The organism is Streptomyces qaidamensis, from assembly GCF_001611795.1.
GTDB lineage: Bacteria > Actinomycetota > Actinomycetes > Streptomycetales > Streptomycetaceae > Streptomyces > Streptomyces qaidamensis.
This window is the reverse complement of record NZ_CP015098.1, coordinates 4,784,069-5,012,403: the sequence shown is the minus strand read 5'-3', so window position 1 is coordinate 5,012,403 and position 228,335 is coordinate 4,784,069. Positions and strand designations below refer to the sequence as shown.

The 228,335-nt window shown below is 70.3% G+C and carries 202 protein-coding genes, 2 tRNA genes and 10 pseudogenes (2 of these 214 running past the window's edge); 66 read left to right on the top strand and 148 right to left on the bottom strand.

Going from position 1 to position 228,335, the window contains the following annotated elements; translation table 11 throughout:
- On the top strand, positions 1–289 hold the 3' portion of the coding sequence (locus A4E84_RS22280) for a Pr6Pr family membrane protein (protein ID WP_062928281.1). Its footprint begins 482 nt before the window's first position; 289 of the gene's 771 nt are visible here — the last part of the coding sequence; its start codon lies off the left edge, out of view; its stop codon occupies positions 287–289.
- A gap of 47 nt (positions 290–336) precedes the next feature.
- Positions 337–410 (top strand) — tRNA-Pro (locus A4E84_RS22275).
- 719 nt (positions 411–1,129) lie between these two features.
- On the opposite strand, the gene A4E84_RS22265 is transcribed toward A4E84_RS22275, so the two are convergent.
- The 14 genes from A4E84_RS22265 to A4E84_RS22205 all read right to left on the bottom strand — a co-directional run bounded on the left by A4E84_RS22265 (position 1,130) and on the right by A4E84_RS22205 (position 12,226).
- Positions 1,130–2,344 carry a site-specific integrase gene (locus A4E84_RS22265; RefSeq protein WP_237304980.1) on the bottom strand — a complete coding sequence of 405 codons (1,215 nt, stop codon included), beginning with the start codon at positions 2,342–2,344 and terminating at the stop codon, positions 1,130–1,132.
- Between the two features lie 74 nt (positions 2,345–2,418).
- Positions 2,419–2,628, bottom strand: coding sequence for a helix-turn-helix domain-containing protein (locus A4E84_RS22260; protein ID WP_030235725.1), 210 nt, complete (start codon positions 2,626–2,628; stop codon positions 2,419–2,421).
- 216 nt (positions 2,629–2,844) lie between these two features.
- A complete protein-coding gene (locus A4E84_RS22255) occupies positions 2,845–4,005 on the bottom strand; it encodes a DUF3631 domain-containing protein (protein ID WP_062928279.1) in 1,161 nt (386 codons plus the stop codon).
- Entirely contained in the window at positions 4,002–4,406 is a 405-nt protein-coding gene (locus A4E84_RS41060) for a hypothetical protein (protein ID WP_237304979.1), read from the bottom strand. The genes A4E84_RS22255 and A4E84_RS41060 overlap by 4 nt, the downstream gene beginning before the upstream one ends.
- On the bottom strand, positions 4,403–5,293 hold the full coding sequence (locus A4E84_RS22250) for a bifunctional DNA primase/polymerase (RefSeq protein WP_062928278.1): 891 nt from the start codon (positions 5,291–5,293) through the stop codon (positions 4,403–4,405). Before A4E84_RS22250 ends, A4E84_RS41060 begins: the two co-directional genes overlap by 4 nt.
- Before the next feature lie 160 nt (positions 5,294–5,453).
- Positions 5,454–6,737, bottom strand: a complete 1,284-nt coding sequence (locus A4E84_RS22245) for a DNA cytosine methyltransferase (protein WP_062928277.1) — start codon at positions 6,735–6,737, stop codon at positions 5,454–5,456.
- An 86-nt stretch (positions 6,738–6,823) separates the two neighbouring features.
- Positions 6,824–7,285, bottom strand: a complete 462-nt coding sequence (locus tag A4E84_RS22240) for a hypothetical protein (protein ID WP_062928276.1) — start codon at positions 7,283–7,285, stop codon at positions 6,824–6,826.
- A 14-nt stretch (positions 7,286–7,299) separates the two neighbouring features.
- Positions 7,300–7,491: a hypothetical protein gene (locus A4E84_RS22235; protein WP_062928275.1), complete on the bottom strand. Its 192-nt coding sequence runs from the start codon at positions 7,489–7,491 to the stop codon at positions 7,300–7,302.
- A 14-nt stretch (positions 7,492–7,505) separates the two neighbouring features.
- On the bottom strand, positions 7,506–7,763 hold the full coding sequence (locus tag A4E84_RS22230) for a hypothetical protein (protein WP_062928274.1): 258 nt from the start codon (positions 7,761–7,763) through the stop codon (positions 7,506–7,508).
- Between the two features lie 141 nt (positions 7,764–7,904).
- Positions 7,905–10,118 (bottom strand): cell division protein FtsK, encoded by a 2,214-nt coding sequence (locus A4E84_RS22225; protein WP_174569449.1) that lies wholly within the window; start codon positions 10,116–10,118, stop codon positions 7,905–7,907.
- 90 nt (positions 10,119–10,208) lie between these two features.
- Positions 10,209–10,589: an RRQRL motif-containing zinc-binding protein gene (locus A4E84_RS22220; protein ID WP_062928273.1), complete on the bottom strand. Its 381-nt coding sequence runs from the start codon at positions 10,587–10,589 to the stop codon at positions 10,209–10,211.
- Complete coding sequence (locus A4E84_RS22215; protein WP_062928272.1) at positions 10,589–11,590, bottom strand: DUF2637 domain-containing protein; 1,002 nt, start codon at positions 11,588–11,590, stop codon at positions 10,589–10,591. Before A4E84_RS22215 ends, A4E84_RS22220 begins: the two co-directional genes overlap by 1 nt.
- The gene (locus A4E84_RS22210; RefSeq protein WP_062928271.1) at positions 11,587–11,877 is read right to left on the bottom strand and encodes a hypothetical protein; all 291 of its coding nucleotides are present in this window, start codon (positions 11,875–11,877) and stop codon (positions 11,587–11,589) included. The genes A4E84_RS22215 and A4E84_RS22210 overlap by 4 nt, the downstream gene beginning before the upstream one ends.
- A gap of 166 nt (positions 11,878–12,043) precedes the next feature.
- On the bottom strand, positions 12,044–12,226 hold the full coding sequence (locus tag A4E84_RS22205) for a hypothetical protein (RefSeq protein WP_062928270.1): 183 nt from the start codon (positions 12,224–12,226) through the stop codon (positions 12,044–12,046).
- Between the two features lie 542 nt (positions 12,227–12,768).
- On the opposite strand from A4E84_RS22205, the gene A4E84_RS22200 reads away from it, so the two are divergent.
- From A4E84_RS22200 to A4E84_RS42990, 5 genes are all read left to right on the top strand, one after another.
- Positions 12,769–13,104, top strand: a complete 336-nt coding sequence (locus tag A4E84_RS22200) for a GntR family transcriptional regulator (protein ID WP_237304978.1) — start codon at positions 12,769–12,771, stop codon at positions 13,102–13,104.
- A 158-nt stretch (positions 13,105–13,262) separates the two neighbouring features.
- Positions 13,263–14,510, top strand: coding sequence for a hypothetical protein (locus A4E84_RS22195; RefSeq protein ID WP_079129071.1), 1,248 nt, complete (start codon positions 13,263–13,265; stop codon positions 14,508–14,510).
- 280 nt (positions 14,511–14,790) lie between these two features.
- Positions 14,791–15,717: a DUF4231 domain-containing protein gene (locus A4E84_RS41055; protein ID WP_079129070.1), complete on the top strand. Its 927-nt coding sequence runs from the start codon at positions 14,791–14,793 to the stop codon at positions 15,715–15,717.
- Positions 15,714–16,334 carry a TIR domain-containing protein gene (locus A4E84_RS41050; protein WP_237304977.1) on the top strand — a complete coding sequence of 207 codons (621 nt, stop codon included), beginning with the start codon at positions 15,714–15,716 and terminating at the stop codon, positions 16,332–16,334. The genes A4E84_RS41055 and A4E84_RS41050 overlap by 4 nt, the downstream gene beginning before the upstream one ends.
- 48 nt (positions 16,335–16,382) lie before the next feature.
- Positions 16,383–17,243, top strand: a complete 861-nt coding sequence (locus A4E84_RS42990; protein ID WP_159029610.1) for a hypothetical protein — start codon at positions 16,383–16,385, stop codon at positions 17,241–17,243.
- A 134-nt stretch (positions 17,244–17,377) separates the two neighbouring features.
- Here A4E84_RS42990 and A4E84_RS41045 read toward each other — a convergent pair whose 3' ends face one another.
- The 3 genes and pseudogenes from A4E84_RS41045 to A4E84_RS22185 form a co-directional block, all read right to left on the bottom strand.
- Positions 17,378–18,220 (bottom strand): TIR domain-containing protein, encoded by an 843-nt coding sequence (locus tag A4E84_RS41045; protein ID WP_079129069.1) that lies wholly within the window; start codon positions 18,218–18,220, stop codon positions 17,378–17,380.
- Positions 18,221–18,705: 485 nt separating this feature from the next.
- Positions 18,706–19,541: pseudogene (locus A4E84_RS22190) on the bottom strand (tyrosine-type recombinase/integrase); the annotation flags it as partial.
- 34 nt (positions 19,542–19,575) lie between these two features.
- Positions 19,576–20,739 (bottom strand): annotated as a pseudogene (locus A4E84_RS22185) (IS3 family transposase).
- A gap of 119 nt (positions 20,740–20,858) precedes the next feature.
- On the opposite strand from A4E84_RS22185, the gene A4E84_RS41040 reads away from it, so the two are divergent.
- A complete protein-coding gene (locus tag A4E84_RS41040) occupies positions 20,859–21,479 on the top strand; it encodes a DUF4145 domain-containing protein (RefSeq protein ID WP_159029608.1) in 621 nt (206 codons plus the stop codon).
- A 71-nt stretch (positions 21,480–21,550) separates the two neighbouring features.
- Here the strand turns inward: A4E84_RS41040 and A4E84_RS42985 are convergent, their stop codons facing one another.
- The 7 genes and pseudogenes from A4E84_RS42985 to A4E84_RS22135 all read right to left on the bottom strand — a co-directional run bounded on the left by A4E84_RS42985 (position 21,551) and on the right by A4E84_RS22135 (position 30,149).
- A complete protein-coding gene (locus A4E84_RS42985; protein ID WP_159029607.1) occupies positions 21,551–23,683 on the bottom strand; it encodes a hypothetical protein in 2,133 nt (710 codons plus the stop codon).
- Positions 23,684–24,094: 411 nt separating this feature from the next.
- The gene (locus A4E84_RS22165; protein WP_062928265.1) at positions 24,095–24,409 is read right to left on the bottom strand and encodes a hypothetical protein; all 315 of its coding nucleotides are present in this window, start codon (positions 24,407–24,409) and stop codon (positions 24,095–24,097) included.
- Between the two features lie 234 nt (positions 24,410–24,643).
- A complete protein-coding gene (locus A4E84_RS22160; RefSeq protein WP_062928264.1) occupies positions 24,644–25,657 on the bottom strand; it encodes an HNH endonuclease family protein in 1,014 nt (337 codons plus the stop codon).
- Complete coding sequence (locus A4E84_RS22155) at positions 25,654–26,310, bottom strand: class I SAM-dependent methyltransferase (RefSeq protein ID WP_079129067.1); 657 nt, start codon at positions 26,308–26,310, stop codon at positions 25,654–25,656. Before A4E84_RS22155 ends, A4E84_RS22160 begins: the two co-directional genes overlap by 4 nt.
- 256 nt (positions 26,311–26,566) lie before the next feature.
- Positions 26,567–27,793: a DNA sulfur modification protein DndB gene (locus tag A4E84_RS22150; protein ID WP_062928263.1), complete on the bottom strand. Its 1,227-nt coding sequence runs from the start codon at positions 27,791–27,793 to the stop codon at positions 26,567–26,569.
- Positions 27,794–28,602: 809 nt separating this feature from the next.
- Positions 28,603–29,392, bottom strand: a pseudogene (locus A4E84_RS41035) (IS5 family transposase).
- A gap of 403 nt (positions 29,393–29,795) precedes the next feature.
- Positions 29,796–30,149, bottom strand: coding sequence for a hypothetical protein (locus A4E84_RS22135; protein ID WP_063827573.1), 354 nt, complete (start codon positions 30,147–30,149; stop codon positions 29,796–29,798).
- Between the two features lie 284 nt (positions 30,150–30,433).
- Here A4E84_RS22135 and A4E84_RS22130 point away from each other — a divergent pair, with 284 nt between their 5' ends.
- The gene (locus A4E84_RS22130) at positions 30,434–31,078 is read left to right on the top strand and encodes a hypothetical protein (protein WP_159029606.1); all 645 of its coding nucleotides are present in this window, start codon (positions 30,434–30,436) and stop codon (positions 31,076–31,078) included.
- A gap of 221 nt (positions 31,079–31,299) precedes the next feature.
- On the opposite strand, the gene gntA is transcribed toward A4E84_RS22130, so the two are convergent.
- The 16 genes from gntA to A4E84_RS22050 form a co-directional block, all read right to left on the bottom strand.
- A complete protein-coding gene (gene gntA / locus A4E84_RS41030; protein ID WP_062928260.1) occupies positions 31,300–32,547 on the bottom strand; it encodes a guanitoxin biosynthesis heme-dependent pre-guanitoxin N-hydroxylase GntA in 1,248 nt (415 codons plus the stop codon).
- Positions 32,537–33,343 carry an enoyl-ACP reductase FabI gene (gene fabI / locus A4E84_RS22120; RefSeq protein WP_062928259.1) on the bottom strand — a complete coding sequence of 269 codons (807 nt, stop codon included), beginning with the start codon at positions 33,341–33,343 and terminating at the stop codon, positions 32,537–32,539. Before fabI ends, gntA begins: the two co-directional genes overlap by 11 nt.
- Before the next feature lie 70 nt (positions 33,344–33,413).
- Positions 33,414–34,769 (bottom strand): condensation domain-containing protein, encoded by a 1,356-nt coding sequence (locus A4E84_RS22115; RefSeq protein WP_062928258.1) that lies wholly within the window; start codon positions 34,767–34,769, stop codon positions 33,414–33,416.
- Positions 34,759–36,048, bottom strand: a complete 1,290-nt coding sequence (gene fabF, locus A4E84_RS22110; protein WP_062928257.1) for a beta-ketoacyl-ACP synthase II — start codon at positions 36,046–36,048, stop codon at positions 34,759–34,761. Before fabF ends, A4E84_RS22115 begins: the two co-directional genes overlap by 11 nt.
- Entirely contained in the window at positions 36,041–37,762 is a 1,722-nt protein-coding gene (locus tag A4E84_RS22105; RefSeq protein WP_062928256.1) for a thiamine pyrophosphate-binding protein, read from the bottom strand. The genes fabF and A4E84_RS22105 overlap by 8 nt, the downstream gene beginning before the upstream one ends.
- Complete coding sequence (locus A4E84_RS22100; protein ID WP_079129063.1) at positions 37,759–40,419, bottom strand: aldehyde dehydrogenase family protein; 2,661 nt, start codon at positions 40,417–40,419, stop codon at positions 37,759–37,761. The genes A4E84_RS22105 and A4E84_RS22100 overlap by 4 nt, the downstream gene beginning before the upstream one ends.
- Before the next feature lie 207 nt (positions 40,420–40,626).
- Positions 40,627–41,859: an ATP-grasp domain-containing protein gene (locus A4E84_RS22095; RefSeq protein WP_062928254.1), complete on the bottom strand. Its 1,233-nt coding sequence runs from the start codon at positions 41,857–41,859 to the stop codon at positions 40,627–40,629.
- On the bottom strand, positions 41,856–42,998 hold the full coding sequence (locus tag A4E84_RS22090) for an MFS transporter (RefSeq protein ID WP_159029605.1): 1,143 nt from the start codon (positions 42,996–42,998) through the stop codon (positions 41,856–41,858). Before A4E84_RS22090 ends, A4E84_RS22095 begins: the two co-directional genes overlap by 4 nt.
- A 116-nt stretch (positions 42,999–43,114) precedes the next feature.
- A complete protein-coding gene (locus A4E84_RS22085) occupies positions 43,115–44,077 on the bottom strand; it encodes an AurF N-oxygenase family protein (protein ID WP_237304976.1) in 963 nt (320 codons plus the stop codon).
- Between the two features lie 61 nt (positions 44,078–44,138).
- The gene (locus A4E84_RS22080) at positions 44,139–45,398 is read right to left on the bottom strand and encodes an ATP-grasp domain-containing protein (protein WP_062931552.1); all 1,260 of its coding nucleotides are present in this window, start codon (positions 45,396–45,398) and stop codon (positions 44,139–44,141) included.
- 53 nt (positions 45,399–45,451) lie between these two features.
- Complete coding sequence (locus A4E84_RS22075) at positions 45,452–50,428, bottom strand: non-ribosomal peptide synthetase (RefSeq protein WP_062928251.1); 4,977 nt, start codon at positions 50,426–50,428, stop codon at positions 45,452–45,454.
- Positions 50,429–50,442: 14 nt separating this feature from the next.
- On the bottom strand, positions 50,443–51,228 hold the full coding sequence (locus tag A4E84_RS22070) for a thioesterase II family protein (protein WP_062928250.1): 786 nt from the start codon (positions 51,226–51,228) through the stop codon (positions 50,443–50,445).
- Positions 51,225–51,446 (bottom strand): MbtH family protein, encoded by a 222-nt coding sequence (locus A4E84_RS22065; RefSeq protein ID WP_062928249.1) that lies wholly within the window; start codon positions 51,444–51,446, stop codon positions 51,225–51,227. The genes A4E84_RS22070 and A4E84_RS22065 overlap by 4 nt, the downstream gene beginning before the upstream one ends.
- A gap of 2 nt (positions 51,447–51,448) precedes the next feature.
- Positions 51,449–52,444 (bottom strand): 2,3-diaminopropionate biosynthesis protein SbnB, encoded by a 996-nt coding sequence (gene sbnB, locus A4E84_RS22060; protein ID WP_062931551.1) that lies wholly within the window; start codon positions 52,442–52,444, stop codon positions 51,449–51,451.
- An 11-nt stretch (positions 52,445–52,455) separates the two neighbouring features.
- Positions 52,456–53,505 (bottom strand): 2,3-diaminopropionate biosynthesis protein SbnA, encoded by a 1,050-nt coding sequence (gene sbnA, locus A4E84_RS22055; protein ID WP_062928248.1) that lies wholly within the window; start codon positions 53,503–53,505, stop codon positions 52,456–52,458.
- 138 nt (positions 53,506–53,643) lie between these two features.
- On the bottom strand, positions 53,644–54,642 hold the full coding sequence (locus A4E84_RS22050; protein WP_062928247.1) for a helix-turn-helix transcriptional regulator: 999 nt from the start codon (positions 54,640–54,642) through the stop codon (positions 53,644–53,646).
- Positions 54,643–54,839: 197 nt separating this feature from the next.
- On the opposite strand from A4E84_RS22050, the gene A4E84_RS22045 reads away from it, so the two are divergent.
- The 5 genes from A4E84_RS22045 (at position 54,840) to A4E84_RS22025 (ending at position 59,440) form a co-directional block, all read left to right on the top strand.
- Entirely contained in the window at positions 54,840–55,082 is a 243-nt protein-coding gene (locus A4E84_RS22045; protein ID WP_159029604.1) for a hypothetical protein, read from the top strand.
- Positions 55,083–55,241: 159 nt separating this feature from the next.
- Complete coding sequence (locus A4E84_RS42360) at positions 55,242–55,430, top strand: hypothetical protein (protein ID WP_062928245.1); 189 nt, start codon at positions 55,242–55,244, stop codon at positions 55,428–55,430.
- A gap of 50 nt (positions 55,431–55,480) precedes the next feature.
- Entirely contained in the window at positions 55,481–56,542 is a 1,062-nt protein-coding gene (locus A4E84_RS22035) for a ParB/RepB/Spo0J family partition protein (RefSeq protein WP_062928244.1), read from the top strand.
- A 47-nt stretch (positions 56,543–56,589) separates the two neighbouring features.
- The gene (locus A4E84_RS22030) at positions 56,590–58,452 is read left to right on the top strand and encodes an AfsR/SARP family transcriptional regulator (protein ID WP_062928243.1); all 1,863 of its coding nucleotides are present in this window, start codon (positions 56,590–56,592) and stop codon (positions 58,450–58,452) included.
- 49 nt (positions 58,453–58,501) lie between these two features.
- Positions 58,502–59,440: a hydroxyacid dehydrogenase gene (locus A4E84_RS22025; RefSeq protein ID WP_062928242.1), complete on the top strand. Its 939-nt coding sequence runs from the start codon at positions 58,502–58,504 to the stop codon at positions 59,438–59,440.
- Between the two features lie 203 nt (positions 59,441–59,643).
- Here A4E84_RS22025 and A4E84_RS22020 read toward each other — a convergent pair whose 3' ends face one another.
- The 3 genes from A4E84_RS22020 to A4E84_RS22010 all read right to left on the bottom strand — a co-directional run bounded on the left by A4E84_RS22020 (position 59,644) and on the right by A4E84_RS22010 (position 61,884).
- Positions 59,644–60,054, bottom strand: a complete 411-nt coding sequence (locus tag A4E84_RS22020) for a Pycsar system effector family protein (RefSeq protein WP_062928241.1) — start codon at positions 60,052–60,054, stop codon at positions 59,644–59,646.
- 64 nt (positions 60,055–60,118) lie between these two features.
- Positions 60,119–60,829: a TIGR03943 family putative permease subunit gene (locus tag A4E84_RS22015; protein ID WP_062928240.1), complete on the bottom strand. Its 711-nt coding sequence runs from the start codon at positions 60,827–60,829 to the stop codon at positions 60,119–60,121.
- Positions 60,826–61,884 carry a permease gene (locus A4E84_RS22010; RefSeq protein WP_418082218.1) on the bottom strand — a complete coding sequence of 353 codons (1,059 nt, stop codon included), beginning with the start codon at positions 61,882–61,884 and terminating at the stop codon, positions 60,826–60,828. The genes A4E84_RS22015 and A4E84_RS22010 overlap by 4 nt, the downstream gene beginning before the upstream one ends.
- A gap of 182 nt (positions 61,885–62,066) precedes the next feature.
- Between A4E84_RS22010 and A4E84_RS22005 the strand changes: the two genes are divergently transcribed.
- Positions 62,067–63,962: an NAD-binding protein gene (locus A4E84_RS22005; protein WP_062928239.1), complete on the top strand. Its 1,896-nt coding sequence runs from the start codon at positions 62,067–62,069 to the stop codon at positions 63,960–63,962.
- A 106-nt stretch (positions 63,963–64,068) separates the two neighbouring features.
- On the opposite strand, the gene A4E84_RS22000 is transcribed toward A4E84_RS22005, so the two are convergent.
- Positions 64,069–65,937 carry a S9 family peptidase gene (locus A4E84_RS22000; RefSeq protein WP_062928238.1) on the bottom strand — a complete coding sequence of 623 codons (1,869 nt, stop codon included), beginning with the start codon at positions 65,935–65,937 and terminating at the stop codon, positions 64,069–64,071.
- 246 nt (positions 65,938–66,183) lie between these two features.
- On the opposite strand from A4E84_RS22000, the gene A4E84_RS21995 reads away from it, so the two are divergent.
- A complete protein-coding gene (locus tag A4E84_RS21995; RefSeq protein ID WP_062928237.1) occupies positions 66,184–66,978 on the top strand; it encodes an SURF1 family protein in 795 nt (264 codons plus the stop codon).
- Positions 66,979–67,032: 54 nt separating this feature from the next.
- Here A4E84_RS21995 and A4E84_RS21990 read toward each other — a convergent pair whose 3' ends face one another.
- From A4E84_RS21990 to A4E84_RS21975, 4 genes are all read right to left on the bottom strand, one after another.
- The gene (locus A4E84_RS21990) at positions 67,033–68,073 is read right to left on the bottom strand and encodes a hypothetical protein (RefSeq protein WP_062931549.1); all 1,041 of its coding nucleotides are present in this window, start codon (positions 68,071–68,073) and stop codon (positions 67,033–67,035) included.
- A 128-nt stretch (positions 68,074–68,201) separates the two neighbouring features.
- Positions 68,202–68,777: a SigE family RNA polymerase sigma factor gene (locus A4E84_RS21985; RefSeq protein ID WP_062931548.1), complete on the bottom strand. Its 576-nt coding sequence runs from the start codon at positions 68,775–68,777 to the stop codon at positions 68,202–68,204.
- Positions 68,778–69,294: 517 nt separating this feature from the next.
- On the bottom strand, positions 69,295–70,380 hold the full coding sequence (locus A4E84_RS21980; RefSeq protein WP_062928236.1) for an aspartate-semialdehyde dehydrogenase: 1,086 nt from the start codon (positions 70,378–70,380) through the stop codon (positions 69,295–69,297).
- Positions 70,380–71,654, bottom strand: coding sequence for an aspartate kinase (locus A4E84_RS21975; RefSeq protein ID WP_062928235.1), 1,275 nt, complete (start codon positions 71,652–71,654; stop codon positions 70,380–70,382). The genes A4E84_RS21980 and A4E84_RS21975 overlap by 1 nt, the downstream gene beginning before the upstream one ends.
- Before the next feature lie 234 nt (positions 71,655–71,888).
- Here A4E84_RS21975 and A4E84_RS21970 point away from each other — a divergent pair, with 234 nt between their 5' ends.
- Together A4E84_RS21970 and A4E84_RS21965 are read left to right on the top strand one after the other, a co-directional pair.
- The gene (locus tag A4E84_RS21970; RefSeq protein ID WP_062928234.1) at positions 71,889–72,593 is read left to right on the top strand and encodes a response regulator transcription factor; all 705 of its coding nucleotides are present in this window, start codon (positions 71,889–71,891) and stop codon (positions 72,591–72,593) included.
- The gene (locus A4E84_RS21965) at positions 72,590–73,948 is read left to right on the top strand and encodes a HAMP domain-containing sensor histidine kinase (RefSeq protein ID WP_062928233.1); all 1,359 of its coding nucleotides are present in this window, start codon (positions 72,590–72,592) and stop codon (positions 73,946–73,948) included. Before A4E84_RS21970 ends, A4E84_RS21965 begins: the two co-directional genes overlap by 4 nt.
- 6 nt (positions 73,949–73,954) lie before the next feature.
- On the opposite strand, the gene A4E84_RS21960 is transcribed toward A4E84_RS21965, so the two are convergent.
- Positions 73,955–74,476: an SgcJ/EcaC family oxidoreductase gene (locus A4E84_RS21960; protein ID WP_062928232.1), complete on the bottom strand. Its 522-nt coding sequence runs from the start codon at positions 74,474–74,476 to the stop codon at positions 73,955–73,957.
- A 171-nt stretch (positions 74,477–74,647) separates the two neighbouring features.
- Between A4E84_RS21960 and A4E84_RS21955 the strand changes: the two genes are divergently transcribed.
- Positions 74,648–75,484: a PhzF family phenazine biosynthesis protein gene (locus A4E84_RS21955; protein ID WP_062928231.1), complete on the top strand. Its 837-nt coding sequence runs from the start codon at positions 74,648–74,650 to the stop codon at positions 75,482–75,484.
- 4 nt (positions 75,485–75,488) lie between these two features.
- Here A4E84_RS21955 and A4E84_RS21950 read toward each other — a convergent pair whose 3' ends face one another.
- From A4E84_RS21950 to A4E84_RS21940, 3 genes are all read right to left on the bottom strand, one after another.
- Entirely contained in the window at positions 75,489–76,148 is a 660-nt protein-coding gene (locus A4E84_RS21950; protein WP_062928230.1) for a DUF5063 domain-containing protein, read from the bottom strand.
- The gene (gene recR / locus A4E84_RS21945; RefSeq protein ID WP_062928229.1) at positions 76,141–76,740 is read right to left on the bottom strand and encodes a recombination mediator RecR; all 600 of its coding nucleotides are present in this window, start codon (positions 76,738–76,740) and stop codon (positions 76,141–76,143) included. Before recR ends, A4E84_RS21950 begins: the two co-directional genes overlap by 8 nt.
- A gap of 94 nt (positions 76,741–76,834) precedes the next feature.
- Complete coding sequence (locus A4E84_RS21940; RefSeq protein WP_079129057.1) at positions 76,835–77,194, bottom strand: YbaB/EbfC family nucleoid-associated protein; 360 nt, start codon at positions 77,192–77,194, stop codon at positions 76,835–76,837.
- Positions 77,195–77,469: 275 nt separating this feature from the next.
- Here A4E84_RS21940 and A4E84_RS21935 point away from each other — a divergent pair, with 275 nt between their 5' ends.
- Positions 77,470–78,228 (top strand): SLATT domain-containing protein, encoded by a 759-nt coding sequence (locus tag A4E84_RS21935; RefSeq protein ID WP_062928227.1) that lies wholly within the window; start codon positions 77,470–77,472, stop codon positions 78,226–78,228.
- A gap of 33 nt (positions 78,229–78,261) precedes the next feature.
- On the opposite strand, the gene A4E84_RS21930 is transcribed toward A4E84_RS21935, so the two are convergent.
- From A4E84_RS21930 to A4E84_RS21915, 4 genes are all read right to left on the bottom strand, one after another.
- The gene (locus A4E84_RS21930) at positions 78,262–79,803 is read right to left on the bottom strand and encodes a substrate-binding domain-containing protein (RefSeq protein WP_062928226.1); all 1,542 of its coding nucleotides are present in this window, start codon (positions 79,801–79,803) and stop codon (positions 78,262–78,264) included.
- Between the two features lie 131 nt (positions 79,804–79,934).
- Positions 79,935–81,890 carry a serine/threonine-protein kinase gene (locus A4E84_RS21925; RefSeq protein ID WP_062928225.1) on the bottom strand — a complete coding sequence of 652 codons (1,956 nt, stop codon included), beginning with the start codon at positions 81,888–81,890 and terminating at the stop codon, positions 79,935–79,937.
- 79 nt (positions 81,891–81,969) lie between these two features.
- Entirely contained in the window at positions 81,970–82,428 is a 459-nt protein-coding gene (locus A4E84_RS21920; RefSeq protein ID WP_062928224.1) for a MarR family winged helix-turn-helix transcriptional regulator, read from the bottom strand.
- Positions 82,425–83,048: a DJ-1/PfpI family protein gene (locus A4E84_RS21915; protein WP_062928223.1), complete on the bottom strand. Its 624-nt coding sequence runs from the start codon at positions 83,046–83,048 to the stop codon at positions 82,425–82,427. The genes A4E84_RS21920 and A4E84_RS21915 overlap by 4 nt, the downstream gene beginning before the upstream one ends.
- Positions 83,049–83,211: 163 nt before the next feature.
- On the opposite strand from A4E84_RS21915, the gene A4E84_RS21910 reads away from it, so the two are divergent.
- The 3 genes from A4E84_RS21910 to A4E84_RS21900 all read left to right on the top strand — a co-directional run bounded on the left by A4E84_RS21910 (position 83,212) and on the right by A4E84_RS21900 (position 86,160).
- Positions 83,212–84,567, top strand: a complete 1,356-nt coding sequence (locus tag A4E84_RS21910; protein ID WP_062928222.1) for an aspartate aminotransferase family protein — start codon at positions 83,212–83,214, stop codon at positions 84,565–84,567.
- A 122-nt stretch (positions 84,568–84,689) separates the two neighbouring features.
- Complete coding sequence (locus tag A4E84_RS21905) at positions 84,690–85,391, top strand: GntR family transcriptional regulator (RefSeq protein WP_062928221.1); 702 nt, start codon at positions 84,690–84,692, stop codon at positions 85,389–85,391.
- 118 nt (positions 85,392–85,509) lie between these two features.
- Entirely contained in the window at positions 85,510–86,160 is a 651-nt protein-coding gene (locus A4E84_RS21900) for a hypothetical protein (RefSeq protein ID WP_033310151.1), read from the top strand.
- Between the two features lie 9 nt (positions 86,161–86,169).
- On the opposite strand, the gene A4E84_RS21895 is transcribed toward A4E84_RS21900, so the two are convergent.
- Both A4E84_RS21895 and A4E84_RS21890 read right to left on the bottom strand, forming a co-directional pair.
- A complete protein-coding gene (locus A4E84_RS21895; protein ID WP_062928220.1) occupies positions 86,170–86,463 on the bottom strand; it encodes a hypothetical protein in 294 nt (97 codons plus the stop codon).
- A gap of 135 nt (positions 86,464–86,598) precedes the next feature.
- Positions 86,599–87,882: an adenylosuccinate synthase gene (locus tag A4E84_RS21890; protein ID WP_062928219.1), complete on the bottom strand. Its 1,284-nt coding sequence runs from the start codon at positions 87,880–87,882 to the stop codon at positions 86,599–86,601.
- A 186-nt stretch (positions 87,883–88,068) separates the two neighbouring features.
- On the opposite strand from A4E84_RS21890, the gene A4E84_RS21885 reads away from it, so the two are divergent.
- A complete protein-coding gene (locus A4E84_RS21885) occupies positions 88,069–88,935 on the top strand; it encodes a diacylglycerol kinase family protein (protein ID WP_062928218.1) in 867 nt (288 codons plus the stop codon).
- A 25-nt stretch (positions 88,936–88,960) separates the two neighbouring features.
- Here the strand turns inward: A4E84_RS21885 and A4E84_RS21880 are convergent, their stop codons facing one another.
- Complete coding sequence (locus tag A4E84_RS21880; protein WP_062928217.1) at positions 88,961–89,458, bottom strand: GbsR/MarR family transcriptional regulator; 498 nt, start codon at positions 89,456–89,458, stop codon at positions 88,961–88,963.
- Between the two features lie 74 nt (positions 89,459–89,532).
- Here A4E84_RS21880 and A4E84_RS21875 point away from each other — a divergent pair, with 74 nt between their 5' ends.
- Entirely contained in the window at positions 89,533–90,429 is an 897-nt protein-coding gene (locus A4E84_RS21875) for an ABC transporter ATP-binding protein (protein ID WP_062928216.1), read from the top strand.
- Positions 90,426–92,024, top strand: a complete 1,599-nt coding sequence (locus A4E84_RS21870) for an ABC transporter permease (protein WP_062928215.1) — start codon at positions 90,426–90,428, stop codon at positions 92,022–92,024. Before A4E84_RS21875 ends, A4E84_RS21870 begins: the two co-directional genes overlap by 4 nt.
- Before the next feature lie 221 nt (positions 92,025–92,245).
- Here A4E84_RS21870 and A4E84_RS21865 read toward each other — a convergent pair whose 3' ends face one another.
- From A4E84_RS21865 to A4E84_RS41010, 19 genes are all read right to left on the bottom strand, one after another.
- Positions 92,246–93,466, bottom strand: a complete 1,221-nt coding sequence (locus A4E84_RS21865; RefSeq protein ID WP_062928214.1) for a cytochrome P450 — start codon at positions 93,464–93,466, stop codon at positions 92,246–92,248.
- A gap of 53 nt (positions 93,467–93,519) precedes the next feature.
- Positions 93,520–94,185, bottom strand: coding sequence for a response regulator (locus A4E84_RS21860; RefSeq protein ID WP_062928213.1), 666 nt, complete (start codon positions 94,183–94,185; stop codon positions 93,520–93,522).
- A complete protein-coding gene (locus A4E84_RS21855) occupies positions 94,182–95,522 on the bottom strand; it encodes a sensor histidine kinase (RefSeq protein ID WP_418082217.1) in 1,341 nt (446 codons plus the stop codon). The genes A4E84_RS21860 and A4E84_RS21855 overlap by 4 nt, the downstream gene beginning before the upstream one ends.
- 99 nt (positions 95,523–95,621) lie before the next feature.
- Positions 95,622–96,305, bottom strand: coding sequence for a response regulator (locus tag A4E84_RS21850; RefSeq protein ID WP_062928212.1), 684 nt, complete (start codon positions 96,303–96,305; stop codon positions 95,622–95,624).
- Positions 96,302–97,687, bottom strand: a complete 1,386-nt coding sequence (locus A4E84_RS21845; RefSeq protein WP_062928211.1) for a sensor histidine kinase — start codon at positions 97,685–97,687, stop codon at positions 96,302–96,304. Before A4E84_RS21845 ends, A4E84_RS21850 begins: the two co-directional genes overlap by 4 nt.
- On the bottom strand, positions 97,680–98,891 hold the full coding sequence (locus A4E84_RS21840) for an acyltransferase family protein (RefSeq protein ID WP_062928210.1): 1,212 nt from the start codon (positions 98,889–98,891) through the stop codon (positions 97,680–97,682). The genes A4E84_RS21845 and A4E84_RS21840 overlap by 8 nt, the downstream gene beginning before the upstream one ends.
- Positions 98,884–99,882: an alpha/beta hydrolase gene (locus A4E84_RS21835; protein ID WP_062928209.1), complete on the bottom strand. Its 999-nt coding sequence runs from the start codon at positions 99,880–99,882 to the stop codon at positions 98,884–98,886. The genes A4E84_RS21840 and A4E84_RS21835 overlap by 8 nt, the downstream gene beginning before the upstream one ends.
- Positions 99,883–100,102: 220 nt before the next feature.
- Positions 100,103–100,966, bottom strand: coding sequence for an alpha/beta hydrolase (locus A4E84_RS21830; protein WP_062928208.1), 864 nt, complete (start codon positions 100,964–100,966; stop codon positions 100,103–100,105).
- Between the two features lie 186 nt (positions 100,967–101,152).
- Positions 101,153–102,376 carry a kynureninase gene (gene kynU / locus A4E84_RS21825; RefSeq protein ID WP_062928207.1) on the bottom strand — a complete coding sequence of 408 codons (1,224 nt, stop codon included), beginning with the start codon at positions 102,374–102,376 and terminating at the stop codon, positions 101,153–101,155.
- On the bottom strand, positions 102,369–103,199 hold the full coding sequence (locus A4E84_RS21820) for a tryptophan 2,3-dioxygenase family protein (RefSeq protein ID WP_062928206.1): 831 nt from the start codon (positions 103,197–103,199) through the stop codon (positions 102,369–102,371). Before A4E84_RS21820 ends, kynU begins: the two co-directional genes overlap by 8 nt.
- Positions 103,200–103,349: 150 nt before the next feature.
- Positions 103,350–103,763 (bottom strand): DUF3151 domain-containing protein, encoded by a 414-nt coding sequence (locus tag A4E84_RS21815; protein WP_031142408.1) that lies wholly within the window; start codon positions 103,761–103,763, stop codon positions 103,350–103,352.
- Positions 103,764–103,847: 84 nt separating this feature from the next.
- A complete protein-coding gene (locus tag A4E84_RS21810) occupies positions 103,848–105,350 on the bottom strand; it encodes an MFS transporter (RefSeq protein WP_062928205.1) in 1,503 nt (500 codons plus the stop codon).
- Between the two features lie 74 nt (positions 105,351–105,424).
- Positions 105,425–106,447 (bottom strand): class II fructose-bisphosphate aldolase, encoded by a 1,023-nt coding sequence (fbaA, locus tag A4E84_RS21805; RefSeq protein WP_062928204.1) that lies wholly within the window; start codon positions 106,445–106,447, stop codon positions 105,425–105,427.
- A gap of 148 nt (positions 106,448–106,595) precedes the next feature.
- On the bottom strand, positions 106,596–107,144 hold the full coding sequence (gene pyrE, locus A4E84_RS21800) for an orotate phosphoribosyltransferase (RefSeq protein ID WP_030245666.1): 549 nt from the start codon (positions 107,142–107,144) through the stop codon (positions 106,596–106,598).
- A 10-nt stretch (positions 107,145–107,154) separates the two neighbouring features.
- Positions 107,155–107,943 (bottom strand): aldose epimerase family protein, encoded by a 789-nt coding sequence (locus A4E84_RS21795; protein WP_062928203.1) that lies wholly within the window; start codon positions 107,941–107,943, stop codon positions 107,155–107,157.
- 51 nt (positions 107,944–107,994) lie between these two features.
- The gene (locus A4E84_RS21790) at positions 107,995–108,969 is read right to left on the bottom strand and encodes an SRPBCC domain-containing protein (protein ID WP_079129387.1); all 975 of its coding nucleotides are present in this window, start codon (positions 108,967–108,969) and stop codon (positions 107,995–107,997) included.
- A 111-nt stretch (positions 108,970–109,080) separates the two neighbouring features.
- Positions 109,081–110,736, bottom strand: a complete 1,656-nt coding sequence (locus A4E84_RS21785) for a polyamine aminopropyltransferase (protein WP_062928201.1) — start codon at positions 110,734–110,736, stop codon at positions 109,081–109,083.
- Positions 110,737–110,938: 202 nt separating this feature from the next.
- Positions 110,939–111,466 (bottom strand): DUF2617 family protein, encoded by a 528-nt coding sequence (locus A4E84_RS21780; protein ID WP_062928200.1) that lies wholly within the window; start codon positions 111,464–111,466, stop codon positions 110,939–110,941.
- Between the two features lie 571 nt (positions 111,467–112,037).
- Positions 112,038–112,319: a hypothetical protein gene (locus tag A4E84_RS41010; RefSeq protein WP_079129056.1), complete on the bottom strand. Its 282-nt coding sequence runs from the start codon at positions 112,317–112,319 to the stop codon at positions 112,038–112,040.
- A gap of 127 nt (positions 112,320–112,446) precedes the next feature.
- On the opposite strand from A4E84_RS41010, the gene A4E84_RS21775 reads away from it, so the two are divergent.
- On the top strand, positions 112,447–113,643 hold the full coding sequence (locus A4E84_RS21775; RefSeq protein ID WP_062928199.1) for a pyridoxal phosphate-dependent aminotransferase: 1,197 nt from the start codon (positions 112,447–112,449) through the stop codon (positions 113,641–113,643).
- 43 nt (positions 113,644–113,686) lie between these two features.
- Positions 113,687–113,879 (top strand): annotated as a pseudogene (locus tag A4E84_RS44670) (aminotransferase); the annotation flags it as partial.
- Between the two features lie 519 nt (positions 113,880–114,398).
- Here the strand turns inward: A4E84_RS44670 and A4E84_RS21765 are convergent.
- From A4E84_RS21765 to clpB, 4 genes are all read right to left on the bottom strand, one after another.
- Positions 114,399–114,926 (bottom strand): YbjN domain-containing protein, encoded by a 528-nt coding sequence (locus A4E84_RS21765; RefSeq protein ID WP_031142427.1) that lies wholly within the window; start codon positions 114,924–114,926, stop codon positions 114,399–114,401.
- Between the two features lie 149 nt (positions 114,927–115,075).
- A complete protein-coding gene (locus A4E84_RS21760; RefSeq protein WP_062928197.1) occupies positions 115,076–115,762 on the bottom strand; it encodes a peptidase inhibitor family I36 protein in 687 nt (228 codons plus the stop codon).
- 47 nt (positions 115,763–115,809) lie between these two features.
- The gene (locus A4E84_RS42980) at positions 115,810–116,337 is read right to left on the bottom strand and encodes a hypothetical protein (RefSeq protein WP_062928196.1); all 528 of its coding nucleotides are present in this window, start codon (positions 116,335–116,337) and stop codon (positions 115,810–115,812) included.
- Between the two features lie 796 nt (positions 116,338–117,133).
- On the bottom strand, positions 117,134–119,731 hold the full coding sequence (gene clpB / locus A4E84_RS21750) for an ATP-dependent chaperone ClpB (protein WP_062928195.1): 2,598 nt from the start codon (positions 119,729–119,731) through the stop codon (positions 117,134–117,136).
- Positions 119,732–119,833: 102 nt separating this feature from the next.
- On the opposite strand from clpB, the gene A4E84_RS21745 reads away from it, so the two are divergent.
- Complete coding sequence (locus A4E84_RS21745) at positions 119,834–120,250, top strand: pyridoxamine 5'-phosphate oxidase family protein (protein WP_062928194.1); 417 nt, start codon at positions 119,834–119,836, stop codon at positions 120,248–120,250.
- A gap of 167 nt (positions 120,251–120,417) precedes the next feature.
- Here A4E84_RS21745 and A4E84_RS21740 read toward each other — a convergent pair whose 3' ends face one another.
- Entirely contained in the window at positions 120,418–120,753 is a 336-nt protein-coding gene (locus tag A4E84_RS21740) for a Rieske (2Fe-2S) protein (protein ID WP_031142435.1), read from the bottom strand.
- 370 nt (positions 120,754–121,123) lie between these two features.
- Here A4E84_RS21740 and A4E84_RS21735 point away from each other — a divergent pair, with 370 nt between their 5' ends.
- Both A4E84_RS21735 and A4E84_RS21730 read left to right on the top strand, forming a co-directional pair.
- Positions 121,124–122,083: a helix-turn-helix domain-containing protein gene (locus A4E84_RS21735; protein WP_062928193.1), complete on the top strand. Its 960-nt coding sequence runs from the start codon at positions 121,124–121,126 to the stop codon at positions 122,081–122,083.
- Positions 122,084–122,208: 125 nt separating this feature from the next.
- A pseudogene (locus A4E84_RS21730) lies at positions 122,209–122,535 on the top strand (helix-turn-helix domain-containing protein); the annotation flags it as partial.
- Here A4E84_RS21730 and A4E84_RS21725 read toward each other — a convergent pair.
- From A4E84_RS21725 to A4E84_RS21695, 7 genes are all read right to left on the bottom strand, one after another.
- Complete coding sequence (locus tag A4E84_RS21725; protein WP_062928192.1) at positions 122,498–123,541, bottom strand: helix-turn-helix transcriptional regulator; 1,044 nt, start codon at positions 123,539–123,541, stop codon at positions 122,498–122,500. The pseudogene A4E84_RS21730 and the gene A4E84_RS21725 overlap by 38 nt on opposite strands.
- A 199-nt stretch (positions 123,542–123,740) precedes the next feature.
- Complete coding sequence (locus A4E84_RS21720; protein WP_418082216.1) at positions 123,741–124,850, bottom strand: sugar ABC transporter substrate-binding protein; 1,110 nt, start codon at positions 124,848–124,850, stop codon at positions 123,741–123,743.
- A 279-nt stretch (positions 124,851–125,129) separates the two neighbouring features.
- A complete protein-coding gene (locus tag A4E84_RS21715; RefSeq protein WP_062928190.1) occupies positions 125,130–125,582 on the bottom strand; it encodes a heat shock protein transcriptional repressor HspR in 453 nt (150 codons plus the stop codon).
- Between the two features lie 5 nt (positions 125,583–125,587).
- Positions 125,588–126,775 (bottom strand): molecular chaperone DnaJ, encoded by a 1,188-nt coding sequence (gene dnaJ, locus A4E84_RS21710; protein ID WP_062928189.1) that lies wholly within the window; start codon positions 126,773–126,775, stop codon positions 125,588–125,590.
- Positions 126,776–126,808: 33 nt separating this feature from the next.
- On the bottom strand, positions 126,809–127,465 hold the full coding sequence (gene grpE, locus A4E84_RS21705; protein ID WP_033310106.1) for a nucleotide exchange factor GrpE: 657 nt from the start codon (positions 127,463–127,465) through the stop codon (positions 126,809–126,811).
- On the bottom strand, positions 127,462–129,318 hold the full coding sequence (gene dnaK / locus A4E84_RS21700; RefSeq protein ID WP_062928188.1) for a molecular chaperone DnaK: 1,857 nt from the start codon (positions 129,316–129,318) through the stop codon (positions 127,462–127,464). Before dnaK ends, grpE begins: the two co-directional genes overlap by 4 nt.
- A 94-nt stretch (positions 129,319–129,412) precedes the next feature.
- Positions 129,413–130,432: an MraY family glycosyltransferase gene (locus A4E84_RS21695; protein ID WP_062928187.1), complete on the bottom strand. Its 1,020-nt coding sequence runs from the start codon at positions 130,430–130,432 to the stop codon at positions 129,413–129,415.
- A 263-nt stretch (positions 130,433–130,695) separates the two neighbouring features.
- Between A4E84_RS21695 and A4E84_RS21690 the strand changes: the two genes are divergently transcribed.
- The 8 genes and pseudogenes from A4E84_RS21690 to A4E84_RS21655 all read left to right on the top strand — a co-directional run bounded on the left by A4E84_RS21690 (position 130,696) and on the right by A4E84_RS21655 (position 141,195).
- Positions 130,696–133,011 carry a (Fe-S)-binding protein gene (locus A4E84_RS21690; RefSeq protein WP_062928186.1) on the top strand — a complete coding sequence of 772 codons (2,316 nt, stop codon included), beginning with the start codon at positions 130,696–130,698 and terminating at the stop codon, positions 133,009–133,011.
- A 219-nt stretch (positions 133,012–133,230) separates the two neighbouring features.
- A complete protein-coding gene (locus A4E84_RS40995) occupies positions 133,231–133,695 on the top strand; it encodes a dihydrofolate reductase family protein (protein ID WP_237304973.1) in 465 nt (154 codons plus the stop codon).
- 236 nt (positions 133,696–133,931) lie between these two features.
- Positions 133,932–134,249: pseudogene (locus tag A4E84_RS21680) on the top strand (hypothetical protein); the annotation flags it as partial.
- 65 nt (positions 134,250–134,314) lie between these two features.
- Complete coding sequence (locus tag A4E84_RS21675) at positions 134,315–135,721, top strand: FG-GAP repeat protein (protein WP_062928184.1); 1,407 nt, start codon at positions 134,315–134,317, stop codon at positions 135,719–135,721.
- Positions 135,722–135,756: 35 nt separating this feature from the next.
- A complete protein-coding gene (locus A4E84_RS21670) occupies positions 135,757–137,181 on the top strand; it encodes an FG-GAP-like repeat-containing protein (protein ID WP_062928183.1) in 1,425 nt (474 codons plus the stop codon).
- A 32-nt stretch (positions 137,182–137,213) separates the two neighbouring features.
- On the top strand, positions 137,214–138,662 hold the full coding sequence (locus A4E84_RS21665; protein ID WP_062928182.1) for an FG-GAP-like repeat-containing protein: 1,449 nt from the start codon (positions 137,214–137,216) through the stop codon (positions 138,660–138,662).
- Positions 138,663–138,679: 17 nt separating this feature from the next.
- Entirely contained in the window at positions 138,680–140,032 is a 1,353-nt protein-coding gene (locus A4E84_RS21660; RefSeq protein WP_062928181.1) for an FG-GAP-like repeat-containing protein, read from the top strand.
- A 149-nt stretch (positions 140,033–140,181) separates the two neighbouring features.
- Positions 140,182–141,195 carry a Yip1 family protein gene (locus tag A4E84_RS21655; protein ID WP_062928180.1) on the top strand — a complete coding sequence of 338 codons (1,014 nt, stop codon included), beginning with the start codon at positions 140,182–140,184 and terminating at the stop codon, positions 141,193–141,195.
- A 67-nt stretch (positions 141,196–141,262) separates the two neighbouring features.
- On the opposite strand, the gene A4E84_RS21650 is transcribed toward A4E84_RS21655, so the two are convergent.
- The gene (locus A4E84_RS21650; RefSeq protein ID WP_062931546.1) at positions 141,263–141,760 is read right to left on the bottom strand and encodes a phosphoribosyltransferase; all 498 of its coding nucleotides are present in this window, start codon (positions 141,758–141,760) and stop codon (positions 141,263–141,265) included.
- 26 nt (positions 141,761–141,786) lie between these two features.
- Positions 141,787–142,362, bottom strand: coding sequence for a dCTP deaminase (gene dcd / locus A4E84_RS21645; RefSeq protein WP_062928179.1), 576 nt, complete (start codon positions 142,360–142,362; stop codon positions 141,787–141,789).
- Between the two features lie 532 nt (positions 142,363–142,894).
- Between dcd and A4E84_RS21640 the strand changes: the two genes are divergently transcribed.
- Positions 142,895–142,968 (top strand) — tRNA-Gly (locus A4E84_RS21640).
- A 918-nt stretch (positions 142,969–143,886) separates the two neighbouring features.
- On the opposite strand, the gene A4E84_RS21635 is transcribed toward A4E84_RS21640, so the two are convergent.
- Positions 143,887–145,887 carry an RICIN domain-containing protein gene (locus A4E84_RS21635; RefSeq protein WP_062928178.1) on the bottom strand — a complete coding sequence of 667 codons (2,001 nt, stop codon included), beginning with the start codon at positions 145,885–145,887 and terminating at the stop codon, positions 143,887–143,889.
- Positions 145,888–146,202: 315 nt separating this feature from the next.
- Between A4E84_RS21635 and A4E84_RS45800 the strand changes: the two are divergent.
- Positions 146,203–146,372, top strand: a pseudogene (locus A4E84_RS45800) (DUF1152 domain-containing protein); the annotation flags it as partial.
- 96 nt (positions 146,373–146,468) lie between these two features.
- Here A4E84_RS45800 and A4E84_RS44655 read toward each other — a convergent pair.
- A complete protein-coding gene (locus tag A4E84_RS44655) occupies positions 146,469–147,098 on the bottom strand; it encodes a transcriptional regulator (protein ID WP_237304972.1) in 630 nt (209 codons plus the stop codon).
- A 73-nt stretch (positions 147,099–147,171) separates the two neighbouring features.
- Between A4E84_RS44655 and A4E84_RS21625 the strand changes: the two genes are divergently transcribed.
- The 5 genes from A4E84_RS21625 to A4E84_RS21605 are packed head-to-tail and all read left to right on the top strand — an operon-like array spanning position 147,172 to position 151,312.
- Positions 147,172–147,702 (top strand): RNA polymerase sigma factor, encoded by a 531-nt coding sequence (locus tag A4E84_RS21625; protein WP_107308360.1) that lies wholly within the window; start codon positions 147,172–147,174, stop codon positions 147,700–147,702.
- Positions 147,699–148,517 (top strand): hypothetical protein, encoded by an 819-nt coding sequence (locus A4E84_RS21620; RefSeq protein WP_062928175.1) that lies wholly within the window; start codon positions 147,699–147,701, stop codon positions 148,515–148,517. Before A4E84_RS21625 ends, A4E84_RS21620 begins: the two co-directional genes overlap by 4 nt.
- A 22-nt stretch (positions 148,518–148,539) precedes the next feature.
- Positions 148,540–149,346, top strand: coding sequence for an ABC transporter ATP-binding protein (locus A4E84_RS21615; protein WP_079129052.1), 807 nt, complete (start codon positions 148,540–148,542; stop codon positions 149,344–149,346).
- On the top strand, positions 149,343–150,740 hold the full coding sequence (locus A4E84_RS21610) for a hypothetical protein (RefSeq protein ID WP_062928173.1): 1,398 nt from the start codon (positions 149,343–149,345) through the stop codon (positions 150,738–150,740). Before A4E84_RS21615 ends, A4E84_RS21610 begins: the two co-directional genes overlap by 4 nt.
- Positions 150,737–151,312 (top strand): hypothetical protein, encoded by a 576-nt coding sequence (locus A4E84_RS21605; RefSeq protein WP_062928172.1) that lies wholly within the window; start codon positions 150,737–150,739, stop codon positions 151,310–151,312. Before A4E84_RS21610 ends, A4E84_RS21605 begins: the two co-directional genes overlap by 4 nt.
- A 222-nt stretch (positions 151,313–151,534) precedes the next feature.
- Here the strand turns inward: A4E84_RS21605 and A4E84_RS45250 are convergent, their stop codons facing one another.
- Genes A4E84_RS45250 through A4E84_RS21595 form a run of 3 tightly spaced genes read right to left on the bottom strand, consistent with a single transcriptional unit; the run spans position 151,535 to position 153,390 of the window.
- Positions 151,535–151,660: a hypothetical protein gene (locus A4E84_RS45250; protein ID WP_257784344.1), complete on the bottom strand. Its 126-nt coding sequence runs from the start codon at positions 151,658–151,660 to the stop codon at positions 151,535–151,537.
- Positions 151,661–151,705: 45 nt separating this feature from the next.
- Entirely contained in the window at positions 151,706–152,596 is an 891-nt protein-coding gene (locus tag A4E84_RS21600; RefSeq protein ID WP_062928171.1) for a helix-turn-helix domain-containing protein, read from the bottom strand.
- The gene (locus A4E84_RS21595) at positions 152,593–153,390 is read right to left on the bottom strand and encodes a peptidoglycan-binding protein (protein ID WP_062928170.1); all 798 of its coding nucleotides are present in this window, start codon (positions 153,388–153,390) and stop codon (positions 152,593–152,595) included. Before A4E84_RS21595 ends, A4E84_RS21600 begins: the two co-directional genes overlap by 4 nt.
- Before the next feature lie 325 nt (positions 153,391–153,715).
- On the opposite strand from A4E84_RS21595, the gene A4E84_RS21590 reads away from it, so the two are divergent.
- Together A4E84_RS21590 and A4E84_RS42975 are read left to right on the top strand one after the other, a co-directional pair.
- Positions 153,716–154,183, top strand: coding sequence for a peptidoglycan-binding domain-containing protein (locus A4E84_RS21590; RefSeq protein ID WP_062928169.1), 468 nt, complete (start codon positions 153,716–153,718; stop codon positions 154,181–154,183).
- 231 nt (positions 154,184–154,414) lie between these two features.
- On the top strand, positions 154,415–154,687 hold the full coding sequence (locus tag A4E84_RS42975) for a hypothetical protein (RefSeq protein WP_159029603.1): 273 nt from the start codon (positions 154,415–154,417) through the stop codon (positions 154,685–154,687).
- A 460-nt stretch (positions 154,688–155,147) separates the two neighbouring features.
- Here A4E84_RS42975 and A4E84_RS21585 read toward each other — a convergent pair whose 3' ends face one another.
- The 4 genes from A4E84_RS21585 to A4E84_RS21570 all read right to left on the bottom strand — a co-directional run bounded on the left by A4E84_RS21585 (position 155,148) and on the right by A4E84_RS21570 (position 160,454).
- The gene (locus tag A4E84_RS21585; protein WP_062928168.1) at positions 155,148–156,509 is read right to left on the bottom strand and encodes a lipase family protein; all 1,362 of its coding nucleotides are present in this window, start codon (positions 156,507–156,509) and stop codon (positions 155,148–155,150) included.
- A 353-nt stretch (positions 156,510–156,862) separates the two neighbouring features.
- The gene (locus tag A4E84_RS21580) at positions 156,863–158,320 is read right to left on the bottom strand and encodes a serine hydrolase domain-containing protein (RefSeq protein WP_062928167.1); all 1,458 of its coding nucleotides are present in this window, start codon (positions 158,318–158,320) and stop codon (positions 156,863–156,865) included.
- A gap of 152 nt (positions 158,321–158,472) precedes the next feature.
- Positions 158,473–159,978 (bottom strand): SulP family inorganic anion transporter, encoded by a 1,506-nt coding sequence (locus A4E84_RS21575; RefSeq protein ID WP_062928166.1) that lies wholly within the window; start codon positions 159,976–159,978, stop codon positions 158,473–158,475.
- Between the two features lie 14 nt (positions 159,979–159,992).
- A complete protein-coding gene (locus A4E84_RS21570) occupies positions 159,993–160,454 on the bottom strand; it encodes a carbonic anhydrase (RefSeq protein ID WP_062928165.1) in 462 nt (153 codons plus the stop codon).
- An 846-nt stretch (positions 160,455–161,300) separates the two neighbouring features.
- Here A4E84_RS21570 and A4E84_RS45795 point away from each other — a divergent pair.
- Positions 161,301–161,516, top strand: coding sequence for a hypothetical protein (locus tag A4E84_RS45795; protein WP_062928164.1), 216 nt, complete (start codon positions 161,301–161,303; stop codon positions 161,514–161,516).
- Between the two features lie 370 nt (positions 161,517–161,886).
- Here the strand turns inward: A4E84_RS45795 and A4E84_RS21560 are convergent.
- From A4E84_RS21560 to A4E84_RS21540, 6 genes and pseudogenes are all read right to left on the bottom strand, one after another.
- A pseudogene (locus A4E84_RS21560) lies at positions 161,887–162,897 on the bottom strand (TerC family protein); the annotation flags it as partial.
- A gap of 334 nt (positions 162,898–163,231) precedes the next feature.
- Complete coding sequence (locus A4E84_RS40980; protein ID WP_237304971.1) at positions 163,232–163,636, bottom strand: DJ-1/PfpI family protein; 405 nt, start codon at positions 163,634–163,636, stop codon at positions 163,232–163,234.
- Between the two features lie 24 nt (positions 163,637–163,660).
- Positions 163,661–163,822, bottom strand: coding sequence for a hypothetical protein (locus A4E84_RS44650; RefSeq protein ID WP_237304970.1), 162 nt, complete (start codon positions 163,820–163,822; stop codon positions 163,661–163,663).
- A gap of 132 nt (positions 163,823–163,954) precedes the next feature.
- Positions 163,955–164,734, bottom strand: a pseudogene (locus A4E84_RS21550) (ThuA domain-containing protein); the annotation flags it as partial.
- Positions 164,735–165,076: 342 nt separating this feature from the next.
- On the bottom strand, positions 165,077–165,949 hold the full coding sequence (locus A4E84_RS21545) for an SgcJ/EcaC family oxidoreductase (protein WP_062928162.1): 873 nt from the start codon (positions 165,947–165,949) through the stop codon (positions 165,077–165,079).
- 5 nt (positions 165,950–165,954) lie between these two features.
- On the bottom strand, positions 165,955–166,545 hold the full coding sequence (locus A4E84_RS21540) for a hypothetical protein (protein WP_062928161.1): 591 nt from the start codon (positions 166,543–166,545) through the stop codon (positions 165,955–165,957).
- A gap of 788 nt (positions 166,546–167,333) precedes the next feature.
- On the opposite strand from A4E84_RS21540, the gene A4E84_RS21535 reads away from it, so the two are divergent.
- Positions 167,334–170,309, top strand: a complete 2,976-nt coding sequence (locus A4E84_RS21535; RefSeq protein ID WP_062928160.1) for a GH59 galactosidase — start codon at positions 167,334–167,336, stop codon at positions 170,307–170,309.
- Positions 170,310–170,595: 286 nt separating this feature from the next.
- On the opposite strand, the gene A4E84_RS21530 is transcribed toward A4E84_RS21535, so the two are convergent.
- The gene (locus A4E84_RS21530) at positions 170,596–172,632 is read right to left on the bottom strand and encodes a flotillin family protein (protein WP_062928159.1); all 2,037 of its coding nucleotides are present in this window, start codon (positions 172,630–172,632) and stop codon (positions 170,596–170,598) included.
- A 72-nt stretch (positions 172,633–172,704) separates the two neighbouring features.
- A complete protein-coding gene (locus tag A4E84_RS21525; RefSeq protein WP_062928158.1) occupies positions 172,705–173,121 on the bottom strand; it encodes a hypothetical protein in 417 nt (138 codons plus the stop codon).
- A gap of 248 nt (positions 173,122–173,369) precedes the next feature.
- Here A4E84_RS21525 and A4E84_RS21520 point away from each other — a divergent pair, with 248 nt between their 5' ends.
- The gene (locus A4E84_RS21520; protein ID WP_062928157.1) at positions 173,370–174,428 is read left to right on the top strand and encodes a PucR family transcriptional regulator; all 1,059 of its coding nucleotides are present in this window, start codon (positions 173,370–173,372) and stop codon (positions 174,426–174,428) included.
- 19 nt (positions 174,429–174,447) lie between these two features.
- Here A4E84_RS21520 and A4E84_RS21515 read toward each other — a convergent pair whose 3' ends face one another.
- Positions 174,448–175,008, bottom strand: coding sequence for a DM13 domain-containing protein (locus A4E84_RS21515; RefSeq protein ID WP_062928156.1), 561 nt, complete (start codon positions 175,006–175,008; stop codon positions 174,448–174,450).
- Positions 175,009–175,464: 456 nt separating this feature from the next.
- Between A4E84_RS21515 and A4E84_RS21510 the strand changes: the two genes are divergently transcribed.
- Positions 175,465–177,003 carry an alanine/glycine:cation symporter family protein gene (locus tag A4E84_RS21510; RefSeq protein ID WP_062928155.1) on the top strand — a complete coding sequence of 513 codons (1,539 nt, stop codon included), beginning with the start codon at positions 175,465–175,467 and terminating at the stop codon, positions 177,001–177,003.
- A 79-nt stretch (positions 177,004–177,082) separates the two neighbouring features.
- Here A4E84_RS21510 and A4E84_RS21505 read toward each other — a convergent pair whose 3' ends face one another.
- Positions 177,083–178,351, bottom strand: a complete 1,269-nt coding sequence (locus tag A4E84_RS21505; RefSeq protein WP_062928154.1) for a cation:proton antiporter — start codon at positions 178,349–178,351, stop codon at positions 177,083–177,085.
- Positions 178,352–178,600: 249 nt separating this feature from the next.
- Here A4E84_RS21505 and nhaA point away from each other — a divergent pair, with 249 nt between their 5' ends.
- The 3 genes from nhaA to A4E84_RS21490 all read left to right on the top strand — a co-directional run bounded on the left by nhaA (position 178,601) and on the right by A4E84_RS21490 (position 181,158).
- A complete protein-coding gene (nhaA, locus tag A4E84_RS21500; protein WP_062928153.1) occupies positions 178,601–179,896 on the top strand; it encodes a Na+/H+ antiporter NhaA in 1,296 nt (431 codons plus the stop codon).
- A gap of 630 nt (positions 179,897–180,526) precedes the next feature.
- Positions 180,527–180,898, top strand: coding sequence for a low affinity iron permease family protein (locus A4E84_RS21495; protein ID WP_062931545.1), 372 nt, complete (start codon positions 180,527–180,529; stop codon positions 180,896–180,898).
- Positions 180,899–180,996: 98 nt separating this feature from the next.
- Positions 180,997–181,158 (top strand): hypothetical protein, encoded by a 162-nt coding sequence (locus tag A4E84_RS21490; RefSeq protein ID WP_174569448.1) that lies wholly within the window; start codon positions 180,997–180,999, stop codon positions 181,156–181,158.
- A 37-nt stretch (positions 181,159–181,195) separates the two neighbouring features.
- On the opposite strand, the gene A4E84_RS21485 is transcribed toward A4E84_RS21490, so the two are convergent.
- The 3 genes from A4E84_RS21485 to A4E84_RS21475 form a co-directional block, all read right to left on the bottom strand.
- On the bottom strand, positions 181,196–182,386 hold the full coding sequence (locus tag A4E84_RS21485) for an HTTM domain-containing protein (RefSeq protein ID WP_062928151.1): 1,191 nt from the start codon (positions 182,384–182,386) through the stop codon (positions 181,196–181,198).
- Positions 182,376–183,092 (bottom strand): DUF5819 family protein, encoded by a 717-nt coding sequence (locus tag A4E84_RS21480; protein ID WP_220451708.1) that lies wholly within the window; start codon positions 183,090–183,092, stop codon positions 182,376–182,378. Before A4E84_RS21480 ends, A4E84_RS21485 begins: the two co-directional genes overlap by 11 nt.
- A gap of 111 nt (positions 183,093–183,203) precedes the next feature.
- On the bottom strand, positions 183,204–184,511 hold the full coding sequence (locus A4E84_RS21475; protein WP_062928149.1) for an ice-binding family protein: 1,308 nt from the start codon (positions 184,509–184,511) through the stop codon (positions 183,204–183,206).
- 714 nt (positions 184,512–185,225) lie between these two features.
- Between A4E84_RS21475 and A4E84_RS21470 the strand changes: the two genes are divergently transcribed.
- On the top strand, positions 185,226–186,269 hold the full coding sequence (locus A4E84_RS21470) for a fatty acid desaturase family protein (RefSeq protein ID WP_062928148.1): 1,044 nt from the start codon (positions 185,226–185,228) through the stop codon (positions 186,267–186,269).
- Positions 186,270–186,361: 92 nt separating this feature from the next.
- On the opposite strand, the gene A4E84_RS21465 is transcribed toward A4E84_RS21470, so the two are convergent.
- Both A4E84_RS21465 and A4E84_RS21460 read right to left on the bottom strand, forming a co-directional pair.
- On the bottom strand, positions 186,362–186,589 hold the full coding sequence (locus A4E84_RS21465; RefSeq protein WP_062928147.1) for a hypothetical protein: 228 nt from the start codon (positions 186,587–186,589) through the stop codon (positions 186,362–186,364).
- 77 nt (positions 186,590–186,666) lie between these two features.
- The gene (locus A4E84_RS21460; protein WP_062928146.1) at positions 186,667–186,849 is read right to left on the bottom strand and encodes a hypothetical protein; all 183 of its coding nucleotides are present in this window, start codon (positions 186,847–186,849) and stop codon (positions 186,667–186,669) included.
- Between the two features lie 204 nt (positions 186,850–187,053).
- Between A4E84_RS21460 and A4E84_RS21455 the strand changes: the two genes are divergently transcribed.
- A complete protein-coding gene (locus A4E84_RS21455; RefSeq protein WP_062928145.1) occupies positions 187,054–188,295 on the top strand; it encodes a PP2C family protein-serine/threonine phosphatase in 1,242 nt (413 codons plus the stop codon).
- On the opposite strand, the gene A4E84_RS21450 is transcribed toward A4E84_RS21455, so the two are convergent.
- The 5 genes from A4E84_RS21450 to A4E84_RS21435 all read right to left on the bottom strand — a co-directional run bounded on the left by A4E84_RS21450 (position 188,274) and on the right by A4E84_RS21435 (position 191,934).
- Entirely contained in the window at positions 188,274–188,651 is a 378-nt protein-coding gene (locus tag A4E84_RS21450; protein ID WP_062928144.1) for an STAS domain-containing protein, read from the bottom strand. The two genes, A4E84_RS21455 and A4E84_RS21450, sit on opposite strands and share 22 nt — an antisense overlap.
- Before the next feature lie 317 nt (positions 188,652–188,968).
- Positions 188,969–189,280 (bottom strand): hypothetical protein, encoded by a 312-nt coding sequence (locus A4E84_RS40975; protein ID WP_174569447.1) that lies wholly within the window; start codon positions 189,278–189,280, stop codon positions 188,969–188,971.
- Between the two features lie 5 nt (positions 189,281–189,285).
- Positions 189,286–189,882, bottom strand: coding sequence for a DUF5994 family protein (locus A4E84_RS21445; protein ID WP_062928143.1), 597 nt, complete (start codon positions 189,880–189,882; stop codon positions 189,286–189,288).
- A 475-nt stretch (positions 189,883–190,357) separates the two neighbouring features.
- The gene (locus tag A4E84_RS21440; protein ID WP_062928142.1) at positions 190,358–191,467 is read right to left on the bottom strand and encodes an SPFH domain-containing protein; all 1,110 of its coding nucleotides are present in this window, start codon (positions 191,465–191,467) and stop codon (positions 190,358–190,360) included.
- A 29-nt stretch (positions 191,468–191,496) separates the two neighbouring features.
- On the bottom strand, positions 191,497–191,934 hold the full coding sequence (locus A4E84_RS21435) for an NfeD family protein (RefSeq protein ID WP_062928141.1): 438 nt from the start codon (positions 191,932–191,934) through the stop codon (positions 191,497–191,499).
- A 230-nt stretch (positions 191,935–192,164) separates the two neighbouring features.
- Between A4E84_RS21435 and A4E84_RS21430 the strand changes: the two genes are divergently transcribed.
- The gene (locus tag A4E84_RS21430; RefSeq protein WP_062928140.1) at positions 192,165–193,880 is read left to right on the top strand and encodes a SpoIIE family protein phosphatase; all 1,716 of its coding nucleotides are present in this window, start codon (positions 192,165–192,167) and stop codon (positions 193,878–193,880) included.
- Between the two features lie 34 nt (positions 193,881–193,914).
- On the opposite strand, the gene A4E84_RS21425 is transcribed toward A4E84_RS21430, so the two are convergent.
- The 3 genes from A4E84_RS21425 to A4E84_RS21415 form a co-directional block, all read right to left on the bottom strand.
- Complete coding sequence (locus tag A4E84_RS21425; protein ID WP_062928139.1) at positions 193,915–194,589, bottom strand: hypothetical protein; 675 nt, start codon at positions 194,587–194,589, stop codon at positions 193,915–193,917.
- 506 nt (positions 194,590–195,095) lie between these two features.
- Entirely contained in the window at positions 195,096–196,487 is a 1,392-nt protein-coding gene (locus A4E84_RS21420) for a phosphatase PAP2 family protein (protein ID WP_079129049.1), read from the bottom strand.
- 160 nt (positions 196,488–196,647) lie between these two features.
- Positions 196,648–197,502 (bottom strand): LysR family transcriptional regulator, encoded by an 855-nt coding sequence (locus A4E84_RS21415; RefSeq protein WP_062928138.1) that lies wholly within the window; start codon positions 197,500–197,502, stop codon positions 196,648–196,650.
- Between the two features lie 113 nt (positions 197,503–197,615).
- Between A4E84_RS21415 and A4E84_RS21410 the strand changes: the two genes are divergently transcribed.
- The 8 genes from A4E84_RS21410 to A4E84_RS21375 all read left to right on the top strand — a co-directional run bounded on the left by A4E84_RS21410 (position 197,616) and on the right by A4E84_RS21375 (position 205,357).
- A complete protein-coding gene (locus A4E84_RS21410; RefSeq protein ID WP_062928137.1) occupies positions 197,616–198,341 on the top strand; it encodes an SDR family oxidoreductase in 726 nt (241 codons plus the stop codon).
- Positions 198,342–199,033: 692 nt separating this feature from the next.
- On the top strand, positions 199,034–199,237 hold the full coding sequence (locus tag A4E84_RS21405) for a cold-shock protein (RefSeq protein WP_020119326.1): 204 nt from the start codon (positions 199,034–199,036) through the stop codon (positions 199,235–199,237).
- A gap of 179 nt (positions 199,238–199,416) precedes the next feature.
- Positions 199,417–200,919 carry a DEAD/DEAH box helicase gene (locus tag A4E84_RS21400; protein ID WP_062928136.1) on the top strand — a complete coding sequence of 501 codons (1,503 nt, stop codon included), beginning with the start codon at positions 199,417–199,419 and terminating at the stop codon, positions 200,917–200,919.
- Between the two features lie 41 nt (positions 200,920–200,960).
- The gene (locus tag A4E84_RS21395; RefSeq protein ID WP_062928135.1) at positions 200,961–201,194 is read left to right on the top strand and encodes a CBS domain-containing protein; all 234 of its coding nucleotides are present in this window, start codon (positions 200,961–200,963) and stop codon (positions 201,192–201,194) included.
- Positions 201,195–201,681: 487 nt separating this feature from the next.
- Positions 201,682–202,032, top strand: coding sequence for a MerR family transcriptional regulator (locus A4E84_RS21390; RefSeq protein ID WP_062928134.1), 351 nt, complete (start codon positions 201,682–201,684; stop codon positions 202,030–202,032).
- A 235-nt stretch (positions 202,033–202,267) separates the two neighbouring features.
- Entirely contained in the window at positions 202,268–204,331 is a 2,064-nt protein-coding gene (locus A4E84_RS21385) for a discoidin domain-containing protein (RefSeq protein ID WP_062928133.1), read from the top strand.
- Positions 204,332–204,350: 19 nt separating this feature from the next.
- Positions 204,351–204,947: a TetR/AcrR family transcriptional regulator gene (locus A4E84_RS21380; protein WP_062928132.1), complete on the top strand. Its 597-nt coding sequence runs from the start codon at positions 204,351–204,353 to the stop codon at positions 204,945–204,947.
- Between the two features lie 122 nt (positions 204,948–205,069).
- Positions 205,070–205,357 carry a DUF4190 domain-containing protein gene (locus tag A4E84_RS21375; protein WP_062928131.1) on the top strand — a complete coding sequence of 96 codons (288 nt, stop codon included), beginning with the start codon at positions 205,070–205,072 and terminating at the stop codon, positions 205,355–205,357.
- Here the strand turns inward: A4E84_RS21375 and A4E84_RS21370 are convergent.
- The 24 genes and pseudogenes from A4E84_RS21370 to A4E84_RS21260 all read right to left on the bottom strand — a co-directional run.
- Complete coding sequence (locus A4E84_RS21370) at positions 205,335–205,907, bottom strand: CGNR zinc finger domain-containing protein (RefSeq protein WP_062928130.1); 573 nt, start codon at positions 205,905–205,907, stop codon at positions 205,335–205,337. The genes A4E84_RS21375 and A4E84_RS21370 overlap by 23 nt on opposite strands.
- Before the next feature lie 220 nt (positions 205,908–206,127).
- On the bottom strand, positions 206,128–206,571 hold the full coding sequence (locus tag A4E84_RS21365) for a hypothetical protein (protein ID WP_062928129.1): 444 nt from the start codon (positions 206,569–206,571) through the stop codon (positions 206,128–206,130).
- 170 nt (positions 206,572–206,741) lie between these two features.
- Positions 206,742–207,953 carry a cation:proton antiporter gene (locus A4E84_RS21360; RefSeq protein ID WP_062928128.1) on the bottom strand — a complete coding sequence of 404 codons (1,212 nt, stop codon included), beginning with the start codon at positions 207,951–207,953 and terminating at the stop codon, positions 206,742–206,744.
- Positions 207,954–208,471: 518 nt separating this feature from the next.
- A pseudogene (locus tag A4E84_RS44645) lies at positions 208,472–208,576 on the bottom strand (AraC family transcriptional regulator); the annotation flags it as partial.
- A 148-nt stretch (positions 208,577–208,724) separates the two neighbouring features.
- Positions 208,725–208,913, bottom strand: coding sequence for a hypothetical protein (locus A4E84_RS21355; protein WP_062928127.1), 189 nt, complete (start codon positions 208,911–208,913; stop codon positions 208,725–208,727).
- A gap of 110 nt (positions 208,914–209,023) precedes the next feature.
- Positions 209,024–210,226, bottom strand: a complete 1,203-nt coding sequence (locus A4E84_RS21350) for an acyl-CoA dehydrogenase family protein (RefSeq protein WP_062928126.1) — start codon at positions 210,224–210,226, stop codon at positions 209,024–209,026.
- Position 210,227: 1 nt separating this feature from the next.
- On the bottom strand, positions 210,228–211,187 hold the full coding sequence (locus tag A4E84_RS21345) for a 3-hydroxyacyl-CoA dehydrogenase NAD-binding domain-containing protein (protein ID WP_062928125.1): 960 nt from the start codon (positions 211,185–211,187) through the stop codon (positions 210,228–210,230).
- Positions 211,184–211,930, bottom strand: coding sequence for an acetoacetate decarboxylase (locus tag A4E84_RS21340; RefSeq protein ID WP_062928124.1), 747 nt, complete (start codon positions 211,928–211,930; stop codon positions 211,184–211,186). The genes A4E84_RS21345 and A4E84_RS21340 overlap by 4 nt, the downstream gene beginning before the upstream one ends.
- 7 nt (positions 211,931–211,937) lie before the next feature.
- A complete protein-coding gene (locus tag A4E84_RS21335) occupies positions 211,938–212,714 on the bottom strand; it encodes a crotonase/enoyl-CoA hydratase family protein (protein ID WP_062928123.1) in 777 nt (258 codons plus the stop codon).
- 19 nt (positions 212,715–212,733) lie between these two features.
- A complete protein-coding gene (locus A4E84_RS21330) occupies positions 212,734–213,903 on the bottom strand; it encodes a CaiB/BaiF CoA transferase family protein (protein ID WP_062928122.1) in 1,170 nt (389 codons plus the stop codon).
- A 152-nt stretch (positions 213,904–214,055) separates the two neighbouring features.
- Positions 214,056–214,967: a LysR family transcriptional regulator gene (locus tag A4E84_RS21325; RefSeq protein WP_062928121.1), complete on the bottom strand. Its 912-nt coding sequence runs from the start codon at positions 214,965–214,967 to the stop codon at positions 214,056–214,058.
- A gap of 45 nt (positions 214,968–215,012) precedes the next feature.
- Entirely contained in the window at positions 215,013–216,056 is a 1,044-nt protein-coding gene (locus A4E84_RS21320) for an MBL fold metallo-hydrolase (RefSeq protein ID WP_079129048.1), read from the bottom strand.
- Positions 216,057–216,076: 20 nt separating this feature from the next.
- On the bottom strand, positions 216,077–216,934 hold the full coding sequence (locus tag A4E84_RS21315; protein WP_062928120.1) for a DUF6282 family protein: 858 nt from the start codon (positions 216,932–216,934) through the stop codon (positions 216,077–216,079).
- The gene (locus A4E84_RS43935; protein ID WP_063827510.1) at positions 216,927–218,738 is read right to left on the bottom strand and encodes an isocitrate/isopropylmalate family dehydrogenase; all 1,812 of its coding nucleotides are present in this window, start codon (positions 218,736–218,738) and stop codon (positions 216,927–216,929) included. The genes A4E84_RS21315 and A4E84_RS43935 overlap by 8 nt, the downstream gene beginning before the upstream one ends.
- Positions 218,735–219,931: an alpha/beta fold hydrolase gene (locus A4E84_RS21305; RefSeq protein ID WP_062928119.1), complete on the bottom strand. Its 1,197-nt coding sequence runs from the start codon at positions 219,929–219,931 to the stop codon at positions 218,735–218,737. The genes A4E84_RS43935 and A4E84_RS21305 overlap by 4 nt, the downstream gene beginning before the upstream one ends.
- Positions 219,932–219,948: 17 nt before the next feature.
- A complete protein-coding gene (locus A4E84_RS21300) occupies positions 219,949–220,881 on the bottom strand; it encodes a beta/alpha barrel domain-containing protein (RefSeq protein ID WP_079129047.1) in 933 nt (310 codons plus the stop codon).
- 31 nt (positions 220,882–220,912) lie between these two features.
- The gene (locus tag A4E84_RS21295; RefSeq protein ID WP_062928117.1) at positions 220,913–222,349 is read right to left on the bottom strand and encodes an FAD-binding protein; all 1,437 of its coding nucleotides are present in this window, start codon (positions 222,347–222,349) and stop codon (positions 220,913–220,915) included.
- A gap of 49 nt (positions 222,350–222,398) precedes the next feature.
- Entirely contained in the window at positions 222,399–222,989 is a 591-nt protein-coding gene (locus tag A4E84_RS40965; protein WP_062928116.1) for a YciI family protein, read from the bottom strand.
- Between the two features lie 108 nt (positions 222,990–223,097).
- Positions 223,098–224,078: an NAD(P)H-dependent flavin oxidoreductase gene (locus tag A4E84_RS21285; protein ID WP_062928115.1), complete on the bottom strand. Its 981-nt coding sequence runs from the start codon at positions 224,076–224,078 to the stop codon at positions 223,098–223,100.
- Positions 224,079–224,393: 315 nt separating this feature from the next.
- Positions 224,394–225,290, bottom strand: coding sequence for a LysR family transcriptional regulator (locus tag A4E84_RS21280; RefSeq protein WP_063827569.1), 897 nt, complete (start codon positions 225,288–225,290; stop codon positions 224,394–224,396).
- Between the two features lie 276 nt (positions 225,291–225,566).
- Complete coding sequence (locus tag A4E84_RS21275; protein WP_062928113.1) at positions 225,567–226,178, bottom strand: TetR/AcrR family transcriptional regulator; 612 nt, start codon at positions 226,176–226,178, stop codon at positions 225,567–225,569.
- 83 nt (positions 226,179–226,261) lie between these two features.
- Positions 226,262–227,065 carry an HAD family hydrolase gene (locus tag A4E84_RS21270; protein WP_062928112.1) on the bottom strand — a complete coding sequence of 268 codons (804 nt, stop codon included), beginning with the start codon at positions 227,063–227,065 and terminating at the stop codon, positions 226,262–226,264.
- Entirely contained in the window at positions 227,062–228,192 is a 1,131-nt protein-coding gene (locus tag A4E84_RS21265; protein WP_062928111.1) for an acyl-CoA dehydrogenase family protein, read from the bottom strand. Before A4E84_RS21265 ends, A4E84_RS21270 begins: the two co-directional genes overlap by 4 nt.
- Positions 228,186–228,335: the end of a ScbA/BarX family gamma-butyrolactone biosynthesis protein gene (locus A4E84_RS21260; protein WP_159029602.1), read on the bottom strand. 801 nt of this gene lie beyond the right edge of the window; only the last 150 of its 951 coding nucleotides appear in the window; the start codon falls outside the window, past its right edge; the stop codon is at positions 228,186–228,188. Before A4E84_RS21260 ends, A4E84_RS21265 begins: the two co-directional genes overlap by 7 nt.

Here is a 228,335-nt window from a genome sequence, read left to right as displayed (position 1 = left end):
GCTCACGTCCCCCGGCCGCATGCACCTCCGCCAGGCCAGCACGTGGCTCCTCTATCCCATGGTCTACCTGGCCTTCTGCCTCACCCGAGGCGAGCTGCTCCTCCCGGGCACGCCCGACCGCTACCTCTACCCGTTCCTGGACGTCGGCCAGGACGGCTTCAAGCGCGTCCTCGGCAACGCCCTCCTCCTGGGCCTCTCCTTCTACGCCCTGGCCGTGCTCCTCGTGGCCCTCGACCACGCCCGCCCGAACCCGCTCCGCCACCGCGGTAAAACCGGATTTCGTCTCTAGCCACCGGTGGGCTAAAGTAAACGTCGTCGCCGCGACAGCAGCGACATCGGGGTGTAGCGCAGCTTGGCAGCGCGCTTCGTTCGGGACGAAGAGGTCGTGGGTTCAAATCCCGCCACCCCGACGCTGGTCAGAGGCCCATTCGCGTGATCGCGAATGGGCCTCTGTCATGCCCGGGGGGCCAAACAGGGGGCCGACGGGAGTGGATCAGCCCTCAATCTCAGCTCACCAAGATGATCTAGACCATCAGCAGCGGCATCACCAACCCTCCGACGGCCCCACCGAAGAGGAACGAGGCAAGCAGCCCCTGCTTCGTGCTGAGCGACAAGTGCCCCTTCGCGTAGTTCATCGCCATGAGGTTGATGAAGCAGACAAGGAAGAGGAAACAGAGAAAGTTTCCGAGGCTCCCGAAGGCCGGATCAGCTCCCGTACGGTACGCCCGAGCGATGACGCCGTATGCCCACGTGGCCACGAATCCCAAGATCGACAACAGATAACACAGTACGAACATGGCAAACGCCCCTTAGCCCGAAGTGACTGGCGACCACCACTCCCGGCAAGGCATGGCCACCACTTAGCTTCACCAGAATGACTGAATAGCCTCTTTTAGAACAGTCCCTCAGGGTTCGTAGACATAGATAGCCAATACGCGTACTCTGACTCTTTGGCCGGGATGTTTCGCTCCTAGCCCGATGTGTCCGACGTTCCTCGCACTCCCGGCAAGAGGCCGAGAACGGCGGATGGCACCTATATGGCCCGCTCTGCGTGGGTCAACATGAGAGGGGGCGGGCCGCCTACTCCGGCGGCCCGCCCTGCCCCTTCCTCGTACGTAGGCCGAATCCGTCAGCTATTCGCTGCCGGTCCAGCGGAACTTGTCGCCTCGTCGCCGTGGACGCTCCCACGGACGCACGCGAAAATGTCGTCCATCGCTTCGGCACCCTGCGTGATCACGGGCCGGAGCTGCTTCCGGTAGACCGCCTCTGTGGTCGCCTGACTGCTGTGACCGACCAAGAGCGCGATCCGCTCCAGCGGTATGCCGTGGTCGGAGAGCAGGGACACGAAGCTGTGCCGAAGCTCCCGCGGGGTCCACTCAGGCTTCAGTCCGGCCTTCTTCACGATGGCCTTGAAGTCTCGTCGGACGTTGGCCGCGTCGAGCGGCTCGCCGCTCCGGGTGGTGAAAACGCGGCCGGTCGGGCTCCATTCCATTCCTCTCGACACCCGCTCCTGCTTCTGCCATCGCATGTGCTCTTCGAGGACGTCGACCACCTGCTTCGGCAGGGCGATGGTCCGGCGGCTCTTCCTGGTCTTGGTCTCACCGTGCTTGCGCACCGAACGCCACACCGCGACGTGGGGCGGGATGCCGTCCATCGTCTCCAGGAAGACGTGGTCCCAGGTGAGGGGGCGCGCCTCTTCCGTGCGCACACCGCTGAGGAGTGAGAGCACGAGGTAGGCGTACAGCCGTGACGAACGCGCGGCGGTGAGCACGGCTTTCGCCTGCTCCAGGTTTAGTGCCTTGCTCGGCCGGCCGGGGCGCCCCTCCGGCGCGGTGACGAGTAGGGCGACGTTCCGCGCAGCCTTGTCCCTGCGCTGAGCGTGCGCGATGGAGCGGCGCAGGATGGCGAGCAGGTCGCGCAGGCTCCGCGTCGCGAGGAACTCAGCCCTGTCGTCCAACCAATCGTCGACATCGTCCGCGCTGAGTTCCTTCAGCTTGGCCTTGCCGATGAACGGAATCAGGTGCTTATTCGCCATCGAGCGGTTCTTGCCGATGGTGCCCTTCTCGTCGCGCCCTTTCAGCCCGCGCTCCAACCAGTCGTTCACCGCGTCGGCCACGGTGTAGTTGGCCGGCGCCTTGACGCCGGTCTGCAACTCCTTCTTCAGGTCCCGGATTTTCTGGCGAACTTCGGTCTTCGTCTTGCCGTACACCTTGGGTCGACGGCGTTTGCCGCTCGGGGCGTACCCCAGGGAGACGGCTCCCACGTAGCTCTTCTTGACGGGGTCCCAATAGATCGTGTCCGCACCGTGGCCAGCCCTTTGGGCGCGCTTCGGGGTCTCGGTCATGCTGTGCTGTGCCTCCATGGGACAGGGCCGCGCCCTGAAGGACGCGGCCCTGTGAAACTGGGGTGATGGGATGTTCAGGCGGTGGCCTCTGCCTCGCGCTTGAGGAGTTCGACGTATCGCTCGATGTACTCCGGCGGCACGAGACGGCGACGGCCGATGCGGACGGTCTGAAGTCGTCCGAGGCGTATCTCCTCGTAGACCATCGAACGTCCGATCCTGAGAGCCTTGGCCGCCTCTTCGGGGCGGTAGAGGAGTTGTTCGGCAGGTTCAGCAACGGTGGCCATGCGGCGGTGCCTCCTCGGCAGGGTTCTGGGGGCGGTGCCCCCCTTCCTGTCAGGTCCGCTACCTCCGCTACCTCCGCTACCGCCCTGGTCAGGGGCATGATCGAGGTAGCGGATAGGGGCAGCGGTAGCGGATGGAGCCGCTACCGGCCCCGGGTTCGTGGCCGCGGGGCGGGTAGCGGGTGGGGCATGCGGTAGCGGATGCGGAGCGGCTTGCCGCTACCCGAGAACCGCCTCTGAGCTGCCCGGTAGCGGAGGTAGCGGAAGTAGCGCACTTTCTGCGGGGGGTGGGCAGTAGCGCTGCCATGCGTCGTGCAGGTCGGACGCGTAGTAGCCCTTCATGACGCTCCCGCCCGCCTTGATGTTGCGGGCCGCGATGGGGGTGTTGTCCGCGGTCATGTACTCCCGCAGCATCCGCGACAGCCCGCGGGCATCGAGCGGCTTTCCGCTCATGTCCGCCCAAGGCGCCTCTTCGAGGCCGTGGAGCCGGTCGAGGATGGCGACGGTGGGCAGGCGGTCGATGCCGTTGAAGACGTAGTCGCGCAGGTCCGTGAGCAGGCGGATACCGATGCTGCCCTTGTCGCTGGTCTTGGCCGCGTTGACCAACTCGATGCAGGCGGCGCGGGCCCGCTCCGGCCACGCTCCGCCCGCCGCGTCCGCGATAGCGAGCAGGGGTTCCCACACGTCCGCGGGCCGGTCGCTGATGCCCTCCGGGAGCTCCGGGAACACCCCGTCGACCAGGTGGCGCACGGACTGCGCCCATGCGGCGAGCCGGTCGCGCAGCGCGTGGCCCTCCTTCTCGTGGATGCGCTGGCGGAAGGGCTCCACGCGCTCGTTGGGGGCGCGGCGGCGCATGCGGACGATGATCGAGCGGGTCAGGATCGTGTCCGGCAGCGAGCCGAGTCCAGCGACCGCGACTCCGCAGAACGACGGGAACTCCTGCACCTGCTGGTTGGAGCCGTCGCCCACGCAGCGCCACATGACGCCGGAGCGTCGGTGGCCTGCGTTGAGGAACCCGCGGAGCTGTTCGTTCTCTCCGGCCTTGGGGCCGAATACGGTGTCGATCTCGTCGAAGAGGATCGTCGGGCGTCCCTCCATCCCGGACACCGCGCGGAAGAGCGCGGAGGCGGATGCATTGACCGCGACCATCGGTTGCGGCACGAGGGTTTCCACGATTTCCAGCGCGCGGGACTTGCCCGAGCCCGGCTCGGGTGAGAGGAACGCGAGCCGGGGGGTGGAGTCGAAGCAGTCGAGCAGGTGCGCGTGCGCGTCCCACAGCGTCACGGCGACGTACGCGGCATCGAGCGGGAAGATGTTGAAGCGGCGGTGGAAGGCTTCCACCTCGTCGAGCAGCGCGGCGCCGTCGATGGGGTCGGTCATGCGGCGGCCCTTCCTTCCTCAGTACTCCGGGGCGAACAGGTGTCGCGGTGGATGGCGTACTTGGCGAGCAGCGCGGCCACGGCTCGGGCGCCGGCGGCGGTTTCGGTCTGACCGCACCGACAGGCGTAGGCGGCGGTGGGGGTGGCGCCGTAGCGCTTGGACCAGCGGGCCCCGTCGTGGTGGTCGCGGTAGATCGGCGGGGCATAGACGCGTAGGCCTGGCTGCTCCGGCATGGGGTTGGCCGAGTCGCCGGCCTGCGGCTCAGGGCTTGTTTGGGCGCCCTTGCGGGCGGTGCCTGTCGGCTCGCCCACGGCCGGACCAGGCGCGGCTTGTGCGGCGGCGCGCGGGCCAATCGGGGTGACGGGAAGGCTCTTCAGGGAGGGGCGGGCAGGGGTGCTCATGCCGCCCTCCGCTGACCGTTGCGGGTAATCGACCAGTTCAGACCGCTGCGAATGGTCGCCTCACACGACCGCGGCGAGAGACCGGCCTGCTCCCCCGCCCACTGAAGAGCCTCCTCAACCTGCTCCCTGGGGAGGTCGCCCCACGCGATGAACCGTCCCAGGGCTCGCGCCGCCCACAGCAAGGTGGCGTTGCGCTCGCCCTCCGGGGCCTGCCGCACGGACGCGGTTTCCGCGTCCAAGGCCGCTGCGGCGTAGCGAGAGGCCCGTACGGCCGAGGGTGCAGCCATCAGTGCCCGCGAAGCCTGACGGGCCGTCAGGCCGTCGCGCAGCCAATCCGGCAGGGGTGCAGGCGGCGCGTCGTTGAGAACCGCGTAGGCGCCGGTGGGGGTAAGGCTGCCGGGGGCGACCACGTAGCCGCCCCATGCGCGGGTGTCGATGCGCTTGCCGAGCCGTCCGGCCGTGCTGCCGAGCCGGACGCCGGGCGGGGCGGTGAAGTACAGATGGACCCCGCCGCTCGCGGTCCGCACCGTGCGGGTGGTGGGCACTGCCTGTCCGGCGCGCTCGCAGAGCGCCGTGAAGGTCGTCACGCCGTTAGGCGTGTCTGTACTGCTCTTCCGCTTGGGCATGTCGAGGTCGACGACAACCAAGCCGGACGGGCCGGTCGCGATGCCGACGTTGAACGGCAAGTCGCCCCACGCGCGGCGGATGCGGTCGGGGTCGATGGTGGCGCGCTCTTCCCACTTGCGGTGACCGCCCGCGCAGTCCCCGATACCGGGGCAGACGTCCTCACCGTGCAGGGCCGGACGCTTGTCGCCGGGACGCAGAGGGAGGACGGCCCATCCCCGCTCCGCCGCATCGAGGGCGGCGAACAGAAGGTGACGGTTCATGCCGTCACCCCCGACGTGCTCGATGGGGTGGCATGGACCGGACGGCCCTCGCCGAATGACGTTCGTTGGGTCATGCTGGATGTCTCCTGCTCTCTTGGAGGGACGGGAGAACCGGGGCGGGCGCAGGCTTGTGGTGAGACGGCGTCCGCCCCGGGCGTCTTTAAGCGATGTCCAGGGTGAGTTGGGAAGGTTCGGGGGCTGCGGCTTCGGGCGCGCCGGCAGCGAGCAGCGTGCGGTAGGCGAGTGCGGCCTGATGGATGACGACGCCGTTGCCGAGAATCTTGAGCTGGTCGGAGCGGGACAAGCCCAGGTCTGTGCCGGTGACCCCGCCGGGATCGGCGCCCATCATCCATTCCACGAACGCCGGGGACAGGCGGCGGTTTCCCTTGGTGCCCGGCTCGGTCGGCTCGGGTGCAGGACGGCCCAGCACCTGTTCCCATCGGTGGATGGCGGGCCCGTAGTCGGTGCCGTTGGTGGCCACCCACCGCTGATCGTCGGCCAGGTCGCGAGCCAGGTACTCGATGGACGGACGCGAGCTCGCACGCTGCGAGGCGGAACGGTTGCGGCCGTAGCGGGAAGCGGTCGGGGTGGGCAGCAGGTTGACCACCACCTCGTTCAGCGGACGCGAGTTGGTACCCAGCAGGTTCGATGCGCCGGACTTCCAGTCACGTGCGGCGGGGGTGGGCAGCAACGTCACAGCGGTGCGCAGGTTCATCCCGCCCTTGCGCTTAGGGGACGTGCCAGGGCCGCCGGTTCCGTCGGCAGCCGCAGGCGTGGGCAGTAACCTCACGCGTCCGTCGGGGGCAGCAAGAAGACCACTTCGTCCTCCAGTGTGGGACCGTGCCCGCCCGCCTTGCGCTTGTCCGGGTGTTGCGGTCCCCCGTTGCGCCCGAGCTGGGATGTGGGGGTCTTCAGCAGCGGGATACGCGACGGCGAACCAGCGGTCGCGTCGGTGGCAGGCTCCGACTTCGGGATCTCCAGCGCGTAGGCACATCCACCGTGCGTGGTACCCGATCGAGGCCAGGTCGGCGGCGACGACGTCGAGTCCCCGGCTGCGGATGGCGGCGACGTTTTCCAGGAACACGAGTCGGGGTCGAAGGTGGCGAACGGCGTGGGCGATGGTTTTCCAGAGGCCTGAGCGGTCACCGGCGATCCCTCCCCGAGGTCCGGCGTTGGAGATGTCCTGGCAGGGGAAGCCGGCGGTGAGCGCTGCCGGGCGCGGCACCGCGGCGGAAAGCTTCGGCCAGTCGACTGCCGTGATGTCACCCAGGTTGCGCGCCTGGGGCAGGCGGGCTGCCAGCAGCCGGGACGCGGCCGGGTCCTTCTCACCGACCAGGACCGTGGGCAGGCCCGTGACGGCTTCCACGGCCTGGTCCAGCGCACCGGAGCCAGTGCACAGGCTGATGTTGCCGCCCTCTGACGGCACGACGGGGTGATGGGTCATGCTTGGTGTCTCCTGCTCTCTTGGAGGGACGGGAGAACCGGGGCGGGCGCAGGCTTGTGGTGAGACGGCGCCCGCTCCGGGCGTAGCTAGTGGTGGAAGTGGTTGCGCTTGAAGACGGCCTTGCGGATGTTGACCGTGGTCCCGCTGCCGTGGCCGCTCGCGCTGAAGACCTGCACGGCCACCCAGCCGCCGAAGATGACAGCGGCGAGGGTGATGAGCTGGGTGATGAGCGCTGTCAGCGCGGTGATGAACACGGTGAGCAGGAACAGTCCGCCGCAGACGGCGCCGAAGCCGATGCCGCCCGGAGCGATGTTCACCGCGGTACGGGAGACGGGCGGCTTGGCCGTGACCGGTTCGGGTTTGGTGGGTTCGAGGGTGTAGCCGGTGACGACGCGGCCGTCCGGCAGGACGATGCTCGTCACGGCCGGGACGGTGCCCGGTTGCACCGGTACGACCGGCGCGGACGGCACCGGGGCGAGCGGGGTGGGCCGGTGGACTTCCACGGGCGCCTCATGGCGGCCGGGTACGAGGTTGGCGGGTTCGTTCATGAGGGAGCCTCCTGTCAGCCGAGGTCGTTGAGGGCGTCGGCGCATGCCTGCACGAGGTTGTGGATGGGCTCGTAGGCACCGGTTCCGGCGGCGAAGAAGCCGAAGAGGAACAGGACGATGGCCGCGCCGCCTCCAGCGGACTTGGTCTTGACGGCGAGGGCGGATGCGGCGCCGAAGAGCAGCACGGCGGAGACGTTGAGGATCATCGGGAGCCTTCCGGTCAGGGGGTGTCGGTGCCCGCGCGGTAGATGCGGGCCCAGCGGTTGTAGAGCCACCGGCCGATGCGGATGCGTTTGCCGGTGGCGTTGCAGCGGCGGCAGTCCTTGCCGCGCTTCATGCGGCCCTTGCGGTCGGTCTTCATGGCGAAGCCCCAGCCGTTGCACTTGCGGCAGTTGCCAAACGGCGAGGCAGCACACACGGAGACGTAACACAGCGTTACGCCGAGGATCAGGGTGGTAGCGAGCAGGACAGGGGTCATGACGGGCCCTTCCAGGCGGGTTTCAGGGGTTTCCGCAGGTGGGCCGCTATCCGCTAGCGGCCTGCTCAGGGTGGGCTTGGGGCGCTAGCGGGGCCGCTAACGTTAGCGGGGTGTGCCGCTAGCGCTAGCGGCCCCGCAGCCTCAGCCTGCGTCCCGCTTTCCGTCACGCTCCGCAATCGCGGCGGTGATGTGGGAGCGGTCGATGCCGCGCCGGTTGACGACCTTGCCCTTCACGCGGCGGCCCACCTGGATGGTGGAGATGCCGTGCGGCTTGAGGGCCGCGGCCAGTCCTTCGGGGTCCCAGCCGTCGTAGGCCTCCTCGCGCAGCTCTGCGAGCCGAGCGACGACGGTTTCGGACCACACCTTGGGCTCATCGGCCGGCACGACGGCGAGGATGTCGCGCAGCAGGTCATACGCGCTGGTGACCGGCTCGGGTGCCTCGCCGAGGGCGTGACCGGACAGGGTGCCCGCTTCCTCGCGCAGGCGGCGGGCGCGGGCGCCGATGGCGTCGGCGCCCTGGCCGTCGACGTAGACGGAGCGCACGATCCGGGCATCGGAGCCTTCACCGACGAAGTAGTGAATGCCCTTGTCACCCCAGGCGAACATGGTTGCCCGCACGCCCCGCTTGTAGGCGGACGTGCCGAGCACCATGTCGTTCTCCAGCTGGCCCATGACCTTCAAACACCAGCGGGCCGACGCGTTCGCGCTGATCCCGGTGGGCAGTGCCTTGGCGTCCGGGCGCTGCGTGGCGAGCAGCAGCACGATGCCGGTGGCCGGACCGCGTTTGACCAGGTCGGTTGCGATCTCCTCGAACTCCTTGGCGTGCTCGGGGTGCTCGAAGAGAACCTGGCACTCATCCACGCCGATCACGATCGGGTGCAGCCCCAGGGAGCGCTTGTCGGCGAGAGCGCTGGTCACCTTCGACTCCGGGCAGACATCCCGCGGAAGCGAGCGGATCACCTTGGTGCGGCGGCGCAGTTCCTCGCGCAGCGCCCGGAAGTCGTTCAGGCAGTAGGTGATGGAGTCGTCATCGTCGCCCGCGGTGTGCCGGTGGGAGACGGCGTCGCCGACCGGGTCCAGGTCGCCCGTGCCCTTCATGTCGTAGGTGTGCAGCTCCGCCCGCGGGTCGAGGGCGGCGATGAGCAGCAGCAGGCGGAGCAGGAAGGTCTTGCCCATGCGCGGGATGGCGCCGATGACACCGGCGATGTACATGAGCGTTGCTTCGACCCAGCGTCCGCGCTGGTCGGTGCCGTAGGCGACCGGCTTGAACAGGTCCACCGAACCCGACTTGAGCAGCGGCCACTTGGGCTGTTTGGCGCGGGACATGTCCTGATCCCCGACCCACAGCACGAGGTGACCGGTGTGCTCATCGGGCACCGCTTCGGGCCACACGCAGCCCAGCGGGCGGCGCAGGCCGGAGGCGAGCCGGTCGCGACGCTCGATGACGTCGGTCACCGTAACGCCGTACGGCAGGTTGCCCTCCGCACGCCAGCCGGGGCCGTCGCGGGTGATCGGGGCGGTGAACTCGAACCCGTCACGGCCCTTGGCCTGCGCCTGGTTGATGGCGGGGATGCCGAGCGCCCCGAGCGCACGCAGCACGATGTCACTGGTGAGCTTGACCGCCTTGGGCAGTTCCACAGCCCTGTGGATGACCGGGGCATCCGCCTGCTGGCCGGCGTAGCCGAGCGCCATCAATACCGCGCTCACCGACACCGCCTGAAGCCAGCCGGGAGCGAGCACGTACATCGCGAGCGCGGCGCCGAGCCCGACGAACATCGCGAGCACAGTCACCAGCGTCCGGAGCCGGACGCGTCCGTCGCGCTGCCGCGACAGCTTCAGGTACTCGGCTGCGTCCTCACGGCGCACCGCGGCGAGCCGGACCGGCTCGCCCTCACGGTCGGCCACCCACCGCACCGTGCCCCCCACGAACCGGGCGGCACCGGTCGGTGCCTGAAGCGTGAGCCGTGCGGCGTAGACCGGGGCACGCAGCGCGTGATACCCGGCGGCGTGCACGTAGTGGCGGGCCACCCACGCCGTGGCGGTCCGCAGCTCCGCCACCGAACGCAGCCACACCGGGACGACCGCACGGCGCTGCGCCCCGCGCAGCCGACCGAGGTAGCCCGGACCGACGGCGGTCGGAGTCGGCTGGTCGACCATCACGCGGGCGGTCGGGTCGCCCGACCTGTCGGCGTGGGAGTCGGGCGACCGGTCGGAGTCGGGTCGGGTGGTCGGGTCGGCCGACTCGGCACGGGCCGACCGTGCCTTGTCGAGGTCGACTACCTCGCCGCCGGAGTCGGCTGCCATCTCGGCTTCGAGTCGGTTGAACAGTTCGTTGTCGTCGTCGGGGTGCTTCACTGAGATTCCCTTCCTAGGGGAGGAAGGCAGGGCCGGTCCGTCGCTGTAGGAGGTGGGCGGACCGGCCCTGCCGGATGGTTGGTGCGCAGTTCAAGCGGCGCGCTGTTCCTCGGGGTAGGCGCAGGGCACGCACATGCCGAGCGAGCCGGGGATGACGTATCCGGCCTCCGTCCGGCACACCGGGCAGGTACGGCGGGCGCGCATCGCCTTGGCGAGCGCGGCTCGCTTGCCCGGCGTCATCGGGCGGACCGGCTTGGCGCGGTCGACGCGGTAGAGGTAGGCGACCAGTGGGCCGCGCCGGTAGCGCGGGCGCAGCACCTGAGCCGCGACCGGCTGACCGCCCGGACGTAAGCCACGGGCGCGCAGTTGGCGACGAGTGGCGAGCCCGTCGGGGGCGTAGCGCCACGGGTAGGTGGGGATGCCGTACTGGCTGCCGGAATGGTCGTAGCACTTGCCGAACGCCGGGGGCATCAGGCGGCCTCAGCCTCAGACTCCTCGCCCTCCGGGGCATCCACAGCACGCAGCGCGCGGCCGTCCACGCGCTCGCCCTTGAGGGTGTCGCGCAGCTTGCGGGCGTTGGCCTGCGAGACATGCAGCGTGGTGCGCAGACGGTCCGCGGTCAGCTCCGCCTCGGTCCACTCCGCGGTGACCGTGCGCGCCTCGGCCAGCGCCTCCTCGAAGGTGCGCTGAGCCTTGCCCTTGCCCTTGGCGGAGGGCCGACGGCGCGGGCGCGGCTTGGACTCGGCCGGTTGTGCCGGCGGATTCTCCACCGGAGGCGGGGTGGCCGTCTCCTGCTCGGTGGCGGGGGCCAAGTCGCCCATGCGCAGCATCACGCGCTCGCGCCGCGGGGTCTTCGAGCGCCACTTGCGGCCGTAGCGCTCGCGCAGGTCCGCTCGGGCCAACTGCCGCTCCTTCTCCCGCGCCAGCGCCTCCGAGTAGGAGGTGATCTCCCACAACGTCATACGGCGCCACAGCGCGAAGGTGGAGGGAAAGGCGAGCAGCCAACGAGAGAACCGGATCTTCTCCATACGCCGGCCGGTGGCCGCGCCGATCCGCACGGCGTAGATGTGCGCGCCGATCTCGGAAAACACCACCCACAGCAGCGGCATGGTGCCGTGGGCGACCTTCGCCCACGCACCCTGTCCCGCGGCGACGTTCAGCCCACAGGTGACCAGGGTGAGTACCCAGGGCACGAACCGCACCCACGCGAGCGCCATATCCATCCGGATCAACAGCAGGTTGGCGACGGTGAACACCGGAATGGCCACGTCGATACCGACCGGCAGCATCCACGGCTCGCCGAAACCCCAGCGAGCCGCAGCCGCGGACACGGCGTCGAACGAGGAGATCAGACCGAGCGCGCCGACTCCGGCCGCGGCGAGCGCGCCGACTCCGGCGAGCCCCATTTCCGGGCGGGTCAGCGGCGGAACCTCGGACGGCGGCGCCTCTAGGGTCGGGGTCGTGGTGGTCATGCCGCCACCCCCTTGCGTGCCGGGCGGCGGCCCCGGGCGGGGCGGGTGAGCGGGACGACGTCGAACAGGTCCGGGTTCTCCTCGATGACCTGCGCGGCAATGCGGATCAGGTCGTCGGGAAGGTGCGGGTTGTCGGCGAGGATGTCGCGCGCCGCATCCTCGCGGGCCGCGCGCTCTTCGTCCGTCTCGCCCTCCACCCCGAGCCACAGCTCAACCGGGGTACCGAGCGCCAGTTCCGCGAAGTCCTCAGCAGAGACCGCCTGTTGGTGGCCGATGTATGCACGCATGAAAGCTCCTGAAGTGGGAGGGACTGGGAGCCGGAGCAGTCGCAGGCGTGTTGGTGAGACGGCGACTGCTCCGGAGGGACCCGAGCCGCTACGCGGCAGGGGGGGAAGCGCCCCGGGCCGGATTCGATCCGGCGCCCTTCACGGCGGGATGCCGGGGCTGGGGTTGTCAGCGGCGGAATGCCCAGGAGATGAGGCTGCTCACGCTGTCGGTGACGTCGGTGACGCGGCCCGACTCCAGTTCGTCGGCGCGGGCTTCCATCCGCTCCGCGGCTTCGTCCTTGCCACGGTTGCGCAGTACCTTTGCCGCGTCGCGGTTCTTGGCGGCCTGGTTCTTCATGCGGTCAGACATGGATGTTCCCCCTCGTTCGATCGATGTGGACACCGGGGCTCCGGCTCCCCTCAACCCCGCCCGTACGGGACGGCTCCGCAGAGCTCCCGGACGGGCAGGGCGAGCAACCGGCGCGGCGCTATCCGCCGCGATTCGGTGAAGGTGACCGGTCGCCCCGCTGCACCCCGAGGTGCTCACGGGCCAGGGATGGAACGGCGCCGCCGTGCCGGTCGATCACGGCCGCGCCCATCGCTTTCGTCGACTCACTGCCACTCCTTCAGGTCGCTGATCAGGGGATTCGCACTGCAAGGGGGACCTTGTCCCCACTCTCCGGCCGTTGCTCGCGGTCACCGGGCCACCTCGCCAGTACGGGCCGAAACCCTGTTCTGCCTGGCCTTTAGCGGGATTGCAGCGTCCCCGCCCTATGCATTCGTGCAGGTCAAGCGGCCCTTTCCCGAGGGTTCGGGCGGGCGGCTCGCTGACTAGCTTGCACTAGTCTGCTGTGGTGCACAACCCTCATGGGGTGATGCGCTCTAGTTCGCTGTGGTGGGTACGCTCAGGGCATGACTGCCACAGGAGGGCCGAAGCCGAAAGCGGTGCAGGTCGCGGACGCGCTTCGCGAGGACATCAAGAGAATGAAGCCGGGGGACAAGCTCCCCTCGCAGCGCGAGTTGATCGACCGGTTCGGGTTCGCGAGCCAAACCATCCAGAACGGCTTGGCCGCACTGCGGGCCGAAGGGTTGATCGTTTCGGCCGGGAACCTCGGCAACTTCGTCAGCGACGGGGCTTCCCCCAGCAGCGACGTGCGCGACGACATCAAGGAAATCCGCTCCCAGCTTCAGGCGTTGACTGAACGGGTCGCAGCGCTCGAAGAACGCTCCGCCCCGAGTGGCGCGTGATCTGCAACCAGCATGCGAGGAACGGGAGTTGTGGCGTAAGTGACAGCCAGGGGACGACGAAGCGGAGGTGGGGACATGTCCAGTGACACCCCTGTGTCCCCTTCCCTGTCCCCCTGGCTCGCGGGTGAGACTCGGAGTAGGCACTCGGAGGAGGGCACATGACCGACGACAGGCCCGCATGGGCGCGGCGCATCGCTGCCGAACGGGCGGCCCGTGACTGGTCGCAGCGTGACGCCGTGAGGGCACTGCGGGCGCACGCTCCCACGGAGCTGCCCGCGGAAGAGAGCATGATTCGCCAGTGGAAGCGCTGGGAGTCGGGGCAGACGCCGAACGACTTCTACCAACCGATCATCGCGGCTCTCTTCGGCACCGTGACGCACGCACTCTTCCCGGCGCCGGCACGGCGGGATGGAGACAAGGAGATCCTGGCGGCATCCGGGATGGAGACGCTGGAGATCGTGAGCCGTCTCAACCGGTCCGACGTCGACAACGCCACTCTTGATGCCCTGCGGATCACGGCAGACCGGCTCGCCTCGGAGTACCCGTTCATGCCGAGCGAGCAGCTTCTTATCGAGGGGCGGCAGTGGCTGCGCCGTGTCGTCGAACTCCACACGAAGAGCCTCACGCTCGCGCAGCACCGTGAAGTGCTCGCACTGTCTGGTTGGCTCGCCCTACTCGTCGGCTGTGTCGAGTACGACACTGGCGCCCGCCACGCGGCAGAGTCGACGCGGCAAGCCGCGCTCTCGCTCGCGACTGAGGCTGACCATGCAGAGGTCGCCGGGTGGGCGCACGAGATGCGGGCCTGGTTCGCTCTCACGACCGGCGACTACCGGGGCGTGATTGCAGCGGCTCAGGCCGGAGCCGAGAGGGCTCCGCACCATGGCGTGGCCGTACAACTCGCCGGCCAGGAGGCCAAAGCTTGGGCGCGGATCGGGGACCGCCGGCAAGTCGAGGTGGCCCTGGATAAGGGACGGCGGTTGCTCGAAGGGATGCCGTACCCCGAGAATCTGGACAACCACTTCGTGGTGGACCCCGCCAAGTTCGATTTCTACGCGATGGACTGCTACCGCCTGGTCGGTGAAGACAAGCTTGCGCGCACGCTCGCCGAAGAGGTGCTGCGGGCGGGAACCGACTTCGACGGCACCGAGCGGTCACCGATGCGCAACGCGGAAGCCCGAGTCACGCTGGGCGTAACGGCGGCGCGTGACGGCGACTTGGAGCAGGCGTTGACAATGGGGGCGCGTGCCCTTGAGGGCGACCGCCAATCAGTGCCGTCGCTGATCATGACCAGCCGGGAACTTGCTGCCGAGGTGCGGTGCCGCTACGCCGCAGAGCCTGCAGCGCAGGACTACCTCAACCGGCTCCACGCGTTGGCACAGGAGAAGCCTGGCTTCCTGCCCCGGTGAATCGGCCCGGATGAGCGTCCGCTCGCAGTGGATACCTCGGACTACTGCTGTCCACAACACAGGATAAGACGCTAATAACCGCCCTGGTCTGTCAGTTCGGACCTGGTACTACAACCGAACGGAAGAACCCGGAAGGTGTTCCGCGGGCCGTACGCCAGACGAAGGCCGTCCGACGCCCTCGCAGTAGAGCTCTCGTTCAGATCTGCCAAAGCTCCTGACATGCGCGGACACTTGACCCTATAGTGTGCCAACTGCATACGTACCCGCGTTCGGAGTTTAAGTGGCACCTCTTGAGCAAGGTCTTGCCGAAGTAGATTTCCCGAATATTTACCGTTCTGCGGATGCCGCTTCCCTGGAGGGCCAGAAAAGTTACCTGCGATATACGAGATTGCGTCTCTATTTTGTGATATTTGCAGCCACGGCAAGCGCAGTAACGGCAGGCATTTCAAGCGCTGAAGCCCAAAAAATCCTGATTGCCCTTTCGCTGTTTTTCTTCCTCGCGGCATCCGCCGCCGAGATTATTCTACTCAGCATCCGACCCGAAGAATCGTGGTATCACGGGCGCGCTGTGGCCGAATCCGTAAAAACCCTAGCTTGGAAATATTCAGTCTGCGCGGAGCCATTTTCCCGCTCTGCGGGGGCTACGGAGTCCGACCGCCTTTTCCTTCAGCAGCTAACTGATATCGTCGCCGAATCGCCAATCTTCATGGACTACAGTTCCACCGGATCACAGCAGATCACCTCGGCCATGAAGGAACTGCGTGAATCGGATTTTTCAACACGCAAGATGTCGTATTGCAATGGGAGAATCGAAGACCAAAAGAGGTGGTACTCACGTAGCGCTAGGAAGAACGAGCGTAGCGCGCTAAGATGGCGAATTACCCTAGTCGCTTTGGAGCTTCTGGGAGCCACTGGCGCGCTACTTATTCTCCTAAACGTAACTGATCTTGACGTGGGTAGCGCTTTGGCTGCAAGTGTGGCGGCCGGCGGGGCATGGATTGGGGTAAAGCAATACGACAGTCTCGCGAGTGCTTACTCTTTGACGGCCACAGAGTTGGCACTCGTCCATGCAGAGGCAGATCAAGTAACCGATGACGCATCTTGGTCCAGGTATGTCATTTCTGCAGAGCAAGCGATTAGCCGGGAACACACAATGTGGCTAGCCCGGCGCGCACGCACGAGAATCCCAAGAAGGAGAACTCCGTGAATTCACCAGCCAATCGCTATGCAAACGAACAGGCGAAACAAGAGCTTCGCCGAATCTCAGCTCGCTATGCAGGCTCCAGGGACACAGCAGTTCGGCATAAGTGTTTCATTAGCTATCACGGCGCTAACGCCACAGAGGTTCTATCATTCGTCAAGCGATACGAGCATGTACTAATTCCCCGGGTGATCGGCGTCACTGACGACGATCCCAGAATTGCCAGTGATGACATCGACTACGTCATGGACACCATCCGAGAGAAGTATCTTTCGGACTCCACTGTCACCATCCTGATGGTTGGCAACTGCACCTGGGCACGTAAGTTTATCGACTGGGAGATCTACAGTTCGCTGCGACGGGACAAGGTGAATCGCCTGAACGGACTTATGGGAATCGAACTTCCTAGTGCGGCGCAAGCGGGCATAACACTTCAGAGCAGGTTCAGTGATAACCTACCCAAGAAGTCGGGGGAGGATGGATACGCGCGTTATTGGAAATACCCGCGAACTGATCAAGCCTTGCGCGACTGCATTCATGACGCCTTCGAAGCACGGCGAAAGAGAGATCACCTCATTCGAAACACGCGGCAACGTCGCCAGAGAGACTCACCATGCCCGTGAGTAAGGCGCCAGTAACGCTCAGACGACACCGCGACGGAAAGGGAAGCGATGAGCAAGAATGCCTTTGTTGCAATGAAATTCGAAAGTGATGCCTGGCGGGACAAGAAGTACCAGGCAATATCTGACACGTTAAGCGAGGCGGGCTTCAAGGCATTGCGTGCCGATGAAATCCGAACCTCTGGCGTATCCACAGATGAGGTTACGAGACATCTCCGAAGCGCGGACCTCGTGGTTGTAGACCTGTCGGGTCAATCATTGAACGTTTCCTACGAACTAGGGTTTTGCCATGGAAGTGGCAGGGATCCAGAAGATCTAATCCTCCTATGCCGGGAGGGCGTTGACATCCCATTCAACTATGCACACTATAGACACAATCCATATAGAGACTTGCGCCATCTACGCACAACTCTGAGGTATCGCCTAGGTATCTCGACACCGCTTACAGACGACCAATTGGGCTACGCCCTTGCTTTTGTCGACCTCTCTGGAGCCTACGGTGGTACCGCAGCCGAGGCAATACTGGACGCCTTGCGTACGGTCAAATTCACAGGCCGCTGCGAGTATTATGCCGGCGACGTAATGCAAGACCGTTATGTCATCGGTCTAGCCGTGAAGGGGCACTCCCGAAGGGAAAGTTTTGACCACAAATGGTGGATCAGGATCAAGAAGCTAGTTGCCAATAGTCTGAGCGACCCAGGCAACCTAAGCAATAGCAGAAGTACATGTGTTCTCGACGAGCTCGGATCTGAATACGCTGAAGTGAGAGCATTCCGCCAGCACTTGCTGCCTAGGGGTGTTGCTGAGTTTACCGAAGGCTATCCGACCCAGCTTCTGCGGCCGCATGAAGAAGACAGTTGGTTCTCGGGGGCAGTCCTGGAACGACTCCAGCCCCACAAGCTGGCAGATTAGGAATACCAGAAACCGGAAATTGCTGAGCCTAGGCAGGAGCTGCGTTTCGGCCGCCGCGTCTGCCCGAGGAACTGACTTCATAAGCGGCGTCGCACGGCACGCACGCTGTGAGCCGCCTCCGCCACGACATGGAATCATTCACGTAGGACATCCTCTGGGGTCAATCCTTTCATCTGCAGGTGATCGACAAGCGCCTCGATCACCTGACTCTTACGCATACGTTCAATGCCGCCAATTCCGAGGCGTGATCCAATTTCATGCAACTGACTTAGGGTCATCCCTGTGAAGGGGGTCCTAGGCGGCTTTTCGACCCTGACAACTCGATCCTCGGCAGGAATTTTAATATATCTCCCGCCTTGAGCTTGCCTCTCTTGCAGAACGACGCGCATATCGTCGTCCAGGCGAGCAATCCGCCTTTCCTGATGGCGAATCAAGACCAGAAGCTCTTCGAGCATGTCTTCACTCGAACGAATAGGGTGGCTTGTCCTACCCCTCTTCGCCCGGATTCCCTCCAATTGAGTGTCAAGGTCGGGCCAGTTTCGCTCGAACGCTCTACCCAGACGATCGCTCGAGATAGCGGAGTCTCCCAGTGCTGCGTTGATGTCTCTCATCAGCTGGTGCATGTCTTCCTTAGATGCACTTTCCGTGGCTTGGAACTGAGCCAGAGGACCAGTCAGTTGTGCGGCCTTGATGTCGAGCAGGAGAGGTACTACTAGAGACTCATCCATCTGCTTAGAGAGCGCCCCAGCCTCGAAGTTCACCCATGGAGAGGTTTGATTTCCTGCAGTTACACAGACAATGCCGAACTGAGATTCAGCAAGCTCGCCAGCAACATCTCTTAGCCCCCTACTCCCCTTACTAATATCTTGAGAAGAAATCCAGGGCTGAATAGCCTGAAGTACATCAGGAAGCCACGCCTTCAGAGCTTCCGCCATCTTCTTAGAGCGCTCACCGGACCAACTAAGGAAAACTTTCATCCCACTTACCCTTTACCGATTGTCGCAATGGATCAAGCATCGATACTACGGCGAGGCAACCACACTCGCGACGCGAATTTGGAATTTCGCACGTACTGCCCCAACGGCCCGGCTAGGGTAGCCGCTGGCATATGAGCTTGGCTCTGCATACGCTTGGCGCTCAGGTCCCCGGGCCCTACCCCTCCCCTGCACAGCAGGAGTGCCGCTTAGAGCGACGACCTCGGGGGGCCAAACGGGGGGCCAAACACTACAGCCTCATCGAGACGGTCCCGGACTGTCATGGACAGCGCGCTCCTCGAAACACCCAGCCCAGTGGCCTTCAGGAAGGTTCAGCGCTGGCCTGATCGCGTTCGGGACGAAGAGGTCGTGGGTTCAAATCCCGCCACCCCGACAGTGAAACAGCAGATGAGCACCTCCGAAATTTCGGAGGTGCTCATCTGTTTTCGCATGCGTGTCTATCTGCGTGACTACCGGTTCCCGCGTGTCTACGGCCGCTGCGGATCAGCGCCGAAGATCCCGTCCATGACCACGGCGCCGGTCTGGATCACGGGTCGGATCTGCTTCCGATAGACCTCCTCGGTCACGGCCGTCCCTGAGTGCCCGACGAGCCGCGAGATCACTTCCAGCGGGACGCCACGGTCGGACAGCAGCGACACGAAGCTGTGCCGGAGCTCCCGAGGCGTCCACTCGTCGGCATCGATCCCGTCGATGCCCTTGAGCGCCTGGCGGAAGGCCCGGCGAACGTTGGCAGCGTCGAGCGGCTTGCCCACGGCCGAGGAGAAGACGAGCCCGTGTTCCTCCCACTTGTCGCCAGCGGCGAGCCGATCCCAACCCTGATCTTCGAACTGCTGCCAGAGGGCTTCGACGCAGCGCGCCGGCGGAGCGAGCGTGCGCCGGGACTTCCGGGTCTTGGTGTCCCCGCCCCTCCGGACCGAGCGCCACACCGCGATGTGCGGAGGCTGAGGCAGGTCCGCGTCCGGCTGGCCCTTGAGGAAGACGTGGTCCCAGGTGAGCGCCCGCAGCTCCTCGGTCCGGGCACCGGTCAGCAGGGCGAGGACGATGTACGCGTACATGGCGGTCCCCTCGGCACCCTTGAGGACGGCCTCGGCCTGAGTGAAGGTGAGCGCCTTGGAGGGGCGCCCGGCTTGCCCTTGGGGCACCGAGCACAGCTCGATGACGTTCCGCTTCACCTTGTCCCGGGCCATGGCCCGCTTGACCGCGCGGTTGAGTGGATCGCCTGAGGAGTGCGCGTGCTGAGCGTCTTCGCCTTGGCAGCCAGCCAGCGGTCTACGTCCTCCGCGCTGAGGTCTCGGAGTTTGCGTGGGGTCTGATGCAGGTTCGGGTGACAGGTGCGGTCACGCGGCCCGGAGAGCCGATGTGGTCATGACGGTCTCGAATTCGACGGGGGTCAACCGGCCGAGCGAGGCTTGTCGGCGGCGCCGGTGATAGGTCCGCTCGATCCAGGACACGATCGCGATCCGCAGTTCCTCGCGGGTGGCCCAGCTCCGGCGGTCGAGGACGTTCTTCTGTAACAGGCTGAAGAAGGAATCCTTGGCCGCGTTGTCGCCGGCAGCTCCAACCCTCCCTATCGATCCCGCCATCCGGTGGCGGTCGAGCGCCCGGACGAACTTCCGGGAGCGGAACTGCGAACCGCGATCGCTGTGCAGAATGCAACCGTCGACGTCTCCGCGCCGGGCCACGGCGTTGTCCAGGGCGGTCACGGCCAGGCGGGACTTCATCCGCTCGTCGATGGAGTAGCCCACGATCCTGTTGCTGAAGGCGTCCTTGATCGCGCAGAGATAGAGCTTGCCTTCGCCGGTGGCGTGCTCGGTGATGTCGGCGAGCCACAGCCGGTTCGCACAGGTCGCGGTGAAGTCCCGGCGGACGAGGTCGTCGTGCACCGGCGGGCCGGCCTTCTTGCCCTTGCCGCGCTTCTTGCCGAACACGCTCCACCAGCGGTTGTCCCGGCAGATCCGCCATGCAGTCCGGTCCGCCATCACGGCCCCGGCGCTACGCGCTTCGTCGGCCAGGAAGCGGTAGCCGAACTCCGGATCGTCACGGTGCGCGTCGAACAGCGCGTTCGCGCGATACGCCTCCTCCAGCATGGCGTCGGTCACCGGCTGGTCCAGCCAGCGGTAGTAGGGCTGTCTGGCGAGCTTCAGCACCCGGCACGTCACCGTGACGGGCACCCCGTCCCTGGTCAGCTCCTTCACGAGCGGGTAGACCCTTTTCCCGGCAGATGGGCCTGCGACAGATAGGCCGCGGCCCGCCGCAGGACCTCGTTCTCCTGCTCCAGCAGCTTGATCCGCCGACGCGCTTGCCGAAGCTCTGCGCTCTCCTGGCTGGTCGTTCCGGGCTTGGTCCCGTCGTCGATGTCCGCGCGACGCATCCACTTCCACAACGTCATCGGATGGACTCCGAAATCGGTGGCCACCTGCTCGACCGTCACACCCGGCCCGCGGTTCCTCGCGACACGCACGACGTCCCTGACGGAACTCCTCCGGATAAGGCTTGGGCACAGCGACATCCTTCCCACCCACCCCACAGGGCAAGCCAGTTCAGATGTCACCCGATCGTGCGGCAGACCCCTTTCGGAAAAAGGCTCTCCACCTTTCGCTACCTGGCTAGGCTCTTCTTCATGCCTTGGGACGAACGATACTCATTCCGAGACTGCCCGTGGTGCGGTCTCACGAATACCCGGCTGACGACCGTCAACGCCGACCAGGAAGTGATCGACAAATGGGGTGAGCGCAAGTTCTGGGCGACGCTCGGATGCCCAGCATGCGGAAACGCTGTTCTAGTGCGCCATGGCGCCCCCGACAGCGACGACACCAAAGTGTACGAGGTAGTGCCGACCTCCTCTCACGCCAAGACAGACATCGGCCACCTGCCAGAAGACGTGGCGCGCTACTACAACGATGCTCTACTAGTGCTTCGGGTTGGCGTGCCAGACGCCGCTGCCGTCCAACTCAGGCGCACACTGGAAGCCGCAGCAGCTCACTACGAGATCAGGGAAAAGATCCTCATGAAGAGTATCGAAAAACTGATCTCTGACGGCCATGTCACGCAATCGTTTGGGCCCCTCCTGCATCACATCAGGTCCATTGGCAATGTAGGCGCCCATGCGAGCGATGAACGAGTAGATCAAGAAACGGCAGAGCGGGCGCTTCGCTTTACAACCCAACTTCTCCGAAACCTCTTCGAAGTTCCCGGTGAACTTGACGAGCTAGCTAAGAACGGCACTCCAGTCGTGAAGTAACAGGAATCCGCATTAAAACGTGGAAATTACGGGCCCTGTTGTGAGACAGCAGGGCCCGACTCACATAGTAACTATCGCCCCTTTCCTGACGCGAACTCAACGAGCCTCTGGCTGACAGCTACTACAGCCTCAGACATTTCAAGCTCCCGGAGCTGGGGGCGCGAAATTCCCAACTTGGCGAACTCTGCGAGATCGAGCAGATACATGCTGTTTCGCAGCTCCACGCAGCCAATGCTTTGCAAGAAGTCTAGCGCAGTACGGGCCCGCCGATTTTCGCCAATAATTAGGTTGTCGACAAACGGCTGAAAGAGGGCGGCTTCCCCTTTCTTTGCATCTTTGAATCGCAATACGATGCGCCGCAATTCTAGATACAGAGCTGACGCTTCGCGAGCATCTGACCGCAGCTTGGAAGGGTTCAGCTTTTTCTGATATTGCGTCCATGGGTAAGACAAGTCATTACAGAGCAGGTGAAGTTGCGCGGACTCGACCCGGATCTTCACGTTTTCGCTGATGAGGTTGGCAACATTCAGCAGGACCGACATTTCAGACTCATCCCCAGTGCCAAACACCTGGATGTCTTTAGCCACGACGAGCAGGTCGTGGCAGGCGATGTAGACACTCGGCCCGAACTTGAAGGAGCTTCCCTCGCCTCCGAGCATCACCTCCGGCACCTCGTAGATCTCCGCGTTGCTCAACTCGCGCGGAAACGTCAACGTCAGGTTGCCCTCGTATGACGCGAAGGTGAGCGGTCCCATGGCAAGAATCGTCTCGTGCTGCCGCTTTGACGATACGGCGTAAGACGCAACCAGTCTGTTTCCATGCCTTCCTGCGGTGAAATGCAGGGTATCACCTGCAACACACATCGACTTGAAGGATTCGTAGAGAGCTCCAAATAGCTCAGAGTGGCAAGTGCTGACAGACACCCCCTTAACCTGCGTTAGAGCATGCGTGAAGTAAGCAAACATCGGAGAATGCTTCCATTCGGAGGAGAGCAGCCGACTCCGAATTGATGCCCCAGCATCGCCTGCGGTCGTGACGCTAGCTAGAGAGCGTGCCGTCACGTAATCACGAAAGATTACATTGAACCACCGAGAACCGCGTAGGAAGGGGTGGTTTACCAGCTGCGCTGTGACAGCCATTTCGTAGGGCTCCCGCAGACGCTCAGGCAGGAGCGCCGGCAACTCTACCGATGTTGGGATGTTTTCTACATAGTCAAGGAGGCGTGTGCACTGCTCCTCAGGGGCGTACAGGGCAGCCGACAGCCGGCGGTCCCCGAAGGATTCAAACTCCGCAGTTTCAACGAACTGAGTTACAAACTTCTCCTGTTCTCGAACGAGAAGATGGTCGATGACCTGTGCGACTAGATGCCAATGCGCTGTTCCCTCTACCGCTTCCGATGACGAAAAGTCTCGATGTAGCGTTGTGAAGTTGTCCACCGCCAGGAACTCTGCAGCGACATCCAAGACCGGAGCATACCCAAGGAAATCGCGGACCGACGGATCCTCCCAGATATCCGAACTTCCGCTAGAGATGACAGAAGCCAGGAGTGAGAACAGAGTATCGCGAGCCTTTTCATAGGGAGCGACGTAACGACGGTGCATGGCTTCTTTGCCCGAAGCTGCGTACACCTCGACCATTCGGGAATCCAAGTATGTTTCAGCTTGGGCGCACCCGAAGGGGAGAATCTCAAAGTGGGAGTATTGAAGATTCCGCTCCTTAAACAGTCCAGTCAAAGAGCGCGCGCTTTCAGCTCGAGACAACATGATCATTGCGGGATTACCCGACATGTCGGATGCAGTTTCGGCGACGTCCCGAAGAAACGCCTGGAAGTTCGCTTGGCCTGATCGAATTTCTGCCTCGTCGAGCGCGTCAATAATCAGTGTCGCGCGCCCACCCTTCATTTCCTCGACGAAGTTCCCAGCTTTTCGTGGACTCATCGATTTCCATAATGCCCCTTCGAGGGCGTTGCTACCTACGTGAAGGGTCGAGAGGTCCACGATGGGCGCCCTAAGCGTGTGACTCAGGTAGTGTGCTGCTGTTGTTTTTCCTACGGCAGCTGGAGCCGTGATCAGGATGAGTGAGGGAGTCACCGGATCGCTGACATGCTCTATCCGCATCTCCGGAATGACGTAGTTTTCCTTCGCTTTGCGCTCCTCTCGTACACCCTTTGATTCTGAAATCAAGCCGACCCAGGAGTCTTGCATCCCGCAAAGCTTAGCCAGATCACTAAGAAGCACGCCTTCTCCCCACCCGCAGATCACGTGAACTCATATGCATAACATGACAAGCCGCCCCCTGTCCTCGGATCCGTTCCTTTGCCTGGCTGGGGAGACCGCGCAGGTGGTGTGTGGGGCCGTGGCGTCCCGTCGACAACGTGGCTGAGGCCGGTGGGGCTGCAGCGAGACACACGCGCGCCTGGTCGGTCGACGCACCCGCCGTCGTGGCTGGCTGTCCCCGGGCTGAGGTTCGTGCCACAACCGTGCCAGATGCAGGGGTCAGCCACGGTGAACACCGGTGCCTCATGGGCGAGTACCCGCCCGCTTCCTGGCCCGGTGAAGCCGCAGCTCAGGAGGGAGACAACCCAGCCTCTCTCCTAAGGTGGTTGTCCAGCGCGATCACCGCGTCCACACCCACTGAAACTCCTCGGCCGGGATGGCCTCCAGCAGATCCTCTTCAGGGTCGATCGCTTGGTCTGTCAGGCCGCCGTGCTCGTCCTCCAGGTGCTCCCAGCTGTACCGGTGAAGCTGGTCGGCCGAGGTCAGCTCGGCTTGCTTGACGACAATCAACTCACCGCGGTCGGGTACGGCCTCGATGTACCACAGGCCCCCCTCCTCGTCGGCGTGACGGAAGTGGTGCCGCAGGGTGGCGTTCTCATCGAGTGCTCGGAAGTACGCCAGGGTCTCTGCTCTGATGCGCTCCAGGTCAACCACGCGACCATCGTGCCAGCGAGCGAGCGCGGGGTGCTCCGTTCTGACATCCACGAGTGACATCAACGACGCCGGACGCCAGCAGTCCTAGGTGGTCCGACACGGCCAGTGCGGCCGGGTGATTCCCCGACAGCATTGAGCGGCGATCGAACTCCTAAAGCGGTGCTCATCCGCCACGATCACTTCAGCCCTGCACGCCGTCCGGAATTGGCCCAGGACTCCTGGGGTCGGTCGGGCTCAGACTGCTGCCTTAACCGCTCCCAGGAACGCGGTCCACGAGGGCGCCTTTTGTCCGGGCAGGGCGCGTTTCAGGCTGAGTTGCAGGGTGCGGCGCAGGGGATGGGGGGATTGCGTGATTGCATCATTTCGGGCCGCGAGGCGGGCGAGCTCGGCCGGGGTGGGCAGTCGGTCGCTCTTGGCTCCGTTGCAGGTTGCATGTGCGGGGGCAAGGTTCCACAGGGCGTCCAGATCTGGACCGTGCCAGGAGCCGACGCTATCGAAGCGACGCATCAGGGAGAACGGGAAGACGTGGTCGACGGCTATGGCTTCCCCCGGGGCCAGAACATCGCCGCAGATCAGGCAGCGGCCGTGTTGAAATCCGACCGTGGCGTCAACGATGCCGGTCACCGAGCGGCGTCGGCGTTTGTCGGTGATCTTAAGGGTGTCCCAGTCGACCGTGACGCCCTCCTCGATGAGGCTGCGCCCGACGCCGACAGCGAAGGAGCTCTCCACGATGCTCCAGCGTGCACCCAACTCCGCGGCTAGGCCTGGTGCTTGCTCTGATTGCGCCAGTCGCAGCAGGTCAGGAGTCAGGCGCACGAAACGTTGCCGTCCCGTCCCTGCCAGCTCGTAAAAGGTGTGGGGCACCGCAGTTTCACCGCGGAGATTGTGGAATTTCTGCATCACCATCATCGGCATGGAACGCACTGCGGCTGCCAGCAGCCGCTCGGTGGGCCAGCCGGTCTCCAGCGTCGCGGCTCTCTCCTGCTCAGCGACGGTGAGGAAGTCTTCCTCGCCCAGCCCCACCGTCTGCGGCGCCTGCGGGTCTTGGTCCAAATGCTGCACCAGGCCCAGGCTGTAGGCAGCGGCGAGCTCGGCAAGGGATATCTCCTCTCGCCCGGTTCGCCCGAACTCCAGCAGTGCCTGCCCGAGAGCAAACTTGTAGGTGCGCGAGTTGGCCCCCATCAGCACTGCCAACCGCCACGACGCGCGCGCCGAGGAATCCTGGGCGTAGAACTCGCGCCCGCTCACTCGCCCCCCTTGCGCAGGACAACCGTCTGCCACCACACCTCGCCACGGCCGAGGCGGTCCGCGCCCTCCTCTACCAGTCGCACCAACTGCAGCGCATGCCGCTCCCCGTCCCGCACGACCTCCTCCGCGGGCACATCGAACATCACCCGGTCTATCGGCGGGACTCCGCGCCGAAGCGAGACGACCAGCAGCCCCGCCGAAGTCAGGAGCGTGGCCAGCCGCTCCATCGCCTGCCCACGCTCGGCCGGCGCTAGGTGCATCCACACAGCCGACAGCAGCACCAGCTCAAAAGGCCCTTGCAGGTGGGACAGTGAAGGCAGCGAGTCCTCGACCCAACGGACGTCCTCGCACGGGTTGAGGCTCTGCGCGACCTCCCGAAGCTCACGGACCGGCTCCGCCGCCAACACCTGGTAACCGCGCCGCGCGAGTGCCACCGCGTCCCGCCCAGTGCCAGCACCTACGTCGAGCACCTTCGCCGACGTCGGCGGAAGCAGATCCAACACCCCGCCATGCACTTCCTCGAAGGTGACGCTCCCGTACCTCTGCCCCAGCAATTCGGCGCGCTGCGCGTAGTAAGGCTGGACGCCCTCAGTGGGCTGGCCCACCGCCGACGACTCGTCGAGGTGAGGGAAGTTCTCGCCTATACCAACCATGGCCTCAAGCTACGGGACCGCACTGACAACGGCCGACACATGAAGACGAGGAGTGGGTGTGGAGTCATGCGGCACCCCGGGCAGACGTGCCAGAACCATGCCAGGCCGTGCGGGAAGCCACGGGGAACACCGAGGAACACCGCGTGATCAAGGTGTCAGTACAAGAGGGTCCAAGAGGAAACGCGGCCACGAGCTGCAGGCCCAAAACAAGATCGGCTCCTGCCCAAACTCGCTGGTCAGGAGCCGATACCTACAACTAGAACCGTCCGCGGATCTGCTTACCCGTCTCGCTCTCCGGGTAGTTCAGCGCGTCGTAGACCTTGTGTCCGGAGTCACGGGCACCGCCCGCCCAGGAGACGGCCCCCCGGTCGGTCACCTTGGCCGCGATGCCGCTCCAATACTTCGCCTCACGCTCCCACTGGATACCTTCCAGCATTCGCTCCAGGGTGATGCCCTCGGGCATGGGGTCGGCGCTCCAAGACATGGTGCGGTTCATGGTCGCGCCGAGGCCGGCCACGACGGCGGGGGCGGTGACGGCAGTCTTGGCGTGGAAGAGCGCGGCGTTCTCCTGGAGAAACGCGCCCACCGTCTCCATGACCTCACGCTGAACGATCACCTTGTCCGGTCGGTCGCCGCTCTCGTTGGCGGGGATGTCCTCATGCTCGATGCCGGTCGACGCGGCGTGGATACCGGCCTTGCCGAGCATGGCCGTGGCGATGAGGGTCCGCAGGACCGACATCGTCATCCACTCCGGGGCCTTGTCCGACACCTGGCGCTTGCCGGTGAGGATCAGGCTGGACAGCGGAACCGTGGTCTCCCCGGCCGGCACCTTCAGCGACTCCATCAGCTTGCGCGTCACGGTGGTGCCGAAGTCGCGGCCGTCCATGGACATGGCCAGGGACTTGTCGACCGGAACGCCCTTCAGGTTACGGTCGTGGAAGATCTGGCGGGCCGCCATCACGCTGATGCCGTGGAAGATCTCGAACGACAGCGGGATCGCGCCGAAGTCGCAGTCCTCCAGGCCATACGCGCCCGGGTGCTTCTTGATCCGGTGCCAGGCGGTGACCTGGGTCTCGCTGTCGAGAGCGTAGAGGCCGTCCTTGATCGGCAGGGCCGACGAGCCGTCCTCAGAGATGATCAGCGGGCGCGGCGACCACAGGGTGATCTGCGGCAGCGACCAAGCGTCGTCGTAGTCCCCTCGCAGGCCGGCCGCAATGTAGTCGGCGTACTCGCCGACGTTCTTGGCCTTCTTGCTGCCCGCAGTACCCAAGAGCCGCTGGATCTCGGCGCGCGTGCGGGCATACTCGCTGATCGGCTGACCGGCCTTCTGTGCGCGCTTGGTGGCGTCCTCGACCTCCTGGGGATCGTTGACGATCGCCAGGAGGTTTTCACAGTCAATGACACCGTTCGCCATGACCCCCTTGCGGATCTCTCGAAGGTCGACGGGCAGGCCGGTGGTCACCGGCTTCAAAGACGTCGGCATGCTCAAACTCCCCACCCCACGGGCGTCACTTTGACGCACCGTCACGTGCGATGACGCTAGCGGACATACCGTCAGGACGTCAACTGAGGTGACCGAGAACCCCCCATCACTGTACCGCAGTTAGGGATTTCGGACTGCGGTGGAGCCATCTAGCCTGCAGATGCGACCGCGGCGGGCAATTCTTGGTCACTTGAGCCATCCGCGGACAGGGCGGCGGCCCCAGCCGGAGCGTATTCTGATCAGCTCAGGTGATGACGGTCACGCTCGCGTATCTGACTCCACCGCAACCGCTCCGGACGACGTCTGACCACCCGGGACTGTTCCGGTCGATTCGCCTAATTCAGACCAAGGGGAGATGGAGCGTACGAAGATGCGGATCAGCACCGTCCCTCCGCGAGTTGCCCGGCTGACGACCGCCGGAACGGACGCAGGGGACAGCACAGGATCGATTGCAGGGGCGCAGGTCAGAGGGCGCGAGCTTGAGCAGGTTGCCAAGGACTATGGGTTTGCCACGGCGCTCCCGCAGTGGCAGGGGCCCGGGGACCTTCACGCACAGTGATGTACGCGGTCAGCGTGGACTATCCGTGGACGAGCCTCGGGCCATCGTGGGTTTATAAGGGTCTGACCGGTGCTTTTCTCCAGGACTCAAGGGCCCTCCGGAGACGTGTGCGATGACGACAGTGATAGCACTCGGGACAGCAATGAAGGCGTACGGCAGCGGTTCTGCAACTAGAGCAACGGATAGCTGCCGATCCGACCGGTGACCAAGAGTGTGACCGCGACAGCGGGCCCGCATCTGCTAAGTGGTCCTAACAAAGGCGTTGGACGTGGCGGTGGATGATCAGGCAGGTGGCGAGGCCGAGGAAGGCTTCGTGGATGTCGTCGCGTCGTTCCCAGCGGATGCGCAGGCGGCGGAAGCCGTGCAGCCAGGCGATGTCCGCTCGACCACCCAACGGAAGACGCCCAGGCCGGAGCCGTGTTCCTGGCCTCGTTCGGCGATCACTGGGGTGATGCCTCGCGCTTGGACAAGGCGTCGGTACTTGTCGTGGTCGTAGCCCCGGTCAGCGAGCAGGGCATCAGGGCGCCGGCGCGGGCGGCCGACGACACCGGCGACTGCCGGGACCTTGTCGAGCAAGGGCAGCAGCTGGGTGACGTCGTTGCGGTTGCCGCCGGTCAGCGACACCGCGAGCGGGATGCCCTGGCCGTCGGTGAGGACGTGATGCTTGCTGCCCGGACGTGCGCGGTCGACCGGGCTGGGACCGCTTTTGGGCCTCTGCGGGCCGCCCGGACATGAGAGGAGTCGATCACCGCCCGCGACCAGTCGAGCTTCTTCGCCGCCCGCAGCTTCTTCAGCAGCACCAGGTGCAGTTCGTCCCAGACGCCGGCCTCGTTCAAGGCGGCCAGGCGCCGCCAGCACGTCATCCCCGAGCCAAAGCCCAGCTCCTGCGGCAGGTACTCCCACTGGATGCCGGTGTGCAGCACGAACGGGATCCCGCACAAGGCCTGCCGGTCCGGGACCCGCGGCCTGCCCTCGACCAGCTTCGGACCCGGCTTGGGCAGCAACGGCTCGATCAGCGAGCACAGTTCGTCCGAGACAATCCACGGACGCGACTCCCTCTTCCCCACGACCAGACCAACGAGCAACCAAACCGACAGTCACATGATCAACGGCTTCTGTTAGGACCTCTTAGCCCAGGGCGCCAAGAAACCACCGCTCATGCCACCGATAAGAGCCGCCACCAACGTCGCTAGCCAGCTCGCCATCTCAACTCCCCGTTCGAAGGTCTCGGGAGCGTATCGAGGACCACCGACACCGTCTGCTGAGGCTGTGCCCCAGCCGTGCCCGATCGAACGGGAAACCACGGGGAAGACCGGGAAGCCAGAGAGGCCCGGCAAGCAGACGGCCCCCGACCAAAACCCGAGGTCAGGGGGCGTTCTCACTGCTCATCGGGCAGAGGCGGTGGGATTTGAAACCACGGTGACATCGCTGCCGCGACGGCTTTCAAGATCGCGTACTGGGAGCCGGACGCTCGTACCCAAGGATGTCGTGAAGCCAACGGTCGAGGTACTCGGCCTCTGCCACTCGGTCGCCCTCGACGATCAGCCACTCACGGGCGGCAGTGACCATATACGTCTCGGCTTGATCCGTTTCCTCAGGCCTAAGCTCGACCCGATCAGTCAGCTCGCCCCATATGAGTGCGAGCGAACACAGGGCTTCATCGCCGTTGCCCACCGGTGCCCCGCCACTGGCAAGACCCAAGATCTCCAGAGCCTGTTCGTACGGCGAAGTGTCGCTGTCCAGCATGGCCGTCGCACGCGCCCTGACCGCTGCGCGAAAGGACTCCGAGGCATCCATGGTCCAGAGAGTAGGCGACGTGATGTGGAGCACCGGCCATGTCGGCAACCTGTACAGCAGCGCAGTACCGCAACCACAGCAACCGTCTCTGTCGCGTAGCAGTCCTCCGAGGCCGTGCAGCGACCGGTCTGCCCCCTCACTGACTGATCCACATAGAGCTACGGATGAGAACGTGCGGCCATCTGAGCCTGAGTGGCGAGATCACGCCCTCTACGGGGGACGGAGTGCGGCTGTACCGTGCGCTTCGCACACATAGGAGCACCTCAGGGCACTGGAGCCAGACTGTGATAGCCATTCAACTTGCCGCTGAGGCCATTAACACAGCCTTCATCGCCGCCATTGCTGGCGTGGCTGGCGCCCTGGTGGGAGGAGTGGCCGCCGTTACCGCCGCCCGTTTCGCCAGTCGAGGATCCGTAGGTGCTGCCGCGAAATCAGGAGCCGATGCCTACGGCATGTCCGTTCGGCAGACACGGATGGACTCGTATCAGGAGTTCGCCAAGGCTGCTCGCATAGCGGTAAGTCAGATACAAGACGCCGCCAACTCAGTCGGGGCGTACAGCCAAAGCATCGGGGAAGACGAGCGCCGCGGTGCCATCCCATCCCTACAGGACCCTCTGGCTCAACTCGATCCGATGGGCGATGCCGCGATCCGCGTACGACTCGCCGGCCCAAAGGTCGTCGCCGAAGAGGCGTATGCAGTCCTTGAGAAGTGTGGGAACGCGCTGGGTGACCTGGAGAGCTACGTCGGGCTGGTCCAAAGCAGCCCCTTCATGTCAGTAGACAGCGACAATCTCGTGATCATGACGGAAGGCCCCCTGATCCGGTACCGCGAGGTAGCAGCCTCCATCGGAGCTGCTTCGACTGCGATCGCAGAGTTCCTAGACGTAGCGCGTGACCATCTGGACGACTGGAACGGAAGCCCCGCCTAGCGGCGTACCGAGAGTCAGGCTTGGACGAACATGAACCTGTCCCCGGTGAGTGTCTAACTGCGTGACAACGACGACACACGGCCGCGAACAAGCGTGGACGTCTGCGGACCATCAGCGCAGGTGCAGGATGCACCAGCTCAAGGACAGTGAGTATTCCGAGTTGCTTCGGGACGAAGAGGTCGTGGGTTCAAATCCCGCCACCCCGACAGTGAAGTACCAAGTCAGGGACCTGATCCAGGGAATGGGTCGGGTCCCTGAGTGGTTTCGGGCGCGGTGGGTCGGGCGGTGAAGGGGCAGCCCCACTCCGGCTCGGTCATCCGGCCGCTGTAGTGGCGTGCCTCTGATCGGTACGTGGCCAGGCTCGGGTTCATGGATCCGTTGAGGTCGTGGTCCCTTTGCCGGATCTTCTTGCGCATCTTGAAGAAGGTGCGTCCCATCGCGTTGAACTGCAGGTGGGAGTTGAATACCAGCGCCGGCATGGTGAAGCGCCGGCTCGGACGGGACGTGCCGGGGTGGAGACCCACCACGAAGAAGGGGTGGCCGCCGACGGAGAAGGCGAATCGGGGTGAAGAGGGGTCCGAGGCGTACTGGGTGGACCAGGGGTGGTGTCTGCTGTCCCGGTCGTGCATGTCCTGCAGGTGGCGCCACATCGCGTCCTCGAAGGCCCGCTCCGACGTGTCGGGAAGGCTGTCGAACGTCGCCACGAACGACGCGTAGCTCCGTTCACCGGGTTCGAGTGACTCAAGGAAGTCGTGGAGTCCCTCCAGGGTCCTGCCGGCGGCGTCCGCACGTCCCAGTTCTCCGCAGTGCCGGTGCGAGATCGTGTTCCGCTTCAGGGCCGCCCTGGCGCCCAGGCACACGAAGGAGTCCTGGCCGATGAGGTCGGCCAGCGCCCCGTACGCGCGCTCCTCGGTGTCGGCGGCCGCCGGCTCGGCCACCGGGTGGGTGGACAGCATCTGGGCGGTGGACACCGTGACAGCTGTCCCGTCCTGCGTCTCGATCGCCACCTCCACCGATATCAGCCCCCCTCCCATCGCCCGTCGCGCCCTGACCAGCCGGGCCCGGGCCATGAGCACGTCGCCTCTCCTGATCGGACGGATGTGGCGGTACTCCTGGGAGAGGTGTACGGCCGACGTGTAGTCGTAGCCGAGCGGGTGTCGCGCTACGACCGCCGCCTCGGCCCGGGCTGCCAGCCGGACGGCGAACGTGGGTGGTGCGATGACGTCCGGGTATCCCAGTTCACGGGCCGCCTCCGCGCAGCGGTACGCCGGATGGGGGTCGCCGATGGCGTCGGCGAACTCCGCGATCAGGTCGCCGGTCATCTCGACGGGCCCCACCAGGGCCGGTGCCTGTGCATCGGCATCAGCGTCGGAGTCGGAGTCGGAGTCGGAGTCGGTCTCAGCCGAGGCCGAGGCCGAGGCCTCGGTCGCGGCCTCGGCCTCGGCCTCGGGCGCCAGCTCAGTGTCCACGGATCCCACCGTCCCCGATCGCGTGGACTCCTCCGTCGACGTGCAGGATCTCCCCGGTGGTCGAGGGCAGCCAGTCCGACAGGAGCACCGCGCACGCCCTCGCCACCGGCTCGAAGTCCGTGGCCTGCCACCCCAGTGGGGCTCTGAGGTCCCACTCCTTCTCCGCCTGGGCCGGGTCCGTGTCCTCTTCGTAGGTGGCACGGCCGGCCGGTGTCTGCAGCGGTCCGGCCGCCACAAGGTTGACCCGGACGCCCCGCTCCCCGAGATACGCCGCGAGGTAGCGTGCGCACGCCTCCAGGCCCGCCTTGGCCACGCCCATCCAGTCGTACCCCGCCCACACCTGGCGGGAATCGAAGTCGAGTCCGACCACGGAGGATCCCCTGCGCAGGAGCGGGAGCAGCGCGGTGGTCAGCGACTGCAGGGAGAGCGTGGACACCTCGAACGCGGTCGTGGCGTCCTGCCGTGTCGTGCTGAGGAAGCTGCCTCCCAGCGCGCCGGGGGGTGCGTACGCAACCGCGTGCAGCACCCCGTCGAGGTGATCGGCGTGTTCGCGGATCCTGCTCTCCAGCGTGGCCAGGTGCTCGTCGTCGGTGACGTCGAGTTCGATGACCGGGGCGGGTTCCGGCAGCCGTCTGGCCATCCGCTCGACCAGGGAGAGCCGGCCGTATCCCGTGAGGATGACGCGGGCTCCCTCTTCCTGGGCTGTGCGGGCTACGTGGAAGGCGATCGAGCGGTCCGTGAGAACGCCCGTGACCAGGATGGTCCTTCCCTCCAGCAAGCCGGTCCGTGCAGTCACGGTTTCCACCTTTCGCAATGTTCGGTCCGTGCGGTGCCGGCCTCGGTCGCCCGGGCCGGGGCCGGCACGCTCAGCGCAGGCGCGCGTGCAGGACGGTGACCGGTAGGCCGGGCTCGTCCGCGGCGGCCGCGGCCACCGCCAGTACGGCGTCGAGCAGCGGCTCGGGCTCCGGCAGGACGCGGGTGTCGTACGTGAGGGTCGCTTCGACGACGCCGGGACGGTCCATGTAGTAGTTGATCCACACCGCTGCCGTGGACGGCCCGGCGGCACGCTCCCCCGCCCACAGCGGGGCGAGGAAGTCGCGGGTCGCGGTCGTGGCCTTCGCGCCCGGCGCGAGGACGACCGGGCGCGCGGGCGGCAGCACGTTGACCCCCACGTTGCGGGGTGCCAGCGGGGCGACCTCGCGGATGGACCTGCCGTACGTGGGCGGCAGTTGCCGGTTGGTGTGGCAGTGCGCAGTGATCCACTCACCGACACCGAGGGGCTCGGGGCTCGGTGGAAGCAGTACGCAGGGCTCGACCAGCGGGCCGATGACCAGCACGTCCTCCGGCCTGGCGTGGCCGTGGCGCAGGCTGAGCAGCGGCTGCGGCCCGTCCGCCCACAGGCCCGCGGCGAGGGCGGTGACTGCGAACAGCACCTCGGCGCGGCTCAGCCCGGTGCGCGTCGCCACGGCGGCGAGGTCCGCGGCCAGCCGGTCCGGAAGTGCGCCGTCGAAGGTGCCGTCGGCCAGGAACGATTCAGGCCCTCCCGGCGCACCGCCCGGCAGACGCAGGGCGGGCCCCGGCAGCGGGTGGGGCTCCAGCAGGTCCCGCCACCGGGCGAGGCTCTCCTCGCGGACCCGGTGTGCGGGCAGGTCGTGCAGGAAGGCTTCGAAACCGCGCCCGCGCACGGTGTGGTCACCCGACCGGCAGGCGCCGGCGACGGCCCGGACCAGCAGGCCGAGCGCCCAGCCGTCGATGACGGAGTGGTCGAAGGAGAACGCGAGCAGCTGTTCCCCCTCGTCTGCGGGATCCGTGGCCCGCAGCAGGCACACGCGCCCCACCGGATCGTTGCGCAGGTCCGGCTTGTCGAAGAACACCGGCGCCAGGAAGGTGGCGGCCTCCTGGCTGAGCCGGCCGCCGGACACGACGGCGGGGAGGTCGACGACCTCCAGCTTCACGGGGACGGGCTCCTGCCGTTCCAGGCAGGGGCCTTCCTCCGTGGCCCGCAGCCGCAGATGCAGGACGTCCGTGGCCAGCGTCACCCGCTCGACGGCCTCGGCGAGCCGCCCGGCATCGAGCGGGCCGCTCACGCGGAGCAGGTTCCATGCCATGTCCGCCGGATTCCTGCGCAGGTACCCGTCGGCATCCGTCTCACCGTTGGCCAGGCCGCGCACCGGCATCCCGTAGGCGGGCAGTGTGGCCCTGGCGGCGTCGTCAGTGCTCACGGCCGGCCTCCCAGGCGCGCAGGACGAGTACGGCGTTGTGGCCGCCGAAACCGAAGGAGTTGCTCATCGCCACGTCGACCCGGTGCTCCTGCGCCTCGTGCGGGACGAAGTTCAGGTCGTCGGCGATCGGACGGTGGCAGTTGATCGTCGGCGGTACCAGGGAGTTGCGGACGGCCAGGCCGGCGACGATGGCCTCGACGGCGCCGGCGGCACCGATCATGTGGCCGGTCATCGACTTGGTCGAACTGATCGGTATGCGCGTGGCATGGTCGCCGAAGACGGCCCGGATCGACTCGATCTCCGAGCTGTCGTTCGCCTGCGTCGAGGTGCCGTGGGCGTTGATGTAGTCCACGTCGGCGGGCTCCAGGGCGGCGTCGGCGAGCGCCGCCCGCATGGCGGACCGGGCACCGCGGCCTTCGGGGTGCGGCGCCGTCCAGTGGTGCGCGTCCGAGGTGGACCCGTATCCGGCGACCTCGGCCAGGATGGTCGCGCCGCGGGCGAGCGCGTGTTCCTCCGATTCCAGGACCAGTACACCGGCTCCCGCGCTCATGACGAAGCCGTCCCGGTCGCCGTCGAACGGGCGTGAGGCCTCGGCCGGTGCGTCGGTGCGGGTCGACAGGGCGTGGGCGTTGCAGCTCGTGGCCAGTTCGAGCCGGGTGAAGATGTGCTCGGCGCCGCCCGCCAGGGCGACGTCCACCACGCCGTGCCTGATCCAGCGGGCGGCCTCGCCGATGGCGTCCGCGCCCGACGCGCAGGCCGTGCTCAGGGCCCGGGTCGGCCCCGTCGCTCCGTACGCGAAGCTGATCTCACACGCGGCGCTGTCCATGGCGCCGGTGATCTGGGCGAAGGGGCTGACCTTCCGGATGCCTTGCTTCTCAAGGGTGTTGAGGTGCCTGGCCACGGACGACACCGGCCCGTACCCGCTGCCGATCAGTACGCCCGTCCGCTGTCCGGTGGCCTCGTCCAGGTCCAGTTCCGCCTGCCGCATCGCCTCGGCGGCCGCCGCGAAGGCGTACTGCGCGTAGACGTCGGTGCGCCGGATCCGTGGCCGGTCGAGGTGGCGGGCCGGATCGAATCCCCTGACCTCGCCCCCGAAGTCGGTGGGCAGGCCCGTCGTGTCGACACCGGTCAGCGGCGCGATGCCGCTCTTCCCGGCCGTCAGGGCGGACCAGGTGTCGTCCACGGACAGACCGACGGGTGTGACGGCCCCCCAGCCGGTGACGACGACCCTGCGGCGCTCCCCCGTGCGGGTGCCCGGCGCGTTCTTCCCCTCACTCATCGCCTGATCCCGCGATCTGGGGGAAGTCGCCGCCGGCCACGTCCGCGCCGAACATGGCGTCGCTCAGCCGCACCGGCACGTTCAGGACGACCACCTCTCCGGCGGCGCACTTCTGCCATGCCTGCGCGATGTCGGCGGCGAGGGACTCCTTGTCCCACACGGTCACCTGGTGCAGTCCGGGGATCTGCGGCGCCTGCGCCCCTACGGATTCGGGGTCGACGAACGCGTGGTCGCCCACCGGGTTCTCCCGCTGGTCGAGCTGCACCTGCAGCCAGCCGTAGCCGCCGTTGCGCAGCACCACGTAGAGCAGGCCGCCGCCGCTGTTCTTCACCGCGGTGGACAGGTCGGCTCCCGCCATGGTGAACGCGCCGTCCCCGACGAACGCCACCACCGCTCGCTCCGGGGCGGCGAGTTTGACCCCGAGTGCGGCGGCCGCGCCGAAGCCCAGGCTCGTCTGCTCGGACGGGACGACGGAACCGGCCCCCGAGGTACAGGCGTACAGCGGGTACTTGTACGACCACATGTCCTGCAGGCCGTTCTCCTGCACCAGGATCCGGTCGGCGGGGAGTTCGGTGTCCAGGGCACGGAGCACTTCGGCGATGTGCAGGTCGGCGGAGCGCGCGAGTCCGTCGAGCAACTCCTGGTGTGCGGTGTGCAGTTCGGTGTGCACGGAGCGGACGGTCGCCGTCCACTGCGGGTCGGCGGGCTCGGCGGGCAGCTGCGCCAGCCAGGACCGTACGGTCGCCCCGGCGGGAGCGAGGGCCTTGGGCCCCTGGAACGCGGTCGCGAAGTCGGCCGCCGCCATGTTCACCTGGACCACGGGGACGTCGCGCCCGATGGTGTCGGGCCACTGGAACGTGGCCGTCTCCTCGAGCCGGCTGCCCAGGGCGACGACGCAGTCGGTCTCCTGCCAGAGCCGCGCCGCCTGCTCCGGTGTGTAGAGCCCGGCGAGACCGCAGAAGTACGGCGACGCCTCGTCGACGGAGCCGCGGCCGGACGCCGTGCTGAAGACCGCGGCGCCCAGCCGCTCGGCCAGCCGCTCCACGTCGCGGCCGCCGTTCTCGTGGCGCATGCCTCCGCCGACGAGCAGGACCGGGCGGCGGGCGGACCGCAGCGTCTCCAGGACGGCGGAGTCGCCTCGCGTGACGATCTCGTGGGGGAGCTCGGAGACGTCCGGTGCCGCCGGTACCGCGAGCGGGGTCTCGCAGAGCAGGTGCTCCGGTATCTCGACGTACACGGGCCCCCGCTCGTGGCGGGCGACGAGGAGGGCGCGTCGGAGCGTGGGCAGCAGCCGGTCCGGGTGATCCACCCGGGCCGCGTACTTGACCAGCGGTGCCACGACGGCGAGCTGGTCGAGTTCCTGGAACGCCCCGCTGCCCCGGTGCCGCGCCCCGGTGCCGCCGCTGAGCAGGAGCACGGGGGCGGCGGACGCCGCCGACTCCAGCAGTCCGGTGACCGTGTTCGTCACGGCCGGGCCCTTGCCCACGACGGCCACGCCGACCTCCCCCGACTGGATCGCCCAGCCGGTGGCCATGAACACCGCGTTGCGCTGGTCGCGGCACAGGACGAAACGGATCCCCGCCTCGTGCGCCGCTTCCAGCGCGTACATGTCGTCGCCGGGGAGACCGAACACGGTCCGCACTCCGGACGCGGTCAGGACCGAGGCGGCGACGGACCAGGCGGCGGCCGCGGACGTGGTGGTTTCGTTGCTCATGACTTCCCCGGCAGGTGGTCGGCGACGGCCTTCGACAGGAGCAGCGGTTCGGTGTGCCGCTTGCGGCCGACGGAGATGTAGTTGGCACGGATTCCACGGCCGCCGAACGGATGGTTGCCGCTCTCGATGTCGATCAGGGTTTCGTCGACGCTCACCATGTGGCGGTCCCTGAGGGCCCCGACGGTGTCGGGCAGGGAGCCGAACACCGTGGCCGCCATGGCGCGTTCGGCGTAGTAGGGATGGCGGAGCAGCTCGTTCAGCCACTCCTCCGAGGAGTAGGGCACGACGTTGAAGACGGGCGCGAACATCTCCGGCGGCAGGAAGGGGTCGTCCGTCGGGTGGATCAGGACGGTGGGCCGCACGTGCCGGTCCACGACGTCGATACGGCCGCCCGCGGCGATGAACTCCCGCTTCTCGCACAGGTAGTCCAGCGTCGACGCGAACGCCTCGTCGTAGAACATGGCGCTGTAGTCGGCGGTGGCGTCGTGGGGGGTGCCGAGGCGCAGCGCCTCGACCCGCCGGGACAGCAGGTTGCAGAACTGCGCGCTCACCGAGGTGTGGACGAACACCACGTCGGGCCCGAAGCAGTCCTGTCCGGAGTTGAGCATGCGGACCTTGACCAGGCCGTCGACCGCTTTGCCGAGGTCCGCGTCGGCACCGACGACGAACGGGTTGATGCCCTGGCCGAAGAAGCAGAACACCGTGTCGCGGGGCAGCTGCTCGCGGATCGTCTCGGCGTTCTCGTACGAACCCGTGAAGACGAGGACGTCGGACTTCGTGCCCACGTTCTCCATGAACTCGCGCTGGCCGCTGTCGTCGAGCACCAGGGGCAGTCCGTGGACGGTGCCGATCAGCTTGTGCAGCGCCCTGGTCTGCGCGTCGATCATCCGGGAGGGCCGGAAGACGACCCTCTGGCTGTAGAGGCTGGGGATGACGACGTAGAGGATGTAGCCGTACAGGGGGATGTTCGAGGGCATCAGGACACCGGTCTGGCCGACCGCCTGCGGACCGTAGCGCGACACCTCGGCCACCGCGCCTTCGAGCGCTTCGATGGACGCGTCGATCTCATCCGTGGCGGTCCGGTGGTTGCAGACCTCGGTGAGGATGCCGAGGATCTCGGACCTGCGCTCGCTGAGGAGCCTGGCCACGTCCTGCAGCACGGTGATTCGGTCGCCGAACGGGATGGCCTGCTCGGCGGGCTTGGCCGTCGTCTGCTGTGCGGCCGTCTTCTCCGGGCGGCTCCGGAGAGCGGCCTGTGCCATGTACCGCAGAGCGGTGAGGTTGGCCTTTCCGTTGGTGTGCTCGGGGAACTGCTTGACCACGAGCACCTTGTTCGGCTGCTCGAACTCGGCGACGAGGTCGGCGAACACGCGGCGCCAGTGAGCCGCCGGACGCTCGTCCGGATCCGCGACGACGAAGACGAGGTCCGTGCCGTAGCGGCCGTTCTCCACGGGTATGACGCGCACCGGACGACCGCATTCGCTGGCCTTGGCCGTGATGGCATCCGGGTAGAGCGTGTTTCCGAAGCGGTGGACCGCGGCCTTGCGTCCCAGCACCCGCAGGTTGCCGTTCGCGTCGAGGAAACCCAGGTCCTGCGTCCGGTGCACGGCACGCTGGCTCTCGCGCACGCGGCCGCCCGGCTCCAGCATCCCCACCATGATGTCGGGGGTGTGGACGATCACTTCGCCGACTTCGCCGGCCGGCAGGGGGCGGTCCTCGTCGTCCACCACGGTGACCGTGATCCCGGCGAGCGGCCGGCCGCAGAGCCGCGGGTTGTCGGGCGCGGCCAGCGCGATGTTGCCCGCCTCGGAACTGCCGTATCCGTCCAGCAGCGGCCGGCCCATCTGCTCCGTGAAGCGGCGCAGCAGGTCGTCCTGCAGCGGTTCACCGCCGACACACCACATGCGCACGGACTCGAGGAGAGTGGTGCTGGTGTGCCCGCGGTCCAGCAGGCGCAGGATTCCCTCGTACACGGCGGGAACGGAGTCCACGACCGTGACGCCCAGGTCGACGATGGCTTCGAGGGCCAGGTCGGTGCGCCGGCTCGGCAGCAGAGCGAGGCTCGCCTTCGCCTGCCACCACAGGAGCAGGATGGAGAGACCGTACTGGTGCGTGAACGGCAGCAGGGGCAGCAGTACGTCGGACTCGGTGTACTTCATCCGGTCCTGCGTGCGGGACACGTTGGCGAGTACCGAGCTGCCGGACCGCACGATGCCCTTGGGGCGTCCGAGGCTTCCCGACGTCCACACGATCAGGGCGTCGGAGCGCCGGGCCCAGCGGTCGAACGAGAGCTCCGCGGGCTCACCGGCATCGCGCTGTGCCGCCGCGTCGAGTTCCCGCAGAGGGATCCAGTGCGCGTCGAGCCCCTCGAACGCGGGCACCGACTCCTCGTGGTCCGAGACGAAGAAGTCCGCATCGGCCTCCTCCACCAGGCGTGCGAACTGGTTCGGCGTCACCCCGCGGTCCACGAGCCCGACGGACACTCCGAGCTCCATGAGCGCGAACGTCGTGAGCACCGAGGCCGCGGAGTTCGCGGACGAGAGCAGGACCCGATGGGAGTCGTCGACGCCGCGGGCCTGCAAATCCCGGATGACGCTTGCGCAGGCGATCCTGACCTCGCGCCATGAGCGGCTGCTTTCATTGCGGCTGATGAGCACCAGGAAGACACATCCATTCTTCGAACAGAGTCGGCGAGGGGGACAACACCCGCTGGACGCTATGCGGAGGTGCTCAAGCGGGAATCAAGCGTGGCTCCGGGGCCCGGAGGCGGGCCCTGCGGCATGACGAAGCCGCCCGGGCCGGAGAGCTCGGGCGGCTGCGGAACGAGGGTGGTGGTCTGCCGGGGCGCAGGTCGGGCCCCGGCCTCAGGGTCCTTCGGCATACAGTCCGTTGGATTCCAGGGCACGGATCGCCGCCTGATCGCGGTCGAGTTCGGCCTCCGTGCCGGCGACGAGGGACACGTAACCGGGAGAGGTCGCCATGTCGACCGTACGCCGCACCGGTGCGCCCTCGCGCAGGCCCGTGACCAGCCGGTCGAAAGAGGGCAGGCCCGAGAAGCGGTCGTGCCACGCGGACGACACGCCGGCGCTGCTGTTGATCAGCCAGATGTTGCGCACGGTCCTGCTCCAGGACACGTCACGGTCCCGGAAGGCGTGGAACCCTTCCTGGTCCGTGAGCGCCAGGGCGAGCAGCTCCACGTGGGACGTGCCGGAGTGGCGCTCGATCACGTCGGGCAGCATCGCGCCCATGAGCCGCGCCCCGGTCTCGATCAGCACCGGGCCGTCCTCGGTGAGCATCACCTCGCTGTGCGCGGCGCCATTGGTGATGCCGAGCGCTGTGACGGCCGACACCACGTAGTCGATCAGTTCCGCGACGTGCGGGGCCGTCACCGGCAGGGGCTGCTGGTAGTCGTACAGCGGTGCTCCGGTCGGGCCGGCGGTCTTCGCCGAGAGCCAGACGTCGGACACCTTCTGCACGCCGTCCACAGAGACGGTGTTGACTATGTACTCCGTGCCGGCCAGGAACTTCTGCACCACCGCCGACGGGTTCGGGTTCCCGAAGTAGTCGTTGCTGCGCATGACCGCCTCGCAGGCGGACCGCACCTCTTCCGCGGTGGAGCAGATGTGCACGTTGTCCGTGCCGGCGCTGGCCGCCGGCTTGACGACGACCGGGGAGCCGGCGGTGGTGAACCACTCGACGGCGGCCGCGGGGTCGGTGGTGTTGAAGCTCACCGGGGCGGCCAGCCCCGCCGCGGCGAGCCTGCTGGCCATCAGGTACTTGTCGCGCCTGGCCTCGATGCCGTCGAACTCGTTGCCGGGCAGGCCGAGTTCATGGGCGAGCGTGTCCGCGAGCACCACCCCGCACTCGGCCCCGGCCACCACCCGGTCGACCTCCGCCACCTTCAACGCCCGTACGGCGTCGTCCAGGTCGGAGAACCATCCGAGATCCGCCGCGTAGTAGTCCGGCACGAAGGAGGGCAGCAGGCGGGCGGGCGGCACCTCCTGACTCCGCAGGTGGACGCACTCCACGCCTCGCTCGCGCAGCTTCTTCACAAGGATGCTGCCGGTCGAGTAACCGTCGACGATCGCGATCTTCACTGCAGGGCTCCCGAGGACTCCAGGTGTTCGCTCCGCGCATCGGGGGTGTCGCTCCCCTTGCTCCGGAGTCGCAGGTCACAGAGGTAGGCCAGGCCGGCTATGAGCGCGGCGGTGGCACCGAACGCGGCGAAGGAGGCAGCGGGGCCACCGTGGTCGAGGACCGTGCCGGCCAGCGGCGAACCGACCACGTTGCCGACCAGGATCGCGCTGGCGTACGTGCCCATGGCCACGCCCTTGCTGTCGTCGGGTGCGAGCCCGCTCACGGCGCCGGCACTGGCCGACAGGGCGGGTGCCACCAGGAGGTTGGCCGGGATGGCGAACACGCACAGCCAGTACCACTCGGACGCGAGGCCGATCGGGATGCAGAGCACACCGAGGAGCGCGCCGATCGCGAAGACCGACGGCGGGCGGCGCATGCCTCCGTAGAGGAAGCCGCCGGCCACGGAAGCCAGGCCCGCGACCACCAGCAGCAGCCAGCTCCACTGCAGCTGACCGGACTTCTGCAGGGTGCCGATGGCCGCGACCTCGAAGCCGATCACCGCGATCGAGGTGGCGACGGTGATGCTCAGGGCGCACACCATCCGCGCGGTCAGCCAGCTGCGCAGCCGGGGCTTGGGGCCGTCCGCCGCCGGACGTGCCGCCTTGAGGGGCGGGTCGAGCAGCAGGTACGCGCAGCCCGCGGCGAACAGCAGCGTGCCCATGGCCAGGAACGCCACCGTGGGCGACGCCAGGGTGGCGAGCAGGATGCCGAAGGACGGGCCCGCCATGTAGGCGACGTCGGTGGTGATCGCCTCGACCGCATAGGCGGTGTGCCGGTTCTCCTCGGTGACCATGTTGGCCAGGGCCAGGCGGATGACCGTGAAGGCGGGCAGCGTGGTCAGGCCGCCGATGAACGCGGTGGCGACCAGGGCGGGGAACGGCAGGAAGTGGGCCAGCCCCCAGAACAGCGACTGGGCGATCACCAGCAGCCCGAAGACCTTGCGCAGACCGTAGCGGTCGAGACCACGGCCCTGGAGTGGGGCTCCCAGGCCCGCGCCGGCCGTCCAGAACGCGGCCACCAGGCTTCCCGCACCGAAGCCGCGGTCCATGTTTCCCACCACGTGCAGGATGAGGACCGACGAGATACCGAGGCCGGGCATTTTCGCCAGCAACCCCACGGCCATAAGGGGTCGAATTCCGGGTTCGGAAAACAGCCGCCGATAGGCAGAGAACACGAGTACACCTCTTGCGTCAAGAATTGAAGATGCGTAAGGAACTACTGAACGTCGCCCCAGTCCCAGTCCACTTGGCCGAGCAGATCCATATCGGCGAGGAGACGGCGAAGGCCGCTGAAGTCGCGCACGAGATTCTTACGGCCGGCATCGTACTGGACCTCGGAGATCATCTTCTCGGCGCCGGAGACGTCATGCAGGGCCAGGATCTGCCGCCACGTCCCGTAGTCGTTCGCGACGAACGCCTCCAGTCCGGTCATCATGGTCTCGACGAAGAACCTCTTCTGGTCCTTGGAGAGGAATGCGTAGACGGTTTTGGCGAGTTCACCGGTGATGGACGAATGGCAGATTTCGTCACGGTTGTGCAGCTGTACCGTCGTCGAGTTGATGACCTGGATTTCCTTGTCGTCCGACAGCAGGTGCAGATAGGCACTGATCGACGTCTCGGAGACCGTTGCGAACGCGAGAGTGGTGAGCTTGCGCTCCCAGGACTCCGAGCATGCGTCCCGGAGTTCCGCGAGACGCTGGACGATGTGCGGGGCGGGCAGCACGGTGTCGGGGATCCCGATCAGCCGCTTCTGCCGGGTGATGGTGCTGGCGTTGAGGTGCATCAGCGTGTGGTACTGCTCGTCCACCATGGCCTGGGCGAGCGACTGTTCGAGCGCGGGGCCGCCCAGGGACGGGAACTCCCCCTCGATGACGTAGGCGAAGGCCGGATTCACCACGCGCTGCTCGGCGAGGACGGTGTGCTTGTTGTAGGCCAGCCAGGCCCAGCTCAGCATCCGGCTTCGGAGTTTGGGATCGAGGCCCTCCCACACGGGGTGGCCGGCGAACGGGACGAGCCGTTCCGGGTAGTCCGGCCGGCCGGTCTCGAACAGGTCCTCCAGTTCGGGTTCCTTGCGCTTCACCGTCGCGCGCCGGTGCCAGTTGCCGGCGAGGCGCGTGATGACCGCGTTCTCCACCGGATGCGTCGGGTCGAACGGCGGGAAGCCGGGTATTTCGATCAATTCACAGGTGCTGTTCATTCGGGCCTCTGTCGTGTGCGGGTGCTGATCGGTCGGAGCCGCTTCACGCGGGCTGTGCCACGTCGTAGAAGCCGGGGCCGTCCAGGTAGCAGAGCGCGTTGAAGTCGCGTTCGACGACTTCCGCCGACGGGTGCGCGAAGCCGACGGCCATGGTCTTGGTGGAGTCGTCGACGGTCCGCACGATGGAATCGCCCGGCTGCACGAAGATCTCCGTGTTGTTGAAGCTCTCCATCTCCCGGACGACGTCGAGCAGGGGGTAGGAGACGAGCTTTCCCGGCTGCGGTGCCGTCGGCCAGGACACCGATACGTGCTGCCGCAGGCGGTAGGGGCGCCGGTGTTCGGCGAGGAACCGCTCCGGGTCGAGATAGGCCTGCACGGTCCACCCGATCTGCGACTCCCCCGCTCCCAACTCGGCGTAGTACGGGGTGTTCGCCCCGGCGATCCGGGCGCCCACCTCGACCAGGCAGGGCCCTTCGTCGGTCACGATGATCTCCAGGTGCGCCGGTCCGTGCCGGATGCCGAGCGCGTCGAGCACGTCGTGGGCGTAGTCGACGACGGCCCGGCGGACCGGCGCGTCCTCGGGGATCAGATGACCGCCGGTGATCCGGTCCCGTACGCCGGGGACGGTCATCTTGCTGTACTTCCAGACGTCCGTGGCCCGGTGCCGGCCGTCGCGGCTGACCGTGTCCACGACGTACTCGCCACCCACCAGGTACTCCTGGACGACGGCCGCGGTGTTGGTCTCCGAGAACACCGTCGTGGCGGTCAGGATGCCGCGCAGCGCGGCGGCCGACTCCTCGGGGGTGTCGCAGACGGTCACGCCGTCGTTGGCGGCGCTGCGCAGTGGCTTCACCACGACCCGGCCGCCGACCTCGCGGTGCCAGTCGACGAGGGTCTGCTCCTCCTCGACCAGCTTCTGCCGGGCCGCGCGCAGTCCCGCCGCCCGGACCGTCTCGGTCATCACGAACTTGTTCCGCCGGGCCGGGGAGAGCCGGCGGCCGTTGGTGGGCACGGCGAGTTCCTCGCTGAGTGCGTCCGCCAGCTCCACCCCGTACTCGCCCGCGGCGATGACCGCGACGGGCCGGTGTGCGGCCACCGCCGCGACGGTCTCGCTCAGCACGCCCCGATGGATGATGTTGTCGCTGAAGGCCCGGGTGTCGAAGTCGCCCTGGTAGCACCTGGGTACGTCCTGGGTGCTCTGCACGCGGACGACGGCACAGCCCTGCTCCATGAACGCCTCGGCCAGCGCGTAGCTGGAGGGGTACGCGTCGACGAGGACGACACTGCTGTCGGTGTTGCTCATGCTTGCCTTTCTCTGCATCGGTCCGCCCGGAGGGTCTGCGGGGTAGTCGACGGTCACGACTCCTCTTCCAGGGCTTCGGCGAGGCCCGCGACCGTGGGGTGGCGGAAGACCAGGACCGGTGAGACACGGCGTCCGAGCCGAGTGCTCAGCCGCACCGCGACCGCGGTGACGGCCAGCGAGTTGCCCCCGGTCTCGAAGAAGTCGGCGTCGGCGCCGATGGGGTCGTCGATGCCGAGGACCTCCTGCCACACCTCGACCACGAGCAGCTGCTCCTTGGTGATCTCCCGGTCGGTCGCCGGCTCGGCGGCCATGGCCTGCGGTGCGGGCAGGGCGTCCCGGCTGACCTTGCCGTTCGGGGTCAGCGGGATCTCGTCGATGACGGTGCAGGACTGCGGCACCATGTACGACGGCAGCTGCTCGGCGAGGTGCTCCCGCAGGTGCGCCCAAGTGAACGGCGCCGCCGGGTCCGCCGCGGCTTCCGGGATGACGTACGCCGCCAGCTGCTCGACACCCGTGGCCGTACGGTGCACGGCCACCACGCAGTCCGAGACCGCCGGGTGCGTGCGCAGCACGGACTCGATCTCCCCGAGTTCGATGCGGAATCCGCGCACCTTGACCTGGTGGTCGTTGCGGCCGAGGAAGACCAGGTTCCCGTCGGGGAGCAGCTGCACGACGTCACCCGTGGCGTACATGCGTGCGCCGGGCTCCTCCGCGAACGGATCGGGCAGATAGGCCTGAGCGGTCCTGGCCGGCTGCCCCAAGTAGCCGCGGCCCACGGCGATCCCGCCGACGTACAGCTGTCCCCGGCACCCGGGCACGACGGGCCTCAGCTGCGGATCGAGGACGTACAGGCGGGCGTTGTCGGTGGCCTGGCCGAACGGAACGCTCGGGCGGTGTGCGTGCCGGTCGATCAGTTCGGTGGTGATCGGGCAGTACGCGGACGTGACGGTCGCCTCGGTCGGCCCGTACTCGTTGAAGACCTGGCAGCCGTCCGCGGTGACCTCCAGGATGCGGCGCGCGACGTCGTGCGGCACCGCCTCCGCCCCGGTGAAGACCAGGCGTACGGAGGCGAGTCCGCCCGCGGGGTCGTCGGTCGCGTCCAGCAGGATCCGCATCTGCGACGGCGTGGCGTTGAGGGTGGAGATCCTCCGTTCGCTCACCTCTTTCAGGAAGGCCTCCGGGTCGTACGCCGCGGTGGAGCTCGCGAGGTGCAGCCGGGCTCCGGAGACCAGGCACTGGAAGATCTCCCACACCGAGTTGTCGAAGGCCACCGAGTGGTTCAGCAGTGCGCTGTCCCGCTCGGTGAGGCGGCACAGCCGCTGGTTCCACTCAAGGAACGCCGTGATGTTGGCATGGGTGATCGCCACGCCCTTCGGCTTGCCCGTCGACCCGGACGTGTAGATCACGTACGCGAGATGGTGCGGCTCGGGCTGAGCGCCCCCGGCCGCGAGCGGCTCGGCCGGCGCCCCCGCCTCCGCCTTCGCGGTGACGGGTACGAGCGTCACGGACTCGGGCAGCAGCGCCGACGACGCCTGACCGGGGTCACCCACCACGAGACGCACACCGGAGTCGTCGAGCAGATGCTGGATCCGGTCGGCCGGGTAGCCGGGGTCGAGCGGCACGTAGGCGCCGCCGGCCTTCAGCACCCCGAGGAGCGCCACGACCATCTCCACCGAGCGCTCCAGGCAGACGCCCACCAGGCACTCCGGACCCACGCCCCTGGCGCGCAGCGCCCCGGCCAGCACCTCGGCACGGCGGTCGACCTCCGCGAAGGCCAGCGACTCGGCATCGCCCACGAGGCACACGCCGTCGGGAGTCCTGCGCACCTGCGCGTCCCACATCCGCACCAGGGTGCTCGGCTCGGGCAGGGGTTCGGCGAGGTCGCCTCGGGCCAGGGCACGCAGCTCCTGCCCGGACAGGATCTCCAGCTCGGACAGCCGGGCCGTGCAGTCGCCCACCATCTGCTCCAGGACCCGTACGAAGTGGGCTCCGAGGCGCTGGACGAAGGCACGGTCGAACAGATCGGTGGCGTACTCGATCGAGACGGACAGATCACCACGGCCCACGGCGTGGTCGGTCACGTCGAAGGCGAGGTCGAAGCGGGCCGAACCGAGTCGTCCTTCGAGCTCCTTGCGGTCGTAGACCTCGGTGAGAACGCCGGCCGGAGCCTCCTCGTCGAGGGCGAACAGCACCTGGAAGAGGGGGTTGCGGCTGAGGTCCCGCGTCGGACAGAGCTGCTCGACGAGCTTCTCGAACGGCAGCTCCTGGTGGGCGTAGGCGCTCTGCGCGACCTCGCGGACCCTGCCGAGCAGTTCCCGCCACGACGGGTCACCCGAGAGGTCCGTACGCAGCACCACCGTGTTCACGAAGTAGCCGATGAGGTCTTCGACCTCCGGCCGGCGCCTGCCCCCGACCAGCGTGCCGACGGCGACGTCGCTCTCGTCCGCGTACCTGCCGAGCAGCACCTGGAGAGGTGCCAGCAGCCCCATGAACAGGGTGACGCCCTGCGCACGGCACAGCTCACGCACCCGGTCCGCCAAGTGGGCCGGGACGCGGAACAGTTCACGGCTGCCGCGGTGCCCGGCGATCGGCGGCCGGGGCCGGTCGGTGGGCAGTTCGAGAGCGGGAACGCCGTCGAGCCGCTGTCGCCAGTAGCCGAGCAGCCGCTCCAGCTCGGCCTCGTCCAGCCGCTCCCGTTGCCACTGCGCGAAGTCGGCGTACTGCACGGGCAGAGAGCTCTGCCGGGGAGAGCCGCCCGCCCGCAGCTCGGCGTAGAGGTCGCCGAGTTCGCGCACCACCAGGTCGAGGGACGTGCCGTCGGAGGCGATGTGGTGGAGGGTGAGCAGCAGGAGATCGCGCTCCGGCATGCGCAGGAGGTCCGCCCGCAGGAGCGGGGCCTCGTCCAGGGCGAAGGGGACGCGGATCCGCTCGGTGAGCAGCTCGTCCAGCTCCTCCTGCGAGGTCTCCCAGCAGGTGACCGGTACCGCTGTCGCGGCCCGCGTCTCCGGCTGGACCCGGCCGTCGATGGCCGGCAGCGCGGTACGGAGTACCTCGTGTCGGGCCACCACGGCCGACAACGCGTCTTCGAGCACCGGCACGTCGGCACGGCCGCCCGGGAAGGCCAGGACGAGCGGCAGGTGGTAGGCGGGGACGGCGCTGTTGAGCTGCTCGAAGATCCAGATGCGCTCCTGGCCGAAGGAGAGTTCCGCCCTGGTCGCCGGACGGATCGGCTCCTCCTGCTCTACCGGGAGGGTCCCGAGCGCCGCGGCCAGACCCGCCGGGGTCGGGTGGGCGAAGACCGCCTGTACGTCGACCGGTACGCCGAGCGCCTCACGCAGCCGGGCCACCGCACGAACGGCGGTGAGCGACTGCCCGCCCAGGCCGAAGAAGTCGTCGTGCGGTCGGACGTCGGACACTCCGAGGAGCTCGCTCCAGATCCGGCAGACGGTCTCGGTCTCCGGGCCCGGCACAGCCTCGTCGGCCGTGGGCCGCGCCTCTCGGATCCGCTCGTAGGGAGCGCCGCTGAGAGCGTTGCGGTCGGCCTTGCCCGCGGGCGTGCGAGGCAGGACATCGAGCACCGAGTACCCCTGCGGGACCATGTAGGCGGGGAGCGTTTCGGCGAGATGGTCCCGCAGTCGGACCGGCAGGTCCCGGGGTGCGCTGTGGGCAGGGACCAGATGGGTCACCAACTGGGCTCCGCCGGTTGCTTGGTGGTCGACGACGACCACCGCGTCCGCGACGTGTGGATGGCGGCGGACGCTCGCCTCGATCTCCCCGAGTTCGATGCGGTAGCCGCGCACCTTCACCTGGTGGTCGTTCCTGCCGAGGACCTCCAGGCTTCCGTCGGAGGCCCAGCGGGCGAGGTCACCGGTGCGGTACAGACGCTCTCCCGTACCGCCGAAGGGGTCCGGTACGAAGCGTTCGGCGGTCAGCGCCGGGCGGTTCAGATAGCCGCGGGCCACCGCCTCGCCGCCGATCCACAGCTCGCCGCTGACGCCCGGAGCGACCTCGTTCCCGTGCTCGTCGACCACGTGCAGGCGGGTGTTGGACAGCGCGGCGCCGACGGTCACCCGTCCCCCCGCGGTGTCGATGCGGCCGGCCGTGGCCCACACCGTGGCCTCGGTCGGCCCGTACAGGTTCCACAGCGTGCCGCCGGTGGCCAGCAGGTCCCGTGCCAGCTGGGGATCCAGCGGCTCGCCGCCGGAGAGCAGGACCTTCCCCCGGCCGGCCCGCCAGCCGGAGGCCACGAGCATGCGCCAGGTCGTGGGGGTCGCCTGGACGACCGTGACTCCCGCTTCTTCGATGGTGGCGGCGAGCAGTTCGGGGTCGGTGTTGGCGGCCTGCGGCGCCATGACGACGGTCGCGCCGAGGGTCAGCGGGAGGAAGAGCTCGAGTGTGGAGATGTCGAAGGAGAGCGGGGTGAGGGCGAGGACGCGGTCGTCCCGGGAGAGACCGGGGCGCTCCGCCACGCTCTTCAGGAACGAACTGATCGCCGCGTGATCGATTCCTACGCCCTTGGGCAGCCCGGTCGATCCGGAGGTGTAGATGACGTAGGCCAGGTTCCGCGGACCGGCCGCCTCACCGGCCCGCGCGGTGAACTCCGCCGGGAGGCGGCTGCCGTCGGCCGCCGTGATGTCCTCGACCAACAGGACGTCCGCGGCCGCGAAGGACTCACCGGCGTCGGCTGCCCGGGCACGATGCTCGGCGTCACACAGCACGAGCTCCGACCCGGAGTCGGTCCGCATGTACCGCAGGCGGTCGGCGGGGTAGCTGGGGTCGAGCGGCAGATAGGCGGCACCCGACTTCAGGACGCCGAGCAGTGCCACCACCATGTCGACCGACCGGCCGAGACAGACGCCGACCAGCGACTCCGGGCCGATGCCGCGCGAGCGCAGCTCCGCGGCCACGAGCGTGGCGCGCCGGTCGACTTCGGCGTAGGTGGCGTGTTCGTCGCCCGCGACGACGGCGATGGAGCCGGCGGCCGTCGCGACCCGCTGCTCCCACAGTGCGACCAGAGTGGTCGGCGCCATGAACTGATCCTTTCTCAACCCCGGACGGGGGAGGTTTCTCGACCCCGGACTGGAAGGGTGCGCGCTATCGATTCGGCGAGCTGCTGCTCTGTGTCGCGTACGTAGAGGTGATCTCCCGGGAACATCCGCAGCTCGAACGCGGCGGAGGTGTGGGCGCGCCAGGCGGCCAGTTCCGGCTCGCGGACCGAGTCGTCCCGGTCGCCGCCGAACACGGTGAACGGGCAGGGCAACGGCGATGGGTGGCAGTGCTCGTACGTCTCGCACACGGTGAGGTCCGCCCGCACCGTCGGCAGCAGCAGTTCCTGGAGTTCGGGGTCGAGGCCCGCGAACTCCGAACGGGCCAGACGGGTCAGGAGATCGGCGTCCGACAGGTGGTGCAGCGGCTCCCGGTCCGGCAGCTGAGGGGCGCGCAGGGCGGACAGGAACAGCCGGGTGGGCAGCGGTGCGCCCATGTCCCGGAGGCGATGGGCCAGAGCAAAGGCGAGCAGCGCACCCATGCTGTGCCCGAAGAAGCCGAAAGGCAGCTCCGAGCGTGCGGCCACCAGCGGCGCCAGCTCGTCCACGACGGCTTCCACGGACAGCAGGGGCGGCTCGGCGAAGCGGTTCTCCCGCCCCGGCAGCTGTACCGGGCAGACCTCGATGCTGTCCGGGAAGTGCTCGGCCAGCTGGTACGAGGATGCGCCGGCACCGGCGTGCGGGAAGACGAACAGTCGGTGGCGGGCGGTCTGCCGCCGGCTGTCCAGGCCGCGCAGCCACAGCCGCTCGGCCCGGCCCGATGCGGAGGAGGTGGCCGCGCTCATCGCGAAGCGGCCTTCGCCGCGGGCTCTGCCAGGGACCTGCGGACGGAGAGCGGCGTCAGGTCGGTCCACACGCTCTCTATGTGCGCGAGGCACTCCTGCTTCGTGCCCGCCTCGCCCACCGGCCGCCAGCCCGCGGGGATCGTACGGTCGGCGAACCAGATGGAGTACTGCTCCTCGTGGTTGACCACGACGAGGTAGCGGTCTTCCGTCGCACTCATGATCAGACCTCCACGCCGGTGAAGAAGTCGCTCGCCCGATGGCCCTTGCCCGCCTCGACGAGCCGGTCGTGCACCCACTTGCCGACGGCCAGGTCCAGCACGCCGAGGCCGAACGGCGCGAAGATCGCGGGACGTCCGGGCTCACGGGTGCGGCGCCCGGCGAGGAGGTCGCCGATGGTGCCGTCGATGAAGTCCCGGTCGCCGGTGACCTGCTCGGTCAGGTGCAGCGACGTGCGCTCGCGCACCGCGTGGTCCACGTCGTCGGTGAAGTTCTGGGCGGCCAGGACGACCTCGGGGGAAAGGTCGCGCAGGGACAGGTGGAGCACCACCTGCCCGTGTGCCAGGAGCTCCGGGTCGTGCAGGTGCGGCTCACCGGCCACGGTGGTGAGCACGACGAGGTCGCAGTCGGCGAACGCGTCCTCGACGCACTCGGCGATCTCCACCTCGGCCGCGGAGTCCTCCTTGAGGACCACGCCGTAGCGCTCGGCGGCGTCCCGGTTGAGGTCGAAGAGCCGGAACGCGCCGATCTCCCAGTCGAGATCACGCAGGAACTTCCAGACATGCTGGGCGATCAGACCGGTGCCGACGATGCCGACCCGGCGTGCGCGCCGCTCACCGAGCAGGACCTCGGCGCCGAGCACCGCGGAGGCCGCGGTGCGGGTGGCGGAGATGACCGACGACTCCATGCACGCGAACGGGTAGCCGGTGACACAGTCGTTGAGGATCAAAGTGGCCGAGGCGCGGGGGATCCCGTGCTGGGTGTTGTCGGGGAAGCTCGCGATCCACTTGTTGCCCGCCACGTCGAACTCACCACCGAGGTAGGCCGGCAGGGAGATGATGCGGGAGCGGGGCTGGTGCGGGAACCGGAGGAACGAGCTGTGCGGGTTGGAGCTCTCGCCGGCGTCGTGGGCCAGATAGGCGCGGCGTACGACATCCAGGAGCTCCGGACGGCTGCCGTTGATCTGCGCGGCGACGTCGGCCGCATCGATCACCGTCATGGTCGGCGGGGTCAGGGCGTGCACGTGAGCAGTTCTCCTTCGATGTCTGACTGATGGGGCCGTGCGGGCGACGAGGACCGTGCCGCTTCCGCACGCAGCTCCCGAAGCCAGTCGGCGTCGTAGACGGTCTTGGTGTAGGCGTGCCCTCGGTCCGCGGCCAGGAAGGCGATGGTGGGGCGCGGCCCGGTGGGCCGGTTGCGCGCGAAGTAGCTCTGGATGCCGGCGTAGATGCTGCCGGTCGATCCGCCGACGAACAGCCCGTAGCGGTCGAGGAGTTCGTGGCAGCCCTCGGCCGCGCGCACCTCGGAGACGATCTCGACCTCGTCGATGAGCGCCTGCCGGCACAAAGGCGGCACGATGCTGGAGCCGATACCGGGGATCCACCGCTTCTTCGGCGGCCCCCCGAAGATCACGGAGCCCTCGGTGTCCACGGCCACCACCACGGACCGCGGAAAGGCCTCCTTGACCCGACGGGAGACGCCGGCGATGGTTCCGCCCGTGCTCACACCGACGAACAGGTAGTCGATGACGCCCGCGTCCTTGATCAGCTCACCCGCGGTGAACTGGTAGTGCGCGTCGAGGGCATCCGGGTTGGCGTACTGGTTGGGCCAGTACGCGGGCCCGCATTCCATGAGGAGTTCCTGCACCCTGGACAGGCGGGTCTTCAGGTATCCGCCCGCCGCATCCCGCTGGGAGACCTTCTCCACGTGACGGCACAGATTCCTCAGGTGCGTTTCGGTCGCCGCATTGCAGTTGGGGTCGATGACCGGCACGAACGCGATGCCGAGCATGCGACAGTAGAAGGCCAGCGCCAGGGCGAAATTCCCGGACGACGACTCCACCACCATGGTGTTCTGCTGGATGTCACCGCGGGAGATCGCCCGCTCCAGGATCCACAGTGCCGAGCGATCCTTGGTACTGCCGGTCGGATTGCAGAACTCCAGCTTGGCGACAATGTCGAGCTCGTCATGCGCCAATGGGATCAGCGGGGTCCCCGCGAGGCCGGTCCGGAGCTGTTTGACTCTCTCGACCAGCGCCTTGTCGGCATGCCTTTGAACCATGCAACGAATCTGACACGCAGGGTTCCAGGCCGACTCAAGCGGAACTCAAGCGGTCCGCGGGAACCGGTCCGCGTTCAACTGCGCAGGACGAGCGGTTGGACGGCCTCGGCATGGCCTACCGTATGCCGGGCCGGGCCTTCAGCCGGGACTGCCCGGCAGGTAGCCGAGCTGCACGGCTTGGACACCGGCCTGGAACCTGCTCCGGGCGTCGAGCTGAATGAGCAGACCGGACACGGTTCTGCGCACGGTGCGCGTCGAAACACCGAGGTGGTGCGCGATGGCGTCGTCGGTGAGCCCCTGCGCCATCAGGCGGAGCACTTCGGCCTGATGAGCGCTCAGCTGCTCCGGCTCCCGTTCCGGACGCGTTCCGAAAGGCTGCGCGGACTGCCACACGGACTCGAACAGCGCGATGATCAGCGCGAGCGTGCCCGGGTTCTCCACGACGACCGCGCCGGTGCGGGTGTTCTGGCTGTCGGTTGCGATCAGGGCCGTCCGCCGGTCCACGACGATGAGGCGGTTGGGAAGAGAAGGAGTCGTACGGATCTGGGCGCCGTGGTCGACCAGCCATTCGGCGTGCGAGACGGTCGGCTGGTCGCGCCGGATGCTGTCCAGATAGATGGTGCGCATCCGGATGCCCCGGTCGAGCAGGCTCAGATTGAGCGGACGCGAAGCAGCCATGTTCGCCTGCGTCTGGGGCCCACCAGGGGCGAAGGTCAAAAACTCGTCCTGCACTTGATTGGTGAGGATTTCGATGTGGTCCCTGACGGCGTCTATGCCTTCGAGGTACTGGAAACCGGATCCCGCACCGGCCGCGTAGCGGTCCGCGAACTGCGCCATGGTCTCGGCGACCTTCGCCCGGCTCGCCTCGACACGCAGCTGGTGCGCGGCCAACTCGGCCTGCTCCTTGGCGAGCAGGGCCTCCAGGCCCAGCAAGGGGTTCACAGGACGTATCCGCGTGTGATCGTCTGTGGAGCGCCGCACCAGCGCCAAGCCGCTCAGGCGGTCAAGGGCCTTGCGTACGTCGCTCTCCGGCAGGTCGAGCTCTTTCGCCCACGAGGCGATGCCGCCCTCCGGCCGGGCCAGCATGGTCCGGTATACGGCTTCTGTAGCCGCGTCGATTCCCAGTTCAGAAAGCATGCGCCCCCCCTGTACACCTCGCCCCATGTGTACAGATCGCCCCCTGCACACCGGTCATGTGTGCGTAATGAAACGATTGGAGAGGCTACATGAACGGCCTGGTGAGGGGCTGTGACGGAGATCACTCACGGCCTTCGCGGCGGCTGTACCTGGTTCATGTCCACCTCGCGCCCCACCCCTCGGGGGCCCCACTGCCCATGGAAGCGGCGGCGGTCATCACACGGGCCGCTCCGCCGGAGACGGCGATCCTCCACGCCACGGTGCACCCCTCGGACGGACCCGTCCCGGCCGTCGGCATCTTCCTCGAGTCCGCCGCGCCGGAGCTGGCCGAGTCGGCCGCGCGCGTCGCGTGGTGGACGGCGGTCGGCATGCAGCCCCACCTCGCCGAATGGAATCTCCTCTCGGCATCGGTCGCCCTGGCCCCGGGCACCGCCTGGTGATGCCCCACCGGCCCGCTCGCGTCGAGCCGGAATCTGTCCTCATCAGGACATGGCCACTTCGCCCCTCCCGAACTCTCTTCACTCCGCCTCCGGTCTCGGATCAAACTCAGTCATCGGCGCGATCAGCGCCAAGAACTTCGTATCCGGGGGAGAAGAAAGATGACGATGCGTCGAGTTACGGGCTTCGGAACCGCGGTCGCGGCAGCGCTGGCGATGGTCCTGGGGGCGGCCGCGGCGGAGCCGGCACAGCGCACGGCGGTCCAGGCGGACGCGGGCTGGCAGTCGCCCGCCCCCGCGGCCGTGGCCGTTTCCGGACAGCAGACGGCGGACGACGCGGGCTGGCAGTGAAGCCCCACGGACGAGGCGGCCGTGGCACGCTCCGGCACGAGACGACGGCCATGCCTCACCCGGCACCCGACGGCGCGCACCTGCTCGAACTCCGCGACGAACTGGTGCGGGCCCCGGTGGAGGTCGTTCCTGTCGAAGCCTTGCGGACCGTGGGATCCCCCCGACGCACGATGGAGGGCGCGGCCCGCTCCCGGAAGCCCGCGGACGCGGGTGCGGGCTTCCCGCCCCTGCTCGTGCACCGTCCGTCGATGACGGTGATCGACGGGATCCACCGTCTTCGGGCGGCGAAGACGCACGGCCGGACCACCATCGCGGTGCGCTTCTTCGACGGCAGCGCGGAGGACGGCCACCTGCTCGCCGTGGCCCTGAACGAGGCACACGGACTCCCGCTCACCCTGGAGGAGCGCACCGCCGCCGCGGAGCGCATCCTCACGAGCCGTCCGCACTGGTCGGACCGATGCGTGGCGGACGTCGCGGGACTGTCCAGCGCGAAGACCGCCGAGATCCGTCGCCGCCTGCTCGGTGCGCCCGCGCCCGATGCCAAGCGCGTGGGCCGTGACGGCCGGGCCAGAGCGGTGGATCCGTCGCGTGGCAGGGAACGGGCCGCGGCACTGCTGCGCCGGCACCCGGGGGCCTCACTCCGGCACATCGCCAAACAGGCGGGGGTCTCCCCGACGACCGTGGCCGCGGTGCGGGACCGGATCGCGCGCGGTGACGACCTCACCGTCGCCTCCCAGCCCGCTCGCGGTGACGACCTCACCGTCGCCGCCCAGGCCGCGCGCGGTGCCGGAACCGGCAGCGCGAGCGCAGGGGTGCCCCGTACGGAGCCCCGCCCCGCGCTGCCTCCCACGGACGCGGGGCAGCCGGCCGACGCGGTCGAGATCCATCGCCTGCTGAGGCGGGACCCCTCGCTGCGTCTCACCGAGACCGGCCGGACGGTGCTGCGTCTGCTGGACGCCGGCGCGGCCGTCACCCGCGACAAGGACGCCATCGCCGCGAGCGTGCCGCCCCACTGCATGCCCGCCGTTGCCCGGCTCGCCGAGGCGTACGCGAAGAGCTGGCAGCTCTTCGCCGCCGAGATCCAGTCCATGGGCAGTGCCGGAAGGGTCTGAGACCCCGCCCGAGCGCTCCCGACAGTCAGCGCACGATGGAGAAGCCCATGCGAGTCAATCTTCTGGGCCCGTTCGAGGTCTACGCCGGGGACGCCTGCGCCAGCACCGCCCCGGCAGCGCAGAAGGTCCGCCAGATTCTCGCCCTGCTCGCACTCAACGCGAACCGGGTCGTGCGATCCGGGCAACTGGTCGAAGAACTGTGGGAAGACAACCCGCCCACCAGCGTCAGCACCGCACTGCAGACGTACATCTGCCAGATCCGCAAGAAGTTCGGGCTCGGCAGTCCACGCGGCGACGCTGCCCGCCGGCTCGGCGCGGGGCCGACGCTGAGCACGGTCGACGGTGGATACCAGCTGACGCTTCCCGACGACCGAGTGGACGCCTTCCGTTTCGAACCGCTCATCTCCCGGGCCCGCCAGGAGTTCCACGCGGGAGACTTCCTGCGCGCCCGGAACTCCGTTGTCACGGCGATGGCACTGTGGCGCGACTCCGCGCTCGTGGACGTGCGCAAGGGCTCCATCCTCGAGTCCGAAGCACTCCGGCTCAACGAGCTCCACAACAGCGCGCGTCACCTGCGGATCGACGCCGATCTGCACCTGGGCCGGCACCACGAGCTGCTGAGCGAGCTCACCTCGCTGGCCCGGCTGGAACCGACGAACGAAGGCGTCCAGCGGCATCTGATGCTGGCGCTGTACCGGACGGACCGCAGGGCCGACGCGCTGCGCGCATACCAACGCGCCCGGACGTCCATCGCCGACGAGCTCGGCCTCGATCCCTCACCCGAGCTCCAGGCCCTGCACACCGCGATACTCAACTCCGACGACTCCCTGCTGGGTGCGCCCGAACCCCTCAGGGCCGTGACGACCACGGCATCGCCGACCACCCGGGTGCCGCGCGACCTCCCCCCTGCCCGGGCCCGGCTCGCGGGCCGTCGAGGCCAGTTGGCGCGGGCGGTCGGTGCGCTCACGGCACCTGCGGCAGGGCGCGTCGTCGTGGTCAACGGCCCCCTCGCGTCCGGCAAGAGCGAGTTGTGCGTGCACGCCGCCCAGGAGGTGAGCGCGCACTACCCCGACGGCCAGCTGTTCGCCCGGCTCCTCGACGGCGACAACCGTCCCGTCGACCACGCGACGGTGCTCCGCTCCTTCCTCCGGGGGCTCGGCGCCCACGACGACCAGCTCAACCGCGACGTGACGGACCTGAGCCTGATGTTCCGCGCCTGGACCGCGGACCGACGTGTGCTCGTCGTGCTCGACGACGTGACCACCCCGGACGACCTGGCTCCGCTGCTTCCCTCCGGGAAGGGCTGCGGCACTCTGATCAGTGGTCGTCGGCGCCTGTTCGTCGCTTCCAGCACCGAGCAGGTCGAGCTGGACCGGCTGCCCCTCGACGACAGCCTGCAGGTGCTCGGCTCCGCCGTGGCGGACCACCGGATCACGATGGATCCGGAAGGGGTCCGGCAACTGGCCGAGCTCTGCCACGGTCTGCCCGGTGCGCTCCTGGCCGTCGCATCCAAGCTCCGGCTGCGGCCGCACTGGACGGCACGTCAGGCGGCGCACCGGATCGGCGAGTCGTCGGAGGCGGGCGAGGACCCGCTGGGCATCCGCTCCAGCCTCGAACGATCACTCACCGCACTGTCCGCCGACGCCCGGTTCGCCTTCGACACCCTGATGGCCGCACGAGGACTCCGGGGACTCGGCGTGCAGGCCGCCGCCTCACTCCTCGGCACCGGCGCGTACCGGACCGAGGAACTCCTGGAGGAACTCGTGGAGACGCACCTGCTGCGCGCGTCCCTGCCCTCCACGGGCGGCAGGTTCTCCTACACGTGGGAGCCGGCGCTGGCAGTGCTTCGCACCCGGCACACCACGCCTGGAGTGACGGCCCGTGTCTTCCCGCAGGCCATCCCGGCCTGACCGGCCGTCCGACATCTCAAGCCCCCTTCTCAGACCACCAAGGATCACTGTGAACAACAGGCCCGTCGTGCTCGTCGCCGATCCCCTCTCCCCCGTGGCCCTGGCCTTGCTCGGATCCGACGTCGACGTCCGGCACTGTGACGGCACGAACCGCCCGGCGCTGCTGGCCGCCGTCGAGAGTGCCGACGCGCTGCTCGTGCGCAGCGCGACCAGGGTCGATGCCGAGGTGCTCGACGCCGCTCCCCGCCTGAAGGTCATCGGACGCGCCGGGGTCGGCCTGGACAACGTCGACGTCCAGAACGCCGCCCTTCGCGGTATCGCGGTGGTCAACGCGCCCACCGCCAACGTGGTGTCCGCCGCGGAGATGACCTGTGCGCTGATCCTCGCGTCGGCGCGCCATCTCCTGCCCGCGGGAACCGCCCTGCGGCAGGGCAGGTGGGAGAGGTCCCGGTACACGGGCGTCGAACTGTCGGGGAAGACCCTCGGCGTGATCGGGTTCGGCCGTATCGGCACCCTGGTCGCGGAGCGCATGGCCGCCTTCGGCATGGACATCGTGGCCCATGACCCGCACCTCGGGGGCGTCTCCCCGGACGGCGTCGGACTCCTCCCTCTGGAGGAGCTGTTGCGCCGTGCGGACGTGATCACCATCCATCTGCCCAGGACCGCGGAGACCATCGGGCTCATCGGCCGGGCCGAACTCGCCGCGATGAAGCCCACGGCTCTCCTGGTCAACGTCGCCCGGGGCGGCATCGTCGACGAGCAGGCCCTCCACGACGCGCTGGTCTCCGGGCGGATCGCCGGCGCGGCCCTGGACGTCTACGGCCAGGAGCCGTGCACCGGGTCGCCGCTCTTCGAGCTGGACAACGTCACCCCGACACCGCACCTGGGCGCCAGTACGTCGGAAGCCCAGGACCGGGCCGGGGTGACCGTCGTGGAGGCCGCTCTCAAGGCCCTCTTCGAGCAGCCCGCCGGCAGCCTGGCGGCGTGACCGCCCGGTGCCGGTGCTCTCCGGACCACAGGACCGGCTGGGAGGGTGCTGAAGATCTTGGCCGGATCGGCGAGCGGTGCCTGGTGCGTGCGGCTGCACGGCGCCGGAGCGTCCTCGTAGCGGAGCCACCAGGGCGTTTCGGCGACGCGGCAGACGTGCGCACCAGGCGCCGGGAGCCCGGCCAGGATCTTCAGCACCCTCTCCTAGGAGAGCATTCCCGTCAGCGTCCCCGCCGACGTCAGCGTCAGGAAGACCGCCCCCCACCCCATCGCCTGCCGTATGCGGCGGCGCCTGATGCACGTCGTGCGGGCCAGGAGCTGTGGTGGGAGGTCGGCGGCCGGGGCCGGGTGGGGGCGGCTCGCCAGGCTCAGCAGGACCAGGGACGGGGCGCAGGCCGCGCAGCCGGTCCAGAGGAGGAGCTGGGGGATCGTGGCGTACTGGGTGGGGGTGATGACGCCGGCGGTGATCGCGGTCAGGAGGGCGGTGAGGACCGCGCCGAGGGTGGCCAGGGTCAGGCCGGCCCGGTGGTCGGCCCTGGCCAGTTCCGCGCGGACCGCCTCGGGCAGGAGCGGCGGGTCGAGTTCCGCCGTGTGCTCGCCGTGGAGTGTGGTCATGCGTACTCCTCGCTGATCAGCGGTTCTCCCCGGGTACCCCAAAGGGCGCGCGGCATACCGGAGTTCAGGTGTTCCACGTCTCGTCGTACGGGTCGTGCGGGGTGGGGACCGGTCTGGCGGTCGCCACCTTCAGGTACGGGATCGGGCCGCCGTTGACCGGGTCCTTCATACGGCGGGGAGTGTAGGTGCCCGTGATCTCCAGCCAGGTGTCCGGCCGCAGGACCGGGGGGATGGCGCCCGTCAGTGCGATCTTGACCGGCTGTGCGTCGGCCGCGCAGCAGTTGAGGCCCATGCGGACCAGGTAGGGGGTGCCCTTGCGGTCCAGGGTGACGAAGCCGGTGATCTTCAGCCGGCGGTCGCGGAGGGAGCGGCCGTCGTCGTAGACCGCGCGGCCCGCGTAGTCGGCCACGGCGAGGCGCAGGGGTGCGTCGCCGGAGGGGAGGGCCGGGAAGCCGAAGGGCTTCGTCAGGGCCGTGCCGGTGTGCGCGGCGCTGTAGGAGCCCAGGGCCGGCGGGGCGACCAGGATCAGGGCGAGGACCGGGAGCGTGAGGAGCCAGGAGACGCGGGGTTCGCGGTGGTGGTGGTCGTCGTCGGCGGGGGTGCGGCGGTCGTACCAGAGGGTGGCGGCCGCCGTGGCGATGAGGACCGCGCCCGCCAGCAGGACCAGGGGGCGCAGGCCCTCCTTGACGTAGCGCAGGTAGAGGTCGGTGGTGCCGGCGTGCAGGAGGGTCGCACCGAGCAGGAAGAGGAGGGCCGTCTGGGCCAGGCGGTTCACAGCAGGACCGTTCCGGTCAGGGCCGATACGACGACGGCCAGGGCGAAGGTCGCGGGGGCGAAGCGCAGGGCGAAGGCGCGGCCGAAGGTGCCCGCCTGCATCGCGAAGAGCTTCAGGTCGATCATCGGGCCGACGACCAGGAACGTCAGACGCGCCGTCAGGGAGAACTGGGTCAGGGACGCCGCCACGAACGCGTCCGCCTCCGAGCAGATGGAGAGCAGGACGGCGAGGGCCGCGAGGACCAGGACCGACAGCACGGGGTTTCCCGCCGCGAGGCTCAGCCACTGCGCCGGGACCACGGCCTTGAGGGTCGCCGCGGCCATCGCGCCGATCACCAGGAACCCGCCCGCGTGCGTCACGTCGTGACGGACCGAGCCCCAGAAGGCCGCTCCCCTGCCCCGGCCCTCGTACGACGCGCGGGCCGGGGGCCGGAGCCAGTCCGTGCGGCCGAGGCGGTGCCACAGCCAGCCCATCGAGCAGGCCACCAGCAGGCTCGCGACGAAACGGGCCAGGACCATCTCCGGGTTGCCGGGGAACGCCACGGCCGTCGCCGTCAGCACGATCGGGTTGATGGCCGGCGCCGACAGGAGGAAGGCCAGAGCCGCGGCGGGCGTGACCCCGCGGCGGACCAGGGCTCCGGCCACCGGCACGGACGCGCACTCGCAGCCCGGCAGTACGGCGCCCGCCGCGCCCGCGACCGGGACGGCGAGGGCCGGGCGCTTGGGCAGGGCCCGGGCGAAGAACGACGGCGGCACGAACACGGCGATCGCCGCCGACAGCAGCACCCCGAGCACCAGGAACGGCAGCGCCTGGACCATGACCGCGACGAACACCGTCATCCAGCTCTGCATCACCGGAGCGGCCAGGGCCCCGCGGATCGAGTCCTGGAACATCACCGCCATGAGGAGCAGAAGGGTCAGCAGGAGCGGGGAGTTGAGGTGCCGGCCCTCCTCTTGCTCGCCGCCGTCCGGCGCGGTGTCCCCAGGCCCGGCACCCCCGCTGTCGGCGTCCCCGCACTCGCCGCTGCCTCGCGGGACGGTCTTCGTGATGGCCACGGGCCCGGTACCTCCGGTGGTGCGCGCGGGCATTGCCCATTCCCTCCCCTTGCGTACGGACGGCGACGGCCGGGCGTTCACGCGACACCGTCCCCTTCTGGAACCGGTCGTCCCGGTGAGGCAGTCTTCTCCCCGTGGGGAGCGTTCCGAACCAAGGTCAGCCGAGTGATCCGGCCACGCACATGATCGTGTGCGGTGACGACGGGCTCGTGCACCGGCTGGCCGCCGAACTGCGCGGTGTCTACGCCGAGCAGGTCACGCTCGTCGTACCGCCCTCCGGCAGGCGGGTGCGCCGCCCGGTGGTCGGGCGGGCCCGTGCCGCGTCGGCGGCGCTGCTCGACCGGGTGGTGAGCGCGGCCGCCGGCCGGGCGGGGGCGGGCGGCGCCGAACCGGCCTCCAACGACCAGGTCGTCGAGGCCGCCGAGGTCACCGAGGCCGTGCTCACCGAGGTGGGCGCAGACCGGGCGGCGGCGCTGGCCCTCGTCTACGACGACGACGAGACCAACATCCGCGCCGCGCTCACCGCCCGCCGCTTCAACCCTCGCCTCCGCCTCGTCCTCCGGCTGTACAACAGGCGGTTGGGGCAGCACATCGAGGAACTGCTGGACCAGACAGCGGCCGTGGCCTCCGGGGACGGGCAGGGCGCGGGCCTCGACACGTCGACGACGGTGCTGTCCGACGCCGACACGGCCGCCCCCGCGCTGGCCGCCACCGCCCTCGTCGGCACCAGCAAGGTCGTCCAGACGGAAGGACTCGTGCTGCGTGCGGTGGAACGGCAGCCGCCGCGGCCGGGCGAGGTCGCCGACCCGGGGCTGTGCACCCTGGCGCTGCTGTCCGCGACGAGCAACGACCCGGCCGGCGCGGACGGTTCCGAGGGCAGTGGGGAGCACGGGCCGCAGTTGCTGCCGGACGAGGCGGCGGTGGCGGCGGCGACCGGGCGCGGGACCGTGGCCCTGGAGCAGGTGTCGTACTCCGGGCCGTCCCTGCCCGCCGGGCGGGGCGGTGTGCCGCCGTTCGCCTCGCTGTTCTCGCGGCGGCTGCGGTGGTCGCTGGCCGGGCTGGTGGGCTGTGTGCTGGCCCTCGCCGTCGCGTTGACGATCGTGACCGACGAGCATCCGCTGTACGCGACGTACGTCACGCTGCTCGATCTGTTCGGCATCAACGATCCCGCGTTCCACGAGTCGACCGGCGAACAGGTACTGCAACTGCTGTCCGGGCTGGTCGGGTTGCTGCTGCTGCCGGTACTGCTGGCCGCGGTGCTGGAGGCACTCGGCACCTTCCGCACCGCGTCCGCGCTGCGCAAGCCGCCGCGCGGGCTCGGCGGGCACGTGGTGCTGCTCGGGCTGGGCAAGATCGGGACGCGGGTGCTCACGCGGCTGCGGGAACTGAACACTCCCGTGGTCTGTGTGGAGGCCGATCCGGAGGCACGTGGGATCGCCACGGCACGACGGCTGCGGGTACCGGTGGTGATCGGGGACGTCACGCAGGAAGGCGTGCTGGAGGCGGCGAAGATCCACCGGGCGCACGCACTGCTGGCGCTGACCAGTGCGGACACGACGAACCTGGAGGCGTCGCTGTACGCCCGGTCCGTGCGGCCCGATCTGCGGGTCGTGCTGCGGCTGTACGACGACGACTTCGCGACGGCCGTGTACCGCACGCTGCGGGCCGCGCATCCGTTCGCCCTGACGCGGAGCCGCAGTGTGTCGCATCTGGCCGCGCCCGCGTTCGCCGGAGCGATGATGGGGCGGCAGATCCTGGGGGCGATCCCGGTGGAGCGGCGGGTGCTGCTGTTCGCGGAGCTGGAGGTGGGCGGGCATCCGCAGTTGGAGGGGCACACGGTCGGGGAGGCGTTCCGGGCGGGGGCCTGGCGGGTCCTGGCGCTCAACACGTCACCTCCCGGGGGGCGGCGGGGAGAACCCGAGCCCCCGGGTGAGGAGCGGGTACCGGCTTCGGGACTGGTGTGGGATCTGCCCCCGACGTATGTGCTGGGGCCCGGGGACCGGGTGGTGCTGGCGGCGACTCGACGGGGGCTCGCGGAGCTGCTGGGGCGGAGGCGGCGGGAGCGGTCGGGGGCGTGACGGGGCGCCCGAACACCCCAAGGGCGCGAAGCGCCCACAGGGGTGCGGGGAACGGCGCGATCAGCACCACCCACCCGCAGCCGCCGAACCACCCCCGCCTCCCGGGCTACTGGGCGTCCGCGACCCCCCTCAGGTGCCTCTCCGCGAACTCCAGCTCCAGCCGCACCTGCTTGATCCGCTCGTCCACCACCAGCGACCCGTGCCCGGCGTCGTAGCGGTACACCTCGTGCACCGCGCCTCGCGCCTCCAGGCGCTTGACGTAGTTCTCGATCTGACGGATCGGGCAACGGGGGTCGTTGACGCCGGCCGAGATGTAGACCGGGGCCTTGACCCGGTCGACGTAGGTGAGGGGGGACGAGGCCTCGAAGCGGTCGGGGACCTCCTCGGGCGTGCCGCCCAGGAGCGTGCGGTCCATCGCCTTCAGCGCTTCCATCTCGTCGTGGTACGCCGTGACGTAGTCGGCGACGGGCACCGCCGCGATGCCGAGGGTCCACGCGTCGGGCTGGACGCCGAGGCCGAGGAGCGTGAGGTAGCCGCCCCAGGAGCCGCCGGTGAGGATCAGGCGGTCGGGGTCGGCGAGGCCGGAACCGACGGCCCATGCACGGACCGCGGCGATGTCCTCCAGCTCGATGAGGCCGACACGGTGCTTCAGGGCGTCCGTCCAGGCACGGCCGTAGCCCGTGGAGCCGCGGTAGTTGACACGGATCACCGCGTAGCCGTGGTCGACCCAGGCCGCGGGGCCCGCCGCGAAGGAGTCGCTGTCGTGCCAGGTGGGCCCGCCGTGGATGTCGAAGACCGTGGGGAGCGGGCCGGTGGTGCCCTGCGGCTTCTGGACGAGGGCGTGGATGCGGCCGCCCGGCCCCTCCACCCACACGTCCTCCACCGGCACCGAGCCGGGCGACTTCATGCCGGGCGGGTCGAGCACGACACCGCCCTCCGTGGAGCGGACCGCGGACGGCTCGGCCGCCGAGGACCACAGGTACTCCACGCTGCCGTCGGGCCGGGCCGTCGCACCGGACACGGTGCCCGGCGGGGTCGGGATCTCCGTGAGGGCACGGCCGGCCAGGTCGTAGCGGAACAGCTCGCTGCGGGCCTCGAAGCTGTGCGCGATGAGCAGGCCGCTGCCGTCCGGGTACCACTCGGCGCTGACGTCGCCCGGCAGCTCCAGCGCCAGGTCCGCCTCCTCGCCGGTCGCCACGTCCCACACCAGCGGCTCCCAGCGGCCGCGGCGCTGGTGGCCGATGAGCAGACGCGTGTCACCGTCGACGGGGGCGAAGCCGAGGACCTCCAGGCCCAGCTCCCGGGTGCCGCCCTCGGTGTCGTCGAGGTCGGCGACCGCCGAGCCGTCGGGGCGCAGGACGCGCAGCGCGGAGTGCATGGCGTCGCCGTGCTCGGTGTGCTCGACGGCGATGAGCGAGCCGTCGTGGGAGAGGTCGCCGACACCGGCCGACTCGCGGTGGCGGTAGATCTCCACCGGTTCCTCGCCGGTGCGCACCAGGTGGATGGTCGTGCCGTCCTCGTCCGTGGAGCGGCCCACGACCGCCGTGCGCCCGTCACGGCCGAGGGCGAGGCCCGCCGGGTAGGAGGCCTCCAGGCCCTCGGCGGCCGGTTCGTCCGCGCCGCCCGCGAAGGGCTGGCGGCGCCAGACGCCGAACTCGTCGCCGTCCTTGTCGTCGAACCACCAGATCCACGCCCCGTCCGGGGACAGCACGCCGTCCGTCGTGCCGTTCGGCCGGTCCGTCACCTGGCGCTGCTCGCCCGTCGACCGGTCCCAGGCGTACAGCTCGTACGTACCGGTCGCATTGGAGACGAACAGGGAGCGGTCCGGTGCGTCCTCCGCCCAGTCGGGCAGGGAGACCCGGGGCGCCCGAAAGCGCTTCTCCCAGTCCGGCATCCGCTCCTGCTGTCCCGCCTGTACCGCTTGCTCGTGCTGGTCCCGCCGATCCCGCGCGTCGGACCCGTTGCTCTCAGTCATGGCCCCATACTGCCCGCCCGGGCCGACAATGCGCTGGCGAGGTCCCCAGCCTGTGGACAACCTCCACCACTCCCCCTTCCGGGCCGGTCGGAACCCCCTGCGGGACGTCGGGCCCGCCTCGGCCCCGAAGGCCGGCAACCGCTCTCCGCCGCCCCGCGGAGCCGCACCGGCCGGACCCCCGGCGAGCCCGCTTCCGTTGCCCACCCCGCGGGCAGGGCCTGCCCGACAGCCCCGTACCGTGGGGGTGTGTACCGGTTTCTGCTGACGCCCCGATGGTGGGGGATCAACGTCTTCGTGCTGCTGTCCATCCCCTTCTGCATCTTCATGGGGTCCTGGCAGCTGGGCCGGTTCGAGGACCGGGTGCAGGACCATCGCACGGCGACCGAGCAGGTCGCCGAGGCCCAGAGCGAGGCGCCCCGTCCCCTCAAGGACATGCTGCCGGTGACCAAGGCCACGTCCGGGAAGCTGGTCACCGCTAGCGGGCGGTACGGCAAGCAGCTCCTGGTGCCCGGGCGGGAGCTCGACGGCAGGCAGGGCTTCTACGTGCTGGCCCTGCTGCGGACCGGCTCGGGTGAGGCGCTGCCGGTGGTGCGGGGATGGCTGCCCGGGGCCGCGGGGACGGCACGGGTGCCCGCCCCGCCGGCCGGTGAGGTCACCGTCACCGGGGCACTGCAGGCGTCGGAGACACCGGGGGACAACGGGGTCAGTGCGCAGGGCGGGCTGCCGGCCGGGCAGACGGCGGCGATCAGTGCGGCGTCCCTGGTGAACCTGGTGCCGTACGACGTGTACGACGCGTGGGTCACACTGTCGAAGGGTGACTCGGGGATGAAGGCGGTGCCGGCCGCCGCGCCGCCGGACTCGGGGCTGGACCTGAAGGCCTTCCAGAACCTGGGCTACACCGCCGAGTGGTTCGCCTTCGTGGGGTTCGTGATCTTCATGTGGTTCCGGCTGCTGCGGCGTGAGGTGGAGTCCGTACGGGATGCGGAGCTGGGGCTGGTGACGGGTGAGGAGCCTGTCGCCGTGGACGCCGCCGTGAAGTGAGGGGCGTCCCCGCCGGGCAGGGCGGCCCGCGCCCCGGAGGAGCTGCGCCTCCTGCTACGCCCCCGCCAGGACGCCCGTCCAGTACACCGTGCCCGCGCACGCGTTGGGCACCGTCACCGAGGTGGCGCCCGAGCCCGTGCCCGGGGTGTACGTCACCGCCACGCTGCCGTCGACCGTGCCGTCCTCCGTGGCCAGCTGCGGGGCCGTGCCCGTGTCGCCGCCGGTGGAGGTGCCGGCGGTGGTCGCCGGGTCCTGCGACGGGGTCGGGTCGGGGCTGGGGTCGGGACCGCCGACGCTTCCGCCGGGGGTGGGGCAGGTCTCGGAGGGGACCCAGGCGAACTTGACGTCGTAGCCGATGCCCGGCTGGAGCACCAGCTGGGCGGCCTCCAGGGACGGGTCGGGCAGCAGACCGGCCGCCGCGTCGCCCGCGGTGTGGCGGGCCTGACCGACCTTGCTGATGTCGGCGGCGCCCTGTGGCAGCGCGCTCACCGAGCCCGGGCCGGTGACCGTGCAGGCCGCGCCGGAGACGTTGGTGACACGGAAGGAGCCGGAGACCGCGCCCGTGGAGTCGGGGGCGCCCGCGCTTCCGGAGGCGGGGCCGAGCTGGGCGGCGGTGCACGCCGGGATGCCGGCGGCGGCGGTGGAGGAAGGGTCGGTACCGCCCTGGGAGGCGCCGGTGGCGGCGCCGGTTCCCTTGTCCTCGTCCTTCTCCTTCTTGTCGCCCTTCTCCTTGCCCTCGGTCTTGCCGGAGGAGCCGCCCGCGGTGCTCTCGCCGCCGTCGGGGCCCTTCCCCTCGCCGGAGCCTCCTTGCGTCTCGGAGGCGTGGCCGATGGCGGACGGGTTGGCGTCGGAGCCGGTGGCGTTGGAGACGTGCACCAGGGCGGGGATGGCGGTGCCGATGAAGAGCGCGGCGGCGGCCATGCCGACGACGGCCTGCCGCTTGCGGGTCCGCCGCTGGGGCACCGCCTTGCGCAGGTACTCCAGGGTGCCGTCGCGCGGCTCCACCTCCTGCACCACCTGGTGCAGCATCGTGCGCAGGTCCAGCTCGTCCGAGTCGAGCCCGTCGGGGCTCTGGTCGTCGGGGCCGTGGTTCACAGTTCCGTTCCCAGCGTGCGATTGCTTCGGATCTTGCCCGTGCAGCCTTGTCGGCGTCTGCCACTCGTCGAGGCGCTCGGCGGGTTCGGGGCCCTCGCGCCCGTTGCCGCCCGTGCCGTTGCGGTCGCTCATGCCGGCGCCTCCATGGCCACCCGGAGCGCCGCGATGCCGCGCGAGCCGTACGCCTTGACCGAGCCCAGCGATATGCCGAGGGTCTCGGCGACCTGCGCCTCGGTCATGTCCGCGAAGTAGCGCAGCACCAGCACCTCGCGCTGGCGGCGCTGCAGCCCCTTCATCGCCTTGATGAGGGAGTCGCGCTCCAGCTGGTCGTAGGCACCTTCCTCGGCGCTGGCCATGTCGGGCATGGGCTTCGACAGCAGCTTCAGGCCGAGTATGCGGCGGCGCAGCGCGGAACGCGAGAGGTTGACGACGGTCTGGCGCAGGTACGCCAGCGTCTTCTCGGGGTCGCGGACCCGCTTGCGGGCGGAGTGGACCCGGATGAAGGCCTCCTGGACGACGTCCTCGCAGGAGGCGGTGTCGTCGAGGAGGAGGGCGGCGAGTCCCAGCAGCGAGCGGTAGTGCGCGCGGTAGGTCTCGGTGAGGTGGTCGACGGAGGTTCCGGCCGCTACGCCGTCCTCTGCGCCGTCACGCTGGTTGGGTATGCGGGCCGGCCGCGCTGCGGGCACGGGCGCGATCACCGGCATGCCACCGGGCGTACCGGCCATGCGGGGTCGTAGAGCCGCCGGACGGGGCGGTCGAAGGACCGTGCCGCGTGCCGCGCTGAAGTCGAGTACCTCTGCCACGCCTGTTGGACACGCTGACCCCTGTCAGGGTTGTACGTGCCGGGCATCACTTTCACGCCGACCGTCGCCGACGGTCTACCCGCGTCAGGCAGCACAACCGATAGTGCATCAAATGCCCTCATGCGTCCCGCTCTTCCCCTATGTCCATATGTAAACGGACGTCCCCACGCCCGGTTCCAGGCGTCCCCACGCCTGATGAAGCGCTCCCACGGCCGAAGGGCGACCGCAAAGACGCTCCCCGCCCTCCGCACGGTTGCGGAGGACGGGGAGGTAAATCCTCTGATGCCGAAGCGCCATGGACAAGTGGTCCGGACCATCGACCGGCTCACATGTCGTGCACAGATCCTACAAACCGCCTATGACATCGGCCGTGGTGTTCTGCCACGGCGAAACTTCACGAAAGCCGGTCGGTGACCCGTCAGCGCGGCTCGGCGGCGACCAGCTCGGCGATCTGCGCGGTGTTGAGCGCGGAACCCTTGCGGAGATTGTCCCCGCACACGAACAGTTCGAGCGCCGTGGGGTCGTCCAGCGCCCGCCGGACCCGCCCGACCCAGGTCGGGTCGGTGCCGACCACGTCGGCGGGGGTCGGAAACTCCCCCGCGGCCGGGTTGTCGAACAGCACGACACCGGGCGCCGTGGCGAGGATCTCGCGGGCCTTGTCGACGGTGACCTCACCCTCGAAACGGGCGTGCACGGTCAGGGAGTGCGTGGTGATCACCGGCACCCGGACACAGGTGACGGCCACGGGAAGGCCCGGCAGGCCGAGGATCTTGCGGGACTCGTCCCGTACCTTCAGCTCTTCCGAGGACCAGCCGTCCTCACGGGCCGTACCGGCCCACGGCACGACGTTCAGCGCGACCGGCTCCGGGAACGGTCCGGTGTGGTCCCCGACGGCCCGCCGCACGTCGCCGGGGTTGGTCCCCAGCTCCGTGCCGGCGACCAGGGACAGCTGCTGCCGCAGCGTCGCCACGCCCTCGCGCCCGGCGCCGCTGACGGCCTGGTACGAGGAGGCGACCAGCTCGCGCAGGCCGAACTCGGCGTGCAGCGCGCCCAGGGCCACGATCATGGAGAGCGTCGTGCAACTGGGGTTGGCGATGATCCCGCGCGGGCGCATCCGCACGGCGTGCGGGTTGACCTCGGGCACGACGAGCGGCACCTCCGGGTCCATCCGGAACACGCCGGAGTTGTCGACCACCACCGCGCCCTTGGCGGCGGCGACGGGCGCCCACCGCCCGGCGACCTCGTCGGGCACGTCGAACATGGCGACGTCGACCCCGTCGAAGGCCTCCTCGGTGAGCGCGAGGACCTCGGTCTCCTCGCCGCGCACGCTCAGCTTGCGGCCGGCCGAGCGCGGGGAGGCGATGAGCCGGATCTCGCCCCAGACGTCCGCCCGCTGGGACAGGATCCGGAGCATGACCGTGCCGACGGCTCCGGTCGCCCCCACCACGGCAAGCGTCGGACGCCCGGACCGTACGGTCCGGGCGTCCTGTCGGAGATCGGCCATCAGCGGCCGGTGCCCCCGTAGACGACGGCCTCGTCGCTGTCGGAGTCGAGCCCGAACGCGGAGTGCACGGCACGGACGGCCTCGGGCACGTCGTCGGCGCGCGTGACGACCGAGATGCGGATCTCGGAGGTCGAGATCAGCTCGATGTTCACGCCCGCGTCGGACAGGGCCGTGAAGAAGTCGGCCGTGACACCCGGGTTGGTCTTCATGCCGGCGCCGACGAGGGAGATCTTGCCGATCTGGTCGTCGTAGCGCAGCGATTCGAAGCCGATGCCGGCCTTGTTCTTCTCCAGCGCGTCGATGGCCTTGCGGCCCTCGGTCTTCGGCAGCGTGAAGGAGATGTCCGTCAGGCCCGTGGAGGCGGCGGACACGTTCTGCACGACCATGTCGATGTTGATCTCGGCGTCGGCGATCGTGCGGAAGATCGAGGCCGCCTCGCCCGGCTTGTCCGGCACGCCGACGACCGTGACCTTGGCCTCGGAGGTGTCGTGCGCGACACCGGAGATGAGAGCCTGCTCCACCTGCTTTGCTCCTTGCTTCGGCTCGCTGCTGACCCATGTGCCCTGAAGTCCGCTGAAGCTGGACCGGACGTGGATCGGGATGTTGTACCGGCGGGCGTACTCCACACAGCGGTGGAGCAGCACCTTCGACCCGGACGCCGCCAGTTCGAGCATGTCCTCGAAGGAGATCCAGTCGATCTTCCGGGCCTTCTTCACCACACGCGGGTCGGCGGTGAACACGCCGTCGACGTCGGTGTAGATCTCGCAGACGTCGGCGTCGAGGGCGGCCGCGAGAGCCACCGCCGTGGTGTCGGAGCCGCCGCGGCCGAGCGTGGTGATGTCCTTGGTGTCCTGGGAGACGCCCTGGAAACCGGCGACGATCGCGATGTTGCCCTCGTCCACCGAGGTCTTGATCCGGCCCGGCGTGACGTCGATGATCCGGGCCTTGTTGTGGACCGAGTCGGTGATGACACCCGCCTGGCTGCCGGTGAACGACTGGGCCTCGTGGCCCAGCTTTTTGATCGCCATCGCCAGCAGGGCCATGGAGATCCGCTCTCCGGCGGTCAGCAGCATGTCGAGCTCGCGCCCGGCAGGCATCGGGGAAACCTGCTCGGCGAGATCGATCAGCTCGTCCGTCGTGTCGCCCATCGCGGAAACCACGGCAACCACCTGGTTGCCGTTCTGCTTCGCTTCCACGATCCGCTTGGCGACGCGCTTGATGCCCTCGGCATCGGCTACGGAGGAGCCTCCGTACTTCTGCACGACAAGGCCCACGTGCGCTCCTCGCTCAATCCGTCTCTATCCGCTCATACGCATTCGTACCGCGGTCGGCTCAGTCTAACGAGCGTCCGAAAATCCCTTCCGCGATATCGCATGGTGAGATCTCGGCCCGCCCGTCCAGAGTCGCTCATGCCCATCTGGGCACACGCCACGCGGGAAAGTGCCCGGCGTCACAATCGCACCCGGTGCGGCAGGGGTCAGACAACTTTCAAGCACTAGGGTTCGGCTGTGCGCGTACTCCTGGTGGAAGACGATGAACCGGTCGCCGAGTCCCTGCGCCGCGGCCTGAGGCGCTACGGCTTCGAGGTCGAGTGGGTCACCACGGGCGGGGCGGCCCTGCGGCACGAGGGCCCCTACGACGTCGTCCTGCTCGATCTCGGCCTGCCCGACACCGACGGCCTCGACGTCTGCAAGGCGCTGCGCGAGCGCGGTGACGTCCCGATCATCGTGATCAGCGCCCGCAGCGACGAGACGGACCGGGTGGTCGGCCTGGAGCTCGGCGCGGACGACTACGTCTCCAAGCCGTTCGGTGTCCGGGAGGTCATCGCCCGGATAAGGGCCGTCATGCGCCGCACGCGGCCCCAGACCCCCGCTGGCACGCCCGACGCGGGCCCCGACCGCTACGGCACCCGCCTGACGATCGACCGCAAGGCGGCCCGCGTGCGCCTGGACGGCGAGGAGGTCGCCCTCGCCCCCAAGGAGTACGACCTGCTGGCCTTCCTCACCGAGGAGCCCGGGGCGCTGATGTCGCGCGAACAGATCATGGAAGCCGTCTGGGACGCGAACTGGTTCGGGCCGACGAAGACGCTGGACGTGCACGTGGCGGCGCTGCGGCGCAAGCTCGCGGGGGCGATCACCATCGAGGCGGTGCGCGGGGTCGGCTTCCGGCTGGAGATCGCGCAGGACACCGGCGGGGACGGCACCGCCTCATGATCCGCCAGCTCGTCCGCAGCTACGTCCTGCTCGTCGCGGTCGCCATCGCGCTGTTCACCGTGCCGGTGGCGTTCACGCTCACGAACCAGCTGCGGGGCGACACCAGGTCGGCCGTCCTGCGCGAGGCCGACGCCATGGCCCTGCTGCTGGGCGACGGCCGGGCCGCCTCCTGCCGGGCGCTGGAGGAGATGGCCAAGGCCTACGACGACGAGATCCAGGTGACCGCCACCGCGAGCTGCCCGGCGGACCTGCCGCGGCCGACGGCGGACGCGGCCCTGACCAGGGCCCTGAAGGAGGGCGGGTCCACCACCGACTGGGGCTCCTCCTTCATCTGGGGCCCCGAACTGGAGATCACGGTGCCCGCCCGCGCGGCCGGCACGGACCGGGTCGTCGGCGCCGTGCGCATCCTGTACTCGACCGACGAGATGACCAGCCGCCTGTGGCAGATCTGGGGCTTCCGGGCGGTCCTCGCCGTGCTCGTCCTCGGGGTGGCCGCCCTGCTCGGCGCCGCGGTGGCCCGGCGCCTCACCCGGCCGCTGCGCCAGCTCAACGACATGGCCAGCAAGTTCAGCGACGGCGATCTGACGGCCCGCTCCCCCGTGACGGGCCCGCCCGAGACCCAGACCCTGGCGCGCACCCTGAACCAGGGCGCCGAACGCCTGGACACCCTGATCGCGGCCCAGCGCATCTTCGTCGCGGACGCCTCCCACCAACTGCGCACCCCGCTCACGGCGTTGCGGCTGTCCCTGGACAACATCGCGGACGGCGTCGACGACGAGTTCGTCCGGGAGGACGTGGAGCAGGCCACGGCGGAGGTCGTGCGGATGAGCCGGCTGGTCAGCGGGCTGCTGGTGCTGGCCCGGGCCGAGGCGAAGGTGACGGCGGCCGAGCCGCTCCCGCTGATGGACATCGTGCGGGAGCGGCTCGCCGTGTGGAGGCCGGCCGCCGACGAGCGCGGAGTCACCATCGCGCTCAGGGGGAGTACCGACGGCCGGCCGTCTGTGCTGGCCAGCTCCGGTCATCTGGACCAGATGCTGGACAACGTGCTCTCGAACGCCCTGGAGGTCTCGCCCGACGGCGGGACGATCACCGTGCGGGTGGAGCACCGGGGCGATGTGGTGGAGGTGTCGGTCCTGGACGAGGGGCCCGGCATGTCGGATGCCGAGAAGTCCCGTGCCTTCGACCGTTTCTGGCGAGGCCAGGGCCTGACCGGGAAGTCCGGCTCCGGCCTCGGTCTCGCCGTCGTCAGGCAACTGGCGACGGACGACGGCGGGACCGTGGCGCTGACGGACGCTCCGGGTGGCGGCCTGTGCGTGACGATCACGCTACGGGCGTCCCACCGGGGCGGCGGCTGACCCCGCTCAGCCCTGCGGCATCTTCGAGGAGTGGTGGTTCACGATCAGCCACTTCCCGTTCGGCTGCTTCTCGTAGGCGTAGGTGTAGCGGGCCTTGACGGTGCTCTTCGCGCCCGTGTCGTGGTCGGTGAGCTCGAACTCGTACACACCGGTGTCGACGACGGTGTCGCGGTCGAGGACGTTGACGACGGACTCGGTCTTCGTGCCCTTCGGCTTGTTCTGCAGGAAGTGCTCGAAGTAGTCGACGATCCCGGCTCTGTCCGTGCGGACCTGGTTGGAGACCGTCGGCAGCAGGACCGCGTCCTTGGCGTACAGGTCGGCGACCTTGTTCGGGTCACCGGTGCGCAGCGCGGCGTTCCACTGGTCGAACAGCCCGAGCACCTGCGTCCTGGTCACCGGCTTGGCGTGCTTGCCGCCCTTGCTCCCGGCGTCGGCTCCGGCGACTCCGGCCCCGAGGGCGAAGGTGCCGGCGGCCAGGACTGCGGTGGCGGCTACGGCTGTGCGCCGGCGGGCGGGGCGACGGTTCATGACAGCTCCGTGGGATCGAGGGGAGTCGGCTTGCCTCCGCGTTCTCTGCGGTGGAAGTGACTCCAGCCTCGCGTTTCACCGGTTAGCGGCCGTACAGCGCGCGTCCAGGGCCCGTACAAGGAGCCGCCAAATCACGCTGCACCACCGGGGGCCGGGCGCTACCGTCTGGGCATGGAGATATTGCGCTACGTGGCGTTCAGCACCGATCCCCAGGGCGGCAACCCCGCCGGGGTGGTACTCGACGCGAGCGGTGCCGACGACGCGGCGATGCTGGCGACGGCGGCCGAAGTGGGCTATTCCGAGACCGCGTTCGTACGGGACGCGTGCGACGGCTCCCTGAACGTCCGGTACTTCAGCCCGCTCGCCGAGGTGCCGTTCTGCGGCCACGCCACGATCGCCACCGCCGTCGCCCACGCGGAGCGCCACGGCACCGGGCGACTGCTGCTGCGCACCGCGGCGGGCCTGGTCACCGTCGCCACGGACCGGGCGGCGGACGGCACCGTCGTGGCCACCCTGGTGAGCGTCGCCCCGCGCACGGTCCCCCTCGACGAGGCCGACTTCGCCGAACTGCTGGCGATCCTCGGCTGGTCGGCCGGGGATCTGGACCCGGCCCTGCCGCCCCGGGTGGCCTTCGCCGGCGCCTGGCACCCGGTGATCGCCGCCGCGACCCGGGACCGGCTGGCGGACCTGGACTACGACATGCCCGCGCTCACCGCCCTCATGGCCCGCAGGGACTGGACCACGATCGACCTCGTCTGGCGCGAGTCCCCCACCGTCTTCCACGCCCGCAACCCGTTCCCGCCCGGCGGCGTGACCGAGGACCCGGCGACCGGAGCGGCTGCGGCCGCGTTCGGCGGCTACCTCAGGGAACTCGGACTCGCCCCGGTACCGGCCACCCTGACGATCCACCAGGGGACGGACATGGGCCGCCCGAGCACGATCACGGTGACGGTACCGGAGGACCCGGACAGCGGAATCGGCGTCACCGGCACGGCCGTTCGGCTCTGACCGGCTACTTCGCCGGACGCAGCCCCAGGGGCTCCGCGATCTCCTCGGTCATCACGCGGCCCGCCTCGATCTCCAGCGTGTCGTCGCCCATGCCCTGGTCCGTGTCCAGGCCGTCGAGTTCGGCGAGGGGCTGGTTGAGGCGGACGTGGGCGAGGACCGACTGGAGGGCCCGCAGGCTCGCCGAGGCGGTGGAGCCCCAGTTGGAGAAGTAGGAGAACTGCCACCACCACAGGGCCTCCGAGGTGCGGCCGGCCCGGTAGTGGGCCATGCCGTGGCGCAGGTCCGTGATGACGTCCGTGAGGTCGTCGGAGATGCGGGCCGGGACCGGCGCCTTGCGGGGCTCGTAGGGGTCGAAGACCTCGGAGTAGACGTCGATCGGGTCCAGCAGGCGGGCCAGGTTCTCGCGGAGCTCGTCGACGTCCGGCTCGGGGCCCGAGTCGGGTTCGTAGCGCTCGTCGGGCACGATGTCCTCGTGCGCGCCGAGCCGGCCGCCGGCCAGGAGGAGTTGGGAGACCTCCAGGAGGAGGAAGGGCACGGCCGATTCCGGCTCGTCGCCCTTCGCGACCTCCGTGACGGCGACCAGGAAGCTCTCGATCTGGTCCGCGATCTGGACCGCGAAGTCGTCCGGGTTCTGGTCGGTCGCGTGCAGCGTGGCGTCAGACATCTAGGAGTCGTCTCCCCTCGAAGGCGCGTCCGAGGGTGACCTCGTCCGCGTATTCCAGGTCCCCACCCACCGGGAGGCCGCTGGCCAGGCGGGTGACCTTCAGGCCCATGGGCTTGATCATGCGGGCGAGGTACGTCGCTGTCGCCTCGCCCTCCAGGTTCGGGTCCGTGGCCAGGATCAGCTCGGTGACCGTCCCGTCCGCCAGGCGGGCCAGGAGCTCCCTGATGCGCAGGTCGTCGGGGCCCACTCCGTCGATCGGGCTGATCGCGCCGCCCAGGACGTGGTAGCGGCCCCGGAACTCACGCGTGCGCTCGATCGCCACGACGTCCTTCGGCTCCTCGACCACGCAGATGACGGCCGGGTCGCGGCGGGTGTCGCGGCAGATGTTGCACAGTTCCTCCTGCGCGACGTTGCCGCAGGTCGCGCAGAAGCGGACCTTCGCCTTGACCTCCATCAGGGCGTGCGCGAGGCGCCGTACGTCCGTCGGCTCCGCCTGGAGGATGTGGAAGGCGATCCGCTGGGCGCTCTTCGGACCGACGCCGGGCAGCCGCCCCAGCTCGTCGATCAGGTCCTGGACCACGCCTTCGTACAACGGACTGCCCTTCCTGGGTCTTCGGGGTCGGTACGCACCGTCCCGTACGTACCGTAGTTGTCTGCCGCCTGTCCGAGGAAGGCGGTGAGCCTGGTCAGAACGGCAGGCCGGGAATGCCGCCGCCGCCCAGGCCCTGTGCGAGCGGGCCCAGCTTCTGCTGCTGGAGCGTCTGCGCGTTCTCGTTGGCCGCCTGGACGGCCGCCACGACCAGGTCGGCGAGGGTCTCGGCCGTCTCTTCGATCGATGCGGCCTCCGGGTCCACCGCCTTCGGGTCGATCTTCAGGGCGCGCAGTTCGCCGGCGCCGGTGACGGTGGCCGTCACCAGACCGCCGCCCGCCTGCCCGTCGACCTCCGTCTGCGCCAGTTCCTCCTGCGCCTGTGCCAGGTCCTGTTGCATCTTCTGGGCCTGCTGGAGCAGCTGCTGCATATTGGGCTGGCCACCACCGGGGATCACGATCAGCTCCTTGCTCGGTACGGGTTTTCCCGTTCGGCACGAGCCTACGTGGTCGGGGCTGCCGTCGCCCCAGCACTCTTTCGAGTGAGTCCCCCTCGCGCCCTATACCCGATCAAGGAATACTTCCGGGCGGAAAAGAGGCGAAAGCTACGCCTTCGCCACCCATTGGGAGGTAGGAAGGGTCGGGCGCGTTCCGGATGCGGGTTTCGTCCATCGCGCAGCGTGATCGGTGAGTGAACCGTACGTGGTCATTCGTGGTCAGTGAGGAGTGCCGGGTGGGTCAGCCGGAGATGCAGCCCGAGGGGCCGCCTCAGGACGGGTGGGGCGAGCAGGCGGCGGCCGGGCTGCGGCCGGGCGATCTGACGGGGCGGGTCTTCCCGCTCGGGGACTGGGGCGAGCCGGCGGTCCGGCTGGACGAGCTGTACCGGTGGGTGGAGCGCGGGGCGCTGCGGACGGCGGCCTGGTACCTCACGGACCGGGTGTGGAAGCGGCGGTGCGCGCGGGTGCTGCGCTGCGGGACCGCTGCCGGGGCGGTCACCGGGGTGGCGCTGCCCCTGCTGGATCTGACCGGGGTCGCGGGCGGGATCGCGCCCTGGGGGTGTCTGGCGCTGCTGGTGGGGGCGGCCTGCGTGGCCGTCGACCGCTACTTCGGGGTGACGTCCGGGTGGATGCGGGACGTGGCCACCGCGCAGGCCGTGCAGCGGCGGCTCCAGGCGCTGCAGTTCGACTGGGCGGCGGAGAGCGTGCGGGAGGTGCTCGGCCCGGCGGAGGGCACGGCGGGCGAGGCCGCCGAGCGGTGCCTCGGGGTGCTGCGGAGGTTCTCCGAGGACATGACGGAGCTGGTACGGGTGGAGACCGCCGACTGGATGGGCGAGTTCCGGTCGGGGTGTGCCGCGCCGGTGGGGCTGCAGACGATCGTGTTCCCGGGACCTGGCCGCGGGCCCGAGACAGGGCTGAACGGCCGGTTCCCGGTGCCGCCGCACGGCGGGACCCGGCCGAACATGCCGCGCCAGCGCCCGCCGGAGCCGCGGTGAGCCTCGGGCCCTCAGCGGGCCTCCTGCCCGCGGCTAGGACGCACACAGGGTGAGCCCTTCCGGGGTCCAGCACGGCACGTGGCCGTGGGTGCGGATGACGTCCTGGCCGTTGCCGCGGGCCAGGTACGTGAGGAAGCTGGAGGCGAGGGAGTCGGCCGGGGGGCGGCCGTAGGTGTAGGCGTACTCGATCTCGCGGTAGGGGTAGGCGCTCGTGCCGTGCTCGATGGCGTCGACGGACGGCGGGTCGCCGTCCAGGCGCAGCGCGTGCAGGCCCTTGGCTCGGGCGGCGAGGTTCAGTTCGCTGTAGCCGACGGCGCCGGGGAGGCCGGCGACGGTCGCCAGGACCTGCTCGGTCGAGTCGAGTTCGCAGCGCAGGACGGTCGCCGTGGGGTCGTCCTTGTGGACGCAGTCGACGGAGGAGTTGGCGATCTCGCCCCGGCCCAGCACCCGGCGCTGGAAGACCTGTCTCGTCCCGGAGTTGGCGTCCCGGCTGACGAGACGCACCGGCAGGTCGGAGCCGCCGAGCTGCCGCCAGTTGCGGATCTCGCCCCGGTACAGGCGCCGGACGTCCTCGGTGGACAGGTTCGTCAGCTTCACGTCGTCGTTGACCACGAGCGCGAAGACGGACACCGCCACCCGGTTCTCGCGCAGGTCGGGCAGGCCGGCCGGCTTGGGGCCGTCCGAGAGGGCCACGACCGGCGGGGAGCCCGCGGAGTCCCGTCTCGCCCGGTCACCGGCGGCCGTGAGCTCGCGGATCCCGGCCGTGGAACCGTGGGCGTCCACGTCGATGACGGGGTCGCCGCCGCAGTCCCGCTCGTACTTCTCGGCCACCTCGCGCAGGACGGGGGCGAACGCCGTGGAGCCGGTGAGGGTGAGGGTGCCGCTCGCGCAGCCGATCGGGGGCGGAGTGTCGTCCTGGGCGACGACGATCGCCGCCAGGGTGACCACGCTCGCCGTGAGCGCGATGGTGATCAGCCGCGCGGCCCGGCTGAACAAGGGCGGCTTCTCGTCCGGAGTGGCGCTGCGGTTGGGGTGAACCTCGCCGTCGCGCAGTCCGCCGACCAGCCGGATCTCGTCCCCGACGTCACCGCCGGAGAGGAGGACGAGCAGCTTGAAATGGTCGCCGCGGTTGAGCGGCACGCGCGGGATGCGCAGGGTGTTCCCGTCGTAGGCGAAGCCGCGGCCGGCCGTGAAGTGGTCCATGAGGTGGTCGGTGTCCGACGGCTGGGTGACCGAGACACCGCGGACGGTACGGCCCGCGAACACCGCGGTCAGACCGTGCGTTTCGGGGCCGGTGTAGTCGTCGCGGTCGATCCCCTGCGAGCCGTCGTTCTCGATGCGCAGCAGGACCAGGGTCGCGTCGGACATGCCGGGAGCCTCGTCGAACAGGCCGAGACGGCGGTTGGCGCGGCCCGAACGCACGTCGTCACCGATGGGGTTGTCCATCTGCACCCGGTAGCCGACGCGTTTGCGGCGCGGTACCCGGCGTTCGTACCAGACCATCACGCCCGAGGCGATGATGCCGAGGAGGGCCGTGGCCACGGCCACGAGGTTCTCCGCGCTCAACCACTCCACCGTGGGTGCCCCCGCCGCCGCCCGGACGATTTCGATCGTCCGGTCACCGTACGGCTGTACGGGCGCCTATCCGGTTTTCGTCGGCCGGAATTCGCCCGACGTTCAACGACTCGCCCGTTGCCCGGAGTTGGTCACTGCCTCGTGTACGTCAGTCGCTCCCCGCTGCTCGTGTTCACACGCTCCAGCGTGCCGTCCGGCAGAAGGGTCACCTCGGTGGCCGCGCCCGGGGTGCAGGCGGTGCGGGGCTGTCCGACCTTCACGGTGGACGGGCCGATGCTCAGCGCGCCGTCGGTGCCGGGTTCCGCGGTCAACCGGCCCTCGAACACGCAGTGGTAGGTGCCGCCGCCCTTGGTCGGGCCGTCGGCCACGAGGGACAGGACCGTGTCGCCCGGTTCGCCCTGCTGGAGGGTGAGCGAACGGCTGTGCTCGCCGTCGGCGTTGTCGATGGTCGTGGTCCAGGTGCCGAGGTACCCGGTCGCAATCGTGCCGTCCGCCGGGGAGGGGGCGGTGTCCTGCTGCGAGGTCGTCGGGGACGGGCCGGGAGCGGTCGGGGAGGTGCCCGTGCTCTGTGTGGGGCCGGGGCGGTCGTCGGCCCGGTCGTCGTCGCCGCCCTGCATCAGCGCGTACACCGACCCGCCCGCGGCGAGCGCGACGACCAGGGCGATCACGATGAGCAGCGCGGTGGAACGGCCGTCTCTTCCCCGCTGCGGCTGCGGAGGGCCGTACGGCGGGGTCGTGCCGTAGGGCGGCGGGCCGTAGGGCGGGGTGGAGCCGAGGCCGCCGTAGGCGGGGTGGGGCTGGGGGTGCTGCTGGGGGTGGCCGTACGGGGGGTAGGGGGGGGGGGGTGTCTGCATCTGCGGGTGGGGCGCGGCACCGGCGGCCGGGAGTTGCCGCGGCGCCGGGGGCGGGCTCTGACCCGCCACCATGGTGGGCAGGTGGTTGACCGGCCCGCCCTCGCCGGGCAGGCCAGGCGGGGGCGGGCCGGGGGTCGCGGCGGGAGCCGCCGCGGGGGCCGGGGGCAGCGCGGGGCGCGGTGACGACTCGTCGGCGGCGGACGCGTGTTCGGGGGTGGGGCCGGGGCCGGGGCCGGGGTTCTCGCCGGGGGCGGAATCGCGCTGACCGGCGGGCGGCCCGGGAGGGTCAGCTCCCTCGGCGGAGCCGGCTCCCTGCGGATCCTCCGTCTCCAGCAGCCGCACCGCGTGCCGCCCCAGTTGCGCGACCAGCGCGCTCGGCAGCCACGGATCGAGGGCGCGGCCGTCCGCGACGGTGTCGTCCGCGCCCGTGCGTTCGAGGACGCGGTCGAGGGAGGGCCGGGCGGCGGGGTCCTTGCGCAGGCAGTCCCGGACGAGGTCGGCGATGCCCTCGGGGACGCCGTCCAGGTCCGGTTCCTCCTGGGCGATGCGGAACATCAGGGCGTGCACGCCACTGTTGGCGGTGCCGAAGGGCAGGGCGCCGGTCGCGGCGTAGGCGAGGACCGAGCCGAGGCAGAAGACGTCGCACGCCGGGGTGATGCGGTCGCCCCGCACCTGCTCGGGCGCCATGAAGCCGGGCGATCCGACGAGCGCGCCGGTACGGGTGAGCCCGCCGTCCGTCACGGTTTCCAGGGCGCGGGCGATACCGAAGTCGATGACGCGCGGGCCGTCGATGGTGACGAGCACGTTGGACGGCTTGAGGTCGCGGTGGACGATGCCGGCGGCATGGACGTCCTTGAGCGCGTGCGCGAGCCCGGCCGCGAGGATGCGGACCGTCCGCTCGGGCAGGGCGCCGTGGTCGTGCCCGACGACCTGCTGCAGGCTCGGCCCGGCGACGTACCCGGTCGCGACCCACGGCACGGCGGCCTCGGTGTCGGCGTCCAGAACCGGCGCCGTCCAGTACCCCCCGACCCGCCGCGCGGCCTGCACCTCCTGCCGGAACCGCTCCCGGAACTCCTCCTGCGCGGCGAGTTCCTCACGGACCAGCTTCACGGCGACCGTGCGGCCCCGCTCGGAGCAGGCCAGATAGACGTGCCCCATGCCCCCCGCACCGAGCCGCGCCAGCAGCCGGTACGCACCGATCTGCTGCGGATCCCCGGACCCCAGGTTCTCCATCGCTCAGCCGCCTTCCCCCCACACGCGAGCAACGGACCGAGAATAGTGCGGGGCCGGGGCGGGGTGGACCGGGCGACGTCTACGGTTCGGTAACAGGCGGACCAGCCTGTTCGAGCACCTTCGACAGCCGTTCGAGGACGCGGGCCGCCTCCGCCAGCTCCGTCTCCCCGAACTCCTCCGCCAGCCGGTCCGCGAACGCCGCGTGCCCGGGGTCGATCCGGGCGATCGCCGCCCGCCCCTGCGCGGTCGGCGCGAGGAGCTTGGCGCGGCGGTGCGCCGGGTTCGGCCGGTACTCCGCGAGTCCCCGCTCCACCAGCAGGTCGGCGATGCGCTGCACGCTCTGCCGGGTGATGCCCATGGCGCGGGCGATGCCGGAGACGGGCAGCGGCTCCCCGAGGACCGCGCCGAGCACCTGCCACCAGGCGGCGGTGAGCCCGGCGGGCCGGGCCAGTTCCTCCGCGACGGCGAGGAACTGGCCGTTGAGCCGGAACACCCCGAGGGCGCTGCGGCTGAGGAGGTCCTGACGCTCGCGGCTCACAGCGCGCCGGCCTTCTCCAGCACCGCGTACGCCGCCGCGTCGGAGTCGTGGAACAGCCGGTACCAGGCGTCCAGCACCTCCCCCTCGTAGACCCCGAGCAGCCGGAGGATCTCGCGGGCGAAGGCGACGGGCTCGGTCGGGCCGGCGGTGACCAGGGCGCCGTCGGTGACGGCGTCGGCCTCGACGTAGCGTCCGCCGCCCGCGTAGCCGGTCGCGGCCAGGTAGAAGGAGACCGCGCTGGTGTGGTCGCGGTCGTCGAGCAGGCCCTCCCGGGCGAGTCCGGCGGTGGCTCCGCAGATCGCGGCGACCGGGACGCCCGCGTCCAGGAACGTCCGGGCCGTGCGGGCGAAGGGGGCCAGGTCGCCGGATGTGTCCCAGAGGTCGGCGCCCGGGAGGATCAGCAGCGCGCTGTCCTCGGGCCGCAGGGCGTCCAGGGCCAGGTCGGGCAGGATGCGCAGGCCGCCGACGCTCCGCACCGGGGCGGTGGCGGGGCCGACGGTCCGGATCTCCCGGCCCGCGCGGGCGAGCTGGGCGGTGGCGTGGCCGGTCTCCCAGTCGGCGAGGGTGTCGTAGACGGCGAGATGGACGGGCTTGCCGGGGCGGCCGGTGGTGGCGTTCATGACTCCTCCTCGGTCCTGCACTGCTATGACAGCATCCTGTCACTACGACAGAAGGCTGTCAATGTGTTGGGGTCGCGTCTGGACAACCTGTCGGTGGAAGGCGTCCGACGCCCGACAGGCCGCCGCTTTCACCGCCGTCTCCCCCGCACCTACGCTCGCCCGCATGACCCCTCAGCCGAACCCCGAAGCCGGTGCCGCCGTCAAGGCCGCCGACCGTGACCACGTGTTCCACTCCTGGTCCGCTCAGGAGCTCATCGACCCGCTCGCCGTCGCCGGTGCCGAGGGGTCGTACTTCTGGGACTACGACGGCCGGCGCTACCTCGACTTCTCCAGCGGGCTCGTCTACACGAACATCGGCTACCAGCACCCCAAGGTCGTCGCCGCGATCCAGGAGCAGGCCGCGAAGATGACGACCTTCGCGCCCGCCTTCGCCGTCGAGGCCCGGTCGGAGGCGGCCCGGCTGATCGCCGAGCGGACCCCGGGCGACCTGGACAAGATCTTCTTCACCAACGGCGGAGCCGACGCCGTCGAGCACGCCATCCGGATGGCCCGTCTGCACACGGGCCGCCCGAAGGTGCTCTCGGCGTACCGCTCGTACCACGGCGGCACCCAGCAGGCCGTGAACATCACCGGCGACCCGCGCCGCTGGGCCTCCGACAGCGGCACGGCCGGGGTCGTGCGCTTCTGGGCGCCCTACCCCTACCGCTCCCGCTTCTACGCCGAGACCGAGGAGCAGGAGTGCGCGCGGGCGCTGGAGCACCTGGAGACGACGATCGCCTTCGAGGGGCCCTCGACCGTCGCGGCGATCATCCTGGAGACGATCCCGGGCACGGCCGGGATCATGGTCCCGCCGCCCGGCTACCTCGCCGGTGTGCGGGAGATCTGCGACAAGCACGGGATCGTCTTCGTCCTGGACGAGGTCATGGCCGGGTTCGGGCGGACCGGTGAGTGGTTCGCCGCGGACCTGTTCGACGTCACGCCCGACCTGCTGACCTTCGCGAAGGGCGTGAACAGCGGGTACGTGCCGCTGGGCGGGGTCGCGATCTCCGGTGCCATCGCCGAGACGTTCGGGAAGCGCCCCTACCCCGGCGGTCTGACGTACTCCGGGCACCCGCTGGCCTGCGCGGCCGCCGTCGCGACGATCAACGTCATGGCGGAGGAGGGCGTCGTCGAGAACCCGGCCCGGCTGGGCGCCGACGTCGTCGGGCCGGAGCTGCGGGCGCTCGCCGAGCGGCACAGAAGCGTCGGCGAGGTGCGCGGCACCGGCATGTTCTGGGCGCTGGAGCTGGTCCGCGACCGTGAGACGCGGGAGCCGCTGGTGCCGTACAACGCGGCCGGTGAGGCCAACGCCCCCATGGCCGCCTTCGCCGCCGCCGCGAAGAAGGGCGGGCTGTGGCCCTTCGTGAACATGAACCGGACACATGTCGTGCCGCCCTGCAACATCAGCGAGGCGGAGCTCAAGGAAGGGCTCGCCGCGCTGGACGCGGCGCTGTCGGTGGCGGACGAGTACGCCGGGTAAACACCTGTAAACCCGTCAGTAACCGACATCCTCGCGTCCCATTCGAACGCGTAAGGTGGCGTGCTCGTAGACATACCTGTACGCGCACGCCACCCGAACGCGACGAGGGAGACGCCCTGACCATGCCCGCCAGCACCGGCAACGGCGCCGTGACGCGCAGCACCCTGCGGCAGCAGATCGCCGACGCGCTCCGTGACGAGGTGCTGGCCGGGCGGCTCCAGCCGGGTCAGGCGTTCACGGTCAAGGAGATCGCCGAGCAGTACGGGGTGTCCGCGACGCCGGTGCGCGAGGCGCTCGTCGACCTGTCCGCGCAGGGGCTCCTCGAAGCCGACCAGCACCGCGGCTTCCGGGTCCGCGAGTACTCGGTCGACGACTTCCGCGGCATGATCGAGGCCCGCGGGCTGGTCATCGAGGGCATGTTCCTCGCGCTGAACGAGGGGCGGCCCCATGCGGTGCGGCCCGATGATCCCCGGGCCGCCGCCGTCGTCGCCGGGGTCCGCAGGCGCGGCGAGGAGGCGCAGCGGGCCGCCGCGGCCGGTGACCTCACCGTCCTCATCGGCTACGACCTGCGCTTCTGGCGCGAGCTCGGCGCCTGCTTCGGCAACCCCTACCTCGCCGACTTCCTGCACCGGCTGCGCGTCCAGACCTGGGTCTGCGCGGTGCAGCACCTGCGCCGGCTCACCGACCTGCGCGGCGAGCTGTGGGCCGGTCACACGCAGCTGGTGGAGGCCCTGATCGACCGCGACAACGAGTCCGCCCGGGCGCTCATCGCCGCGTACAACGCGCACTCGCTCACCCTGATCGAGCGGCTCGCCTCCGGATGACCCGCGTCGCCGCTGCCCCTGTGGGTATGGGACATGCACGGCGGGAGCCGTGACCGTGCCGCACCGCTACCCTTCTTGACCACCGTGCTACCCGACCGCGCTGAGCGAGGAGCCTTCTTTGGCCTGTGACCTGTGGCTGGTACCGCTCGTGGACGTGTTGTGCCACACGCCGGACAATCCCTTCGCCGAGGAACTCGCGCAATACAACAAGGTGCTCGCCGAGGCCGGTCTGCCGCCGGTGCCGGTGTACCAGTACATGCCGGGCCTGTCCGGCGAGGTCGCCCCGGTCGCGGGCTTCGACTACGACGCGCTGCACTTCCTGCGCCGCGCCTATCTGCTCCAGGTGTGCGGCCTTCCGGTGACACCCGTGGACGAACTCGGCGGTGACTACGAGCAGTTGCTGGAGATGTTCGAGTCGACGGCCCAGCAGTCGCACCTGGTCTGGCACTACGACCACGCAGGCGCCTACGTCCCCGTCGACTTCCCCAGTCCGCTCGCCGACGACGATCTCCTCGCGGGCGGCGGCCCGCTGGGCTCCTCGCACGCCCTGCTGCGGGAACTGGAGACGGTCGCCCCGGGTATCGGTATCGACCCGGCCAACCCGCCGGCCGCTCCCCAGCCGCCGCTCGCACCGACGGAGCTGGAGGAGCCCGCCGTCCCCGCCCCGTACGACCCGAGTCCGTTCGCGCGTGAGCGGCACGTCTGGCTCGGGCTGCACGCGGCCGTGACCCGCAGCCTCGCCCAGGGGTCGATGATCGTCTTCAGCTGAACGCCGGGCTCAGCGGCCCAGCTGGGAGAGGCCCTTCTGCACGTCCTCGACGTTCATCACCGGCGTGTAGGTGACCTCCGCGTTGAGCTGGAGGAAGAAGGGCTCGCTGAGCACCGGCATCTGCGAGCTGTCCTGCATGTCGAAGAACAGGAAAGCGGTGCGCTTGCCGTGCTCGGAGGTGAAGTAGGCCGCTTCGGGCCTGATCTGTTCCAGCGACTCCTGGATGATCTTCCCCAGGGTGCCGTTCCGGATGGCCTCGTTGGCCTTCTCCGTGTCCATGGACGCCTTGAGCATTACGCGCATCGTGGTCACCTTCTTCTGGTCGACGCACGCGGGGGTATGGCTTCAGCGTATGCCCGTTCCGGGCAACTCTCCCTCCGGAGAACGCAGGCCGCCCCCCCGTGGGCACGGGGGGGCGGCCTGCGAACGAGGGGCGGCTCAGATGAACGAGTTGATCTCGATCGTCTCGTCCCGGCCCGGGCCCACGCCGATCGCGGAGATCGGGGCGCCGGACATCTCCTCCAGCGCCTTCACGTACGCCTGGGCGTTCTTCGGCAGGTCACCGAAGGTCTTCGCCTTGGAGATGTCCTCGTTCCACCCCGGGAGCATCTCGTAGACCGGCTTGGCGTGGTGGAAGTCGGTCTGCGAGTAGGGCAGCTCCTCGACGCGCTTGCCGTCGATCTCGTAGGCGACACAGACCGGGATCTGCTCCCAGCCGGTGAGGACGTCGAGCTTGGTGAGGAAGAAGTCGGTCAGGCCGTTCACGCGGGTCGCGTAGCGGGCGATGACCGCGTCGAACCAGCCGCAGCGGCGGTCACGGCCGGTGGTGACACCGCGCTCGCCGCCGATGCGCCGCAGCGCCTCGCCGTCCTCGTCGAACAGCTCCGTCGGGAAGGGGCCGGCGCCGACGCGGGTGGTGTACGCCTTGAGGATGCCGATGACCCGGCTGATCTTCGTCGGGCCCACGCCGGCACCGGTGCAGGCGCCGCCCGCGGTCGGGTTCGACGAGGTGACGAAGGGGTACGTGCCGTGGTCGATGTCGAGCAGCGTGCCCTGGCCGCCCTCGAACAGGACGACCTTGTCCTCCTCCAGCGCCTGGTTGAGGACCAGGACGGTGTCGGCGACGTACGGCGCGAGCTTGTCGGCGTAGGCCAGCAGCTCCTCGACCACCTGGTCCACGGCGATCGCGCGCCGGTTGTAGAGCTTGGTGAGGATCTGGTTCTTGGCGTCGAGGGCCGCCTCGACCTTCTGCGTGAGGATCGACTCGTCGTACAGGTCCTGCACGCGGATCCCGACGCGGTTGATCTTGTCGGCGTAGGTCGGGCCGATACCGCGGCCGGTCGTGCCGATCTTCCGCTTGCCGAGGAAGCGCTCGGTCACCTTGTCCACCGTCACGTTGTACGGGGTGATGATGTGCGCGTTTCCGCTGAGGAGGAGCTTGGACGTGTCGACGCCACGCTCGTTCAGACCGCTCAGCTCGGAGAGCAGGACCGACGGGTCGACGACGACACCGTTACCGATGACCGGCGTACAGCCGGGAGACAGGATTCCGGAAGGGAGGAGGTGCAGTGCGTACTTCTGGTCACCGACGACCACCGTGTGGCCGGCGTTGTTGCCGCCCTGGTAGCGCACTACATAGTCCACGGAGCCACCGAGAAGGTCGGTGGCCTTTCCCTTGCCTTCGTCACCCCACTGAGCACCGAGCAGCACAAGTGCGGGCACGCGCGTACACCCCTTCCGGGCGGGGCATGTCCATGGTCGAGGGCGAACGCGGAGAATACGCAGCCGCGTGCACCGCGACCGCCGTTGGCCGCCAACCGTCGGACCGGATGCCCCGGAATAGACGAAGCCCCTGGCGCAATAGCGCAAGGGGCTCTTGCACAAAGATGCTACCCGAGGAAGCGAGGCATGGCCGAGGTGGCGACTTCCGCGACGTCCGAGCAGCTGTTGGTGGTGGTCGACCCGGTCGCCCGCAGGTCGGACGGCGAGTCCGTCAGGATCGCGAAAGACGTGCTCGGAGCGGGTGCCGGCGTCAAGCTGTGCCTGCCGGACGGGCCGGAGGAGTTCGCCCGGGCGCTGGCCCGGCGGGGCTCGCGGCGGCCGGTGGTGGTGGGCGACGACCGGGCGCTGATCCGGGCGGTGGCGCTGCTGCACCGACACCGTGAGCTGGCCGGATGCGCGCTGTCGGTGGTCCCGGTCGGGGGTGCGCTGTCCCTGGCCCGGTCGCTGGGGGTGCCGACAGGGACGGTGGCGGCGGCGCGGGCGGTGCTCGACGGGGTCGAGCGGCGCATGGACCTGATGGTGGACGACAGCGACGGGGTGGTGCTCGGCGCGCTGCGGATACCGCCGCTGCGGCCCTCGCCGGAGGCCGCGCCCGACCCGGACGACCTGACGGGCCGCCCGTGGCTGCGGACGTGCCAGTACCTGGTCCGGACGCTGGTTCCGGCCGGCCGGCCCTCCCGGCCGGCCGCCGGGCCCGGGCCGGGGCCGTCCCGGCTGCGGGTCGAGGTGGACGGGGAGACCCTCGTCGACCTCAACCAGCCGGTGGAGGCGGTGTCGGTGTCACCGGCCGCGTCGGGCGTCGCGTCGGTGGAGGTCAGACCCGTGTCGGTGGGAGCGGAGGCCTCACCGCTGCTGGCGGAGGGCCGGACGGTGACGGTGTCCGGGGCGCACTTCCGCTACCGCGCGGACACGGTGGTGTCGGGGCCGGTGCGGACCCGGACGTGGGTGGTGCGGGAGGGGGCTTGGGGGCTGACGGTGCCGGCGGGGCAGTGAGCCGTCGCCCCGGACGTTCCGCTGGTCATTGCGGTCCGAACGTCTTCTCCCGGTGCACGCGCCAGCGCTCCATCATCTCCACGATCTCGGTCTCGATGAACTCGAAGAAGGCGAGTGTCTCGGCCATGCGGCGGCCGGCCGGGGTGCCGGCGCCGAGGCTGGCGACGCCCTCGCGCAGGGCGCCTTCCCAGCGCTTGATGACGGCCTCGCGGTTGGTCAGCGCCTCGTACCACTGGTTGCCGTGCACCCGGTAGCGTTCCCGGCGCGATCCCGGCTCCCTCTCGCGCGAGACCATGTGCGTCTGGGCCAGGTAGCGCACCGCCCCGGACACCGCCGCGGGGCTGATCCGCAGTTGCTCCCCCAGCTCGGTGGAGGTCATCGAGCCCTCGTCGGAGGAGAGCAGCGCGGCGAAGACGCGGGCGGGCATCCGCGCCATCCCCGCCTCGACGAGCTGCGCGGCGAAGGACTCCACGAACCTCGACACGGCCTCCGCGTCCCGGCTCGTTCCGGCTGATTCCGTCATGAGGCCCACCCTATCCGCGGTTCATACGTTTCTTTAACTTCACAAATTTCTGAAAGAAGCGTACGTTCTGGAGCATGACGAAGGCCATCACCGTCTCCGGACTGCACAAGTCCTTCGGGCGGACGCATGCTCTCGACGGGCTCGACCTGGAGGTCGCCACCGGTGAGGTCCACGGCTTCCTCGGCCCCAACGGCGCCGGGAAGTCCACCACCATCCGGGTCCTGCTCGGTCTGCTGCGCGCCGACTCGGGCGCCGCGCAGGTGCTCGGCCGCGACCCCTGGGCGGACGCGGTGGAGGTGCACCGCCGCATCGCCTACGTCCCCGGGGACGTGACGCTGTGGCGCAACCTCTCCGGCGGCGAGGTCATCGACCTCTACGGCCGGCTGCGCGGAGGGCTCGACGCGATGCGCCGCGCGGAGCTGATCGAGCGCTTCGAACTCGACCCGACCAAGAAGGGCCGCACCTACTCCAAGGGCAACCGCCAGAAGGTCGCCCTCGTCGCCGCGTTCGCCTCGGACGTCGACCTGCTGATCCTGGACGAACCGACCTCGGGCCTGGACCCGCTGATGGAGGGGGTCTTCCGGCGCTGCGTCGAGGAGGAGCGTGACCGGGGCCGCACGGTCCTGCTCTCCTCCCACATCCTCAGCGAGGTCGAGGAGCTGTGCGACCGGGTGAGCATCATCCGGGGCGGCCGCACGGTCGAGAGCGGTTCGCTCGCCGACCTGCGCCATCTGACCCGCACCAGCGTCGTCGCCGAACTCGCCGGGCCGCCCAACGGGTTGTCGGCGCTGCCCGGCGTGCACGACCTCGACGTACGGGGGCGCCGCGTCCGGCTCCAGGTCGACACCGACCGGCTGGACGGCGTCCTGCGGTCGCTGAGCGAGTCGGGCGTGCGGTCGCTGACGTCGACACCGCCCACGCTGGAGGAACTCTTCCTGCGGCACTACCAGGACGAGGCGGCGGGCCGATGACGGCCTTCGCGGTACGGCACGGCAGCACACGCCAACTCGCCGGTACGGGCACGCTGCTGCGCTTCGCCCTGCGCCGCGACCGGCTGATGATCCCCGTCTGGGTCGCGGTCGGCGCGATGATGGTCCTGTCCATGCCGGGCACTCTGGAGGGCCTGTACGGCACCCCGGCCGAACGCGCCGACCTGGTCCGGCAGATGGAGACCAACTCCTCGCTGCGCGCGATGGTCGGCCCGGTCTTCGGCGACTCGCTCGGCGCCCTCACGGCCTGGCGCGTCGGCATCTACGCCGGTGCCCTGGCAGCCGTGATGAGCCTGCTGGTCGTCGTACGGCACACCCGGGACGAGGAGGAGAGCGGCCGTCACGAACTGGTCGCGTCCGGGACCGTGGGCCGCCGGGCCTCGCTGACGGCGGCCCTGCTGGCGGCGGCCGTCGCGAACGCGGTGCTGGCGCTGCTGGTGACGGCGGGCCTGGCCGGACAGGGCGTGGCAGGGGCCCTGGCGCTGGGGCTCGGGATCGCCGGGGTCGGGATGGTCTTCGCCACGGCGGCGGCGATCGTCGCGCAGCTGACCGAGAGCGCACGGCTGGCACGCGGCCTGACGGCGGCGGTGCTCGGGAGCGCGTTCGTCCTGCGCGCGGCGGGCGACTCGGGCACGGACGACGGCTCGTCGGTTCTGACCTGGCTCTCGCCGCTGGGCTGGCTGGAGAACCTGCGGCCCTACGCCGGCGAACGCTGGTGGGTGCTCGCGCTCCTCGCCGGGGCGGTCGTCCTCCAGGGAGCGGTGGCCTACGCCCTGGCCGGCCGCCGGGACCTCGGCATGAGCTTCCTGCCGACCCGGCCGGGCCCCGCGTCCGGCAGGTTGGGCACCGCGAGCGCCCTGGCCTGGCGGTTGCAGCGGGGCGGTGTGCTGGGCTGGAGCATCGGCTTCTTCCTCGCCGGGGTCGTCTACGGCGGCATGACCGACGGCGCGGCCGACCTGGTCGGCGACAACGCCAACGCCCGGCGGATCATCGAGCGGATGGGCGGGCAGTCCGGCCTGACGGACGCGTTCCTGGCGTCCATGATCGGCATGCTGGGCCTGGTCGCGGCGCTGTACATCGTTTCCTCGGTGCTGCGCCTGCACGGCGAGGAGACCTCCGGCCGGGCGGAACCGGTCCTGGCGAACGCGGTGGGGCGGCTGCGCTGGGCCACCGGGCACCTGGTGATCGCCTTCGGCGGTGCCGCCTGGATCATGCTGCTGGCCGGGTTCGGCTTCGCCGTCGGCTACGGCAAGGAGACCGGCCCGATCCTGGCGGCGTGCCTGGTGCAGCTCCCGGCGGTGTGGGTGATCGGCGGGGTGGCGGTGCTGCTGCACGGCGTCCTGCCCCGGGCGGCCCTCGCGGCCTGGGGTGTCGCCGGGGCGGTGCTGCTGATCGGCTGGGTCGGGCCCGCGCTGGATGTGCCGCGGGCGGTGCTGGACGTCTCGCCGTTCGGGCACCTGCCGAAGTTGCCGGGCGGCTCCGTGGAGTGGGGGCCGGTGCTGACCCTGACCGGCTTGGCGGTGATGCTGGTGGCCGGTGGGCTGGCGGGGTTGCGGCGGCGGGACATGACGACCTGACCCGCCGCACGCGGCTGACCAGCAGCACGCCCGCCGACCCGCCGCACGCCGACCGACCAGCAGCACGCCCGCCGACCCGCCGCACGCGGCTGACCAGCGGTACGCCCACCGACCCGCCGCACGCGGCTGAGCAGCAGCATGCCCGCCGACCCGCCGCACGTCGACTGACCAGCACGCCCGCCGACCCGCCGCACGTCGACTGACCAGCAGTACGCGGCTGGTCAGCCGATCTCCACCGCCAGGCCCTCCAGCCCCCTGATCACGAAGTTCGGCTTCCTCACCGGCTCGGCGGCGAGTCGCAGCGTCGGGGCCCGCTCCAGCAACGCCCCCATCGACGCCGCCAGCTCGATACGGGCCAGGGGTGCGCCGATGCAGTAGTGGATGCCGGCGCTGAAGGAGATGTGGGGGTTGTCCGCGCGGGTGAGGTCGAGGGCGGACGGGTTCCGGAACACCGCCGGGTCGTGGTTGGCGGAGCCGAAAAGCAGGGCGATCTCCGCGCCGCGCGGGATCGTCGTGCCGTCGATCTCGATCTCGTCCAGGACCCAGCGTTCGAACAGCTGCAGCGGGGTGTCGTAGCGCATCAGCTCCTCGATCGCGGAGGGGACGAGCGTGTGGTCCGCGCGCAGCGCCTCCAGCTGGGACGGGTTGCGGAACAGGGCGTACCAGCCGTTGACCGTGGCGTTCACCGTGGCCTCGTGGCCGGCGTTGAGCAGCAGGACGCAGGTCGAGATCATCTCCTGCTCGGTGAGCCGGTCACCCTCGTCGTGGGCCGCGATGAGACCCGAGATGAGGTCCTCGCCGGGCTCCTTGCGGCGGGCCGCGATCAGCTCGCGCAGATAGTCGGAGAACTCGACCGACGCCCGGACCGCCTTCGCCGCCGTGTCCTCGGACGGCTTCAGCTCGTACATCCCGCAGATGTCCGCCGACCAGGGGCGCAGCGGGGCCCGGTCGGACTCCGGGATGCCGAGCATCTCGGCGATCACCGCCACGGGGAGGGGTTCGGCGACGTCCGCCAGCAGGTCGCCGCCGCCCTTCGCGACCAGCGCGGACACCAGATCGTCGGCCAGGCCCTGCACGTACGGCTTCAGCCGCTCCACCGTGCGGGGCGTGAACGCCTTCGACACCAGACGGCGGATCCGGGTGTGGTCCGGCGGCTCCAGGTCGAGCATCCCGTGGTCGTTGAGCGTGTGGAACGGCTCGTGCTCCGGCGGGGGCGCCGCGCGGCCGAACTCCTCGTGTGAGAACCGGTGCTGGTACGTCCGGCCGAGGCGCCGGTCACGCAGCAGTGCCGAGACGTCCGCGTGGTACGGGACGAGCCACTGGTTCGTGGGCTCGAACCAGTGCACGCGGCCCCGGGCACGCAGCTCGGCGTAGACGGGGTACGGGTCGGTGAGGAACGCCGGGTCCCACGGGTCGAACCCGAGGTCGGAAACAGCTGCCATGAACGGACGCTAGCCCGGCAGCCCCCACTCTGACCAGGGGCGGCGCCCACCTGTCACCCCGGCGTCACCAGCCGCGCCTCGTACGCGAACACCGCCGCCTGGGTCCGGTCCCTGAGGCCCAGCTTCACCAGGATCCGGCTGACGTGCGTCTTGATCGTGGACTCGGCGACGACCAGCCGCCCCGCGATCTCCGAGTTCGACAGTCCCTGCGCGATGAGGACCAGCACCTCCGTCTCCCGGTCGGTGAGGTCACCGTATGCCGCATGGGCGGAGGGCATGAGATGCGGCTTCTCGGACAGCTTGGAGAACTCGGTGATCAGCCGCCTGGTCACCGAGGGGGCCAGGAGCGCCTCCCCGGAGGCCACGACCTTCACCCCGTCGGCCAGCTGGCGGGCCGAGGCGTCCTTGAGGAGGAAGCCGGAGGCCCCCGCGCGCAGCGCCTGGTACACGTACTCGTCGAGGTCGAAGGTGGTGAGCACCAGCACCTTCGCCGCACCGTCGGCGGCCACGATCTCGCGGGTCGCCTCGATGCCGTTCAGCTCGGGCATGCGGATGTCCATCAGCACCACGTCCGGAGCGAGCTCGCGGACCTTGGTGACGGCCTCCCGGCCGTTCACCGCCTCGCCGACGACCTCGATGTCCGGCATCGCGTTCAGCAGGACCGAGAAACCCTCGCGCACCATCATCTGGTCGTCCGCGATCAGAACCCGGATGGTCATGCGTCGTCCTCGTCCGGCAGGATGACCGGCAGGAACACCGCCACCTCGTACCCTCCATCGTCCGTGCCGCCCGCCGTCATCTCGCCGTTCAGCATCGACACCCGCTCCCGCATGCCCGTGATGCCGTGCCCGGCGCCGGGCGAGGGCTTGATCAGGCTCGGGTTCGGCGGCGGGCCGTTGACGACGCGCAGGCCCAGGCCTCCGAGAACGTACCCGATCTCGACGCGGGCCGTCGCGCCCGGTGCGTGCCGCAGGGTGTTGCTGAGGGCCTCCTGCACGATGCGGTACGCCGACAGCTCCACGCCCTGCGGCAGCTCCCGCACCGCGCCGGTCACCACCTTCTCGACACCCAGCCCGGCCTCCCGGACGTTGGCCAGCAGCCCCTCCAGGTCGGCGAGGGTGGGCTGCGGGGCGTCCGGGGCCTCGTAGTCCTCGGCGCGGACGACGCCCAGCACGCGGCGCAGTTCGGTCAGGGCCGCCACCGCGTTCTCCCGGATCGTGGCGAACGCCTTCTCCAGCTCCGGCGGCGGGTTCTCCACCCGGTAGGGCGCGGCCTCCGCCTGGATGGCGACCACCGACATGTGGTGGGCCACCACGTCGTGCAGCTCGCGGGCGATCGTGGTGCGCTCCTCCAGCAGGGTGCGGCGGGAGCGCTCGTGCGCGGTGACCGTCTGCTGGGCGGTGACCTCCTGCTCGGCGTTGCGACGGATGTGCCAGACGGTGACGCAGAGCAGGATCATGGCCGAGAAGACGAGCATGGGGCCGGAGTTGGTGCCGTAGACGTAGGTCGGGCCTATGCCCATGTCCGCGACTATGGCGTACAGCCCCGTCAGTGCCCACATCCACCCGGCCGTGCGCGGCCGGGTGCGTATCGCCACGACCGTCAGCACGGTCAGATGGCAGGCGAAGCTGCTGGCGGCCCACGGCCAGTTGTTCCAGTTGCCGACGAGCAGGGCGACCACCGGGGTGGAGGCCATGGACGCCCAGAACGCTCCGACCGGCCGGATCATGGTCAGCAGGACGGGTATCACCGTCAACGGAACGGCCAGGAGCACCATGCCGTCGGTGTCGACGCTGGCGAGGAACAGGGTGATCAGGGCCGCCAGGGCTATCAGAGCGTGCGGCGTCCATGTCGCGTACCCCCGCAGGCGGGCGGGCAGCCGCCGGACGAGCCGCCCTTCCACGCTCCTGCGCGGCAGCGGCCGGTAGGCGAACGCGTCGCGGAAGAGGTCCTGCCGCAGCCCGTGCAAGGAGTCCACGGCCACCCGGTACTCCGGGCTGCGCGGCTTGGCCCCGGGCCCCGGTGGCGTGGTCTGCATGTGAGTCGTCTCGGTCACGTACAGAACGGTAAGCGCGTCCCGGGCCCCGGTCGTCCCCAGTGAGAGGGGTTCCACAGGGTCCCTCTCAGGTACTACGGCGACCCGCCGCGCCACCCCTCAGTACCCCGAGGGACGCACCAGCCCCGATTCGTACGCGAACACCGCCGCCTGCGTACGGTCCCTGAGGCCCAGCTTCACCAGGATCCGGCCCACGTGGGTCTTCACCGTCTGCTCGGCCACGAACAGGTGCCGGGCGATCTCCGCGTTCGACAGGCCCTGCGCGATCAGCGCGAGCACCTCCGTCTCCCGTTCGGTCAGGTCGCCGACGCGTTCCCTGAGCGGGGCACGGGGCTTGCCGTCGAGCCGGGAGAACTCGGCGATCAGCTTGCGGGTGATGACCGGGGCGAGCAGCGCCTCCCCGGCCGCGACCACCCGGACCGCCTCGGCGAGCTGCTCCGACGACGCGTCCTTCAGCAGGAACCCGGAGGCCCCGGCGCGCAGCGCGTCGTACACGTACTCGTCCAGGTCGAAGGTGGTGAGCACCAGCACCCGCATGTCCGGGTGCGCGGCGGTGATGTGCCGGGTGGCCTCGATGCCGCCGATCCCGGGCATGCGGATGTCCATCAGGACGACGTCCGGGGCGAGCTCCGCGGCCAGGGCGATGCCGCCCTCACCGTTCTTCGCGTCGCCGACGACCTCCAGGTCGGGCTGTATGCCGAGCAGCACGGTGAAGCCCTGCCGGACCATCGCCTGGTCGTCGACGATGAGAACCCGGATGGGTTTGCCGGTGCCGCTCGTCATGAGGTCCCTTTCCTGCGGGCCGTGGGGTGGTCGGTGCCCGGGGTGTCCGCGGGCGGGGTGTCCGGGAGGAAGGCGGTGACCTTGAAGCCGTCCCAGTGCCACAGGTGCGCGGTCATGGTGCCCCCGAGCATCGCGACCCGCTCCCGCATGCCGAGCAGCCCGTGGCCCGCCCCCGTCGACGGCGGTGGCGGTCCGGTCGGGCGGCCGTTGACGATCTCCACCTCCAGGCCGTCCGGCTCGTAGGTGAGACGGACCGTGATCCGCGCGCCGGGCGCGTGCCGCAGGGCGTTGCTCAGCGCCTCCTGCACGATCCGGTACGCCGACAGCTCCACGCCGGGCGGCAGCGGACGCCGCTCGCCCTGAATGTCGGTGACGACCTCGCGTCCGGCCGCCCGGGTGTTCTCCACCAGCGCGTCGAGGCGGTCGAGCGTGGGCTGCGGGGCGTGCGGCGTGGTGTCGTCGCCCGCCTCACCGAACGGCTCCCCCGGCCCGGAGTGCTCCGAGCGCAGCACGCCCAGCACGCGGCGCAGTTCGGTCAGGGCCTCCAGCGCGTTCTGCCGTATGCCCGCGAGGTTCTCCCTGAGCTCGTCGGGCGGGTTCTCCACGAGATGCGGGGCGACCTGCGCCTGGATGGAGATGACCGACATGTGGTGGGCCACCACGTCGTGCAGTTCTCGCGCGATGCGGCTGCGCTCCTCCAGCAGGGTGCGCCGGGTGCGCTCCTCGGCGGTGAGCGTGGTCTGCTCGACCAGTTCCGCGCGGGCCTCGCGTCGGCCGCGCAGGGCGGTGCCGAGGACCACGACGACGGTGGCCAGGAAGACCGCGACCGTGCTCGTGGAGTCGTAATGTCTCCGCGCCACCCCCGTCAGCAGGCTCTCGAGGCCGATGGTGACCAGCGCCGTGACGGCCAGTGCCGCTATTGCCGCCCGGGTCGGCACCCGCAGGGCGAGCAGCAGCAGCACGAGCAGCAGGCCGATGATCCCGGCCGCGGTCCAGGGCCACGTGTAGGTCTCCGGGTCGAAACCCAGCTGGCTGCGCAGCGTGGCGGCGCCCACGACGAAGGCGCCCATCGCCAGCCACCACGCCGGCACCGGCCGCCACATGCCGAGCACCACGGCGCCGCCCTGCGCGACCGCGATCAGGAGTGCCAGACCGGGGGCCAGGTGGCCGTTGTCGTTCATGTCGCCCGTGCCGCCCAGGATGATCCCGAACGCGGCCATGCACAGCACGCCGTGCGGCAGCCAGCGCAGCCAGGTTGAGGGCGGCAGCGGGTCCGCCCGGACGGTCCACAGGTCCTGGCGCAGCAGCAACAGCCAGCCCTCGACGCGCGCCCGCAGCGCGCGGCCCACCCCCGTGTCCGTCACACGCCCCAGCCTAGACATGACGCGCCTCCGTCGCCGCGCCCCGGTCGGACGGACGGTGCGCCCGCACCACCCGCGGCCTGCGGCCCGGGCCGCCGCCGCCTCGCTCGAAGGAGCGGAAGGCGGCCCAGCAGGCCGTGAGGGCCAGCGCGAACACGGGCAGCCACAGCAGCCGGAACCCGACCCAGCCGAGACCGGCGGGCGGAGTGTGCAGGCCCGCGAGCCTGCCCGCGAGCAGGCCGGTGGCGGTCGTGGCCATCATGGCCGTCTGGTGCCAGAGGAAAACGGTCATCACGGAGAGGTTGGCCAGCGCCACCGCCGCCCACGCCACGGGCCGGCGCATCGCCCGCCGCAGCCGCTCGCGCAGCAGCAGGGCGAGACCGCACTGGGCCAGGCCGAACGTGACGACGGCCAGCGTCGGCGGATCCAGGTTGGACACGCCTTCGCCCGGGACGCCGACCATGGACGCCGGGTAGCCCGCCCATGCCACGAGCGCTGCGGTCGCCGCCGCCCCGGCACCCAGCAGGACCCAGCCGGCACGGCGGCGTTCCAGTTCGCCGCGGGTCCAGGCCGCGCCCAGCGTGTAGGGCACCGTCCAGGCGGCCGCCACGTTCACCCAGCCCAGCCAGGAGGGGCCGCCGAGGCCGAAGCGCACCAGGTCCACGTGCAGGACGACGGCCAGCGGCCAGAGCGGGTTGAGCCGGGTGAGCAGCGGGGTCGCCGCCGTCAGGCCCGCGAACACCACGAGGAACCACAGGGGGGACAGGGCCAGCTTCACCAGCGTGCGTACCGTGCCGTACTCGGTGCCCGACAGCAGCAGCGCGACGGCGGCGACCGTCCACAGGGTGAGGACGGCGGCGACCGGCTTGAACAGCCGGGACAGCCGGGCCGTCAGCCACTGGTGGTACGGGATTCCCCGGTCCCGGGCCGAGGCATGACTGCGGGTGGCGACATGGCCTCCGACCAGGAAGAACACGGCGAGTGTCTGCAGCATCCAGGAGACGGGCGTCAGCCAGGGCATGTGCTGCAGCGGGCTCGCCGTGCGCAGGACGCGGCCGTCGGAGACCAGGGCCGTGACCAGCCAGTGCCCGAGGACGACCCCGAGGACGGCGGCGGCCCGCAGGGCGTCCACGGCCCGGTCGCGGCCGGGCGGGGTGGCCGCGTCGATGCGGCCGGCGCCTCGGCGCACTCCCTGTCGCAGGGCGCGTACGCCGATGTCAGTCATGGGTCACCGCCTTGGTCTCGCCCAGGACGATCCGGGCCAGGTTGGTCAGGGAGGCCGAGCCGGGCCTGAAGTAGTCGCTGTGGCCGCCGTCGCCCGCCGTGAAGACCCGGGCGCCGAAGGCCGGGGAGACGGGGTCGGTGCCGAAGCCGACCGTGGTGCCGAACAGGTCCACGTCGACGTGCGGGACGTTCTCCACCCAGTCGTCACCGCCCCGGGCCGCCCAGACGCGGGCGCGGGTGTGCAGACCGGCGGCGGTGTCGGCACCGGTGCCCGGGCTGCCGACAAGCGCGATGTCGTCGACGGCGAGCCCGGCGGCGGCACGGCCGCAGACCACCGAGCCGTACGAGTGGCACAGCAGCGAGATGCGCGGTCCTGCGCCCGTTATGGCACGCAGGTCAGTGACGAGCGCGCGCAGCTGCGGGACCGCCTGCTCGGCCCTGCCGGTCGTCGTGACCGTCGTGCTGACCGTGCCCGGCGTCTCGTAGCCCAGCCAGGCCACGACCGCGGTGCGCGTGCCCGCCGGGGCCTGCCGGCCGAGCTGCCGGTGCAGGGCGGCGGCCGCCGCGTGGAACCGGCCGTAGGTGTCGAGGCTCGTGTCGGACCCGGGGACCAGGACGGCGACGCGGTCGGCCCGGGCGAGGTCGCCGAGGACCTCCGTCACCCGGCCGGAGCCGCGGCCGTCGAACCGCAGGAGGTGCCGGGCCGGGGCGGCCAGACGACGGTCCGTCGCGGCACGGTCGCGGTCGTGGTGGACGGCGGCCGTACGGGCCGCCTCGGCGGCGTTGGCCCGGTTGGCCGCGTACGCATCGTCGAGCGTCGACGCGCTGAGGGCCGCGAGGTGGGCGGGGGCCGGTGCGGGGGTCTGCGGTCGTACGGCCCCGGACAGGGGGACGACCACCGCACCGGTGATGAGGGCGGCGAGCGTGGCTCGGCGCCATCGGCCGGCGCGGCGCCTGTCGCCGCGCCGGCGGTACTGCGGTGCGGACCCCATGGTCGTCCTCCTCCAGCGCACCCGGCCATCGGGTCTGCGTGGAAGGGAAGTTACGGAGCGGGACACCTCGTCCGCGTCCCACCGGGGGACTCACCTGCGGCGTAGCTCTCAGGTACTACGGGTATGGCCAGGGGCCCCTCCTAAGGGCAGCTCGAACAGCTCGAACAGCTCGGCCAGCGCTGTCGAACAGCTCGGCCAGCGCTGCAAGGGCTGCTGCCCCTCACCAGGCCAGCTGCGCGATCTCCTCCACCACCACCGCGCACGCGTCGGCCGCCGGGTCGATGAGCGGGAAGTGGCCCACGTCCTCCAGCAGCGTCACCCCCACCATCTCTCCGGCCTTCGCCGCCGCCTCCGCGTACGACTCGGCGACCGCCTGCGGCACGTCGAGGTCCGCGCGGCCCTGCACGAGGGTGGTGGCGATACCCGTGGGCAGCAGCAGTGCCGGGTCCGCGTACGGCTGCCGCTCGGCGAAGTGCTCGTCTCCGCCCAGGAGTTGCCGCGCCGCGCCCCCGCACACGTCCAGCTTGTCGGCGATCGCCAGGTCCGCGATCGGGGCGAGGGCGACGACGCCGCGCAGCGTCACCGGACTGCCGCTGCGCCAGGGCGAGTCCGCCGGCAGGACGTGCCGGGCGGCACCCCACAGCGCGAGGTGCCCGCCCGCCGAGTGACCGGTGAGGACCGTACGGCGCGGGTGGGCCTGCGGCAGCAACTCCCTTACCAGCGCGGGCAGGGCGTCCAGCGCCGCCGCGACGTCGTCGAAGGTGTCGGGCCAGCGGCCCGCGAGGGAGCCGCCGTCGCCGCCGCGCCGGTACTCGACGCTGGCCACGGCGAACCCGCGGCGGGCGAGGAAGTCCGCGAACGGGCTGATGTGACGCCGGTCGTAGGGCGCCCGCCAGGCGCCGCCGTGCAGCACGACGACGACCGGGGCCGGTCCGGGGCCACCGGCCCGGCGCGGTGCGAAGAAGTCGATCACCTGGTCCGGGTGGTCGCCGTAGGCCGCGGTGGCGTCGGGGTCGACGGGCGCGTGGGAGAAGGCCGACTTCTCCTCGGCAGCGGCCCGTGCTGCTGCGACGTCGTCCGTCATGCTCCAACCTTCCAGCGATGAACGCCAGCGATGAACCGTACGCGGCGGGCCGGTTGAGGACCGCGCCGTTGGCCGGGACGGTACCAGGCGCGTGACGTGCGCGGACATGCGGATGTCACGCTCGGTGAAGAAGGGACGGAGGCCGCGGGCCGGGACACCACCGGTGCGTCCCGGCCCCGCCGCCGCTCAGGCCAGCGTCTCCGCCAGCACCCGCGCCGCCCGCTCCACGTCGGCGAACCCGACGTACAACGGTGTGAAGCCGAAGCGCAGCACGTCCGGGGCCCGGAAGTCACCGACCACACCCCGCTCGATCAGCCGCTTCATCACGGCATCGGCGATGGGGGCACTTCCCTGCTCGAACGAAGTGGAGAGCTCGGGGGAACAGCGCAGGGCGATCTGGCTGCCCCGCTCCCCGTGCGCCACCGGCGTCACGCACTCGACCCGGCCCTCGGGCACGTACGCCGCCACGCACTCCAGGAAGAAGTCCGTCAGCGCGAGGGACTTGGCCCGCACCGCCTCGACCGTCACCCCGTCCCACACCTCAAGAGCCGCCTCCAGGGCGAGCATGGAGAGGATGTCGGGCGTGCCGACCCGGCCGCGCAGGGCGCCGGGGGCGGCCTCGAAGTCGCTCCGCATCCCGAACGGCTCGGCGTGCGAGTTCCAGCCCGGCAGCGGCGAGTCGAAGCGGTCCTGCAACTCCCGGCGCACATACAGGTACGCCGGTGAACCGGGCCCGCCGTTCAGGTACTTGTAGGTGCAGCCGACCGCGAGGTCCACACCGTGCTCGTCCAGCCCGACCGGCAGGGCGCCCGCGCTGTGGCACAGGTCCCAGACGGCGACCGCGCCCGCCGCGCGCACGGCGGCCGTCAGACCGGGCAGGTCGTGCAGCCGGCCGGTGCGGTAGTCGACGTGGTTGAGGAGGACGGCGGCGGTGCGGTCACCCAGCGCGCCCGGGACGTCCGCGGGTGCCACGGGCCGCAGGGTGCAGCCGGTCATGCGGGCGGCGGACTCGGCGATGTACCCGTCGGTGGGGAAGGTCGTCGCGTCGACGAGGAGCTCGTCACGGCCCTCCCCGGCCATCCGCACCGCGCCGACAAGTGCCTTGAAAACATTGATACTTGTGGAGTCGCCCACGACGATCTGCCCGGGCGCCGCCCCGACCAGCGGGGCGATCCGGTCCCCGATCCGCTCGGGCGCCGTCCACCAGCCGCTCTCCTCCCAGGACCGGATGCGCAGCTCGCCCCACTGGCGGCGTACGACGTCCTCGACCCGGGCGGGGACGACGGCGGGCAGGGCACCGAGCGAGTTGCCGTCGAGGTAGACCACGTCGTCGACGACGAACTCTGCGCGCTTGCCGGCCAGTTCGTCGACGGCGTCCAGCTTCTGCGCGCGTTCCGCCTGCTCAGACATAGGACCGCGCCGTCCACAGCTCGGGGAACACGTGCTTCTGCGCGCGCTTCTCCAGCCAGGCCACCCCGGCGGAGCCGCCCGTGCCGGTCTTGGCGCCCATCGCGCGGCGGGTGGCGACCAGGTGGTCGTTGCGCCAGCGCCACACCAGCTCGGCGACATCGCTCAGCGCCTCGCCCAGCCGGGCGACCTCGTCGCTCTCGTCACCCGAGTAGACGGCCGTCCAGGCCGCCTCCACCTCCGGCGACGGCTCGTAGCGCTTGGAGACGTCGCGCCGCAGCACGGCCTCCGGGATGTCGTGCCCGCGCCGCGCCAGCAGCCGCACGACCTCGTCGTACAGGCTCGGCTCGTGCAGTGCCTTCTCCAGCTCGGCGTGCACGCGCGGTGCGCCCCGGTGCGGGACGAGCATCGACGCGGACTTGTCGCCGAGCAGGAACTCCAGGCGGCGGTACATCGCCGACTGGAAGCCGGATCCCTCGCCGAGGGCGCTGCGGTACGAGTTGAACTGGGCCGGCGTGAGCTGGGCGAGCGGCTTCCAGGAGTGGTTGAGCGCCTCCAGTTCGCGGACGGACCTCTTGAGCGCGGCGGTGGCGGTGGGGATGTCGTCACCCCGGAGCGCGCCTGCCGCGGTCTCCCACTCGTGGACGATGACGGTGAACCACAGCTCCATCACCTGGGTCGTCACCAGGAAGACCATCTCTCCGGGGTCGTCGGAGAGGGTGTGCTGGAGGTGGGTGAGTACGTCCGCCTTGACGTAGTCCTCGTACGGCGTCGTGCCGTGGAAGTCGAGATGCGGGGTCTCGGGCTCGTGAGCCTCGTGGGACATCGCTGTCTCCTGCGTATAACTCCGGGTAGCGGTCCGCCCCTGCCGAATCCGACACGGGGGCCCCGGTCCCCAGGGGCATCTTCCGCAATCGTCCCCCGAAACCGCAAGGCCCGCCTTTCGCGGACGGGCCTCGCGTACACCGACCGTGTCTCAGCCCAGGACCTGCGCCGCCGTCGGCGAGGAGTCCTTCAGGAACTGGGAGCAGCGCTCGTACTCCTCCTGCTCGCCGATCGCCTGGGCGGCCCGGGCGAGGGCGTGCAGGGCGCGCAGGAAGCCGCGGTTCGGCTCGTGCTCCCACGGCACGGGGCCGTGGCCCTTCCAGCCGCTGCGGCGCAGCGCGTCCAGGCCGCGGTGGTAGCCCGTGCGGGCGTACGCGTAGGACTCCACGGCCGCGCCGCGCTCGAACGCCTCGTCGGCGAGCTGCGCCCAGGCGAGCGAGGAGGTGGGGTGAGCACCGGCGACCTCGGCGGGCGCGGCACCCGACGCGAGCATTTCCCGCGGCCCGGGGTCGTCGGGGAGATGGGTCGGGGGCGGGCCCCCGAGAAGGTTCTCGTGAATGGACATGCCCCAAGTCTGCGCCATCCCACCCGGCTGCGGGCAACGGTCCCGCTCAGCCGCAGCATCGGCACCGGCATCAGCGCCCCGCCTCTACCGCAACCGCTTCCGCACCGGCTCCCCCTCCAGCGGCGGCGCCGTCACCCCGCCGTGCCGCAGGCACTCCGGCCGCTTGCAGTCCGGCGGCGGCCTGCGCACCACCGCAAACGCGATCACCGCCCCCACCACCAGCGCCCCCGCGCACCAGCCCATCGCCTTGCCGAACGCCGTGTCGAAGGCGGCCGGCTCCCGGTACGCCTCCTCCCCCATCCCCGCCAGCAGCGGCAGCGCCGCCACCGCCATCAGGCCCGCCGCCCGGGCCGCCGCGTTGTTGATGCCGCTGGCCAGGCCGGCCCGCACCACGCTCACCGAGCCCAGCACGGTCGCCGTCAGCGGCGCCACCAGCGTGACCAGGCCCAGCCCGAGCACCACCAGCGCCGGCAGCACATCGGCCAGGTACGACGCCCCCGGCCCCACCCGCAGCATCAGCAGCATCCCGGCCGCGCACAGCAGCGGTCCCACGGTCAGCGGGACCCGCGGCCCGATCCGGTCGGCCAGCTCCCCGGAGCGCGCGGACAGCAACAGCATCAGCACGGTCGTCGGCAGGAGCGCCGTACCGGCCGCGAGGGCCGAGTAGCCCACGACCACCTGGAGCTGGAGCACGGCGAGGAAGAAGAACCCGCCGAGCGCCGCGTACACGCACAGCGTGATCAGGTTGACGGCCGTGAACTGCCGGGACGCGAAGATGTCCGGCGGCATCATCGGCTCCGGCCGGCGCCGCTCGACGAGCACGAACGCGACGGCCGCGGCCAGCCCGGCCACCGCCGGGACGGCCACCACCGCACCGCCCCCGCCGGCCTCGATCAGGGCGTACGTCACGAGCGCGAGCGCCAGCGCCCCCAGCACGGCCCCGAGCACGTCGAACCGCCCGTGCGCCCGCTGTCCCCCACTCTCGGCTTCGCTCGAGCGGGCGGTGCCCCCACCCGACTCGGGGACATGCCGCAGCGCGACCGGCACGCAGACCAGGGCCACCGGCACGTTCAGCAGGAACACCCACCGCCAGCCCGGCCCGTCCACCAGCCAGCCGCCGACGAACGGCCCGACCGCCGCCCCGATCCCGCCGAAGCCGGACCACAGGCCCACCGCCCGCCCCCGGTCGTCGGGGTGGAAGGACGCCTGGATCAGCGCCAGCGACCCAGGGGTCAGGAGCGCGCCGCCGACCCCTTGCAGGGCCCGCGCGGCGATCAGCACGTCCGCGTTCGGCGCGATCCCGCACAGCAGCGACGCCACCGCGAACCACACCACGCCGATGACGAACACCTTCCGCCGCCCGAAGCGGTCCCCGAGCGCCCCGCCCAGCAGGATCAGCCCGGCCAGCGTGACCATGTAGGCGTTGACGGTCCACTGCAACGCGGACAGGTCCGCGTCGAGGTCGCGGCCGATGCGCGGCAGGGCGACATTGACGACGGTCGAGTCCAGCATCGCCATGCTGGAGCCGAGGACGGTGGTGAGCAGAACCCACTTGCCCTGCGGTGCGGCCAACCGGACATCGGGCATGCAGGGAGCATAGGAGCATACGGAAGAGCCCGGCACCCCAGGGGGTGCCGGGCTCGACGCGAGCGGAACCGGGACTACTTGATCTTCGTGCCGGTCGAGCGCAGGTTGCCGCAGGCCTCGACGACACGCGCGGACATGGAGGCCTCGGCCAGCTTGCCCCAGGTGCGCGGGTCGTACGTCTTCTTGTTGCCGACCTCGCCGTCGACCTTCAGAACGCCGTCGTAGTTGCGGAACATGTGGTCCGCGACGGGGCGCGTGAACGCGTACTGGGTGTCCGTGTCGATGTTCATCTTCACGACGCCGTTCTCCAGTGCGGTGCGGATCTCCTGCTCCGTGGAGCCGGAACCGCCGTGGAAGACGAAGTCGAACGGGGAGCCCTTGGCGAACTTGGCGGCGACGCCCTCGTTCAGCTCCTTCAGCAGCTCGGGACGCAGGACGACGTTGCCCGGCTTGTACACGCCGTGCACGTTGCCGAAGGACGCGGCCAGCAGGTAGCGGCCCTTCTCGCCCAGACCCAGGGCCTCGGCGGTGCGGATCGCGTCGTCGACCGTGGTGTAGAGGGAGTCGTTGATCTCGTGGGTGACGCCGTCCTCCTCGCCACCGGTCGGCGTGATCTCCACCTCAAGGATGATCTTCGCGGCGCGGGCCTGCTCCAGCAGCTCCTGCGCGATGGAGAGGTTGTCGGCGAGGGTCTCGGCCGAGCCGTCCCACATGTGCGACTGGAACAGCGGGTTCAGACCGGCCTCGACGCGCTTCTGGGACAGCGCCAGCAGCGGACGTACGTACCCGTCGAGCTTGTCCTTGGGGCAGTGGTCGGTGTGCAGCGCGATGTTCACCGGGTACTTCTCGGCGACGATGTGCGCGAACTCGGCCAGGGCGACCGCGCCGGTGACCATGTCCTTGCTGTACTGACCGCCCAGGAACTCGGCGCCACCCGTGGAGATCTGGACGATGCCGTCGCTCTCCGCCTCAGCGAAACCGCGCAGGGCCGCGTGCAGGGTCTGGGTGGAGGTCACGTTGATGGCCGGGTAGGCGAACTTTCCTGCCTTCGCCCGGTCCAGCATCTCGTTGTAGACCTCGGGAGTTGCGATGGGCATGCGTCCGCTCCTTGTATCTGCGGGTTGACGTACTGCTGTGTCTAACGGCCCTGACCTAGACCTTGGGGTGCGACGTCATCGTCGGCCCCATCTTTCCAGACTTGGCCGGAAGGTCCAGGCCACCGTCCACGCCCTGGTCAGTACCCGGTCAGTCGAGGCCCAGCTCGTCCTTGGAGAAGGCGAAGAGGTACGGCACCCCGGCGCCCTCCTGGATCTTCTCCGCGGCGCCGGTCGCCCGGTCGACGATGGTCGCGACGGCGACGACCTCGGCCCCGGCCTCGCGCACGGCCTCGACGGCGGTGAGCGGGGAACCGCCGGTGGTGGAGGTGTCCTCGACGACCAGCACCCGGCGGCCCGCGATGTCCGGGCCCTCGACGCGCCGCTGCAGCCCGTGCGCCTTGGCGGCCTTGCGTACGACGAACGCGTCCAGGCGCTTCCCGCGCGCGGCGGCCGCGTGCAGCATGGCGGCGGCGACCGGGTCGGCGCCCATGGTGAGGCCGCCGACCGCGTCGAAGTCCAGCTCGGCGGTCAGGTCGAGCAGCACCTGCCCGACCAGCGGCGCGGCCTCGCCGTCGAGCGTGACGCGCCTCAGGTCGACGTAGTAGTCGGCTTCCAGACCCGACGACAGGGTCACCTTGCCGTGCACCACGGCCTTGTCCTTGATCTGCTGCAGCAGCGCGCCGCGAGTGTCCGTCATGCCGCCCAGCTTAGAGGCGGCGCCAGGTCCAGGTCGTCGAGGCCTCCAGCGGCTCCAGGGGCGTGACCAGGTGCGGCAGGGTGTTGAGCCCGTTGGGCGGCCCGGTCTGCGGCTCCACGCACACGGCTTCGTGCTGCTCGTCGTAGACGACGACCCACTCCTCGCGGCTGGTCACCTTCAGCTCCAGCTGACCGGGCCAGGTGAGCGTGGCCCCGACGCCGCCGGGCATGCCGAAGCAGTCGTCCCAGGGGCCCGGCTTCGGGTCGATCCGGTTGCCGGTGGGCAGGTGGTCCTCACCGCGCTCCTCCTGCCAGGCGGGGTCGAAGTCGAGCTGCACGTCCTCGCCGCCGAGGTTCCGGTTGAACCAGGGGTGCCAGCCGATCTGCGCCGGGAAGGACGACTCGTACGTCTCGACGGACATGCTCAGCGTCAGCGCGTCCTCGGTGAGCGCGACGATCTGGGTGACGCGGCCCGGGTGGGGCCAGGGGTCGACGAGCTCGTACGTGAGGACCGCCTCGTCCGTGCTCGTGCGGGCGGTGCGCCAGGCGTGGTCGCGGACGGTGCCGTGGATGGCGTGCGGCGGGGCGTTCAGCGGCATCTGCCGCACCTCGGCGCCGTCCAGGAACCGTCCGTCCCGGATCCGGCCGCACCACGGCACCATCGGGAAGCACCCGAAGCGCTCCCCCTGCCGGAGCAGCTCCACTCCGCCGATCCGCAGCCCTCCGACCCGGCCGCCGTTGCCCGGCTGCACGGTCACCTCCGCGTCACCCGCGGTCAGCGTGATGTCTTCGTCACTCACGGGACGACCCTACTGCGGTGATCAAGATGGCCTCACATGCAGCGGGGCGTTTCAGCGGCGCCGGCGCAGGGCCCTGACCGCCACGATGGCCGACGCCACCGCGAGCGCCGCCGCGGGCGCGGCCCAGCGCAGCGGGGCGGGAGGCGACACGGTCTGGGGTGCGGGCACCGGCGCGTACCGCCCGCGCGGCGGGGCGTGGTCGACCTCCTCGGCGCTGCGTCCGATCATGGTCCGCCGGGCGTGCGCCGCCTCGGCGATGTCCTCCTCGTCGCCCTCGTCCTCCTCGTCCTGCTCGTCCGCGGGCCGGTGGGAGGAGGCCGGGCGGCCGGAGCCGAAGGCGGAGGGGCGCTCGGGGGCGGGGGGTTTCTCGGGGTCCGGGGGTTCTTCCGTGAGACCGGGGTCGGCAGGGGTCTGCTCCTCGGCTTCGGCTGCCGCTCCGGCTCCGGCTTCGGCTTCGGCTTCGGCTTCGGCTTCGGCTCCGGCACGCTCACCGTCCGTGCCGCTCGCGTCGTCCGTGCCGTTCGCGTCGTCCATACCGTTCGCGTCGTCCATACCGTTCGCGTCGTCCCTGCTGTCCGTGCCGTTCGCGTCGTCCGTGGCATGGGTGGCCGCCGTGGCCAGGTGTTCCGCGAAACGGTTCAGCAGCCGGGTGACGGCACCCTCCACCGCCTCCGCGGGAAACTCCTTGATCCGTCCGTCGGCGGACGCCGTGCCGTCGTACGTGACGGTGCAGCCGTCCTCCGCTTCGCGCAGGGCGATCCGCAGGGTGAGCCCGACCGAGCCGCTGCCGCGCGACTCCTCCGCCTCGCCTTCGACGGCGTAGGTGCCGTCGTCCCGCCGGGAGACCCGCACGGCACCGCGGTAGGTGACGGAGTGGCTGCCGACCCGGATCTTCAGCCGCCCGGCGACGGGCTCGGCGCCGGCGTCCTGCTGGAGCCCGGGAACAGCCCGGGCGACCCGCGCGGGGTCGTCCAGCACCTCTCTCAGCCGCTCCGCCGGAACCGGAACGAACACCTCGTGCTCCATGTCGACGGACTCTACCCAGCACAGCCGGAAACGCACCCCCGCCTGAGGGATTCACCCCCGGTCCACCCCCACCAGGCGTATCCTCCCGGCCCGCCCGGCGGTTCGGGCCCCTCAGTACCGCGGGTGCACCAGCGTCGACGCCGGCAGCCCCGCGATCCGCGTGCCGCGCGCCGCCCGCTCGCCCGCGGCGAGGGACGCCTCCGTCAGGACACTGGGCCGCGGCCCGTCCGGGTCGAGCCGCAGCCGCGGGTCCGTGCGGGCCGCCAGGACGAAACCCCAGTCCCGGGGCGCCCGGGAACGGTCGGCGGGGGTGCGGTCGGGCCCGGCGGCGGAAGCCGTGTGGCGGCCGCCCGTGCCGTACGGGGCGGTGCGCAGGCCGGCCGCGCGCAGCGTCGCCTCGACGGTCCAGTGGACCCGGGGGCCGGCCGCGACCGGGCCGGTGTGCACCACGAGCCGGCCGCCGGGGGCGAGTACGCGCCGGGCCAGGCCATAGAACTCCTGCGAGTACAGCTTCGTGCTCGCCGTGATGCGCGGATCCGGCAGGTCCGAGACGACCACGTCGTAGGCCGCCGGGGTCGCGCCGCGCAGCCGGACGAAGGCGTCCTCGGTCGTCACGTGCACCCGCGGGTCGCCGAACGCGTGCTGGTTGAGCGCGGACAGTGCCGGGTCGGTGCGGGCCAGCCGGACCACCTCGGCGTCGAGTTCGACGACGTCCACCCGTTCGACTCCCGGGTGCCGCAGCACCTCGCGGGCGGCGAGACCGTCCCCGCCGCCGAGGATCAGCACGCGTGCGTGCGGCCCGTTCATCGCGGGGTGGACGAGGGCCTCGTGGTAGCGCAGCTCGTCACGTTCGCTGACCCGCAGCCGGCCGTCGAGGAACAGGGCGAGGGGCCGCCCGTGCGTGCCACCGGTGAGGACGACCTCCTGCACTCCGGTCCGGAGCGCCACGCGGACGTCGCTGCCGTAGACCGCCTGCCGCGCGGCCCGTTCGAAGTCGTCGACGAGGACGGCGGCCGTGGCGAGGACCGTGAGGACGAGGGCGTTGCCGAGCAGCAGCAGCCACCGGGCGCGCCGGGTCAGGTCCCGGCGGAACAGGCCGAGCACCAGCGCGCCGCCGACGACCGCGTTGACCGCGCCGGTGAGCAGGGCCCCGGTCAACTGCCCGAGGAACGGCAGCAGGAGGAAGGGGAAGGCGAGGCCGCCGACGAGGGCACCGACGTAGTCGGCGGCGGACAGGTCGGCCACCGCGCCGCCCGCGTCCTGGCGGCGGATGCGCTGGATCAGCTCCATCAGCAGCGGGACTTCGGCGCCGATGAGCAGCCCGGTGGCGAGGGAGAAGGCGACCAGCAGGCAGCGCGACCCGTTGGCCCACATCCCGCCCCAGTCGCCGGTCCAGGCGAAGACCGCGTACAGGGCCATCGCGCTGCACCCGCCGACGAGCGCGAGGGTGGCCTCGACGGCGCCGAAGCCGGCCGCGGCGAGCGGGCGCAGCCGCTTCGCGCCGAGGGAGCCGATGCCCATCGCAAAGACCATGACGGACAGCACGACGGACGCCTGGGTGACGGAGTCGCCCATCAAGTACGAGGCAAGGGCGACGAGTTCGAGTTCGTACACGAGTCCGCAGGCCGCGCAGACGAACACGCCCGCGAGGACCAGGAACCGTCCGGTGCCGGGCCGGACGGGCAGTCGCGCCGGGCCGGTGGGGTCGCCCGGAGCGCTCCAGGGCGGCGGGCAACCGGGCGGGGCGGGCGCGTGCGGCTCGATCACGCTGCGACGTTACGTCACGCCTCGACTGCGGTCCGTCACCCACACGTGTGGTGCTGGTTTACAGGGGCCGGATATCGGTACGAGATCGGGTTTGCCCCGTGCGGTTCGCGGGTGCGGTTCGGTGAGGACGGTTCGGTGAGGGCGGTTCCGCGGGTTCGGTTCCGCGGGCCGGGCCAGCGGCAGGCCTGCTGCCCGGCCGCGGTCACTTGGCGAAGACCCCCGCCGGTACGCGCACCCCCACCTTCGTGCGGGTCGCCACCAACTGCCCGTCCTGCGGGTAGGCGTGCCAGGTGCGCCAGTGCACCTGCCCTTCGTGGTGCTGGGCGAGCAGGGCCGTGAAGGCGTACGGGCTGCCGGGGAAGACGCCGGCGAGGCCGTGCGGATGGTCGGAGACGAGGGCCAGCAACTCCTGGGCGCGGCCCGCGAAGGAGCCGGGCGAGAGGACCTCGACCCGGGCCGCGAACTCGTACTCCCAGTCGTCCACGCGCTTGGCGACACCGAGCGGAAGCGGGGTGCTGCTGCCCGCGATGCACGCCACCGTCTCCGAGCAGATGCCCCGCTCCTCCTCCAGCAGGACCTGGTGGGACGCGCCGAGGAGCCGCAACTGCACTTTGGTGTCCGCCAGTTCGAGGTCGAGCACGGCCAGTGCGGGAAGCGGCTCGCGCCCCAGGGCCCATGCGAGATCGGCCGCACGCGTGTCGGTGTAGGAGGTGTTCAGGGTCGTGAGCATGGATCGGCTCCGCAAGCACACAAGGAGAGGGAGATGGGGTCCGCTGCGCCCCGGTCGCACCGGGGGATGTCGGCCCGGGTCAGCCCGGTCGGCCGGTTTCAGGAAGGTGTCCGCAGGACGTCCGAAGGGCTGCGTCGGTGGCTTAGAGGGAATCATGAACGGTGGCACCGCCACAGCGTTTTTACCCAAGTTCGTAGGGTTTCCATCCCTCAGAGGGCTCCACAGCTCAACTGTTCAACTACGGCGTGCGCCGGTGCCGGGCAGGCGTGCGCCGGTGCGCCGTGCCGCACGCCCAGGAGCGGGGACGGACGGGAGCCCGCGATTCCGGCCGCCACTCGAAATCGCCCTTCCTCCGGCGCAGTTGCGGAGGCAACGCGCGAACCCCGTCCCACTGGACGCAAGTTGTCCTACAGGCATGGAATGTTGCCCGGATGCGCCCGAAGCCGCCCGACAGCCGTTCGAGCGATCGTCCGTCCGGGGACTCCGGACAGGACGACGCGGGGCCCGCCCAGGTGCGGACCCCGCGTTCGGTGGAGGCGGCTCCCCCCGTGGTGAGGACGGCCGACGTCAGTCAGCTGCCTCCGCCGCCGCAGCCACCGCCACCACCGCCCCCGCAGGACGACCCGCCGCCGCAGGAGTGCCCCCCGTGGTGTCCGTCGCCGCCGGAGGAGCCGGAGTCTCCCCCGCCGGCCCACCAGCTGCCGCTGTGACTGCTGCCGCTGCTGCCGCTCGAACCGGTGGACGCCCACGCCCCGCGACGCGTCGTCCGCCGGGTACCGCCCCTGCGGGCCTGGGAGACCAGCGCCCCGATCAGTACGACTCCGACCACCGCCAGGATGATGCCTACGATCATGGCGTCACCCTCCTTTCGTTCCCCCGAAGCGGCCCCCCGTGGGCGCCTCGCTCTTGCGTGAGGCGGTGATGCCCGGCCCCGGAACGACCCAACACAAAGTTGAGGAACTCCAGAGCTTCGGCGCAGGATGACCGGCATGACCTCCAGCGCGCGCCCCCTCCTGAACCGCCGGCTCGCCGAGTTCGGGACGACGATCTTCGCCGAGATGTCCGCCCTGGCCCTGAGCACCGGCGCCATCAACCTCGGGCAGGGCTTCCCCGACACCGACGGCCCCGAGGAGATCCGGGAGGCCGCCGTACGGGCTCTGCGGGACGGCCGCGGCAACCAGTACCCGCCGGGCCCCGGCGTCCCCGAGCTGCGGACCGCGGTCACCGCCCACCAGCAGCGCCTCTACGGCCTGTCCTACGACCCCGACACGGAGGTTCTGGTCACCGCGGGCGCCACGGAGGCCATCGCCGCCGCCCTGCTGGCCCTGCTGGAGCCCGGGGACGAGGTGATCGCCTTCGAGCCCTACTACGACTCCTACGCGGCGTGCATCGCGATGGCGGGCGGACGCCGGGTGCCGGTCACCCTGCGGGCGCACGAGGACGAGGGCCGGTTCCGGCTCGACCTGGACGAGCTGCGCGACGCCGTCACGGACCGCACCCGGCTGCTGCTGATCAACACCCCGCACAACCCGACCGGCACGGTCCTCACCCGCGAGGAGCTGGCCGCGATCGCCCAGCTCGCCGTGGAGCGCGACCTGCTGGTGGTGACGGACGAGGTGTACGAGCACCTGGTCTTCGACGACGCCGAGCACGTGCCGCTGGCGACGTTCCCCGGGATGCGCGAGCGGACGGTGACCATCTCCAGCAGTGGGAAGACCTTCTCGTTCACCGGCTGGAAGGTCGGCTGGGTGACGGGGGCCCCGGAGCTGGTCACGGCCGTGCGCTCGGCGAAGCAGTACCTGACGTACGTTTCTGCGGGCCCGTTCCAGTACGCGGTGGCCGAGGCCCTCTCGCTGCCCGAGTCGTACTTCACCGACTTCCGCGCCGACATGCTGGCCAAGCGGGACCTGCTGGCGGCGGGCCTGGCGGAGGCGGGCCTCCGCGTCTACCGCCCCTCGGGCACGTACTTCATCACTACCGACATCCGCCCCCTCGGCGAGAGCGACGGCTTCGCCTTCTGCCGCGGCCTTCCGGAACGCGCCGGGGTCGTCGCCATCCCCAACGCGGTCTTCTACGACCACCGCGAGGAGGGCGCCCCGTTCGTACGGTTCGCGTTCTGCAAGCGGACGAGGGTGCTGAAGGAGGCCGCCTCCCGCCTCAAGACACTCAGCACATAGGGCCCTGGACCGCGTGGTCGTACCAGGGAGTGCGTGACGGGGAGTCGGCTGGGTGACGGGGGCCCGAGCTGATCACGGCCGTGCGCTCGGCGAAGCAGTACCTGACGTACGTCTCTGCGGGCCCGCTCCAGTACGCGGTGGCCGAGGCCCTCTCGCTGCCCGAGTCGTACATCACCGACTTCCGCGCCGACCCGCCGGCCAAGCGGGACCTGCTGGCGGCGGGCCTGGCGGAGGCGGCGAAGCGACTCAGTGCGGCGCTCCAGGCGCACGGACGGTCAGGCCGGCCAAGTGCGCTCGATCGCACATCAAGCCTGCCGCCCAGGGGCGAACGGCACACCCGAACACCGGCTCAGCCCGCCGCACGCAGGCAGTCCCCGGCGAGTCGGTCCCGGCAGCTCCGGCAGTGTCCGGGCTCCGGGGCGCGGAAGGCACGCTCGCAGCCGTCGCAGGTCTGGAAGGGCAGTACGGCCGGGCGCCCGACACTCGGCGGGAGCGGTGCGTGGGAGGGCAACGGCAGGGGGTTTTCCCGGAGGCGGAAGGCCAGGACGTTTGCCGGGCGGGCCCGGAAACGGGGACGACTGGCCCCTCGGAACCCGTCGGCCACCTCCACGCAGTCGCCGCCCTGGCAGCGGCGCCCGAGAAAGACGTCCGGCGCGTACAGCGCGTACAGCGCGCGGCGCCCGAGAAAGACGTACGGCGCGTACAGCGCGTACCTGTTCGTACGCGCCGACGCGCCGCTGCGGGGCCCTGAGGGTCTACTCCTCGTCCTCGGGCTTCTCCGCTTCGTTGATCTCCTCTTCGAGACCGAGCTGCTCGATGAGCCACTTGTCGAACTCGATCGCGGCGCGCACCCAGCTGACCGTCGAGGAGACGAAGTGCTCCAGGCTGACCCCCATGCCGATCAGCATCTGGGCCTCGCCGATCAGGCGGACCGTGCCGTCGTCGTGGGTGTGGCTGTAGACCTTGGGCCACAGGGTGCGGCGGTTCCAGTCGTCGATCGACTCCAGGATCTGCGGCTTGGCCTCGATCTCGTGGGGCCGGTCGTAGAACGTCCGCACGGAGAAGACCTGCTGGTCTCCCTCTCCCCGGAACATGAAGTAGGTGCGGAACTGCTCCCACGGCGCCGCGAGGTCACCCTCGTCGTCGACGACGTACTTGAGCTCCATCTGGTCGAGGAGCTGCTTCACGAGGTCCTGATCCGGGACGACGGGGCCGGCCGGTCCGCCGGGCTGCGGCTCGGGCTGTCCCCCGAAGTTCGGAATCGAGGACGGGTCGATGGTCACCGTGAATTTCCCTTCGTACGGATTCCGCCATCCTCCCCCATGCGGGGAGGGGGGTGGCAAGCCCGGACCGGCCCCGTCAGCCCACGGCTGACAGGATCCGGCCGGTCGGCGGAAACACCGAGTACCTCGCCGGAGCCCCGGCGCACCTGTCAGCTGCGCCGGACCTCGAAGATGTCCACCTTGTCGTTCCAGTTCCCGCCGCCCGGATAGTCGAGGTTGCGGAAGTTGGAATAGCCGCCCGGCGGGTCGAGCCGCCGGACCCGGTCCTCAACGGGCCAGGAGCGCAGGTCGGTGATCTTCGCGTCGCCGTAGTTGATCGAGTAGCGGCCGACCCAGTAGTAGACGGAGCTCAGCTTATCCCGGCAGCCCCACTCCTTCAGGTCCTTCTTGCCGTCGGAGAACAGCCGCAGAAGCCTGCCCTTGTAGCCGGCGTCCATGTACAGGCACCAGTAGTCGGCGACGCACCGGGCGGGCGGCGCGGCGGCCGCGCGGGCCCCGGCGGGAGCGGCGGCGGTGGCCTTCCGCGTCTGCTCGCGGATCTCGGCGGGCAGCTCGGGGTCGGCCAACGCCTCGGCGTCCGAGTCGTAGCAGTGCACCTCACCGCTGGGCAGCTCGGTGCAGCTGTCGGCGCCCTCCCACGAATCGGCGAGGTTGATCTCCCGCCCGTTGTACTCGGCGATCACCGGGTTGGCCGGTGCCTCGTCCGTCGGCGTGGCGGTGACCGACGGCTCGGGGGTGGGTTCCTCACCCGCGTGCACCACCGTGCCGCTGGTGAGCACGAGCACGGTGGCCGAGGCGGTGGCGACCAGGGCGGCGGTCAGCGATCTGCGTATCACGTCTGTTCTCCGGAGCGGTGTCGTGGAAGGGCGATGCGTTCCGTCGGTCAGCCGTGGATCAGGGTGGTGCCCGCGAGTTCCTGGGTGATGGCGCCCTTGCCGTCTCCCTCGATGTCGTAGACGACCGTGGCGTCCGACGACCACCACAGCTCACCGTCGTAGGTGGTGGACGGGGCGACGCAGGTGTTCTCCGCAGAGTCGTAGGACCATGCGTAGCGCTCATTGATGGCCGTGGTCATGTCACACGTCTTCTTGGTGATGACCTCGTCGTTCGCGGTCTTGCCGAGGCGGGCCTCGATGCGCGTGGTGATCTTGAAGCTGGTGAACCGCTTCGAGTCGTCGATCACCTGGTCCACGCCGAGCTGCCAGTAGACAACCGACTTCCCGGTCATGTTGCCGTTCGACGTGGTGTTCGCGCCGGTGTTCTCCACGTAGTAGGTCGTCTGCGGCTTCTGGCCGGGGAAGACGACGTCGAACTGGGACGAGGCCGTCCAGGCGGCGGCCGGACCGGCGAACAGCACGCCGAGCGCGACGGCGGACGAGGTGAGACCGGCTGCGGTCAGGAGCTTGCGCATGGGCATTCCTTCTGGCTGGAGTGAGGACACGCGAGGGCCGGGCAGGGCACCGGCCGAGGGCTGGTCACCTGTCCGGAGGGGAACGTCGGCCGAGGAGCATCGGCCGGGGAACGCGGCCGCGTTCTCGCCGAGCGGGAAAGGGTGCGGGAGCGGCCGCCGTTACGGGCGCGGGCCGCGAGGTGCTCCCTCCCCGTCAGCGGGCAGGTGGCGGCGTGAAGGCGCGCAGGATGACGTGCATGGCTGAATCCCCCCGTGGATGGTCAACGCACCAGGACGGACTGGTCAGGTCCACTTCACTGGCAGCCCGGCCACTTTAGACACACCGGCAACACGTCGGCAGAGAGCCGAGCGGGCGTGGCCGATAACCGCGCCGGGAGCGGAATCGGCAGCTGGAAACGAAAAGTCGTTCGAACAGGGCCCCACGCCGCTACGGTGCCGTGAAGCGGAAGGACCCGCAGCGTGCGGACGGCGCGCCGAGTTGGCCGGATATCTCGCATCCGGGCGGTGGCGTCACGGGCGGGGCCCGGGTGCACCCCGCCACCGGAAACCTCGCCCTCGGGCGGCGGCGTCGCGAACGAGGTCCCGTGATCCCCGCCGGGCACGTGCCCGCGCGCGGCATGCGGCGCAGCAGCGTGCGGCGCAGCGGCATGCGGCGCAGCGGCATGCGGCGCAGCGGCATGCGGCCCGCCCCGCACATACGGAGCGGCGTACGCCCCGCCCCGCACATACGGAGCGGCATACGGCCCGCCCCGCACATACGGAGCGGGCCGTCGTCAAGCGCGTGAGCGGCCGCCGGTCAGAGGGTCTTGCCGGTCGCCGGGCCCACCAGCAGCCCGTCCTCGACGCGGTCCACCCGGACCGTGTCGCCGTCCTTGATCTCCCCGGACAGGATCTCCTTGGCGAGCCGGTCGCCGATGGCGGACTGGACGAGCCGCCGCAGCGGCCGGGCGCCGTACGCCGGGTCCATGCCCTCCTCCGCGAGCCATGCCAGCGCCTCGGGCGTGATGTCCAGGGAGAGCCGCCGCTCGGCGAGCCGCTTGGCCAGGCGCTCCAGCTGGAGCTTCGCGATCCGCTCCAGCTCGGGCTTGGTCAGCGCGGCGAAGACGACCAGGTCGTCCAGGCGGTTGAGGAACTCCGGCTTGAAGGAGGTCCGCACCACCTCCAGGACCTGCTCCTTCTTCTCCTGCTCGCTGGTCACCGGGTCGACCAGGTACTGGCTGCCCAGGTTCGACGTCAGGACGAGGATCGTGTTGCGGAAGTCGACCGTACGGCCCTGGCCGTCCGTCAGACGGCCGTCGTCCAGCACCTGGAGCAGGATGTCGAAGACCTCGGGGTGGGCCTTCTCCACCTCGTCCAGCAGGACGACGGAGTAGGGCCGCCTGCGCACGGCCTCGGTGAGCTGGCCGCCCTCCTCGTAGCCGACGTATCCGGGCGGGGCGCCGACCAGCCGGGCCACGCTGTGCTTCTCGCTGTACTCCGACATGTCGATGCGGACCATCGCCCGCTCGTCGTCGAAGAGGAAGTCGGCGAGGGCTTTGGCGAGTTCGGTCTTGCCGACGCCGGTCGGGCCGAGGAAGAGGAAGGAGCCGGTGGGCCGGTCCGGGTCGGAGATCCCGGCCCGTGAGCGGCGTACGGCGTCCGACACCGCCCGCACGGCCTCGGTCTGGCCGATGAGCCGCTTGCCGATCTCGTCCTCCATGCGCAGCAGCTTCTGCGTCTCGCCCTCCAGCAGCCGCCCGGCGGGGATGCCCGTCCAGGAGGCGACGACGTCGGCGATGTCGTCGGCGCCGACCTCCTCCTTGACCATGGTGTCCTTGGCAACCTCCTCCTCGGCCTCGGAGGCGGCCTCCAGCTCCTTCTCCAGGGCGGGGATCTCGCCGTAGAGCAGCTTGGAGGCGGTGTCGAAGTCGCCGTCGCGCTGGGCGCGTTCGGCCTGGCCGCGGATCTCGTCGAGGCGTTCCTTGAGCTCACCGACGCGGTTGAGGGACTGCTTCTCCTTCTCCCAGCGGGCGGTGAGGCCGCGCAGCTCCTCCTCCTTGTCGGCGAGGTCGCGGCGCAGCTTCTCCAGGCGCTCGCGGGAGGCCGCGTCGGTCTCCTTGCCGATCGCGAGCTCCTCCATCTTCAACCGGTCGACGGCGCGCTGGAGTTCGTCGATCTCGACGGGCGAGGAGTCGATCTCCATACGCAGCCGGGAGGCCGCCTCGTCGACGAGGTCGATGGCCTTGTCGGGCAGGAAGCGGGAGGTGATGTACCGGTCGGAGAGCGATGCGGCGGCGACGAGCGCGCTGTCGGCGATCTGCACCTTGTGGTGGGCCTCGTAGCGGCCCTTGAGCCCGCGCAGGATCGCGATGGAGTCCTCGACGGTCGGCTCGGCGACCAGCACCTGCTGGAAGCGCCGCTCCAGGGCCGGGTCCTTCTCGATCCGCTCGCGGTACTCGTCGAGCGTGGTCGCGCCCACCATGCGCAGTTCGCCGCGGGCCAGCATCGGCTTCAGCATGTTGCCCGCGTCCATGGCGGAGTCGCCGCCCGCGCCCGCACCGACGACCGTGTGCAGCTCGTCGATGAAGGTGATGATCTGCCCGTCGGAGTCCTTGATCTCGGCGAGGACGGTCTTCAGCCGCTCCTCGAACTCGCCCCGGTACTTCGCGCCCGCGACCATGGCGCCGAGGTCGAGCGCGACGAGCCGCTTGTCCTTCAGCGACTCGGGCACGTCGCCCTTGATGATGCGCTGGGCGAGGCCCTCGACGACGGCGGTCTTGCCGACGCCCGGCTCGCCGATGAGGACGGGGTTGTTCTTCGTACGGCGGGACAGGACCTGCACGACGCGGCGGATCTCCTGGTCCCGGCCGATGACCGGGTCGAGCTTGCCCTCCCGCGCGGCGGCCGTGAAGTCGGTCCCGAACTTCTCCAGGGCCTTGTACTGCCCCTCGGGGTCGGCTGTGGTCACGCGGCGTTGTCCTCGCGTCTTCTGGAAGGCGGCCTGGAGCTTCTTGGCGTCGGCCCCCTGCTGCGAGAGCACCTCGCCGGCCGCGCCGCCCTTCGCGGCCAGGGCGATCAGGAGGTGCTCGGTGGAGAGGTACTCGTCCCCCAGGTCCTTGGCGCGGGCCTGCGCGTCGGCGACGACGGCGAGCATGTCGCGGTTGGGCTGGGGCGGCGCGACGGTCGACCCGGTCACGCTGGGCAGCCCGGCGAGCACGCGTTCGGCTCCGGCGCGTACGGCGGCCTGGTCGGCGTCGACCGCGGCGAGCAGGTCGGTGATGTTCTCGTTGTCCTGTCCCTGGAGCAGCGCGAGCAGCAGATGGGCCGGGGTGAGGTCGGGGTGCCCCTCGGTCACGGCCCGGTTGCTGGCAGCGTTGATCGCATCCCGGCTCCGGTTGGTCAGCTCGGCGTCCACGTTCGCGTTCTCCTCCTTGCACTGACCCGAACGGCTTGCACAAAGTTGAGTCTAGTGCACTCAAGGACGGTTCCGGGAGGCTCGGGGGCTAAGTTCCGGGGCATGGCGACCAAGTACTCCGTCGACCCAGGCGCTCCGGACCCGTCGTATCTCAGCTTCTGGCGGGAGCGGCACCTGTGCACCCTGACGACTCCCCGCCCGGACGGCACTCCGCATCTGGTACCCGTCGGGGTCACATACGATCCCGAGGCCCGTCTGGCTCGGGTGATCACCAACCGGGCGAGCGCGAAGGTGCGGTACGTGCGGGCAGCCGGGGACCAGGGGGCGGCCGTCGCCGTCTGCCAGCTGGAGGGCCGCCGCTGGGCGACACTGGAGGGCCGGGCCTTCGTCCACGACGAGCCGGACCGGGTGGCCGAGGCGGAGCGGCGCTACGCGGAGCGCTACGGCAGGACGCCGTCGCCGAATCCGGCGCGCGTGGTGATCGAGATCCACCTGACGCGGGCGATGGGGCGAGGTTGAGCGAAGTGAAAATCCACACCGGTGATCGACTGGATCCGGCCACCACGGGATCGGGTCGATACTCGGAAATGTCCTCGAAAACTACAGCGGCGTCACCGTGTTCAGGTCACGGTGACGCCGCTGCGGGGGGAAGCACCTGAGCGATCTGTTACGACGGGGGAATCGCGTCAGGCACTGCGGGGGGTGGCAGAGATGGTCCTCGGGGCAGGGGAGTCGGCCTCCACCTGCTGGTGGTCCCGTTGGTCCAGGTTCACAAAGATCATTCCGTACCGTACGGCACATCGCACTGGCTGCGGCGCCCCCCGAGGCCGCCGCAGACACCGGTAAGCCCGTACGTCCTCGTCCTCGTCGCGCGTGACGACCACCGGCTCGCCGAACACGGTCACCATCAACGAGTCGCCGCTGTGGGGGATGGCGGTGACCAGGTCGATGAAGTGCCAGCCGGAGCGGTAGGCGGTGGCCATCTCGCGGCGGAAGGAGCGGTCGTCGGGTGGAGTGGTCACGGTCAGCTCCCGGATCCGGCTGCCCCGGAGCTCGGCCAGCTGCTGTTCTCCGCTCCGTGAGTGCTGTTCACGGCGACGGACGGCCAGCTGCTGTTCGCCCGAACCTCGTCCTTCACATCGGAGAAGCCACTCAGCGCACCGAGGGCTACAACGGCGGAGAAGGCGGCGACAAGCACCGAGCGAAGCATTCTGTTACGCATAGTCGGCTTCGTCCTCACTTGAAGGTCCCCTTTTCCCCCGTCGAGTACGACGATGGCTCATTCGGGCACGTCATGGCCACACAATCGATGCATCATGTTCCTGCATGTTCAGGACCCTGGGGGGTGGAGATTTGACATCGAATCGGACTAAGGAGACACATCCCCATGCGATGACCCAGTGGTGCGACGAGGGCGGCCGTCTGTATGCCGCCGCACTGCGCGCCGGACGCATCGCACGCGAGGACGTGGCGCCCGCTCCGTGCCTGATGGAGTTCGCCCTGCTCCACCCCGACCCGGACGACCCGAGCTGGCTGCGTCCGGTACCGCCCGCCGTCGCCCTGTCCCGGCGGCTCAACCCGCTGGAACAGGAGATCGCCGACCGCCGGCGCCTGGCGACCGGCCTCGCCGAGACCTTCGAGCCGTTCATGGCCCTCGGCACCCAGCTGGCCGCCACCAGTGACGCCATCACTGTGCTGGAAGGCGGCGAACGAATCAACGCCGCGCTCAACATGGCCACTTTGCAATGCCAGACGGAGATGCTCACCGTCCAGCCCACCGACCGGATGTCCGAACGCAGCCTCCTGCTCGGCCTGGAGCGCGACCGGCCGCTGATCGAACGCGGTGTGCGCATCCGCACCCTGTACCAGCACACCGCCCGCTACAACCCCGAGCAGCTGGCCTACGCCGCCCAGCTCTCCAACGGCAAGGCGGAGTACCGCACCATCGACGAACTCGTCGAGCGCCTGATCATCTGCGACGAGTCCGTCGCCTTCATCCCCGCCCGCGACGATCAGCAAGTCGCCCTGGAACTGCGCCACCCCGGTCTGGTCCGCTACCTCATCAAGCTCTTCGAGTACCTGTGGGACCGGTCGGTTCCGCTCAGCACCGGCACACCGTACGAGACCGCCCGTGACGGCATCACGGAGATCCAGTACTCCATAGCGAAGCTCCTGGTCGAGGGACACGTCGACGAGGCCATCGCCCGGCGCCTCGGCATGAACGTGCGCACCTGCCGGGCCCACATAGCCAAGCTCGCGTCCGCCCTCGGCAGCGGCAGCCGTGCCCAACTGGGGTACCTCATCGCCCAGTCCGGCCTCCTGAAGCAGGACGACGAAGGAGCCGCCGGTTGACCTCGCCCGCGCACCGGGAGCACGACGTCGACGATCTGTGCCCGGCGGGAACGGAGTTGTACGCGCGTGCCCTGCGCGAAGGCCAGGTGCCCGCCGGGGAGGCGAGCGCGGCCCCCTGCCTCAAGGACGCCGGCCTCGCCCTGGAAGTCCGCCACCCCGCCCTCACCTCCCACTTCACGACCACCTTCGACCGCCTCTGGCGCCTGGCCACCCCCATGCACCCGCAGGCCGCGCCCCGGCCCTCCCACAACGGCATCACCCCCCGCCGGCACGCCATAGCCGCGCTCCTCGTCGAAGGCCACACCGACGCCGTCATCGCCGACCGGCTCGGCATGAACATCCGCACCGCCCGTGTGCACATCGCCAAGCTCGCGGCGACGCTGGGGAGTCAGAGCAGGGCGCAGCTCGGGTACCTCATCGGGCGGTCCGGGATCCTTGATCGGGGACGCTGAGGGACGGGGAGGCGGCCGAGGAGGGCGGGCCGTCGAGGCCCGCCTGGGCGATACGCACGCCGAGTTGCGTACGGCTGGCCGCCCCCAGCGTCTCCGAGAGGCGCGCGATGTGCGCCCGGCACGTCCGGACGCTTATGCCCAGCCGTTCCGCGATGACGGCGTCCTGATGCCCCTCCGCCAGCAGCGCTGCGATCGACTGCTCCCGGTGGGAGATGCCCTCGATGCCCGTGTCGGGAAGCGGGGCCTTGAGGGGGATGGCCAGACGCCACAGCCGGTCGAAGACCGTGACGAGGTACGCGACGATCGCCGGATGCCGTAGCTCCAGGGCCATCGTGCGGTCGGAGTTGGCGGGGATGAACGCCACCGTCCGGTCGAAGAGGATCAGCCGGTCGATCACCTCGTCCAGCGTGCGCGCCTCCACCGCGTCGCCCATCAGCTCCAGATAGGTCAGCAGCCCCTGCCCGTGCCGGGCGACATGCGTGTACAGGTCCCGCATCCGCACGCCCCGGCCGCGCAGCGCCAGCGCCCGGTGCAGCCCCTCGGAGAGCTCCGCCTCGCGGCGGATGCCGCCGGGCTGGACCGTGAGCACCTCGGCCGTGCACGCCTGGGTCGCCTCGTCCATCGCGGCCTGGATCCGGGCGAGTCCGTCCAGGACCCGGATCGCGGGGCCCTCAGCCGCCGGCGCCGCCGGCCGCACCTGGCGGCCCAGCCCGGCGTACCACTCGACTGCCGCGACGGCCGAGCCCACCCGCCGCTGGCTCGCGCTGACCTCGTCGCGCATCCCGCGCAGCAGCCGGGTCATGACCTCCTGCGGGGAGGTCGGCACCAGCCAGTCCATGTCGTCGGGATCCGGGTGCAGCAGGGCGAGTTCCAGCAGGCAGGGCACCGGATCCGCATCCCGGCGCGGCACCCGGCCACGCCGTACGGCCCGGGAATACACGCGATCCCCGGCCTCGCACAGTCGGTCGGCACCGTGTGGATGCTGCTCCGCCCCGTGCCCGGCCATCGCCCATCCCACCCCCGGTTCCGCCGTGTTTCCGCAGCGCAACTATGCGCGGACGGGGCGTGCTCCGCAACACGGCTCCCCGCGCGGCGACCACCGGAAACCACCGGTACGCACCGGTATATCCGGGCCTCGGGCGGTCCTGCCGCGGCAGCCTGCCGGGCGGTGGGTGAGCCCGGCCCGATGCGCGCCGGGGGCGCGGCTACTTCAGGCCGATGGCCCGGCACGCCGCCTTGTACTCGGCCGTGCAGATGTCCGACAGCTTGTAGATGTCGTCCGCGACCACCGTGTCCTTGATGTTCTCCTTGGTGAGCGCGACCACGGGCACGAGCTGTGCCGGGATGCCCTTGTGGGTGGGGCTGTCGACCTTGTCGCGGGTGAGGGCGGCGAACTGGATGTCGCGCCCCTGGACCTTGGCGACAGCCATCTCCGCGGCGTTCTCCGCCTCCTGCGGGTAGGACTTGTACACGCTCATGTACTGGTCGCCGCTGATGATCCGCTGCACCGCCGGCAGCTCCGCGTCCTGCCCGGTGATGGGCGGCAGGTCGGTCACGCCCGCGGCCTCCAGCGCCTTGACGATGCCGCCCGCCATGCCGTCGTTGGCGGAGTACACCGCCGCGATGTTGCCCTTGCCGATCTTCTGGATCGCTCCGGCCATGTTGGCCTCGGCGTTCTCCGGCTTCCAGTCCTTGGTGTCGAAGGCCGCGGCGATCGTCACCTTGCCGTTCAGCTCGGACATGGCCCCCGCCTTGAACTGCTTGGCGTTCGGGTCCGTCGACGAGCCGTTCATCATGACGATCTTGTCGGAGAGGCTCGCCTTCTCGCCGATGGCCTCCAGCAGGGTGCGGCCCTGGACCTCGCCGACCAGCTCGTTGTCGAAGGAGATGTACGCATCGATCGGGCCCTCGGCCAGCCGGTCGTAGGCGATGACCGGAATGCCGGCTTCCTTCGCCTTCTTCACGCCGCTCGCGATGGCCTTGGAGTCGACGGCGTCCAGCAGGATCACATCGACCCGGTCGTCGATCATCTGCTGCAGCTGGCTCGCCTGCTTGTCCGCGCTCGCCTCGGCGTTGGCGTACTCGACGCGGCCCTTGTCGTTGGTGAGCGACTCGACCTTCGTCTTGATGATCGGGTAGTCGAAGTTCTCGTAGCGCGTGTTGGCCTTCTCCGGCAGCAGCAGGCCGACGGTGATGTCGTTGCCCTTCGCCGGGCTCGCCTCGTCACTGCTCCCCGTCGCGTTGAGCACACCGCAGCCTGCGAGCGTGACGGACATCGTGGCGGCTGCCACGGATATGGAGATACGACGACGCATGCGGGGGCTCACTTCGCGTGTGATTCGGACGTGGGCGCAGTTTTGGTGCCCATGTGACTGAAAAGCCAACGCGGACGCGACCCCAGCGTCAAGCGGAACCACTTAACGAGATGACAACACCACGCTCCGCAGCCGTTGTGAAGACTCTGCGGAATCACCTTCAAGTGGCGTGCACCACGCGGTCATCCATGGGATGCCACACGAAATCGGGGCAAGATGCACCAAGCAGATGAAAAGGGCCGGGAGTCAACTCCCGGCCCTTTCACGTGCGTACGCGCGTCAGTCGGACTGCTGCTGCCGCTTCGGCCGCCACACCACCAGCGCGCTGGTCTGCTGCACCTCCTGGTACGGCACCAGGTCGCGGCGGTACGACGCGTGCACCGCCGCCTCGCGCTGGCGCATGGCCGCCGCAGCGCCGTCTAGCGCGTCCTGCATCTCGGCCAGCCGGGCCTGGAGCGCGGCGACCTGGTTCTCCAGTTCGATGATGCGCTTGATTCCGGCCAGGTTGATGCCCTCGTCCTGCGACAACTGCTGGACGGTGCGCAGCAGTTCGATGTCACGGGCCGAGTAGCGCCGGCCCCGGCCCGCGGTGCGGTCCGGGGACACCAGGCCCAGGCGGTCGTACTGGCGCAGGGTCTGGGGGTGCAGGCCGGACAGCTGGGCCGCCACCGAGATGACGTAGACCGGAGTCTCCTCGGTCAGTTCATACGGGTTGCGCCGACGACCGTCCATCTGACTCATGCTCCCTTCGCGGCCTGGAACAGATCCGCCCGCGGGTCCTCATCCGCGGTCGCCTCGCGATACGCCTCGAGTGCGTCACGAGCCTTCCCCGTCAGGTCCTTCGGAACACTCACCTCCACGGTGACCAGAAGGTCGCCGCGGGTGCCGTCCTTGCGGACCGCGCCCTTGCCCCGGGCGCGCATGGTGCGGCCGTTGGGCGTGCCGGGGGGCAGCTTCAGCGTGACGGGCGGGCCGCCGAGCGTCGGCACCCGCACCTCGCCGCCGAGGGCCGCCTCGGTGAACGTGACCGGGACGGTGACGGTGAGGTTGTCGTCCTTGCGGCCGAACACCGGGTGGGTGTCGACGTGCACGACGACATACAGATCGCCCGCCGGGCCGCCGCGCTCGCCCGGCGCGCCCTTGCCGCGCAGCCGGATCCGCTGGCCGTCGCTGACGCCCGCGGGGATGCGCACCTGCATGGTCCGGGAGGACTTGGCCCGGCCGCTGCCCTTGCAGACCTCGCAGGCGTTCTCCGCGATCAGTCCGCGGCCCTTGCAGTCCGGGCAGGGGTCGGTGAGGGAGAAGCCGCCGCCGCTGCCCCGGGCGACCTGCCCGGTGCCGACGCAGGTCGGGCACACGCGGGGTGTGCCGTTCTTGTCGCCGGTGCCCGAGCAGGCCTTGCAAGGGGACTGCGACGACATCCGCAGCGGGACCGTCGCGCCCTCGATCGCCTCGGTGAAGCTGAGCGTGACCTCGGACTCGATGTCCTGGCCGCGCCGGGGGTGCGTACGCGTCCCCGGGCCGCCCGCGCCACCGCGGTTGAACAGGCCCCCGAAAACGTCACCGAGTCCGCCGCCGAAGCCGCCCGCTCCCTGGCCGCCGCCCTGGGCACCGCCTCCGAAGAGGTCGCCCAGGTCGAAGTTGAAGGAGCCGCCCGCGCCGCCCGGCCCCGGGCGGAAGCCGCCGTTGCCGAAGAGGGCGCGCGCGTCGTCGTACTCCTTGCGCTTCTTGGGGTCGCCGAGGATGTCGTTGGCCTCGGAGATCTCCTTGAAGCGCTCCTCCGCCCTGACGTTGCCCTTGTTGGCGTCCGGGTGGAACTCGCGGGCGAGCTTCCGGTAGGCCTTCTTGATCTCGGCCTCGGTGGCGTCCTTGGGGACGCCGAGGACCTTGTAGTAGTCCTTCTCGATGAAGTCCTTGGTGCTCATCCTCGACGCCCCTCCTTCCCTTCGTCTGTGACGTCAGCCCTCGTCCGGGCCACCGCTCTCCTTGTCGTCGGCGTCGGCGGACTCGTCCGCCTTGACCGTCTGCGCCCCCGGCTGGGGTTCGGCCACGGCCACCCGCGCGGGGCGGATGGTGCGCTCGCCGATCCGGTACCCGGGCTGCAGGATCGCGACGCACGTCGTCTCGGTGACGTCCGGTGCGTAGCTGTGCATCAGGGCTTCGTGGATCGTCGGGTCGAAGGGCTCGCCCTCCTTGCCGAACTGCTGCAGTCCCATCTTCGCCGCGGTGCTCTCCAGCGACTCGGCGACGGACTTGAAGCCGCCGACGAGTTCGCCGTGTTCACGCGCGCGGCCGATGTCGTCGAGTACGGGCAGGAGCTCGGTCAGGAGGTTCGCGATGGCGATCTCCTTGACCGCGATCCGGTCGCGCTCGACCCGGCGGCGGTAGTTCTGGAACTCGGCCTGGAGGCGCTGGAGGTCCGCCGTGCGCTCGCTGAGCGCCGTGCGGGCCTGGTCCAGCTGGGCCACCAGGGCCGCGTCCTGGCCCGTGTCCCCGGCCGGGGCCGCCCCCTCCTCCGCGGAGGGGGAGGCGGCCTTCGGCTCGGCGTCTTCGGAGGTGGCGCCGGAAGGGACGTCGGGCTGCTGCTCGTCGAAGCCCGGGGTCTCCTCCGTCACGCGGCACCATCCTTCCGGTCCTCGTCGACGATCTCGGCGTCGACGACGTCGTCGTCAGCGGCCTTGGCACCACCGGCGGCACCGGCGTCACCCGCGGGGCCACCGGCGGCCTGGGCCGCGTTGGCGTCCGCGTACATGGCCTGGCCGAGCTTCTGCGAGACGGCCGCGACCTTCTCCGTGGCGGTGCGGATCTCGGCGGAGTCCTCGCCCTTGAGCTTCTCCTTCAGCTCGGCGACGGCCTCCTCGACCTCGGTCTTGATGTCGCCCGGGACCTTGTCCTCGTTGTCCTTGAGGAACTTCTCGGTCTGGTAGACGAGCTGCTCGCCCTGGTTGCGGGACTCGGCGGCCTCGCGGCGCTTGTGGTCCTCCTCCGCGTACTGCTCGGCCTCCTGGCGCATGCGGTCGACCTCGTCCTTCGGCAGCGAGGAGCCGCCGGTGACGGTCATCTTCTGCTCCTTGCCCGTGCCCAGGTCCTTGGCGGTCACGTGCATGATGCCGTTGGCGTCGATGTCGAAGGAGACCTCGATCTGCGGGACGCCGCGCGGCGCCGGGGGCAGACCGGTCAGCTCGAACATCCCGAGCTTCTTGTTGTACGCCGCGATCTCGCGCTCGCCCTGGTAGACCTGGATCTGCACGGAGGGCTGGTTGTCCTCGGCGGTGGTGAAGATCTCGGACCGCTTGGTCGGGATCGTCGTGTTCCGCTCGATGAGCTTGGTCATGATGCCGCCCTTGGTCTCGATGCCGAGGGACAGCGGGGTGACGTCGAGGAGCAGGACGTCCTTGACCTCGCCCTTGAGGACACCGGCCTGCAGGGCGGCGCCGATGGCGACGACCTCGTCCGGGTTGACGCCCTTGTTGGCGTCCTTGCCGCCGGTCAGCTCCTTGACGAGCTCGGCGACGGCGGGCATACGGGTCGAGCCGCCGACGAGGACGACGTGGTCGATCTCGCTGATGGAGATGCCGGCGTCCTTGATGACGTTGTGGAACGGCGTCTTGCAGCGCTCCAGGAGGTCCGCGGTCAGCTGCTGGAACTGGGCGCGGGTGAGCTTCTCGTCGAGGTGCAGGGGGCCCTCGGCGGAGGCGGTGATGTAGGGCAGGTTGATCGAGGTCTCGGTGGACGAGGACAGCTCGATCTTCGCCTTCTCGGCGGCCTCGCGCAGACGCTGCAGGGCCATCTTGTCCTTGCCCAGGTCCACGCCGTGGCCGGACTGGAACTGCTGGACGAGGTAGTCGACGACGCGCTGGTCCCAGTCGTCACCACCGAGGTGGTTGTCACCGTTGGTGGCCTTCACCTCGACGACGCCGTCGCCGATCTCCAGCAGCGAGACGTCGAACGTGCCGCCACCGAGGTCGAAGACCAGGATGGTCTGGTCGTCCTTGTCGAGGCCGTACGCCAGCGCGGCCGCGGTGGGCTCGTTGACGATGCGCAGCACGTTCAGGCCGGCGATCTCACCGGCCTCCTTCGTGGCCTGGCGCTCGGAGTCGTTGAAGTACGCCGGGACGGTGATGACCGCGTCGGTCACCTTCTCGCCCAGGTAGGACTCGGCGTCCCGCTTGAGCTTCTGGAGCACGAAGGCGCTGATCTGCTGCGGGTTGAAGGGCTTCCCGTCGAGCTCGATCTTCCAGTCGGTGCCCATGTGACGCTTCACGGAGCGGATGGTCCGGTCCACGTTGGTGACCGCCTGACGCTTGGCCACCTCTCCGACGAGCACCTCACCGTTCTTGGCGAAGGCGACGACGGACGGCGTGGTCCTGGCGCCCTCGGCGTTGGTGATGACGGTGGGCTCGCCGCCCTCCAGAACGCTGACGACGGAGTTAGTCGTGCCCAGGTCGATGCCGACCGCACGTGCCATGGTTGATTCCTCCAGCTGACTTGAGTGGAACGGACTCAAGTGTGCACGACGGCCACCAACCGGTCAACAGAGCTGAGTCGAGCAGGCTCAACTCTTATCCGTTCCTTACACGCAATGGGCCGTTGACCTGCGGCGATACGCTGCGTCGAGGTCCGTACACAGGGACACGCGAGAGGGCGAACACCACCACGAGCGCTCCTCCCGCCACCCACCACAGGGCACCGGCCCCGATCCGGCCGGCATGCGCGAGTACCCCGACGAGCATCCCGGACAACGCCCCGGTTCCCAGCAGCAGAGTCGCCCCCGGCGCGGTCAGCCCGAGCCGCCGCAGCCGGTGCGCGAGATGATCGGGCCCGCTGCGGAGCACCCCCCGCCCGCCCAGCCGCCGCGTGCCCAGCACGAGCACGGCATCGGCACCCACCAGGGCGGTCAGCGCGAACAGCACCCCCGCACTCTCCCCGACCCCGAACCCGGCCCGGGCGTACACGGCTCCCACGGCGATCACGAACCCGGCGGACATGGACCCGCAACTGCCCAGCGCCACGCGCGCGGGGTGCCAGTTGTGCAGCAGGAACCCGGTCAGGGCGGCGGCCAGGACGCTCATCAGCCCCGCGACCCCGTCCATCACCTCGACGGCCGCGCAGGCCGCCACCCCGAAGGCGGCGACGACCCCGGCCGTACCCGCCAGCCCGTCGGCGTGGTCGAGCCCCCGCAGCCCGAACACCACCGCCACGACCCACCCGACGGCCAGCAGCCCGGTCCCGACCCCCGTCTCCCCGTACGGCACGACGCACGCGGCGGCCACGCCGGTACCGGCGGCCAGCACCCGACGCCGCAGCCGCCACACGTCGTCGACGAGCCCGAGCAGGGCGACGGCGCCCGCGGCGACGAGCACCCCCGGCGTCCCGTCGGCGGGCGGCGCGACCCCCAGCCACTCCCCGGCCCCCACGACCAGCCCCGTGACGAGCGCGACCGCGATACCCCCGGACAGCGGCACGTCCCGCTGCCGCCGCCGCTCGACCAGCCGCAGCCGCAGGGCGGGGGCCCGCAGGGCGGCCGAGAGCAGGGCGGTGAGGAGGAGGGCGGTGGCGGCGGCGGTGATCCCGTAGAGCACGGATATAAGGTAGGCGGGATTATGACAATTCGGTATGAATAACACGAGGAGATGGCGTCGGGATCGCGACGGGACGGTGACCGGATCCGGTCGGTTTCTGAGGCAACCCTCAGCGATTCAGATCACTGCCCACCCGGCTACAGTGCGGCGGAGGATGAGGGTAGTCTCAGACGGACTGCATAAGTTACCGCTTAGTAATTTCGGGGAACCCTGAAGAACGACAGGTCACCCGACGAAACCCCTCGCAGGCCCGAGGAGCCCCCATGCAACTCGCCGCGATCATCGTGTCGCTGGTTCTGACCGTGGTCGGCGTCGCGCTGCTCGCACGCGCGATCGGCCAGTTCGTCCGGTACTTCAAGCTGGGCCAGCCGGTCCCCGCCGGTACCCGGACCGACAACCCCTACCAGCGCAGCGTGACCCTGGTGAAGGAGTTCCTCGGCCACACGCGCATGAACCGGTGGGGCATCGTCGGTGTCGCCCACTGGTTCGTCGCCGTCGGCTTCCTGACGCTCCCGCCGACCCTCGCCCAGGCCTTCGGGCAGCTGTTCCAGGCCGACTGGGTGCTGCCGGTCATCGGTACGTTCCTGCCGTTCGAGCTGTACATCGAGTTCATCGGCGTGATGACGATCCTGGGCATCGCGGTGCTCATCGTGATCCGCCTGCTGAACCTGCCGAGCCGCCCGGGCCGCAAGTCCCGCTTCGCCGGCTCCAAGGCGGGCCAGGCGTACTTCGTCGAGTACGTCATCCTCACCATCGGCCTGGCGATCTACGTGCTGCGGGGCCTGGAGGGCGCGCTCCACCACGTCGACCACTACGAGGCGTCGTACTTCGCGTCGTACCCGCTGGTGCTCGCGTTCAAGGGCCTGAGCGTCACGGCGCTGCAGAACCTCGTCTACTTCGTCGCGATGATCAAGATCGGCACCTCGTTCATCTGGATGATCGTGGTGTCGCTCAACACCAACATGGGTGTCGCCTGGCACCGCTTCCTGGCGTTCCCGAACATCTGGTTCAAGCGCGAGGCGAGCGGCGGCACGGCCCTCGGCGCGCTCCAGCCGATGACGTCGGGCGGCAAGCCGATCGACTTCACCGACCCGGGCGACGACGACGTCTTCGGCGTCTCCCAGGTCGAGCAGTACTCCTGGAAGGGCCTGCTGGACTTCTCCACCTGCACCGAGTGCGGCCGCTGCCAGTCGCAGTGCCCCGCCTGGAACACGGGCAAGCCCCTCTCCCCCAAGCTGCTGATCATGTCCCTGCGGGACCACGCGCACGCCAAGGCGCCGTACCTGCTGGCCGGCGGCGGCAAGACGATGGAGGGCGAGGAGAAGGCGTCCGAGGAGCAGCTGAAGGACGTGCCCGCCGCCGCCCTGGCGGAGGCCGAGCGCCCGCTGGTCGGCACGCTGGAGGAGAACGGCGTCATCGACCCGGACGTCCTGTGGTCCTGCACCACGTGCGGCGCCTGCGTCGAGCAGTGCCCGGTGGACATCGAGCACGTCGACCACATCGTCGACATGCGCCGCTACCAGGTGATGATCGAGTCCGCGTTCCCGTCCGAGGCGGGCACGATGCTCAAGAACCTGGAGAAGAAGGGCAACCCCTGGGGCCTGGCGAAGAAGCAGCGCCTGGAGTGGCTCAAGGAGGTCGACTTCGAGGTCCCGGTCGTCGGCAAGGACATCGAGGACCTGTCCGAGGTCGAGTACCTGTACTGGGTCGGCTGCGCCGGCGCCCTGGAGGACCGCGCCAAGAAGACCACGAAGGCCTTCGCCGAGCTGCTGCACATCGCGGGCGTCAAGTTCGCGATCATGGGCGGCGACGAGAAGTGCACCGGTGACTCCGCCCGGCGTCTCGGCAACGAGCCCCTGTTCCAGGAACTCGGCATGGAGAACGTCATGGCGCTGAACATGGCGTTCGGCGAGGAGACGGACGACGAGGGCAAGGTGACGCCCGAGTCGGCGAAGCCCAAGTCCTCGAAGAAGATCGTCGCGACCTGCCCGCACTGCCTCAACACGCTCGGCAACGAGTACCCGCAGCTCGGCGGCGACTACGAGGTCATCCACCACACGCAGCTGCTGCAGCACCTGGTGGACGAGGGCAAGCTCATCCCGGTCACGCCGGTCGAGGGCATCATCACGTACCACGACCCGTGCTACCTGGGCCGCCACAACAAGATCTACACGCCGCCGCGCGAGATCATCGCGAGCGTCCCCGGCATCCGCAACGAGGAGATGCACCGCCACAAGGAGCGCGGCTTCTGCTGCGGCGCCGGTGGTGCGCGGATGTGGATGGAGGAGCGGATCGGCAAGCGCATCAACAACGAGCGCGTCGACGAGGCCCTGTCCGTCAACCCCGACATCGTCTCGACGGCCTGCCCGTTCTGCCTGGTCATGCTCACGGACTCGGTCAACGGCAAGAAGAACGACGGCAAGGCGAAGGAGTCCATCCAGGTGGTGGACGTCGCCCAGCTGCTGCTGGACTCGGTGAAGACGCCGGTCCCGGCGGAGGCCGAGACCGACGACGACGGTGAGCCGCCGGCGGGCACGTCGGACTCGGAGAACGCGCCGGAGCCGGAGCCGGTGAAGTAGGCGGTTCCCCGCGGTCCGTCCGATTGTTGCGACGCCCCCTGTCCGAGTCATCGGGCGGGGGGCGTCGGCGTTCCACCCCTGCTGTTGTACGGGTGACACGAGCATCCGCAGCGGGGCTGCAGCAGGATGCCGAGGGCGAAGGGGAGGGGCAGATCGCAGAGTTGCAGTACGAGTTCGCACCGGAGTGACGGGATCTACGGCGGTGCCTGGCGGGGACCCGTGTCCGTGCTCACCCACCACCCGGAGGACGCGCAGCCCACCCTCGGCGTGACCTTCCCGGACTGCGACGTCTCCGAGGCGCTCCGGATCGCGCGGGAGGCCGCCGGGGACAAGAACGTGGAGGTCTTCTCCGCGGCCATCGGCCGACAGCTCCTGGAGCGCGGGCTGATCGACGTCATCGACCTGCACATCGCGCCCGTGTTGCCCGGCGCCGGAATCCGGCCGTTCGACGACCCCGGCGGCGCGCCCGTCCGGCTGGAGCTGCTCACCGGGCAGGACCGCAGCGCCGCGGTCGACGTGCGGTACCGGCCGACGACCGCCGGCCGGTCGCCGCACACCCCGAGCAGCACCGGCCGACGACCGCCGGCCGGTCGCCGCACACCCCGGGCAGCACCGGAACTCAACCGAACTCACGTACAACCCTTACGTCCCTCTGCGGGTCTCTTGATCGTCGGCCAGCCGTGAACGCCCGGACAACTCCCGGCGGACACGGACAGTCCGGCCCTCCATCGACTGTGGATGTCCGCCAGGCATCCCCCGCATGCAGCAGGAGACCCCGCATGCAGCAGCACGAGCGCCCCTCCGGGCGCCGGCACGCACCCGCTCACCCGTCACCCTGGCGACGGATGGCCCCGGGACGGCCCCGGCGCCCGCGCGTGCGGCTCGCCCTGGCGACCGCCGCCGCGGCCTCGCTGACGGGCACGCTGCTGTACGGCTCGCCCTCCGGCATCAACACGTCCTCCGGCACCCAGGCGTTCGCGCAGAGCACCGCGGGCGTCCCCGGCTCGGACGAGAAGGACGACATGCTCGGCGCCGACGTGAAGCTCGACGACGTCACCGGCGACGGCCGCGCCGACCTGCTGGCCGGCTCGTACGAGAACACCGGCAACGGCTCGGTCCTCCACCTGCCGTCCGACGGCACGAAGATCACCGCCACCGGTTCGCGCACCGTCTCCCCCAGCGCCTCGGGCGTCTCGACGACGGGCTACCCGAACTTCGGCGCCAACTTCGCCGACTGAGCCACCCCGCACGCCCCGGGGCCGGGCCCTCCCGGTCCGGCCCCCTCCCCATCCGGAGCCCCGCCTTGCGCAAGCGCACCCTCCTGCTGGCCGCCGCCCTCACCACCGGCCTGCTCTCCGCCACCCCGGCCACCGCCGCCCCCTCCGGCCTCGCCGGGGACTTCAACGGCGACGGATACCGCGACCTCGCGGCCGGCGCCGCCTGTGCCGACGTCGGCTCGGCCCCGTGCGCCGGAGCGGTCGTCGTGCTGTACGGCTCGGCGTCCGGCGTCTCGGCCGGCCGCAAGGCCGTCATCACCCAGAACTCCGCGGGCGTGCCCGGCACCGCCGAGGCGGGCGACCTGTTCGGCTCCGCCCTGGCCACCGGCGACCTGGACCGGGACGGCTACTCCGACCTCGTCGTCGGCGCCTCCAACGAGAGCGTCGGCGACCGGGACGGCGTCGGCTCCGGCACCGTCCTGTGGGGCGGCAAGTCGGGCCTGTCCGGCGGCAAGGGCCTGCCGCAGCCGTCGACGCTCTCCGAGTACGGCAACTTCTCCCGGGGCATCGCGACCGGCGACTTCGACGGTGACGGCGACACCGACGTCACGCTCACCGGCCAGAGCCACACCCGCATCTACAACGGCCCCTTCACCCGCACCGGCGGTCCGCTGAACAACCTCCGCGTCGGCGAGGTCGGCACCACCTTCGAGGTGTTCGCCGGTGACATGACCGGGGACGGCGCGGCCGAGCGCGTCTACCCGTTCAACGTGGACGGCGACACCGGCGGCCAGATCGACTACTTCCGCTGGACCGGCACGACGTACAAGATGGCGGATCTGCCGAACGCCGACGGCTACCCCGGCTCCATCGGCGACATCAACCGCGACGGTTACGGCGACCTCGTCCTAGGCGACTCCGCGGACCCGTACGACCTCAAGCCCGGCGGCCACAAGGGCGGCCAGATCACCGTCTGGTACGGCGGCCCGAACGGCCCCGACCCCGCGCAGCAGCCCACCGTCGTCCACCAGGACACCGCGGGCGTGCCCGGCGCGGGCGAGGCCGAGGACGGCTTCGGCAGCGCGGTGAGCACCGGCGACATCAACGGCGACGGGTACGCCGACGTCGTGGTCGCCGCCCCGGGCGAGGACATCGGCTCGGCGACGGACGCGGGCTCGGTGACCGTGCTGTTCGGCTCCGCCACCGGCCTGAGGACCAGCAGCGGCGTGAAGTCGTACACCCAGGACACCGCCGGGGTGCCCGGCTCCGCCGAGAAGGGCGACCGTTTCGGTTCCGCCGTCGGCCTGACCGACGTGACCAAGGACGGCAAGGCGGACCTGGTCGTCGGCGTCCACGGCGAGAACTCCACGGGCGGCCTGTGGACCCTGCGCGGCTCCGCCTCCGGCCTGACGACCAGCGGCGCCCAGGGCATCACGGCCACCGCCGTCTCCCTCAAGGGCAGCGTCGGCCTCGGCTCGGCCGTGGCCCAGTGACGCCCCGCCGACTCCCCCGTGAGGCACGTACACCCATGCGCACCCGTATCACCGCCGCCGTCCTCGCCGCGGCCCTGACCCCGCTCGCCCTCACCCTCTCCGCCCCCGCCGCGCACGCCGTGCCGGCCGCCGCCCCCTACGACTTCAACGGTGACGGCCGCACCGACCTCGCGATCGGCGCGCCGGGCGCCACCGTCGCCGGGCAGGCGAGGGCCGGTGCCGTGTCGGTGGTCTACGGCAGCACCAGCGGTCCGAAGAGCTCCACGCGCACCCTGCTGACCCAGAACACCGCCGGCATGCCCGGTGCCGCCGAGGCCGACGACGCCTTCGGTTCCGCCCTCGCCTCCGCCGACCTGAACACCGACGGCTACGCCGACCTGCTGATCGGCACACCCGGCGAGGACGGCAGCGACACCAACGACGGCACGGTCACCATCGTCTGGGGATCGGCGTCCGGCCTGTCCGGCGCCCGCTCGCTGTTCAGCTTCTTCAGCACCGACTACGACCGGTACGGCCGGGCGCTGGCCGCGGGCGACTTCGACCACGACGGGGACACGGATGTCGCGGTCGGCTCCACCGGACCGGTCACCCTCTCCCTCGTCAGCGGCCCGATCACCCCGACGAGCACCTCCCAGGGGGGTTCGGGCTCGCACAGCACCTGGTGGTCCTCCTCGTCCGGCGTCACCCACCTCTCCTCCGGCGACATCACCGGCGACGGCCACCCCCACGTGGTCCTGCACGGCCGCGCCGCGAACACCGGCCACGCGACCACCGCCCTGGCCGACATGGAGATCAGCAACTACACCGACTGGCTGCAGAGGCTGCCCGCCGGCTACGTCTCCGCCGTCGGGGACATCGACGACGACGGCCACGCCGACATCGCCGTAGGAAACGACCGGGAGACGTCGGCCGACCCGGCGGGCGCGCTCGGCGGCAAGGTCAGCATCGTCTACGGCGGACCGGAGGGCCCCGACCCGGACCGCGCCCCGCTCGTCCTCACCCAGGACACCGCCGGTGTGCCCGGCGCCGCCGAGAAGGGCGACCGCTTCGGCAGCGGCGTCTGTCTCGGCGACGTCAACGGCGACGGATACGCCGACCTGGCGATCGGTACCGCGGGCGAGAACGGCTCCGCCGGTGCCGTCACCGTGCTGTACGGCTCGGCGTCCGGCCTGACCACCAAGGGCGCCACGTCGTACACCCAGAACACCGCCGGGGTGCCCGGCGCCTCGGAGCAGGGCGACCGCTTCGGCGAGCGCGTCACGCTCACCGACCACACCGGCGACCGCCGCGCCGACCTGAGCGTCTCCGCGCCGGGCGAGAACGCCGGCGACGGCGCGATCTGGTCCCTGCGCGCCACGGCCACCGGCCCGACGGCCTCCGGCTCGACGAGCTTCGGCCCGGGCACCACGGGCATCTCGACGGCCGGCGCCCCCGGCTACGGCACCGCGCTCAACTCCTGATCACCACCACTTCCGACCCGACGGGGATCCCGATGCGCAAGCGCACCATCCTCCTGGCCACGGCCCTCACCACCGGCCTGCTCACCGCCCTGCCCGCGACGGCGGCCACCGCCGCACCCGCCGCCGGCCCCACGGCCGACTTCAACGGCGACGGCTACGGCGACGTGGCCTTCGCCGCCCCCTACGCCAAGGTCGACGGCAAGGGCATGGCCGGCTACGTCGCCGTGGTCCACGGCGGCGCCACCGGCCTCGACCCGGCCAAGCGCACCGTCGTCAGCCAGAACACCGCCGGCGTGCCCGGTGACGCCGGCAGCGAGGACACCTTCGGCGGCGCGCTCGCCCAGGCCGACCTCAACGGCGACGGCTACACCGACCTCGCGGTCGGCGCTCCCGGCGACCGCGACGGCACCGACGGCGACGGCGGCACCGTCACCGTCCTGTGGGGCTCGGCGAACGGCCTGCAGAACGGCACGACGGTCAAGGACCCGGCCGTCTCCGCCCACAACAACTGGGGCAACCTGCTGACCGCGGGCGACTTCGACGGCGACGGCGCACAGGACCTGGCCGTCGGCACCGACACCGACGACGTCCACATCGTCCGCGGCCCGTTCACCACCACCGGCACCACGGGCGCGACGCAGAAGATCTCCACCCCTGAGCCGGCGTGGATCGTCGACGCCATGGACACGGGCGACACCAACGCCGACGGCAAGGCGGACCTGGTCCTCACCTACCGGGTCTTCACCAACGACGACGGGACGGGCAGCTGGTCCAAGGGCGTCGCCTACCTGGGCTCCCCCACCGGCCCGGACACCACGGCCCCCCGGGCCCTGAACGGCGGCACCTCCGTGGCCCTCGGCGACATCGACGGCGACGGCCACGACGAGATCGCCCTCGGCAACGTCTTCAGCAAGGGCAGCGACCACACCGGCAGCCTCGGCGGTCGGGTCGTCGTCATCCGTGGCTCCGAGGGCGGCCCGGTCAACGGCGACGCACCCATGGCCGACCTCACCCAGGACTCCCCGGGCGTCCCCGGTGCCGACGAGGAGCGCGACAACTTCGGCGGCTCCGTCTCCATCGGCGACACCAACGGCGACGGCTACGGCGACCTCGCCATCGGCGTCGGCTTCGAGGACATCGGCACCACCGAGGACGCCGGGGCCGCGATCCTCATGAACGGCTCCGCCTCGGGTGTCTCGCGCACCGGCGCCCGCACCGTCACCCAGAACACCGCCGGCGTCCCCGGCACCGCCGAGGCCACGGACTACTTCGGCTCCGAGACCCTGCTGGCCGACGTCACCAAGGACGGCCACGCCGAGTTCACGATCACCGCGAGCTTCGAGGACGAGGGCATCGGCGCCGTCACGGCCCTGCGCGGCTCCGCCACCGGCCCCGTCACCGACGGTGCCCGCACCTTCGGCCCGGGCAGCCTCGGCCAGATCCGCTCGTACGGCGCGTTCGGCGCCAACCTCATCGGCTGACCGGCCAGGGAGACACCATGCGCAGATCCGCCACGACCGCCCTGGTCGCCGCCCTGCTGGCGACCGGCGTCACCCCGGTGCTCCTCACCGGCCCCGCCGCCGCGGCCCCGGCCAAGCACTACGACGACTTCAACGGCGACGGCCGCCGCGACCTCGCCTACGGCGGCTACAACGACGTCGACCGCGAGGGCGGCACGATCACCGTCGTGCACGGCACCGCCACCGGCCTCGACACCGCCCACCCGAAGTTCCTCCACCAGGACAGCCCCGGCGTCCCCGGCTCCGGTGAGGAGGACGACCAGTTCGGCGCGTCCCTGGCGAGCGCCGACCTCAACAAGGACGGCTACGCGGACCTGGTCGTCGGCAACCCCTTCGAGCACGTGGGCAGCGAGGACTACCGCGGCACGGTCACCGTCCTGTGGGGCTCGAAGACCGGCCTGTCCGGCGGCACCAACATCACCCCGCTCGGCGGCTCGGCCGGCCACTTCGGCCGCGACCTGGCCACCGGCGACTTCACCGGCGACGGCTCCCCCGACCTGGCCCTGATCGGCGGCGAGGAGGCGTGGCTCTACCGCGGCCCCTTCACCAAGTCCGGCACCACCGGCAAGGTCAGCAAGATCGACAAGGGGTCGGGCGGCTGGTACTCCTCCGCCCTCGGGGCCGGGAAGGTCGACGGGGACGGCCGGACCGACCTGGTGGTCATCGGCACGGAGATCACCGGCAGCGACATCCGCGAGCGCGCCTGGTACTTGAAGGGCACCTCCTCCGGCCTCGCCTCGGGCTCGTCCAGGACCCTCAGCGACCGGCAGCAGGGCCTCTACCCGAGCCCCGTCGTCGGCGACTTCGACAAGAACGGCTACGGCGACATCGTCCTCGGCGTGCCCGACAAGGACAACGGCAAGGGCGCGGTGACGATCTGGCGCGGCACGTCGTCGGGCCCGGGCACGTCCGTCACCCTCACCCAGGCCACCTCCGGCGTCTCCGGCACCCCCGAGGCCGACGACGGTTTCGGCTACGCGGTCTCGGCGGCCGACACCAACGGCGACGGCTACGCGGACCTCGCGGTCGGCGTCCCGCACGAGGACGTCGACGGCGAGGAGGATCAAGGCGGCGTCCACGTGTTCCGCGGCGGCTCCGGCGGCCTCAGCGGCGCGCGCTCCTCCTGGATCGCCCAGACGGTGCTCGGCCCGGCCGACTCCCACACCGCCTTCGGCTACACCCTGCGTCTGCGCGACCTGACCGCCGACGGCAAGGCGGACCTGGCCGTCGGCGCGGCGAGCAACGCGCTGCTCATGCCCGGCACGGGCACGGTCCCGACGAAGACCGGCGCGATCGTCCTGCCGGAGCTCGGCGGCGGACTGCCCGACTGAGCCGGGGACGCGCCCCGTACGGTCGAACCGGCCCGGGGCGCGGCCCATACGGCCGACCCGGCCCGTACGGCCCGACAGGCCCGGGGGCGCGGCCCGTAAGGCCGAACCCTGACGCCCCACCGACACCCCAAGTCCCTGCCCCTTAAGGGATGTCACAGCTCGGCCGCAAAGCCGGGCCCGGAAGCCCGGGCCCGGCACGCCACCGCCGGGGACCAGGTACGTTCGAAGACGTGGCTGGATTCAGGATCGGACGCGGCCGGAACAACGGCGCTCCTCAGACGCGACCGCAAAACCCCCCGTACGGGCAGCAGACGCCGCAGGGACCGCCGTACGGCTCCCCGCCGGCGCCGCAGCCCTACCCGCGGCAGCAGCCGCCGTACGGCAACGGCGGCGGCCCCGCATGGCCGCAGCCGAACGCCGCGCACGGCGGCGGCTACGGCGGCCAGGGCGAGCCGGAGTACTTCGGCGACGGCGCGTACCCGCCCGGCCCGCAGGGCCCGCCCGACCCGTACGCGGCGAACAACCCGGGCCACACCCAGGCCTTCTCGGTCGGCGAGGACCCCTACACCCAGGGCGACACCTACCGCGCCGGCTCGGCGGCCCCGGCACCCGGCCCGGTCGGCCCGCGCCTGCACTGGAAGGAGCTGCTCCGGGGGATCGTCCTCGCCCCCAACCAGACCTTCCTCCAGATGCGGGACTACGCGATGTGGGGCCCGGCCCTCGTCGTCACGTTCCTCTACGGCCTGCTCGCGGTCTTCGGCTTCGACGGCGCCCGCAAGGATGCGATAAACGCCACACTGTCGAACGCGGTCCCGATCGTCCTGACGACGGCCGTCGCGATGGTGCTCAGCGCCTTCGTCCTGGGCGTGGTCACCCACACCCTCGCCCGCCAGCTCGGCGGCGACGGCGCCTGGCAGCCCACCGTCGGCCTGTCCATGCTGATCATGTCCCTCACGGACGCGCCCCGCCTGGTCTTCGCGATGTTCGCGGGCGGCGACGCGATGTTCGTCCAGCTGCTCGGCTGGGCCACCTGGATCGCGGGCGGCGCCCTGCTGACCCTCATGGTCAGCCGCTCCCACGACCTGCCCTGGCCGAAGGCGCTGGGCGCGTCGGCGATCCAGCTGATCGCGCTGCTGTCGATCGTGAAGCTGGGCACGGTCTGAGGCTCAGCGGGTACGAAGGAGGGGCTCCCCACGGGGAGCCCCTCCTTCATGTCTCTGATCCTGCTGGTCAGGCGTCGAGTACCTGCCCGGCCCGCCGGATCACCGGCGGTTCGACACTCCACGGGAAGTTGATCCAGTCGTCGGTGCGCTTCCACACGTACTCGCACTTCACGAGCGACTGCGACTTCTCGTAGACCACGGCGCTGCGCACCTCGGCGACGGTGTCGAGGCAGAAGTCGCGCACCAGCTTGAGCGTCTTGCCGGTGTCGGCGACGTCGTCGGTGATCAGCACCTTCTTTCGCGAGAAGTCGATCACGTTGGGGACGGGGGCGAGCATGACGGGCATCTCCAGGGTCGTCCCCACACCGGTGTAGAACTCCACGTTCACCAGGTGGATGTTCTTGCAGTCGAGGGCGTAGGCGAGGCCACCGGCCACGAAGACGCCGCCGCGGGCGATGCTGAGGACTATGTCGGGCTCGTAGCCGTCGTCGGCGATGGCCTGCGCGAGCTCGCGCACGGCGACGCCGAACCTCTCGTAGGTCAGGTTCTCGCGTACGTCACTCATGCCGGCGTCGCCCATGTTCGGGTCGCTCACACCTGGGTCCGGTGGAAGTTGAGGAAGGACCGGGAGGCGGTCGGCCCGCGCTGCCCCTGGTACCGGGACCCGTACCGCTCACTGCCGTACGGGAAGTCGGCGGGCGAGCTCAGCTTGAACATGCACAGCTGCCCGATCTTCATGCCCGGCCAGAGCTTGATGGGCAGGGTGGCGAGGTTGGACAGCTCCAGGGTGACGTGCCCGCTGAAGCCGGGGTCGATGAACCCGGCGGTGGAGTGCGTCACGAGCCCGAGCCGGCCGAGCGAGCTCTTCCCCTCCAGCCGGGAGGCGAGATCGTCGGGCAGGGTGATGACCTCGTAGGTGCTGGCGAGGACGAACTCGCCGGGGTGCAGGATGAACGGCTCGTCCCCCTCCGGCTCCACGAGCCGGGTCAGGTCGGACTGCTCGACGGCGGGGTCGATGTGCGGGTACCGGTGATTCTCGAACACCCGGAAGTAGCGGTCGAGGCGCACGTCGATGCTCGACGGCTGCACCATCGTGTCGTCATAGGGATCGATCCGTACCCGCCCGGCATCGATCTCGGCCCGGATGTCCTTGTCTGAGAGAAGCACGCCCCGAGGATACGCAAGGCGCGCGGAGCGACCACAACCGGACGTCTCCGCGCGCCTTGTGCCTGTTGCCTTGTGTTGTCCGTTCCGCTACCGCGGTCGTCGCTACCGCTTCTGATAGCTGACGGGCACCACGCTCCGGAGCCGCGCACATCGCGGGCACCGGAGCAGGCGCCCGGGGCCGAGCCGCTCGGCCTGCTGCATCGGGAACGAAGCGGTGGTGAACACGTGCCCATCGGCACAACGGACGACGGTGCGCTCCATCAAGTCCAAGAGTCCCTTCCCCAAGAGCCGCGTCTGGCTGCTGCTTGCCTGACGACAAAAGCCACAGTACGGGATCAAAGGGACGGCCCTGAAGGCGGCACTCCGGTCCCGCCCGGGCCCTCTTACGCCCCACCACCGTACGCCCCAACTCCGTTCCCCCGCAGCCGCATCCCATCCCTGAAACGGCCTCAGGCCCCACGGCTTCAACACCGGGGGCCTGACATGAGGTAAAGTGGCGATCGCTCGGACACCGACTCGGTCGGCGTCTTACGCGGGTGTAGTTTAATGGTAGAACATCAGCTTCCCAAGCTGAGAGCGCGAGTTCGATTCTCGTCACCCGCTCCATAGTGAAACCCCCAGGTCAGCAGCCTGGGGGTTTGTTTATTGTCTAGTCCAATTCGGGGGTGGTGTGCCCTCCGTGTGCCCCAAGTGCAGACAGGGCGCCCTTTCCGTGACGCTCAGACGCCGCTGCGGGAATCGCGGACGCCGGGCGTCTCGAATCCTGAGACGCACACCTTCGGTAGCTGGCTGATCGGGACACGAGTCGGCGTGGGCCGCGCATTCGCGGACCCCCGCCTCCGCCGGACGACGAGCAGCTGTACATGCTGGGCGCGGCGCACAGGTCCTGTCTCGCAACCGCCGTTGCGCTTCTACGCGTGCGCAGAGCCCAACTGGCGGACGACCTGGCCGTGGTGAACCTCGAACCGACCATCGGCAACCGCGCGCACGAGAATTGGTTGCCGGCTCCATCTGGCCGCTGCCCCTTCTGCTTGGACCCGCAAGGGCAGCCCACGGACGAGGACATCTGCCCCAAGTGGCCCGTGCGCGAGACGAAGCGACACGGCATCCGGAGCACGGACCCGAAACGGCGGCGTATGAGCTGGCCGACGACACCTGTCTGCCAGCACTGCAACAACACGTGGATGTCGACCCTGGAGAACGACGTCAAGGACATCCTCATCCCGATGTTCCACCACCCCGGTGCCACCCCGGAAAACGCAGTAACGCCCGGAATCCGGCCGCTCCGGCGACGGACTTCAAAGAGCACGGCCCTGGCGCTGACGGCTTTGCGATGGGGCCCGCCGAGGCCGGCCAGGGCGTCGATCACCGCGAGTTGTCGACGCGGGGTGATGCAGTGGTGCGGACGCCATGCGCGAGATCCCTGCGTTCGGCTTCGGGCCGGCAGATCCCGGCAACCGGAGGTTCGGTTGCCGGGATCTGGTTCGTGGGCGGCCCGGTGACATCACGCCGCGGCGGCGTAGGTCAGGTGAGGGTCCACTTCTGGTTGTTCTGGCCGTTGCAGGTCCACAGGATCAGCTTGGTGCCGTTTGCGGTCGCCGCGTTCGAGGCGTCCAGGCAGAGGCCGGAGAGGTTGTTGGTGATGGTGCCGTTCGAGTTCACGGTCCACTTCTGGTTCGTGCCGCCTGTGCAGTCCCAGATGATGACCTTGGTGCCGTTGGTGGTGCCGTTGTTGTCGGCGTCGAGGCACTTGTTGCCGTAGACGACGAGTTCGCCGCGCGAGGTCTTGGTGAAGGCCTGGTTGCGGCCGCCGGAGCAGTCCCAGATCTGTGCCTGGGTGGCGTTGACATAGGTGTTCTTGTCGATGTCCACGCAGCGCTTGGAGGGGGAGCCGACGAGGGCTGCGCCGTCGGTGCCGGGGATGGCCTGGACTCGGAGGGCGTCGATGTCGGGTGCTGGGCTGCCGGAGACCGCGGCGAAGTTCACGGCGTTCGTGCCCTTGGCCAGGTGTGCGAGCACGGAGACGGTGCGGTAGGTGGTGGCCGAGCCGGTCGGCGGGAAGGACACGACGTACTTGAACTGGCCGTTCACCTGGATGGTGGCCTTACGTGCGGTGCTGCCGCCGTTGGCGTAGGTGATGTCCACCAGCTTGGTGCCCGCCGACGTGGCGGTGACGTTGCCGAACGTCGGGGTGGTGGCGGTTGCGGTGTCCTCGACGGTGGTGCCGGATGCCTCGGTGCCGGAGACGGTCAGCAGCACCGCGTCGTTCGCCGGGACGGAGGTGGTGTAGCTGGTGGCGAAGGAGCCGGCGCCGGTGCGGGTCCAGGCGTTGCGCACGGTGGCGGAGGCCGAGGTGAGGCCGAGGTCGGCCCAGCGCACGGTGATGTTCGCGGCGGAGCCGGTGCGGTTGAACAGCATCACCGCGCGCTTGCCGGTGCCGGAGAGCACCTTGCCGTACACCTGCAGGTTCCGGGTGTCCTCGGCGACCTTGACGCCCTGCAGACCGCGCGGGTCCTGGTTGATGGCGAGGACCTCGGGGTTGGTGAGGATGTCGCGGGTCTCGGTGCTCATCGTGGCCACGTTGTTGCCTGCCAGCAGCGGGGCGCCGGCGATCGACCACAGGCTCATGTGCAGCCGGTTGCGCGCGGCGGTCATACCGTTCAGGCCGACCATCAGCATGTCGGGGTCGTTGTAGTAGCCGGTGTGCTGGGCCGCGGGCTGCAGCGCCTGGTCGAAGTTGCGGTACATCTTGGTCAGGCCCGGCGTCTCCTTGAAGAAGAGGACGTCGTCGCTGGTGCGCCACAGATCGCCGTAGCCGGTGGCCCAGTTCCACGGCAGTCCGGTGCCCCACTCGCAGTAGGACAGCACGAGCTTGCGGCCGGTGACCGCGGAGGCGGCCTCGTTCGCGGCGGAGATCGCCTTGTACGTGGTCTCCTGGTTCAGGCCCTCCACGCGGCCGCCGCAGAAGTCGAGCTTGACGTAGTCGAAGCCCCAGCGCTGGAAGGTCTCCAGGTCCTGCTGGTAGTGGCCCTCCATGCCGGTGTTGGGGGCGGCCGGGCGGGTGGTGGGGAAGTAGTAGCCGCAGCCCTGCTTGCCCGCGTCGGTGTAGATGCCGGCCTTCAGGCCCTTGCTGTGGATGTAGTCGGCGATCGCCTTCATGCCGCCGGGCCACAGCTTTTCGTCGACGACGATGTTGCCGTTCGCGTCCCGCTGACCCTGCCACCAGCCGTCGTCGAGGTTGACGTACTTGTAGCCGGCCGCCGCCATGCCCGAGGAGACCAGGGCATCGGCCTGCTGCTTGATGACGTTGTGGTCGATGCTGCTGAAGAAGCTGTTCCAGGACGCCCAGCCCATCGGCGGCGGGGTGACACCGATCTGACTGGTGCTCACAGCGGCCGGTTCCGCGGACAGGGGCACCGACGGCTCCTGCCGGTCGAGGGACGCCAGACCCAAGACGGCGAGCCCGACGGCGAGGACCTGGGCGGTGATGCGTCTGGTCCATCTTCGTGCGGGATTGTGGAACATGCGGCACTCCAGGGGAAGGAAGGGGGAAGAACGCTGCCCTTGCCAGGCCGCCGGCCCCCGGGGAGCCGTGAGAGAGGGCTCCGGGGGCCACGCCCTGCGCGGCCACCACCACCCTTGTCCGATATACCGGACCGAGTTCGGTGAGTCGGTCAGAAGGTAGGGGTGAGGGAAACGACGGGTCAATGCTTCTGTCGTTTCGCGTTGAATTTTTGTGTGACTGCACCAACTGGAGGCGTCCGCCCGCCGTGACGACGCCGAGATCCGGCTGCCGAGTTGGGACCGTGGGCCGCGGGCGTCGGTCGAGGACTCACCGGAGTCCCGCGACTGGCAGCGGAGCTCCCACAAACCTTCGCAATGATCGACCCGCACCACGACACGAAAACATCACACGCCAGCTCAAAGAGCTCAGCGACGAGTTGTCCCCCGTCTCGATCGACTTTCCGGACGTGGCCGGCGACATCCTTGCCCGGCGCGACGAGCCAACAGCGGTCCGAGCGAGATGGCCGCTGTGCCTCACGAAAATGCCTCGCCCGGGGCGGCGTCGAAGCCGCCTCGGGCGAGGCCGTGTGCGGGGCAGGCGCCTACTTGGTCGTGAGGTAGGCGCGTTCGATCGTCTGGACCAGCGTGTTGCCCTTGCGGTCGGTCAGCTTGGCCCGCAGCGAGACGGAGCCCGCCTTCGCCGGGTGCGTGAGCGACAGGTGCGTGCCGCCGACGGTCTTGGTGGGCTGCCACGTGGTGCCCTCGTCGTACGAGACCTCGAAGGCGAGCTTCTCCGGCAGCTGTCCGGCGGCCGCTCGCTCGATGCTGAAGGGCACCTCGAACCGCTTGCCCGCCCTCGCCGTGCCGGAGAGGGTCAGCACCGGGGAGAAGCGGATCACCGACAGCGGCAGCGCGATCGGCTCGTCTCCGGGGTCTTGCCGGAGCGCGCCACCTTCTCCCCCACGAATAACAGGCCCTCGGGACCCTTCTCGGCGTACCAAGCGAGGTGCCGGCCAGAGAGCCGGATCCGACGGCCCCACTATCGCCCGCAGTGCCGCAAGGTGCCCCTGATATGCGTCCCGGCCTCGCCGGGTCAGCCGGAGCCACACTCGCTGCCGGGTGTCGCGGACGGCCTTGCGCTGCTCGACGTAGCCGGCACCCACCAGCACGGTGGCGTGCTTGCTCAGCACGGAGGCGGAGAGGCCGAGTTGCCCACGTGTGACGGGTGTCACGCTGAGGGGAAAACCTGCCGTACGGGCGGGGCGTCTAGTGGGTGTGAGAAAAGGCAGGAAGGCGCCGGGGGACATGGACGAGGAGCATCTCGTCCGGCTCGTGGCCAGGGGTGACCTGGCCGCGTTCGAGGAGTTGTACCGGCGCACCGCGCCGTGGCTGGCGGTGCGCCTGCGCCGCCGCTGCGCGGACGAGCAGATCGTCGCCGAGGTCATGCAGGAGACGTATCTGGCGGTGTGGCGCGCGGCGGGCGCGTTCGCCGGAACCGCGGTGGGAGGGACGGCCGTCGGCTGGCTGTGGACGATCGCGTCACGCCGTCTCGTCGACGCGTTCCGGCGCCGCGCCCACCACGCGGAGCCGCCGCCCGCGGCCGCCGTTCAGCCCATGGCGCCCGCCGCCGAGGAGGAGGCGCTCGCGGCGACCGTCGGCGGTGACGTCGGGGACGCACTGCGGCGCCTCGCGCCGGAGCTCAGACAGGTACTGCAGGCCATGGTGCTCGACGGGCTGTCCGTCCGGGAGACCGCGGTCCTGCTGGGGCTGCCCGAGGGGACGGTCAAGACCCGTGCCCGCCGGGCCCGGATCGCGATGCGGAAGGCGCTGGCATGAACGTGGAACACGCGTCGATGCGGATCATCGACGGTTACGCACGCGGCGACACGGACATCGCCGCCGACGAGGTGTGGGCCCTGGAGTCCCATCTGGAGGCGTGCCGGGAGTGCCGTGACCGGCTGTCGGCCGCCCTCACGACCGAGGCGCCCGCCGTGGCGGTGCTGGTCGACACCGTGTGGTCCGGCCTGGAACCCCAGCTGGCCACAGCCGTCCCGATGCCGCCACGGCGGCGCTGGTCGGCGCGGCTGTCGGTGTGGATGACGCCGGTGATGGTGCCGTGGCTGGCCATGGCCGTGGGCGTGACGCTGATCGCGCTGCTGCTGGACGTGGTCGGCTCGGGCTCCGGTGATGTGTCGCTGGTGCTGCTGCTCGCCCCGGTGCTGCCCGTGCTCGGCGTCGCGGCGTCCTGGTCACGCGGCCTGGACCCGGCGTACGAGCTGACGGCGTCCGCGCCGAGGGCGGGACTGTACCTGGTGCTGCGGCGAACCGCGTCCGTGCTCGCCGTGGTCGTCCCCGCGCTGCTGGTGGGTGGATGGGTGACGGGGGTGGCGGCCGCGCAGTGGCTGCTGCCCTGTCTGGCGTTCACCACCGCGGCCCTGGCGCTCGGCGGTGTCGTCGGCGTGACCCGTGCCGCCGTCGCACTGGTGGCCGTGTGGGCCGCCGTCATCGTGGCGCCGACGCTGGCCGCCAGCCGTACGACCTTCGCCCTGGAGACGGGCGGTCTGCCTGTGTGGGGGCTGCTCCTCGCGCTCGGCATCGGTGTCCTGATCGCCCGCAGGGGCGCGTACTCGGTGCTGGGAGCCCATGCATGACCATCGGAAAGGACCATCACAGATGACCGCGGTGAGCGCGGCCGACATCGCGCCGACGGCCTACGCCTGGCAGATCCAGGCCACCGGGCTGAAAGTCAGGGTCGGCAGGAAACGGATGGCGGTCGACGGGCTCGACCTGTCGCTGGGCACCGGCGTACACGGTCTGCTCGGCCCCAACGGGGCGGGCAAGACCACCCTCATCCGGACGCTGGCCACCGTACTGCGCCCCACCGAGGGCACTCTGGAGCTGCTCGGCGAGTCCGCGGGCGGCATGCGCGAGCACCGTGCGCTGCGCCGCCGGATCGGCTACCTGCCTCAGGAGTTCGGCTACTACAAACGCTTCACGGTGCGCGAGTTCGTCGAGTACATGGCGTGGCTGAAGGAGGTGCCCAGGGCGGACATCCCCGGGGCTGTCCAGCGCGCCGTGGAGCGGGTCGGTCTGGCGGACCGCGCCGACGAGCGGATGAAGGCCCTGTCGGGCGGCATGGTGCGGCGGGCCGGAATCGCCCAGGCCATCGTCAACGACCCGTCGATCCTGCTGCTGGACGAGCCGACGGCCGGCCTGGACCCGGCGCAACGGCTACGTTTTCGCGAGCTGCTTCAGGAGTTGGGGACGGACACCTGCGTGCTCGTCTCGACCCATCTGGTCGAGGACGTCGCCGCCGCCTGCACCGACGTGGTGCTCTTCGCCGAGGGCCGGTCGGTCTTCCAGGGCACCCCGGACGAACTGGCCGCGGCGGGTGGCCCCGAGCATGCGGGCGACAGTCCGCTGGAGCGCGGCTACTCGGCGCTGCTGCTCAACCCCCAGCAGGTAAGGGGTACTTGGTGAATATCCGTGTCGTGCACATCGAGCTGAAGCGCTCCGTCGCCCCGTGGGCCGGCGCCGTGGTCCTGACGACGGCGCTGGCGTTCCTGTACCTGCTGGGCGCCGTGTGGTGGCAGGGCACCACGGCGTGGACGGCCCAGTGGACGTCCCTGGCGATGTGGACCCGCTCCCTGCTGTTCTACCTGTGGCCGCTGGCCGTGGGGCTCGGGGCGCTGCAGGGCCTGCGCGACCACCGCTCGAAGATGTCCGAGCTGCTGACGAGTACGCCGCGGCCGGCCTGGCACCGCGCGGCCACGGTGGCGGGGACGACGACGCTCACGCTGGCCTCGGCCTTCGCGCTCCTCGTCCTCGTGGGCGGGGTCCAGGTGCTGGCCCACACCGAGTACACGCACCTCGGGTGGCTGCCGATCTCGCTGGTGGGGGCACTCTTCCTCGTCGCGGGGGCCGTGCTGGGCATGGGGGCCGGGCGGGCCCTGCCGTCCGCGCTCACCCCGCCCGCGCTGGCCATGGGCGCCTTGGTGTTCACGGCTCTCATGTACATGTCGCCCGGCCGGACGGAGACGACCACGGCGACGGGGATCACGAGCACGGAGCCGAACCGGGTCTCCCTGCTGTCACCGGCGGTGCAGGAGGTGCGCGATGTGCTCGTCACGCTCTCCGCCTCTGTGCACGTCGGGCAGACGATCTGGCTGCTCGGCATGGCCGCGACCGGCTTCGCGCTGCTGGTCGCCGCGACCCCGCGCGCCCGGCTGATCGCCCTGACGCCCGTCCTGGCGGGCGTGGCACTCGCCCTGCTCGTCCTCCCTTCCGACCCTCGCCGGATGTACGTCGTCGACGAAGCCGCCGCGGAGCTGGTGTGCGACGGATCGGTGTGCGTGACGAAGGCGCACCAGGCGCGACTCGCCGACCTGGCGGGTCCCGGTGAGGAGGCGCTGCGCCTGCTGCACGGCGCCCTGGGCGGCCAGGCGCCGGTCTCGGTCCGGGAGAACACCGCCGTACTGCCGGAGGGCTCCACGCCGCGGTGGTCCCGCGAGACCGTGCTCTTCGACTTCGACGACGAGATCATCGCCGCCGCGAAGGGCGAGGAGCTGACCTGGGCCCTGATCGCCAAGGGCATGGTGCCGGGGTGCACTGCCGTCGGCTGGAGCGGCTTCGGGAACGACGAATACGCGCAGACCGTCGCGGCGGGCTGGGTCCTCGGGGGCCTCAGGCCGCTTCCCGGCACAGAGGCAGGGGGTTTGCGCCGCGAGGTCGACGCCGCGACCCGCCCGGTGTGGAAGGAACTCAAGGCGCTTCCGCGGGCCGAGCAGCTCTCGCGGATCAACGCGATGCGTACCGCCGCGTTCTCCTGCAAGGGCGACGCGTTCGACGCGCTGAAGGGCGGTGCGTCCCGGTGAGATGGCTGACGCTGTACGCGCGCTCGCGTCAGATACCCGCGTCGCTCGCCGCGGTGGTGATCAGCGCGGTGGCGGTGTGGGCGCTCGCCCGGGACGGCAGCGGGGGGCCGGGGGATCCGCGGCCGGCCGCGCTCGTCCTCGCCGCGGCGGCGATGGCGGTCTCGGTCGGGCTCAGCGGGCAGGACCTCGCGCTGGACCGGACGGCCGCGATCCGCTGGGCGCACCGCAGAGCGGCGCACGTGCTGCTCGGCGGGGCGGTCGTCGGCACGGTGCTGCTGGCCGTGCAGGCGATGGGCGAGGGCATGGCCACCACCGCGTTCGTCGTCCGGGACAGCGCCGGCCTGATGGGGCTGGTCGCCCTGGGCGCGGCGCTCTGGGGCGGGCAGTTCGCGTGGACACTGCCGTTCGCCTGGCTCGCGTTCTCGTTCTTCGCCCCGCCCGCCACGAGTGTGCCGATGCAGGTGGCGTCCTGGATGCTGCTGCCGCCCGGTACGGCGGCGGGCACCTGGACGGCCCTGGTCCTCGCGGTCGTCGGCACCGCGGCGTACGCCTTGGCGGGACCGGGGCGGTGAGCGGAGGCTGCGGACGGTTCGGGTCGTTGTTGATGCCCGGCGCTGCCCGTACGACGCTCAGGACCACGTCGGGCAGGTCCTCGGCCCTCTAGAGCGCGAGTTCGGTTCGCATCACCCGCTTCATACGGAACCCCCAGGTCAGCAACCTGGGGGTTCCTTGTTGTGGGGTTCCTTGTGGTGCTTCGTGTCCTGTGGCGACGGAACGGTGGGCGAGGGGACCCCTCAGCTGCCGTCCTCGATCCTGCCGGTGAAGACCGGGCCGACCGGCGGCTCTTCGAAACCGAACAGCTGGATCCGCGCTGCCTCTTCCGGTTCGGCCACCCCGTCCGCGATCGTGGGGATGGCCACCTCGGTGTTCCCGACTTCGGCATCGACACGTCCGAGGGCCGGACGCTAATCGGGAGAGCCCGACGCCACCGGAGACGAGGGTGGCCGGGTCGTGGTGGCGGCCCCGCCCACGCGGGCCTCGAAGCACTCCCGTTCGCCGTCGGCGGACGCGGGCCGGAAGCAGGCCCGGACGGTGCTGCCGGGACGGACTTCGGCCATCCCGGTATAGACGAAGGCCGCCGCATCGTCCTTGGTCCTGATGCGCACGCCGTGGGTCGGTCCGCCCGCCGTGACGTCCAGCCGGTCGCCGACCTCGGTTCCCCAGGTCCGGGCCCAGCTCGCACCGCACTTCTTGCTGTGGCGCAGCTCGACGTGGGCGCCGGTGGCCGTGCGGTACGAGGCGAGGGTCTCGGGGCCGAGGCCGCAGATCAGGCGCATCGGGTCCCGGCCCTCGCAGGCGGCTCCGTGGCACTGAGGAGCGAGGGAGAACGGGACGGAGGCCGGCAGCGGTTCGTCCTCCTGAGCCTGTGAGTCCGGCAGCAGGAGGAACAGCAGCGCCGCGACACCACCGACGATCACTGTGTACGCCGACGCCAGCACCACCAGGAGCCTGCTCCCGCCAAGTCTCCGCCGCCAGGTCCCGGCGAGTGGTGGCGACTCCTGAGGGTGCGGCCGCGGCGACTCGTCCGTGGGAGGGGCGGGTGCGGGGGCCACTGCGCGTCCGCTCCAGTGCGACTCGGCGATCTCCCACAGGGCCAGCAGCCGCCCGTCCGGTTCGTTCGCGAGCCGGCACAGTTCCCGTACGGCCTGGCGAGGAGGCAGGCTCTTGCCGTTGAGGTAACGCTCCCACGAGGACTTGCTGTACGCCGTCCGCTCCGCCAGCGCCGCCAGGCTCAGCCCCGCACCGGCCCGCAGCTCCCGCAGCGCCGCGGCCAGCCGGGTGTGTTCCGCGGTCACTTCGCATCCGCCGACCGCAGGGCCTGCCAGGTGGGCGGGTCGATGACTCCGTTCACGATCAGCCCGTTCTGCTTCTGCATGCGCTCGACCGCTCGCCGCGTCTTCGGGCCGAAGACGCCGTCGATGTCGCCTGGCGCGGTGCCCGCCCGGTGCAGCAGGCACTGCGCCTCGGCCACTTCGAGCCCCACGTGGGTGTTGGACAGGAGGATGCTCGTGGTCCGGCTCAGGCCCGCGTACCAGCGGCCGTCACGCTGCTCCAGCCGACAGGTGTAGATGACCGGCACCAGCGATTCCGACACGGTGGCCGGGGCCGTCGTGACAGCATCGCCGCGGTCGCGCGCGAGTTGGGCGCGGGCCTCGGTGAGCCGCACGGCCAGCAGGAGCGCCACGGAGACGGACAGCACCGTGACCACGGCTCCCGCCGTGACCGCGGCGCGCAGGTGACGCCGGTACGGCTGCTGCTCCGTGGGGGGTTGTGCCGGTGTCTCGGAAGGGTTCTCTGGGGCGTCGGTGGTGAACCCCCGTCCCTCCGCCCAGCGTTGGGCGGCGATCTCGTGCATCACCAGCAGCCGGGCCGGATCGTCACCGCCGACGCGGGCCATCGCCTCGACGGCCTCCCGCGGCGGTAGCGACCTGCCGTTCAGATATCGCTGCCACGACTTCGCGCTGTACCCGGTTCTCGCGGCCAGTTGCCGCGTGCTCAGTTCGCTGCGGTCCTTGAGCCTGCGCAGCCGCACGATCAACTGGTGGACGTGTGGATGCAGTTCTGCGGGCAGTTCCTTCCATCGCGACACGCTTTCCCCCCACTCGCGTCAGGGACCACGGGCCCGGCCCTGTGTCCCGGGCTCATTCTGCATCAGCTGTCACCGGGATCACAGGGCGGGCACGCCGCCCTGGTGCTGCTCAGCCCTGACGCGGAATCAGCCGTTCCCTCTCGCCGCAGTCCCGCCGCAGGGACTCAGCGGGCAGCGTCTCAGCAGGTCAGCGCGCGGGACGTCCCGGGATGAGGTCACTTCTGCGTCAGCTGTGGCCGGACAACGCGCCGAACCCGCAGTCTCGTTGCCGGAGCCGGCCGGTGCGGTCGGCTCCGGCCAACGCACGTCAACGGAGGGAAACAGCATGCGAGCTCTCACCAAGGCACTCGTCAGTGTCACCACCGCGGTCGGGATCGCCGCCGGCGGCCTGGCGACCGCGGGAACGGCCATGGCGGCTCCCGCGCAGGTCAAGGAGCAGGCGGTGAGTGCCGAGGCCGTCGCGCCGCTCGCGGTGGTCAATCTCGGCCTGAGCGAAGCGCAGGCCAAGGACGTCCAGCGGGCGCTGAAGGCTCGCTGGAGGTACACCGGCGAGATCGACGGGCAGCTCGGCACCAACAGCTGGAAGGCGATGCAGCGCTTCCTCAAGGAGCACTACAGCTACACGGACAGCATCGACGGAATCGTCGGACCCAACACGGTGGAGGCGTTGCAGCGCTACCTCAAGAGGTTCTACGGCTACACCGGTCCGATCGACGGAGTCGCCGGATCCGGGACCAAGGCAGCGTTCAAGCGGGCGGCCGACGTCTGCCCCGGCGGCTGCTTGCTGACCTGACCGACAGCACGGACATGTCGCGGCCCGTCCTTCTTTGGGGGAGGACGGGCCGCGTGCGTCCCCTTCGGTCCACCCGGTGATCCGGACGAAACCGCCTGGCTGGTTCCGTCCTTCACAACAACACAGGGGCCCGGGCAGCAATCCTGCCGTCGTGATGACCCGTCAAGGGCCGCAGGCGGCACTCGGTGAACGACAAGCAGTCCAAGCCCTGGTCGGCCCGCCCGGCTCGGCGTGCCACAACAAAGAAGCGGAATACCGGGAATCACGTCTCTTCGCAGCCGACTCGCCCGCCGCGCGCAGGTCACGCTCGTAGGCGTCGCCGCCGGAGGTGTCGCGGCCGCAATCGCCGTCACACCGTCGCTCGCCGGCACCGACTCCTCGAAACCGGCGACGGTCGCCGCCCAGAAGGAGACCGGCTACGGGCCCGAGCCCGAGGCCGACAGCAAGCTCGTCACCCAGGACGGCTCGCCGTCGACCATGGCCACAGCCGCGCTCTCGTCTTGATCAGAGGTGCAGCAGGTGTGCCGCGTTGCGGTGTGCGATGCGTTTGCGGTCGGCGGGGGAGAACGGCGCCGAGTGGAGGAACTCGACTGCCTCTGCCGTTGATTCGTAGGGGTAGCCGACGGCGAACGGGTTTCCGCGGAGTCAGCTCACCGGTGTGCGGATCAGCACCGACACCAGCGGCAACATCCTGCAACTCCATGGCCTGGGCGTCATCAAGGCCGGTGACACCTGGTACGGCTCCGGCGAGGACAAGACGGGTGTGGACTCGTCCGACACGTCCTGCCGGGCCATCGCGTGCTACAGCTCGACCGACCTGGCGGACCGGACACGAAGCAGAGGCGGCCGATGGTGCCCTGCTCGAACAGGGCAGGCAGCAGCGTGTCTTGTCGGCGGTCGCGATGGCCGTCAGCGCCGGCTCGGCCGGCGGCCGCCGCGGTGGGCGGGCCGCCGGATGGCTCGATCAGCGCTGGAAGGGCATCGTCCAGCAGTTGGACACGGTCGGCTTGCCCTCCAGTCGGTCGGCGAGCCAGGAGATCGCCGCTCCCTGGTCGGTGAGGAGGGGGGCGAGGTGGTTGGTGAGGATCCTGTCGCCGAGGTTGGGCAGGTCGACGGCCTCGTAGGTGACGTTGCCGCCCTTGCGGCACCAGTCCACGGCCAGCTGGCGGGCCTGGGCGTGCGGAACGATGTCGTCATGGATGCCGGTGGCCACGCGGACCGGACCGGTCGGCTTGAGCGTTCCGATGCGCTGTTCGTCGAGGACGGCCTGGGCGCGGGGTTCGGCGGCGATGACGTCGGCGACGGACTTGCCGCTGGTCGTCCATGCCGTGCTCCGGGTGAAGCCGTAGCGGACGACGGACTCGCCGACGCACATGGTCGACGTGTCGGCGAGGGCCTTGCGTCCGGCGTCGTTGAGGTTCGCCTCGGTGACACTGCGCAGGTCGGGGTAGGTCTGGGAGAAGCCGTTGATCGCCCAGCCCAGGGCGCTGACCAGGGCGCTTCCGTCGATCCCCTTCATGACCGCGGTCAGGTTGGCGGGCGGCGCGCCCGCATAGGTGCCGGCCAGTTGGACGTCGGGCGCGTAGGTGGGCTGAAGTTCGGCCGCCGAGGCGGTGGCGCCGCCGCCCTCGCTGTAGCCGTACAGGCCGACGCGGGAGCCGGAGGTGAGGGACGTGCCGGGGAGATCGCGCGCCGCGCGGACGGCGTCCAGCACCGCGTGCGCCTCGTCCAGGCGGTTGACGTAGGTGTGCAGACGGTCGGTGGCGCCCAGGCCGACGTAGTCGGTGACGACGACGGCCGCTCCGGTGGCGAGAAGACGGTAGATCGCCAGGTTGTCGTAGGCGATGGACAGGGTCTCTTCGCTGACGGTGAGCGGGTGTTGCAGGGCGAACGACGGCGCGCACTGGTCGCCCTGGCCCATGGTCCCCGAGACCACCGCCACCAGGGGGCGGGGCCCGTCGCCCTTCCACTGCGCCGACGGCTCGATGTAGGCGCCGGTCACCGCGACGGGCTTTCCGCTCGAGTCGGTGGACTTGTACATCAGGCGGGTGGCCGTGCCCGGCAGGGGGCGGCCGTCGAGGCCGGGGAGTGAGACACCCAGGGGGAGGGGTTCTTGTCGGATCAAGGTGCCGTTTGCGGCGGGCAGTTGGGCGGGCGGGGTGTAGAAGGCCGGGATGGTGACTCCCCGGGACACGACGGGTTCGGTGTCGGTCCCGGTGGCGGCGTCGACCGGGACCGCACTGACACAGACGCAGGCCACGGCGGCGATCGCGGCGGCGGTCAGGCGGTTGAACGTGGAACGCGGACGGCTTCTGTAGCGGCTCACAGTGCACTCCTCGCGCTGCTTCGATGCAGGGTGCGGGAAAACTAGCACTGGTAGTTAAAGTCGGTAGCGCCTTGCTAAGTTACGCTACGGTAACGATTTCCCTGAGTGGGTCCTGGGCGCCCTCGGCCTGGCTCGGCGGACGGCCTCGGCCTCGCCCGTGCCCGGGGAGTCGACGTCGATGACAGCGAGAGGCCGGCACACGTACCGCATCCGCCATCGGGCACATCGCGGCGGCATGCCAGTGCGGGAGCTCGAGCGCACGCATCGCGTGACCTGGCGAACGCTCGAAGTCGTCGTGTTCGTCCGCGCCGGAGCCGAGGACGAAACGCGGGCTCCGCGCGGCGTAGCGGGTGTTACGCGGTCTTAGGACCGCAGCGCATACCGATGTACACGCAGCCCGTGCCGTCCTCCAGTGTGGAGAAGATGACGGGCATGTAGTCCTCGCTGAATGCCGCGCCCACCCCTGTGCCGGCGAAGACCGTCCCGGTCACCGGCACCAGATCGATCTCCAAGGGCTCGGAGAAATCCTTCATGCCGTCGACGAACTCGTACACCGCGTGGCCGGCGCCGTTTCGTTCCGTCACGGTAATGACCACGCCCTCTCGCCGGTACGTGCCGACGAGCGGCGCGAAGTCGACCACGGGCGGCTGGGCCGGCGGGGCGAAGGGCTCCGGCATCCTCACCCCGGCCAGATCGGCGAGGAGTTCCCGGCAGAGCGCCGCGTACAGTTCTCGCGCACCACCGCCGTTGGTGAGCAGTACGACCGCGAGGCCTGCCGACGGCACGACGCGCAGGTAGCCGTACTGCCCGATGGAGGCGCCGTCGTGGCCGTAGCCCTGGACGCCGTCCCAGTCGTACAGAGTCCAGCCCAGTCCCCAGCCGTCCGCGCTGACCGTCCACTTGTCGGGGGAGCGGACGACGCGTCGCTGCATGAGCGCGACGGTCTCCTCGGACAGTACGCGTGCGCCGTTCTGCGCCACGCCGCCGTTGAGGTGCATCCCCGCGAGTCGCGCGACGTCTCCGGCCGTGGCGATGACTCTGCCGTACGGGCCCGCCGAGCGCGGCATCAGGTCCCAGGACGGCGCCGGGTCCGGATCTTGTCCCGCGTCGCCCAGGTGCCCCATCGCCGCACGGAAGCGCAGTGCCTCCTCGGGCAGCGTCATGGTGTGTGAGAGACCGAGCGGTGTGAGGAGTTGGTCCTTCAGGGCTTCGTCCCAGACCTTGCCGGTCACCACCTCGATGATCCGGCCGAGGACGTTGTACCCGACGCTGCTGTAGGAGATCGCGGCGCCGGGCGGGCAGTCGAGCGCCACGTTCCTCGCGGCCTCGACGTACTTGGCGAGGCAGTCGTCGCCCCGCCCGCTGTCGTAGGTGAAATCGCAGGTGAGGCCGCTGGTGTGGCTGAGCAGTCGGCGCGTGGTGATCGCCCTGGTCGCGTCGGGATCGGCGACAGAGAACTCCGGCAGCACGTCGACCACCGGCGCGTCCAGGTCCAGTTCACCTGATGCGGCGAGCTGCATGATCAGGGTGGCCGTGTAGATCTTGGCGATCGAGCCCAACTGGAAGACCGAGTCGGTCGTCGCCTCCACGCCCGTGCCGCGGTGCAGCACACCACTGGCAAGCTCGTGGACGGTCCCGTCGACGAGAATCGCCAGCGAGGCGGCCGGGACGTGATGCTCAGCGCGCAACGTGTCGAGGCGGGCCTGCCAGTGGGCGAGGTCCAGCTTTCGGCCCGCCGAATTTCGGCTTCCCCACGCGCCGTTGGCGTTCCAGCTGCCCTGCTCGTCCCAGCTCATGGCGTTCTTCGACATGTCGTCCCCCACTCGATGCGTACACTGTCCCCGCGATGCGCACACTGTACGCACCGGGAGACAGCGTACGCAAGGCGCGTACGGCGTGCGCGAGAGTTCGGAGAGGGGCGTGGCAGCGCAGCGCACGGCCAGCGTGTGCACCGCCCGGCTGCTCAGCGGTGCCAGGTGTTCGCCGTGGCATTCTCGGCGGATGCGACCTTCACCGGCTCGGTGATCTTCACCGGTTCCGTGCCGATCGCGCTGTGTCGCTCGGCCCAGGACTCCAGGGCCGTACGGCAGGCGTGGTCGAGGTGGTGCAGGCCGGACAGGTCCAGCTCGACCGGGCGGTCCTGCGGCAGCGCCTCCAGACTGTCAAGAATCTTCGGCAGTCGAAGAAAGGTGGCGTTACCCGACAAGTAGACCTGGATCGGACCGGTGCCCTTGTCTATGGCCTCCAGCTTGACGTGCGAAGCCTCCCAAGCGGTCTTGCCGACCGCCAGCGCCAAACCGATGAGTACGCCTTCGAACATGTTCACGGCGACGATCGACACGGCCGTGACCACGAGGATGAGTGCCTCGCCCTTGTGGCTGCGCCACAGCGCCGCGACCTGGCGGAACGGAATCAGCTTCCAGCCCGCGTGCACCAGGATGCCGGCGAGGGCGGGAAGCGGAATCAGGGCCAGGGCCCACGGCATCGCGGCGGCGAACAGCAGCAGCCACACGCCGTGCAGCACACGCGACGCCTTGGTCTTCGCCCCCGCGGCGACGTTGGCGGAGCTGCGCACGATCACCGCGGTCATCGGCAGCGCGCCGAGGACACCGCAGACGGTGTTGCCCGCGCCCTGGGCGATCATCTCCTTGTTGTACTCGGTGCGTGGACCGTCGTGCAGCCGGTCCACGGCCGCCGCGCTGAACAGGCTCTCCGCCGAGGCGATCAGCGCGAACGCGATGATCGTGCCCCAGACGGCCGGGCCGGCCAGCTCGCCGAAGGCTTCGGCTCCGGGCGGCTGGATGACGCCGAGCAGACCATCCACCTGGACGGTCGCGACCGGCAGGCTGAGGGCCAGCGTGGCGAGCGTGGCCAGGACCACCGCCGCCAGGGCACCCGGCACGGACTGCACGGCCTTCGGCAGCTTCTTCCACGCAACGATGACGGCGATGGTGCCCGCGCCGATCGCGAGAGAGATCAGAGCCTCGGTGCTGCCCAGGGCGTCGGCGAACGCCCCCGGCAGCCCCACGATTTTGCCGATACCGCTCTCCGGGGCCTTCAGACCCGCCGCCGCGTAGATCTGCCCGGCGATGATCACCAGACCGATGCCGCAGAGCATGCCCTCGACGACGGCGACGGAAATCGCCCGGAACCAGCGTCCGATCTTCAGAATGCCCATGGCGAGCTGGAGGAGCCCGGCGAACAGCACGATCACGCCGAGCGTGCCCACGCCGAACTCGCTGACGGCCTCGAAGACGATCACAGTCATGCCCGCGGCGGGCCCGGACACCTGGAGGCTGCTGCCGGGCATGAGACCGGTGACGAGACCGCCCACGATGCCGGTGATCAGGCCGAGTTCGGCCGGGACACCGGAGGCGACCGCGATACCGACACACAGAGGTACGGCGACGAGGAAGACGACGACGGAGGCAAGGAAGTCCTGCCGCCGGTAGGGGTACTTGGACAGCATGGTCACCAACTCCCTCACAGCATCTCGAAGGTGCCGGACTCTGCGTCGTGCTCCCGGACGATGCCGGTGCCGGCCTCGCGGTACCAGCCGTGCAACTGGAGTTCACCCGCTTCCAGGCGCTTCTCGATGCACGGGTAGACACGCAGCCGCTCCATCTGCGTGAGCACGTGGTTCTGCCCGGCCTCGGCGACCGTCGGATCCGTGATGTCGGAGCACGTGGGCTCGTCCGCGGCGTGCACGAGCCAGGCGCCCACGGCCGGTACCGCGGCCAGGTCGTCTCGCCGCACCACCGCGCCCACGGCCGCCGTACGCAGAGCGAAATGCTCGCCGGGCAGAGCACGCGTGATCAGAGCTGGTACGACCCGGGAATCGGAGCAGGTGATGAACAGGGCCTGGGGGGACTGACCCTCGGCGAGGCGAGTGAACTCCTCGGGGCGCTGTCCGGATAAGCGGGCGTTGTCGATGAGCGGCTGCATGGTGGGGTGACCTCCTGGCGCGCCGTGGGGTACGCGTCGGACTTACCGGGCACGGGGGGTGTGGGTGCTCTACGGCTCAGCAGCGGAAGACCTGCAGAACGGCCGGCGAGTGGGCTGCCGTCCATCTCGACGTGCCGTGGTCCGCGAGGCGGGGCGTGTTCGGCTTGGTCGCGGTCGACGTGCACGCCTTCATCAGCGGGCATCCGGCGCTTCGCGGACACAGCCGACGGTGCGGTACCGGTCGCCGGTGCGCAGGAAAGCGGGCTTTGGCCTTGATATGACGGGCTGTGCGCGCGGATAGGAAAGGCGCCGTGGATTCGAAGCACTGGAGAGCGACCAGAACCGAAGTAAGAGCCAAACCACGGTCCGGACCTTCACACCTCGGAACATGAACCCCCTCAAGGCAGCCCAATGCCTCTTGTGTATGCCAATGATCGGTCAAAGGCCGGTCAAGAACACGTTAACTGGATAAAGACGTTCGCGGGGTCAACTGAGCGTTTGCACACCAAGAGAGCCTGAAAACAGAAGTGGACTGGCCCGAAGCTGTCACTGTCCCGAAGAAGGGGCGGGCACGTTTATGCCCTCCTGGGACAGCGTTCGGCGGAATCGTCGGCCCGGTTCGTGTGCTGTGGCCACGCGACCTTCACACCCTCCTCCCTTCAGCGGTCTGTTCACCGCCCGTGCAGGCCCTTCACGGGCTCCGGGTGTTGGAGTGTGCGATGGGCATGGGGGAGCTGATGGTCAGCGAGCCGGTGGTCAGCGAGCTGGTGACCAACGCATACAAGTACGCACCCGGCCCGTGCCTGCTGGACTGGAGGTCAGCGACGGCGCCGTGGAGATCAGCGTGTGGGACACCGACCCGACGCTGCCGTCGTCCTGTCCTGCCGGGCCGGGCCGGGCCGGGCCGGGTCGGGTCGGGTCGGGTCGGGCGGCATGGTGGAGGTCGCGATGGCGGCGTGCCTCAGTTTCGAGGTGCGGCGCGAGCCGGTGGGCAAGCGCGTCAAGGCCGCGATCGTGTTGGCCGACGATCCCGGCGGGGATCCGGCGGGCCTCCTGTTGTGACGGGCAGGGGTGACCCCGCCGGTCAGGCAAGGAGCCCATCGCTGCGCTGCCGGTTTCGTCACCGGGTCGCAGAGCGCTTGCGATGGGGGTCCAGCCGGTAGTCGGGACAGTCGCGGTTCTGACATGCGCCCGGGCCCCACACGGGAACGAATACGCCGAGGCTCTTGTGGCGATGGACTGCGGTCGGCACGGATTTCTTGCACGTCGGGCACACGTACGCTTCGGGCTTGCGCTTCATTTTGACCATATTTTTACGATATGCCCGTATTGGCGTGTCGGGAAGTGCCCTGCTACTGCGCCAACCCGAGCGCGAGCCGGCTCCCCCCTCCCCGCCCGGTGAACCGGCCGAAGGCTCAGGGGCATCCGTCACGGGCGGTGCGCTGGGCGCCTCGGGCTTCTCGGTGGCCGCGGAGGCGTCTCGTTCGTCGGTGGGTTCCAGATGGTCTGTGAGGGCCGGCCTCTTGAGGCTGAGCACCACGGAACCTGTCAGGACGACGACGATGACCGCGAGGCTGATCGGTGAGGGGATCTCCGGGATGCTGGGGCTGATCAGCTTGTGGGATGCCTGGAGGATGAGCTTGACCCCGATGAAGGCGAGGATGATCGCCAGTCCCTTGTTCAGGTAGTGGAAGCGGTCGAGCAGGCCGGCGAGCATGAAGTAGAGGGCCCGCAGGCCGAGGATGGCGAAGGCGTTGCTGGTGTACACGATGAAGGCGTCATCGCTGACCGCGAGGACGGCGGGCACGCTGTCGACGGCGAAGATCAGGTCGGCGGCCTCGATCGCGGCGACCACCGCGAGCAACGGGGTCGCCATCCGTATGCCGGCTTCCTTGACGAAGAACTTGGCCCCGGCGTACTCGTCCCGCACCGGGATGAGCTTGCGGAGCATCCGTACGGCGAAGCTCTTGCCCGGGTCGAAGCTCTCCTGCTCGTCCTTGAGGAGCTTGTAGGTGCTGTAGAAGAGGACCGCGGCGAAGGCGAACAGCACCGCGGTGAAGCGGCTGACCACGGCCACGCCCAGGGAGAGGAAGATCCCGCGGAAGACGAGCGCGCCGATGACGCCGAAGAACAGCACGCGGTGCTGGTAGGCGCGGGGCACCTTGAAGTACGCGAAGATCACGGCGAAGACGAACAGGTTGTCGACCGACAGGCTCTTCTCCAGCAGCCACGCGGTCGTGTACTCGGTGCCCGCAGTGGTGCCGAGGACGAGGAAGACGACCGCGCCGAAGATCAGGGCGAGGCTCACCCACAGGCCGCTCCAGGCGGCGGCCTCCTTGAAGCCGATGACGTGCGCGGTGCGGTGGGACAGCAGGTCCACCGCCAGCGACACGACCACCGTCGCGGCGAACGCCCCCCACAGCCAGAGCGGAACCTCAAGCACGCCGAACACCCTCACTATGGCCCGCGCGAATACGCCGGCCCTATACAGGAGTGTCCGGTATTGCGCCCCCAGGGGCATGCGGAGCGGGTGAGGCCGGCCGGACCCGGTGTGATCCGGACCGCGCCACACCCGGGGGCATGCGGAGCGGGTGAGGCCGGCCGGACTCCGTGTGATCGGGACCGCGCCACCAGGACGGACGCGTTTGCGGCCGTAGCGCACGCGCGCCATCACACCGCAGTTTGGAGTCCTCCGCCGGATCAGCCCCGCCCCGAGATCGCCGGCAGTACCCGACCCCCCTGTGGCTGCAGGAAACGCGCCGGCAGGGCGTCCAGGCTCACCATGCCGGTGAGCCGGCCATAGCCGGCACGGACCACGGCCAGCGAGGACCGGCTGCGTCGGCGAGCAGTCGCAGCGCCAGCTGCTGGAGTTCCGGACTCGCCTTCTCGGTGCTGCCGGTGTCGAACGGGGGATCGGGGTCGTAATCGACGGCGAGCTGCATCCCCTGGGCCACGTCGTCGCCCGCCGACCGCGCGGCGATGTGCAGCCCCATGTCGATGCCGGCCGAGACCCCGGCACCCGTCATGATCTTCCCGGCTTCGGCGAAGCGTCCCGGCGTAGAGACGGCGCGGACTTCTGCGAGATAGGAACGGGAGGCCCAGTAGGTGGTGGCCGGCAGACCACGCAGCAGACCGGCTGCGCCGAGGATCAACGACCCCGTGCACACGGAAGTGGTCCCCACCGACCGCCGGTGGATGTGACGTATTCAGTCGAGGACGACCCGATTCGCCATCGTGGTCGTGGTCCCTCGCTCGCCTCCGCCGGGCACCAGCAGCACCTCCGCCCGCGTCACGCTGTCAAGGGAACGCTCCGCCACCAGCCCCAGCTCGCGGGTGTCGGTACGGATGCGCCCCGCCCTCTCGGCCACGGTCGTCACGGTCACTCTGGGGACCCGGCGCCACGCGGTTCGCCAAGCCGCAGCGTCGCGACGCCCGGCAGGCCGAGAGCACGCACCGAACGCCGCTCCCTCTTCCACGGGGACTCCAAAACACGGCCTCTAGCCGTTCTCCGGCCGGCAGTCCGCCTCGACGGCGCCGGCGGCCCACTGGATTCCGCCCAACAGGTGCTGGCGGACGGCGGGTTCGGCGAAGGACTCCTTGCTGTGGCCGACGCCGGTGTAGAAGGAGCGGCCGCCCTGGTAGTTCTGGCACCAGGCGATCGGATGGTCGCCGTTCATGGTGCCGCCCCAGTACGAGGACTCGTCGAGGGAGGCCAGGACGCGGACCCGTTCCCGTGGATTGGAGCGGAAGTTGTACCACTCGTCGGTGCGCTTCCAGGTGGTGGGCAGGTTGGCGGTCGCCGGGTGGGCGCGGTCCTCGACGTGCACCGTGGCACGCATCGGCCACCACGGATGCGACTCGAAGTAGGCACCGACGAGCCCGCCGTAGAACGCCCAGTCGTACTCGGTGTCGGCGGCCGCGTGGATGCCGACGTAGCCCCCGCCGCTGCGGATGTAGCCCTCGAAGGCCGTCTCCTGGGCGGCGTTCAGGACGTCACCGGTCGTGGACAGGAACACGACCGCGTCGTAGCGCCCGAGGTTGTCGGCCGTGAAGGCTCCGGCGTCCTCCGTCACGTCGACCGAGAAGCCGCCCGTCTCGCCGAGCTGTTTCACCGCCGCGATGCCGGCGGAGACCGAGCCGTGGCGGAAGCCGGCCGTCTTGGAGAACACCAGCACCCGTGTGCCGTCCTGCTTCGCCTGTGACACGGCCGGTCCCGAGAAGCAGCCCAGGAGCAGGGCCGCTCCGACGACTGATGTTGTCAGTCGGTTGATCGATCGCATGCTGTGTATGTCCCTCTCATCCGGTGGTGAATGTGAAGTCGAGCGGCGACCTCTGCTCGCTCCGAGCTGCGCAACGGTGATCACGCCCATGCGGGCCAGACGGTGAGGTTCTCCAGCTGCGCGGGCCCCCGGCGGGAAACCTGGCCGGTGTCCGATGCCCGGGAACACGACGCCCTCGCCCCGGCCCGGCTCCGCCGCTGCCGGCCGGGGGGCAGCGGCGGGCCGCCTGGCATGGTTACCGTGGGCACGCGTCCGGCAGCCAGGGTTCGAGTGCGGTGCCGACCGCGCGGACGGCCGTTTCGCTGTCGAGTCGCGCGGCCCTGCGGAGCGTCTGGTCGGGGTTCAGGCCCCGGTGGAGTCGGACGGCGGGCGCGGGCCGCCGAAGCCGTGTTCCGAGAGGTCGAACCAGTTGCCCTCCGGATCCATGGCCCGGTACTCGGCGAAGGGGCGATTGGTGAACCGTTCCGCCGGTTTCGGAGTGCCGGCCGCCACAAGAGCCTCGGTGGTGGCTGCCGTGTCCTCGATGTGGAACCCGAAGTGGTTGAAGCCGACCGGCGTCTCACCGTCGAGCTGATGCTTGATCAGGGCGAGGGAGAGATAGCCGTCGGAGAGGAAACAACTGCCGTCCGGATCGCGGTGGAAGAGTTCCATCGCGAAGACCGAGGAGTAGAACTCGGCCAGCTTCTCCGGGTCGCGGGCCACGATGGCCAGGTGGCGGAGCCTCGGCCGTGCGGCGGTGGGTTCGTCCACGGTGGAATCCTTCGAGTCGGGGTCCTGCCGCGCCGGGCGGGGCGCGGGGATCATGTTGTGGAAGGCACTGATCAACCAGCGGCCCTCCGCTGTCCGTTCCACGACGGCCAACGCGTGCGTGGCGGTCAGCGGCTGCCCGTCCGGGGCGGTGATGGTCGACTCGGCCTCCACCGTGGCGAGGTCGGGGCGGAGGAATCGGACGGCCACGACGCGTGTGTCGAGGACAGTTCCCGCGTACGGCCCGTGGAAGAGGGCGTCGTGCCCGGCCGCGATGCCGGTCCGGCCGGGTGGCTTGTCGCCTCGTACGGTCGTGAAGTCGCAGTCCTCCGCGAAGCTCGCGGCGAAGAGCGCGGCGTCACCTGCCGCCCAGGCGCGGGCCATCTCGGCCCACAGGGCGCGGATCGTCCGGGCGTCATCCTGGGTTCCGTCCTGGGCTGGTGCGTTCGTTCCTTCGGGCTGCTGCATTGTTTTCACGCCTTCATCAGTGAACTCGTACGGATACGCAGGTCGACCTCGGGGCACTCGGCGCCCTCGGAACCCTCGGCGGGATGCTGGGGAGGCGGGGCCCAGGCGCCCAGGGCGTGGTAGAACTCGCCGTCCCGTCGCTCCAGGTAGCAGATGATGTTGAGGGGCCAGCCGGTCCGGCCGAAGAGATGACGGTCCATGGGAGTCGGGCGCTCGCTGAGCGTCTCTCCCCGTTCCGACGGCGGGCCCAGACGGTGCCAGTCCGGGTGCATGTGGATGGAGCCGAGCAGGTCCATCCCCAGGGCCTCGGCCTCTCGGGACGCCCGGAGGAGGTCGTGGGAGTCCATCCACCAGCCGCGGTGCTCGTTTTCGTAGGCCGGTCCGAACTTCGGCACGATGGTCTCGCGGAACTCCCGTAGAGCCGCCGGATCACTGGTGCGGGCATTACGGCCGAAGGCGACACGCCGCACGTGGTAGGTAGTCGCCTCCGCGTTGCCGAGCAGGAGCGCGAAACAGGGTAACGGAGCTTCGGGAGTGATGAGTTGGTACTCAGCGGCAGCCACGGCGATGAAGTCCGCGAGTGCCTCGTCGTCCATCAGGACGGTGGGAGGAGGGATGGTACGACCGGTTGCTGAACAACCGGCCGAGCCGCATCGAGCGTCCGGCGCACCGGACCCGGATGCGTTCGTCACTGCGGACATGGGTGGTCTCCGTCGAAATGGGGGGTGGGGAGGCCGTTGGAGCGGAGCGTCCGCAGACGTTAGTTGAGAGTTCACGCTCACAGGTCGACTGCCGTGAACTGTGGGGTTTTCCCTACGGCTTGATAGGAACTTGCGGCCGGACGGTTCGCGACGTCGAGGGGGATGAGCATCCAACGCGCGACGAGGTGCCGTGTGCGGCGGGCGATTCACATCGACCTTGCTCGCGTCGCCTTGGCACTGCCGCTTGACTGGCGTCGCACCTCCGCTTGACTGGCGTCGATTCTCGTCATCCCTCCGGCAGGAACCCAGGGCACCGGCCTGATCACCCCGCACCGCCGCGCACGTGGAGAGGCTGAAATCCGCGGCCTGGTCGGCTCCCGTCCGTGGTGACGAAGCGCGAGGAGCACCGAGTCCCTGTCCGGCTGGACCCTGTAGTCCTCGCGCGATTCAGGCGTCTTCGTCCCACTCCCCTGTGTGCGGCAGTGTCCCGCGACGGCCACCTCGGCATCCAAGCCTTTTCCAGCCGGTGAGGGCGCGCAGCGGGTCTCAACTGGCATGACCTGCACAGGGATTGACGTAGAAATCGCTTACCACCTACGGTCCTTCCGGAATCGCGGACACCTTTCGCAATCTCGAACGTCTGGGCGTCGGTACGCCCCACGAGAACAAGGAGTCGAAGCGGAATGGGCCCACAGCGAAGACTCGGCTGGATGTCGCTCGCGGCGGCAACCACCATGGCACTCGCGGCCGGAGTGATCACCGCCCCCGCCGCCCACACCGCGGACGATCCCGTGGAGGTCGTGGTCAACGGGGACGACGTTCGCGCCGACAACGTGAACGGTCTGACCTACAAGGGCCTCGGCGTGCTCAGCTGCAACAGCACGAGCAACCTGCTGATGGACTACAAGGCGGAGCACCCCGGCCGGTACTGGGAGCTCATCCGCGTGCTGTTCGGGGGGAAGAACCCCCTGATCAACCATGTCAAGGTCGAGATGGGTTCGGACACGAACACGTCGACCGGTTCCGACCCGGCGACCATGCGCACCGCGGACGAACTCGCCGACGCGTCGCGCTCCCCGGGCTTCCAGCTGGCAGCGGACGCCAAGACGGTCAACCCGAAGCTCAAGGTCTCGATTCTCCGCTGGGTCATGCCCCGATGGGTCCAGAACGAATGGAACAAGGGCACCGGCTCCGACGAGATGTACAAGTGGTACAAGGAGACGATTCTCGACGCGTACGAGAAATACGGGTACATGGTCGACTACGTGAACCCGGACACGAACGAGACGCATAATCCGGACGAGGCCTTCATCAAGTGGTACAAGAAGGCGATTATGGCCGACACGGACTTCGCTGATCCCCGCTACGGCATCCCGGCGAAAAAGCGGGCGAAGGCAGAGAAGGCCTACCGCAGCATAAAGATCATCGCCGCCGACGAGAACACCACCCACCATTTCGGGCCGTCGATGCTCAGCGACGCGGAACTCTTCGGCATGGTCGACGCGGTCGGCTACCACTACAACACCGATGACCGGCGCGACGGGCCCGTCGGCAGCGACACCCATCTGCCGTACACCAGGCTGGCGACCGGTGAGAACAAGTACAACGAGGACAAGGAGGTCTGGTACAGCGAGGGAGTCGGCTCCTTCGGCTACACCGACTACCGCGTCAACAACACCGAGGGCCCGAACGGAACGAGCACCGGTATCGGCGGCGTCCAGAGCGCCCTCGATCTCGCGAACCGCTCCGTCAAGAGCTACGCCAACTCGAAGCGGACGCACTACATCTTCCAGCCGGCGATCGGCTCCTTCTACGAAGGCGCGCAGTACAGCCACAAGGAACTCGTCAGCGCCCGTGACCCGTGGTCGGGTCACCTCCATTACGACGCGGCCATCTACGTGATGCAGCACTTCACCCAGTTCGCGAAGACCGGCTGGGAGAACGACACGAACACGGCGGGCATCTGGCGCACCGTGCCGGAGGCCAGTTACAGCGGGGTGAGCGGCACCGAGAACGTCGACGGCTCGAACGGGGCACCGAGTTACATGACGCTCGCCGACCCCCGTAAGAAGGACTTCTCCACGATCGTCGTCAACGACAGCGACCAGCCCAAGACCTACCGGATCAAAGCCGAGAACATGCGACTCGGTTCCGACCCGACCATGGAGATCTGGGAAACCCGCGGACCGGACGCGGGCGAGCCCTACGACGCGAACCTCAAGCGCCTCGTCGACGAGATCCGGCCCGGCGGCGCCGGGTACTACACCTACACGGTCGAGCCGAGGTCGATCGTGACCTTGACGACGCTCGACAAGAGCCGCGACAAGGCGACGAAGCAACGCCTGCCCGAGTCCCGGGACCGCACGGTGCTGGACACCGACGCGACCGGCAAGAAGCACAACACCCGCGACAAGGTCCTGTACGCCGACGACTTCGGGTACGAGGAGGAGGGCAGGGTCCAGGTCGGCACCGGCGACGGCGCGCACAAGACGTCCCAGCCCTACCTGAGGTCCCGCGGCAACCAGCCGCGCTACATGGTCGACCAGACCGGCGCCTGGGAGGTCGCTGAGGACGCGAGCGGCGACAACGTCCTGTACCAGTACATGGACCAGTCCATGAAGGACACCGGCGCCTGGAACCGCCACACCCCGAACACGACGGTCGGCGACTTCCGCTGGGAGAACTACCGGGCCACGGTCGACGTCTCGTTCCCGGACCCGGCCGGCGGACTCGCCTCCCTGGGCGTCCGTCAGCAGAAGGGCATGGCGATCAGCGACGCCGCCTACAACGTGCGCATCGCACCGACCGGCGCCTGGACGTTCTACGAATACGGCAGGGCCGTCGAGTCGGGAACGGTCGCGGCCTCCGACGGCTATCGCCTCGCCATCGAGGCGAAGGGCGCGACGATCACGACGTACATCGACGGCAAGGCCGTCTCCACGTACCAGGACCCGACTCCGCAGACCGAAGGCCGCGTCAAGCTCGGATCCGACTTCCACAGGACGGCGTTCGACAACCTGAAGGTCGAGAAGATCGACGGGTACACGCCCTACGCCCGCGCACAGCTCGACAACATGGACAGCTCGGTCACCTACGGCGGCACGTGGAGCCGGAAGGCCTCCCTCGGCGACGCGATGGACTGGTACCGGTCGACGTCGACCGGCACGACCGCCGGTTCGTCGTTCACCGTCCCGTTCACCGGCACGGGCATCGACGTCATCGGCGGCAACGACGGCACCGCCGTCCTCGACGTCTACGTCGACGGAAAGCCGATCGCACGGGACGCGAAGACGGCCGCGACCGACAAGCGCCTCGCGACGTACGCGCTGCGCGGTCTGCCCGACGGCGCGCACACGGCGAGGTTCGTCCTCAAGTCCGGAAAGATCGTTCTCGACGCGTTCCACGCCATCTCCGGGGACGTGGACGGCACTGTGGACACAGCGCCGATCCGGGACGCCCTGGAGAAGATCGGACGTCCGGCGCAGGCGGACTACACGGCCGACTCCTGGGCCCTGTTCGCCTCCGCGTCCTCGGCGGCGAAGGCTGCCGCGGCGGGGCGGCAGAAGGGCCTTGACGCCATCGGCGTCGAGCAGATCACGGACCGGCTCGAAGAGGCTCACGACCGGCTGGTACGGAAGGACGGCTCCGCCACCCGGTAGATGCCCTGCCCTGGGTCTGCGTGCCCCGCGTGTCCGCGGTAAATGATCAAGAGGTCGGACGGAGGCGACCCGGGGCAGATCTACGCTGCGTCGGCCGGTCAGAGTGCGTGCTCGACCGGGTCCGCGAGTGACGTGCCGGAGGACGCGCCTGGCACAGGTCCGGCAGGAATACCAGCGCGGTCACAGCGGCCACCAGGGCCGGTGCCGTGATGCCTCTCAGGAAGTCGGTCAAGGCCGGTCCGGAGCCGCCGTCCCCTGTGCGGCGGCTCCGGACGCAAGGGGCGGGTCAGGCGTGGACGGCGCTGCCGTTCAGGGTGGTGAGCGGCTTGTCCGCCAGGCCCAGCTCGCCGGCCCGGTCGAGCAGTTGCTGGAGCTGCCCCGAGTCGGCCCCGCCGGTCTTCATCAGCTTCATCAGCAGGGCCGAGACGGTCAGGTTCTGCACGTCGGCCGTGGAGAGCGAGCCGAGGATGCGGCCCAGGTCGTCGGTGAAGCTGGAGGTGCCGTCCAGCCAGGGCCGGGCCATGGCCTGTGCGGTCTCACAGTGCTGGACGAAGCCGTCGACGCCCTTGCCGAGCGCGATGGAGGACATCAGCCGGTCGAAGAAGACGGACTCGCCGCCGACGATGCTGATGTCGGCGCTTTCCAGACCGGTGGCGAGCACGGTCGCCTGCGCCTCGGCGACCTGCCGCTGCACGTCGAGTCCGGCGAGGCGGATCTCCTTGTCCGCCTGCACGCGCAGCCGGTATTCCTCGTGTCCCCGCGAGGCGTCGTCGAGGGCGGCCATGGCGGCGGCCTTCTGGGTCAGTCCCTCGGCCTCGGCCTTGAGCTTCTCGCCGATGGCCGCGGCGTCCGCGAGTGCCTGGGCCTGCGCGCCTTCCGCCTCGGCCCGCAGCCGGGCCTCGGTGGCGGCGGCCTCCGCGCGGCCGGCCTTCTCGGTGACGTCGGCTTCCTTGTCACGGACCTGGACGGCGGCGAGCCCTTCGGCGGCGGCCTCGGCCTGGATGCCCTCGGCGAGGCGGAGCTTGGCCTGCGCGTCGAGGTCGGCCGTCTTCAACCGGGCCTCGGCCAGCGTCAGTTCCTCGGCCGCACGGTGTGTGGCGGCCTGCTCGGCGGCCTCGGCGGCCTTGATGTCCTTGACCAGCTTCTCCTGCGCCTCGGCCTCGGCGGCGATGATCACGGCCTGCCGGTGGCGCTCCGCCTCCTCCACGGCCCGCAGCTTCTTGATGGACTCCTCCTGCTCGGCGACCGTCCGGTCCACGGCGACACGCTCGCGGATGACCTCGGCGATGTCCCGCTTCTCCGCCTCGACCTCCTTCTCGGCGGCGATCCGGGTCAGCTGCGTCTCCCTCTCCCTGCCGATGACTTCGAGGAGCCGGTCCTTCTCGATGCGCTCGCTCTCGATGGCGATGACCCGCTCGCGGTTCTTCGCGGCGACGGCGATCTCGCGGGCCTGGTTCTCGCGCTGCACGCCGAGTTTCTCCTCGGTGGCCAGGAAGGCGCCCTGTGCCCGCAGCCGCTCCTCCTCCACCACCCGCGCCGTCTCGGCCTCCTCCCGGGCCCGAACGGTCGCGATCTCACGCTTCTGCTTGATCTCCGCATCCGCCTGCCGGCGCTCCAGCTCCAGAATCGCCTCGCGGGCGTCGACGTTCTGCCGGGTGATCTCCTTCTCCTCGTGGCGCTGGAACTCGTTGGTACGCACGTGCTCCACGGCCGTCAACTCGGTGATCTTGCGGATGCCCTGGGCGTCGAGGACGTTGGCCGGGTCGAGCTGGGCGACCGGGGTCTGCTCCAGGTAGTCGATCGCCGCGTCCTCCAGGTGGTAGCCGTTGAGGTCGACGCCGATGACCTCGATGATCCGGTACCGCAGCTCCTCACGCTTGGTGTACAGGTCGGTGAAGTCCAGCTGCTTGCCGACGGTCTTCAGCGCCTCGGAGAACTTCGCGTGGAACAGCTCCTGCAGCGTGTCCCGGTCGCTCGCGCGGGCGGTGCCGACGGCCTGCGCGACCTTGATGACGTCCTCGACGGTCTTGTTGACCCTCACGAAGAACGTGATCCGGATGTCGGCACGGATGTTGTCCTGGCAGATCAGCCCGTCCTTGCCGGTCCGGGTGATCTCGATGGCCTTCACCGAGATGTCCATCACCTCGGCCTTGTGCAGCACCGGCAGCACGACCTGCCCGGTGAAGGTCACGTCGACCTTCCGCAGCTTGGAGACGATCAGCGCCCTGCCCTGCTCCACCTTGCGAAACAGCCGGGAGACGAGCAGTACGGCGAACAGGGTGACGGCGACGAACACACCGGCGCCCAGGAGGATGACAGTCATGACGAACGTCCTTGAGGCGTGAAGGAATCGAAGCGTGAGAGGACCGGCGGCAAGGACCGGCGGCGGCACTGCTCAGGCGGCGCGGTCCACCTGGTCCCGCGCCCGGCCGCGGTCGGGCGGGCCGGGTTCGTCGGGGAAGAGCCGATGCAGGGGACGTACGAACAGGCAGGTCAGTCGCCATGCGGCGGGCAGAGCCGCCAGGGGCAGGGCCATGCGCAGCAGCCCGGTCGCGGAACACGGCGGCGCGCACACGGCCAGCAGGAGGACGCCCCCGACACTCAGCAACCAGGCCACGGCCGTCAGCGTGGAGACGGCCACCGCCACCGGGACGCCGCCCATGCCCCAGGCACGGAGGTTCGCGTCCGCGTCGAAACTGCCGACCGAGGTGAAACCAGCGGCGACCAGGAGCCAGAAGCACAGCACCACGACGAGGGCGGTGGTCAGCAGGATCGTGGGCGGGCCGGTGACGACCGAAAGCAACATCCACATGCCCAACCCCCGTCTCTTCCGCACTGCCCGTCAACCGCACTCGGCGGCGCTCCACTCGCTCAGGCTCCCGGTGCCGGACACCTCTGCCGGTGTCCGGCACCAAAATCCCCCGTAGTGCCCCCCGCACCCCATCCTGCATCGTCGGCGCACGCCCGCGCATTGCCGGTTCCCGGCAACATTGTCTAGGGTCTGCATGCCGGTCAGCTGCTAAGAAGCCGTCAGCGGCGCATCAAGAACTCGGGGGAAGCATGGCGGAGTTGGAGATTCCAGAGCAGTATCTGGCGGGCTATGCCCGGATGCTGGCCGAGGTCGCTGCCACCGGCCGGCGTCTCACCCGGAAGGAACTCGCCTCACGTCGGGCGCTCGGAGAACAGGCAGCTGACGCCGGCCACGGACTGCGGGCCCTGGTCAGCGCCCATCTGACCGCCGCCCGCTCGGCCTGGCCTCCCGGCCCCACATCGGCCGACACCGTCCTGGCCGCCGTGCAGCAGGCGACGGACGCCTTCGCCGAGGGCTTCGAGCGCGCGCAGCGCCAGGCCGTACGGCAGGAGGAGGCCGCCCGCCGCGAGTTCATCGACGACCTCCTCTACGGCCGCAGCGACCTCGGACGCCTCTCCGAACGTGCCGAACGCTTCGGCCTGCGTCTCTCGCACGCCCACGCCGTCGCCGTCGCCGAGGGCCCGACCGCCTACGAGGAGGGCGACCCCGTCCCCCGCCAGGTGGAACGCGCCCTCATCTCACGCTTCGGCGACCGCAGCATCCTGCTCACCACCAAGGACGGCCGGCTGCTGTGCATCGCTCCCGGCTCCCAGGACGAGGTCCTCGCCCACTTCGCGAAGCAGGCCCATGCCGCCACCGACGGCGGCCGCGTCGCCATCGGCCGGCCCCAGCCCGGCCCCGGCGGTGTCGTGCACTCCTACGAGGAGGCGCTGGGCGTCCTGGAACTCGCCGAGCGCCTGGAACTGGAGGACCCGGTCCTGCGGGCGGCCGACCTGCTCGTCTACCCGGTCCTCACCCGCGACCGGCAGGCCATGGCCGAACTCGTCGTCAACACCCTCGGCCCGCTCACCACGGCCCGCGGCGGCGCCCAGCCCCTCCTGGACACCCTCACCGCCTACTTCGACTCCGGGTGCATTGCCGCCGAGGCGGCCCGTCGCCTCACTCTCAGCGTGCGGGCCCTGACCTACCGGCTGGAGCGCATCCACAAACTCACCGGTGCCAACCCGGCCGATCCGGCCCACCGTTACATGCTGCAGACCGCGGTGATCGGCGCAAGGCTGCTGGACTGGCCCACCCAGGGCCTGTGACGCGCCCCCGCGGTCGGGTTCAGGAGCGCGCCAGTTCAGCCGCGCCGAAGGACACGTCGAAACGGTCGCACCAGATGCTCACGCTGGTGTACCGGGACGCGTCGACGTCGGCCGGTACGGCGTAGTTCTGGCTCCCCTTGTTGCCCTTGAGCTTGCCGAGGCTGACGTACGCGCCGTCGTCGAAGACGTGCCATCCGGCCCGCCCCTCCTTCACCGGCGCGTCGGTCAGCCACACGCGCAGATCCGGACCGTTGCTGGTGTCGAGGTTCTCCAGCCGTATGACATGGGAGCCGTCGGCGAGCCGTACGAGCTTCACGCTGCCCGAGGTGGCGTGCTCGTGGCTGATCAATGTGCCGCCCGCCAGCGTCCGGGGCCCGGGAGCCGGGGAAGGCGACTCGGAGGGCGCTTCGGCCTCAGGGACCGTCGGGGCCACGGCGCTGGGCAGTGCCTCCTGCACGGTCTCGTCCTGCCACAGCTTCCACGGCTGGAACCAGTACAGCCCGAGACCGGCGCCTACGACCGCCATCGCCAGCACGCCGATGACCAGCGGCCTGCCCAGCACCATCTGCCTGCGTGCCATTCCATGCCTCACTTCCTGAGAGCTTTCGTGGCTCCCCATTCAACGGGTCAGGAAGGCGTCATGACCCCCGCGAGAGATGACGGAACGCTTACGCCGCCCCCATGCCTATGTGTATGTACGTTCATCAGCTGTCCGGTGAACGGATCTCCGGCCCCGCATAACGGTCCGATATCGCTCGCTGGCATTCTCGACTGCGACTGTGAGTTATGTGACTTGAGTCACTAAAGACATGGCAATGGTCGTGGTAGAACTACGCAACTCCGCAGGTGGCACCACTCGACGCCACAGTGCGGAGCGGTCGGCATGCACCGGCAGCACGACCAGGGTGATCACGATCCGCATCCACGGACAGCCCACCCAGCGTCGCCGATCGGACAACGGCGTTCGTTCCGAGACCGCACATCGACCGGCGGCACTTCCCCTGTGCCCCGGGCTCGCACCATCGAGGTAGCAACTGTGTCACTCGACTCCGTCACCCAAAACGTCGACGAAGCCGTCAGCGATTTCTTCGAACCGATAGCCAAGTGGCTCGGAGACGTCGTCTTCTACGCTGTTCCCGTAGGCGGAACGGATCTTCCCCTCATCGTCGCCTGGCTCGTCGTCGCCGGTCTCGTCTTCACCGGCTGGTTCGGGTTCGTGCAGGTCCGCAAGTTCAGACTCGCGCTCGACGTCGTGCGCGGGAAGTACGACGAAAAGGGGTCGACCGGCGAGGTCAACCACTTCCAGGCCCTGACCGCCGCCGTCTCCGGCACGGTCGGCCTCGGAAACATCGCGGGTGTGGCCGTCGCCGTCTCCATCGGCGGCCCCGGCGCGACGTTCTGGATGATCCTGTGCGGCCTGCTCGGCATGGCCTCCAAGTTCGTCGAGGTCACCCTCGGCGTGAAGTACCGCGAGGTACACGCCGACGGCACCGTCTCCGGCGGCCCGATGCACTACCTGCCCAAGGGCCTCAAGGAGCGCTTCGGCAGCGGCGGCGCCAAGCTCGGCAAGGTACTCGCCGTCCTCGCCTCGATCATGATCCTCTTCTTCGGTCTGTTCGGCGGCAACCTGTTCCAGACCAACCAGAGCTACGCGCAGATCTCCTCGACCTTCGGCGGCGAGGACGGCTTCCTGGCCTCCTCCGCCGGCGCCGTCCTCTTCGGCCTGGTCGTCTCCGCGCTGGTCGGTCTCGTGCTGCTCGGCGGCATCCGCTCCATCGCCTCGGTCACCAGCCGGCTCGTGCCCGCGATGGCCGCCATCTACATCGTGGCCTGCCTGGTCGTCATCCTGAGCAACGTCACCGCCGTGCCCGACGCCTTCCAGACCATCCTGCAGGGCGCCTTCGAAGCTGAGGGCGTCGCCGGCGGTGTGCTCGGTGCCCTGATCATCGGCTTCCAGCGCGCCGCGTTCTCCAACGAGGCCGGTCTCGGCTCCGCCCCGATCGCCCACTCCGCGGTCAAGACCAAGCACCCCGCGAGCGAGGGTCTGGTCGCCCTGCTGGAGCCGTTCATCGACACCGTCGTCATCTGCACGATGACCGCGCTGACCATCGTCATCGCCAACCCGGCCAGCTGGGCCGAGGCCCGCGCGGGCGAGAGCATCGGCGGCGTCACCATCACCTCCGACGCCTTCGAGACCGTGCTGCCCTGGTTCCCGGCCGTGCTCACGATCGCGGTGCTGCTGTTCGCCTTCTCCACGATCCTGACCTGGGGCTACTACGGCCTCAAGGCCTGGTCGTACCTGTTCGGCAAGAGCAAGGCCAGCGAGACCGTCTTCAAGGCCGTCTGGAGCCTGTTCGTGATCCTGGGCGCCCTGATGTCCCTCGACTCGCTGATCAGCCTCGCCGACTCCGCGCTCTTCCTGCTGTCGGTGTTCAACATCATCGGCCTGTACCTGCTCGCCCCGGTCGTCAAGCGCGAACTCAACTCCTTCCTGGAGTTCGTCCGCGCCCGCAAGGCCGGTGAGATCGGCGACGACGGCGACGAGGACCAGGAGTCGGTGAAGACCACCGTCTGACCGCCCCCCGGCGGCCCGGCTCCGGCACGGGCCCGTACCCACCTCGCGCCTTGGTGGGTACGGGCCCGTACGTCTGCCCCTACGACCGACCACCGAGCTCCGGCCCGTCCCGCCACCGGTCCAGGTATCCGATGGCCGGGGTCGCCATGACCCCGTGCAGCACCACCGAGAGCACTACGGTGAGGGCCACGACCGCCCACAGCTCCCGTTCCAGACCGCCGAAGGAGTCCTGCCCCAGCGCGTAGGACAGGTAGAACAGCGAACCGATGCCCCGGATCCCGAACACCGCGACCACGGCACGCTCCTTCTTCCCCATGGCGGTCCGTGCCTGTGCCGGCCACCCGGCCAGCGGCCGTACGACCAGGAGCACGACGATGGCGACGACCGCGCCCATCAGCGTCAGGGCGGACAGGGCGCCGGCCACCAGGTAACCGCCGAGCAGGAACAGCAGGGCGGCCGTGAGCAACCGCTCGATCTGCTCGGTGAACTCGTGCAGCACCTTGTGATAGCCGTGGCTGCGCTCGGCGGCCCGGATGACGCAGGCCGTCACGAACACGGCCAGGAAGCCGTAGCCGTGGAGCACCTCTGTGATGCCGTACGACACGAAGGTGGCCCCCAGCGCCACGAAGCCCTCCATGTGCTCGGACAGCCGCAGCGCCGACGTACGCACCCGGAAGAACATCCACCCCAGCAACCAGCCGACACCACCCCCGACGGCCAGCCCCACAGCGCACTTGGCCAGCAGATCGGTCAGCGCCCACGAACCGATCCAGCCCGCCGACCACCCCGTCCCGGCCGCCGCGGCGAGGGCGATCGCCGCGTAGACGAACGGAAAAGCGAGTCCGTCGTTCAGCCCCGCCTCACTGGTCAGGGAGAACCGCACCTCGTCCTCGTCGCGCTCGGTACCGAGCGGCTCGCCCACGCGCACCTCACCGGCCAGCACGGGATCCGTCGGCGCGAGCACGGCCCCCAGCAGCAGAGCGGCGGCGGGCGGCCAGTCGAGCAGCCCCCAGGCCAGCAGGGCGACGACCGCCACGGTCAGCGGCATCGTGATGCCCAGCAACCGCCACGTGCTCGACCAGCGGCGCCAGCCGAAGGGCCGGTCGATGGCGAGCCCCGCGCCCATCAGCGACACGATCACACACACCTCGGTGGTGTGCTCGACCCACAGGCGATCACGAACGGGATCCACGGCCGGCACGCCCACCGGCAGCAACTCGATCAGAACCCCCGCGGCAAGGAAGACCATGGGCAGGGAAAACGGTCGCTTGGACACCACCCGGGGCAGCACAGCGGCCCCCAGCGCCCCCAGGCCCAGACAGACGTAGACCACGTCCGAAAGCGTCACTGCGACCTCCTGCCCGACGTGATCACTCCAGGCACGTGTGTACCCCGTCCACCACGGCACCTCGCCCGAATACGTCCACCGATGCTCACTGCCTGCCCGTTTGCGGCGGAAGCGGCGGGGGTGGGCCGACGGACCTGCTCCGGTTAGGGTGTGAAGAACGCGTCAATGAGGCGCGGGGTGTGCCGGGAAGTCTGGTCGGCGTCCGTAGGGCCGTATGCCCGCTTCCCGATACCCCGGAGGTTCGCCGCTTTGGCCGCCACCCCGCCCCGCACCCCGTTCCTCGGTCTCCTCCCCTGGCCCGAACGACAGGCAGTGGCCCGGGCCCTGCGCACCGAGACGGTGGGCGGCCTCGTCCTGCTGGCCGCCGCGGTGGTCGCACTGGTGTGGGCGAACACTCCGCTCAGCAGCGCGTACACCACGATCCGCGACTTCCACTTCGGGATACCCGCACTGGGACTGGACCTCTCGGTCGGCCACTGGACCTCCGACGGACTGCTGACCGTCTTCTTCCTGGTCGCCGGGATCGAGCTGAAGCGGGAACTGGTCGTCGGCTCGCTGCGCACCCCGGCGACGGCGGCGCTGCCCGTGATCGCCGCCGTGTGCGGCATGGCCGTGCCCGCCGCGTTCTACGCCGTCACGGTCGCGGCCGGCGGCGGCAGCATGGACGGCTGGGCGGTGCCGATGGCCACCGACATCGCCTTCGCCCTGGCGGTCCTGGCGGTCATGTCCACCCACCTGCCGACCGCCCTGCGGGCCTTTCTGCTGACCCTCGCGGTGGTCGACGACCTCGGCGCGATCCTGATCATCGCCCTCTTCTTCACCTCGGACCTCAACTACTGGGCGCTGGCGGGCGCGGTCGCCGGGCTGGTCGTCTTCTACGTGCTGCAGAGGCAGCGGGTGAAGGGCTGGTGGTGGTACGTGCCGCTCGGAGTGGCGATCTGGGCGCTCCTCTACAACGGCGGCGTCCACGCCACCGTCGCCGGGGTCGCCATGGGCCTGATCCTGCGCACCGTCCGCGACAAGGACGAGAAGGAATCACCCGCGGAACGCACCGGTCATCAGCTGCACCCGCTCTCCGCCGGCGTGTGCGTGCCGCTGTTCGCGCTGTTCGCCGCCGGGGTCAGCGTCTCCGGCGACGCGCTGGGCAAGGTCTTCACCACCCCCGAGCCCCTCGGAGTGATCGCCGGGCTGGTCGCGGGCAAGATCCTCGGCATCTTCGCCGGGACCTATCTCGCCGCCCGCTTCACCCGCGCCCGGCTCAATCCGGACCTGGCCTGGGCCGACGTCCTCGCCCTGGCGACCCTGGCAGGAATCGGTTTCACGGTCGCCCTGCTCATCGGCGAGCTCGCCTTCCCCGGCACGGCCGTCGGCGAGCACGTCAAGGCCGCCGTCCTGATCGCCTCACTCACCGCCGCCCTGCTGGCCGCCCTGCTCCTGCGCCGCAGGAACGCCGTCTACCGGCGCCTGTACGAGGAGGAAAACCTCGACGAGGACGCCGACGGCATCCCCGACATCTACCAGCGCACCGAAGCGGGCGGCACCTGACCCGGCCACCGCCGCGCTGCCACCTGCAGCGGCGGACTTCTGTTGAGAGCTCCTTCGAGGGGCGTCTCTCCGACCGGGTTCCGGGGGGGGCTGACAGCGCCGACATGCAGGTGGTTGTCCGTACCGAATGAGGCGAGCCGGCGACTGGCACGCGGCTTTTGAGGGGCCGGCGGTGCCTGCTGGGTACTGCTGCCATCGACCGGCAAGGGCCCTACGTCGCCCGGCAGGAGGGGGCCAAGCCCCTTGCGGGAGAGGGTGCTCGGCCGCAGAGGATCTCGACGAGGTGGAACGCCTGAACCTCGGCGAGCACCGGGGCAGTCGCGACCGGGGAGCGTCCGGGCTCACGGGCGGGCATGCCGCGGGGAATGACGGCAGCTGGACGCCGGCGTCTGACGCCTCAGTTCTCGGTCGATCGCGGCATCGCGCTCCGCCCCCCTCCCGCAGACCCCGGCATCCGCGCCACAGTCGTCGCCGAGTTGTACCGGCACACCATCGATTGTCGACCCGCAGCCACATCACGCCCGGCCAAACCGAGCTCGTACCAGGACGGAATCCCGCCGACCCCGCGGCGGACTTCGGCCGGGCGTGGCAGCCCTCGGGCATGCCGTCGTCCGCTGTAGAGAAATGGGCATGATTCTCAAGCACCCGTCCGACCGCGGAGGCTCGCGGAGCAAGCCGTTTGAGAGGCTGGCCGAGAACGCCTCGCGGTTCACCAGTTCGGCAGCGTTCTTCGGGATCTGCCTGATCCTGGTCGCCGTGGCTGTCACCTTGCACGTGATCGGTTTGCCGATCACGTGGCTTCTGTTCGTGGGCGAGGCGATGTCGGCCTTGACCCTGCTCATGGTGGCGCTGCTGAAGAACTCCGAGCTGCGGGCCGAACGCGCCGTCCAGCGCAAGCTCGACGCCATCGCGGCAGCCCTGCTGGAAGGACAGGAGGGCAACGGCCCAGGAGAAGCACACCGGAGGCTACGGTCCGCCCTCGATAGGGGAGAGAGCTCCTGATGCACTCGGTTCTCACACGCTTACGCCGCCTGTCGTGCCTGCGTGAAGGGGCCGTGGCGGTGGTCACCTGCGAGATGGATCATCCCTTCGGCCTTTCCATGGTCGAACGTCATGGCGGCAAGGTCGACCTCGCGGCCCTGCTGGAGCACACCCGGGACCTGCACCCGCGAGAGGCCGCGCTGCATGAGACACAGCGGCACACCAGCTCCGGCGCGGACACCGGACGGGCCTCGGCCGCCCGCGAGAGACACCAGCCGTGATCAGGGCACTCTCACTTGGCGGTGCCGAGGACGCGTGTCAGGGCCCCTTGGAAGGGAGCCGAGGGGACGCGGCCTCCGGGCGGTCATGGGTGTCGTTCCGCTCGGCGGGAAGCGCGACCGGGTACTTCGAGGCGAGTACGCCGCCGGGCCCGCCCTGCGCCGGGACGGCTCCGGCGCCTGCCGCCGGTACCGGTGCCGGCTCGCCGTCCGTTCGCCGCAGCACGCGACGGCCGAGGTGAGGCAGCAGGGTGTAGAAGCGGTCGGGAAGGAACACCGCGTCGGCGACGATCATCGCCCCGGAGAAGAGGGGCAGCCCCATGAGTACGGCGATGCCGATGTGCATGCCCAGCAGCAGGGTGAGAACGGGGTACTTGAGTCTGCCGAACAGCACGAACGGGAAGGCCACCTGCAGGAGCACGGTCAGGTGACCGGCGATGGCGATCACGAGCGAGTGCTGGTCGACGAAGTCCGAGAGCACGGGCCAGGGCCGGAAGAGTTCGAGGTTCAGGGCGTAGTGGAGAGCGGTGCCGCTGCCCCAGGTACTGCCCTGGACCTTGTACAGGCCGGCTGATCCGTAGAGGAGACAGACCTGCGCCGCGATGAGGAACATGCCGCAGTTGTGGGCGACCGTGACCAGGACGCACCGGGCGTCCGACAGTTGCCGGGTGAGGGGGTTTCCCGACGCTCGCGGCGCACTGTCGGCAGGAACTGATTTCAACCTGTTTCTGCGCGCGTCCAGGGACCAGCGTCGGCCGCAGGCGGTGAGGACGAGGTAGAGGGCCATCAGCAGGATCAGGTTGTCGCCCCCGTCCGTCATGAAGATCGCGCGGGCGTGGAAGGAGGTCACCACGACGGCGAAGAGGACGGACATGACGCGGGTCCGCCAGCCCAGCATGAACAGCGCGGACGTGACGAGGGCCAGCCCGTAGCAGAGCTCGAGGAAGGCCCGGCTGTCGGACAGGACCAGCACGCTGACCCAGCCCGTCTGTTCGAAGAGCTCGCGGGCCAGGGCGGGCGTCCAGGGAGATCCGGGGCCCCAGATCTCGTGCCGGTGCGGGAACTCACGCAGCAGAAAGACGAGGTAGAGCAGCCCGTAGCCGATGCGCAGCACCGACGCGGCGTACAGGGACACCGGCCGCCCGGTCAGGAGGTCCCATCCGGCGGTGATCCGTTCGCCGAGCCATGTGCCGGCGCCGGGATGCGCCGTCCTCCGGGTCTCATTCGGCATGGCGGGTCACCTTCCACCAAGGCAGAAGCCGGTTCTCGGACGGCTTCGGCGGACGAGTGCCGGCCTCTGATCCGGGCGCGGCGACGGGCCGCGTGACGACGCGGAGCTGGACGAAGTCGAACGTGTCGCCCTTCTGGGCGGCGAGGCGGTCCGCGGCGATGTTGGTCAGATACGTCCGCATCATCACGGCGCGTTCCGTGCGCGCCGTGTCGGTCCCTCCGTGCGAGTCGGCGTAGCCGGCCCAGGCGCGACGCAGCATGTTCTGTGCCGTGTGGCTCGGGAAGACATGACGTTCGACCGCGGAGCCGTCCACGGCGGTGAGATCGGACCAGGGGCTCACCTCGAACGATCCATCGGAATCGGTGCGGGCGGTTCTCGCCAGGATCTGCCGGTTCACGGATTCCGGGTCCGGGGCGAAAAGCCGCCAATTCTGTTCGAAGAAGGGGAACACCCAGGCATTGATCTGGGAGCCGTATCGCTTGGATACCGTATTGGCCGGCGCCACGTGGAGAAACACCAGAAGCACGTGCACGACACTCGCCAGTACGCACAGGACCACCATGGCGCACAAACCCGCTTTGAGAGCACGGGCGCCTCTCGGCAACTTGGGCGGAGCGGCCGCGACGTCAGGGCATTCCCGCACATCCGGACCGGACTCGGAATGCTGGATTTCCTTCACGTCCGCCGCATCGATTCCGCTTGCCATCGCCTACCGCCTTTCTCACATCAGCTGCCCATGCCGGGCGGCGCGCGGCGGATTCGAAGAGATTCCGCCGCGCGCCGTCATCGGGTGAGCGGGCCGACCGTAGTGCGTTGCCTAGCCGTCGTGGCGGTTGGAGTGGTCGTCGCCCTCGTGCCCCTTGGGCGTCCCGTCGTGGCCGTACCTCTGATGGGGCTGGTCGCCGTAGCCGTACTTCTCGTGGGGCTGGTCGCCGTAGCCGTAGTCCTCGTGGGGCCGCTTGCCGTGGTCGGAGTCGTCGTGGCCGGGTTTGCCGTGGCCGTGTCCGCCGCCCTGGCCCGGCCTTCCGGGCTTGTCGTCATGGTCCGGCTTGCCCGGGCCCTCGTCGTGCCCGCCGCCGTTCGCGCCGCCGATTCCGCCGTGCCCGCCCCCGTTCCCGCCGCCGTTCCCGCCGGTGGTGTTGCCGGCCGTGTTGCCCGCAGTGTTGCCGGCCGTGTTGCCCTCGGTGTTCCCGGACGTGCTGCCGGCGACGTTGCCCGAGGTGCTGCCGGGCGAGGCGATCGGTCCGCCCAGGAGACCGCCGGTGACGAGACCGCCGCCGAGGAGTCCTCCGCCGGTCGTCGTGCCGGTCGTCGTGCCGGTCGTCGTGCCGGTGGTCGTGCCCGCGGTGGTTCCGGTGGTCGTGCCACCCGTCGTGGCGCCCGCGCACCCGCCGAGGAAGATCCGGTTGTTGTCGAGCGTCACGGAGCCGTTACGGGCCAGCGCCCGGCCCTCGATGTTCGTCCCCGTCGTCACGCTGATCGAGGTCAGCGCCATGATCGTTCCGACGAAGACGGAGTTGGTGCCGAGGGTGGCCGAGCTCCCGACCTGCCAGAACACGTTGCACGCCGAAGCGCCGTTCGTGAGGAGGATCTGGCTGGACGTTGCCGTGATCAAGGTCGAAGGGATCTGGAAGACCCAGACGGCGTTGGGGTCTCCGTGGGCGTCCAGGGTCAGCGTGCCGTTGATCTGGACACCGCCGGATTCACGGGTGTAGACACCTGGGTCCAGCGTCTGGCCCGCACCGATCACCGAATCGAGCGGGAAGTCCTGTGCCTGGCCGGCCGCGTTGTTGTATGCCGTGACCAGGTCCGACTTGGCCTGAGCGGCCTGGGCGTCCCCGCGGTGCACCGCACCACGCACCTCACCGGGCGGGAATCCGGTCACAGCCGGGTTCGGGGAGGTCCCGAGGTCGTTGTAGAGCACGGTCGGGCCGGTGTTGGTCACGCCCTGGCCCGCCAGGACGGAATAGCTGGCCGCTGTGCCCAGCCCCGGGGCCGTGGCGATGGCCAGCGCCGGCGTCGGCGTCACAGCGACCAGCACGGCGGCAACCGTCGCTGCGAGGGCTGAGGCCAGGATGCCGGACACGGAACGCCGGTCAGTCGCTTGAGGGATTTTCAGCTTCATCGAAAGGCCAATCCTGTGAGGACCGTGGCGTACCGGGCAGGCCATACCCATTGCCCGGGATGCCTTGCTGCTCTTACGCAGCGGCATATTACGCAGAACTATCGTTGTAACTGACTTGAACAAGACAGAAGAATCTCACCTCATTCAGACGGCGCACAGCGCTACGAAAATAGCTTGAATGCGAGTGAGCAGAGCCGAATTCAGTAATTTCCCTACCGGCGCTTCCGGGTGGCCGTATGAGTGCCGCGCCCGGCGGGTGATCCTCGGCACCAAGCCGCACCGACGGCCAGGTGGCCGGCCACCCGAGTGTTGTCCGGCACCCCGTTCCGCCGGAGGCGGTCGGCGGGACGCGCCGCACGGGGCGTCGGCGTTCGGATGCGGAGCGGAGCCGCGCCCGCCGCGCCGGCTCCGTCATCGGGCAGCTGTCATGCGGTAGTTGACGACCTTCTCCAGCGGGCGGGAACGGCCCGCTGGATCCCCGGTCGGCCAGGGAACTGCACGCGCGCTGCCGTCGCGGTGTGAGACCTGCCCGGCGGGGAACCCGCACGGAAAAGGGCCTGCGCGGCCGCCCGCTGACGAAGCAGACGTCGTCCTTGCTCCGCGGTCGCGCGATGCGCTTCCTGCAATGGAGGAAGCGCATCCCTGCCTACGGCCCGGTATCAGCGGCTCCCGGGCGACACCGAGTCATCGGCCTCATCCGGGGAGAACACCCTCATGACCACGCATTCCATCGTCCGCCCCCCGCCCTCGGAGAGGCCCGGCAGCGACTTCGCCCGGCTGTCGAGGAAGATCGCCGATGCCGGCCTGATGGGCCGCCGTCCCGGCTACTACGCCCTGCGGATCACCGTGGTCGCGGGGCTCTACGTCGGCGGGTGGGCCACCGTCGCGCTCATCGGTGACAGCTGGTGGACCCTGGCCGCCGCCGCTTTCCTGGCCGTCGTCTTCGGTCAGGTCGCCCTGCTCGCCCATGACGCGGCCCACCGGCAGGTGTTCCGCCGGCGCCGGGCCAGCGAGGTGTCCGGACGGATCGCCGGTGCCGGTATCGGGATGGGCTACGGGTGGTGGCAGGACAAGCACACCCGCCACCACGCCAACCCCAACCACGAGGACCTCGACCCCGACCTCGACCCCGACCTGCTGGTCTGGTCCCAGGACCAGGCCCGGGACGCCACCGGGCTCCCCCGCGTGATCGGCCGCTGGCAGGCGTTCCTGTTCTTCCCGCTCCTGACACTGGAGGGCTTCAACCTGCACGTGTCGAGCGTGAAGGCGCTGGCCAATCGCTCGCTCAAGCACCGAGGGCTCGACGGCGTCCTGCTGTTCGCGCACTTCGCGGTCTACCTGACCGTCCTGTTCTGGTTGCTGCCCCTCGGTATGGCGATCGCCTTCCTCGCCGTCCACCAGTGCCTGTTCGGTGTCTACCTCGGCTCCCTCTTCGCGCCCAACCACAAGGGCATGCCGATCCTGAAGGGCGAAGACCGCCCGGACTTCCTGCGCCGCCAGGTGCTCACCTCGCGCAACGTGCGCGGCGGCCGGCTCACCGACATCGCGCTGGGCGGGCTGAACCACCAGATCGAGCACCACCTGTTCCCCAGCATGCCCAGTCCCAACCTGCGCAGGGCGCGGACCATCGTCCGGCGCCACTGCGAGGACCTGGGCGTGGACTACGTGGAGACCGGGCTGATCACCTCCTACCGGCTGGCCCTCGTCAGCCTCCATCAGGCGGGAGCTCCGCTCCGGAGGCCCCGGGCTGCCGCGTAGGAGCGGGGGCCGGGGCGATCTCCGCGAGGACCGTCGGTGGCGGTGACGGCACCGCGCGGCGCCGCGGATGCCCGGGCCCGCTCGGCTCATGGTCAGCGCAGCCGGTCTCCCCTGGCCCCTCGCCGGTCATCGCGGATGCGGTCCTGCCGGTCCCGGCGGCGGATGAAGTCGCCCGGTTCGAGATCACCGTCCATGAGCCGCCCGATCACGAGACCGACGATGCCCAGGCCCAGCACCAGCAGGAAGGCCCAGAAGTCACCGAAGTACGCGGCGAACCCCAGCGCCATTCCCGCGATCAAGCCCACCACACCCCTGCTCATCACTCGCTCCTTTCGACGCACCGGGCCTGGTCCGGTTCCCCTTGCTCCGGTCCGGCCGTGCTCCGGTCCGGCCGGCCCTACCCTTCCCGCCTCAACGCCCTCCGGATGAGCAAGAAGGCCGCGACAGCGACCAGGGCGATCCCGATGATGATCAGCAGCGCCCCGAGGACGATCAGGACCGTTCCGACCAGCATCAGCATCGCCCCCATCAGGATCAATATCGTCCCGATGACGAGAAGAAACGCTGCGAGGACGGTCATGGCTTCCTCCTGCCCCCCACTCGACTCTGACTCCTCCTCGTCCGCTTTGTAAACAATTCAGGATGAAATGGTGCAATAAGGCCTACGATGGCGGATGGTCACCCTTCTGCCCAAGCCGTGCGCGGCGAGGGGCGCTTGGGACGACATGCCGCCCTTGGCGCGATCGGCTCGCCATCACCCCGGGACGAAGGGAATCGAGCAGTGATGACGGACGGTGGGCGGCAGCCGGGCAGGGTCGGGGTGGACCGGTCGGAGGGGTTCGGCGAACGACTGCTGGGTGTGCTGCTGGACCGTGCCCACGAGATGCCGCCGGACTTGATCGCCCCACTCGTCGCGGAAGAGGTCGCCAGGGTCGGGGGGCGGGAGGTCTCCATCCTCCTGCAGGACTACGAACAGGTGCTGTTGGTGCCGCTGCCGGGCCGGCGGCTGAAGGTCGGCGGCCCCGAGCCGGTCGAGGACTCCCCCGCGGGCGAGGCGTTCCTGAGCCTCAGAACGGTGGAGGCGCCTCAGGGCGGCAGCGTGCGGATCTACCTGCCGTTGCTGGACGGCAGTGACCAGATCGGGGTCATGGCCGTCACCCTGGACAACGTCGACGACGACGACCGGCGGCTGCTGCGGAGACTCGCCGCTCTGGTCGCGGACATGATCGTCACCAAGGACGCCTACACCGACCAGTTCTTCCAGGCCCGCCGCAGCGCTCCGATGAGCGTGGCCGCGGAGATCCAGTGGTCGTTGCTGCCCCCGCTGTCGATGACCGTTCCGCAGGTCGAGGTGGCCGGCATCCTGGAGCCCGCCTACGACGTGGCCGGCGACAGCTTCGACTACGCCCTCAACGGCGACATCCTTCACGTGGCCATGCTCGACGCGATGGGCCATGGGCTGGACGCGGCGACCATGGCGACGGTGGCCGTCGGCGCCTACCGCCACACGCGACGGGCCCACACCGACCTGTCCCGGGTGTACGCGTTCATGGACCGGGCCATCAACGACCAGTTCGGCCCCGACCACTTCGTCACCGCACAGATGATGGTCCTGGACATCACCACAGGCCGGCTGCAGTGGGTCAACGCCGGCCACCCGGCTCCGTTCCTGATCCGTGACCGCGCCGTGGTGGACCGGCTGGAGAGCCCCACCACGCTGCCCGTCGGCTTCGGCGGCGAGGAGCCGGTGGTCAGCGAGCGGATGCTGCAACCCGGCGACCGGTTGCTGTGCTTCACCGACGGTCTGATCGAGGAGCACCAGGCCGACGGGCAGCAGTTCGGTGAGGAGCAGCTCATCGAGTGGACCAACCGGATCCTCCGCGACCGCACCGAGGTACGGGCGGTGGTGCGGGCGCTGTCGCACGCTCTGAAACACGAACGGGGCGGCACCACGACCGACGACGCCACCATCTTCCTCGTCGAGTGGCGGGGCGGCGGCGCCGATCACCTCACCGCCCTAGATTGAGCCTCTTCGGGAGATCGACGTGAGGGCGCTGCGCGGGTGGGGAGCTCGTGGACCAGGAACCCGGAGCCGGTGATCTCGATGATGCGGGCCATGATCGGCGGCGGATGGTGCAGCCGGAGGATCGTGCCGGCTTCCGTGGCGAGCCCCGATGCCGTGAGGAAGACGTTGAGTCCGCTGGCGTCGCAGAAGGTGACTCCCGTGAGATCGACGTCCGTGATGCCCATGCCGTCGTTCAGGCACTCGGCCAGCGCGGCCTGTACGAGCGGGGCGGTGGCCAGGTCGATCTCCCCCGAAAGGCTGATCAGCGAGCGGGCTGTGTGGTCGCGCCGGTGGACGTTCAGCCGTGGAAGGGGCATGGCTCCTCGGTTCGGAGTGCCCGTCGGCGAGCCGCGTGGCCGGACCGGGTCCTGCCCTCGCGGCGTGCCGCCGATACGGGAGTGTGCGGGGTGGCGGGCGGAGGGCCGTTCCACAAGCCCGGGTCGGCGGGCATCGTGGTGGACCGGCCGTCCGGGGATGCGCCACGAACCGGACAAGGTCCGCGCCCGACGGGCATCGTGTCCTGGAGGGGGTTGGCTGCCCCGGTCTGCGGAAACCGGACGCGGGTGGGCCCCCGGCCTGTCGTGTGCGCGGCTGCGGCCGGGGTCCCGGATTGCGGGTGGTGCTGTCGGTGCGGTCAGTTCCGCCCGTCGGGTGACGGGCCGGGCGAGCCTGCCGGAAGGCTGGGGCTCGCTCCTTCACGGGCGCGTGGGCGGAGTCGCCCGCGTACGCCGGGCCCGGGCCGGTCGGGGCGGCCGGTGCCGCTCGTCGCCGCCCTGCCGCGGGCCCTGCGTCGAGCCGACGGAGCCGGTCCCGCGACAGGCATCCCGGTGCGGCCGTAACGGACGCCGGTCATGCGGTCGCCGTGCTGCGAGTTCAGCAGGCGGATGAGGAGCGCCCCGACCCCGATCAGTCCCAGGATCACGGCCACGGTCACGAAGGTCTCCACCGTCCTCACCTTCCCCTCGGTTGCTGCGGCACCGTGCCGGTCATGGCCGGCGCCCGCGGAGGTGCGGCCGAGTCGCGGGACTCGTGTCCTCCTTCGAAGTCCCAGACCGCTTCCACGGCCCGGTCGGCGTCGCGCAGCGTCCGCAGGCGCTCCGCCTCCTCCATCAACCGGCTCGCGGTCGACATACCGCGCGGGTCACTCGCGGCGGCCATCAGCCAGGCGGCCGAGTCGGGAGCCGTCCGCGGCGGGACGACCAAGAGGTTCCAGCGGCCCACGTGGTAGGAGAGCAACAGAAGTTCGTGCGGGTCCTGCTCCTCCCGGAACCAGCCCACGTTCACCACGTGCCCGGGGACTGGCACCTTGCGCGGGATGACCGGCCACTGGGCGGGATTCACCGTGACCCGGGTGATCCGCCCCCACAGCGGATCCACTACGGCGGTCAGGGAGGGGAGTTCCGCCGCGAGATCGCGGGAGTGGGGCCACCAGGCGCCGTCCAGCAGAGCCGGCGCGGAGCCGGTGGGAGCCAGCGACAGTCGCAGAGGGAGCGAGGAGAGCCGGTCTACGGCTTCGGTCGTCGGCGGGTGGGAAATGGTCGCAGTCATGACGCGAACCCTGCCCCGGGCCGACCAGGGTCGGCCCGGAATATTCAATCGCCGAAAACGACACGGGCCTGAAAGCCGGTGCTCGAAATATCCTCGGTAAATCCAGCGTACTCCTCGAACAGGCCCGACGGACCGTACGGACAGCGGAGGAACCGTCCCATGCGCCCCTCCCGGAACCGTCGTCCCCGGGGCAACGATGGCGGGCTCGGGCGGTGAGGCCCCGTCGTCGAGGCTTTCGACGTCACCGACCTGCTCCACCGGCTGTCCGAGGGCACCTTCATGTGGTCGCGTGCGGCTGTCCGTGGTGCAGGTCGTGGTACCGGCCAGGAGGACAACGGGCTCGAAGCCGGGTCCGTGGGACTGGCCCTGGAGCGGTGTGCGACGGCTCATGACGCGTACCGGACGCGTACCGGACGCGTACCGGAGGCTGCGGGGAGGACTCGGTCCTCCCCGCAGCCGCAGCCCGATGGCGGATTCAGTCGCCGGACGGCCGCCCCAGGTGCGGCACCTGCGATGACTTCGCCGCCTCAGCCTCCGCCTTGGCGTCGTTCACCGCCGCGGCGGCCTGCTTCCCTGCCTCGTCGGCGGCCGCGGCGGCGTCCAGGGCGACCGTCGAGCCCGTGTCGAGTTGCGGGATCCGGGGCTCGTGCGAGGCCTCGGCTTCGTCGGCGCCGGCTGCTTCCTCGGCCCGCGCGGGGCGGGGAGGGTCTGCCGTCGACTCGTCGCCGAACGCCCGGGTGACGGTCCGGACCGCCTCGGTCAGCTCCCCCGGGATGACCCAGAAGGTGTTGTTGTCGCTCTTGGCCAAGTGCGGGAGCGTCTCCAGGTACTTGTAGGCCAGGATCTTGGGGTCGGCGTTGTTGCGGTGGACGGCCTGGAAGACCAGCTCCACCGCCTTGGCCTCGCCGTCCGCCCTCAGGATCATGGCCTGCTGTGTGCCCTGCGCCTCCAGGATGTCCTTCTGCTTGGTGCCTTCCGCGGTGAGGATCTTGGCTTGCCGCTCCCCTTCCGCGTGCAGGATGGCCGCCCGCTTGTCGCGCTCGGCCCGCATCTGCTTCTCCATCGCCTCCTTGATGGTGTGCGGTGGATCGATGGCCTTGATCTCGACACGGTTGACGCGGATGCCCCACTTGCCTGTGGCGTCGTCGAGGACGGCGCGCAGCCGGGAGTTGATCTCCTCGCGCGAGGTGAGCGTCTCCTCCAGGTCCATGCTGCCGATGACGTTGCGCAGCGTGGTCACGGTGAGCTGGTCGATCGCCTGGAGGTAGTCGGCGACCTCGTACGCCGCCGCCCGCGGGTCCGTGATCTGGTAGTAGAGCACCGTGTCGATGTTCACCACGAGGTTGTCCTCGGTGATCACCGGCCGGGGGTCGGACGAATAGACCTGCTCGCGCACGTCGAGTTTGGTGTTGATGCGGTCGGCCACCGGCAGGACCAGGTTCAGCCCTGGCTGCAGCGTCCGGCGGTACCGGCCGAACCGCTCGATGTTGTAGCGGCGGGCCTGCGGGACGATCCGCACGGTGGAGGCCACGAGGAAGACGATGACGAGTGCCGCCAGGAGAATGGGGATGACAACTGGATCCACAGTGCCTCCGTAGCTGTGCGTTCAGCCGTTCAGGGAAGGAGCTCGCGGGGGTAGACGATGGCGGTGGCCCCTTCGATCTCCATGACGTCCACCAGCGCTCCCACCGGGATCACATGGCTCTCGTCGAGGGCGCGGGCGGACCATTCCTCGCCGGCGAGTTTGACCAGGCCGCGGGTCGCGGTGACCTCCTGCACGACCTCGGCCCGCTTGCCGATCAGCGCGTCGCTGCCGTCGCGGATGAAGGGCTGCTGTGCCATGTGCCGCAGTGCGACGGGACGGACGAGGACGAGGCCCGCCGCTGCCGCTGCCCCCAGGGCCAGAAGCTGGCCGAGCAGGCCGACGCCCACACCGGCGACCACGGCGGCGACCAGTGCGGCGCCCGCCAGCAGCCCGAAGACCAGGGTCAGGGTGAAGAACTCCGCGGCACCCAGCGCCGCGGCAGCGAGCAGCCACAGGAACCACGGCATCGATTCGCCCTTCTTTTGGGGCTTTCTCTACCAAGTTACCGCCCGAAAGTCTGGACAGGACAGACACGGGCAGCAGGGGTTCCTGGTCGTCGGGTCACTGCCGGCACGGGAACAACACCACGCGACGTCGCCGATCCGCGCCGAGTGCGGGCAATATCGATCCACTGGTGTGTCGGTCCCCCGATGTGCCCGCGGGCTTCGGCGAGGGTTTGCCTGACGGAGGGGGCGGCGTGGTGAAGGGTGCGGGAGACGAGGGGAGCCGGCCGACGGCCGAGCCGGGTTTCTGGCAGCGGGTGGTCCGGCAGCTGGGCACGGCCCTGATCGTGGTGGATCCCGCCGGACGGATCCTCGCGGCCAACCCGGCAGCCGAGCGGCTGCTCGGCCGCGCCGGCCCGGAGATGCTCGGGGAGGACGCACACGACCTGCTGCACCGGGATGCGCACGGCGGCACGATCCCCCGGGAGCAGTGCACGCTGCTGCGAGCCGTGGCCGAGAGGGTCGAGGCGCGGGAGGAGGGCCACATCTGTCTGCGCGGGGACGGTCGCCTGATCGCGACCTCCTGGTCCGCTTCTCCCCTGAGGGGCGACGGCGCCTTCCTGGGCATGGCCGTGCTGTTGACCGACGCCGCCGGCGACCGCAGCGCGCGTCGGGAGCGTGCGGCCTACACACGTGCTCTGGAGGACCTCACCGAGCGGCTGACGCTGGTCGCGGACATCACCGACGTGCTCGGTCAGACTCTGGAGACCGATGAGGCCCTCGCCCGGCTGGGCCGCCTGCTGGTCCCCCGCCTCGCCGACTGGGCGGCGGTGGACCTCCGGGTCGGTTCCGGCCAGGTCCACCGTGTGGCGGTGACGGGCCCCGAGGGCCGGGACGCCGCACAGGAGGACTGGCGCGAGCGACTTCCCGAGGCCGGGGAGGAGGTCCGCTCCCCTCTGGTTCAGGTGCTGAACGGCGGTGATCCCGTCCTGCAGCGCGTGGCGGACGTGGCCGCACCGGCCGCCTCCGCCCTGGCCGCCGTCCACAGCGGCTTTCTGCGGGCCGCCCGTGCGACGTCCGCGGTCACGGTGCCGCTGAGCTCCGGGCGGCAGGTCACCGGCGCCCTGACACTGGTGCGCACGGACCCGGCGCACCCCTTCGACACCGACGATCTGACCGTCGTGAGCGACATCGGCCGCCGGGTCGGGCTGGTCATCGACAACGCCCGCCGCTTCGGCCGCCAGCGCGCCGTCGCCGAGGCCATGCAGCGCAACCTGCTCGCCCCGCTGCCCCAGCCCGGCCGCCTGCGGCTGGCCGCCCGCTACCAGCCCGCCCCGGCCGGCTCGCAGGTGGGCGGCGACTGGTACGACGCGTTCGAGCGGAAGGACGGCACGCTCGCGCTGGTCATCGGTGATGTCGTGGGTCACGACCTGACCGCGGCGGCCGGAATGGCTCAACTGCACGGCATCCTGCGCTCGCTGGCCTGGGACCACACCGGCCCGCCCGGTGCCGTCGTCGACCGCCTCGACGACGCCATGCCCGCCATCACCACCGTCCCCATGGCCACCCTCGTCCTCGCCCTGCTCGAAGGTGACCCGCACACCGGTCCCTGGACGCTGCGGTGGACCAGCGCGGGGCACCCGCCGCCCCTCCTGCTGACCCCGGACGGACAGGCGCAGTACCTCGAGACGGGACAGGGACTCCTCCTCGGCGCCCCTCCGGGCACCGGCGTCGGGCGGCCGAGCGCCGCGCAGGTCCTTCCGCCGGGTTCCACCCTGCTGCTCTACACCGACGGTCTGATCGAGATCCCCGGCAGCGACCTGGACACCGGCCTCGCCCGGCTGCGCCGCCACGCCCTCGCTCTCGCCCACGAACCGCTGGACACGCTGTGCGACCAGTTGCCCGCCCGGATGCCACCCGGCAGCACCGACGACGTGGCCCTCCTCGCCCTGCGTCTGCCGTCGCCGTGAGAGCGGTGACCGCGGTGCGGCGGGACGCCGGGGGTCAGGTGTGGAGGACCAGGACGCGGAACGGGCCGAGCGGCGCCGTCCGCGGTGTGTCGCCTTCGACGTACCGCCACCCCCAGGACCGCAGGGCCTCGACGGTTCTGTGGTCGGAGCGCTTCACCAGCGTGACGGCGACGTCGGCGCCGTGGTCGGTGAGCAGCCGTTTCTGCAGGCGCCGGGCGAGGTTCCAGGCACGGTCCTGGTTCTGCCTGCGCACCCGGGACGGAACGTGGATCCCGGAGATCACGAAGAGGCGTCCGGAGGCGGCGAGCCGGAGCAGCCGCCCCGGAAGGTATCCGTCGAAGCCCTCCCACCAGGGGCCGTCCCCGCGTACGGGGAAACCGTGGGCGCATCCGGTCAGCGCGGTGGTCTCCGCGATCAGCAGCTCGAATCCCGGTCGCCGTACGTCGGCCGCAAGCCGCCGCAGGAAGTCGCCGCGGGCTTGGTTCCACGCCCAGGGGCCGCCACCGGACGTCTCCGCGAACAGATCGCCCAGTTCCTGGAGGTGATCCTCGATCTGACGCCGGGTCAGCGGACGGACGCGTTGCCCTTCCCGGGGCGAGGAGCCCCGCTCAGGCCTCGGGCCGGGCTTCCGCGTCGCGGGCGGGTGCGAACCGACGGGACGCCCGAGGAGTTCTGTGGTCGTCGGCGCAACCGGCACGTTCACGGTCATGAGGCAAGCCCTGCTTCGGGCACGGGCGGGCCCGGCCCGGCGTCGTCGGTCGCCGAGAGCGGCACCGGTGTCGGAGTCGGCGCTCGACACCCTCGGTGTCTTCAACCGTACTCCCGCGCTTCCCGACAGTCGGGGACGCACGGGAGTACGGCGGAGGTACCGAGGGCATGTCGCACACCGGCTCCCGCGCTGGTCTCGTCCTCGGCGAGACACTTCGCCGGAAGCCTCGCGCAGCGCAGGATCTTCCGGAGACAGGTCAGCACGATGGCCCCGGCCCTCGATACCTTGCCCGCCGCCGACACGTGGCCGGAGCCCGACCCGCGCAGAGCCGTACTGCAACTCTTCACCACCGGCACGAAGGCACCACCACCACGAGCCCGAGGGACTGCGGCCCCGCATCTCCCGAGCATGACCGCCGCGCTCGGCGACCGCGTCTGACACGCAGCTGCTCGGCGCACTTCCGGGCCCGCCGTCCCGTCGCTCCCGGCGAAGCGGCGGGCGGGAGATCAGTGCGGCTCCGGGGAGCGGGCGGGCGCGGAGGCGGTGCCTTCGCCCGCTCCGGTCGCGGCGTCGTCCGGCACTGCCTCCGCCACCGGGGTCCGGGGTGCAGGCAACCGTGGGGAGGGCTTCGGGGTGGTGCGTACGTAGCCGTAGATCACCGAGGTCATGGCCAGGATGAGCAGGGGCCCGGACACCTCCGGATATTCGGCCATCTCCGTCGGCAGATAGCGGTACGACACCAGGAGCGCGGTGAAGACCGTGGTGCCGTAGGCGACCAGCAGGACGCCCGGCCGGTCCCAGCCGCGGTCGAGGGAGCGCAGGGCCGCCTCGATGGTGAGGGCGAACACCACACCGGCGATGAGGTCCACGCCGTAGTGGTAGCCGAACCCCAGGGTCGCGGCGAGGGTGACGACCAGCCAGAACGTGCCGGCGAACCGCAGCGCCCGCGGTGCCCTGCGGGTGTGGACGAAGATCGCGACGGACCACGCGGTGTGCAGGCTGGGCATGCAGTTGCGAGGGGTGATCCCGTCGTACGTCATCGGCTGCGGGGTGGTGACCGGCAGCGGGGTGTGCGGCCACAGGTTGGCCGCCGCCCACTGCACGCCGCCGGTTCCGGAGGCGCCCGGGCCGTAGGCGAAGACCGGGCCGACCACCGGGAAGAGCATGTAGACGGCCGGTCCGACGAGGCCGATCACCAGGAACGTGCGCACCAGGTGGTGGCGGGGGAAGCGGCGCTCGACCGTGACGTTGCGCAGCTGGTAGAAGGCGACGACGACCGCGGCCACCGCGAGCTGGCCGTAGACCAGTTGGAGGAGATGGCTGCTGTAGGGGTCGGTGGCCTCGACGATCCGGCCGGCCGGCCAGGAGGGGTTGCCCAGCGCGTGGTCGGCGGTCGCCACGTACTGGTCGAGTACGGTCGGGCGGGTCTTCGCCGTGATGAACAGCCAGGTGTCGCCGGTCTTGCGGGCGGCGACCAGCAGCAGGCCCAGTCCGACGCCCTTCAGCAGCAGGAGGCGGTCAGGGCCGGTGCGGCGGGTGACGGCGATGACCGCGGTGCCCAGCATCACCCACAACGCGCCCGTGCCGAATACGTGACCCTCCGTCATGTCGGCGTCCGCCGCCCACCGCACCGGCAGGAGGACGGCGTCGATGCCGAGCGCGGCGCCGGCCGCGATGAACCGCTGTCGCCAGGTGAGCACGACCATCATCAGCCCCAGACCGCCGTACAGCGGCCCCGGCTTGGGGGCGAGGACCAGGCCCTTCACCTGGTTGGTGATCGGCCCCGGTTCGCCGTAGCGGCGTGCGGCGATCTCCAGCGCGATGAGGAATCCGAGCGTGACCACGCCCGCCGTGCCCCACAGCAGCACTCTTCGGCGCCCCGCACCCCACGAACTCATGTCGCCTATTCGCGAAAACACCCGCGATGCTCTGGCTTTCAATCTTTTGGCCGATTCTTCCGAATGGCTGGGCAGATGGAGAGCGATGGAGGGACCATCGCGAGTTCGAACATGCTATCGGAGGGTGCCGGTCCTGACCGGCGGAGGCGGCTCCACCCGCTCACGAGCTCACCCGTATCGCGGTGCGGACCAGGTCCGCGACCGCCCGGGACCGGCTGTGGGGTGGCCAGGCGATCACCGTGGTGACCGTCGGCGCGTCCGGCACCGGCACGGCGGCCAGCCCGTCGCGCAGTTGGGTCCGGCAGGACTCCGGCGCGATCCAGCAGGCGCGGCCGAGGGCGATCAGCTGGAGGAGCTGGGCGTGGTCGCGGGCCCGGGGGCCGGGGCCGGCCGGGTAGGTGCCGTCGGGGCCGGGCCAGCGGGGCATCGGCAGGTCGGGGAGGCCGGTGACGTCGGCCGTACGGAGATGGGGCCGGCCGGCGAGGGGGTGACCGGCCGGGAGGATCGCGACCTGCCCCTCCCTGCAGAGTTCTTCGGTGTCGAGACCGGACGTGGTGTCGAACGGCAGGTGCAGCAGCGCCACGTCGGCCCGGCCGTCGCGCAGCATCGGTCCCTGCTCGCCCATGCCGCACAGGAGCAGCTCGACGCCGGCCGCGTCGGGTTCGGCGGCGTGGGCGTCGAGCAGTTTCGCCAGCAGCTCGCTGGACGCGCCGGCCTTCGTGACGAGCACCACGCCGGCCTGGCCGGACGGGGCGTGGGCCGCGCGGCGGGTGCGGCGTTCGGCGGCCTCGACCGCTTCGAGCGCCGCCCGGGCCTCCCTCAGGAGCACCGCTCCGGCCTCCGTCAGGGTGACCGCGCGGCTGCTGCGTTCCAGCAGGACCGCCTTCAGGCGCCGTTCGAGCCGGCCGATCGCCCGCGACAGCGGGGGCTGCGCGATCCCGAGCCGCTGGGCGGCCCTGCCGAAGTGAAGCTCCTCGGCGACGGCGACGAAGTACCGCAACTCCCTTGTCTCCACGCCGTGATGCTACTGCTCCAGGCTGCTCCGAGCTGGGCCGATACCGGTGCGGTATCGCCGCCCACCCGATCGGTGTTGGCCCGCCGACCCCGGGCGCGGACACGATCGGCGGCATGAGCGAACAGACGATCGCGCTGGTGACCGGCGCGAACAAGGGCATCGGATACGAGATCGCGGCGGGCCTGGGCGCCCTCGGCTGGAGGGGCGGGGTCGGCGCCCGGGACCGGGAGCGGCGCGAGACGGCCGTGGCGAAACTGCGGGCGGCCGGTGCCGACGCGTTCGGCGTACCGCTCGACGTGACCGACGACGTGAGTGTGGGCGCGGCCGCCGCACTGGTCGAGGAGGGCGCCGGGCGTCTCGACGTGCTGGTCAACAACGCCGGGATCACCGGCAGTGTGCCGCAGATGCCCACCGAGGTGGACCCGGCGACGGTACGGACGGTCGTGGAGACCAACGTGATCGGCGTCATCCGCGTCACCAACGCGATGCTGCCGCTGCTGCGCCGCTCGTCGTCGCCGCGGATCGTGAACATGTCCAGCGGCGTGGGCTCACTGACCCGGCAGACCACTCCCGGCAGCGACACGGGCCCGATCGCCGCCGCCTACACGCCGTCCAAGACCTTCCTCAACGCCGTCACCGTCCAGTACGCCAAGGAGCTCCGGGACACGGGCATCCTCATCAACGCCGCGTGCCCCGGCTACTGCGCGACCGACCTCAACGGGTTCCGCGGGGTCCGCACCCCGGAGCAGGGCGCGGCGGTCGCGATCCGGCTCGCGACGCTGCCCGACGACGGCCCGAGCGGCCGGTTCTTCGACGACGAGGGCGAGGTGCCGTGGTAGACCCGCCAGGGGCCGCGGGCCGGTTCAGCTGAAGGGGACGGCGTCCGTCGCGGAGGTGTGCCGGTTGGTGACGACCGGCTCGTCGACCGTGATGGTGCCGACCTTCAGGGAGACCGGGTCGGTGTCGTCGTCACCGACGGCGACGATGATGCTGTCCAGCTCCTTGCCGCCGTCGCCGGTGTCGGCGCCCGAGCCGGCCCCGTCCTCGCTTCCCTGGCCCGCCGCGCCGGAGCTCCGGCCTGGTCCCAGCCCAGCCCTGGCACGCGGTCATCAGCAGCACGAGGGCGATGGAGACGAGGAAGGCCTCTGTGCACGTAGCTGCGACCCGGCGGGGCTGAACGGGTGATGTGAGCTTCGTCGCGGCAGCGGCGTGCCGGTGCCATCGCCACCGTGCCGCGCATCGGCGGAGGTCACAGGGCCGGCGCGCGGGGGTGCGGCAGGAAGAGCCGCACCCCCGGAGGGCAATATCTGTGCCCGCAAAATGAGAAATAGAAGCGGGGCCCGCCGAATATTCCCCGATCGCCCGCCGAGGTGGATTTTCCGAGCCACACGGCGCCGATCGCCCCGTGCTACTGTCGATCTCAGTTGCAGGTGTGGTTGCCAGAAGGTTCATTTCCTACGGGGTAATCATCACGGCGACACGGAATTCACAGACGGTGAATTCCTGAAACCGCCTCCGAAGGAGAAACAAAATGGCTACTGGCACCGTGAAGTGGTTCAACTCGGAAAAGGGCTTCGGCTTCATCGAGCAGGACGGCGGCGGCGCTGACGTCTTCGCCCACTACTCGAACATCGCCGCCCAGGGCTTCCGCGAGCTGCTGGAAGGCCAGAAGGTGTCGTTCGACATCGCGCAGGGCCAGAAGGGCCCGACGGCCGAGAACATCGTGCCCGCCTGACATCGGCGCTCGCGCATATTCGCAGCTGGGGCCCGCACCTGAAGGGGTGCGGGCCCCAGCTCGCTGCTTTTCCCCGCCGGCCGGCCCGGCCGCAACGACTTCGGCTCGTCTCGAGATTCTCTGCGCCGCTCATCTGCTGCGGATTTTCCTTGCCACGCGCCCATCGAGGAAGGTCCCGCATGAAGCGTGCCCACACAACCCGTACCCGTGACCGTTTCTCAGGAGGCGACGGTGACGGCCGCCGCTCCGGCAGGCCGAGCTTCTCCGGTGGTGCGAGCCGCTCCAGGAGCTACGGAAGCCGCCCGGCCCTCCAGGGCGAGTTCGCCCTGCCGAAGACGATCACGCCTCCGCTGCCCGCCGTCGAGTCGTTCGCCGATCTCGACCTGCCCGCCCGGCTGTTGGCCACGCTCGGCCACGAAGGGGTGACCGCGCCGTTCCCGATCCAGGCGGCCACCCTGCCGAACACCCTGGCCGGTCGGGACGTACTCGGCCGTGGCCGCACCGGCTCGGGCAAGACCCTCGCCTTCGGCCTCGCCGTACTGGCCCGGACCGCCGGGCGGCGCGCCGAGCCGCGGCAGCCGCTCGCGCTCGTCCTCGTGCCCACCCGCGAGCTCGCCCAGCAGGTCACCGACGCGCTCACTCCGTACGCCCGTTCCGTGAGCCTGCGGCTCGCCACGGTCGTCGGCGGGATGTCCATCGGCAGGCAGGCCAGTGCGCTGCGCGGCGGAGCCGAGGTGGTCGTCGCCACGCCCGGGCGGCTCAAGGACCTCATCGACCGGGGTGACTGCCGGCTGGACGGCGTGACCATCACGGTCCTCGACGAGGCCGACCAGATGGCCGACATGGGCTTCATGCCGCAGGTCACCACCCTGCTCGACCAGGTTCAGCCCGGCGGTCAGCGGATGCTGTTCTCGGCCACCCTGGACCGCAACGTCGACCGGCTGGTCCGCACCTACCTGCACGACCCGGTGGTCCACTCCGTCGACCCGTCCGCGGGCGCGGTCACCACGATGGAGCACCACGTCCTCCACGTGCACGACGCGGACAAGCACCGGACCACCACCGAGATCGCGGCGCGGGACGGCCGGGTGATCATGTTCCTCGACACCAAGCACGCGGTGGACTCGCTGACCCAGCACCTGCTGAAGAGCGGTGTCCGCGCCGCGGCCCTGCACGGCGGCAAGTCACAGCCCCAGCGGACCCGGACCCTGGCCCAGTTCAAGAGCGGCCACGTGACGGTCCTGGTGGCGACCAACGTCGCAGCGCGCGGCATCCACGTCGACAACCTCGACCTCGTCGTCAACGTGGACCCGCCCAGTGACCACAAGGACTACCTGCACCGCGGCGGCCGTACGGCGCGGGCCGGCGAGTCCGGCAGCGTGGTCACCCTGGTGACCCCGGGCCAGCGTCGCGGCATGAGCCGGCTGATGACGTCGGCGGGCATCACCCCCCGGATCGCCCAGGTGCGGTCCGGAGAGGCGGAGCTGAGCCGCATCACGGGTGCCCAGGCCCCTTCCGGTGTCCCGGTCGTCGTGACCGCCCCGCGCGCGGAACGCCCCCGCGGCGCCTCCGCCCCGTCCCGGGGCCGGCGGGGCCGCCGTCCCACCGGCCAGGGCCGTCCCGCCGGCGAGGCGGCACGCCCGAGGGCGCAACGGCGGACCGGCTTCGGCCCTGCCGCGTAGCGCCCCGCGCCCACCCGCCCCCCACCTGGCAGGAGACACCCATGACGCCGGTTCTGACGCAGCACCCCGCCAAGGCCCATGCGCCGCACATCCGTGACGACATGACGGTCGAGGTGGCGTTGTCCCTCATGGCCGGTGCCCGGGTCGATCACCTCGTCCTCTGCGACGGGGACGACCAGAGCACGGGCGTGATCACCCTCGCCCGGCTCACCGTTCTCCGGGACGCCCCCACCTACACGGACCGGGTCCGCCTCCGGGACGTCCCGGTGGGCTGAAGCGCGGGCGGGTGACCGCCGCCATAGACCAGTGAGGGCCCTGCCGACGCGCGTCGGCAGGGCCCTCACTGCTGTGCCCGGGTCCTGTGTCTGCGCCCGGGTCCTGCGTCCATGATCGGATGCAGCCGAATGCCTGCGCCTGGCGGAACGCAAAATCTGTCTTTGTCGGAGTAGACATTGGGCGCTCGCCGCGGTTAACCTTCTTCTCGTAGACATGGTCAGAGGAGAACCGAGGAAGGACGGAGGAGCAGACGCCATCAGGATCGCCCGGCCGGGAAGCTCTCGGTCCGGGTACCGCAAGACCCCGGATTGGATGGTGGTCCCCGGTCACGCAGCCGCGATCCCCGCACCCCTCCCGCCAGCGGGCCGGGTAGCGGAAACAGAAGGTCGGCGCAGCATGAGGGCCGACAGATGGTGTTGAATTTCCTTCGGGGCCCTGGTGCCGTACGGCGCCAGGGCCCCTCGACGCGTTGCACTACGAGGTGACATGGCAGCTGATACTCCGCTCAGCGATCGTCTGGACGACGACGACTACCCCGCCTACACGATGGGCCGGGCCGCCGAGATGCTCGGCACCACCCCTGGCTTCCTGCGTGCCATCGGGGAGGCCCGTCTGATCACTCCGCTGCGCTCGGAGGGCGGACACCGCCGGTACTCCCGCTACCAGCTGCGGATCGCCGCGCGCGCCCGCGAGCTCGTCGACCGGGGAACCCCGATCGAGGCCGCCTGCCGGATCGTGATCCTGGAGGACCAGCTGGAGGAAGCCCAGCGCATCAACGCGGAGTACCGCCGCGCCGCGCAGGACGCGTCCGGTGTTCCCGATCGCGGTCCGAGCTGATCGGCTGAACGCCCGCGGGTCCCGTCACCCGCCCTATGAGACCCCAGGTCGGCGACCTGGGGTTTGCTGCTGCCCCGGCCGGTTCGGGGCCCGGCCCGGGGGAACCGGCCTCCCCGCCCATCAGGTCAGCCGTCCCGGACCCTTGACTCATCAAGCGGCAGTGGCGATTCTCGTCGCACACTTTGCGAGGTCATGACAACACGACCGAGCGACCCGCCGACCGAGGACGTGGGCTGTGACCAGTTCCGGACGCCCGTACCACCGACGCAAGAACCTCACCGTTGTGTCGCTCCTCCTGCTCGTGCTGTCGATCGCGCTCGGGCCCACTCCGAGTGCGGCGGCCGGGACCGACTGGTGGGAGCCGGCCGCACGGCCGGCGCCGGACTCCCGGATCAACGTCACGGGCGAACCCTTCACCGGCACGAACGCCGAGGGCGAGGTGCGCGGCTTCGTCGACGCACACGACCACATCTTCTCCAACGAGGCCTTCGGCGGCCGACTGATCTGCGGAAAGCCGTTCTCCGAGCAGGGCGTGGCCGACGCGCTCAAGGACTGCCCCGAGCACTACCCCGACGGCTCGCTCGCGATCTTCGACTTCATCACCAACGGCGGCGACGGCAAGCACGACCCGGACGGCTGGCCCACCTTCAAGGACTGGCCCGCGCACGACTCGCTGACCCACCAGCAGAACTACTACGCCTGGATCGAGCGGGCCTGGCGCGGCGGCCAGCGGGTGCTCGTCAACGACCTCGTCACCAACGGCGTGATCTGCTCGGTGTACTTCTTCAAGGACCGCTCCTGCGACGAGATGACGTCCATCCGGCTCCAGGCCAAGCTGACGTACGACATGCAGGCCTTCGTCGACAAGATGTACGGCGGACCCGGCAAGGGCTGGTTCCGGGTCGTCACCGACAGCGCGCAGGCCCGCGAGGTCATCGAGCAGGGCAAGCTGGCCGTCGTCATGGGCGTCGAGACCTCCGAGCCGTTCGGCTGCAAGCAGGTCCTCGACATCGCGCAGTGCAGCAAGGCGGACATCGACAAGGGGCTCGACGAACTGCACGCGCTGGGCGTGCGCAGCATGTTCCTGTGCCACAAGTTCGACAACGCCCTGTGCGGGGTGCGGTTCGACTCGGGCACGCTCGGGACGGCCATCAACGTCGGGCAGTTCCTGTCGACCGGCACCTACTGGAAGACCGAGACGTGCAAGGGCCCGCAGCACGACAACCCCATCGGCAACACGGCGGCACCGGCGGCCGAGAAGAAGCTCCCGGCGGGTGAGGAGGTTCCCTCGTACAGCGCCGACGCGCAGTGCAACGTGCGGGGCCTCACCGACCTCGGCGAGTACGCCGTCCGCGGCATGATGAAGCGCGGCATGATGCTGGAGATCGACCACATGAGCGTCAAGGCCACCGGCCGGGTGCTCGACATCTTCGAGGCCGAGTCCTACCCGGGCGTGCTGTCCTCGCACAGCTGGATGGACATGGACTGGACCGAGCGGGTCTACGGCCTCGGCGGCTTCATCGCCCAGTACATGCACGGCTCCGAGGGCTTCGTCGCGGAGGCGGAGCGCACCGAGGCGCTGCGCGACAAGTACGGCGTGGGGTACGGCTACGGCACCGACATGAACGGCGTCGGCGGCTGGCCGGGACCGCGCGGGGCGGACGCTCCGAACAAGGTCACGTACCCGTTCAAGAGCGTCGACGGCGGCTCGGTCATCGACCGGCAGACCACCGGCGAGCGCACCTGGGACCTGAACACCGACGGCGCCGCCCACTACGGTCTCGTCCCGGACTGGATCGAGGACATCCGCCGGGTCGGCGGCCAGGACACGGTCGACGACCTGTTCCGGGGCGCCGAGTCCTACCTCGACACCTGGGCGGCCTCGGAGAACCACGAGGCAGGGGTCAACCTGGCGGCCGGTTCCGCCGCGTCGGCCAGTTCCTCGGAGTGGAGCCTGTTCACGAGCTACAAGCCGCACCGGGCCGTCGACGGCGACCGCGGCACCCGCTGGGCCAGCGACTGGAGCGACGACCAGTGGCTGCAGGTCGACCTCGGCTCCGCGCGGACCGTGGGGCGGGTCACCCTCGACTGGGAGCGCGCGTACGCGAAGTCGTACCGGATCGAGCTCTCCGCGGACGGCACGACCTGGCGGACCGCATGGTCCACGACCGCCGGTGACGGCGGTCTGGACACCGCGCGCTTCCCCGGCACAGCGGCCAGGTACGTCCGCGTCCACGGCCTGGAACGCGGTACCGGCTGGGGCTACTCCCTGACCGAGGTCGGCGTCCACGGCCGCTGACACCCACGAGAGGGGCTCCATGGCACGGTTGCCGTCCGCCGAGCGGCGGCGACAGCTCACCGAGGCGGCGATCCGGGTGATGGCCCGGGACGGCGTCCCCAGGACGACGACCCGGTCCATCGCCGCGGAAGCGGGCGTCTCGCTGAGCGTCTTCCACTACTGCTTCGACTCCAAGCAGCAGCTGGTCGAGTCCGTCATCACCACCATCACCGGGCACTACGTGACGGTGGTGAAGGAGGCCATCCGGCCCCGAGCCACCCTGGAGGAGACCGTCCGGGCCGGCTTCCAGGCGTACTGGGACCACGTCCGCGCCCACCCCGACGAGCACATGCTCACCTACGAGCTCACGCAGTACGCACTGCGCAGCCCCGGTTTCGAACACCTGGCACGCCGTCAGTACGAGCTGTACGCCGAGGCGTACACCGAGCTCATCGACCAGCTGCGCGGGACCATGGGGCTGCGCCTGCGCGTGCCGGTCCCCGTGCTGGCCCGTTATCTGGCGGCCATGACCGACGGCCTGACGCTCAACTACCTCGTGCTCGGCGACGACACGGCCTGGACGGCCATCCTCGACACGGTCATCGCGCACGTCGCCGGGCTGGTGGAGGAGAACTGACCGGGGTCTCCCCCGAATTGGGTGTCATGGGAACGCCTCAGAGGGGCATTCGAACAAAACAAGTCGAAAGTGAGGAGAGTGCGGCCCGTTCGGTCCGTGCCATCGACAACTGGGAGTTTTCCATGGCGAGTTACGGCGGTTCCTCTGCCGCGTCCTCCGGTTCGCGCACCAACGGCCTGGCGATCGCGAGCCTGTGCTGCGGCATCATCGGCCTGTTCTTCCTCAACATCGTGCTCGGTCCGCTGGCCATCGTCTTCGGTGCCGTCGCCCGTCGGCAGGCGTCGGTGAAGAACGGCGCGGGGATGGCGAAGGCCGGCATCATCCTCGGCGTCGTCGACGTGGTCCTGTGGCTCGTGCTCCTGGCCATAGCCAGCAGCAACGGCGGCTTCAGCTGGTACGTCGGCGGCTAGCGTCCGTCGCGGTCTTCTTGCGGGCGCGGTACGCGGCGGCCTTGATCTTGTTGCCGCAGGAGTCCATCCCGCACCACTGGCGCCGCATGCCGCGCGAGCGGTCGATGTAGGTGCGGGTGCACTCCGGGTTGTCGCACTCCTTGAGCAGGGGCACGTCCGGGCCGCTCAGGAGCTCGACGGCGTGCCGCGCCACCAGGGAGAGGGCCTCGTCCGGCGTCGCCTGCGTCCAGCGCCCCGACGGGGTGAGCTGGGGCACGGCGGGCGGCGTCCGGGCGGCGTTGTTCACGACGGTCAGCGCCGCCCCGTCGTACTCCTCCCCGAGCCGGCGGGCGGTGACCAGCCGGTAGACGGCCTCCCGCACGGCCTTCGCCCGCTCGACATCGGCCTCCTGGCCCGGGGAGACCGCGTCGACCAGGCCGGACTCCACGTACCAGGCGTTCAGCCGGTCCGGCGTCACGAACATCTCGAAGCGCACCGAGCGGCGGGCCCGGAGCGTGGCGGCGAAGTCGAGCGCCGGGTTTCCGCAGACGAAGACGTGGTCGAGGTTCACGTCACCATTCTGACCAGTGACCATTTCCGCGGCAAGCCGCAGAGGTGATCGGCGTCGACGACCGCCTGCGCGAAGGCCGCCGGGGCCTCCTGGGCACGTGGCGAGAGGCGAACCGAACACAGTTTCGTCACCGCTTGAACCAGCGACTCCGGTACCGGCGGCCCCGCCGCCGATGACGAGTGGCCGCCCGTCCGCACCCCCGCCGGTTGCCGGCCCGGCGTCAGGATTCACAACGTCCGTCGTCCGCCGCCGGGTCGGTTCGGGCCCGTCCGGGAACCAGGCGGCGGTAGGCGGCGCGGGCGTGGACGAGGCGGGCCAGGCCCGTGCCGACGAGGGCGGCGGTGAGCAGGCAGGCGAGCCACGTGGTGTCGCGGTGGCCGGCCCAGGTGAGGACGCCCGCGGGCGGTATGGCGAAGCCGTTGAGGAACAGCCAGCACAGGAGTGCCGTGCCGGGGGCGGCTGTGAAGCGGGCGCACAGACCCAGCAGGGCGGCCAGCAAGGACACTGCGGTCAGGGCCAGTTCGGGCCGTTCCGGCCCCACCACGGTGTTGAGGAGCGCCACCAGCACCAGTGCCCCGACGCCGGCTCCCGCCCAGACCAGCGGCGTGGCCACGGGCTGGGGGACGGGCCTGGCTCCGGTGCCCAAGGGCTTCCACTCGATCATGCTGGCGCTTCCTCCCGGTCCACCTGGACGGAATTCACCCTCGGCCTCCCCTGCCGGTTCCCGGGGTGCTCGTCAGGGTCCCACCAAGGCCCTCTCCGGGAACAGCCGATCCGGACAGCCGCCAGGGGCGAACCAGGGCTTCCGGCCGGGCACACCGGCCTCTTCCCGGATCAACCGTGGGCGGTGGCCGTCTCCTTGGGGGAGTCGGTGGCCGGTGGGGCCGGGCGGGGGCGGCGGTGGGTGGCGCGGCGGGCCAGGGGTTCGGTCCAGCGGGCCGCCAGGGGGCCGAGGATGACCAGGATCAGGACGTAGGCGGTGGCCAGCGGGCCGACGCGGGGTTCGGCGCCGACCGCGAGACCGGCGATGACGATGGAGAACTCGCCGCGTGCGACCAGCGTGCCGCCCGCGCGCCAGCGGCCCTTGGGCGAGATCCCGGCCCGGCGGGAGGCCCAGTAGCCGGTGGCGATCTTCGTCAGGGTGGTGACGGCGGCCAGGGCGAGCGCGGGCAGCAGTACGGGCGGGATGGCGGCCGGGTCGGTGTGCAGTCCGAAGAAGACGAAGAACACCGCGGCGAACAGGTCCCGCAGCGGGGTGAGGAGGCTGCTGGCACCCTCGGCGACCTCGCCGGACAGGGCGATGCCGACGAGGAACGCGCCGACGGCCGCGGAGACGTGCAGCTGCTGCGCGAGCCCGGCGACGAGCAGGGTCAGACCGAGGACGGCCAGCAGGAGCATCTCGGCGTTGTCCGAGGACACGGCGCGGCTGACCAGGCGGCCGTGCCGCAGCGCCACGTAGAGGACGGCCCCCACGGTGCCCAGCGAGATCAGCAGGGTGACCGCGCCGCCCGCGAGACCCGCCCCGGCCAGCAGGGCGGTGAGGATCGGCAGGTAGACCGCCATGGCCAGGTCCTCCAGGACCAGCACACCGAGGATGACCGGCGTCTCGCGGTTGCCGAGCCGGCGCAGATCACCGAGCACCTTCGCGATGACCCCGGACGAGGAGATCCAGGTGATCCCGGCCAGGGCGACGGCGGCGACCGGCCCCCAGCCCAGCAGGAACGCCATGGCCGCTCCCGGGGCGGCGTTGAGGACGAAGTCCACGGCCCCGGAGGGGTATTGGGTCTTCAGTGTGGTGACGAGTTCGGAGGCGCTGTACTCCAGGCCGAGCAGGAGCAGCAGGAGTATGACGCCTATCTCGGCGCCGGTGGCGACGAACTCCTCACTGGCCCGCAGCGGCAGGATCCCGCCCTGGCCGAAGGCGAGTCCGGCCAGCAGGTACAGGGGTATGGGCGAGAAGCCCACGCGTCCGGCGAAGCGTCCCAGGAGCCCCAGGGCGAGGATGATCGCCCCGAGTTCGATGAGCATGGCGGTGGTGTCGTGCACGGGCGTCTGACCTCCGTTGATCGGGTCTGCGGCGTCTGTGCCGGCGGGCGTGAGCCCTTGGGTACGGCTCGAATTGAGCGGTGGAACGGTGCGTGAGCCCGTGTCGGGGCGACGGGCCGGACACGCGGTGCCGCGGCGTGCTCCGATTCGGCCGTCAGCGGCGCAACACGCGTGACGCGCCCCCGCCCCGGGACATCAGGCGACAGGCGTGAGGTGTCAGGCGACAGGCGTCGACCGTCACGCCTCAGGCCACGCGTCGCGCGTCAGAAAGAGAGGAGACCGCTCACGCGGAGCGGTCGGTATCAGGGACGCCGTCACGGGCGGCGTTGTGGACGCGGACAGGCACCACTCGCCCCATGCCACGCCCCCTCACGCCGGCCCGGAAAGCCGGGCGGCCACTGTCGACGAACCGAGCGGCCGGCGCGACTGTGCACGGCGCCGCTCAACCGAGCGTAAGAGCTCGGTAAAGAATCCTAGCGCACGCCAACATTCAGTGGTCGCAGGGAAGTTCAGAAGCGCTACGCGCCCGTGGCCCGCCGCACGACGCGCGGGGACGCGCCGGGTTCCTTGCGGCAGGTCTTGTTGAACGCCTGGAGGTCGGGGGTCCCGACCGTCGCCGCGACGGGTGTGGTGGGGGCGGCGGGCGCCGGGGTGGTCCAGCGGAAGGCAGAGCCCGGATGCGCTTCGACCCGGCACGGCTCTTCGCCGCCGAAGTCGACGCACTGGCGGGCCCGCCGCCCGCCTGGATGTGCTGTTCGGGCATACGAGGGCTCAGCGCTTCTGCGCCCGGCAGCGCTTCATCAGCGCGGTGATCCGCGCCTGGTCCGCCCGGCCGTTGAGCTCGGTCAGCAGGTCGTCGGGGCACAACTCGTAGAGGTCGCCCCACCAGCGGCGCCCCCGGTTGTCCCGGATGCGGTAGCCGCCGGGCACACCCCTGGCCACGTAGCGTCTCCTGCTCACCGCCCCGACCGTACGGGGCCCGGGGCCGGGCGGCCACGCAATAGGCCCCCCGGCAGAACGAAACCCCGGGTGGAGACCCGGGGTTGGTTCGTTCCGCCGTGTGCCGGAGGTCAGACGAAGGCGCTCTCACCGGTGATCGACTTGCCGACGATCAGGGTGTTCATCTCGCGGGTGCCCTCGAAGGAGTAGATGGCCTCGGCGTCGGCGAAGAAGCGGGCGATGTCGTGCTCCAGGAGGATGCCGTTGCCGCCGAAGATCTCACGGCTCCAGGCCACGACCTCCCGCATCCGGGAGGTGACGAACGCCTTGGCCAGGGAGGAGTGTTCGTCGCGGAAGATGCCGGCGTCCTGCAGCCGGGCGAGCTGCACCATCATGCCCCAGGAGGCGGTGATGTTGCCGAGGCTCTTGACCAGCAGGTCCTGCACCAGTTGGAAACCGCCGATCGGGCGGCCGAACTGGCGGCGCTCCCGGGCGTAGTCCAGGGCCAGTTCGTAGGCGCCGACCATGACACCGAGCGCCTGCCAGGCCACTCCCGCGCGGGTCGCGCGCAGGATCTCGGCGACGTCGCGGAAGGAGTTGATGTTCTGCAGGCGGTCGGCCTCCGGCACCCGGACGTCGGTCAGGGTGATCTCGGCGTTCTCCACGATGCGGAAGGCGATCTTGCCCTCGATCTTCACCGGGTCGAAGCCGGGCGTGCCCTTCCCGACGACGAAGCCCTTGACGTGGTTGTCGTCGACGTCCCGCGCCCACACCACGACGTGGTCGGCGAAGGTGGCGTTGCCGATCCACTTCTTGGCGCCGTTCAGGACCCAGGTGTCGCCCTCGCGCTTGGCGGTGGTGCGCATGCCGCCCGCGACGTCGGAGCCGCCGAGCGGCTCGGTCATGGCGAACGCGCCGATCTTGTCCATGGCGGCCATCGCCGGGAGCCAGCGGTCGCGCTGCTCCTGGTCGCCGCCGGAGTGGATGGAGTACATGGCAAGGCCGTTGTGGACGCCGAAGAAGGTGGACACCGAGGCGTCGGTGCGGGCCATCTCCATGGCCATCGTGCCGCTGAGCAGGTTGCTGACGGCGGGCCGGTGCTCGCCGTAACCCTCGTAGGGCAGGCCGGCGAGGCCGCTGTCGCGGAAGAGGGTGATGAGCTCCTTCGGGAACTTGTCCTCGGCCCAGTTCTCGTTCACCAGCGGCTTGACCTCGTCACGCATGAGGGCGCGCGTCTTGAGGAGGAGCTTGCGCTCGTCGTCCGGCAGCAGGGCCTCGTAGGCGTAGAAGTCGGCGGTCAGCTGGTCCTGAAGCGGTTCCACGGTGGTGGTCATCTCAGTTCTCCTCCTTGTCCGCGCTGTCCAGGGCTGCCAGGACAGCGAGTTGCCTGCGGTCGCGCGTCCCGGTGAGTTCCGAGTACGTGGAGGAGCCGTAGGCCTTTTCCACGGCTTCGATGAGCCGTTCCTGTGCTTCCTTCTGTTCCTTGTTCTGCGACGGGGTGCCGAGCCCCGCCCCCGTCTGCTGCATCGACCTGCCGATGTGCTCGACCAGGTGCCGGTAGCCGCCGGGTCCTCCGCCCAGGTGCGCGCCGAGGAACGGCCCGACCGTGGCCCAGCGCAGGCCCAGCGAGTTGATCACGACCTGGTCGAGGTCCTCGGGGGTCACCACGCCCTCCTGGACGAGGTACGCGGCCTCCCGGCTGAGGGCGTTCTGCAGGCGGTTGCCGACGAAGCCGGGGATCTCCTTGCGCTCGACGACCGGGGTGCGGCCGACCGAGATGTAGAAGTCCACCGCGTCCAGCACGGCGTCCTCACCGGTGCGTTCGCCGGGGACGACCTCGACGAGCGGGACCAGGTGCGGCGGGTTGAAGGGGTGGCCGATCAGCACCCGTGCGGCGTCCTCGTCGGACAGCTCCCCGGTGAACGCGGTCGACGGGATCGCCGAGGAGGAGCTGAGCAGCAGGGCGTGTGCGGGTGCCTCGCGGGCGAGGGTGGCGAAGAGGTCCTTCTTGAACCCGGCCCGCTCGGGGCCGTTCTCCTGGACGACGTCGGCGTCCCGGACGGCCTCGCTGACGTCGGCGGCGAGGTGCACGCGGTCGGCGAGGCCGGTGACGTCCAGGCCGCGGGCGGCCAGATGCGGGGCGTACGTCGCCAGGGCGTCGTCCACGGCCTCGGCGAGGTCGGGGCGCGGGTCGCTCACCCGTACGGTCAGGCCGTGCGCGGCGAACAGCGTCGCCCAGGACAGTCCGATGGTCCCGGCGCCGATCACCGCTGCGGTGCGGAAGGCGCGGGTCATGACGCGGCTCCCTTCAGGTAGTCGTGGACCGGCTCGACGCCGGACAGCGTCAGGTCGGTGAGGATGTGGCCGGCGGAGACGACCTCCAGCACCGGCAGGTCGGCCAGCGGGGCGAGCACGTGCTGGAACAGCTGGAGCCGGGCGGGGCCGGTCCAGGCGCCCTTGACGGTGACGTCGGTGATGCGGGTGCGGACGAGTTCCTGCACGCGCGGCAGCCCGTCGTAGCCGGGGATCGTCTTGAGCATGAAGGTCGGCACGGTGATCTGTGCCTCGGCCTCGGCCCGGTCCAGCTCGTGGTGCTTGTAGCCCATGGTCGCGGTGGCGACCCGCACGCTGCCGTGGTCGAGGGTGCCGACGAGCGCGCCGGAGTCGACGTACAGCGCCGGGGAGCCGATGACCTTCGGGTAGGCGGAGACCTCGCGGCCGGAGGCGGTCGCCGGGAAGTTGTCCAGGTGCATCGTGTGCAGGTACTCGCCCCGCTCGCCCTCGAAGCCGACGGGGATCGCCTGGCCGGCCTCGGTGTAGGGGCCGTAGCCGCTGACGTCGCCCATCTTCATGATCTCGAACCGGACCAGCGGTTCCTCGATCCGCAGGGGTTCGGGGACGACGGCCCGCAGGGCGTCGGCGTCGGTGCGGTAGACGACGTTGAGGTACTCGCGGTCGGTGAAGCGCGGCACCATCGGCGCGTACGCCGGGCCGGTGAGGGGGGTGGTGACGTGCTGTCGTACGTCTGCGGCCTTCATGTCCGGCTCACCGCCCGGTCCACCGCGCGGGGCGGCGCTCGGCGAAGGCGGTCATGCCCTCGCGGACGTCGTCCGAGGCCATCAGGGTCTTCATCTCGCCGCGCTGGAACGCGAAGGCCTCCTCGTCGGAGGCGCCTTCGGCGGCGCGGACGACGCGCTTGACGGCCGCGAGGGCCAACGGGGCGTTCTCCGCGACCCGTTCGGCCAGCCGGAGCGCCTCGGCGACGGCCTGTCCCTTGCTCGTGACCCGGTTGGCCAGGCCCAGTTCGCCGGCCCGGCGGCCGTCGACGGGCTCGCCGGTCAGCAGGAGCTCCATCGCGAGGTGGTGCGGGATGCGCCCGGGCAGCCGGATCACTCCGCCGCCCGCGGCGATCAGGCCGCGCTCGACCTCGGGCAGACCGAACCGGGCGTCCTCGGCGGCGACGATCAGGTCGCAGGCCAGGGCCAGTTCGAAGCCGCCGCCCATGGCGTAACCCTCCACGGCGGCGATGAGGGGCTTGTCCGGCCGGGCCTCGGTGAGGCCGCCGAATCCGCGGCCCTCGACCTCGGGCGACTCGCCGCGCAGGGCGGCCTTGAGGTCCATGCCGGCGCTGAACGTGCCGCCCTCGCCGGTCAGGACGCCGACCCGCAGGGCGGGGTCGGCCTCCAGCTCGTCGAGTGCGGCGGCCAGCGCGGTGGCGGTCGCCGCGTTCACGGCGTTGCGGGCCTCGGGGCGGTCCAGGGTGATCAGCAGGGCGGAGCCGATGCGTTCGGTGCGCACGGCGGGAGCGGTGGGGGTGCTCATGTCGGTCCTCCTGTGGCGATCAGCGGCTGATGGCGTCGAGTTCGGCGAGGACGCCCTCGGTGTCCTGGCCCGCGACCGGCGCGAGCCGGCGGATCGAGCCGGGGGTGGCGGAGAAGCGCAGCGGGATGCCGATGGTGCGGACCGTGCCCTCGGTCGGGTGCTCGGCGGTGTCGAGCAGGTGGCCGTCACGGACGTAGGGGTCGTCGTGGGCGCGGTCGAGCTCCAGCACCGGGGCCATCGGGATGCTGTGCTTGGCGCACACCTCCGCCCACTCCTCGGTGGTCAGCGCCGGGGCGCAGGTCTCCAGGAGCGCGGCCAGGTCCTCGTGGTCGGCGCTGTCGATGGCGTCGCCGCTCACGCGCGGGTCCTCGGCGAGGTCCGGGCGTCCGGCGGCGGTGAAGAAGTCCCGGTAGTTGTGCGGGTTGTACGGCATGACGCAGGCCAGGCCGTCCTTGGTGCGCACCGCCTTGTGGCCCTTGAGCATCGACAGCGCGAAGCCGGTGGGGCCGGTCTCGGGCACGTGGGTGTGGCCCGCGAGGTGCTCGACCAGGTTGAACGCGATCAGCGTGTCCGTCATCGGGATCTCGATGAGCTGGCCCTGGCCGGTGTTGTTCCGGTGCAGCAGGGCGGCCAGCACGCTGTAGGCGATGGTCAGCGAGGAGACCTTGTCGCCGATGATGGTCGGCAGGTAGACGGGCTCGCCGAGTGCCCGGTCGGCGATGTCGACGAGACCGGAGGCGGCCTGCACGGTCTCGTCGTACGCGGCGTTCCCGGCCCGGTCCGAGTCGCTGCGGAAGCCCTGGGCGTGCGCGTAGACGAGGCCGGGGTTGCGGGCGGCGATGTCGTCGTAGGACAGGCCGAGGCGGTGCAGGGCGCCGGGGCGCATGTTGGTGATCAGTACGTCAGCGGTGTCGATCAGCCGCAGTGCGCGTTCGCGGTCGGTGTCGTCCTTGAGGTTGAGGGCGACGCTGCGCTTGTTGCGGTTGACGTTGAGGTTCAGCGGGGTCATGCCCGGGGTCGTGCGGTAGTGGCCGTTGCGCACGGTGTCGGACGGCGACTCGATCTTGATCACGTCGGCGCCCAGGTCGCCGAGGATCTGGGCGGCGTAGGGGCCCATCACCACGGTCGAGAGGTCGATCACGCGCACGCCCTGCAGCGGGCCGGCGACGGTGTCGGTGGTGTCCGTCATCGGTTTCTTCACTCCTTCACTCACCATGTGTGTGTACCTGGAAACTAAGTTAGCTCGGAGATTCGCCGAACGGAAACGAATGGCATGACCGAATAGCGAAAAGCGGTATGACCGCAGTGGTCATACCGCTTTTCGTGGAGATTGTATGGCGATTATGAGTGGAGCGGCTCGGTGAAGAGCTCCCGGGCCGCCGCCACGATTTCTTGCAGGTCACCGCCGTTCGCCCGGTCCTTGCGCCAGATCAGCCCGGTCTCCATACGAGGATGGAAATCGGAGAAGGGAAGGACGGTGACATTGTCCAGACGGTAATTCTGCACCGGGCTTCTGGAGTCCAGCATGGAAATGGAGAACGCCAAACCGCTGGAGACTATTTCGGAGATTCCCTCGAATGTGGCGCTGCCCAGTTCGATGCGCTTCTTGATGCCGAGTTCGGCGAGCTGCTGGTCGAGGCCGCGGAAGTAGGCGTTCGTCACCGCCGTCGGGGAGCCCGCGTAGGCGAGTTCCGCCAGTTCCGCGAGGGCGACGGACTCGCGCCCGGCGAACCGGTCCCGGGGCACGACCGCGCCGAGCCGCTCCGACATCACGGGCATCTGCTCCAGCGCCGGGTCGCCACCGGCCGGGAGCCGGGCCAGGGTCAGCGCCAGCCTGCCGTCGCACACGGCGTCGACGAGCCGGTCGGTGCCGCCGGGCCAGCGTTTGATCTCGAACCGGTCGCTGACCCGCTCGGCCAGGGCGTCCATCCGTTCCCGCAGGTCGGGATGGACGCCGGTGGGCATGCCGAGCAGCAGGGTGGTGCGCTGCGGCCGGGCGGTCTCGTCCAGCCGCCACCGGATGGAGTCGACCTGTTCCAGCACCCCGCGCGCGATCGGCAGCAGCGCGTTTCCGGCCGCGGTGAGCCGTACGTGGTGGGTGTCCCGGTCGAACAGCCGGTGCCCGACCTCGTTCTCGAGGTCCTTGATCCGCCGGCTCAACGGGGAGGCCGCCATGTGCAGTTTGCGGGCGGCGGTGGAGAAGTTCAGTTCTTGGGCGACGGCCAGGAAATAGCGCAGGTGCAGGAGCTCCACGGGATTCACCCTAACCGCTGCAACCACAGGGCCTCGCCGCCCTTGTCACCCGGGGAATTCGGAGATCCTGACCGGTGGCGGCAGGAGTTTCCGGGCGGGAGCCGGACGCCACCGGGCCGCGCCCGTGCCGTCCCGCAGGACGCGCCCGAAGGCCTGGTCGCCGAAGTGGAAGGCGAACGCGTGGGTGCGCGGCAGCAGGAGGCGGGCCAGAAGGGTCCGGCGGGCCTTCAGGACCGCGCCGGTGTCCGTGTCGGGGCCGGAGGGCCACTCGGGGTGGGCCAGCTGGGCGGGGGTGTGGAACGCGTCGCCGAAGACCAGGACATGCCGTCCGCCGGAGGCAGCGATCACGTAGGTGGTGTGTCCGGGGCTGTGGCCCGGGGTGACCAGCGCGGTGACGCCGGGCCAGATCTCCGCGCCGTCGCCGAACGTCCGCAGCACCCTCGACATCGGCACCATGAATCCGTCCCAGGAGGGGGCACCGATCTCGATCTCGCGCCGCCAGAAGGGCTCCCATTCGGCGGCGGCCACCAGGTAGTCGGCGCGCGGGAACGCCTTGCGCGGTGCCCGCTCTCCGTCCGTGCGGAAGCCCAGGCCGGTGTGGTCGGTGTGCAGGTGGGTGAAGGCCACGGTGTCGACGGACTCCGGGGGCACCCGGAGCCGGCGCAGGGTGTGCGGCAAAGCGCCCGCGCGGGAGACGCCGAGGGACGGGGAGAGCACGTTGGCGCCGAGCCCCGCGTCGATCAGCAGCCGCCGCCCGCCCCGCTCGACGAGCAGCCCGCCCGCGGAGGCGGCGATCCGGCCGGACCGGGTCAGCGCCTCGGGGTGGTCCCGCCAGTAGGCGGCGGGGACGGCCGGGAGGAAGCCCGTGGGGTCCAGCTCCATCGCGCCGTCGACGACGTAGGTGAGCCGGGTGTCTCCGACGGTGAGGGTACGGACCGCCGACTGGTCGTTCAGCGCACCGGGGCTGCTGGAGGCGGGGTGGCCCGTGGCCGCGTGGACGCTTTCCGAGGACGCGGCGTACGCGGCCGTGGCCGCCGTGCCGCGCAGGAGCGCGCGACGGGAGACGCCGAGGGGGCGAGGGTCGGTCATGAGCCTTTCCTGGTACGGGGTCAGGGCGCCAGCAGGGCTGCCGGGTTGAGTGCGGTGACGGCATGTACCTGGTGGGGCGTCAGCTGCGCCTGCTCGAACCAGCTTTCGCTGAGCGACAGCCATCTGGCGGGGTCCGGCTGGTCCGGCTGCCCGAGGTCGGAGCTGAACACCACCCGGGGGTGGGCGCGTACGACGTCTCCCAGATGCCCGGCGTCACGATGCCCCAGGAGCAGCGTCAGGGCGGTGATCTCGACGTACACCCCCGGCGCATCGGCGAGTCGGGTGAGGTCGGCGGGGGTGAGGCCGGTCATCGGATGCGTGGCGTGGGTCAGCAGCAACCGGGGCAGGTCCAGCCGGGCCGCCTCGTCGACCACGCGCAGGGTCTCCTCCCGGTCGCAGTGGCCCGTCGCCAGGACGACCGGGAGGTCCCGGGCCGCCCGGAGCACCTCGCGCACGGGACGCCGGAGCTGTCCGGTGTCGTCCAGGACCCGCTCGCCGCGCCACCGTTCGGTGTCCAGCAGCGGGTGGAAGGGCTGCCGGTGCAGCCGGGAGGGATGGGCGGGGCCGACGAGGGTGGGCAGGTGCACGACCAGCCGGGCGGGGCTGTCCTGGCCGTGGGTGTAGACGGCCTGTTCCACCACCCGGGGGTGCACGCCTCCGGCGAGGTCGTTGAGGACGACGGTGCCTGAGACGGGCAGCCCCTCCTGACGGGCCTCCCACGCGCTCGCCGCGGTGCAGCCCAGGTGGCTCTTGATGACCACCCAGCCGTCGATCCCGGCGTAGGCCCGGCCGGCGCCGCCGGTGGTGAGACGGCGCCGGTACAGGTCGGGGCCCGCGTGGTAGTGGACGTCCACCACCCGCCGCGCGAGGTCACACATCGGCGGTCCGCCGCGCCGGGCCCTCCCACGGCCTCGCGTAGCCGAACCTCCTGCGGGCCTCGTCCAGCCGCAGTCCGGTGTCCACCGCCTCGGCGATCGCCGTCTCGGTCCGCTCGACGCGCTCGGCACGGCCGGCGACCTCGGCGGCGTGCGCCGCGGGCACGACGAGTACCCCGTTGTCGTCGGCGACCACGACATCGCCGGGGCGTACGGTCACGCCGCCGACGGTGATCTCCCGTCCGGTCGCGGCGAGTTCGACGCGGTTCTTGCCGCTGACCATCGTGGCGCCGGTGCTGAACAGGGGGTATCCGGCGGCCCGGATCTCGGCGATGTCACGGGCAGAGCCGTGCACCGCGGTGCCGCGCACGCCGCGGCTGCGGGCCACGGAGGTGAGCAGCGAACCCCAGTTGGTGCAGTCCGTGCTGCCGGCGTTGTCGACCACGACGAACGCGCCCTCGGGTACGTCGTCCAGATAGTTCGCCGCGTTCCGGAAGCCCTGGCCGTCGCCGTCCACCGGCCGGTAGGTGACGGTGTACGCCAGACCGGCCGTACGGGCTCCGGGAACCCGGGCGCTCAGGCCCGCGAGCACACCGCCGATGCCGAGGCTGTCCAGGGCGTCGGAGACGGAGGCGGTGTCGAGACGGGCGAGCCGGTCGACGACGTCCGGGGGGACGAGGGTGCTCTCCGCCGAGGCGGCTGCTCCCTCCGCCAGCCGGCCGGCGACGGCCCGCGCCACCTCCCTGGTCCCCGACGTGCCGCCCAGGTCGTACGTGACGGTCCTGCGGGCGCGGGCGACGGTGCGTACGGCGTTGCGCAGTTCCTCGCCCGGCACGTCGAGGCCGAGGTGGCCGAGCATCTGGCCGATCGTGAGGAGCATCGCCATCGGGTTGGCCCGGTCCTTGCCGACCATGCCGGGGGCGCTGCCGTGCACCGGCTCGAAGTAGCTGCCGTGGTCGCCGATGTTGCCGCTCGGGGCGAGACCGAGTCCGCCCATGACACCGGCGCCGAGGTCGGAGAGGATGTCGCCGAACATGTTCTCGGCGACCAGGACGCCGAACCGTTCCGGCCTGCGGACCATCCACAGGGCGACGGCGTCGACGTTGAGGATCTCCGTCTCGATGTCCGGGTGCTCCTGGGCGATCAGTTCGAGGCGCTCGCGCAGCAGGTTGCCGCTGTTGCGCAGGACCATCGGCTTGTCCGCGACCGTGAGCAGGCGCTTGCCGTGCGCCTCGGCGTGGGCGAAGCCGAAGCGGAGCAGCCGGTCGATGCCGTGGCGGGTCTGCAGGCGCAGGGTGAGGCTGGTGTCCTCCGGGCCCGATGCCGCCGCGTTGGGGTGGTGTCGTACGGCGTTCCAGAGCGGCTCGTCGAGGCCGTGGACGTCGATGCCGGCGTACAGGCCCTCCGTGTTCTCGCGGATGACGGTGAAATCGAACCGGCCGCCGTCCAGGTCGGTGACCGGACGGACGTTGGCGTACAGGCCGAGACGCTGGCGGAGTTGGAGGACCGGTGAGACGTACCGGAGGCCGGTGCCGCGCAGGGACGGGGCGAGTTCGGCCTCCGTCTCCCGCACGGGCTTGCTGGTGATGGCGCCCAGGAGGCAGGTGTCGGTCTCCTCGAGCAGCTTCCAGGTGCGCTGCGGGACGGGGTCGCCCTCCTCGCGCCAGCAGTCCCAGCCGATGTCTCCGAACCGGAACTCCAGGGGCAGGTCCAGCTTTTCGACGGTGCCGAGCGCGGCGGAGACGACCTCCGGGCCGATGCCGTCGCCCGGGAGGACGGCGACGCTCTTCTTCGGGGTCGGCTTCATGTCAGTCCCTTCTCCCGCAGGAAGGCGCCGATGAGGGCGGACACTTCCGCGGGCTGATCGGTGTGGGGGCGCATGCCGGCCTCGGCGACGACATGCACCCGGTGGTGCGGGCCGGCGGCGGTGTGCCGCCGTGTGACGAGCTGCGAACGCCCGCCGACGATGTGCAGCAGGGGGCCGGGGTGCGCCTCGACGGCCGCGGCCAGATCGATGCCGCACAGCAGCCGGAGCCCCCCGTCGAGCCGCTGGGCCGGGGTCTGGCGGGCAGGGCGCGGGAGGTCGGCGGGGACGGCCGGGGCGGTGCCGCCTCGCACGAGACGGCCGGGGGCTGCCGGGGCGGCATCGGCACGCGCGAGGCGACCGAGGCCGTCGACCGCGCCGTCGACCACCGCCCGCCCGTCGTGGCTCTCCACGGGGCGGTCACCGCCCGCCCGGCCGACGGCGGTACCGCCTCCCGCCGGGCGGTCACCGCCCGCCCCGTCGGCGGCTACTCCCGTCCGCGCGACGGCTGCCGCCACGGCGGAGCCAGCCCCCTCCGGGCGATCACCGCCCGCCCGGCCGGCGGCGACTCCCGTCCGCGCGGCGGGGGTGTCGCCGGGGGCTGCCGGGGCGGTGCCGGCACGCGTGAGGTGACCAAGGTCGCCTACCGCGCCGTCGCTCCGGCACGCGGCATCGCCCTCGGCTGCCGTCCGCGCGGCGGTTGCCGTCGGGTCCGGGCCGGTGGACGGAGGTGTGCCGTCCGGCTGGACCCTCTCGTGCAGCAGCGCGAGGGACGCCTCGGTGTGGCCCGTGGCCGCCAGATCGGCGATTTCGCTGAGGCGGTGTTCCAGGAGCGCGTCCGAGCGGGCCGGGCCCGAGACGAGGAGGGCGGCCGTGCCGGGGGCGACGTACGGGAGGAGTCCCTGGGCCACGGCTCCGCCCAGGGCGTTCCCGCACAGCAGGTCGATGCGGCCGAAGGCGGGGAGCAGGGCCCGCCAGCGGGCGACGAGGTCCTCCAGGGTGCGTACGCGCTCGTCCCGGAGGGCGAGCGTGTCGACCACCGTCACCCGGAGCCCGGCCCCCGCCGCCGTCAGCGTGTCGATGACCGGGGCGAAGAACGCTCCCTCGTCCCAGACGGGTGTGACGGGGGCGAGGACCAGGGCGTGGGCGTGCGCCGGGCCGACGGCGGTCCGGGGTGGGTGGACCGTCGTCGGCACAGCAGTTCCGGTGTGGGTCACCGGGCGCCCGCGAGGGTGCGCGCGGTGGCGAGCACCTCGCCGTGGCGGCCCACCAGCTCCTTGCGGTGCTCCACCGGCAGGTCGTACCGGCCCAGCACCAGATCCGGCAGCGGCAGCGAGGGCGAGCCCTCGGGGACGTTCGCCAGGAGCAGGTCCGCCAGCTCCAGCACGGGCTCCAGGTTGAGGCGCGCGGCGGCCTCCGGGTCCGTGCGGTCCAGGTGCGCCAGCCACTGCTCGGCGATGAGGTTGCCCGGGCCCTTGCCCATGCCCTGGATCGAGGAGTCCATCCAGGTCGCGCCGGCGGCCTCGGCGCTGATGGCGTTGGACAGGGCGAGCCCCAGGTTGTTGTGGGCGTGCAGCCCGACCGGGCCCCCGGTGACCGACCTGGTCAGGGTGGTCAGGTGGGCGGTGTCCACCGGCGACAGGCTGCCGTTGGAGTCGGCGAGGTAGACGAACTCGGCACCCGCGTCGGTCGCGGCGGCGGCCACCTCGACCACGTCGCGGCCCGGCCACTGGCTGATCCGGGCGAAGTTGACGCCCACCGTGAAGCCGATGTCCCGGGCCTGGCGGATGTAGTCCAGGCCGGGCTCGTAGCCCTTGGCCGGCAGGATGATGCGGACGAGCCGCGCCCCGGCCTGGTACATGGCGGGCAGGTCGTCGCGGGTGATGTTCTTCGGGTGCAGGATCATCGCGATGTGCCGGGGGCCGACCTCCTGGGCCATCGCGGCGATGTAGTCGTCGTCGCCCCGGCCGGTGAGCCCCAGGCCGGGTATCGGGACGAGCGAGCCCTTGCGGTAGGCGATCTCGACCCAGTCGAACCCGGCCTCGACGCTCAGCTTCGCGTGCTTCAGGGCGTAGCCGAGCGGGAAGTCGAAGCCGTTGCGATAACCGCCGTCGCGGAGGGTGACATCGATGTTGACCATACTCATGGGTCCTCCAGAAAGCTGACGTGAGGGTGGGTCAGGCGGACTGCCGGGCCTGGACCGCGTGGTGCGCGGCGAGCCGTCCGAAGATCAGCGAGCGCAGCACGGACGTGGCCGGCGGGTAGGCCTTGTAGAAGAGGCCGGTGGCCTCACCGGCGGCGTACAGGCCGGGGATGGCCGTGCCGGACGGGGTGACGACACGGGCGTCGAGGTCGGTGCGGACGCCGCCGTAGGTGAAGCAGATCGCGGCGGTCACCGGGACGCCGATGAACGGCGCGGTGTCCAGGGGCGTGGCCCAGTTGGACTTGGGCGGGGTGAGGCCGACGGTGCTCTTGCCGTCGAGGCGGGTCGGGTCGAACTCCCCTTCCCCGACACCCGCGTTGAACTCGGCGACGGTCTTCGCCAGTCCCTCGGCGTCGATGCCGAGCTTGTCGGCGAGCTCCTCCAGGGTGTCCGCCTGCTCCGGCGGTACGTCGCTGAGCAGCGAGTTCATGATGCCCGGGATGGCGAGGGTCTTGGCGTCGGCGATCCAGTACGCCTCCTGGTCCTGGTTGCGCCAGATCTCGTAGCCGACGTGCTCGAAGGTGTTGTCCCAGGTGTCGCGGCCCTCGTCGAAGAACCGCTGCATACGGCCGTTGACGAAGATGCCGCAGCTGAAGCCGTACAGCACCGCGTCGGCCTTGCTGGTGCGGCGGTCGACCGGCTCGGCGTGGATGCCGTCGAACTGGCCGGCTGTGTCGGCGCCGAGCTCCAGTGCCATGCGCAGGGCGTCACCGCGGTTGTTGGCGATGCCGGGCGCGATCAGCGGCAGGTCGCAGGCGCGGTCGCCGACGTAGCGGGTGAGCATCTCGGTGTTGCCCTGGAAGCCGCCGCAGGCCAGGACCACCGCGCGGCCGGTCAGCCGCCGGGTGCGGCCGTCGGGGCCGCGCACCACGACGCCGTCGACGGCACCGTCCTCGGCGGTGGTCAGGCGCAGTGCCTCCGTCTCGTAGTGGATGTCGACGCGGGGGTCCTTCTCCAGGGCCGCGCCGAGGTGTTCGACGATGGAGGCGCCGCCGCCGCGGGGGCTGGCCGGCGGGGTCATCGAGGGGGTACCGCCGTCGAAGGTGTGCGGCAGCGGGAAGTCGGCGTAGTCGATCTCGACGCCGTGCTTCTCCACGAAGGCGAGGGTCTGCGGGGACTCGCGCTCCACCGTGCGGCAGTACTCGACGTCGGCGAGGCCGCCGGAGACGCGGCCCACGTGCTCGGCCCAGTCGGTGTCGAGCCGCCGCTGCTCGTCGACGCGGAGGAAGGCACCGGTCCAGCGGGTGGCGCCGCCGCGTTCGTCCTCGGTGGACCGTTCGAGTATCGCGATCCGGGCGGGCGTCTCGCGCCCTTCGGTGGCCTCGGCGAAGGACAGGGCGGCCGACAGGCCGGCGGCGCCGAATCCGACGACGACGAGGTCGTACGGGGCGGGCGTGGACGGGACGGTCATGGTTGCTCCTTGAGGTCGTGCGTGCCGGGCGGTGCGGTGCGGCGCGGGTTCAGCGGTTGGGGCTGATGACCCGGCTGGTGCGGTAGAGGCGGTACTTGGCGCCGGTCACGGTCTTCGCGAACTCCTGGTAGCGGCCGGTGAAGCCGGGGTCGTCGAAGATGGCGTTGAACCGCTTCTCGTCGGTCCAGGCCGCGAGGTTGATCACCGCGTCGCCGTCGACGCTGGTGAGCAGTCGGGATCCGCGGAATCCGTCGGCGGTGGCGGCGACGTGCTCGACGGCACCGGCGAGGGCGTCGACCGTGGCGGGCGCGTCCTCGGTGGTGGCGACGTTGATGAGCAGGACGCTGTCGTCGGGGACGGCCGCGGTGACGACGCCGGGGCTGGCGTTCTTCCCCTCGAAGGCGACCCGGTCGTACGAGGCGATGCCGAGCTTGTGCCACGGGTCGCTCTCGATGAGCTCCCGCACGGTGGCCTCGTCGAGGTCGGCGGTGACGATGACGGCACCGCCGTCGGGCCGGGGCCCGCTCAGCAGGATCCGTCCCCGGTCGGAGTGGTCCCGCAGCCAGGCCTTGTGCTCGGGCAGGTGCGCGGTGACGGTCTCGCGGGGCTGGAGGTAGGTGAGGGTGAGGACGTGGATCACGGGTTTTCTCCGGTGTGAGGAAGGACTGCCCGACCGGTGGTCAGGACGGGTCCGTGCAGGGCGATTCGGGTGGGGTCCGGGGGCTGGGGCCCGCCCGGAGCGCAGGGGTCAGGGCGTGATGCGCCCGGCCAGGCCGCGCAGGATGGACTCGGCCTCGGCGACCGTCTCGCGCACGACGCTCCCCGCCGGCCGGATGTCGTGGACCAGGTCGAGGACCTCACCGGCGAACAGCGCCCGCCGGCTCGTGTCGTCGCGGGCGACCGCCGCGGCCCACTCGGGCTCGATCTCGGCGCGACGGGCGGCGAGTTCGGCGTCGCGGCCGGTCCAGGTGCGGGTGAAGTCGTTGCTCACTGAGCGCGCCTGGTAGACCTCGTCCCACGGGATGCCGCGCACGACGTCGAAGGCCCGGGTGTCGACGAGGTCCGCCGTGGCCCCGGAGACCAGCGAGGACTTGAAGCCGGGCGTGCCCAGCGACTCCTCGGTGACGGCGAAGCGGGTGCCCATCATGACGCCGTCGGCGCCGAGGGCGAGGGCGGCGGCCAGGCCCCGCCCGTCCGCGAAACCGCCCGCGGCGACCACGGGCACCACGCCCTGGGTGATGTCGAGCACGGCCGGGATCAGCGGCAGTGTCGCCTGTGTCTTGTGGTGGCCGCCGGCTTCGGCGCCCTGGGCCACCAGCACGGAGGCCCCGGCCTGCAGGGCCACGGCCGCCTGCTCGGGATCGTGCACCTGGACCACGACGTGGGCACCGCTCTCGGCGGCGGAGGCGACGTACCGGCGTACCTGGTCCGGGTCCCCGAACGACAGGGCGACGACCGGCGGGGCGTAGCCGAGCACCTTGTCCCACAGGCCCGGGCGCTCGTCGAAGGTGAACATCACGCAGCCGACGCCCCAGACGCCACCGGCCTGCGCGGCCTGCCCCACGTGTTCGTCGATGAAGGCGGGGTCGCCGTAGCTGACACCGACGAGTCCCAGCCCGCCGGCGCGGGTGACGGCGGTGGTGAGCCGTCCTCCGGACACGGACCCCATGGGGGCGCTGATGACGGGGTGTTCGATGCCGAGCAGTTCCGTCAGCTTGGTGGAGATCACGCTTCTCCCCTGTTTTCCCGGCCGCGGCCGAATGGATCAGGAATGAATCCGACGTCATTGGGAAATCGATCGGAAATTGCTGTGTGACCGAACCGGATTCGTGTCACATACAGGAGACTAGGTTCAGCGGATCTCGCCTGTCCAAGACCTATACCGCGTAGTAGCCATAAGGCTCCGACTATGACGGAATATGACCCTCCGGTAAGGTGACCTCGGAGTAAGTTTCCGTTTTCATTTCCTGCGGGGAAACAGAGAACGGCCGGCCCGGAACAAGAAGTTCCGGACCGGCCGTCGAGTGGGGCCGAAAAAGGGAGATCAGGCGCGGTAGGGCCACCCGCACCGAGCGGCCACCCGGCCCAGATACCGGGCCGCGCGGCTGCCGGCCAGGGCGGTCACGGCCAGCCGTTCACGGGGCGCGGAGGCGGTGGGCAACGGGCGCCAGACGAGCTGCGGATCGTCCGTCACCGCCGTGCTCGGGCGCAGGGCCACCAGATCGCGGGTGGTCTGCAGGGCGTGCACGAACAGAGCCTGCTGGTCCTGGTCGACAGGATGCAGCACGGCCTTCCAGCCCAGCGCCGTCAGCTGCGCCGGCACGGCGTCGGCGTACCCGGGCGCGCACCCCTCGTCGTACCAGAGGAGGCGCTGCGTGGAAAGGTCTTCCCAGGTCAGGCTCGGTTGCGAGGCCAGGGGGTGCGCGGTGGGCAGGACGACGCCGAGCGGCTCGTCCCATACGACGGCGCGGGCGAGGTGAGGCGCGGTCACCGGCAGGCGCATGATCCCGAACACGATCTCGCCGTGCTCCAGCAGCTCGGGCTGCTCCGCCGCGCCCACCGAACGCATGCGCAGGTGCGGTCCGGGTCTGCTGCCGACGTGGTGTGCGCCCTGCCCGGCGAGACCGTTCTGCACCTCCGCGAGCACCTCCGCCGGCACGCCTCCGCACACGCCGACGGACCAGAGCGCGGGGGTGGGGGCGGCGGCCGCGATGGCCGACCGGAGCTGGCCGGGGATGCTCTGGATCTCCCGGAGAAAGGCCCGGCCACCCGCCGTCAGTTCGACACCGCGGGAGCTGCGAACGAAAAGCGCGGCTCCTATTCGCTGCTCCAGCCGTTTGATCTGCTGACTCAGACTCGGTTGCGATATACGCAATTCCTTGGCGGCTGCGGAGACAGTTCCGGAGCGGACCACAGCCAGGAAGTACCGAAGGTGTCGCATATCGAAGTCATCGACATGTTCGGCATGGCTGACAGCACGCTGAATCTCCTCCTGGTGCGGCTCCTCGGGGGCCGCGCCGAAGGCTGCCTGCCCGAGGGGGAACGGACCGATCCTTTCATCCAGCACACTCATCTGCTTCCCTCCGTCACTTCATGGCGACCGCGACCGCGGACCGGCCTGCGACCGGGCAGCGGGCGGCCCGGCGGGCCGGGACAGCATCATCATGACAGAAAAAACCTTCGGGATGGTATTTTTTACGTGTCCGAAACGACGACCTCACCGCCCGGCCATGCCCCGGCAGCCCCCGCGATCACCGGCGAGCGCGTCGAGCAGGAGACGCCACACCGCCTCCCGGGTGGGGGCGCTGCCGTACCGGTCGTCGCACTGCGAGGCGTGGAGAGTGCCGTGCAGGGAGGTCAGCAGCAGCTCCACCACCAGGTCCGGCGGATAGGGGGCGATGCCGTCCTCCTGCTGCGCCCTGTGGACGAGGCCGACCAGATGACGCCGCACGTCGTCGAAGAGGTCCGGGGCCGCGCGGGCCAGACAGGGCAGGTCGCTGGCGAGCCGGAGGGCCGCCCTGAGCCGGATGTCCGAGCGCAGGCGCCGGGCGAGCTCCAGGACCAGTTCCTCCAGCACGGCACGGGCCGCGGCGCCCGGCACGTCCCGGGCACGCCGCATCTCCTCCCAGGCCACGCGAGACTGGGCGAGCAGGGTCGCGGCGAGGATCTCCTTGGACGGGAAGTGCCCGTAGAGGGCCCCTTTGGTCATCCCCGTCCGCCTCGCCACGTCGTTCAGCGTGGCCTTGGCGTATCCCTGCGCGGCGAACTCCTCGGCCGCGGCGTCCAGCACCTTCTCACGTGTGCGCAGCGCCCTTTCCTGTTTGGCCATGCGGGGTGCCCTCCGGTCTTGATCGAGAGCACAAACATACCCCTGGGAAGGATTCCTCCGAGGAGGCGAAAGTCGGCCGTACATCAGGGACTCACGGAGGCCTGATCCTGCCGTTGGCCTGCGGCGGAACGGGGCGGTCGACCGGTAGCCACGGGCGGCCTTGCGGGGTGTGGTCCGGTGTCGCCGGGGAGGGTCGTCCAGCCCAGCCGGGCGGCCTCGTGCCGCAGGGCGGGGGCGCCGCCGATCACGACGGGGTGGCCGACGGAGCGGAGCATGGGCAGGTCGCTGTCGTGGTCGCCGTACGCGTGGCAGTCACCGGCGCGGGCGCCGCGCTCCGCGAGGTGGGCCTCGACGGCGTCGGCCTTGGCCCGCCCGATCATCGGCCGGTCGATCTCGCCGGTCAGCAGTCCGTCATCGGTGACGGTCTGCTCGGCGCACCGTACGGCGGTGGCGCCGAGGTCCGCGGCGACGGCGTCCACGACGGGGCGCAGGGAGCCGGAGACCAGGACGATCTCGTGCCCGAGAGCGCGGTGCCGGGCGAGGGCGTGCAGTCCGGCGGTGACGAAGGCGCGCTCGCCGCGGCGGTAGCGGGCGTACCAGTCGCGGGCGGCGGCCTGGAGGAGCGACTCGGGCGTGCCCGTGTAGCGGCGGTAGTAGTCGCGGTTGAGCCGGGAGCGGTCGGGCGGGCCGGCTGCCGCCGTGGACGTGGTCGCGGGCGGCGCCGGCTGCGCCGTTCGTCGCTGCGGGTCGTACGGCCCCCGGCCCGTGCCCGCCGGGCCGTCCTGCCGTGTCACCCAGTAGTCCCAGAAGTCGAGCAGGCTCTTCGTGGCGACGAGGGTCTCGTCGACGTCGAAGAAGGCGACCGGGACGGCTGCCGCCCGGGTCATGGCCCGTCACCTCCCGCCGGGGACAGCACCGCTTCCGCGTAGGCCCGGGCCGCGGCGTCCGGGTCCAGGGCGGCGTGGGCGGCGATGGCCGTGGCGTCCCGCCAGGCGCGTTGCACGGCGCTGTCCGGGGACTGGGCGCGCAGGCCGGAGGCGTGGAACAGCGCGTCGACCGCCTCCCGGCACAGTGTGGCCGCGGCGGTGGCGTCCCTGCGGTTCTCCGCGACGGCGAGCGGGGTGATCTCGCCCCGGTCGGCGCGCTCGGCCGCACCGGTCAGGAGCAGACCGGCGGCGTGGATCCGCGCCGATGCCCGGGCCAGCACGGTGTGGGCCGCCGGGTGGCGGCGCTCGGCGGCGAGCCGTTCGCCGGTCCAGGCGCGCAGGGCCCCGCGGGCGGCTCCGAGCAGCGGAGCGGCGAACATCAGCGCCGCGACCATGGGATACGGCACGGTGTGGCACCGGGCCGCACCCGGACGGCTTCGCAGGAGTGCGTCGAGCGTGTACGTCCGGTGCCGCGGAACGACGAGTCCCTCGCACCGCACCGTGTTGCTGCCGGTGCCCCGCAGGCCCAGGGAGTGCCAGGTGTCCTCCACGGTCACCTGCGCACGGGGGACGGCGAAGATCCGGTGCTCCCGCCCCTCCTCGCCGTCCGTCCAGGAGGCCAGCAGGATCCAGTCCGCGTGATCGACCCCGCTGGCAGGCCGCCAGGCGCCGTCGAGGCGCCAGCCGCCGTCGACCGCCACCGCCGCGCCCTGGGGCGGTACCACCGCGGCGGCGATCCGCACGTCCGGGCCGTCCGCCCACACCTCGCGCTGCCCCTCGGGCGGGAGATAGGCGGCCAGCCGGCCGTGCGCGGCGAACAGCGCGGCGCACCACGCCGTGGCGGCACAGGCCTCCCCCGCGTCCGCCACGCCGGCCACCAGCGGGACGAACTCCCCCGCCTCCCCGCCGAACCGGCCGGGCACGAAGTGACGCGGAAAACCCGCGCGGGTCAACGCGTCGACGGCATCGGCCGTGAGTGCACGCCGCTCCTCCGCCACCGGGGCGTCCCGGCGGGCGGTCGCCGTCAGGGCCGACAGGTCACGCAAGGGTGTGCGCAGGGCGGCGCGCTCCGGGTCGTCGATCAGCATGCGGCCCCCGTACGCCGGTGGGCACGGCCGGGCGTCCCGCACCGGATGCGGGCCCGGGCGAGCGTGCGGTCGCCCTGCGTGGCGGTCAGGTGGACGAGGCGGGCGTGCTCGTCGTGCGGCTCCCGGGCCCCTGCCCCGCGGGG

Bases quoted from the DNA above. Each gene is read 5' to 3' on its own strand.
- A4E84_RS22265 (WP_237304980.1), bottom strand. From the start codon at position 2,344: ATGACCGAGACCCCGAAGCGCGCCCAAAGGGCTGGCCACGGTGCGGAC.
- A4E84_RS22260 (WP_030235725.1), bottom strand. From the start codon at position 2,628: ATGGCCACCGTTGCTGAACCTGCCGAACAACTCCTCTACCGCCCCGAA.
- A4E84_RS22255 (WP_062928279.1), bottom strand. From the start codon at position 4,005: ATGACCGACCCCATCGACGGCGCCGCGCTGCTCGACGAGGTGGAAGCC.
- A4E84_RS41060 (WP_237304979.1), bottom strand. From the start codon at position 4,406: ATGAGCACCCCTGCCCGCCCCTCCCTGAAGAGCCTTCCCGTCACCCCG.
- A4E84_RS22250 (WP_062928278.1), bottom strand. From the start codon at position 5,293: ATGAACCGTCACCTTCTGTTCGCCGCCCTCGATGCGGCGGAGCGGGGA.
- A4E84_RS22245 (WP_062928277.1), bottom strand. From the start codon at position 6,737: ATGACCCATCACCCCGTCGTGCCGTCAGAGGGCGGCAACATCAGCCTG.
- A4E84_RS22240 (WP_062928276.1), bottom strand. From the start codon at position 7,285: ATGAACGAACCCGCCAACCTCGTACCCGGCCGCCATGAGGCGCCCGTG.
- A4E84_RS22235 (WP_062928275.1), bottom strand. From the start codon at position 7,491: ATGATCCTCAACGTCTCCGCCGTGCTGCTCTTCGGCGCCGCATCCGCC.
- A4E84_RS22230 (WP_062928274.1), bottom strand. From the start codon at position 7,763: ATGACCCCTGTCCTGCTCGCTACCACCCTGATCCTCGGCGTAACGCTG.
- A4E84_RS22220 (WP_062928273.1), bottom strand. From the start codon at position 10,589: ATGCCCCCGGCGTTCGGCAAGTGCTACGACCATTCCGGCAGCCAGTAC.
- A4E84_RS22215 (WP_062928272.1), bottom strand. From the start codon at position 11,590: ATGACCACCACGACCCCGACCCTAGAGGCGCCGCCGTCCGAGGTTCCG.
- A4E84_RS22210 (WP_062928271.1), bottom strand. From the start codon at position 11,877: ATGCGTGCATACATCGGCCACCAACAGGCGGTCTCTGCTGAGGACTTC.
- A4E84_RS22205 (WP_062928270.1), bottom strand. From the start codon at position 12,226: ATGTCTGACCGCATGAAGAACCAGGCCGCCAAGAACCGCGACGCGGCA.
- A4E84_RS22200 (WP_237304978.1), top strand. From the start codon at position 12,769: ATGACTGCCACAGGAGGGCCGAAGCCGAAAGCGGTGCAGGTCGCGGAC.
- A4E84_RS22195 (WP_079129071.1), top strand. From the start codon at position 13,263: ATGACCGACGACAGGCCCGCATGGGCGCGGCGCATCGCTGCCGAACGG.
- A4E84_RS42990 (WP_159029610.1), top strand. From the start codon at position 16,383: ATGAGCAAGAATGCCTTTGTTGCAATGAAATTCGAAAGTGATGCCTGG.
- A4E84_RS41045 (WP_079129069.1), bottom strand. From the start codon at position 18,220: ATGAAAGTTTTCCTTAGTTGGTCCGGTGAGCGCTCTAAGAAGATGGCG.
- A4E84_RS41040 (WP_159029608.1), top strand. From the start codon at position 20,859: ATGCCTTGGGACGAACGATACTCATTCCGAGACTGCCCGTGGTGCGGT.
- A4E84_RS42985 (WP_159029607.1), bottom strand. From the start codon at position 23,683: ATGCAAGACTCCTGGGTCGGCTTGATTTCAGAATCAAAGGGTGTACGA.
- A4E84_RS22155 (WP_079129067.1), bottom strand. From the start codon at position 26,310: ATGGTTGGTATAGGCGAGAACTTCCCTCACCTCGACGAGTCGTCGGCG.
- A4E84_RS22150 (WP_062928263.1), bottom strand. From the start codon at position 27,793: ATGCCGACGTCTTTGAAGCCGGTGACCACCGGCCTGCCCGTCGACCTT.
- A4E84_RS22135 (WP_063827573.1), bottom strand. From the start codon at position 30,149: ATGGATGCCTCGGAGTCCTTTCGCGCAGCGGTCAGGGCGCGTGCGACG.
- fabF (WP_062928257.1), bottom strand. From the start codon at position 36,048: ATGAGTGAGGGGAAGAACGCGCCGGGCACCCGCACGGGGGAGCGCCGC.
- A4E84_RS22105 (WP_062928256.1), bottom strand. From the start codon at position 37,762: ATGAGCAACGAAACCACCACGTCCGCGGCCGCCGCCTGGTCCGTCGCC.
- A4E84_RS22090 (WP_159029605.1), bottom strand. From the start codon at position 42,998: ATGCCCGGCCTCGGTATCTCGTCGGTCCTCATCCTGCACGTGGTGGGA.
- A4E84_RS22080 (WP_062931552.1), bottom strand. From the start codon at position 45,398: ATGAGCAACACCGACAGCAGTGTCGTCCTCGTCGACGCGTACCCCTCC.
- A4E84_RS22075 (WP_062928251.1), bottom strand. From the start codon at position 50,428: ATGGCGCCGACCACTCTGGTCGCACTGTGGGAGCAGCGGGTCGCGACG.
- A4E84_RS22070 (WP_062928250.1), bottom strand. From the start codon at position 51,228: ATGAGCGCGGCCACCTCCTCCGCATCGGGCCGGGCCGAGCGGCTGTGG.
- A4E84_RS22065 (WP_062928249.1), bottom strand. From the start codon at position 51,446: ATGAGTGCGACGGAAGACCGCTACCTCGTCGTGGTCAACCACGAGGAG.
- sbnB (WP_062931551.1), bottom strand. From the start codon at position 52,444: ATGACGGTGATCGATGCGGCCGACGTCGCCGCGCAGATCAACGGCAGC.
- sbnA (WP_062928248.1), bottom strand. From the start codon at position 53,505: ATGGTTCAAAGGCATGCCGACAAGGCGCTGGTCGAGAGAGTCAAACAG.
- A4E84_RS22050 (WP_062928247.1), bottom strand. From the start codon at position 54,642: ATGCTTTCTGAACTGGGAATCGACGCGGCTACAGAAGCCGTATACCGG.
- A4E84_RS22045 (WP_159029604.1), top strand. From the start codon at position 54,840: ATGGAAGCGGCGGCGGTCATCACACGGGCCGCTCCGCCGGAGACGGCG.
- A4E84_RS42360 (WP_062928245.1), top strand. From the start codon at position 55,242: ATGACGATGCGTCGAGTTACGGGCTTCGGAACCGCGGTCGCGGCAGCG.
- A4E84_RS22035 (WP_062928244.1), top strand. From the start codon at position 55,481: ATGCCTCACCCGGCACCCGACGGCGCGCACCTGCTCGAACTCCGCGAC.
- A4E84_RS22030 (WP_062928243.1), top strand. From the start codon at position 56,590: ATGCGAGTCAATCTTCTGGGCCCGTTCGAGGTCTACGCCGGGGACGCC.
- A4E84_RS22020 (WP_062928241.1), bottom strand. From the start codon at position 60,054: ATGACCACACTCCACGGCGAGCACACGGCGGAACTCGACCCGCCGCTC.
- A4E84_RS22005 (WP_062928239.1), top strand. From the start codon at position 62,067: ATGATCGTGTGCGGTGACGACGGGCTCGTGCACCGGCTGGCCGCCGAA.
- A4E84_RS22000 (WP_062928238.1), bottom strand. From the start codon at position 65,937: ATGACTGAGAGCAACGGGTCCGACGCGCGGGATCGGCGGGACCAGCAC.
- A4E84_RS21985 (WP_062931548.1), bottom strand. From the start codon at position 68,777: ATGCCGGTGATCGCGCCCGTGCCCGCAGCGCGGCCGGCCCGCATACCC.
- A4E84_RS21980 (WP_062928236.1), bottom strand. From the start codon at position 70,380: ATGGCCGATCTCCGACAGGACGCCCGGACCGTACGGTCCGGGCGTCCG.
- A4E84_RS21965 (WP_062928233.1), top strand. From the start codon at position 72,590: ATGATCCGCCAGCTCGTCCGCAGCTACGTCCTGCTCGTCGCGGTCGCC.
- A4E84_RS21960 (WP_062928232.1), bottom strand. From the start codon at position 74,476: ATGAACCGTCGCCCCGCCCGCCGGCGCACAGCCGTAGCCGCCACCGCA.
- A4E84_RS21955 (WP_062928231.1), top strand. From the start codon at position 74,648: ATGGAGATATTGCGCTACGTGGCGTTCAGCACCGATCCCCAGGGCGGC.
- A4E84_RS21950 (WP_062928230.1), bottom strand. From the start codon at position 76,148: ATGTCTGACGCCACGCTGCACGCGACCGACCAGAACCCGGACGACTTC.
- A4E84_RS21925 (WP_062928225.1), bottom strand. From the start codon at position 81,890: ATGGAGAACCTGGGGTCCGGGGATCCGCAGCAGATCGGTGCGTACCGG.
- A4E84_RS21915 (WP_062928223.1), bottom strand. From the start codon at position 83,048: ATGAACGCCACCACCGGCCGCCCCGGCAAGCCCGTCCATCTCGCCGTC.
- A4E84_RS21910 (WP_062928222.1), top strand. From the start codon at position 83,212: ATGACCCCTCAGCCGAACCCCGAAGCCGGTGCCGCCGTCAAGGCCGCC.
- A4E84_RS21905 (WP_062928221.1), top strand. From the start codon at position 84,690: ATGCCCGCCAGCACCGGCAACGGCGCCGTGACGCGCAGCACCCTGCGG.
- A4E84_RS21895 (WP_062928220.1), bottom strand. From the start codon at position 86,463: ATGCGCGTAATGCTCAAGGCGTCCATGGACACGGAGAAGGCCAACGAG.
- A4E84_RS21885 (WP_062928218.1), top strand. From the start codon at position 88,069: ATGGCCGAGGTGGCGACTTCCGCGACGTCCGAGCAGCTGTTGGTGGTG.
- A4E84_RS21880 (WP_062928217.1), bottom strand. From the start codon at position 89,458: ATGACGGAATCAGCCGGAACGAGCCGGGACGCGGAGGCCGTGTCGAGG.
- A4E84_RS21875 (WP_062928216.1), top strand. From the start codon at position 89,533: ATGACGAAGGCCATCACCGTCTCCGGACTGCACAAGTCCTTCGGGCGG.
- A4E84_RS21870 (WP_062928215.1), top strand. From the start codon at position 90,426: ATGACGGCCTTCGCGGTACGGCACGGCAGCACACGCCAACTCGCCGGT.
- A4E84_RS21865 (WP_062928214.1), bottom strand. From the start codon at position 93,466: ATGGCAGCTGTTTCCGACCTCGGGTTCGACCCGTGGGACCCGGCGTTC.
- A4E84_RS21860 (WP_062928213.1), bottom strand. From the start codon at position 94,185: ATGACCATCCGGGTTCTGATCGCGGACGACCAGATGATGGTGCGCGAG.
- A4E84_RS21850 (WP_062928212.1), bottom strand. From the start codon at position 96,305: ATGACGAGCGGCACCGGCAAACCCATCCGGGTTCTCATCGTCGACGAC.
- A4E84_RS21845 (WP_062928211.1), bottom strand. From the start codon at position 97,687: ATGTCTAGGCTGGGGCGTGTGACGGACACGGGGGTGGGCCGCGCGCTG.
- A4E84_RS21840 (WP_062928210.1), bottom strand. From the start codon at position 98,891: ATGACTGACATCGGCGTACGCGCCCTGCGACAGGGAGTGCGCCGAGGC.
- A4E84_RS21835 (WP_062928209.1), bottom strand. From the start codon at position 99,882: ATGGGGTCCGCACCGCAGTACCGCCGGCGCGGCGACAGGCGCCGCGCC.
- A4E84_RS21830 (WP_062928208.1), bottom strand. From the start codon at position 100,966: ATGACGGACGACGTCGCAGCAGCACGGGCCGCTGCCGAGGAGAAGTCG.
- kynU (WP_062928207.1), bottom strand. From the start codon at position 102,376: ATGTCTGAGCAGGCGGAACGCGCGCAGAAGCTGGACGCCGTCGACGAA.
- A4E84_RS21820 (WP_062928206.1), bottom strand. From the start codon at position 103,199: ATGTCCCACGAGGCTCACGAGCCCGAGACCCCGCATCTCGACTTCCAC.
- A4E84_RS21815 (WP_031142408.1), bottom strand. From the start codon at position 103,763: ATGTCCATTCACGAGAACCTTCTCGGGGGCCCGCCCCCGACCCATCTC.
- A4E84_RS21810 (WP_062928205.1), bottom strand. From the start codon at position 105,350: ATGCCCGATGTCCGGTTGGCCGCACCGCAGGGCAAGTGGGTTCTGCTC.
- fbaA (WP_062928204.1), bottom strand. From the start codon at position 106,447: ATGCCCATCGCAACTCCCGAGGTCTACAACGAGATGCTGGACCGGGCG.
- pyrE (WP_030245666.1), bottom strand. From the start codon at position 107,144: ATGACGGACACTCGCGGCGCGCTGCTGCAGCAGATCAAGGACAAGGCC.
- A4E84_RS21790 (WP_079129387.1), bottom strand. From the start codon at position 108,969: ATGGAGCACGAGGTGTTCGTTCCGGTTCCGGCGGAGCGGCTGAGAGAG.
- A4E84_RS21780 (WP_062928200.1), bottom strand. From the start codon at position 111,466: ATGCTCACGACCCTGAACACCTCCTACACCGACACGCGTGCGGCCGAT.
- A4E84_RS41010 (WP_079129056.1), bottom strand. From the start codon at position 112,319: ATGATCGTAGGCATCATCCTGGCGGTGGTCGGAGTCGTACTGATCGGG.
- A4E84_RS21775 (WP_062928199.1), top strand. From the start codon at position 112,447: ATGACCGGCATGACCTCCAGCGCGCGCCCCCTCCTGAACCGCCGGCTC.
- A4E84_RS42980 (WP_062928196.1), bottom strand. From the start codon at position 116,337: ATGCGCAAGCTCCTGACCGCAGCCGGTCTCACCTCGTCCGCCGTCGCG.
- A4E84_RS21745 (WP_062928194.1), top strand. From the start codon at position 119,834: ATGGCGACCAAGTACTCCGTCGACCCAGGCGCTCCGGACCCGTCGTAT.
- A4E84_RS21735 (WP_062928193.1), top strand. From the start codon at position 121,124: ATGACCCAGTGGTGCGACGAGGGCGGCCGTCTGTATGCCGCCGCACTG.
- A4E84_RS21725 (WP_062928192.1), bottom strand. From the start codon at position 123,541: ATGGCCGGGCACGGGGCGGAGCAGCATCCACACGGTGCCGACCGACTG.
- A4E84_RS21720 (WP_418082216.1), bottom strand. From the start codon at position 124,850: ATGCGTCGTCGTATCTCCATATCCGTGGCAGCCGCCACGATGTCCGTC.
- A4E84_RS21715 (WP_062928190.1), bottom strand. From the start codon at position 125,582: ATGGACGGTCGTCGGCGCAACCCGTATGAACTGACCGAGGAGACTCCG.
- dnaJ (WP_062928189.1), bottom strand. From the start codon at position 126,775: ATGAGCACCAAGGACTTCATCGAGAAGGACTACTACAAGGTCCTCGGC.
- dnaK (WP_062928188.1), bottom strand. From the start codon at position 129,318: ATGGCACGTGCGGTCGGCATCGACCTGGGCACGACTAACTCCGTCGTC.
- A4E84_RS21690 (WP_062928186.1), top strand. From the start codon at position 130,696: ATGCAACTCGCCGCGATCATCGTGTCGCTGGTTCTGACCGTGGTCGGC.
- A4E84_RS21670 (WP_062928183.1), top strand. From the start codon at position 135,757: ATGCGCACCCGTATCACCGCCGCCGTCCTCGCCGCGGCCCTGACCCCG.
- A4E84_RS21665 (WP_062928182.1), top strand. From the start codon at position 137,214: ATGCGCAAGCGCACCATCCTCCTGGCCACGGCCCTCACCACCGGCCTG.
- A4E84_RS21660 (WP_062928181.1), top strand. From the start codon at position 138,680: ATGCGCAGATCCGCCACGACCGCCCTGGTCGCCGCCCTGCTGGCGACC.
- A4E84_RS21655 (WP_062928180.1), top strand. From the start codon at position 140,182: ATGTCACAGCTCGGCCGCAAAGCCGGGCCCGGAAGCCCGGGCCCGGCA.
- A4E84_RS21650 (WP_062931546.1), bottom strand. From the start codon at position 141,760: ATGAGTGACGTACGCGAGAACCTGACCTACGAGAGGTTCGGCGTCGCC.
- A4E84_RS21635 (WP_062928178.1), bottom strand. From the start codon at position 145,887: ATGTTCCACAATCCCGCACGAAGATGGACCAGACGCATCACCGCCCAG.
- A4E84_RS21625 (WP_107308360.1), top strand. From the start codon at position 147,172: ATGGACGAGGAGCATCTCGTCCGGCTCGTGGCCAGGGGTGACCTGGCC.
- A4E84_RS21620 (WP_062928175.1), top strand. From the start codon at position 147,699: ATGAACGTGGAACACGCGTCGATGCGGATCATCGACGGTTACGCACGC.
- A4E84_RS21615 (WP_079129052.1), top strand. From the start codon at position 148,540: ATGACCGCGGTGAGCGCGGCCGACATCGCGCCGACGGCCTACGCCTGG.
- A4E84_RS21590 (WP_062928169.1), top strand. From the start codon at position 153,716: ATGCGAGCTCTCACCAAGGCACTCGTCAGTGTCACCACCGCGGTCGGG.
- A4E84_RS21580 (WP_062928167.1), bottom strand. From the start codon at position 158,320: ATGTCGAAGAACGCCATGAGCTGGGACGAGCAGGGCAGCTGGAACGCC.
- A4E84_RS21575 (WP_062928166.1), bottom strand. From the start codon at position 159,978: ATGCTGTCCAAGTACCCCTACCGGCGGCAGGACTTCCTTGCCTCCGTC.
- A4E84_RS21570 (WP_062928165.1), bottom strand. From the start codon at position 160,454: ATGCAGCCGCTCATCGACAACGCCCGCTTATCCGGACAGCGCCCCGAG.
- A4E84_RS21545 (WP_062928162.1), bottom strand. From the start codon at position 165,949: ATGCAGCAGCCCGAAGGAACGAACGCACCAGCCCAGGACGGAACCCAG.
- A4E84_RS21540 (WP_062928161.1), bottom strand. From the start codon at position 166,545: ATGGACGACGAGGCACTCGCGGACTTCATCGCCGTGGCTGCCGCTGAG.
- A4E84_RS21535 (WP_062928160.1), top strand. From the start codon at position 167,334: ATGGGCCCACAGCGAAGACTCGGCTGGATGTCGCTCGCGGCGGCAACC.
- A4E84_RS21530 (WP_062928159.1), bottom strand. From the start codon at position 172,632: ATGACTGTCATCCTCCTGGGCGCCGGTGTGTTCGTCGCCGTCACCCTG.
- A4E84_RS21525 (WP_062928158.1), bottom strand. From the start codon at position 173,121: ATGTGGATGTTGCTTTCGGTCGTCACCGGCCCGCCCACGATCCTGCTG.
- A4E84_RS21520 (WP_062928157.1), top strand. From the start codon at position 173,370: ATGGCGGAGTTGGAGATTCCAGAGCAGTATCTGGCGGGCTATGCCCGG.
- A4E84_RS21515 (WP_062928156.1), bottom strand. From the start codon at position 175,008: ATGGCACGCAGGCAGATGGTGCTGGGCAGGCCGCTGGTCATCGGCGTG.
- A4E84_RS21495 (WP_062931545.1), top strand. From the start codon at position 180,527: ATGATTCTCAAGCACCCGTCCGACCGCGGAGGCTCGCGGAGCAAGCCG.
- A4E84_RS21490 (WP_174569448.1), top strand. From the start codon at position 180,997: ATGGTCGAACGTCATGGCGGCAAGGTCGACCTCGCGGCCCTGCTGGAG.
- A4E84_RS21485 (WP_062928151.1), bottom strand. From the start codon at position 182,386: ATGCCGAATGAGACCCGGAGGACGGCGCATCCCGGCGCCGGCACATGG.
- A4E84_RS21480 (WP_220451708.1), bottom strand. From the start codon at position 183,092: ATGGCAAGCGGAATCGATGCGGCGGACGTGAAGGAAATCCAGCATTCC.
- A4E84_RS21475 (WP_062928149.1), bottom strand. From the start codon at position 184,511: ATGAAGCTGAAAATCCCTCAAGCGACTGACCGGCGTTCCGTGTCCGGC.
- A4E84_RS21470 (WP_062928148.1), top strand. From the start codon at position 185,226: ATGACCACGCATTCCATCGTCCGCCCCCCGCCCTCGGAGAGGCCCGGC.
- A4E84_RS21465 (WP_062928147.1), bottom strand. From the start codon at position 186,589: ATGAGCAGGGGTGTGGTGGGCTTGATCGCGGGAATGGCGCTGGGGTTC.
- A4E84_RS21460 (WP_062928146.1), bottom strand. From the start codon at position 186,849: ATGACCGTCCTCGCAGCGTTTCTTCTCGTCATCGGGACGATATTGATC.
- A4E84_RS21455 (WP_062928145.1), top strand. From the start codon at position 187,054: ATGACGGACGGTGGGCGGCAGCCGGGCAGGGTCGGGGTGGACCGGTCG.
- A4E84_RS21450 (WP_062928144.1), bottom strand. From the start codon at position 188,651: ATGCCCCTTCCACGGCTGAACGTCCACCGGCGCGACCACACAGCCCGC.
- A4E84_RS21445 (WP_062928143.1), bottom strand. From the start codon at position 189,882: ATGACTGCGACCATTTCCCACCCGCCGACGACCGAAGCCGTAGACCGG.
- A4E84_RS21435 (WP_062928141.1), bottom strand. From the start codon at position 191,934: ATGCCGTGGTTCCTGTGGCTGCTCGCTGCCGCGGCGCTGGGTGCCGCG.
- A4E84_RS21425 (WP_062928139.1), bottom strand. From the start codon at position 194,589: ATGACCGTGAACGTGCCGGTTGCGCCGACGACCACAGAACTCCTCGGG.
- A4E84_RS21420 (WP_079129049.1), bottom strand. From the start codon at position 196,487: ATGAGTTCGTGGGGTGCGGGGCGCCGAAGAGTGCTGCTGTGGGGCACG.
- A4E84_RS21410 (WP_062928137.1), top strand. From the start codon at position 197,616: ATGAGCGAACAGACGATCGCGCTGGTGACCGGCGCGAACAAGGGCATC.
- A4E84_RS21405 (WP_020119326.1), top strand. From the start codon at position 199,034: ATGGCTACTGGCACCGTGAAGTGGTTCAACTCGGAAAAGGGCTTCGGC.
- A4E84_RS21400 (WP_062928136.1), top strand. From the start codon at position 199,417: ATGAAGCGTGCCCACACAACCCGTACCCGTGACCGTTTCTCAGGAGGC.
- A4E84_RS21395 (WP_062928135.1), top strand. From the start codon at position 200,961: ATGACGCCGGTTCTGACGCAGCACCCCGCCAAGGCCCATGCGCCGCAC.
- A4E84_RS21390 (WP_062928134.1), top strand. From the start codon at position 201,682: ATGGCAGCTGATACTCCGCTCAGCGATCGTCTGGACGACGACGACTAC.
- A4E84_RS21380 (WP_062928132.1), top strand. From the start codon at position 204,351: ATGGCACGGTTGCCGTCCGCCGAGCGGCGGCGACAGCTCACCGAGGCG.
- A4E84_RS21375 (WP_062928131.1), top strand. From the start codon at position 205,070: ATGGCGAGTTACGGCGGTTCCTCTGCCGCGTCCTCCGGTTCGCGCACC.
- A4E84_RS21365 (WP_062928129.1), bottom strand. From the start codon at position 206,571: ATGATCGAGTGGAAGCCCTTGGGCACCGGAGCCAGGCCCGTCCCCCAG.
- A4E84_RS21350 (WP_062928126.1), bottom strand. From the start codon at position 210,226: ATGACCACCACCGTGGAACCGCTTCAGGACCAGCTGACCGCCGACTTC.
- A4E84_RS21345 (WP_062928125.1), bottom strand. From the start codon at position 211,187: ATGACCCGCGCCTTCCGCACCGCAGCGGTGATCGGCGCCGGGACCATC.
- A4E84_RS21340 (WP_062928124.1), bottom strand. From the start codon at position 211,930: ATGAAGGCCGCAGACGTACGACAGCACGTCACCACCCCCCTCACCGGC.
- A4E84_RS21335 (WP_062928123.1), bottom strand. From the start codon at position 212,714: ATGAGCACCCCCACCGCTCCCGCCGTGCGCACCGAACGCATCGGCTCC.
- A4E84_RS21330 (WP_062928122.1), bottom strand. From the start codon at position 213,903: ATGACGGACACCACCGACACCGTCGCCGGCCCGCTGCAGGGCGTGCGC.
- A4E84_RS21320 (WP_079129048.1), bottom strand. From the start codon at position 216,056: ATGACCGACCCTCGCCCCCTCGGCGTCTCCCGTCGCGCGCTCCTGCGC.
- A4E84_RS21315 (WP_062928120.1), bottom strand. From the start codon at position 216,934: ATGTGTGACCTCGCGCGGCGGGTGGTGGACGTCCACTACCACGCGGGC.
- A4E84_RS43935 (WP_063827510.1), bottom strand. From the start codon at position 218,738: ATGAAGCCGACCCCGAAGAAGAGCGTCGCCGTCCTCCCGGGCGACGGC.
- A4E84_RS21300 (WP_079129047.1), bottom strand. From the start codon at position 220,881: ATGAGTATGGTCAACATCGATGTCACCCTCCGCGACGGCGGTTATCGC.
- A4E84_RS21295 (WP_062928117.1), bottom strand. From the start codon at position 222,349: ATGACCGTCCCGTCCACGCCCGCCCCGTACGACCTCGTCGTCGTCGGA.
- A4E84_RS21280 (WP_063827569.1), bottom strand. From the start codon at position 225,290: ATGCGACACCTTCGGTACTTCCTGGCTGTGGTCCGCTCCGGAACTGTC.
- A4E84_RS21275 (WP_062928113.1), bottom strand. From the start codon at position 226,178: ATGGCCAAACAGGAAAGGGCGCTGCGCACACGTGAGAAGGTGCTGGAC.
- A4E84_RS21270 (WP_062928112.1), bottom strand. From the start codon at position 227,065: ATGACCCGGGCGGCAGCCGTCCCGGTCGCCTTCTTCGACGTCGACGAG.
- A4E84_RS21265 (WP_062928111.1), bottom strand. From the start codon at position 228,192: ATGCTGATCGACGACCCGGAGCGCGCCGCCCTGCGCACACCCTTGCGT.